The following is a 229,379-nucleotide window of genomic DNA, read 5'->3' on the forward strand; positions in this document are numbered from 1 at the left end:
CGGCCAGGACGCCCAGGGCGGCGAGGACCAGGACGACGGGCGCGATCACGGCGACCTTGGCCCACAGGACCGGCAGCCGGCGCGGGACCGCGGTGAGCGTGGAGCGGATCATGCCGGTGCTGTACTCGCCCGCGGAGAGCAGCACACCGAGCACGCCGATGGCCAGCGACCCGAAGGTCACGCCGGTCAGGGCCAGGCTCACGGCGTCGGTGCTGCCCGCGTCGGGACCGAGCGGTCCGCCGCCGTCCGCAGCCTCCTGGGGGCTGTAGGTGTGGGCGGCGATCGTCCCGAAGAGCACGAGCAGGAACACGGCGACGCCGAGGGTGATCCAACTGGAGCGCAGAGTCCAGAACTTGGCCCACTCCGAGCGCAGGACGCGTGGGCCGGTCACCTTGCGCACGATCGTGCGGGGCGGGGCCGCGGACAGGTCGGTGACAGTCATCATGCCGCCTTTCGTACGGTGTCGGCCGGGGCGCTCTGGTACTCGACGGCGTCCCGGGTGAGGTCCATGAACGCCTGTTCCAGGGAGACGGCCTGCGGGGTGAGTTCGTGGAGCACGAGCCCGTGCGCGGCAGCGATGGCGCCGATCTCCCGGGCATCGCGGCCGTGGACCATGAGCTCGTCCCTGGAGGAGGAGGTGATCGTGACGTCGGGGCCGACCAGCAGTGAGCGCAGCCCGGCGGTGTCGGCGGTGGCGACCTTCACCCCTCCGCTGCCGGCGTCCCTGATGAAGTCGTCGACCGTGGTGTCCGCGAGCAGCCGACCGCGTCCGATGATCACCAGATGGTCGGCGATCTGCGCGGTCTCGCTCATCAGGTGCGAGGAGAGCATCACGGCGCGGCCCTCGTCGGCCAGCCGCCGCAGGAGGTTGCGCACCCACAGCACGCCCTCGGGGTCGAGGCCGTTGACCGGTTCGTCGAGCATGACGATCGCCGGGTCACCGAGCAGGGCCGCGGCGATGCCGAGCCGCTGGCCCATGCCGAGGGAGAAGGCCCCCACGCGCTTGCCGGCCACGCTGGCCAGCCCCGCCAGTTCGATGACCTCGTCCACCCGGCCGCGGGCGATGCCGTGGGTGTACGCGAGCGCCATCAGGTGGTTGAACGCGGTACGCCCCGGATGGACGGACTTGGCCTCCAGCAGGCTGCCGATCTCGTGCAGGGGCGCCGGGTGCCGGGCGTAGGGGCGGCCGTTCACGGTGACCGAGCCCGCATTGGGCGAGTCCAGTCCGACGACCATGCGCATGGTCGTGGACTTGCCCGCTCCGTTGGGCCCGAGGAAGCCCGTCACCTCACCTGACTTGACGGTGAAGCTCAGATTGTCGACGACCGTCTTGTCCCCGTACCGCTTCGTCAGCTGCCGTGCCTCGATCATGGGGGCGCCCTTTCCGCGTGGAACTCGGCCGCGGATACGCCGCGGTGTCTGCGTTCGACGCTATGAGCGGGCCGGCCCCGGACCGTGGGCCCCAGGGGGAATCTTCGGCGGGTGGCTGGTACCGCGGTACCAGCCACGAGGCGATCAGGCGCCCTCTGGCTCCGCGGCTATCGGGGCCGCCACGCCCGTACGAGGTCCTCCGGCCCCCAGTGCGCGGTGAGCGGCAGATCGTCGGCCACCCCGCAGCGGGAGACGGCGACCAGTGGGGTGTCCAGGGTGGTGCCGGGGACGGCGGCCATGTCGCGTACCAAGGCGTCGTACTCATGCCGGCCGAAGGGCTGGGTCTCCAGCCATTTGACCGACCCGACGAAGTGCACCTGCCGGGCGACCGGCTCGCGGTCCGCGCCGATGAGGTCGAGCTCGGGGTTGTTCTGACGGTTCCACCAGCCGCCGATGGCCTCGGTCTCGGGCCACTCTTCACTGGGCATCAGACGCAGCAGGGACTCACGGACCAGTGGCTCGACCGCCCGCCCGCGCCAAGTGGTCCAGGACCGCTCGATGCGTTCCAGTGCCAAGTCGCCCCGGCCACGCTCGATGAAGGGGATCGCGCGTGCCAGGAAGGCCAGCCAGAACCGCAGATACGGGTCGGCGATCCGGTACCGCTTGTTCTTGCTGTCCGACTTGGCGGACAGCGGGAGGTCGGCGGCCAGGGCCCGCTTGGCCTGCAGCGTGGCCAGCAGCGGGGAGAGCGTGCCGGACGGCAGGGCGCCGGCGCCGCCGGCCCGGGCCGCGATGGCGCTGAACGTACGCTCACCGCTGCCGACCGCTTCCAGCACGGCCCGCGAGTGCGACGCCTCGGGAAACTCGCCGAGCAGGGACAGCTCGCCTGCCACCAGCAGGGGCGAGAGAGGGTTGGCGACCGAGGCCCGCAGAAAGTCCGTACGTCCCATCCCCGGCCGCCAGGACTGCACGATCTCGGGGAATCCGCCGGTGATCAGTTGGGCGTCGACGGCACCTGCCGCGTCAAGCCCGGTCATGGCCTGCACGTCGGCCAGGTTCAGGGGCCGGACGGTCATCTTCGCGGCCCGCCCGAAGAACGGGCGCCCGTACGACTGCAACGCCTCCATGACCGACGTGTCGCTGCCGACCAGCACCAGAAGCACGGGCTTGGCGGACAGGTGCCGGTCCCAGACGGTCTGGAGCGCGCCCTCGAACTCCTGGTCCTGCTCGACCAGCCAGGGCACCTCGTCGATCACCGCGATGCTGGGCGAGTCGTCGGGCACCGCGAGTGCCAGGGAGCGCAGGGCCTGGTTCCAGTCCTGCGCCTGAAGACCGGCGACCAGCTCGGCCCCCGGCAGCAACGACTGCCCGAGGGTCGCGCCGAAGTCGGCACGCTCCGTGACCGGGTTTCGCCCCCGGGTGGCCTGAAACACCACGTACGGCGCCCCCGACCGGTCACAGAACTCCTGCACCAGCCGCGACTTCCCCACCCGCCGCCGCCCCGTCATGATCACGGCCCGCCCCCGGGTGGCCCCACGCCCCTCCACCACGGCCCGGAACTGCCCGGCCAGCAGCTCAAGATCTCCGGCCCGACCTTGGAACTCCACGAGGCACCTCACGGCGATTAACGTAGATAGATTCTTACGTAGATTGAATCTTACTTCATCTCCAGGCGGCCTGCCGGCCGGAAGTCGAAGGGGGCGCTGTGCTGGACGTCGAGGATCAGGGGGTGCCCAGGTACTTGGTGGCGTTGACGTCGTGCAGGTGGATGAGGACGTCGTGTGCCCGGCCGAGCGCGGTCGTGTACTGGGTGGGATCGGGCCATCCGGCACCGATGTTCCAGGTGACGCGCTCCTTGTCCAGCCACGCGCGTGCGGAGTCGGGGGCAGTGCGCATGTCCAGGATGAAGTCCCGCCGACGGGCCTTGTCGAGGGTGTGTTCGTTGGTGCCCGGCTTGGCGGCACCCACGCTGTAGGTCCGCATCACGTCGTCGTCGGCGCCGAAGGCCGCGAAGGAGCCCTTGTAGAAACTGAAGCCGATGCTGAGGTAGCCCGTACCCAACGCGTCGCGCAGGAAGGCACCTTGGGTCTTCGGGTACCGCACATCGAAGGAGTCGTACGACACGTGGGTGTTGTGCGCCGACAGCAGGATCCGGTCGCCGGTGTGCTTGTGCCACCAGGCCACGTTCTCGGCCATGACCTGGTCCCGGTATTTCATCATCTCCGGGATCTGGGTCTCGTCGGTGATGTCGAAGGAGAATCCCTCGGCCATCTGGTGGATGGCCCTGGCGTGCTGCACCGTCCACGCGTGGTCCTGCTTGTCGGCACCGGCAGCGGGGCGCTGTTTCCGCAGCAGCTCGTACACCTTCCGGGTCCGCTCCGCCCGCTCCTTGCGCTCGGCCAGCGGCAGCTGAAGGTACTGCGCGTAGTACGAGCCGGCATCGGTGGTCGGCGGCAGGCCGCGGTACAGCTCGGTGACGCGCTCCAGCAACCGCGGGTACTCGCGGGACACCTGGTCGACCACTCGCTCGTACAGCTCCGGCCCGGCGTAGCCCATGTCATTGCCCATGAACCGCACCGGGTCGTGCGGGTGCTCGATGTTGTAGTCGCGCATCCACTCGATGAGGTCGATGTAGTCCTGGTTGTTCCAGATCCGGTAGGAACCCTGGAACTCCTCGCGCGCTATGTCCTTCAGGTCGCCCTTCCCGTCCAGCACGTAGTCGTTGAGCCGCACACCGCTGCTCCAGGGAAGCTCCAGGGAGAAGGACCGAAAGCCCTTCTCCTCGACCAGGTAGCGGAAGACCCGGTGCTTCATACGGAAGAAGTCCTGTGAACCATGAGTGGCCTCGCCCAGCCCCACCACCTTGGCGTTCCTGACCATTCGGCCCAGCGCGTCCAGGTCCCGCAGGCTGCCTTCGGGGCTGGTGGTCTTCAACGTGTGGGCGCTGCGCTCGATGGCGGCGACCACACTCTCCGCGTGCTGACCGGAGGCCGACGCCCTCGATACCGAGACCGAGGTGGGTGACTCATGCGCTGTGTCCCCGACGGCCTGAGCGGCAACCGCCACCGCGCCGAGGGAGAGGGAGAGCGAGAAGGAGAGGAGGACCGAGGGAATGATTACCGCTCTGCGTCGCGTCATGGCTACAGATTTCCGTGGGCACGGGGTCCGTCACTAACCCATGCGCTGCCCAACTCCGGATACCGCAGGCACTACCGCCCGGACACCCGGTACCACCATGTACGACGTGGGTGTGCCGACCCGGCGAAAGCCGGGCCGGCCTCGGGCCACGCACTGTCGCCTCGGCAACCAGGAGGGCGTTGAGGCGATCTGCGAGCCTGTGACGGACCTGACCCCCGAACCTGCGGCTGGACAGCAAATCGCCCCCTGGCCTGCACAATCGCAGGCCAGGGGGCGATTCGAGGCGGAGCTAGACGTTGAAGCGGAACTCCACCACGTCCCCGTCCTGCATCACATAGTCCTTGCCCTCCATGCGGGCCTTGCCCTTGGCGCGGGCCTCGGCCACTGAGCCCGTTTCTACGAGGTCCTCGAAGGAGATGACCTCCGCCTTGATGAAGCCCTTCTGGAAGTCGGTGTGGATGACTCCGGCGGCCTCGGGGGCGGTGGCGCCCTTCTTGATGGTCCAGGCGCGGGATTCCTTGGGGCCGGCGGTGAGGTACGTCTGCAGGCCGAGGGTGTTGAAGCCGACGTGGGCGAGTGTGGCGAGGCCGGGCTCCTCGACCCCGACCGACTGGAGGAGCTCCAGTGCCTCCTCGTCGTCGAGCTCGGCGAGGTCCGCCTCCAGCTTGGCGTTGAGGAAGATCGCCTCGGCGGGAGCGACCAGCGCGCTCTGCTCGGCCTTGAAGGCGTCGTCGGTCAGCTCGTCCTCGTCGACGTTGAACACGTACAGGAACGGCTTGACGGTGAGCAGGTGCAGGTCGTGGAGGAGGGCCTCCTGGTCCGAGTCCTGCTTGATGCCCGCGGCGAAGAGGGTCTGGCCGCCGTCCAGGATCTCCTTGGCCGCCTCGACCGCCGCCACCTTCGCCACGACGTCCTTCTTGATCCGCGACTCCTTCTGGAGGCGCGGCAGGACCTTCTCGATGGTCTGGAGGTCGGCGAGGATCAGCTCGGTGTTGATCGTCTCGATGTCGTCCTTCGGCGAGACCTTGCCGTCCACGTGCACGACGTTCTCGTCCTTGAAGGCACGGATGACCTGGCAGATCGCGTCGGACTCACGGATGTTCGCGAGGAACTTGTTGCCGAGGCCCTCGCCCTCGCTCGCGCCGCGCACGATGCCCGCGATGTCCACGAAGTCGACCGTGGCGGGGAGGATCTTCTGGGAACCGAAGATCTCCGCCAGCCTGGTCAGCCGGGCGTCGGGCACGCCGACCACGCCGACGTTCGGCTCGATCGTGGCGAACGGGTAGTTGGCCGCCAGCACGTCGTTCTTGGTCAGGGCGTTGAACAGGGTCGACTTGCCGACATTCGGCAGACCGACGATTCCGATCGTGAGCGACACGTTGCGACTTCCCGTACGTAAGGGTGGAGGACGATCCAGACGATCCACCAGTCTACGGCGTTCCGCGCCCCGCACCGGCGACGTATCGAACGCTTGCCCAAGGTCGGCCAAAGCGCGTGTCCCAGGGCCCATTCCACACATAACCCGACCTAAGTTGGACCTGTGGAGCAACACAGAACTCGTCCCCCTCAGTCACCGCCGCTGCGACGCGGCGCGCCCCTTCCCCCGCAGGCCGGCCGGGGTGGGGCCCGTACGGCCCGGCAGTCCGGGGCCGGTGTCCCGAGGACCGCGCCGGCCGTGTCACCGCTGGTGCAGGCCGCACGCCGGTTCCCCAACCCCCGGCTCACCGGGCTGGGCAGCGGGCTGTTCTGCTCCGCAGTGATGTTCGCGCTCGCCTGTCTGGACGCGCTGCTGTTCGGCTCTTCGCTCGTCGTCTACGGGGTGCTGTTCCTGCCCGTGTGCGCGTTGACGGCGGTGTGGGTGCGGCGGGCCGACCTCGTCACGGCGGTCGTCGCCGTGCCGATCGCCTTCGCCGTCGGACTGCTGCCGATCGCCGACAGCGGTGGCGGGCTCGGCGGACGGCTGATGGGGCTGGTCACCGCCCTCGCGCTGCACGCGGGATGGCTGTACGGGGGCACGCTGGTCGCCGGACTCATCGTCACCGTGCGCAAGGTGCGGATGATGAGCCGCCGTGCGGCCCAGCGGCGCCGGGCGGCCGCCTGAGGTTCCCGGGCGACCGCCTGAGGTTCCATCCCCTGGGTCTCCCCGGGTCTCCCTGGGGGTGTTCCCGGGTCCCCCTGGGGCGGTCGGCGCCCGGCCTCGCCGGCGGTTGGTCGCTAGCCCGCCTTCGCCGCCCTCATCGCCGCGCCCACGATCCCCGCGTTGTTCTGCAGCTGGGCCGGGACGATCTCCGCCTTGATGCCCTCGATCAGGGGCAGGAACTTGTGGGACTTGCGGCTGACGCCGCCGCCGATGATGAAGAGCTCGGGCGAGAAGAGCATCTCCACATGGGCGAGGTACTTCTGGACGCGGTGGGCCCAGTGCTCCCAGGAGAGGTCGTGGTCCTCCTTGGCCTTCGTGGACGCGTGCTTCTCCGCGTCGTGGCCGTTCAGCTCCAGGTGGCCCAGCTCCGTGTTCGGCACGAGGATGCCGTCCACGAAGAGGGCGCTGCCGATACCCGTACCGAACGTGAGCAGGAAGACCGTGCCCTGGCGGCCCTGGCCCGCGCCGAACTGCATCTCGGCGACGCCCGCCGCGTCCGCGTCGTTCAGCACGGTCACCGGCAGGCCGCCCAGCCGGTCGCCGAGCAGGGCGCGGGCGTCCGTGTCGATCCAGTCCTTGTCGACGTTGGCGGCCGTACGGATGGTGGCGCCGCCGGTGACCACACCCGGGAAGGTGATCCCGACCGGGCCCGTCCAGCCGAAGTGGTCGACGACCTCCTTCACGCCGTCCGCCACCGCGTCGGGCGTCGCGGGGTGCGGCGTGAGCACCTTGTGGCGCTCCGCCGCCAGGTCGCCCACGTCCAGGTCCACGGGAGCGCCCTTGATCCCTGAGCCGCCGATGTCCACACCGAAGATCTGCATGGCTCTACGTTACGTCGTACGACGGACAGTCACTCCGCCGAGGGGGTGCCGGCGGTGCGGTCCGCCACCAGGGCGGCGGCCTCCGCGCGCAGGTCACGGCGCAGTTCCTTGGGGAGGGAGAACGTGATGGACTCGTCGGCCGTCTTGACCGTCTCCACGTCGCCGTAGCCACGCTCGGCCAGCCACTCCAGTACGCCGTCCACCAGCACGTCCGGGACCGAGGCGCCGGAGGTCAGGCCGACCGTGGTGACGCCCTCCAGCCAGGCCTCGTCGATCTCGGAGGCGAAGTCCACCAGATGGGCGGCGGAGGCGCCCGCGTCCAGGGCGACCTCGACCATGCGGATCGAGTTCGAGGAGTTCTTCGAGCCCACCACGATCACCAGCTGGGCGTCCTCGGCGAGCTTCTTCACCGCGATCTGGCGGTTCTGCGTGGCGTAGCAGATGTCGTCGCTGGGCGGGGAGATGAGCTGCGGGAACTTGTTCTTGAGCGCGTCGACCGTCTCCATGGTCTCGTCGACCGACAGGGTGGTCTGGGAGAGCCAGACCACCTTGGAGGGGTCGCGCACCTCGACCTTGGCGACGTCCTCGGGGCCGTCGACCAGCGTGATGTGCTCGGGCGCCTCGCCGGACGTACCGATGACTTCCTCGTGGCCCTCGTGCCCGATCAGGAGGATGTCGTAGTCCTCCTTGGCGAAGCGGACGGCTTCCTTGTGGACCTTGGTGACCAGCGGGCAGGTCGCGTCGATGGTGGCGAGCCTGCCGGCCGCGGCCTCGTCGTGGACGACCGGGGCGACGCCGTGCGCCGAGAACATGACGATGGACCCCTCGGGGACCTCCGCCGTCTGCTCGACGAAGATCGCGCCCTTCTTCTCCAGGGTCTGCACGACGTACTTGTTGTGGACGATTTCGTGGCGGACATAGATCGGGGCCCCGTACTGCTCAAGGGCCTTCTCGACGGCGATCACGGCACGGTCGACTCCCGCGCAGTAGCCACGGGGGGCGGCGAGGAGGACACGGCGGCCAGTCGAAGCAGTCATGCGTCCCATCGTAAGGCCGCGCCCGGCGCGTCAAAGATCGCCGCCTTGGGGAGACTGGTCGGGAGCTGGAGAGCTGGGAGGGGTGGGGCCAGACGCGACTCTCGGGAGGTACGGATGTCCGGCACGGAGACCTCGGCCCACGCGGCCGGCGACGAACACGACGAACGCGGCCTACGGCGGAATCTCGGCTTCCGCGATCTGGTCGTCTACGGGCTGCTGTTCATCGCCCCCATGGCACCGGTCGGCATCTTCGGGACCCTCGACGCCAAGTCGCACGGTGCGGTCGCGCTGGTCTACGTGGTCGCCACGGTCGCGATGGCGTTCACCGCTTTCAGCTACGCCCAGATGGTGCGGGTGGTCCCCCAGGCGGGTTCGGTGTTCGCCTACGCGCGCGCGGCCCTCGGAAAAGAGGCGGGGTTCATCGCCGGCTGGATGGCGATGCTGGACTACCTCCTCATCCCCGCGGTGGCCTACCTCTTCTCCGGGATCGCGATGAACTCCCTGGTCCCGGAGGTCTCGCGGTGGGTGTGGACGGCGCTCGCCGTCGTCGTCACGACGCTGCTCAACCTGTGGGGCGTACGGGCCGCCGCGCGCGTCGGTTTCCTGGTGCTCGCGATGGAGATCGTGGTCCTCCTTGTCTTCGTCGTGTCGGCGGTCGTCGTCCTCGCGCGCGACGGGGCCGAGCGGGGGTGGCTGTCGCCGCTGTCGGGTGACGGCTCCCAGGGGGCGTTCGCGCTGTCCGCCGTGGTCGGGGCCGTGTCGATCGCCGTGCTCTCCTATCTCGGCTTCGACGCGATCGCCTCCTTCGCCGAGGAGGTGACCGGGAGTTCGGAGAAGGTGGCCAGGGCGGTGCTGTTCTGTCTCGCCCTCGCCGGTGTGCTCTTCATCGCACAGACGTATCTCATCGCCCTGCTCGAACCGCTGTCGTCGGCGCAGCTCGCCGCCGATCCGGGCAAGCAGGGGTCGGCGTTCTACGACGCCGTGGACGCCTCCGTCGGGACGTGGCTGCACGATCTGGTGGCGGTGAGCAAGGCGATCGGGGCGGCGTTCGCGGCGCTGGCCGGGCAGGCGGCGGCCGGGCGGCTGCTGTTCGCGATGTCCCGGGACCGGCGGCTGCCGCGGGTTCTGTCCCGGACGGACTCCGGGGTGCCGCGGGTGGCTCTGCTCTTCGCTGCCGTCATCACGATGGTGGCCGCGGTGTGGGCCGCTCGGCGTGATGACGGGATGGACCATCTGGTGTCGGTGGTCGACATCGGCGCGTTGACCGCGTTCACGCTGCTGCACGCGAGTGTCGTGGGGTGGTTCGCCGTGCGGCGGCGGGGTGGGGCGGTGGTGTGGTGGCGGCATGTGCTGATGCCGGTGGTCGGGGCGGCGATCACTGTGGCCGTGATCTTCGAGGCGTCGGGGGCGGCGCAGGTGGTGGGGGCGGTGTGGCTGGTTGTCGGGGTGGGGGTGCTGGTGGGGCAACGGGGGCGGGCGCCCGCGGCGGGCTGACCCGAGGATTCCGCCCCCGCCGCCCCTACCCGTTCCCGTCACCAACTCAGGGGCTCCGCCCCCGAACCCCCAAAAGACTGCGCAGTTCCCCGCGCCCCTCAAGGGGCGCGATCAGCCCCCCACCGGCCCGTACCCGCCCGACTCGGCCGCCGCACGACCGCTCTGTCACAGCCTGCGGCTACGCTCGCCGCATGGCTCTCAATACGTCCTCGGACGCCCCCATCCCCGTCGGTGAGGTGTCGCGGCTCATCGGGGGATGGATCGACCGGCTCGGGGCGGTGTGGGTGGAGGGGCAGATCACGCAGTTGTCGCGGCGGCCGGGTGCGGGTGTCGTGTTTCTGACGTTGCGCGATCCGTCGTACGACATCTCGGTGAGTGTGACCTGCTACCGCCAGGTGTTCGACGCGGTCGCCGACGTCGTGAGCGAGGGCGCCCGTGTCGTCGTACTCGCGAAGCCCGAGTGGTACGCGCCGCGTGGGCAGCTGTCGTTGCGGGCCGCGGAGATAAAGCCGGTGGGTGTGGGTGAACTGCTCGCCCGGCTGGAGCAGTTGAAGAAGTCCCTCGCCGCCGAAGGGCTGTTCGCGGCCGAGCGCAAGAAGCCGCTGCCCTTTCTGCCCCAGCTCATCGGGCTCGTCTGCGGCCGTGCCTCCGCCGCCGAGCGGGACGTGCTGGAGAACGCGCGCCACCGCTGGCCCGCCGTCCGCTTCGAGGTGCGCAACGTCGCCGTGCAGGGCGTCCACGCGGTCCCCCAGGTCGTCCAGGCCGTGAAGGAGCTGGACGCGCTCGACGACGTGGACGTGATCATCGTGGCGCGCGGCGGCGGCAGCGTGGAGGACCTGCTCCCGTTCTCGGACGAGCAGCTCGTACGGGCGGTCGCGTCCTGCCGTACACCGGTCGTGTCGGCCATCGGGCACGAACCCGACAACCCGTTGCTCGACCACGTGGCGGACCTGCGGGCCTCCACGCCGACCGACGCGGCGAAGAAGGTCGTCCCGGACGTCGGCGAGGAGTACGAGCGCGTCCAGTTCCTGCGGGACCGCGCCCGCCGCAGCGTCCAGTCCTTCATCGACCGGGAGGAGAGGGGCCTCGCGCACGCGCTGGCCCGCCCCTCGATAGAGGATCCGCACCGGATGGTCGACGAGCGCGCGGACCATGTCGCCTCGCTGCTCGACCGCGGCCGCCGTACGCTCGGGCACCTCCTCGACCGTGCCGACTCGGAGCTGACGCACACGCACGCGCGCGTGGTGGCCCTCTCCCCCGCCGCGACCCTCAAGCGGGGTTACGCGGTGTTGCAGAAGGCCGACGGTCACGCGGTCCGGTCCCCGGACGAGGTGACGGCGGAGGAGTCCCTGCGGGCGCGGGTCGCCGAGGGCGAGTTCACGGTACGAGTCGATGTCCGAGACAGACCCTAGGGTGGGCGCATGACCAGCAGGACGGACGAGGCGCTCGGGTACGAGCAGGCACGGGACGAGCTCATCGAGGTCGTACGACGCCTGGAGGCGGGCGGTACGACACTTGAGGAGTCGCTCGCCCTGTGGGAGCGGGGCGAGGAGTTGGCGAAGGTGTGCCGGCGGTGGCTTGACGGCGCCCGCGCCCGCCTCGACGCGGCTCTGGCGGGGGCGGGGGATGACGCCGAGGAGGAGTCCGGCGACTCCGGCTCCGGTTCCGACACCCAGTAACCCCCTGGTGGCTCCCTTGTAGATCGCTTGCAGATCGCTTGCAGATCGCTTGCAGATCGCTTCCCGGACACACCCCTCACACTCTCGTTCACAACGGCTTCGCCAACCCTCGCCGCCTGTGAACCGGATCACCATGCTCCAGTTTTGGTTGAATACTAAACTTCATCGACGTACCTTCGGAAGTGCAAGGAGATCCCCCCACAGGGTTCGCCGCACTCCCCGAAAAGGTTGATTCATGTCCCTCGTTCTTGACCCCACCGCTCAGGACCTGCTCTTCCGCGAGGCCCGCACCGCGAACGCCTTCACCGACGAGCCCGTCTCCGAGGAGCAGGTGCAGGCGATCTACGACCTGGTCAAGTTCGGCCCGACCGCCTTCAACCAGTCCCCGCTGCGCATCACCCTGGTCCGCTCCGCCGAGGCCCGCGAGCGCCTGGTGCAGCACATGTCCGAGGGCAACCAGCCGAAGACGGCCACCGCGCCGCTCGTCGCGATCCTCTCCGCGGACAACGAGTTCCACGAGGAACTCCCGCACCTCTTCCCGCACTTCCCGCAGGCCAAGGACGTCTTCTTCGCCGAGCGTCCGGCCCGTGAGGGTGCCGCCTCCCTCAACGCCGCGCTGCAGGCCGCGTACTTCATCATCGGTGTCCGTGCCGCCGGCCTGGCCGCCGGTCCGATGACGGGCTTCGACTTCGCGGGCGTCCAGAAGGAGTTCCTCGACGGCGACCACACCCCGCTGATGGTGGTCAACATCGGCAGGCCGGCCGAGGACGCCTGGTTCCCGCGCTCCCCGCGCCTGGAGGCCGACCAGGTCATCACGACGGTCTGACGACCCTCGCCGCACGTATGAGGACGGCCCCCGGCACGAATGCCGGGGGCCGTCCTCATGCGTGCGGGCCCTACTCCGTCTTCAGGGCCTGCGCCATCTTCGTCAGCTGAGCGAAGGACGCCGTGCCGGTCACGACCGTCGTGGAACCCTTCTCCCGGAGGACGAGAGCGTCGTACTTCGCGCCCTCGTACCGCTCCCAGGAGCGCTCGCCTATGCGCTGCGTCGTGTTCGTCTCCTCGGCGCCCTGGCTCGCGTCGTCGATGAACGTGACGGGCTTCTGAGTCGACTGCTCGATCGCCACGTACTCACCGTCGGGATCGTGGAAGCCGAGGTGCCACGCGTCGAAGTCGGCGCCCTGGAACCGCACCGACGTCGCCTTCCACTCCTTGGACAGGCCCTCGGGCGCCGCCACCGGATAGGCGGCCGCACGGCGGGCCGTCAGGAGTTCCACGCGGTAGTCGACCCGCTTGAGAGGGGGCTCCGAGTCGTCATTGGGAATGAAGACGTAGATAAAGCCCGCGACTATCCCGATCAGGCCCAGGGACAACACCATGTCCCGGACCGTCTGCTTGCCTTTCATACCTGCCACGCCCCCATCGTCGCAGGTGTACTGGTCTGCTCATCCGTGGGCCCCCCTGCTCATTTTGTCGGACTGAGGATAGAGTCGGCCCGAACCCTCATCCGGCCGTCGTCGTATCAGAAAGGTGCGCTCCGATGACCGAGCATCACTTGCCGTCCGAACTCGAGGTCCCGTCCGAGGCCCCCGACCGAAACCTCGCCCTTGAGCTCGTCCGGGTCACCGAAGCCGCCGCCATGGCCGCGGGCCGCTGGGTCGGCCGCGGCGACAAGAACGGCGCCGACGGCGCGGCCGTACGGGCCATGCGGACCCTCGTCTCCACCGTCTCGATGAACGGCGTCGTCGTCATCGGCGAGGGCGAGAAGGACGAGGCCCCGATGCTCTTCAACGGGGAGCGCGTCGGAGACGGGACGGGCCCCGAGTGCGACATCGCCGTCGACCCGATCGACGGCACCACGCTCACCGCGAAGGGCATGACGAACGCGATCGCGGTGCTGGCCGCCGCCGACCGCGGCACCATGTTCGACCCGTCCGCGGTCTTCTACATGGACAAACTGGTCACCGGCCCCGAGGCCGCCGACTTCGTCGACATCAACGCGCCCGTGTCCGTGAACATCCGCCGGGTCGCCAAGGCCAAGCGCGTCACGCCCGAGGACGTCACGGTCGTCATCCTCGACCGGCCGCGCCACGACGGCATCATCAAGGAGATCCGGGAGACCGGCGCGCGCATCAAGCTCATCTCCGACGGCGATGTCGCGGGCTCCATCCTGGCGCTGCGCGAGGGCACCGGAATCGACCTGCTGCTCGGCATCGGCGGTACGCCCGAGGGCATCATCTCCGCCTGTGCGGTGAAGTGCCTGGGCGGCACGATCCAGGGCAAGTTGTGGCCCAAGGAGGACGAGGAGCGGCAGCGCGCGATCGACGCGGGGCACGACCTCGACCGGGTCCTGTTCACCGACGACCTGGTCTCCGGCGAGAACGTCTTCTTCGTGGCCACCGGGATCACCGACGGCGAGTTGCTGCGGGGCGTTCGCTATCGGCCCGAGACCGCGACGACCGACTCCATCGTGATGCGGTCGAAGTCGGGGACGGTTCGGCAGATCAACTCGGAGCACCGGCTGGCGAAGCTGCGGGCGTACAGCGCGATCGACTTCGACAGGGCGAAGTAGTTCTCTGTTCGAGCGTGCCATGCGGACCGTGGGTGACTGCGGGTCCGTGGGGGCTGGTCGCGCAGTTCCCCGCGCCCCTGAAGGGGCGCGTTCTGGCGGCGCGGCAGCAAGCTCTGCGCCGCAGACGTGACGCAACGGCAGAAGCTGCGGCGAAGCGGCTGATTCTTGTACGGCGATGGGGCGCCCCTTGTGCGGAGGGGCGCCCCATCGGTGTGAGTGTCAGCCGGCGGCGGCTATCGGGCCTGTGGCGCGGGCCGCCTTCTGCAGTTCGAGGTCGCGGCGGCGGCGCCGGGCCAGGACGACTCGGCGCTCGGCGGCGGTGAGGCCGCCCCAGACCCCGTACGGCTCGGGTTGCAGCAGTGCGTGCTCGCGGCATTCGACCATCACCGGACAGCGTGCGCAGACCCGCTTGGCCGCCTCCTCCCGGGACAGCCGGGCCGCGGTGGGTTCTTTCGAGGGCGCGAAGAACAGCCCGGCCTCGTCGCGGCGGCACACGGCCTCCGTGTGCCAAGGGGCGTCCTGGTCCCTCTCCCGCACCGGCGCCGGCTGGGGCGGAACGGCGGCGACCTGCAGGGACTGATGCGGCGGATGCAGCACGGTCTACTCCTGACGACGGCTTCGCGAGCGAGAGACGATGCAGCAAGGCCTACCCGCTGTACGCGCGCCTATGCACTCAGTTCCGAAGCGCGGGAGATCTCGACCGGCACTGGACCGTCACTACTGGACCAATACCCTCCGCTCGCCGCGAAATTCGCGACCGTCAATGCCCGAGGTGTTTGCGCAACTTGGCGTTCACCCGGTCCCCGACCCGGTCCAGGATGTCCTCGATCAGCTTGCCCCGCTTGGGTTTTGCCTCGATATTTCCCAGTACGGCCAGTCCGTCCACGTACACCACGGGTGCGTCGTGGTCGGTCGAATCGAGCGTGTCCACCTCGAAGTTGCCCAGGACCCCGCCGCCGTTGCCGCGCAACGACACGTTCTCCGGGACGCGGATCTCGACGTTGCCGAAGACCGCTATCGCCTTGATCACGACCTGCTGGTGCTCGAAGACCGCCTCGCTGAGGTCTATCTCGACGCTGCCGAAGATCGCGTACGCGTGCGTGCGGCGGCCGATGCGCCAGCGGCCCTTGCGGACCGCCGCGCTGAAGACCGCCACCACGTTCTCCTCGGCGACCGGGGGGACCGTGCCCGGGGTGGGGCGGTTCGGCGCCGGGGCGAACGTCTCCGACGGGCGGGAGCGGTGGGCCACCGGCAGGTCCGCCACGAGGGGCTCCAGCTCTCCGACGGTCTTCGCACGGAAGACGTCCTCGACCCGCTCGGAGTGCTCCTCCGCGGTGAGGCGGCCCTCGGCGAGGGCCTCGCGCAGGATGTCCGCCGTCCGGTCGCGGTCGGCGTCGGACGCCCGGAGGTCGGTCTGCTTCCGAAGGTCGGGTGCGGGTGAGGTGCGCTTCTCTAGGTCCACGACAGCAGCGTACCCAAACGCGATAGATCGCGACTAGGGGGTGTGGACGGCGAACTGAGCCTTACCTCACAAGCTTGGTGTCAGTAGCAGGTTCTACGCTGGTGGGCGCCCGCCAATGGAGGCCGGCCGCTGTCTGTCGATGAAGGAATGTGGGCGAGATGCCTGAGTTCGTGTACACCGATCTGCTCCCCCAGGGAGAGGACACCACCCCCTACCGGCTGGTGACCGCCGAGGGTGTTTCCACCTTCGAGGCCGACGGGCGCACGTTCCTCAAGGTGGAGCCGGAGGCTCTGCGCAAGCTCGCCGCCGAGGCCATCCACGACATCCAGCACTATCTGCGGCCGGCGCACCTCGCCCAGCTGCGGCGCATCATCGACGACCCCGAGGCGTCGGGCAACGACAAGTTCGTCGCGCTGGACCTCCTGAAGAACGCGAACATCGCGGCCGCGGGCGTGCTGCCCATGTGCCAGGACACCGGCACGGCGATCGTCATGGGCAAACGCGGACAGAACGTGCTCACCGAGGGCGGCGACGAGGCCGCGCTGAGCCGCGGCATCTACGACGCCTACCTGAACCTCAACCTGCGGTACTCGCAGATGGCCCCGCTCACCATGTGGGACGAGAAGAACACCGGGTCGAACCTGCCGGCCCAGATCGAGCTGTACGCGACCGACGGCGGCGCCTACAAGTTCCTCTTCATGGCCAAGGGCGGCGGCTCGGCCAACAAGTCGTTCCTGTACCAGGAGACGAAGGCCGTCCTGAACGAGTCCTCCATGATGAAGTTCCTGGAGGAGAAGATCCGCTCCCTGGGGACCGCGGCCTGCCCGCCGTACCACCTGGCGATCGTCGTCGGCGGTACGAGCGCGGAGTACGCCCTGAAGACCGCGAAGTACGCCTCCGCGCACTACCTGGACGAGATCCCGGCCGAGGGCTCCGAGCTCGGGCACGGCTTCCGGGACAAGGAGCTGGAGGAGAAGGTCTTCGAGCTGACGCAGCGGATCGGGATCGGCGCGCAGTTCGGCGGCAAGTACTTCTGCCACGACGTGCGCGTGGTGCGGCTGCCGCGGCACGGGGCGTCCTGCCCGGTCGCCATCGCCGTCTCCTGCTCCGCCGACCGGCAGGCCGTCGCGAAGATCACCGCGGAGGGCGTCTTCCTGGAGCAGCTGGAGACGGACCCGGCGCGGTTCCTCCCCGAGACGACGGAGGAGCACCTCGACGAGTCGTCGGACGTCGTCCGCATCGACCTGAACCAGCCGATGGACGACATCCTCGCCGAGCTCACCAAGTTCCCGGTGAAGACCCGGCTGTCCCTCTCCGGGCCTCTCGTCGTGGCGCGGGACATCGCGCACGCCAAGATCAAGGAGCGGCTGGACGCGGGCGAGGAGATGCCGCAGTACCTGAAGGACCACCCCGTGTACTACGCGGGGCCGGCCAAGACCCCCGAGGGGTACGCGTCCGGGTCGTTCGGGCCCACCACGGCCGGGCGGATGGACTCGTACGTGGAGCAGTTCCAGGCGGCGGGCGGTTCCAAGGTGATGCTGGCCAAGGGGAACCGGTCCGCGCAGGTCACCAATGCCTGTGACGCGCACGGTGGTTTCTATCTCGGCTCCATCGGGGGCCCCGCCGCGCGGCTCGCGCAGGACTGCATCAAGAAGGTCGAGGTCGTCGAGTACGAGGAGCTCGGGATGGAGGCCGTGTGGAAGATCGAGGTGGAGGACTTCCCGGCGTTCATCGTCGTCGACGACAAGGGCAACGACTTCTTCAAGGACCCGGCGCCGGCGCCGACGTTCACGTCGATTCCCGTGCGGGGGCCTGGGCTGGGTTAGCCGGTTCGTCGCGACAAGCTTTTTTCGCCCCCGCCGCCCCTACCCATTCCCGTCACTACTCGGGGGCTCCGCCCCCGAACCCCCGCTCCTCAAACGCCGGAGGGGCTGAAGATTTCGCGGCCCGGGCCGACAACTTCAGCCCGTCCGGCGTTTGAGGACGAGGCCGTTCAGGCCGAAAGGGGGGTCTGGGGGCGCAGCCCCCGGGGGACGGGAATGGGTAGGGGCGGCGGGGGCGCTGTATGTCTCATGAGCGACTACCGGATCGAACACGACTCCATGGGTGAAGTCCGCGTCCCCGCGGACGCGAAATGGCGGGCGCAGACCCAGCGTGCCGTCGAGAACTTCCCCATCTCCGGGCAGCGGATCGAGCGGGCGCACATCGAGGCCCTCGCCAGGATCAAGGCGGCCGCGGCAAAGGTGAACGCCGGGCTCGGGGTGCTCGACAAGGACGTCTCGGAGGCCATCCAGGAGGCGGCCGCGGAGGTCGTGGACGGGAAGTGGGACGAGCACTTCCCGGTGGACGTTTTTCAGACAGGCTCCGGCACCTCGTCCAACATGAACACGAACGAGGTCATCGCCACACTGGCGACGGAACGGCTCGGCAGGGACGTACATCCGAACGACCATGTGAACGCCTCGCAGTCCAGCAACGACGTCTTCCCCTCGTCCATCCACATCGCCGCGACCGCCGCCGTCACCCGCGATCTCGTCCCCGCCCTGGAGCACCTCGCGGACGCGCTCACCCGCAAGTCCGAGGAGTTCGCCGACGTCGTGAAGTCCGGGCGTACTCATCTGATGGACGCGACGCCGGTGACGCTCGGGCAGGAGTTCGGCGGGTACTCCGCCCAGGTGCGGTACGGGATCGAGCGGCTTCAGGCCTCCCTGCCGCGGCTCGCCGAGCTTCCCCTCGGGGGAACCGCCGTGGGGACCGGGATCAATACCCCGCCCGGGTTCTCCGCCGCCGTGATCGCCGAGGTCGCACGGAGCACCGGGCTGCCGCTCACCGAGGCGCGCGACCACTTCGAGGCGCAGGGGGCGCGGGACGGGATCGTCGAGACCAGTGGGCAGCTCCGGACCATCGCTGTCGGGCTCACCAAGATCGCCAATGATCTGCGGTGGATGGCCTCCGGGCCCCGTACCGGTCTGGCCGAGATCAGCCTTCCCGACCTCCAGCCCGGTTCGTCGATCATGCCCGGCAAGGTGAATCCGGTCATTCCCGAGGCCGTACTGATGGTCGCCGCGCAGGTGACCGGGAACGACGCGACGATCGCCACCGCCGGGGCCTCCGGGAACTTCGAGCTCAACGTGATGCTGCCGGTCATCGCCAGGAACGTACTGGAGTCGGTCCGGCTCCTCGCGAACGTCTCGCGGCTGCTCGCCGACCGGACCGTCGACGGGATCACCGCCAACCGCGAGCGGGCCCGCGAGTACGCCGAGTCGTCGCCGTCGGTCGTGACACCGCTGAACAAGTACATCGGGTACGAGGAGGCCGCGAAGGTCGCCAAGAAGGCGCTCGCCGAGCGGAAGACCATCCGCGAGGTCGTCCTGGAGTCGGGCTACGTCGAGCGTGGCGACCTCACCCGGGAGCAGCTGGACGAGGCCCTGGATGTCCTGCGGATGACGCGCCCGTAACGGCATTCGGCCCGGCGCGCGAACCGTGACGCGCGCCGCAGCGTCGTATGCCATGGGCACCTAATATCTGTTCATGGCAGAGGGTGGAGCGGTGACACAAGTGGAAGCGGGCGGGTCGGCGGCGTACTGGAACCCCGGGAGTCAGATCCTGTGGCGTTACCGGGAGAACGCCGGCGAGCGCTTCCACATCGTGCGCCCCGTGACCGTCGTGCGGGACGACGAGGAGCTGCTCGCCGTGTGGCTGGCCCCCGGGACGGAGTGTGTGAAGCCCGTCCTCGCCGACGGCACGCCCGTGCACGTGGAGCCGCTGGAGTCCCGTTACACCAAGCCGAGGACCGTGCAGCGCGGCCACTGGTTCGGCACCGGTGTGCTGAAGCTGGCGCGGCCCGGTGAGCCGTGGTCGGTGTGGCTGTTCTGGGAGCCGGGCTGGCAGTTCAAGAACTGGTACGTCAACTTGGAGGAACCGCTGGCCAGATGGGCCGGCGGGGTGGACTCCGAGGACCACTTCCTCGACATCTCGGTGCACCCGGACCGGACTTGGGGCTGGCGCGACGAGGACGAGTTCGCGCAGGCCCAGCGGGACGGCCTGATGGACGAGGGGCTGGCCGCGCGGGTGCGGGAGGCCGGCCGGGCCGCGGTGGAGGTGATCCGCGCCTGGGGCCCGCCGTTGTCGGACGGCTGGCAGCACTGGCGCCCCGATCCGTCCTGGTCCGTACCGTCACTGCCGGACGACTGGGATCGTACGCCCGCGCACGTGTCCACGTGAGACCCTTGATGTGCCCCCGTGGTAGAACCGTAGGATCGTCCTCCGCAACGAACAGTCACGGTCGGTGCGCAGCACCGTCGTTGAGGAGTGGTGGTCGGGTGGCGGGCGGGCGCGAGGCGACAACTCCCGGAGCACACGCTGGGCTTGACCGAACGTCACCGAGGGGCGGCAGGACGTGAGCGAGGGGTACGAGGGCCACAGCGGTACGGTCAGGAGACGGCCGGACGGGCTGTTCCCGCCGGTGCCCGACGGTCACTCTTCTGAGAGGCTGTCTGACCACGCGGTGATTCCGTTCCTGGGGCACGCATTCCGGGTATCGGGATTTCTGCGGGACGAACTGCACGCACGGCGCGCAGCACCGGACGGATGGATTCGACACGCGTGACGGAGCACCCCACCTCCCACGAGCGCCGCCAGCCAAGCGCTGCCCGGCCCACCGCCCCCGCGGACCCCCGCGGGGCGCTTCTGCGTACCCCGGAGCCGCCGGCGCAGGGTTCCACCGGTTTACCCGCACAGGGACGGCCGGCCGAGGCCCCCGCCTCGCCCGGGATCCCGGGTGCGCCCGCTTGCGACGGCCAGGGCCCGACCGGCTCCCCCACGCCCTCGGGCGCCCTCGCCGCCGCCACGGGCACGCCCGCCGCGTCCGGGACCCCGGCCGGCAGCCAGGGCCCGCCCGCGCCCTCCGGCGGTCACGGCCCGACGGACGCTCCGACCGGCTCGGGATCCGAGCATTCCCAGCCGTCCGTGACCGAGCCCGACCCGCACCGGCCGCGGCCCGCGCCCGAGACCATCCCGGCCCAGTCGGGTGCCGAGGCGGCCGCGGTCCAGAGCGGCAAGGAGCGGCGTACGGGACAGGGGCCCGCGCCGGGCACCCCCATGCCCATGCGCCGGGACGGCGACCGGCTGCGCTTCGTGGGCGCCGCCACCCGGCGGATCGCCCGCGGCATCGACCTCGACGAGATCGTGATGGGCCTGTGCCGGGCCACCGTGCCGACCTTCTCGGACGCGATCCTCGTCTATCTGCGCGACCCGCTGCCCGTCGGCGACGAACGGCCCACCGGGCCCGTCGTACTGCGGCTGCGGCGCACCGACCGGATCCCCGAGGACCGGGACACCGAGGGCTTCCTGCTGCCCGCGCTCCAGCCCGAGCCCGACCTCGGGATCACCGCCGAGCTGTGCACCGTACGACCCGGTGGTGCCCTGAACGAGGTGCTGCGCGGAGTGCGGCCCGTCTTCGCGGACGCGCCCGCCGCTCGGGCCGCGCTGCCCGAGCTGATCGGCGAGGACCTGACCGTGCCCGGCGGCCAGCGGGCGATCCTCGCCCCGCTGCGCGGCCGCCGCCGCGTGATCGGCGCCGCGCTGTTCCTGCGCCGCCCGGACCGGCCGGCCTTCGAGACCGACGACCTGCTCGTGGCGGCACAGCTCGCCACGCACAGCGCGCTCGGCATCGACAAGGCCGTGCTGTACGGGCGTGAGGCGTACATCGCGGACGAGCTGCAGCGCACGATGCTGCCCGAGACGCTGCCCCGGCCGACCGGCGTGCGGCTGGCGTCCCGCTATCTGCCCGCCGCGGAGACGGCCCGGGTCGGCGGCGACTGGTACGACGCGATCCCGCTGCCCGGCAGCCGGGTCGCCCTCGTCGTCGGTGACGTCATGGGCCACTCCATGACCTCGGCGGCCATCATGGGCCAGCTGCGGACGACCGCGCAGACCCTCGCCGGGCTCGACCTGCCCCCGCAGGAGGTCCTGCACCACCTGGACGAGCAGGCCCAGCGCCTGGGCACCGACCGCATGGCGACCTGCCTGTACGCGGTGTACGACCCGGTCGCGCACCGCATCACCATCGCCAACGCGGGCCATCCCCCGCCCGTCCTGCTCCACCTGGGCGGCCGGGCCGAGGTCCTGCGCGTACCGCCGGGCGCCCCGATCGGCGTGGGCGGGGTGGACTTCGAGGCGGTAGAGCTGGACGCGCCGGCCGGTGCCACCCTGCTGCTCTACACCGACGGTCTGGTCGAGTCACGGCTGCGTGACGTGTGGACCGGTATAGAACAGCTGCGCGAGAAGCTCGCCGCCACCGCGCAGCTGACCGGCGCCGACCATCCGCCGCCCCTTGAGGCGCTGTGCGACGAGGTGCTCGACATGCTCGGCCCGGGCGACCGGGACGACGACATCGCGCTGCTCGCCGCCCGCTTCGACGGGATCGCGCCGAGCGATGTCGCGTTCTGGCACCTGGACCCCGAGGACGCGGCGCCCGGCCGGGCGCGACGGCTGGCCCGCAAGGCGCTCTCCCGCTGGGGCCTGGAGGAGCTCACGGACTCCCTCGAGCTGCTCGTCAGCGAGGTCGTGACGAACGCCGTGCGCTACACGTCACGGCCGGTCACGCTGCGTCTGCTCCGTACGGACGTGCTGCGCTGCGAGGTCGGTGACGACGTGCCGCAGTTGCCGCGGCTGCGGCAGGCGCGGGCCACGGACGAGGGCGGGCGCGGGCTCTACCTGGTGAACAAGCTGGCCAGGCGGTGGGGCGCGACCCGGCTCAGCACGGGCAAGGTGGTCTGGTTCGAGCTGAACCACGGCTGAGTCGAACCGTGGATCGGTCGAACCATGGACGAGTCCGACCACGGCCGAGTCGATCCCTGATCGGGGGGTACCCACGGGAGACGCCCCCCGGCAGCCCGGTGAGAACCGAACCGGAATTGGACCGCGTCCAAATGTTGCCGACATCCCGTCGGCGGAGTTGACTGCTGGGGTGGCCGAAGCGACCTGACGACTCTCTTCCTGACGGGAGGACGCTCGTGACGCAGACACCCCAGAAAGCTCCGTACACCACGAACAACGTCGGAATTCCGGTGGAGAGCGACGAACACTCGCTCACCGTCGGTCCCGACGGTCCGATCCTGCTCCAGGACCACTACCTCATCGAGAAGATGGCCCAGTTCAACCGGGAGCGGGTCCCCGAGCGGGTGGTACACGCCAAGGGCAGTGGCGCGTACGGATTCTTCGAAGTGACCAATGACGTCAGCCAGTTCACCAAGGCCGATCTGTTCCAGCCCGGGAAGCGCACGGAGATGCTGGCGCGCTTCTCGACCGTCGCCGGTGAGCAGGGCTCGCCCGACACCTGGCGCGACCCCCGCGGTTTCGCGCTCAAGTTCTACACCGAGCACGGCAATTACGATCTGGTGGGCAACAACACCCCCGTCTTCTTCGTCCGTGACACGATCAAGTTCCAGGACTTCATCCGCTCACAGAAGCGCCACCCGGCGACCGGGCTGCGCAGCAACGACATGCAGTGGGACTTCTGGACGCTCTCGCCGGAGTCGGCGCACCAGGTGACCTGGCTGATGGGCGACCGGGGCATCCCGAAGACGTACCGCCACATGAACGGCTACTCGTCCCACACCTACATGTGGATCAATGGCGCCGGTGAGCGGTTCTGGGTGAAGTACCACTTCAAGACCGACCAGGGCATCGACCACCTCACACAGGACGAGGCCGACGAGCTGGCCGGTTCGGACGCCGACAAGCACCGCCGTGATCTGTACGAGTCGATCGAGTCCGGGAACGCGCCGAGCTGGACGCTCAAGGTCCAGATCATGCCGTTCGAGGACGCGGCGGACTACCGCTTCAACCCGTTCGACCTGACGAAGGTCTGGCCGCACGGCGACTACCCGCTGATCGACGTCGGCCGGATGACCCTCGACAGGAACCCCGAGGACTACTTCATCCACATCGAGCAGGCCGCCTTCGAGCCGTCCAACCTGGTGCCGGGCATCGGCCCCTCGCCGGACAAGATGCTGCTGGGCCGGCTGTTCTCGTACCCGGACACCCACCGGTACCGGATCGGCCCCAACTACGCGCAACTGCCGCCCAACCGGTCGCACGCTCCCGTCAACTCGTACGCCAAGGACGGCCCCATGCGGTACGAGCCGTCCAACGCGGCCCGTCCGTACGCGCCCAACTCCTACGGCGGGCCCGCGGCCGACTACGGGCAGTTCGGCGACCCGGCGAGCTGGCAGACCGCCGGGGAGCTGGTGCGCGAGGCGTACAAGCTGCACCGGGAGGACGACGACTGGGGGCAGGCCGGGACGATGGTCCGGCAGGTCCTCGACGACGCCGCCCGCGACCGGCTCGTGTCGAACGTCAGCGGGCATCTGAAGGCCGATGTGTCCCGGCCCGTGCTGGAGCGTGCGCTGCAGTACTGGCGGAACATCGACAAGGAGATCGGTGACCGGATCGCTCACTCGGTCAACGGGGACTGAGCGGTATCGGTTAGCGGGGGCTGAGCGGCGATTCTGTGATGCCGGTGGGGAGCTGCGGGCCGATTGGGGCTGGTCGCGCAGTTCCCCGCGCCCCTCAAAGGGCGCGGGGAACTGATCGTTACGGATCCGACTGTGGGTCGTCCGGGTCCGTCGGTAGTTCTATGCCGTCCGGTGGCGACGGGGCGCTCGTGGTCGGCGTCGGAGGTTCGTCGCTCTCGGTCGGGGTCTCCTCGGGAGAGCTCTCCACCGGAGGACTGGTCGTCGGCGGCTTCGTCGTCGGGTCCTCGGTGCTCGGCTCGTCGGACGGGGTCGCCGGCGGCTGAGTGGCCGTCGGCGTGATCGTCGGCTGGACGGCCGCACCCTGGTCGGTGTCCAGGTCGAACTTGGAGACACCGCCCATCGCGCCGAAGGTGTACGTCGCCCATATCTGGGCCGGGAAGCCACCGCCGTTGACCCGGCCGCCGCCGGCCGCGCCCTGCAGCGTGACCTGGCTGAACGCCTTGACCTTCACCGGCTTGTCCTTGCCGCACCGGGTCGTGCCCGCCTTGGCCGCCTCGCCGAAGACACCCACCGAGGTGACGAGCTTGGGCGTGTAGCCGGTGAACCAGGCCGACTTGTTGCAGTCGGACGTACCGGTCTTGCCCGCGACCTGCTGGCCGTCACGGGCCGGGTTGTCGCGTACGGACGTCTTGGCCGTACCGTCGTCGACCACGCCGGTCAGCACCGAGGTGACCGTGTCGGCGGCCTCGCGGCTGATGACCTGGTCGCCGATCGGGTCCGGGAGCTTGACCACGCGGTCCTTGTGCTCGACCGACTTGATGAGCGCCGGGGTGATCTTCCTGCCGTGGTTGTCGAGCGTCGCGTAGACGCCCGCCATCTCCAGCGGGCTCGCGCCCATCGTGCCGAGGGTCTGGGCGGGCACCGACTTGGCGCCCTCGACGTCCATGCCGAGGTCGCCCGCGGTCTTCATGACCTGGTCCATGCCGACGTCGACGCCCAGCTGGGCGAAGACGGAGTTGATGGACTTGTTCATCGCGGTCTGGACGGTGACGTCCCCGTAGTCGACGTCGTCCTCGTTCGGCGGGGCGAAGCCGACCTTCCTGCCGTCGTCGACGACCGGACGCTTGCTGGTGCCGTCGTAGATCGTCTTCGCCGTGACCGGGGTGCCGTCCTGCGTCTCGGCGTCCTTGTCGACGGCCGCGGCCAGGATCAGCGGCTTGAAGGTGGAGGCGGGCTGGTAGTCGCGGCGCGTCGCGTTGTTCGTGTAGTGCTTCACGTAGTCCACGCCGCCGTACATCGCGACGACCTTGCCGGTCTTCGGGTCCACGGACACGGCACCGGCCTGGACGTCGGCGTCGATGTCCCGCTTCTTGGCGTCCAGCTTGCTCGTCAGTTGGCTCTTGACGGCCTTCTCCAGCTGGTCCTGCTTCTTCTTGTCGACGTTCAGGGTGATGGTCCAGCCGCCGGCCTTGACCATGGTCTCGGCCTCGTCCATGTCGGCGGCCGTGCCCTGTGCGACGAGCTGCTTCTTCAACGAGGTGTCGGCGGCCTCCACCAGGTAGCCGGCCTGGCCCTGCAGACCGGGGGCGCCCTTGGGGTCCTTCGGCACCGGGAACTTCATGCCGTCGCGCTTGGCGGAGCTGAGCCAGCCCTCCTCCACCATGTTGTCCAGGACGTAGTTCCAGCGGGCGGTGACCAGCTTCTTGCTGGTGGGACTCGCGACCGCCCAGTCGTACTGGCTGGGCGCCTGGAGCAGAGCGGCGAGATACGCGCCCTGCTCGACCGAGAGGTCGTTCGCGTCGACGCGGTAGTAGGCCTGCGCCGCGGCCTGGATGCCCCACGCGTTGCGGCCGTAGTAGCTGGTGTTGATGTAGCCCGCGAGGATGTCGTCCTTGGACTCCTGGCGGTCCACCTTCAGGGAGATGACCAGTTCCTTCAGCTTGCGCGTGACGGTCTGGTCCTGCGTCAGGTAGTAGTTCTTGACGTACTGCTGGGTGATCGTCGAACCACCCTGCTTGCCCTTGCCGGAGAGGGTGTTGAGCAGACCGCGGGCCGTGCCCTTGAAGTCGACGCCGGCGTCCTCGTAGAAGGACTTGTTCTCGGCGGCGACGAAGGTCATCCGGACGCCCTTGGAGACCTGGTCCAGGTCGACGAGCTCGCGGTTGACGTCGCCGTCGCGGGCGAGCGTGTCGCCGTTGCTGTACTTGTAGATGTTGCTCTGCTGGACCGCGGCGGCGTTGCCCTTGGGAACGTCGATCATCAGGTACAGAGCGACGAAGGCCGCCATCCCGAGCAGACAGAGGCCGAAGAACGTACCGAGGAGCTTCCTCCAGGTGAGGAAGCGACGTATGCCACTTTTCGCACCGGCCTTGGCGCCGGTCCCGGCACCACCCCTGGCGCCGGCTCTGGACGAGCGCTTCGGCGCGGCACGGTGGCCACCGCCGCGCTGCCGCGCTCGTCTCTCTTCCGCTCGTCCCATGGGCCCGATCCGCTCCGCTTCCGTCTCTCGTGTCTCACAGGTTCACCGCTCAGGTCAGCTCAGCAAACTAACACCGCGCGTGGGGACATAGGACGGTCGATCCCGTCTTTTGCGGACGTGACAATCAGCACCTGTCACCACCTGTCCCTATGGAACCGACGATTCGGATGCGTAGAAGGTTGCCGTGGCGGGTAAAGTGATATCACTTAGTAAGCATGAAGCTAGGAGCTCGCAAAACGAGCCGTAGCACTACGAAACGCCGCACCACGAAACGGGGGATCACCCATGTCCACACACGACACTCCACACACCGCCGACGTACCCGAGATGCCCGCACCGCGCGTCCGGGAGTCCGTCGCGCACAGCATCGGCGGCGGACTCGCGCTGCTGCTCGGGCTCGTCGGACTGCTGGCGGGCGCCGGGATGATCGTCGGCGCCACCGCGGTGGACTCCACCGGCGGCAAGGCCGCGCTGATCGTGTCCGGCATCCTCATCGGCCTGGCGGCATTCGTCGCCATGTGCGGTCTGAACATGGTGGCGCCGGGCGAGGCCCGCGTCGTCCAGCTCTTCGGCCGCTACCGGGGGACGATCCGCGAGGACGGCCTGCGCTGGGTGAACCCGCTGACGTCCCGTACGAAGATCTCGACGCGGGTACGCAACCACGAGACGGCCGTTCTCAAGGTCAACGACGCCTACGGCAACCCGATCGAGCTGGCCGCGGTCGTGGTCTGGAAGGTCGAGGACACCGCTCAGGCGAGCTTCGAGGTGGACGACTTCCTGGAGTTCGTCGCCACCCAGACCGAGGCTGCGGTGCGGCACATCGCCATCGAGTACCCGTACGACGCCCATGACGAGGACGGTCTGTCGCTGCGGGGCAACGCGGAGGAGATCACCGAGAAGCTCGCCGTCGAACTGCACGCGCGCGTGGAGGCCGCGGGCGTCCAGATCATCGAGTCCCGCTTCACGCATCTCGCGTACGCTCCCGAGATCGCCTCGGCGATGCTCCAGCGGCAGCAGGCGGGTGCGGTCGTCGCCGCGCGGCGGCAGATCGTGGACGGTGCGGTCGGGATGGTCGAGGACGCGCTCGCCCGGATCACCGAGCGGGACATCGTCGAGCTGGACTCCGAGCGGAAGGCGGCGATGGTGTCGAACCTGTTGGTGGTCCTGTGCGGCGACCGCGCCCCGCAGCCCGTCCTCAACACGGGGTCCCTCTACCAGTGACCTCACCTTCCGAGGGGGCTTCCCCCCAGCGGCGGCCGCAGCAGCAGCGCAAGCAGGTGCTGTTGCGGCTGGATCCGCTCGTGTACGAGGCGCTCGCGCGGTGGGCCGGCGACGAGCTGCGCTCCGCCAACGCGCAGATCGAGTTCCTGCTCCGGAGGGCCCTGGCGGAGACGGGTCGCCTGCCGGGCGGGGCCGGACCGATACCTCGCCGGGGCCGGCCTCCCCTTTCCGGGGAGCCCGAGGAGTAGGTACGGCTTGGGGACAGCGGGTTCGTGGCGAGAGGCGCGGGTCCGGTGGGGGCTTGTCGCGCAGTTCCCCGCGCCCCTAGGTGCCTAGGGGCGCGGGGAACTGCGCAGTCTTTGGGGGTTCGGGGGCGGAGCCGCTGAGAAGGGGACGCCCCACCCGCCACCCCAGTGACAGAACCGTGACAATCGAGCCTGACCTGCGGACCCGTACGCCTCGAAGGCGACTATCCACGGTGCGTATACACGCGGTGTATACGCCCTGTGTACAGTGCTCCGCATGTCCATCGGTCACACGCTCCTAGGACTCCTGGAGTCCGGGCCCCGCCACGGTTACGACCTGAAGCGGGCCTTCGACGAGAAGTTCGGTCACGACCGGCCGCTCCACTACGGCCAGGTCTATTCGACGATGTCCCGGCTGCTGAAGAACGGCCTCGTGGAGGTCGACGGGATAGAGGCGGGCGACGGCCCCGAGCGCAAGCGGTACGCGATCACCGAGGCGGGCGTCACCGACGTCCAGCGGTGGCTCGCCACACCGGAGAAGCCGGAGCCGTACCTCCAGTCGACCCTCTACACGAAGGTCGTCCTCGCACTCCTGACGCACCGCGACGCGTCCGGGATCCTCGACACCCAGCGCGCGGAGCACCTGCGCATGATGCGCATGCTCACCGACCGCAAGCGCAAGGGCGATCTCGCCGACCAGCTGATCTGTGACCACGCACTTTTCCATCTCGAAGCCGACCTGCGCTGGCTGGAACTCACCGCCGCGCGCCTCGGCAAGCTCGCAGAGGCGGTGACTCGATGACCCCCGCAGGTTCCCTGCTCGTGGCCCACGACCTGCGCAAGGCGTACGGCCCCACCAACGCCCTCGACGGCGCCGAGTTCTCCATCCACCCGGGCGAGGTCGTCGCCGTGATGGGCCCCTCGGGCTCCGGCAAGTCGACCCTCCTGCACTGCCTCGCCGGCATCGTCACGCCCGACTCGGGCTCGATCATGTACGGCGGCCAGGAAATGGCGACGATGAACGACGCCCGGCGCAGCGCGCTGCGCCGCTCCCAGTTCGGCTTCGTCTTCCAGTTCGGCCAGCTCGTACCGGAGCTGACCTGCGTCGAGAACGTGGCGCTGCCGCTGCGGCTGAACGGCTCCTCCCGCAAGGACGCCGAGCGCGCCGCCCTGGCCCGGATGGAACAGCTGGAGGTCGACGACCTCAAGGCCAAGCGGCCCGGCGAGGTCTCCGGCGGCCAGGGCCAGCGCGTCGCCGTCGCCCGCGCACTGGTCACCGACCCGCGCGTGCTCTTCGCCGACGAGCCCACCGGCGCCCTCGACTCCCTCAACGGCGAACGCGTCATGGAACTGCTCACCGACGCCGCCCGCTCCGCCAACGCCGCCGTCGTCCTCGTCACGCACGAGGCCCGCGTCGCCGCCTACTCGGACCGCGAGATCGTCGTACGCGACGGCAAGTCCCGGGACATGGAGCGCGTCGTATGAATGCACGCCAATGGTCGAAAGACCTGGCCATGGGCGCCAAGTTCGCGTTCACCGGCGGCCGCGAGGGCTGGGTGCGCGTCCTGCTCACCGGTGTGGGCGTCGGTCTCGGCGTGGCACTGCTGCTGCTCACCACCGCGATACCGAGCGCGATGCAGGCACGCTCCGACCGCGAGACCGCGCGCACGGACATGACGTTCGGCGTGGACGAGGCGCCCAAGGCCGACAACACGGTGCTCGTCGCAGACGTCGGCACCGAGTTCCGCGGCCGGGACGTCCGCGGCCGCCAGCTGGAACCGGAGGGCCTGCGGGCGCCGCTGCCGCCGGGATTGAAGAAGTTCCCCGCGCCGGGTGAGATGGCCGTGTCGCCCGCACTCAAGGAACTGCTGGAGTCCAAGGACGCCAAGCTGCTGCGCGAGCGGCTGCCGGACCGGATCACCGGCACGATCAGCGAGGCGGGTCTCATCGGTTCGGCCGAACTCGCCTTCTACTCGGGTGGCGAGAACCTGGCCCGATACGGCGACGGCCCCGGCATCACGCGCATCAACACCTTCCAGGGGGAGAAGGCGCCCTCGGAGGAGATGGACCCGGTCCTGCTGCTGCTCGTCCTCACGGTCTTCGTGGTGCTGCTGATGCCCGTCGGCGTCTTCATCGCCGCGGCCGTACGCTTCGGCGGCGAGCGGCGCGACCGCCGGCTCGCGGCGCTGCGGCTGGTCGGCGCCGACGGCCGGATGACCCGCCGAATCGCCGCGGGCGAGGCGCTCTCCGGGGCGGTGCTCGGGCTGCTCTTCGGCACCGGGTTCTTCCTGATTGCCCGTCAGATCGCGGGCTCCGTCGAGGTATTCGGCTTCAGCGTCTTCCCGAGCTACCTCAACCCGACGCCCGTACTCGCCCTCCTGATCGCCGTCGCTGTCCCGGCGGCAGCGGTCGCGGTGACGCTGCTCGCCCTGCGCGGAGTGGTCATCGAGCCGCTCGGCGTGGTGCGCACGGCCAGGCCCGCGCGACGCCGCCTGTGGTGGCGGCTGCTGCTGCCGCTGGGCGGTATCGGACTGCTCGTCCCGATGATCGGGAAGGGCACCGAGAACGGGAACTTCAACGAGTACATGGTGGTCGGTGGCGTCATCCTGCTCCTCGTCGGCATCACCGCGCTGCTGCCGTGGGTCGTGGAGGCCGTCGTGGCCCGGCTGAACTCGGGCTCGGTCTCCTGGCAACTGGCGGTCCGCAGGCTCCAGTTGAGCAGCGGTACGGCGGCCCGCATGGTGAACGGCATCGCGGTGGCGGTGGCCGGCGCGATCGCCCTGCAGATGCTGTTCGCCGGAGTCCAGAGCAGCTACACGGAATCCACCGGCAACGACCTCTCGCGCGCCCAGATGCAGATGTCCGTACCGAGGACCGCCCCACTCGCCGAGGCCCGGCAGTCCCTCGCCGATACCCGCGGCGTGCGCCAGGCGATGGCGCTCTCCGACGGCTGGCTGGGCTCGGGCAGGAAGGACCCCGAGACGTCCACGCCGCTGACGGTCGGCGACTGCGCCTCCCTGCGCGAGGTGGCGAAGCTGCCCTCGTGCCGCGAGGGTGACGTCTTCGCGGTGCACGGCGCCGACTACGACACGGACACCCCGAAGCTCGCCACACCCGGCGGGAAGCTCTACATCGACCCCTCCTACAGCGGGGAAGAGAAGAGCAAGGAGGTTGCCTGGACGGTGCCGCGGGGCATCATGAAGGCCGCCCCGGGCAATGACCCGAAGGGCTGGGAGCGGGGCGGTTTCCTGTTCACCCCGAGCGCGCTGCCCGCCGCGGCGGCCTCGACCCTCGACGGGCAGATCTACCTCCAGCTCGACATGACGGTCCCGGACGTGCAGGAGCTCGTACGCAACGCCGCGTCGAAGATTGATCCGCTCACGGACCCCTGGACGTACGCGGCGAGCGAGCGGTCCGACACCTTCGACTCCATCCGCACCGGACTGTTCGTCGGCGCGGCCTGTGTTCTCGCGCTGATCGGGGCGAGCCTGCTCGTCTCCCAGCTGGAACAGCTGCGGGAGCGCAAGAAGCTCCTGTCGGTCCTCGTAGCCTTCGGCACCCGGCGCCGCACACTGAGCCTGTCGGTGCTGTGGCAGACCGCGATCCCGGTCGCGCTCGGTCTGCTCCTCGCCTCGGTGGTGGGCCTCACCCTGGGCGCGGTCCTGCTGAAGATGACGGCCACCAAGGTGACCGTGGACTGGCTGAGCGTCCTGGCCATGACGGGCATCGGCTCGGCGGTCGTCCTCGTGGTGACGGCCCTCAGCGTGCCGCCGCTGCTGCGGCTGATGCGCCCGGACGGGCTGCGCACGGAGTAGCGCGCCTCGGGGCTGCGCAGGGAGTTGACGCGCCTCAGGGCTGCGCACCGAGTTGACGCGCCTCAGAAGCGCGGGGCCGTTGCCGGTACGGGTCACACCACCCGTACCGGCAACGGCTCCAGCGCTTTCCGAAGAGCCGCGCCCAACTCCTCGTACTCCGCCCCGCGAGCCGCGCCCGCCCTCATGGCGAGGGCGATGCGCCGGGTCGGGGCCGGCTCCGCGAAGTAGCCGGTGAGCAGCTGATCGCTGCGGGTCGTCTCGACCCTGACGGCCGTACGCGGCAACAGCGTCACCCCGAGACCACCCGCGACGAGTTGTACGAGGGTGGAGAGCCCGGCGGCGGTCGTGGTGACCGGGGCGTCCGCGCGACCGGCCTCCCGGCAGATGTCCAGGGCCTGGTCCCGCAGGCAGTGCCCCTCGTCCAACAGCAGCAGATCGAGCCGGCGCAGAGCTTCCCTCGGGATCCCCTCCCTGCCGCCGAGCCAGTGATCCGGCGGCGTGACGAGCACGAAGTCCTCGTCGAAGAGGGGCAGTTCGACGACACCGGGCACGCCTTGGGGGTCTCCCCGGCCAAGTCTGTTCGAGTCCGGCGGAGGCACGGCGAGCAGCAGCAGGTCGAGCCGCCCGGTGGTGAGCCCCTCCAACAGGCTCACGGTCTGCTCCTCGTGGACCTGGAGGTCGAGGGCCGGGTAGCGGTCGTGGACCAGCTTCAGAACGGTCGGCAGCAGATACGGCGCCACGGTCGGAATCACCCCGAGCCGCAGCACCCCGGTGAACGGCGCCGACACCGCCTCAGCCTCCTCCATCAGCGCCCCCACCTCACCGAGCACAGCCTTCGCCCGCACAACCAGCCGCTCACCGGCGGCCGAGAGAAGCACCTTGCGCGTCGTGCGCTCCAGCAGGGTCACCCCCAGCGTCTCCTCCAGCGCCGACACGGCCCCCGACAGCGCGGGCTGACTCATACCGATCGCCGCGGCGGCGTCGCGGAAGTGCAGATGCTCGGCCACCGCGGCGAAGGCTCGCAGCTGCGAGAGGCTCGGCTGCCTCCTCTTACTGGGGGCCACTGATAGCCACCTCCGATCAGAACGACCGAGTGTAGCTATTTCACTAATCAATGCACTCTGTGCCACGATCATGAACGTCCAACCCAAGGGAAACCCCTACAAATAGGGGCTTTCTTCGCTTCAAGGAGAGCGCGTGCTCACTGTCGGTGACAAGTTCCCCGAGTTCGATCTGACTGCCTGTGTCTCGCTGGAGAAGGGCAGGGAGTTCGAGCAGATCAACCACAAGACGTACGAGGGTCAGTGGAAGATCGTCTTCGCGTGGCCCAAGGACTTCACCTTCGTGTGCCCCACCGAGATCGCGGCGTTCGGCAAGCTCGACGACGAGTTCGCCGACCGTGACGCCCAGGTCCTCGGCTTCTCCGGCGACTCCGAGTTCGTGCACCACGCCTGGCGCAAGGACCACGACGACCTGCGGGACCTGCCCTTCCCGATGCTGGCCGACTCCAAGCACGAGCTCATGCGCGACCTCGGCATCGAGGGCGAGGACGGCTTCGCCAAGCGTGCCGTCTTCATCGTCGACCAGAACAACGAGATCCAGTTCTCCATGGTGACCGCCGGTTCCGTCGGGCGTAACCCCAAGGAGGTTCTGCGGGTTCTCGACGCGCTGCAGACCGACGAGTTGTGCCCGTGCAACTGGAGCAAGGGCGAGGACACCCTCGACCCGGTCAAGCTGCTGGCCGGTGAGTGACCGATGTCCCTCGACGCGCTGAAGTCCGCGATTCCGGACTACGCCAAGGACCTTCGGCTGAACCTCGGTTCGGTGATCGGCAACTCCGAGCTTCCGCAGCAGCAGTTGTGGGGGACGGTGCTCGCCTGCGCGATCGCCTCGCGGTCTCCTCGTGTGCTGCGTGAGCTGGAGGAGGAGGCCAATGCGAAGCTCTCCCCCGAGGCGTACACGGCGGCCAAGTCCGCCGCCGCGGTCATGGCGATGAACAACGTCTTCTACCGCACTCGGCATCTGCTGTCCGATCCGGAGTACGGGAACCTGCGGGCCGGTCTGCGGATGAACGTGATCGGGAACCCCGGTGTGGAGAAGGTCGACTTCGAGCTGTGGTCGCTTGCCGTCTCCGCGATCAATGGGTGTGGGCAGTGTCTTGACTCCCATGAGCAGGTGCTCCGCAAGGCCGGTGTCGACCGGGAGACCATCCAGGAAGCGTTCAAGATCGCTTCGGTCGTCCAGGCGGTGGGCGTCACCCTCGACGCGGAGGCGATCCTGGCGGAGTAGCTCCGCCGGTTTGCCCCTCCCTCGTGGCCCCGTTCACCTTCGCGGTGGGCGGGGCTTCGGACTGTCCTCGCCCCCGCCGCCCCTACCCATTCCCGTCCCTTTTCAGGGGGCTCCGCCCCCGAACCCCCCAAAGACCAAAAGATTGCGCAGTTCCCCGCGCCCCTAGGTACCTAGGGGCCTAGGTACCTAGGGGCGCGGGGAACTGCGCGACCAGCCCCCACCGGACCCGCACCCGAAAACGCACCCGCCGGGGTCTGGGGCGGAGCCCCAGGGGACGGGGCACCCTACGAAGGCGGCCGGTGTTCCACCGGTGCCACCCCCGTCGCCGTAGCCCCCCGCGGCACAGGCGACGTACGCAACGCCGGCTCCTGGGAGTACGAGCGGAGGTAGCCGACCACCGTGTTGGTGACGGCGACGAGCGGGACCGCGACGACCGCGCCGCCGATGCCCGCGACCATCCCGCCCGCGGCGACGGAGAGAACGACGGCGAGCGGATGCACCCGCACGGCCCGGCCGAGGATGAACGGCTGGAGGATGTGGCCCTCGATCTGCTGGACGGCGAGCACGACGATCAGAGCCATCACCGCGGTGAAGACCCCCTGCGTCACGAGCGCCACCACGACCGCCAGCGCGCCGGAGACGACGGCACCGACCAGTGGGATGAACGCGAACAGGAAGATGAAGACGGCCAGCGGGACAGCCATCGGGACGTCCAGGAAGAAGATGCCCAGGCCGATGAAGATGGCGTCGATCAACGCCACTATCACCGTCCCGCGGACATAGGCCGTGAGCGTGCGCCAGGCACGCGGGCCCGCCCCGGCCACCCCGGGCCGTGCCGCCGCCGGCACCAGCTTGAGCGTCCACTGCCAGATGCGCTTGCCGTCGTAGAGCAGGAAGAGCGTGGAGAACATCGTGAGGAGGATGCCGGTGAGGGCCTCGACGATGACGGTGACGCCTTCCAGGCCCGCCGACGTGATCTCGTCGGTGTTGGCGCCGACAGCCTCGCGCAGGCTCTTGGCGATGTCCTTGATCTGGTCCTCGGTGACATGGAACGGGCTGTTGAGCAGCCAGCGCTGCAACTCGTCGATGCCGTCCTGGACCTGGTCGGAGAGGTTGTCGATGTTCTCCATGACCTGCCAGACGACGAACCATCCGACGAGCCCCATCACCACGAAGCCGAGGGTCGCGGTCAGCGCGGTGGCGAGCCCGCGCGGCACCCCGTAACGCCGCAGCCGTGCCACGGTGGGCTGGAGCAGCGCGGTGATGAGCAGTGCGGCGACGAAGGCGAGTACGACGAGCTGTACGGCGCTGATGACGCGCATCAACACCCAGACGGTGCCCGCGAGTACGAGCAGTCGCCACCCGGCCTCGGCGGCGACCCGCATGCCCCAGGGAACGGCCGCGGCGGGATCGGGGCGAGCGGCGGGGGCGGGGGCGGCCACGGGAGTGTCCGAGGGCGGGGAGGGGGGCCGGGGCGGTGTGCCGTTCGCGGTGGCGGTGGACGCGGCCGGGGTGTCGGCGCCGGCGCTGTCCTTGCCGCCCCGATCGGTGGCGTTGCTCCGGCCGAAGTCGTCGCCCTCGCCGAAGTCGTCGTCCTTCTCGGCCTGCGCGCGGCGCGCGTTCAACCGGTCGCCCATTGCGGTGAGTCCGGCGCCGAGCCGGCCGAGCCACCCTGGCACTCTCGACATGATCCGTCCCTTTTCCCCGTTGTGCCCCACCACTCCCCCCTGGAGTCGTCGGCATCGACCGTACATGGCAGAAGCCCCTCACCGTAGGACGGTGAGGGGCTCCGAAAAGGTTGAGAGGACCGAGTGGCTGTCGGCCTAGTAGTAGTTGTTGGACTGCCAGAAGTCCCAGGCTCCGCACGGGCTGCCGTACCGGTCGTTCATGTAGCCGAGGCCCCACTTGATCTGGGTGGCCGGGTTGGTCGCCCAGTCCGCGCCGGCGGAGGACATCTTGGAGCCGGGCAGCGCCTGCATCAGACCGTAGGCGTCCGAGGTGGGGTTGTCCGCCCGGTAGTCCCAGCTGGACTCGTGGTCCACGATGGTGCTGAAGCACTGGAACTGGTCCGCGGGGACGATCTGGCGCGCCATCGCCTGGATCTCCGCGACACTGTACGAGGACTGCGTCGGGAAGCTGGACGCGTCACGCGTGGCGGAACGGCTGGCAACCTTCTCGGCTTCCTTCCGCTCCTTCGCCTCCTGCTCGGCCTTCTCCGCGGCCTTCTGCTTGGCCACGGCGTCCTTGGCGGCCTGCTTGCGCGCAGACTCCTCGGCGTCCTTCTTGGCGGTCGCGTCGGCCGCGATGGCCTGCGAGTCGGCCTGCTGAGTCAGGGATGCGGTCTGCACCTGCGCCTGCGCACCCGCGGGTATGTCCGCGAGAAGCGTCGCGCCTGCTGCCGTTGCCTCCGCGTCGTCGCTCGAGGACGCGGTGTTGCCCGAGGCAACACCGGTGACAGCGCCGACAGCGGTGACCGCGGTGGCCGAGGCCACTGCGAATCCCCGGACCGAAATCCGGCTCACACGGTTTCCTTCCAGCATCGCCCGCTACAGGTGACCCTCGCGGACGCAATCGTGCCCTTGGCGCTGGCCTCCCAACTGCGGGGTCACGGGAGGCACGGGCCCGATGGGCAACTCCCATGAAGGGAGTGCCGCGTGGTGCTCGGGCGGCATACGACGGCTTTATGGAGTTCTGTTACTTCTGTGGTGCCGTACCGCTGGGGGCACAGGTGTGTCGTATGCGGGGCCTGACAGGAGTGAGACTCTGCCGCACCCCGACGCCGGAGGGCAATTCTGTGTCGGGTGTGAAAGCTCACACCTCGTTTGCCTCAGGAGTTTTCCGGAAACGAGCACACGCCAGGACGCCGCCCGGCTAGGCTCTTCAGCCTTTGCCGGACGGCGTCAATTACCGTGTAGCCACCACCCGTTGGACGGATGCCGCGAGGTGGGGCGCGCTGGATCAGATGTGTCCGTCCTCCAGCATTTCGGTCACAAGCGCCGCAATCTGGGAGCGCTCGGACCTGGTGAGTGTGACGTGCGCGAAGAGCGGATGGCCCTTCAGCTTCTCCACGACGGCCACGACTCCGTCGTACCGGCCGACCCTGAGGTTGTCCCGCTGGGCCACGTCATGGGTCAGGATCACCCGTGAATTCGCGCCGATTCGGGACAGAACGGTCAACAGGACGTTCCGTTCCAGGGATTGGGCCTCGTCCACGATCACGAACGCGTCGTGGAGGGAGCGGCCGCGGATGTGCGTGAGCGGCAGGACCTCCAGCATGCCGCGCGCGGTGACCTCCTCGATGACCTCGCGGCTGGTGACCGCGGAGAGCGTGTCGAAGACCGCCTGCGCCCAGGGGCCCATCTTCTCGGACTCGGAGCCGGGCAGATAGCCGAGCTCCTGCCCGCCGACCGCGTACAGCGGACGGAAGACCATCACCTTCTGGTGCTGGCGCCGTTCGAGCACGGCCTCCAGGCCCGCGCAGAGGGCGAGCGCCGACTTTCCGGTGCCGGCCCGGCCGCCCATCGAGACGATCCCGACGTCCGGGTCCAGCAGCAGATCCAGCGCGATGCGCTGCTCGGCGCTGCGGCCCTTGATGCCGAAGGCCTCCCGATCACCCCGTACGAGCCGGACGTTGCCCTCGGACGTCACGCGTCCCAGGGCCTTGCCGCGCTCGGACTGGATCATCAGGCCCGTGTGGACCGGATAGTCGGACGCCTCCGGGACGTACAGGGTCTCCTGGTCGAAGAGGAGGTCCACCTGCTCGCCGGAGAGCGTCAGTTCGGACATTCCGGTCCAGCCGGAGGAGCCCGTGATGGCGAGTTCGGCGCGGTACTCCTCGGCGAGGAGCCCGACCGAGGAGGCCTTGATCCTGAGCGGCAGGTCCTTCGACACGACTGTGACGTCGAACCCCTCGGCCTGCAGATTGCGGGCGACCGCGAGGATGCGGGAGTCGTTGTCCCCCAGGCGATAGCCGCTGGGCAGCACGCTGGGGTCCGAGTGATTGAGCTCGACACGTACGGTCCCGCCCAGTTCCCCGGTGGGGATGGGGGCATCGAGACGGCCGTACTTCACCCGGTAGTCGTCGAGCAGGCGCAGGGCCTGCCGGGCGAAGTAGCCGAGTTCGGGATGGTGCCGCTTGGCCTCCAATTCCGTGACCACCACGATCGGAAGCACTACTTCGTGCTCGTCGAAGCGGTTCATGGCGTGCGGGTCGGCCAGCAGGACGCTGGTGTCGAGAACATAGGTGCGCCGGTCTGGCATACGGCGCTTTGTGCTGGTCACCACGGAAGGACGTACCCCCTCGGATGAGGTCGGGGAGCGACGGAGGAGAGCTGGACCGGTGTCCGGCCGCGATGCACGGGCCGACTACCGGCCCTCTCCGCTTCGTCCGTACTGACCGCACGGTCGGGCTGGTGCAAAGGGCCTCCCGGGCGGACGGCCCCGTGCCGTCCGCTGAGATACGACACCCGTGGTTCGGGCGTCGACCTGCAAGGCTTATGCCCTCGAACGCGCGATGCCATGCCAAGGGCGATGACGGCGCGTTCGTTAACACCAGATGACGTACGTCCCTGATGGCGCCCCCTGCGAGCGGGGACCACCCGGAGGCTCAGCCGCCGTAGCGCCTGTGTCGCGCCGCGTAGTCACGCATGGCGCGCAGGAAGTCGACCTTGCGGAAGGCCGGCCAGAAGACCTCACAGAAGTAGTACTCGGAGTGGGCCGTCTGCCAGAGCATGAACCCGGACAGCCGCTGCTCACCGCTCGTACGGATCACGAGGTCGGGGTCGGGCTGGGCGCTGGTGTAGAGGTGCTTGCCGATCATGTCGGTGTCGACGCTGTCGGCGAGCTCCTCCATCGAGGTGCCCTTCTCGGCGTGGTCGAGGATCATCGAGCGCACGGCGTCGGCGATCTCCTGGCGGCCGCCGTAGCCGATGGCGCAGTTCACGAGTATTCCGTCGACATGCGCGGTGGACTCCTCGGCCTCCTTCAGGACGGTCTGCATCCGGGAGGGCAGGATGTCCGGCGTGCCGACGTGGTGCACACGCCAGCGGCCGTCGGCGGCGAGCGAGCTCACGACGTTCTCGATGATGCCGAGCAGTGGTACGAGCTCTTCCTCAGGGCGGTCGAAGTTGTCCGTGGACAACAGCCAGAGGGTGACGACCTCTACGTCGGTCTCGGAGCACCAGCCGAGGAATTCCTCGATCTTGTCGGCGCCGGCCCGGTGTCCCTGGGCGGCGGTGCTGCCCGCCGCCTTCGCCCAGCGCCGGTTGCCGTCCATGATGACCCCGATGTGCTTGGGCACCTGGTCGTGGTCAAGGTGGCCTTCCACCCTGCGTGCATAGAACCTGACCAGCAAGCGGCGCAGGTTGTCGCGCAGGTTCACGTTTTCGTCAGCCCCTCCGTGCAGATAACGGTCCCCCGAGGGCGACACCCTACCGCTGCTGAAGCCCCGCTCCCCCTTGGGGTGCAAGGCCTTCTGCTCTCCGGGCGGCAGGGGGCGGGGGCGGCCCGTGCGGGGCGACGGCAACTCGCCGTACGGGACCACGGCGCCCCGCCGTACGGGACGACGGCACCTCAGGGGCGTACGCCGGGCGCGTGCGAGGGCACAAAAAACGGGCCGGTCCGTGGGGGGGAGACGGACCGGCCCGAGGGGGGGTTTCCACCATAACCCTTCGTAAGTGATGCTGCGTGCATCGGCGTGCCACAACTACTCTCCGCAGTCGCCCGGCAACGCCCGGGTGGGTGCGGAAGCGTTCATTCAAGGGCGGATCGTGGCCGAATCACAGCGGATTCCAAGGCAGCGGAGGCGAATCCGGAGGGAACCAAGGGGTTTGCGAGCGGTTGTGGGGCACTGCGCCATCCGCCTCGGACGTACACCCCAAGAGTGACGCCCCCGGGAACGTCCACTTGACGCCAAGGATGGTTTCGCGGCCTCGGCCGCTTCGCGACTCCGATCGAACCGGAGCCCCGGTACGGAACTCCCGAACGCGCCCCCCGGCGCCGCAGGCAGGGCACCGCGCGGCCCCCTCCTCCGCGCGGTACCGTCCCGCGCAGATTTGCTCACGCGAATTACCTTGCTTCGAATTTACGTGAGCCGGAGAGGTGCCACGGACCATTCGGGGTAACGATGTGGAAACTCTGTGAGCGTTTCCGGGATTTTCGTGAGGGCCCTCACCCGGACTGCGTGGCGACCGGGGGCTCTTTGCTCAATCCTGGGTGTTTACGGGCGATAATTTCCTTCATGTGCAGATCACCCCATTCACCCAACGGCAGAAGTGCGGTGTTCAGCGCCTTGCCCAGCTCGGTGAGCGAGTACTCCACGCGGGGCGGCACCTCGCCGTACACCTCCCGGTGCACCACGCCGTCGGCCTCCAGCTCGCGCAGCTGCTGGCTCAGCACCTTCTCGCTGATTCCCGGGGAGTGGTCTCCCCCGATACTCCGGCGCAGCTCCCCGAAGCGCAGGGTCCCGCCCACGTGCAGCGCCCAAAGGATCATCGGCTTCCACTTGCCGCCCACGACGTCCACGGCCGCGTCCAGGCCACAGCTGTAGGGCCCCTTGCCCTTCGACATGGTCGACTCCTCCCAAGACCGGGGCAGCGGACAGGATCTGACCTAGTTCGGGTCTACCGTCGCCGCCATGACTTCGAGGATCACATGGGACGAGGCGAGCGCGCGGCGCCATGAGCGGCAACTGCTGGGGGCGCCCGCGCCGGCCGGCACCCCCGTCGCCGAGGTCGTCTCCACGCTGCTCGCCACGCACGCGCAGGTCCTGTCGGCGGCCGAGCTCTCCGTGGGCCTGCGGCTCGACGGCGCGACCCGCCAGGACGTGCGCGCGGCGCTGTGGGACGACCGGAGCCTGGTGAAGACGTACGGGCCGCGCGGCACGATCCATCTCCTGGCCGCCGCCGAGCTCCCCTTCTGGAGCGCCGCGCTGACCGCCGTACCGAGCGGTGCGAGCGCCCCTCCGGGCGTGCGGATGACACCCGGGCAGGAGGAGCAGGTCGTCGCCGCGATCGGGGACGCCCTCGACGGGCGGCAGCTGACCATCGACGAGCTGTCCGAGGAGGTCGTGGCCCGCACCGGCCCCTGGGCGGGGGACCTCGTGATGGAGGCGTTCCAGGGCAAGTGGCCGCGCTGGCGCCAGGTCATGCACCGCGCGGGCCAGTCGGGCGCGCTGTGCTTCGCCCCCAACCGCGGCCGCAAGGCCGCCTACACCCGCCCGCCGCACTTCGACCCGCTCCCCGCGGACGAGGCGCTCGCCACGCTCGTACGTCATTATTTGCACGCGTACGGTCCCGCGACGCCGCAGCACTTCGCCAAGTGGGCCGCCGCGCCCCGGGGTTGGGCCGCCGACCTGTTCGGCTCGCTGGCCGCTTCGGGCGGAATCGAGGAGGTCGACTTCGAGGGGGCGCCGGCGTGGGTGGTGGCGGGCGACACGGAGTTCCCGACGGAGGCCGTACGCGGGGTGCGGCTGCTTCCCTACTTCGACGCGTACGCCATCGCCGCGCAGCCCCGGGAGCGGATGTTCCCCGGTGCGGCGTACGAGCGGGCCCTCGCCGGCGGGCAGGCGGGGAACTTTCCCGTGCTGCTCGTCGACGGTGTGGTGGCGGGGGTCTGGCACCAGCGGCGGCAGGGGAAGCGGACGAAGGTGACGGTGGAGCCGTTGGGCCGGCTGACCCGGGCGCAGGAGCGGGAGCTGGGGCAACAGGTGGAGCGGGTCGGTGAAGTCCTGGAGGCCGGGCCGGAGTTGGTGGTGGGGAAGGTGACGGCGGGCCCGCACGCGTAGCCCGCGAACGTCAACTCCGCTCGCGCCTCGGGGACTTGTTCAGGCCACGCGCTCTAGGTCCGGCGGGCCTCGATGAGGTGGCGGGAGCTGTGGGCCACGAACGGGCCCTCCGCCACGATCCGCTCGTGCAGGTCCAGGAGGCGGGTCCGGTACTGGTCCACGGTGAATCCGGGCACCATCCACACCACCTTCCGCAGGAAGTGGACGACCGCCCCGATGTCGTGGAACTCCATCCGCAGCCGCTCCGCGCGCAGATCGACGATCTCGAGGCCGGCCGCCTCGGCTCCGGCGCGCTCGCGGTCCGGGTGGCGGGCGCCGCGGTTGGCCTCCGGCTGCGGGCCGAGGAAGTACTCGACGAGTTCGTAGACGCTGCTCGGGCCCACGTGCTGGGCGAAGTAGGTGCCGCCGGGGGCGAGGACGCGGGCGATCTCCGTCCAGTGTGCCGTCACCGGGTGCCTGCTCACGACGAGGTCGAACGCCGCGTCGGCGAACGGCAGCGGGGCGTCCTCGGGCGAGGCGACGACCACCGCGCCGCGCGGGTGGAGCAGGGCGGTGGCCTTGGCGACGTTCGGCGGCCAGCCCTCGGTGGCGACGGTCGGACGCGGCAACTGCCTTGCCGACGCGAGGACTTCGCCGCCGCCGGTCTGGATGTCCAGAGCGGCCTCCGCGGCGCCCAGCCGCTCGCCCATGGCCCGCGCGTATCCCCAGGAGGGCCGCTCCTCGGTGGCCCGCCCCTCGAACCAGGAGAAGTCCCAGCCCTCGGTGGGAACGGCTTCGCCTTCGGCGACGAGTTCTTCGAAGGAGGGGGTGGAGGGGGTGGCCGAGTTCATCGGGCGATGGTGACAGGCGGGGGTGGCGTACCGCGACCGAATTCCCGGGAGGGGCGTGGCCGCCGGGCGGTGTCACGTTCGCAGGTCCTGCCGGGGCGTGCCTCCGGCGGTACGTGCGGTTGTGCGTGCGGCCGGGGCGTGCCTCCGGCAGTACGTGCGGTTGTGCGTGCACGTCGTCGCTCATGGCGAGGGAGTGTGGCGCCGGGCACTGACAGTCGGCCCTGCACCGCCCCGCCGTGAGCGACGACGGCTCGGTCCCGCTACGGGACGAGGGGGCGTACGTCCTCGGCGGTGAAGCGCACGAAGCCCTCGGGGTCCGGTTCGTCGCCGGTGGGCTGGAGGATCACGGTGTCGGCGCCGGCGTCCACGAGGCGGCCGACGGCCTCGGCGACCGCTTTCGCGTCCCCGGCGACCCCGAGGTCCGGAACCGACGCCACGCCGTCCGCCTCCAGCTCGGCGCGGAGACGGGTGGCGGCGTCGGGGCCGGTGGCGGTGAGGAGGTAGACGACGACCTCGTGCGAGCCGCTGCGGGAGCCCGACTTCCGCCCCTCGTCGATGAGTTGGCGGGCCTTGCGTACGCCTTCCGGGGGCGTAGCGGAGGTGAGGATGGTGCCGTCCGCGAACTCGCCCGAGAGCCGCAGCGTACGCGGGCCGGTGGCTCCCGCGAGGATCTCCACCGGTGTCTGCGGGGGCCAGTCGAGGGCGACGTCGTCGAGCTTCACGTACCGGCCGTCCGTGGTCACCCGCTCGCCCCGCAGCAGCGCGCGCAACGCCACGAGGTACTCACGCAACAGGGTCACGGGCGACTCGGCCCGCGCTCCGACCTGCCCCATCCAGTCCTGTACGCCGTGCCCGACGCCCACGATCGCCCGGCCCGGGAAGAGCCGGTGCAGGGTGGCGGTCTCCATCGCCGTCACGGCCACGTTCCGCAACGGCACGGGCAGCAGCCCCACTCCCACTCTCAGCCGCTCACTCCACGCCAGCGCTGCCGCCGCCGCGGAGATCCCCCCTTCCAGAAAACAGTCCTCCCACAACCACAACTCCTCCAGCCCCGCATCCTCCGCGGCACGGACCATCACACGCAGACGCTCGGGGGGCAGCTGAGGCCGGAACACGGCACCTAGTGCAGTCATGCGGTCTTCCTACCCGGGCTCGGGGGTCAACTCTCACCCTTCGGGAACGTGACCTCCACTCGGCGGTTCTTGCGGCGGCCCTGTTCCGATGTGTTGTCGGCGATCGGGTAGTCCTCGCTGTAGCCGCGTACCGCGAAGGTGACGTTCGTGTCGCCGAGGGCCGCGGCGAGTTCCTCGTGGACGACTTCGGCGCGGTTCTTGGAGAGGGTCAGGCCGTGGGCGTACGAGCCGAGGTTGTCGGTGAAGCCGAAGACGCGGACGTTCGTGGCGTTCTGGGCCTTGATCTCGTCCGCGATCGCCTTGATGCGGGAGCGTGCCTCGGGGTTGAGCTTCGAGCTGTCCTTCGGGAAGAGGACCTCCGCCTGGAGCGCGAACGTCACGTCCTCGTTGGTGTCCACGCGGCGTTCCTCGCCGCCGAGGTCCTCGACGACCGACTTGATGTCCAGCACCCGCGCGGGCGCGAGCGTGGCGCCGTCGGCGAGCTTCAGCCCCGGGCTGTTCGCGTCCACTTCAGGGGGTGGGGAGCTGCTGACACTGCCCGGCGGAGCACTCGGGTCCTCGTCGTCCGCCTGGGCCGGGGTGAGGGGCGTCAGGAAGACGAGGGTGGTGAGGGCGGTGAAGGTGATCGCGGTGGTGCGGAGGGTGAGGGACATGGTCACTCGCCCTCGGAGAGCTCGACGGCGGCGGGGGGCATGGAGCCGACCTGGAAGGAGACCTTGGTGGTGTCCTCGGGCGGGGCGGGGAACTGGGCGAACCACTCCGCGGTGTCACCCGACAGGACGCCCCCGGTGAACCGGGTGCACAGGCAGCGCCCTTCCGTGTCGCGCAGGACGAGGTATTTCTTCTTGCCCGTCTGGTCGACCAGGCTCGCGCCGGCGATCGACCCGCCGTTCTTGGCCAGTTCGCTCTCGTCGCCCCGCCAGTCCGCGGCGACCCAGGGCTTGCCGCTGCCGTTCGTCACCGTTCCCTCGACGGTGACGAAGCCGCCGTCGTCGCGGACGGCCGATGTGACGGCCAGGGTCAGACCGCCGGCCTTGACCTCCGCCAGCGTCTCCTTGGCGGGAGGTGCCTGGGAGTCCTGCTTGTCGTCACCCCCGTCGTCGTTCTTCGCAGGCGACGAGGACGACGTCTTCTTGTCCGAACCGCCGTCGTCTCCCCCGCCGCCGCAGCCGGCCACCGTGAGGACAAGCCCAGTCGTGATCGCCACCGCGGTCATTACCGTGCGGCCCTTCGTGGTGCGCCGAATGTTCATCGGTACGGCTTCCTTTCACTCGGCCAGTTGCACAGAGAACAGCACGGACGCGTCGGGAAGGTCGTCCAAATCGAAATCTTCGGGGTCGATGTTCACGAGATCGCCGTCGCAGTCGAGTGTGACGAGCTTCGTGGGATCGGCGTCCACGGGGACATCACACCGCGGTTCGATGACGGCCGTGGCATCCGCGTTGGCATGCTGGTTCTCCGTGCCCGGGATGATCGAGTCCCCGACCGTGTAGTTCGTCTGGATCTCCACCTCGTAGCCGAGGAATCCGGCCACGGTCGTGTCCCCGAACCCCGTGACGGCAGCGTCGTTCTCGGCGGCCAACGCGGCGGCCGCGGCGGCGGCTTCGCCGCCTTCGAGCTCTTCGGGATCCAGCCAGTCCAGCCAGTCCGCGTCCCCGCCGACGGCTTCCCCCAGGTCCTCGATCAGGTCGTCCCGTGCGCTCTGTGCGGCGGCCAACGCAGCGGCGTCCGCCGCGGATTGAGCTCCGTTCCGGGCGGACGCCGCTTGAGCGAATGCGAAGAACGCGAACGCGGAGAAGAGCAGAATCCCCGTCAGCCAGATGTAGATGGGGAGAGTCGACCCTCGGTCGCTTCGCAGAGGTGCGGGAATCAGCCTCCGACGACGCTGGTGACCGCTGTGAGGATCGCACCCGAGATCAGGCCGTCGAGCCCGAGCCCGTCGATCAGGGTGAAGATTCCCGCGATCAGGATCATCAGGCCCGCGTACTCCACGAAGCCCGCGCCCGCGTCCCGGTCCCGTCCCCGTGTTCGGGAGGCCACGGTGCTGACCCACCCTCGTACCGCTTGCTTCGTCCTCATGGACGTCTCCGGCCGCAGGCTCTTGGTCACAGTGATCCCTTCCCTCCCACCCAAAACCACTACCTTCACGCGCACCGTACGTGAGAACACGCCTACTCCGGGTGGGTCCAGGGGCCCAACTTGGCGAGTTCGGAGTCACCGGTTCCACCCCCCGTGGGCCGTGCCCAGCCAGTGGGCTATCGCTTCGCTGCGTGTGGAACTGTGCAGCTTTGCGAAGATGCGATTGATGTGGTTCTTTACGGTCTTCTCGCTGATGAAGCACGTGGCGGCGATCTGCCGGTTGTTCATGCCGGCCGCGATGAGATCCATGACCTCCACCTCCCGTGAACTCAGCCCGAATTCCAGTGGGTTGCGGCCGCGGCGGTGGAGCCCCGCCGCGGAGGCGGGTCGAGCCTTTGACGACTGTGCCACAACCGATTGCAGATGCGAAGAGATTTCGTTCGGTTCGTACGAAACACCGAGTGAATCCGACACGGCGGCAGCCTCGGCGGCGGAGGCCGTGAAGGTGGCCCTTCCGTCACTCAAGTCACGGACGGCGGTGATGAGTTCGTCCGCCGTGAACTCGCCGTGGACGAGGTAACCGACGGCTCCCAGGCGCAACGCCCGTGCCACCACCTCGGGTTCACGGCTGTACGTCAGCATCATCACGGGAGCCAGCCCGGCCAGCGAAGGCAGTGCCGTGAGGCCGTCCGTGCCCGGCATGCGGACGTCCAGCAGGATCACGTCGGGGCGGTGGCGGGTCGCGGCCGTGAGCGCCTCCGCACCGTTCGACGCCAGGGCCGTGACCCGGATGTCGGGGTGGGCGTCGAGCAGAGCCGCCAGGCCCGCCCGGACGACGGGGTTGTCGTCGGCCACGAGCACTCGTAGGGGCGGGCCGGGAAGTGCCTGGTCAGGCATGTGCGGCCTCCTCTTGAGGAGTGTGTGAGGGGGATACCGGCAGGGCGGTGACCAGCGGAAGGTCGACCTTGACCTCCGTGCCGCCCTGCTCGGCTCGGTGCAGTTGGAGACCCGCGCCCATCGAGGTCGCGCGCTCCAGCATGCCCAGCAGACCGAAGTGGCCGGATTTCGCCAGGTGTCGTACATCGTCGAGGGATACGGACGTGCCGGTTCCGTCGTCCCGCACGGTCAGGTGGAGGGAGGAGGGCGAGGCCTGGACGGTGACGTCCACCCGGGTCGCCCCCTGCGCGTGGCGGTGCGTGTTCTCCAGTGCCTCCGAGACGATCGCCAGCAGGTGACGGGACGCCTCCGGCGGGAGTACGAGCGTGGGGGGCGCCAAGCAGGCGACGCTCGCCGTGATGCCCGTACGGCCGGTGAAGTCCGCCGCCCTCGTCGTCAGTTCCGTTCTGAGGTCCGTGGGCGGGGTCGTCAGTGCGGTGTGGTGGCGGAGGTCCGTCAAAAGCTCGCGGGACTCCGCCGCCGCGCGACGGGCCGCGCCCGCCACCGCTGTGGCCTGGGACTTGAGGGCGCGGGGGTCCGTGTCGTGGTCGGCGGCGACCGCGAGGGCCTCGGCGGCCAGGGCCAGGCCGTGCAGGGTCTTCGCCACGGAGTCGTGCATCTCCCGGGCGAGGCGGGCCCGTTCGGACTCGACGGCCTCCGCGACGGCCAGGCGGGAGTTGGCCTCGGCGAGGGCCTGGCTGGCCGTGCCGAAGTGGAACATCAGGTTGCGCAGGGTGACCCCGACAATGCCCGCCGCGATGCAGAAGCCGGCGACCAGGAGGGTGCTGGCGCCGGCGCCCGGACGGTGTTCCCAGGCTCTGAACACCGTGAGCAGCACGACGAGTTGGAGCCCCGTGAAGACCCCGGAGCCGCGCCAGCCGTACAGCAGGCCCGCCAGGAGCGGGGTGCAGACGGCCGCGTACGCGAGGGGGGAGGCGGGGGACGCGGTCAGCAGGAGTATCGCGCCGAAGACCAGGTCCACGGCCATGAGGGTGGGGTGGGCGAGGAGGCGGGGGGCGAAGCGGTCCCAGTCCCTGAGCATGGCGTACGAGCCCATGACGCCGAGGACCGCCGCGGCGAGGACGCCGTAGCGGGGCGGGCCGTCCGTCGCGTTGGCCGTCGCGAAGGGGGCGCCGATCGCGATCAGGGTGAGGCGGACCGCGAACGCCTGGCGGCACAGGGCCTGGAGGGCGTTGAGCTGGAGGCGGACGCTGCCGGGCGCTGCCGCGTCGTCTGCGAAGTAGCCTGTGGCCCACTTGGCTGGGCCGCCGCCCGGGGGAAGGGCTGGTCGTTGGCTGCGGGCCGGTGGGGGCTTGTCGCGCAGTTCCCCGCGCCCCTGAACGCGCCCCTCCAGGCGCCCTTGGAGGCGCCCCTCAAGGGGGTGCCATCGCCGCCGGTGCCTCCAAGTCACCCTCATCTCAGCGTCCCAGGATCGAGCCGAAGTTCGAGCCGGAGCCCAGGAACATGCCTGTGGCGATGAGGATCATCGTGGCGGGGAGCATGAAGACCAGGGTGACCATGGTGGCCTTGGGGATCGTCTTGGCGGCCCGGCGGCGGGAGTTCTGGGCGTCGGTGCGGCGCATGTCCGTGGCGAGCTGGATGAGGGTGTCCGCGATCGGGGAGCCCAGCTCCTCGCCCTGCTGGAGCGCCGAGACGAACTGGGCGACCTGTTCGGAGGAGTTGCGCTTGCGCAGTTCGTCGAAGGCCTGGCGGCGGCTGACGCCCATGTCCATCTGGCGCAGTGTGATGCGCAGTTCGTCCGCCCATGGGCCCTCGTAGTGGTCGGCGACGCGGTCCAGGGCCTGGCGGAAGCCGAGGCCCGCGGAGACCACGACCGCGAGCACGTCCAGGAAGTCCGGGAGGGTGCGGTCGATGACCTCCTTGCGTTCGCGGACGGCTTGCCAGATGAGGGCGTCGGCGGCGAGCAGGCCGAAGGCGAGGGCCATCAGCGAGAAGAGCGGCTGACCGTTGGTGAGGAAGATCAGGAAGAGCAGGACGCCGAAGACCCCGTAGACCGCCCGGCGGGCCGCGTAGCGGTTCAGGGTCAGGCCGCCGGGGTTGCCCGCCATGTCGATGCGGCGGCGTTTGGCGTCGACGCGGCGGGGGCCCATCAGACGCAGGACGAGCGGGGCGAACCGCATACCGAGGCGGTCGACGGCCGAGTCGGACTTCGAGACGCGGGTGGCGCCGACCTCAAGGGCGAGCGCCATGTCGCCGGGGAGCTTGGCCTCCGCGCGGTACATACGGATGCCCAGGAGCATGCCCCCGACGGCGAGGCCGGTCAGTGCGGCAAGGAGCAACGCCAGCAACGTGATCCCCTCCTCATACTTCGATCTTGCCGAGGCGGCGGATGACGAAGAAGCCGATGGTGTAAAGGCCCATGGCGATGAGCACCAGGGTCTGGCCGAGCGGGGAGCCGGTCACCTTGGCCAGGGCCCCCTCGTTCGAGGAGTTGATGAGGAGCAGGGAGCCGACACCGAGGAGGGGGACCGTGAAGGCGGTCGCGTTGACCTCGGAGAGCATGGTGCGGACCTCGCGGCGGGTCTCCTTGCGGTCCTCCAGGGTCTGGGTGAGGTTCCGCAGGGAGTTGACGACGGAGCCGCCCGCCTTGTTGGACAGGACGAGGGTGGTGACGAGGACGACCAGTTCGCGGGACGGGAGGCGTTCGGCCAGTTCACCGAGGGCGTCGTCGACCGAGCGGCCCAGGGTCAACTGGTCGGCCACCCGGGCCAGTTCTTCACCCGCCGGGGCCTCCAGCTCCTCCGCGGCCATCGCCAGGGCCGTACGCAGGGCGAGGCCGGCCGCCGCCGCGTTGGCCAGCAGGCGTGCCACGTCGGGGAGTTGGTTGATGAAGGCCTCGATGCGCTTCTGACGCTGCCAGTTGAGGAAGATCGCCGCGCTCCAGATGCCCGCCAGGCCCGCGATGGGGCCGAAGAACGGGGCCAGGGCGGCGGCCGCGATCAGCCAGAGGCCGACGACCACGGCGGCGACGTACGTGAAGAACTCGCCCGCGGTCAGGTCGAGTCCCGTCGCCGAGAGGCGCAGCTGGATCGTGCGGCCGAGGCGCGTGCGGCGCAGCCGGCGGTCGACGGCGGCGAAGCGGCGGGCGCGGCCGGCCGCGGTGCGCAGGGGGCCGCCGCCGGAGAGGCGGTCGACGAGGGCCTGGCGCTGGGCGCGTCCCGACGCGTACGTGTGCACGCCCGCGACGGCGAACGTGCCGCACAGGACGGTGCCGCCGAGGGCGAGCAGGGCCTGGTTGTTCACGGCTCGCTCCTCTCATCGGTCTTGTCGGTCTCGGTGGTGGAGGGCGTCGGGCGGGGCGTCCGGGCGGTCATCCGATCGCCTGCCTCGTGTTGAGGACGTCGAAGGCGTCCGCGACGCCGAAGGCTGGCGGCAGGGGCTCGTTGGCGACGTACAGCTTCTCGGCGACCGCGCGGGGCAGCGGGAGGTGTTCGAAGTGGCCGTGGACGACGCGGTCGGGGCCCGTCGGGCGGGGCACGAAGCGGGTGACCGGGACGACACGGAACTGTTCGCGGCCGTGCGAGACCAGCAGGGCGATCTCGGTGACCTTTCGGGAGCCGTCGGCGTGGCGGGTGAGCTGGACGATGACGTCGACCGCGGAGTTGATCTGGTCCTTGAGCGCCTCGAAGGGGATCTGGACCTCGGACATCGAGCCGAGGGTCTGGAGCCTCATCAGGGCGTCCTCGGCGGAGTTCGAGTGGACGGTCGCGAGGGAGCCGTCGTGGCCCGTCGACATGGCCTGGAGCATGTCGAGGGTCTCGCCGCCGCGGACCTCACCGACGATGATGCGGTCGGGGCGCATACGCAGCGAGTTGCGGACCAGGTCGCGGATGGTGATCTGGCCCTTGCCCTCCACGTTCGGGGGGCGGGATTCGAGGCGGATCACATGCTCCTGCTGGAGCTGCAGTTCGGCGGAGTCCTCGATGGTGATGATGCGCTCGTGGGACGGGACGAGGCCGGAGAGCGCGTTGAGGAGCGTGGTCTTGCCGGAGCCCGTACCGCCGCTGACGATGACGTTGAAGCGGGCGCGGACGAACGCGGCGAGCAGCATCAGCATCTGCTCGTCGAGCGAACCGAGGCCGATCAGCTCCGGGAGGGTGTACGCGCGGGGGAAGCGGCGGATCGTGAGGGTCGGGCCGGTGAGGGCGAGCGGCGGGATGATGACGTTGACGCGCTCTCCGGTGGGGAGGCGGGCGTCGACCATCGGATTCGACTCGTCCACGCGGCGGTTGACCGTGGAGACTATGCGCTCGATGGTCTGCATCAGCTGTTCGTTCGAGGCGAACCGGATCGGGAGCTGCTCCACGCGGCCCGCCCGCTCCACGAAGATCGAGTCCGGTCCGTTGACCATGATCTCGGTGATCGACGCGTCGGCGAGGAGCGGTTCGAGGACGCCGAGGCCCAGTGCCTCGTCGACGACCCTTCTGATCAGCTGGGAGCGCTCGGCGGACGACAGGACCGGGCCCTCGCGGCTGATGATGTGCCCGAGCACGCGCTCCAGCCGCATCCGCCGCTCGGCCGCCGCGAGGCTCGACATCTCGGCGAGGTCGATCTCTTCGAGCAGCTTGGCACGGTAGACGGCGACGAGGTGGCCGTCCTCGCGGCCTGATCCGCCCTCTTCGGGGGCGGCGATACGGGCTCGCAGGCTCATGGGGTCGCCTCCTCTCGGTCTCTCGGTCTCTCGGTGTCTCGGTCGGTCAGTCGTCGGTGGGCATGGTGGCGTCGCGTTGCACGGTCACGGCGGGCAGGAGGGGGATGACGGCGGGGACGTTGAGGGTGACCGTCGCGGTGGTGAGGTCGGGGCCCTCGACCGGCGACACCGTCAGGTTGTCGAACCATCCGCTCACCGCGGCCTGGCCCGCGGCCGCTCCGTCCTCGCCCTGCGAGGCCGCCCGCGCCGCGGCTCGCGCGCCCGTACCGGCCTGGTTGATGCCGTAGCCGATGAGGCCGAGCTGGATGGCCGCCATGCCGACGAGGAGGAGGATGGGGAGGAACCCGGCGAACTCCAGCATGGATACGCCCCGGTCGTCGTCCCGGACCCTCGTCCATATCTTCATCTTCCGGAGCACGCTCATCAGTCGTCCGCCCCTTCCAAGGCCGCGCCCGCCTCGCCCTGGACCTGCCAGTTCACGTCGAAGCCCGGGAAGAACAGGGGTACTTGAGCGGTGACCGTGGCTTTCATGACCGGCCCGGCGGGGTTGCAGTCGATCCCAGCGTCGCCCCAGGCACCCGGCAGGTTCTCGCCGCCGGCGGCAGCACAGGCACCCTGGTAGTCACCCTCGACGGCGTACGCCGCCGTCGCGGCCCTGGCCGCCTCGTCCGCCGCGTTCCCCGCGAGGGAGTACGTGTAGCCGTACAGCACGCACTGCCACAGGATCGTCATCACGACCAGCAGGATGGGGAACATCCCGGCGAATTCGAGGGTGACCGCTCCTCGGTCGCCGCCCTTGCGGCGCAGGGCCAGGGCCCCACGGTCCGAGGACGCCTTACGACGCCGGCCGCCGCCACCGCCCTCCTGCTGGACCACCAGATCCAGCTCGCCCGCCAGGGCCCACAGCGCCTGTTTGACCGTGGAGCGGGCGTCCAGGTCCTGCATGCGGCCGGCGTCGACCACCGACTGGAGCTCCTTGAAGGCGGCGGGCACCGTGGAACGGGCGACCTTCGTGCCGGTGACGCGTTCGACGAGGGAGGGCTGTATCTCCGTACCGCGCGAGAAGCGGTTGACGACCGTCAGCGTCTCCTCGGCCTTGCGGATCTGGAGGCGGTCCCACATGCGGACCATGCGTTTGGCGGCGCGGACGGCGACCACGTCGGGGGTGACCAACAGCAGGGCCTGGTCGGCCAGTTCGACGGCCGCCGCGTTCGCGGCGTTCAGCTGGGCGCCGCAGTCGACGACCACGACCTCGTAGCGGGAGCGCAGGGCGGCGAGGACCTGGCGGGCCACGCGGTCGGTGATCTCCTCGCCGCGTTCGCCCTCGGCGGGGGCGAGGAGGAGGCCGAGTCCGGTGTCGTGGGTGTAGACGGCGTCCTGGAGCACGCGCGGGTTGATGTCGCTGATCCCGGCGAGGTCGGCGATGGAGCGGCGGAACTGCACGTCCAGGTACGAGGCCACGTCCCCCGACTGGAGGTCGAGGTCGAGCAGGGCGACCGAGCGGCCCGACGCCTGGGCGGCCAGGGCGAGCTGGACCGCGGCGACGGTGGCGCCGACGCCGCCCTTCGCCCCGGTGACGGTGACGACCCGGCCGCCAGGTCCCGCGTACAACTCTGGTGTGCCGCTGCCGAGATGGCGCCGCATGCCCATGGACCAGGCGGCGGCCGCGTGGACGCGTTCGGCGAGGGCGTCGTAGCCGAGGGGCAGGCCGATGATGCCGCGGGCGCCGGAGTCCATGGCTGCGGTGAGCACGTTGGTGCTGGTGTCGGCGGTGATGAGGACGACGCCGACGGCCGGGAAGCTCATCACCAGGTCGCGGATGACGTCGAGCGCCGGGACCGGGCCGATCCGCTCGTGGACGAGGACGACCTCGGGCAGCTCGTCCAGCGACTCCGCGGCGAGCCGGGCCAGGGTGTCCAGCAGGGCCGTGGTGTCCGCGACGGGCGGCGCGGGTTCGGTGTCGGCGAGCTGGCTCAGCAGCGTGGTGAGCGCGCGGGCCGAGTCGATGTCGCCGACGGCGGGGAGGATGCGGATGGTCATCGGCCGGTCCCCCGGCCTGGCCCGGCGGGCTCTCGGCGCGGCCTGCCGGGCTCCCGGCCCGGACCGCCCGGCCTGCCCGGCTCTCGCTCCGGCCGGTCCGTCCCTCGGCCTGGCCACGTGGGGGCTGAGCGCATCACGGCCTCCTACTTGTCCTCGTCGAGGGTGTACGTGCGGTCGCCGGGGGCGACGGTGGCATCGGTGCCGCCCGCGACCAGCGCCAGGCGGACGTGTTCCGCGAACGACTCGGCGTACGCCACGCGCTGGGCGTCGGCGGTGTCGAGGGCGAAGGTGATCGGGACGGCCTCGTTCGCGGTGCGGCGGCGGTCGTTGCTGGACTGGCCCGGGTCGAGGGCGGTCAGCTTGCCGACGTCGATGACGCGGGCGTTCTCGACGATGACCTTCGACTGGTCCTTGCCGTTGTCGGTCTCGTCCTTGAACGTGGCGTAGATGTTGACCCGGGAGCCCGGGTTGATCTTGCCCGCCACACCGGTCGCCGCGTCGATCATGATCGCGATCTCCTGCTGGCCGGCCTCCAGTTCGGGCCGGTCCACGATCATGTCCCTCTGGAGCAGCGAGCCCTTCTCCAGCCGGGTGACCGCGATCTTGCCGCGGATCTGGGCGAGGTCGGTGACGGCGGTGGACGACAGCCACCGCTCGGGCATCGAGACCTTCTCGAACTGGTCGGACGACAGCTCCCGGTAGGGCGCGACGTCGTCCTTCAGGCGGTACGCCGCGACCTCGGGACCGACCTTCGAGTTCACGTCGCGGATCACCGAGAGCACTCCGGCGAAGGCGCCCAGGGCGCACAGGGCCGAGAGGACCAGCAGGATGACGCCGCGGCGCTGGCGTGAATTCATGACGCGGACAACCTCGATCGGGGGGCGGGGACAGCGGGGTCGAGCGGTTGTGCCTGGCTGTTTCGTTCTGCGTGCCTGGTGCTGCGTGCCTCGTATCTCGTTCTACGTGCCTGTTGTGCACCGTTATTCAGGTGTACGTACATGACTTACGTGGTTTACGAAGTCCCTCGGGGCAGGGCACGTACCGAAGAAGCTGCCCGCACCGTGGCCCTCGGAAGCTCCTGGGGCGGTGGCAAAGGTGCCGCACAGAATCCGCAGCGGTCGCCGATGAGTTCAAGACCGCACCAGTGACACTCCTCGCGCCGCACGGACGAGACGAGTTGGTAGAGCACGGAGACGTCGTAGAGCCCGGCGGCGAACTCGGCGACCTTGCCCGTGCCCCACCAGCGCCCGGACTCGGCGGGCAGCGGTACGGTCGTGACGCCCTGGACGCGCCAGGCGGGCGCGAGGGTCCCGGTGAGCCACTCGGCGGGCAGCTGTCCGGCCGCGACGAGCATCCGTGTCCCGAACTCGGGCCCGGTGAGCTCCTCCTGGCCGACGCGGACCAGTTGCGGCCGCGGATTGGCCAGTACGGCGAACTGGGCGCCCGGCACCCATGACTTGGCGTGCGACTTCAGGGACACGGGGATGCGGTCCAGCTTGGCGACCGAGCCGAGCAGGGCGCCCGCGTAGATGTAGTGGGCGAGCAGCCGCGCGGAGGAGGCGAGCACGCCGGGGCTGAAGTCGCAGACGGAGAGCTGGCGCAACTGCTGGGCGAGCAGGGCGAGTCCGAGCGGCGGCAGGTCCAGGGCGAGCAGCGCGATGCGGTCGCTCTCCAGGACGGAGCGCACGGCGTGCAGGCGCCGGGTGATGTCACCGGGTGTGGAGGCCGGGTACAGCGCGATCACATACCCGTGCTGCTCGATGAGCGCGTGCATCCCCGTGAGGGAGCTTTCGAGGCTTTCGAGGGGCTGGACGGCGGCGGGCGGGGTCTGCCGGTCGTGCGGTGGGAGCACCAGGTCGGAACTGGTGACGGCTATCGCGGTCGGCACGCTGCACACCACCCCGTTCACTGCGGCGGGGTGGTCAACCACCGCCTCAGATCGCCCCTGATTTCGCCATCGAACCTTCACGGAAGAACGCGAATCTGTCACTGTGCGCCCTTCCGCAACTGCACCTTATCCACGGCATGCGCCGCTCAACACCGGATCCGCGAGATCACCTCACACAAGGTGCGTAGGTGATCCACACAGAGTGAGGCGCATATGCCTCAACTCGACGGTACGGCAAGGGCGTTGACCTCCGTCAGAGGTCTTGACAACCCGATTGGTCTGGACCACCTTGGACCTCCAGCGGTGGCCACCGTAGTCGTCCCCCACTTTTGACTCCCACTCCCCCACCGGAGGCCCCAGTGGACCGCGTACCAGGCATGCCCAGACGCAGACGGACCTGGGCGGCAGCCCTCGCCACCGCACTCGCCGCGTCCGTCCTCTCCCTTGCCGGAGCCGGCCAGGCCTCGGCCGCCGACGTCAACAACACCAAGAACGCCGGCTACGAGTCGGGGCTCTCCAGCTGGACCTGCTCGGCGGGCAGCGGCGCCACCGTCTCCTCCCCCGTGCACGGCGGCGCGTCCGCCCTCAAGGCCACGCCCGCCGGGCAGGACAACGCCAGGTGCAGCCAGACCGTGGCGGTGCGGCCCAACTCGACCTACACGCTGAGCGCGTGGGTGCAGGGCGGGTACGCCTACCTCGGGGCGAGCGGCACGGGTACGACGGACGTGTCGACCTGGACCCCGGACTCCTCCTCCTGGAAGCAGCTGACGACGTCCTTCACGACGGGCTCGTCCACGACCTCCGTGACCGTCTACACGCACGGCTGGTACGGACAGGCGGCCTACTTCGCCGACGACGTCTCCGTGTTCGGGCCCGACGGGGGCGGGGGCGGCGACCCCGATCCGGTCGTCCCCTCGACACCGGCCGGTCTGAACGTGGCGTCCACGACCTCCTCCTCCGTCTCCCTGGCCTGGAACACGGTGTCGGGCGCGACCGGCTACAACGTCTACCGCGCCGGTACGAAGGTCCTCGCGGTGACCGGCACCTCGGCGACGGTCACCGGACTCGCCGCCTCCACCTCGTACTCCTTCCAGGTCACCGCGACGAACGCGGCCGGTGAGTCGGTGAAGTCGACGGCGGTCACCGGGACGACCAAGGCGAACTCGGGCGGCGGGACCGGCCTGCCCAAGCACGCGGTGACGGGCTACTGGCAGAACTTCAACAACGGCGCGGCCGTCCAGAAGATCTCCGACGTCCAGTCCCAGTACGACATCATCGCGGTGTCCTTCGCCGACGCCACGACGACACCGGGCGCCGTGACCTTCAACCTCGACTCGGCAGGGCTCGGCGGCTACACCGTCGACCAGTTCAAGGCGGACGTCCGGGCCAAGCAGGCCGCGGGCAAGAAGGTGATCATCTCGATCGGCGGCGAGCGCGGCACGGTCTCGGTGAACGACTCCGCCTCGGCGACGAACTTCGCCAACTCCGTGTACTCACTGATGCAGACGTACGGCTTCGACGGCGTCGACATCGACCTGGAGAACGGTCTCAACGCCACGTACATGACGCAGGCGCTGCGGTCCCTGTCCTCGAAGGCGGGCTCCTCGCTGATCATCACGATGGCCCCGCAGACGATCGACATGCAGTCGACGTCGAACTCCTACTTCCAGACGGCCCTGAACATCAAGGACATCCTCACGGTCGTCAACATGCAGTACTACAACAGCGGTTCGATGCTCGGCTGCGACGGCAAGGTGTACTCGCAGGGCTCGGTGGACTTCCTCACCGCCCTCGCCTGCATCCAGCTGGAGGGCGGCCTCGCCCCGTCCCAGGTGGGCCTCGGCCTGCCGGCCTCGACGAGGGGCGCGGGCAGCGGCTACGTCTCCCCGAGCATCGTGAACAACGCCCTGGACTGCCTCGCCAAGGGCACCAACTGCGGCTCCTTCAAACCGTCCAGGACCTACCCGGACCTGCGCGGCGCGATGACCTGGTCGACGAACTGGGACGCCACGGCCGGCAACGCGTGGTCGAACGCCGTGGGACCGCACGTGCACGGACTGCCGTAGCCCGGCGGCCGCCGCCCGGGCTTCCACAGCCCGGGCGGCGGGCCGGCCCTGGTCGGATCCTCGGATCAGAAGAACTCCGACCAGGGCTGGTCCCAGATCTGCTTCACGCACAGGACGACGAAGATCAGGCCCGCGATCGTCAGCATGGAGTTGCTCAGCATGCCGTTGCGCCATTCCGCGGGCGTGCGGGAGGAGTTGAGGAGCCAGACCAGGGTGAGGGCGAGGAAGGGGAGGAAGGCCGCGCCCAGGACTCCGTACAGGATGATCAGGCGGAAGGGCTCGCCCTGGAAGAGCAGGACGATGGGCGGGAAGGTCAGCCACAGGAGGTAGGCGCGGAAGGGCCAGGAGCGCTCGCGGGCGCCGGAGGCCACCTCCTCGCCGGACGTCGTCCCCTCCCCGGACGTCGCCTTCCCCGCCGGGGTCTTCCCTTCGCCGGTCGCTCGGCCGGCCCGGTCCTTGCGGTAGCGCTCCACGAAGTCCGCGAACATCAGGCTCACGCCGTGCCAGACGCCGATCAGGGACGTGAAGGACGTGGCGAAGAAGCCGATGAGGAAGAACTTGGCGGTCGCCGTGCCGTACTCGTCCTCCAGGATGTCGCCGAGCTGGATCAGGCCCTTGTCGCCGCTCGCGATGGCCACGTTGGAGGAGTGCAGGAGTTCCGCGCCGACGAAGAGCATCGAGATGACGAAGATGCCGGTGGTGATGTACGCGACGCGGTTGTCCAGGCGCATCACCTTCATCCAGCCGGTGTTCGTCCAGCCCTTCGCGTTGACCCAGTAGCCGTACGCGGCGAGCGTGATGGTGCCGCCCACACCGCCGATCAGGCCGAGCGTGTTGAGGATCGAGTCCTTCTCGTCGGGGAGGACCGGGAGCAGGCCCGCGAAGGCGTCGCCGAGGTTCGGGGTGACGCGGATCGCCAGGTAGACCGTGACGACGAACATCACGCCGACCAGGACGGTCATGACCTTCTCGAAGACCGCGTACTTGTTGAACCAGACGAAGGCCAGGCCGACCAGACCGGTCAGGACGGCCCACCACTCCAGGTCCATGACGTCCGGGAAGAGCGCCTGCAGTGGCAGGCCCGAGGAGGACATGGCCGCGGCTCCGTAGACGAAGCCCCAGATGACGACGTACACGACGAAGAACCACGACGTCCAACGGCCCAGGCTGGCCCAGCCGTCGAAGAGCGTGCGGCCGGTGGACAGATGCCAGCGGCCCGCCGCCTCGGCCAGCGAGATCTTGACGAGACAGCCGATGACGGCGGCCCACAGGAGCGTGTAGCCGAAGTTCGAGCCCGCGATGAGCGTGGCGACGAGGTCGCCGGCGCCGACGCCCGTCGCGGCCACCACGATGCCGGGGCCGATGTATTTCCAACTGGACTTGCGGGGAACGGAGAGGGCCTTCCCCGTCTCTCCCGTGGCCGTGCTTCCAGTGGTGTCCGCGTTCCCAGAGGTGTCAGCCATGCGGATCAAGAAAGCGTAAAGAGAACGGGGGCACAAGAGGGCGTGCGGCGATCACCACCCGATGTGCACAGGTGAGGAGTGCGCGCATCGGGGAGAAGACGTCCGGCGGGCCCCGGCGGCTGGGCGCGCCACCGGGGCCCGGGCTGTGGTTCCGGAGGTTGACAACGGTTCGTCCGGAACTCGCGGGGCACTACAGCTGTCGCCGACCACAGCCGTCGGACCCGCACGTGCCGAGTTCGAACCAGAGGGTCCGGCCCGGCCCGTCCTGGTGGCAGCCCCAGCGCCACGCGAGCGCATCCACCAGGAACATCCCGCAGCCGCCCACCGCGGTGCCCGCTCGGGACACCTCCGGAGGGCGGCGGCCCGCCTCGGAGACCTCGCAGCGCAGGACTCCGTGCGCGGCCGAGAGGGTGAGGCGGAGGCGACTCGCCGCGTGTATGAGGGCGTTGGTGACGAGTTCGCTGACGAGCAGCTCCGCCGTGTCGCTCTGTTCCGCGAGCCCCCAGCCCTCCAGCTGCCGCCTGACCTCCGCGCGGGCCTCGGCCGCCGCGACGGGACGGGGGTCGTACACGACGCTCGAGTGGCCTGCTCCCAAGGGTGGTTGGGGGTACCAGCCGTACGCGGCGTCGGGATCCGGAAGATGTCCTCCGGAGAGTTCCAGCATGTCCAAAGCTTCGGCTCCCCGCGGCTCGTGGACACGGGGAGGACTACCTGAATACCTACCTGAAAACGTGCGTTCGCACCGGTTACGGGTCGTGCGAGTGCCTTCGCCGTACGGGGCAGCGTACGAGGGCGCGTACGGGACCGTGCGGCGCCGGGTGCCGGGTGTCCGCCTACGCGTACTGGACACGGATCAGCGAGCCGTCGCCGGACTCCGCGTCCCGGAGGTCCACGTACGCGCAGACCTGGCGGGTGAACCACAGGCCCTGGCCCGGTGCCGGACCTTCGGCGGGCGGCGGGACGAAGCCGGCGAGCGGGTCGGTGATCCGCTCGGGGACGCGCAGCTCGCAGACGCAGGCGGGCGCCTCGCCCCACAGCAGGACCTCGGGGAGGGAGGGTGCGGGGATCGAGGGGGTGTACGGGCCGGCCGCCTCGGTGACCGCCGTCGCGAACAGGTCGGCGTCCGCGGGGGCGAGTCCGCGCGCCCGGGCCCGCTCGCGGAGGGTCTCGCGGTCCGGTGCGGTGAGGCGCTCGGCGTCCGGTGGCGGCGGGGGCAGGGCGACCGAGTCCAACTCGTGGACCAGGCGGGCCGGTTGCTCGTACACCGGGGTGTCGGGGTGCGCGCGGCGGGCGGCGTCGACGATGGCGGGGCCCGCGGTGCGGGTGTCGTACGCGCACAGGGCGGTCGTCGCGAACGGCGCGAAGAGGAGGTTGGCGAGCGACTCGTAGCGGATCCACTCGGTGGTCTCGCGCGCCGAACGCCCGGCGCGGCCGGCCCAGTGCGGCTCCATGAGGAGATGGATACGGCCGCCGGGGCCCGCGTTCGCGGCGAGGTAACCGGCGCTCTGCGCGACGGCGTTGGCCGCCGAGCCCGTGTACCACTCGGTGTGGGGCACGAAGCCGACGCCCTTGGCGTCCGTGCCCAGCGCGTCCCGCAGGAGGGCGAGTCTGCCCGGGTCGGCGATGGCCACCGGCGGCGGTTCGTCCGGTGCGGCGAGCCCTTCCGCGAGGAAGGGGAGCGCGGCCGCGACGAACCCGTCGTCGGAGCCGAAGACCGCCATGCGGTGGTCGAACGCCCCTTGGGACGGGGCTGATTGAGCCGGTCGGGACGGCTGGGCCGATTCGGCGGTCACGAGGGTTTCCCTTCTGTCGTATCCACCTGGTTGTGGGCGGGCCAACGGGTTGTGGGCGAGCCGGCTGGTTCCCGGGACCGGGGTTCAGCGGCGTGCCGAGACCCAGGCCGCGATCTGGCTGCGGTTGCTGAAGCCGAGCTTGCCGAGGATGCGTTCCACATGGCCTTCCGCGGTGCGGCGGGCGATCACCAGGCGGTCGGCGATCTGCTGGTTGGCGAGCCCGTCGGCGACGAGCTCGGCGACCTCTCTCTCGCGCCGGGTGAGCGAGGCGAGACGGGGGTCCCCGCGGCCGGAGTCCGGGGGAGGGTTCCCGTCGGCCCGGCGGGGGCCGGGGACGACCGGTCTCCCGGTTTCCTGGAGGGCGTACGAGACGATCGCGGTGAGCCCGAGCCCGCCGCCGCGCCGGTACGCCCGGTCGAAGACCCCCGCTCCGACGGCCGCCCGCACCCGCGTCTCGCTCTCCCTGCGCGCGGAGTTGTACGTCGTGGAGCCGAAGCGGTTGCCGTCGATGCCGGCCCAGACGCGGTCGGCGCCGCCGAGCAGGACGGCGGCGCGTTCATGGGCGCCGCGGGCCGCGGTGATGACCACCAGCAGGTCGAGGGTGAGACCGATGCCGATGACGTCGTGCACGGCGAGCTTGCGGCGCAGCGCGTCACGGGCATGGGGCTCCGCGCGGTCCCACTCCTTGCGTTCCGCGTACGCGAGGGCGAGGACGCGCAGGACGTACGAGCGGACCCATTCCTCGCCGTGCTCCTCACAGAGGCGGTGGGCGTCCTCGCAGACCTGGACGGCCCGGTCGGTGTGGCCCAGGAAGGCGAGGCTGGCGGCGAGTTCGACCTGGTCGAGGACGGCGAGGCTGGGGAGCTGGCCGTCGACGGGGTTGCGGGCGACGGCAGCCTCGTAGTGCGCCAGGGCGGCGGGGAGGTCGTCGCCGAACAGGGCCATCAGACCGAGCAGGTACTCGGCGTGCGCCACCTCGGCCGGATCACCCAGGCGGCGGGCGAGCGCGCGGGCGTCCTCGGCGCGGTGGCGGCCCCTGGTGAGGTCCTCGGGGCAGCCGGCGAGCAGACCCGCGACCCAGAGCGCCCTGGCACGCTCGCGGGTGGGCTCGGGGTGCGCGTCGAGCGCGCGGTCCAGCCAGTACCGGCCCTCGCGGGGCGCTCCGCAGGCGTGCCAGTAGAACCAGAGGGTCCCGGCGAGCCCGAGTCCGGCGCGGGCCTCGCCCGGCACGGTGAGGCTGAACTCCAGGGCGGCCCGCAGGTTGTCCTGGTCGGCCCGCAGCCGGGCCACGATCTCCCGCTGCCCCGGCCCGAACCACCTCCGCTCGCACTCCGCGGCCACCTCCTGGGCCCAGTCCCGCTGCCGGCGCCGGGCGGCCGACTCCTCCCCGGGCCGCTGCCGCAGCTTGTCGAGCCCGTAGTGCCGCAGCGTGTCGAGCAGGCGGTACCTGGCCGTGCCGGGGCCGCCTTCCCTGCACAGCACGGACTTGTCGACGAGTCCGGCCACGGCTTCCAGGACGTCCTGGGGGTGTACGCCCTCGGCCTTGTGGTGGCGTTCGTCCGCGCGCCCGTCCGGATCCGGGCCCGTGTCCGCGTCCGCGCACACCGCCTCCGCCGCCTCCAGGTCGAAGCTCCCCGCGAAGACCGAGGCCCGCGCCCACACCAACTGCTCGGCCTCCGTGCAGAGTTCGTGGCTCCAGTCGACCGCCGCGCGCAGTGTCTGGTGGCGGGGCAGGACGGCCGGGCTGCCGGTGGTGAGGAGGCGGTAGCGGTCGTCGAGCCGGGCGACGAGCTGGTCGACGCCGAGTACGCGCATACGGACGGCCGCGAGCTCGATGGCGAGGGGCAGGCCGTCGAGGCGGCGGCAGAGGCGGGCCACGGCGGCCCGGTTGTCGGGGGTGAGTTCGAAACCGGGGACGACGGCCGCGGCCCGGTCGGCGAAGAGCGCCAGGGCCGGGTAGGTCGCGGCGGCCGAGAGATCCGAGTCCGGGTCGGGCACCTGCAGGGGCCGTACGTCCAGGAGGTGTTCCTCCGTGAGGGCCATGCGGTGGCGGCTCGTCGCGAGGACCCGGACGCCGGTCGTGCCGTGCAGCAGCGCGGCCGCCAACTCCGCGCAGGCGGACAGCAGATGCTCGCAGTTGTCGAGGACCAGGAGCAGCCGACGGTCCCGCAGCTGCTCGACCAGTGCGCCCAGGGGCGGCTGTTCGGAGTGGTCGTGCAGGCCGAGCGCGTCGGCCGCGGCCAGCGGGACGAGCTCCGGGTCGTGCAGGCCGGCGAGGTGTGCGAAGCGCACGCCGTCCGGGAACGCCCGCTCGACCCGGGCGGCGATCCGCCCGGCCAGCCGCGTCTTGCCGACGCCGCCGGGTCCGGTCAGCGTGACCAGTCGCGCGGTGGCCAACAGTCGCCGCCCCTCGGCCAGTTCGTCCCGCCGGTCGACGAAGCTGGTCGTCTCGACCGGTGGCTGATGAACCCTTCGCGGCGCTGATCCGCCCATGATCAGCCAGTCCTCTGGGTGTGAGACGGGAGCCGGAGTGGGTGGCTCCTCCTGTGCCGGTCCCCAGCTTTCCGGCTGCGCCTCGGCTTCGCACGCGCGCGTCACACCCGTGGGTGCACTTTGGGTGGGTCCGCGACGTGTGGGGTGTGGGCGCGTACACTGCCGGGCCGCATATATGCATTGCGCCCGGCGCGTGCGCCCTGTGCCGCCCCGCGTGCGCCTGGCGCTCCGCGGGCAGGCCGTCCGATGCCTGCGGACCGGTGGGGGCTGGTCGCGCAGTTCCCCGCGCCCCTGAAGGGGCGCGGCCGGTTTGCGGTGGCCGGTTTCCTTCTGGTCTTGACCCGGACATGCCATAGCCCCACGATGAGCGCCACACCCGCACACGGGGTCCTGTCGGCGCATTCGGCGGACAGCCCCGGCACGTCGCACCGATCCACCCCCCGCTCCACTCCCCACACTTCCGGTGATCCCGGAATTTCTGGAGAATCTAGGAGAATCAATGCGACTTCGCATCAAAGGCGGCGGAACGCCCGCCGCACCCCCCTCACCCGGCAGACGCGGCCGGCGCACCGCCGCGCTCGCCACGCTGCTCGCCCTGGCTCTCGCGGCTCCCATCGCCGCCACGACCAGCGCGACCGGCGCCTCCGGGGCGGCTCCCGCCTCCGACACGGACGAGATCCGTCAGTACGAGATCCATGTCCACGGCAGCACCTCGGCCACCCGTACGGCGATCGCCCGGACAGGTGTCTCGATCGACGAGGCCGACGAGGAGACCGTCGTCGTCTCGGGACGCGCGGCCCAGGCGAAGAAGCTGAAGCAGCTCGGCTACGAGGTCACGCCCCTCGGCTCGGCCCCCGACCGGTCGAGCGCCGCCGACGTGGGCATCCTCGACTTCCCCTCCGCCGACTCGCGGTATCACAACTACGCCGAGATGAACACGGAGATCAACCAGCGCCTGGCCGCCTACCCGAGCATCATGAGCAAGCGCGTGATCGGGAAGTCGTACCAGGGCCGGGACATCGTCGCCATCAAGATCAGCGACAACGTCGCGACCGACGAGTCCGAGCCCGAGGTCCTGTTCACCCACCACCAGCACGCGCGCGAGCACCTCACCGTGGAGATGGCGCTCTATCTGCTGCGTGAGCTGGGCGCCGGGTACGGCTCCGACTCCCGCGTCACGAACATGGTGAACAACCGCGAGATCTGGATCGTCCCGGACCTCAACCCGGACGGCGGCGAGTACGACATCGCGTCCGGCGCCTACCGCTCGTGGCGCAAGAACCGCCAGCCCAACACGGGCAGTTCGTACGTCGGCACCGACATGAACCGCAACTGGAACTACCGCTGGGGCTGCTGCGGCGGCTCCTCGGGCTCGACGTCCTCCGAGACCTACCGGGGTACGGCGCCCGAGTCCGCGCCCGAGGTCAAGGTCGTCGCCGACTTCGTACGCAGCCGGGTCGTGGGCGGCAAGCAGCAGATCAGGACGGGCGTGGACTTCCACACGTACAGCGAGCTGGTGCTGTGGCCCTTCGGCTACACCACCGCGGACACCACGACCGGGATGACGGTCGACGACCGCAACGCGTTCGCCGCGGTCGGTCAGAAGATGGCCGCCAGCAACGGCTACACGCCCGAGCAGGCCAGCGACCTCTACATCACCGACGGGTCGATCGACGACTACCTGTGGGGCAGTCAGAAGATCTTCGCCTACACGTTCGAGATGTATCCGGGGTCCAGCGGCGGGGGCGGTTTCTACCCGCCCGACGAGGTGATCGAGCGGGAGACCGCGCGGAACCGCGACGCCGTGCTGCAGCTGTTGGAGAACTCCGACTGCATGTACCGGTCCATCGGGAAGGAAGCGCAGTACTGCAGTTGAGCCGGCGCGGTTTGAGGTCTGAGGCTTGAGGTGCGTGGGGAACTGCGGGGCCGTTGTGGCTTGTCGCGCAGTTCCCCGCGCCCCTTACGGGGCGCTCTCCTCGACCTCTTCCTCTTCGGCCGCCTCTTCGGCGTCCTCGAAGTACGTGTCCAGGACCTCGTCCAGCTGGGTCTCCCACTCCTTGAAGCGGGACCTGGCCGTCGCCTCGATCTCGATCGGGTACCAGCGGCGGTCGGGGGTGTGCACCGTGATGGTGAACCGCTTCCCGAATCGCGGTGACTCGGTCTCGACCGCGCCGATCTCCTCCCAGCGGAACTCGGCCTCCTGGTCGTCCAGGCTCAGCCGTACGCCACTGTGGTCGGCGACGATCTTCGCGCGGCGGTCGGAGGCCTCGAAGACGGGGCCTCCCTCGGGAGCCTCCTCCGGCTCCTCGGGCTCCTTCGGTTCCTCCGGCTCATCGCCGGAAGGTCCCTCGCCGGAGGGCTCGTCGCCGGAGAGCTCTTCGTCGGAGGGTTCCTCCTCTGCGGCTTCCTTCTTGAGGTCCGTCTGCTTGGCAGGCGTCCGCTTCTTGGAGGCCGTCTCCTCCTTCGAGGCCGTCTCCTCCGAGACGGCCTCGTCGGCAGGCGAAGCCGCCTCCGCGGCCTCCGTCGACTCGGCGTCCTTCGGCTCGGCGGGGCGCGGGCCCGTGATGCCGGGCACGAACGCCGGGTCGACCGCGGCGCCTTGCAGGGGCTGGATGTTGGGTCCTATGCGCTGCTCCACAGCGGGCAGTATGGTCGACGATCCTGTGCCAGGAACAGCCGGGCTCCGCTTCGTCCCGCTATATGAAGACGCTCAGCAGCGCCGCCATCGCGAAGCCCGCCACCGACAGCACCGTTTCCAGGACCGTCCAGGACTTGAGGGTGTCGCGTTCGGAGATGCCGAAGTACTTGGCGACGATCCAGAAGCCTCCGTCGTTGACGTGCGAGGCGAAGATCGAACCGGCCGAGATCGCCATGATGATCAGCGCCAGATGGGCCTGGGAGAGGTCCTGTCCCTCGACGAGCGGGACGACGATGCCGGCCGTGGTGACGATGGCGACCGTCGCCGAACCCTGGGCGACCCGCAGCACGACGGAGATCAGCCAGGCCAGCACGATGATGGGCAGGCCCACGTCGTTGAACGTGTCGGCCAGCGCGTCCGCGATCCCCGAGCCCTTCAGTACGGCGCCGAAGACGCCGCCCGCGCCGACCACCAGCAGGATGTTGCCGACCGGCTTCAGGGACGCCGTCGACACCGTCTCCAGCGACTTGCGGGACCAGCCGCGCCGGATGCCCAGCAGGTAGTACGCCATGAGCAGCGCGATCGTCAGCGCGACGAAGGGGTGCCCGAAGAACTCGATGACCGAGCGGAACGTCGACGGGTCCAACGCGATGGAGGAGAACGTCGCGGCGAGGATCAGCAGCAGTGGCGTACCGATGATGAGGAAGACCGTGGAGAGGGAGGGCGGTTGCTCGGCGGGGTCCCCGGCCGGGTCTTCGCCGATGGCGACGGCTACCGAACCGGAGCCTGTGCCTGTGCTCTTGGCCGTGCCTGTGGTCTTGATCGTGGTTGTGTCTGCGCCGTCCGTGGCTCCGCCGACCGCCGCGCGGCGCGCCGCGCGCTCCGCGGCCACCGCCGCCTTCGCCTCGTCCGCGGCCTCGACCATGTCCTGCGGTACGGGGACGAAGATGCGCTTGCCGATCCAGGCGGCGTACGCCCACGCGGCGAGCACGGCCGGGATGCCGACGACCACGCCCATCAGGATGACCCAGCCCAGGTCCACCTTGAACAGACCGGCGGCGGCGACCGGGCCGGGGTGCGGCGGCAGGAACGCGTGGGTCATCGACAGGCCCGCGAGGAGCGGCATGCAGTAGAGCAGGATCGACTTGCCGGAGCGCTTGGCGGCCGCGTACACGATCGGTGCGAGGACGAAGATGCCCACGTCGAAGAAGACCGGGATGCCGAAGATGAGGCCGGTCAGGCCCATGGCCAGCGGGGCGCGCTTCTCGCCGAACAGGTTGAGCAGGCGGGCCGAGAGCGCCTCGGCTCCGCCGGACACCTCCAGGATCGCGCCGAGCATCGTGCCCAGGCCGATGATGATCGCGACGTGGCCGAGGATGCCGCCCATGCCCGACTCGATCATCGAGACGGAGGCCGACCGCTGGACCGTGCCGAAGAGTTCGGTGACGGAGAGGCCGGCCGAGAGGCCGACGGCTATGGACACCGCGAGCAGTGCGACGAAGGGCTGCAGTCTGACTTTGATGATCAGGACCAGGAGCAGGACTATGCCGAGGGCCGCGACCGTGAGGAGGCCCGCGGTGCCGTCCATGAGGAGGAGCAGGCCGCCTGTGTGGGGTGGCGCTTCTGGGGTGGGGGTGGCTGCGAGGAGCAATGACATGGGGAGGTCCTCTGCTTAAGGGCATGGTGTTTTTGGGCAGGGGGGATCGCTGTTCGGCGTGCGGGGGTTTGGGGGTGTGGGGGTTTGGGTGCCGGTTTTGTGGGGGGTGGTGCTGATGGCCGGGCGCCGGTTGTTTGGGGCTGGGCGCGCCGTTCCCCGCGCCCCTGAAGGGGCGCGAGGGTGAGGCTCAGTCGTTCAGTACCGCGAGCGTGTCGATTTCGATCAGCAGGCCCGCCGGGAGGCCCACGTACACCGTCGTGCGGGCCGCGGGGGGTGCTGTCAGGCCCTGCTCCTCGAAGTACGCGTTGTAGATCGCGTTCATCTCCGCGAAGTGGTCCACGTCCGTGAGGTAGACGCGGATCATCATCGCGTCGTCCCAGGAGGAGCCGCCCTCTTCGAGGATGGCCTTGACGTTGGCGAGGGTCTGGAGCGTCTGCTCGCGCAGCGTCGGGCCGGCCGGCGTCGGCGGCTGGCCCTCCACGGCGGGCAGGAAGCCGACCTGGCCCGCGACCTGGAGGATGTTCCCCTTCCTGACGCCGTGCGAGAACTTGGCCGGCGGGGTGGTGTGGGTCTTGGGGGTGAGGGCGATCTTGTCGGTCATGAGCTGGTTTCCTTCGTCGGGGTCTTGCCTGAGTACTCGCCGCTGATGGCCGCCGCGGTACGGCGCACCAGTGGGAGCAGTGTGAGGAGTTCGTCGGCGGTGACGACGACGTTCGGGGCGGAGACGGACATGGCGGCGACGACTCGGCCGTCGGTGCCGCGGATGGGGGCGGCCACGCAGTTGATGGACTCCTCGTGGCCGCCGAGGTCCGTGGCCCAGCCCTGGTCCCGTACCTTCTCCAACTCCCTCAGGAACGCCGGGGCGTTGGGGGTCGAGCGGGAGGTGTACATCGGGTAGTCGAGCTTGTCCGCCAGGGTGTGGCGCTCGGTTTCCGGGAGGTCGGCGAGGAGCAGTTTCGCGACCGCGGCGACCGTGATGGCGACCGGTTTGCCGATACGGGAGTACATCCGGACCGGGTAGCGGCTCTCCACCTTGTCGATGTAGAGGACCTCGCCCTCCTCGTGCACGGCGAGGTGGACGGTGTGGCCGCACTGCTCGTTGAGGCGTACGAGGTGGGGGTGGGCGATCTCCCGGACGTCGAGGTTCTCGACGGCCTCCTGGGCCAGGGCGAAGAGGCGGGCGCCGAGGCGGTAGCGCTGGTCGGACTGGCGGTAGACGAGGCCGTGTTCGTGGAGCGTGCGCAGGAGGCGCAGGGCGGTGGACTTGTGGACGCCCAGGCGGTCGGCGACCTGGCCCAGGTCCGCGGGGCCCTCGGCTAGGAGCGGCAGGATGGACAGCGCTCTGTCGACGGTCTGGCTCATGGGGTGGGTACCTCCTCCTGGGCCCGGTCTGCGGTGTGCGTCCAGCCGGGGCCGAGTCGAAGTGTCCCCCACGCGTCGTCGTCCAGGGCGGCGAGGCGGTCGGCGTGGTCGCGGGAGGGGGGTGCGCCGAGGTCTCCGGGATCGGTGAGCGCGGCGGCGGCCATGAGGTGGCCGTGGCGGAGGCGGGTTCGTGGCGGGAGTCCGCGGAGGGTCGCCGACAGGAAGCCGGCTGCGAAGGCGTCGCCCGCGCCCACGGGGGCCACTACGTCCACGTGGAGGGCGGGGACGAACGTGATGGTGTCGGTCGGGTGGCTCGCCGTGGTTCGGTCGCCCTCGCGTGGGGTGGGCGAGTACCGCGCCGTCGTGGGGTCGCCCTCGCGTGGGGTGGGCGGCGGGTGCGCGCCGGGGGGTGTCCGTCCTCGGTCTGGCGTGGAATCGGTTGCCTTGGAAGGGCTACCGGTCGACACGCCATCCGCTGCGGGCGGACACCCCCCGACACGCCCCCTCGCGTCCGTACGCGGGTGCGGGTGCGTGGGAGACGCCGCCTCGAAGGCCGTGGCGCCTTGGCTGCCGTTCTTGACCACCAGTACGCGGGGCTCGGGGAGCGCGGCGCGGATCGCCGTGGGGCCGCCGGTGATGCCCCAGGCCGCTTCTGCCTCGTCCTCGCCCACGAAGACGAGGTCGGCGCCGCGGGCGAGGGTGAGGAGGGTGGCTCCTGCCTCGGAGGGGGTCGGCCAGAGGCCTGCGCGGTAGTTGACGTCGAAGGAGATCAGGGGGCGGGTGGGGGCGGGTGCCGTGAGGGCGGTCAGGAGGGAGCGGCAGTCGGGGGAGAGCGCCGCTGTGATGCCGGAGAGGTGGAGGATCCGGCCCGAGTGGACGGCCGCCATGTCGAGGGTGGACCTGGACATGGCCGAGGCCGCGGAGCCCGTGCGGTAGTACGCCACCTCGTGGGCGTCGGTGGAGCGGTCGCTCGCCGTGCGGAAGTAGATGCCTGTGGGGCGGGTGGGGTCGCGTTGCACGGCGGAGGTGTCGACGCCGTACGCGCCGATCGCCTCGGTCAGGTGGTCGCCGAAGCCGTCGGCGCCGACCCTGCTGACCCACTTCGCGGTGTGGCCGGCGGCGGCCAGGACGCAGGCCACGTTGGACTCCGCGCCCCCGATCGCCCGGTCGAAGGACGGCACGTCGGCGAGGCGGCCCGGGCGGGAGGGGAGGAACGTGACCATGGACTCGCCGAGGGTGACGACGTCCACGGCGGGCGCGGGGTGCGCGGCGACCGTGGGGGCGGGTCCGGTGGGGGTCACGATGGCTTGGGCTCCTTGGCCTCTGCGGGTCTCTGCGGCTTCGTTGACCCGGCGTTGGCCGAGATGTTAGACAGCAGTAAGCGCGATACGCAATGACTGTTGCAAGGAGTGCAACGGCGAATATTTGGGAGGCTTCATGGCCGCCGATTCCGTCTCCGGCACCGGTGCGGAGCGTCTTGCCTCGCTCGCGGACGAGCGTGTCGACCACCGCTTCAAGGGGCTCCCGCCCGATGCCGACGGGCTGACCGTCGGTGAGCTGGCCGCCCAGCGCCGCAATCTGTTCAGTGGTGGCTTCACCACTCCGGTGCTCGCCCTGTCCGCCGAGCGGCTCGATCACAATCTGCGGCTCATGGAGACGTACTCGGTCCGGCACGGGCTCGCCTTCGCCCCGCACGGCAAGACCTCCATGGCTCCCCAGCTTTTCCAGCGGCAGATCGAGCATGGGGCCTGGGGGATCACGCTGGCCGTGCCTCATCAGGTGCGGGTTGCGCGGGCGTTCGGGGTCCAGCGGGTCTTTCTCGCGAATGAAGTGGTGGATGCCGCTGCTCTGAAGTGGGTTTCGGCGCAGCTCGCCGCCGATCCCGAGTTCCGTTTCGTCTGTTACGTCGACTCCGTGCGTGGGGTGGAGTTGATGGACTCCGCGCTGCGGGGTGCCGTTCGGCCCGTGGACGTCGTCGTCGAGCTGGCTGCCGGTGAGGGTGCCCGGACCGGTGTGCGGACCGAGGAAGAGTGCTCCGCCGTCGCCGATGCCGTCGGTGGAGTGGACACCCTGCGGCTCGTGGGTGTCGCGGGGTACGAGGGAGAGGTGCCGGACGCCGATTCGGAGCGGGTGCGTGGCTGGCTTCGGCGGCTTGTCTCGCTCGCCGTCGACTTCGACAAGGACGGTCGCTTCGAGGGGCTGGATCAGGTCGTGGTGAGTGCGGGCGGCAGCGCCTGGTTCGATGCCGTGGCCGATGTTTTCGCCGGGATCCCCGAACTGTCGGTGCCCGTATTGAAGTTGCTGCGGTCCGGCGCCTATGTCTCACACGACGACGGGCACTATCGGAAGATCACCCCGTTCAACCGGGTTCCCGAGGAGGGTGCCCTCCAGCCCGCGTTCCGGCTCTGGGCCCAGGTCGTCTCCCGTCCCTCGGCCGAGCAGGCCTTCGTCAACGCCGGCAAGCGGGATGCCGCGTACGACCTTGATCTGCCCGAGGTGCAGGTCGTGCGCTCGGGTGCCGATGCGGGTGCGGGTGAGCGGTCGGCGGACGGTATCGCTGTCACGGGGCTGTCCGATCAGCACGCCTGGATTCGTACTGCCGAGGGAGTCGAGCTCCAGGTCGGTGACTGGGTGGGTATGGGGCTCTCGCATCCCTGCACCTCCTTCGACAAGTGGGAGCTGATTCCCGTGGTGGAGCAGGACGGCACGGTCGTCGACTACATCCGCACCTACTTCTAGGAGCCCGCCGTGATGGATCTGGTCATTCGGGACGTGGAGGTTGTCGACGGGAGCGGAGGGCCCTCCTACCGGGCCGACGTGGGGATCGAGGGCGGCAGGATCACCGCCATCGTCCAGGAGGCCGCTGCCGCTGGGTGCCTGCGGCCCGTGGCCCGGCGCGTTCTGGACGCCGAAGGGCTCGTCCTCTCCCCCGGCTTCATCGACATGCACGCCCACAGTGATCTGGCCCTGCTCCGGGACCCCGACCACAGCGCGAAGGTCGCGCAGGGCGTGACGCTGGAGGTCATCGGGCAGGACGGGCTGTCATACGCGCCCGTCGACGGCCGGACCCTCGCCGAGGTGCGCAGGGCGATCACCGGGTGGAACGGCAACGGGGACGACATCGACTTCAGCTGGCGGTCCGTGGGCGAGTATCTGGACCGGCTGGATCATGGTTTTGACGGTGAGGGCATCGCCGTCAATGCCGCCTATCTGATTCCTCAGGGCTCGGTGCGGATGCTCGCCGTCGGCTGGGACGATCGCGCGGCGACGCCACAAGAACTGCACCGGATGCGGCAGTTGGTCGCCGACGGCATGCGGGAGGGTGCGGTCGGGATGTCGTCGGGGCTCACTTACACCCCGGGCATGTACGCCAAGGACGCCGAACTCACCGAGTTGTGCCGGGTGGTTGCGGAGTTCGGCGGCTACTACTGTCCGCATCATCGGTCGTACGGAGCCGGGGCCCTGGACGCGTACAGAGAGATGGTGGAGCTGACGCGCGAGGCGGGCTGCTCCCTTCATCTGGCCCACGCCACCATGAACTTCGGTGTGAACAAGGGAAGAGGGCCCGATCTGCTGGCGCTCGTCGATCAGGCGCTCGCCGGTGGGGCCGACATCAGCCTGGACACGTATCCGTACACGCCCGGCTGTACGACTCTCGTGGCCATGCTGCCCAGTTGGGCCAGCGAGGGAGGTCCCGAGGCGATTCTCGGCCGGTTGAAGGACGACGGGACCGCCGAGCGGATCCGGCATCACATGGAGGTGGTGGGCGCGGACGGGTGCCACGGCGTTCCCATCGAGTGGGACACCATCGAGATCTCGGGTGTGGCCGATGCGGCGCTCGCGGAGTATGTGGGCCGGACCGTGCAGGAGTCGGCCGACGCCCGTGGCGAGGCTCCCTGGGTCACCGCGCGGCGGCTGCTCCTCGACGACGGGCTCGGCTCGACGATCCTCCAGCACGTCGGTCACGAGGAGAACGTGCAGGCGATCATGCGGCACCGCGTCCACACCGGCGGCTCGGACGGCATCCTGCGCGGCGACAAGCCCCACCCGCGGGCGTACGGCACGTTCCCGCAGTACCTCGGCCGGTATGTGAGGGAGTTGGGCGTCCTCGGTCTGGAGGAGTGCGTCGCCCATCTGACGTCACGGCCGGCGGCTCGGCTGCGCCTGCCCGACCGGGGGCTGGTCCGTGAGGGGTACCGGGCGGATCTGGTGCTGTTCGATCCGGCCACGGTGGCGGCGGGGTCGACCTTCGAGAATCCCCGTACGCTGCCGACCGGCATCCCGCATGTCCTGATCGACGGGCGTTTCGTCGTGGAGGACGGGCGCCGGACGGATGTGCTCGCGGGGCGGGCGGTCCGCCGAACTGCTCCGTGACCGCCCGCCTCGGGATCACGGCTTGGGCAGGGTGCACCCGCTCGCGCTCAGGTCGAGCTTGTTGTCGATGCCGAAGCACGCCGGGATCTGGTAGGTCTCCTGGGCGTAGTTGATACCCGCGCGGACGGTCACGTTGCCGCTCTCGTCGACCTCACAGGGGTTGTTGTCGGTGCAGCGGCCGCCGTCCTCGTTGCCGGTGTTGTTGACGGCGACGACGTTGCCGGTGGCGTTGTCGACGACGGGCGAGCCCGAGGTGCCGCCGATGGTCTGGCAGGCCGAGGTGTAGCGGACCGAGTCCTTCCAGGTCCAGGCGCCTTCCTTGAGGCGGTAGGCGAAGCCGTCGACGTTGCAGGCGTAGGTCCGCTTCCAGTAGCCCGAGACGACCGTGATGGCGGTCCCGGCGACGGGGTGCGTGTCGTTCAGCGTCAACGGGCTGATGTTGTACGAGCTCTTGATCTGCGCGTACGTGGTGGTGAGCTGGTACAGCGAGACGTCCGTGTCGGTCATCGTCGCGTACGCGATCTTGCTGGCCCGCAGGGTGGCGACCCGGGTGCCCGCGGCGTTGAGCAGGCCGAAGGTGCGGCTGGACGCCCGGTCGACGATGACCTCACCGGCCGCGGGGAAGCCGGTCTCCAGACAGTGGCCGTTGGACATGACCATCGCCGGGTCGTTGTCCTCCGAGTCCGGGAAGCGGACGACTGAGCCCGAGCAGTTGCTGAGCGAGACGGTGCCGGCGAAGTTGACGGCCTGGACGGTCGGCGCGGTGATCCTGGACACGGCCGCCGTCGTGGAGGTGACGGCGTCTCTGACCACCGACGTGGCGGTGTCCGTGTCCACGACGGCCGCCGACTGGGGGTCGGGCGCCGCGACCGCGGGTGCCGCGCCCGCCCCGGCTATCACCAGGGCGAAGATCGCGGCGCCGAGAGGCTTTCTCATGTGGGGGTCCCCTCATTGTGACTGGGGCGGCCGGAGAATCTCCGGCCGCCCACGGGTCTGTCATGCACATTGTGAAGCGAGAGGGGGGTACGGGCAAGGAGTCGCCTCAGGCGCGACGTTGGCCGATTCCCTCGCATTCCCGGACTGCTCCTGCCCATCCCCCCGGCACAGTGAGCGTGAACGGGGTCGCCCTCCCGGTCACTTGGGCCCCTTGGTGCCGCCCTGGCCGCGCCCCGGATTGCCGTCGGAGTTGCCCGGGCCCCTCGGGCTCGTGGTGGCGGTGGGTGTGGCGGGGGCCGAAGGGGTGGTGGGGGATTTGGCCGAGGGGTCCTCGGTCTCGTCGCCCGTCGGGTCGAGGCTCGCCGAGTTGCTCGGGTCCCCTGTGCGAGACGGCTCCCCGCCGTCGGACGACCGTGCGACGGGGGCTCCGCCCGAGGACCTGGCGTCCGTGGGCGACGCGGAATCCCCGGCCGTCGGGCTCGTGCGGTCCTCGTTGCCTCGCCCTCCGCCGTCCGACGGCCCGAAGGCGAACCCGGCCATCACGGCGGCCAGGGACACCGCGCCCACCGCCCCGGCGGCGACCACCACACGCCGTGACGGCAAGGCTCTGGGCTTCCGCCGGGAACGACGGCCGCCGGCCCGGTGGCCGTCGCTCGTTCGGTCACCGCCGACCCGGCGGCGATCCTCCGCTCCGGCGGCCACCGGTGGCAGCTCGCGGGTCACGTCGTACGCGTTCTGCCAGCCGTGGGCAGTCGCCGGGTCGGCGTACTCGTCGTACGCCGGGGTCTCCTCGGCCTGCGGGTGGTACACGATCGGCGGGACCACGGGCTCGTCGCCTTCCCGACGCGCACCATGGGCGGCCGGCGCGCCGGCCGCGTTGTTCGCGGCGTTCGCGCCGGACACCCCGTTCTCGTTCTCAGGTGGCCTCGACATGGCCGCGCATTGTAGGGACGGGAGAGGCCGACGGGACAGCTACCGACGATAACCACTCAAACCACCCGTCTCACGTGGTGGAAAACACGCCGCGGGAAGCGTTACCCGGCCGTAAGCTCACGGACATGCAGGTGATCCAGTCGACCAAGCTCGCCAACGTCTGTTACGAGATCCGGGGCCCGGTGCTCGAGGAGGCGATGCGGCTCGAAGCGGCTGGGCATCGCATTCTCAAGCTGAACACGGGGAATCCGGCCGCGTTCGGGTTCGAGTGCCCGCCCGAGATCCTGGAGGACATCCTCCGCAACGTCTCGTCGGCACACGGGTACGGCGACGCGAAGGGCCTGCTGGCGGCGCGCCGGGCCGTCGTCATGCACAACCAGACCCTCGGCATCGAGACCGACGTCGAGCACGTCTTCATCGGCAACGGCGTCTCCGAGCTGATCGTGATGGCGATGCAGGGCCTGCTGGACGACGGCGACGAGGTGCTCGTACCTGCGCCCGACTACCCCCTGTGGACCGCCGCCGTGTCACTGTCAGGCGGTACGGCCGTGCACTACCGGTGCGACGAGCAGTCCGACTGGATGCCCGATCTGGCCGACGTGGAGCGGAAGGTCACCGACCGCACCAAGGCGATCGTGATCATCAACCCGAACAACCCGACGGGCGCGGTCTACGACGAGGCGATGCTGCGGGGGCTGACCGACATCGCCCGCCGCCACAACCTGCTGGTCTGCTCGGACGAGATCTACGACAAGATCCTGTACGACGAGGCCACGCACACGCCGACCGCGAAGGTCGCCCCGGATCTGCTGACGCTCACCTTCAACGGCATGTCGAAGGCGTACCGGGTGGCCGGGTACCGGGTCGGGTGGATGTCGATCTCGGGGCCGCGGGCGCACGCCGACTCGTACATCGAGGGGCTGACCATCCTCGCGAACATGCGGCTGTGCGCGAACATGCCGGGTCAGCACGGTGTGGTCGCCGCGCTGAGCGGGCGGCAGACGATCAACGACCTCGTACTCCCCGGCGGGCGGCTGCGGGAGCAGCGGGACGTGGCGCACGCGCTGCTGACGCAGATCCCCGGCGTGACGTGCGTGAAGCCGAAGGGCGCGCTCTATCTCTTCCCGCGCCTCGACCCGAAGGTCTTCAAGATCAAGGACGACCGGCAGATGGTGCTGGACCTGCTGCGGACCGAGAAGATCATGGTGGTGCAGGGGACGGGCTTCAACTGGCCGGAGCCCGATCACTTCCGGGTCGTCACGCTGCCGACGGCACGGGACCTGACGGACGCCGTGACCCGGATCGGCAACTTCCTGGACGGATACGGCCAGCCCTGACGCCCAATCAGTCACGCTCCGTGGTCACCCGGCCCGCTTTTCCGAATCTGCTCAACTTTAGACGAAATCCAAGCTAGGATGGTTTCCTGTCAGAGCACAGGAGGCCATCTCCCATGTACGAACCGATCCGCACCAAGTCGGTCCACACGATGGCCGGCACCGCCGACTTTCCCCATCGGTCGCGCGAAGAGGAGCTGGACATCCAGCTCGCCGGCCATCTCGCGGCACTGCTGGCCGTGACCGACGAGCTGCGCGGGATCGAACCGTCCGCCGAGCTCGACGTCGCCGCCGAGCGGCTGACCGGGCAGGTCGCGCGTCTTCGCGGGGGCCGTGCGCCGGTCCGCGCTTCGGTGACCGGTGCCGGTACCACCGCCGGGTCCGACAAGATCGTGGCGCTCCACGAGCGGGCGCACGCCCTCGCGGGCCGCGCCCTCGTCGTCGCGGCGTCCCGCGCGGACACGGCGGCCGCGATCCTGGCCGCCGAGCGCATGGACGCGCACACGGCGGCCACCGAGGCCCGCCGCGCACTCACCACCCACTGAGCCCTCAGGGCTCCCCCGGTCGGCCCCGGTCCGCGTGCACCCGCAGCGACGCGCGGGCCGGGTGCCATTGCGCTCCGCCATGTGCCGGCACGAAGCTGCGGTCCGTATGAAGTCGCGGATCCATGGCGGCTGGTCGCACAGTTCCCCGCGCCCCTGAAGGGGCGCCCCGAACGGGGCGGCCGGAACGGGCCGGTCCGGTTGCGTACTGGGATGGGGTCGTCACCCCGCGTTCACCCGGAACCGTGGGGAACGTTGGGTTCCGGGAGCAGGCTCCAGGTGTGAGACGAATAGTCGCCATCGTCCTGGCGGTGTTCCTGATCGGCGGAGTGGCAGCAGCCGTCGTCGCGGGCCGCGAGAAGCAGGACAAGAGCACGGCAACGAAGACCGTGCTGGGAGTGATCGGTTCGGAGAAGGCTGAGTTCTTCGCCGATCCGGATGTGGTGAAGGCCCTCGCTGCCAAGGGCTACACCCTGAAGACGGAGACCTCCGGGTCCTGGGCCATGGAGGGACTCGACCTCAAGGGGTACGACTTCGCCTTCCCGTCCAGCCAGGCCCCCGCCGACGAACTGGCCGCGAAGTACGACGTACGGCAGCCCCTGCCGCGTCCCTTCTACTCGCCCCTCGTCGTCGTGGCGCACCGGAGCGCCGCCGCGGTGCTGGCGGACAACGGGCTCGCGACCCTGCCGGCCAAGGGCAACGGCACGTTCAAGATGGCCGCCTACCTCAAGGCCGCCGGTGCCGACAGGACCTGGCAGCAGCTCAAGGGGGCCGAGCGGCACGGTGAGTTGAGCGGCACGCTCTTCATCTCCACCACGGATCCGACCAGTTCGAACTCCGGCGCGCTCTACCTCGCCGCCGCCTCGTACGTCGCCGACGGCGGCCGGGTCGCCGACGGCACCGCGGCGGTGAACCGCACGGCACCGCTGATGCGCAAGCTGATCAGCGTCCAGGGCGCCCAGCAGACCAGTTCGGACGCGGCGTTCAGGGACTTCATCAGCGGCGTCGGCAACCCGCTCGTCCTTGTGTACGAGTCGCAGGTCGCCTCGCTGCTCGCGCAGGGCCAGGACGTCGGCGACCTGACCGTCCTCTACCCCGACACCACCGCGAACAGCGACCACACCGTCGTCCCCCTCACGGACGAGGGCCGGGCGCTCGGCGAACTCCTCGGCACGGACAAGGAGTTGCGGAAGCTCGCGGTACGGCACGGGTTCCGTCCGCAGGGCACGAGCGCCGAGTTCACGGCGGCCACCGCCGCCCACACCACGTACCTCAACCAGAAGCTGACCGGTGTCCGGCAGTCGCCCGTGCCCGCCTCCAAGGTGCTGCACGAGATGGCGCGCCGGGCGCGGGGCTAGGGGGAACAGCAAGTGAGCAACAGCGAAGACACCTTTGTCCTGACACCTCCACAGGCCGTCGCGCCCGTGCCGAGGGAGAAGGCCGGCGGACTCGTACCGGTCGACGAGTCGGTCCGCACCGACATGGCGCGCAAGGCCGCCGAGTACGTCGACGGGCTCGCCGCGCTCGACGCCCGCTCCCCCGAGTTCGCGGGGAAGATCGGGGAGATCGTCGGCCTCGGCTCCGGTGAGATGCGCGGCGCCGCCGCCCAGTCGAACCGCATGCTGGAGCGCACGATCCGCAGCCTGCCCGCCAACGGCGAGGACGCCCAGTCCCGCGTCTCGTCCTCGCTCGTCGAACTACGGCGTACGGTCGAGGACCTGGACCCGCGCGACATGCCCGGCGGCAAGGCCCGCAAGCTGCTGTCCCGGCTCCCCGGCGGCAACAAGCTCCGCGACCACGTCGCCAAGTACGCCTCCGCACAGGGCACATTGAACAAGATCGTCGGCTCGCTCCGCGGCGGCCAGGACGAACTGCGCCGCGACAACGCCGCGTTGCAGACCGAACGCGTCCGCCTCTGGGACTCGATGGGCAAGCTCCAGGAGTACGTCGTCCTGACGGAGGCCCTGGACGCGGCGGTCGAGAGCCACATCACCGGCGTGGAGGCCCAGGATCCCGCGCAGGCCGACACCCTGCGCGCCGACGTCCTCTTCCCCGTCCGGCAGAAGCACCAGGACCTGCTCACCCAGCTCGCGGTGTGCGCCCAGGGCTATCTGGCGATGGACGTGGTCCGGCGCAACAACGACGAGCTGATCAAGGGCGTCGACCGCGCGGCCACCACGACCGTCTCCGCGCTGCGCATCTCCGTGATGCTCGCCTCCGCCCTCGACAACCAGCGCAAGGTCGTCGAGCAGGTCAACGCCCTGCGCGGCACGACGGAGGACCTCATCCGCGGCAACGCGGAGATGCTCGCCACCCAGTCCGGCGAGATCCAGCGCATCGCCGCCGACCCGGCCGTCGGCGCGGAGACCCTCCGCGCGGCCTTCCAGCAGATCTACCGGACCCTCGACACCATCGACACGTACAAGGCCCAGGCCACGGAGTCCATGGCGGCGACGGTCGAGTCCCTGACGACGGAACTACAGCACGCGAGCGCGTACTTGGACCGCAGCCGCTCGCGGGGAGCGTTGGAGGGCGGGCTCGCATGAGACGAGATGACCTCGAAGCTCGCCGGTGGTCTGTGCCCACCCACCGGGCCGCAGCTGCCATCGCACTGATATTGGTGACGGCAGGATGCACATCCGTCACCAAGGAAGAGCCCGACCCTTCCAACAAGGCCGAACCCGGCACCCTCCGCATCCTCGCCTCCAGCGAACTCTCGGACATGAAGAGCGTGCTGGACCAGATCCAGCAGGACACCGGAATCAAGGTCCGCCCCACCTACATGGGCACCCTCGACGCGGTGAACCTCCTGGGGAAGGGCAGGGCCAAGGGCACGTACGACGCGATCTGGCTCTCCTCCAACGACTACCTGCGCCTCAACCCCACCGCGGCGAAGCAGATCGTGTCGGAGACCCCGGTCATGTCCAGCCCGGTGGCCATCGGCGTGAAGACCGCCACCGTGCAGAAGCTGAACTGGAAGCCGGAGAACGTCACCTGGGCGGACATCGAGGAGGCGGTGGCGGACGGCAACCTCACCTACGGCATGACCGACCCGTCGCGCTCCAACTCCGGCTTCTCCACCCTCGTCTCGGTGGCCTCGGGCCTCTCCGACGCCCAGTCCGCGCTGACGGACAAGGACGTCAAGCAGGCGACGCCCAGGCTGGCGGAGTTCTTCAAGGGACAGAAGCTGACGTCCGGTTCGTCGGGCTGGCTGGCGGAGGCGTACGACCGGCGCGGTGACGTCGACGCGCTGCTCAACTACGAGTCGGTGCTGAAGGCGCGCAAGGATCTCACGGTGATCCGGCCGCGCGACGGCGTGGTCACCGCCGACTACCCGCTCTCCTCGCTCGCGTCCACGGACCAGAAGGTCCGTGACGACGTCCGCCGCCTCACCGAGGCGCTGCGCGCGCCGGCGACCCAGCGGCTGATCACCGACCGCACGTTGCGCCGCCCGGTGGTCGCCTCGGTCCCACCCGCGACGGGCCTGGACACCACCCGCCGGCGCGAACTCCCCTTCCCGGGCAGCCGTTCCGTCGCCGACGGACTCCTGGACGCGTACGAGAACAAACTGCGCAGGCCCTCGCGGACCGTGTACGTCCTCGACACCTCGGGCTCGATGCGGGAGGACGGTCGGCTCGACCGGCTGAAGAAGGCGCTCACCGATCTGACGAGCGACTTCCGCGACCGGGAGGAGGTGACGCTGATGCCGTTCGGCTCGGCGGTCAAGAGCGTACGGACGCATGTGGTGCGGCCCGAGAACCCGCGGTCGGGGCTCGACGGGATCCGCCGCGACACCAAGGCGCTCACCGCCGACGGGGACACCGCGATCTACACCTCGCTGGAGAAGGCGTACGAGCATCTGGGCGCCGACGACGACACGTTCACGTCGATCGTGCTGATGACGGACGGCGAGAACACGGCGGGGGCGAGCCCTGCGCAGTTCGACGGCTTCTACGGCGGTCTGTCGCAGACCGAACGGGAGATCCCCGTCTTCCCGATCCTCTTCGGCGACTCCGACCGGGGCGAGCTGGAGCACATCGCCGAACTGACCGGCGGCCGGCTCTTCGACGCCCAGAAGGGTTCGCTCGACGGCGCCTTCGAGGAGATCCGTGGCTACCAATAGGAGCAGCGGGCTCCTCGGCTATCTGGAGTCCCGCAAGAACCTCACCGGCAGTGCGTGCGGGATCGTCGGTCTGGTGCTGACGTTCGTGGGGGTGGCGGGGCCGTACTGGCCGGTCGTGGTCGTGGGCCTGTACGGCGCGGGGGCGCTGGTCGCGCCCCCGGAACGGCCCCCGGTGCCGGACTTCCCGGACCCGTCCGCCCAACTGGAGGAGCTGCGGGAGGACTTCGGCAAGCTGCGCGCGTATCTGGCCGACATCGAGTTGCCGCCCGCCGCGGCGGGCCGCCTCACCGAGCTGACGGACCTCCTGGCCGCGCTCCTGGACCCCGGCTGGGTCGCCGAGATCCTGGCGCAGGATCCGGAGGGGGTGCATGCGGTGTCGCGGGCCGTGCGGCAGGACGTGCCGGAGGCTGTCGACACGTTCGTGCGGACTCGGTGGTGGACTCGGCTGACGCCGGGTACGGAACCGCCGGAACGCCACCTTGAGCGTCAACTCGCCGTCCTCCACAACGAGGCGCAGACCCTGGCCACCAGCCTCCACGAGGTGGAGGCCCGCCGCCAGGAATCCCACACCCGCTACCTGGAGGACCGCTCGTAGGGTCCCTTTTTTCGCCCCCGCCGCCCCTACCCATTCCCGTCACTTACTCGGGGGCTACGCCCCCGAACCCCCAAAAGACCAAAAGACTGCGCAGTTCCCCGCGCCCCTAACTACCTAGGTAGTTAGGGGCGCGGGGAACTGCGCGACAAGCCCCCACCGGGCCCGCACCCAAAATCGCACCCGCCGGGGTCTGGGGCAGAGCCCCAGAAAGGGACGGGAATGGGTAGGGGCGGCGGGGGCGAGGAAGCCACCACGGCGCCCAAGCAGGCGTCAGCCCAGGCGCTTGACCAGGGCCCGGTACTCGTCCCACAGCTCCGTCGGCGTGTGATCACCGAAGGTGTTGAGGTGTTCCGGAACCAGTGCCGCCTCCTCACGCCAGACCTCCTTGTCGACCGTGAGGAGGAAGTCGAGGTCGGAGTCGGAGAGTTCGAGACCGTCCGTGTCGAGGGCCTCCTTCGTCGGCAGGATGCCGATGGGCGTCTCGACGCCCTCCGCCTTGCCGTCGAGGCGGTCCACGATCCACTTCAGGACGCGGCTGTTCTCACCGAAGCCGGGCCAGACGAACTTGCCCTCGTCGTTCTTGCGGAACCAGTTGACGTAGTAGATCTTCGGGAGCTTGGAGGCGTCCTTGTCCTTGGCGACGTCCACCCAGTGGCCCATGTAGTCGCCCATGTTGTAGCCGCAGAAGGGGAGCATCGCGAACGGGTCGCGGCGCAGCTCACCGACCTTGCCCTCGGCCGCCGCCGTCTTCTCCGACGCCACGTTCGCGCCGAGGAACACGCCGTGGTTCCAGTCGAAGGACTCGGTCACCAGCGGGACCGCCGTGGCACGACGGCCGCCGAAGAGGATCGCCGAGATCGGTACGCCCTTGGGGTCCTCCCATTCGGGCGCGATGATCGGGCACTGCGCGGCCGGCACGGTGAAGCGGGCGTTGGGGTGAGCCGCCGGGGTCCCCGACTCCGGCGTCCAGTCGTTGCCCTTCCAGTCCGTCAGGTGGGCCGGAGTCTCCTCCGTCATGCCCTCCCACCAGATGTCGTTGTCGTCGGTCAGCGCGACGTTCGTGAAGACGGAGTTGCCCCACAGCGTCTTCATCGCGTTGGCGTTGGTGTGCTCACCGGTGCCGGGGGCTACCCCGAAGAAGCCCGCCTCGGGATTGATCGCGTACAGCCGGCCGTCCTCGCCGAACCGCATCCACGCGATGTCGTCGCCGATCGTCTCGACGGTCCAGCCGCCGACCGTCGGCTCCAGCATCGCGAGGTTGGTCTTGCCGCAGGCCGACGGGAAGGCCGCCGCCACGTACTTCGACTCGCCCTGCGGGGGCGTCAGTTTGAGGATCAGCATGTGCTCGGCGAGCCAGCCCTCGTCACGCGCCATCACGGACGCGATGCGCAGGGCGTAGCACTTCTTGCCGAGCAGCGCGTTGCCGCCGTACCCGGAGCCGTACGACCAGATCTCGCGGGTCTCCGGGAAGTGCGAGATGTACTTCGTGGAGTTGCACGGCCACGGCACATCCGCCTCGCCCGCCTCCAGCGGCGCCCCGAGCGTGTGCACAGCACGCACGAAGAAGCCGTCGGAGCCGAGCTCGTCCAGCACCGGCTGCCCCATGCGGGTCATGGTGCGCATGGACACGGCGACGTACGCCGAGTCGGTGATCTCGACGCCGATCGCGGAGAGGTCGGAGCCGAGCGGGCCCATGCAGAACGGGACGACGTACATCGTCCGGCCCTTCATCGAGCCGCGGAAGACACCGCCCTGCCCGTCGGTGCCCTGGAAGATCTCCCGCATCTCGCCGGGGGCCTTCCAGTGGTTCGTCGGGCCCGCGTCCTGCTCCTTCTCGGAGCAGATGAACGTCCGGTCCTCGACCCGCGCGACATCGGTCGGGTCCGAGGCGGCGTAGTAGGAGTTGGGGCGCTTGATCGGGTCGAGCTTCTTGAAGGTGCCCTTGCGGACGAGCTCCTCGCTCAGTCGCTCGTATTCGGCCTCTGAGCCGTCACACCAGACCACGCTGTCCGGCTGCGTCAGTTCGGTGATCTCGTTGACCCACGAGATCAGTTCCTGGTGATTGGTGGGAACGGTTGAGGGAGCCGCGATGTCGCGCGCCACGATTGCTCCTAGATGAGGGGTTTTGTTTGTTTGTGCCCCGTGGGGGCTGCGACCCGGATGCTTCACGTGGTGACGCTTAGGCGCTCATCCGGTGCCGACCGCACTCATTTGATCATCCGACGGGTCCGCGCATATGTCCAGAGGGCCTCACACGTGAGCAGCGTGAGCATCACCACTTATTGCCGGTCATTTACCCGGTCATTCACCCGGGCCCTTCCCCGCACACCAGCCGCTCACCTCGCACGCCGGCGGGACCCGGCCTCGTACACCAGTGAGACCATGGCCACTTGGCGCCCTTCATACGCCCGGACTGATGTGTAACTTACGGTTCCGTAGGTACGATGCCCCTCATGACTGCGTCCGTCCCCGACGCGCCCTCGGACACGCCGGTCGTAGACCGCGTCGCCGAAGCGCTCTCCCTGCCGCATCCGGTGAAGCCGAAGCTTCGCGGCTGGCTGCACGCCGGGATGTTCCCGGCCGTACTCGTCTCCGGCCTCGTCCTGACGGCACTCGCCGACTCGACCCGCGCCCGCATCGCCTGCGCGATCTTCGCGCTCACGGCATGCCTGTTGTTCGGCGTCAGCGCGATCTACCACCGGGGCACCTGGACGCCACGTATGGACGGCGTGCTGCGCAGACTCGACCACGCGAACATCTTCCTGATCATCGCGGGCTCGTACACACCGCTGACGATGCTGCTGCTGCCCGAGGCCAAGGGGCAGTGGCTGCTGTGGGGCATCTGGGGCGCGGCCGTCGCGGGCATCGCCTTCCGGGTGTTCTGGATCGGGGCCCCGCGCTGGCTCTACACCCCGTGCTACATCGCGATGGGCTGGGCGGCCGTCTTCTTCCTGCCCGACTTCATGCGGGCGGGCGGGATCGCCGTACTGATCCTCGTGATCGTCGGCGGACTGCTCTACAGCGCGGGCGGTGTGATCTACGCACTCAAGCGCCCCGACCCGTCACCGCGCTGGTTCGGCTTCCACGAGGTCTTCCACTCCCTCACACTCGCCGCGTTCGCCACGCACTACATCGGCATCTCGATGGTGGCCTACCAGCACGGATAGCCACCGCCGCGCCTCAGCCGGAAGGGCCCCACCGCATCACGCGGTGGGGCCCTTCCGCATGTCCGGCACGACACGCCCGGCACGGCGCCGCACGTCCGGCACGGTTCAGCGCGCCCACCCCGAGGCCCAAGTGTTGACAGTAACCATCTTTTGAGAGTTACTCTCATTTCATGGCTACTGTCACTCCACACCCCGAAACACACCTCGACCCACGCCGCTGGTGGGCCCTCGGCGCCCTGGTCGCGAGCATGCTCGTGCTCGGCTTCGACATGACGATCCTCAACGTGGCGCTGCCGACGATGGCCGGGGAGCTCGGCGCGAGCACCGGTGAGCAGCAGTGGATGGCGGACGCGTACGTCGTCGTCTTCGCCGCGCTGATGCTCCCGGCCGGGCTGCTCGGCGACCGGTTCGGGCGGCGCCGGATGCTGATGGTCGGACTCGGCGTCTTCCTCGCCGGTTCGCTCGTCGGCGCCCTGGCGGGCGATGTGACCTGGGTCGTCGTCGCCCGTGCGGTGATGGGCGTGGGCGGTGCGCTGGTGATGCCGCTCGCCCTGTCCGTGCTGCCCTCGCTCTTCCCGCCCACCGAGCGCACCAAGGCGGTCGGCGTCATCTCGGCCGCGTCCGCGCTCGGCATGCCGCTCGGCCCGATCATCGGCGGCTGGCTGCTCGACCACTTCTGGTGGGGCTCGGTCTTCCTGATCAACGTCCCGATGGCCGCGATCGGCATCGCCGCCTGTCTCTTCCTGCTGCCGGAGACCCGCGACCCGGCCTCGCCCAAGGTCGACGCCGTCTCCACCGCGCTCACCGCGGCCGGGCTGGGCGCGCTGATCTACGCGATCATCGAGGCGCCGAACCGCGGCTGGGGCGACCCGCTCGTGCTCGCCCTGATCGGCGGGTCCGTCTTGCTGCTGGCCGCGCTCGTGGTGCGCGAGCGCCGGTCCGTACGCCCCATGCTCGACATGTCGCTGCTCGCCCACCGCGGCTTCCTGCTCAACGCGGTCGCGGCGACGCTCGTGATGTTCGTCCTGTCCGGCCTGATGTTCGTGCTCCCGCCGTATCTGCAGGCCGTCCTCGGCAACGACGCCTTCGGTACGGGCATACGGATGCTGCCGATGATGGGCGGGCTGCTGGTCGCGGCGAGGGCGGCCCAGCCGGTCGTGGAACGGTTCGGGTCGCGTGGGGTGGTGTGCGCCGGTCTGGTGGTGCTGGCCTTCGCCGCGCTGCTCGGGAGTCGTACGACGGTCGAGTCCGGGTACGGCTTCACCGCGCTGTGGCTGTCGATCGCGGGCCTCGGCTTCGGCTTCGCCGTCGTCCCGGCGATGGACGGGGCGCTCGGCAGTCTCCCCGCCGACCGGGCCGGCAGCGGCTCCGGGCTCCTCATGACACTGCGCCAGGTCGGCGGGGCGATCGGTATCGCGCTGCTCGGCAGTCTGCTGGCCGGTGCGTTCCGGGACCGGCTCGACGTGACCGGGCTGCCCGAGGGGGCGGCGGACACGGCCCGGGAGTCCGTGGTCGCGGCCCATCTCGTCGGTGACCGCGCGGGCGCCGCCGACCTGGTGACCTCCGCGGACGCGGCGTACGTGCACGGCATGGGCCTCGTCCTGCTGGTGTGCGGGATCGCCTCGCTCGTGGCGGCGCTGCTCGCGGGGGCGTTCCTGCCGAACACCGGGTCGCGGGACGTCACGGGGTCCGTGGAGGGCAAGCCCGCCCCGGACATGGCACCGGCCCCGGCCGATGGCCGACAATGACCCCCATGACGGCCGCACGTACCTCCATCCCCGCCGACCGCCCCCAGCTGGGACTTCGTGAGCGGAAGAAGATCAAGACACGGACGGCGATCCGTGACGCGACCTACCGGCTGATCGAGGAGCAGGGGTACGACGCCACGACGATCGAGCAGATCGCCGAGCTCGCCGAGGTGTCGCCGTCCACGGTCTTCCGCTACTTCCCGACCAAGGAGGACATCGTCCTCACGGACGAGTACGACCCGCTGCTGGAGTCGGAGCTGCGGGCACGGCCGGCGGACGAGCCGCCGATGGACTCCCTGCGGCATGTGCTGAGGAAGGCCGTGACCATCGGGATGGCCGAGGACGCCGAGGTCACCCGGCTGCGGACCAGGCTGATGGCCGAGGTGCCCGCCGTGCGCTCGCGGATGATGGAGAGCATGTCGGTCACGAGCCATCTGCTCTGCCAGGTCATCGGCGAGCGAACCGGCCGGGGGCCCGACAGCTTCGAGGTGCGCGTCTTCGCGATGTCCCTCATCGGCGGTCTGATGGAGGTGTCCCTCTACTGGGCCCAGCACGACCACGAGGACGACTTCGCCGACCTGGTCGACCGCGCCCTGGACGTCCTGGAACACGGGCTCACGCCGCGAGGCGAGTAGTGGAAGACGGTTGCCCCGCGCCCCTCGAAAGGGGCGCGGGGCAACCGCGTGTCACGAACTCACTGACTCACGCAGACGCACTCAGCGCCTCGTCACGTCACCCTTTCCGCACGCCACCCCGTCCTTGTTGCGGTCCAGACGCAGTGGGTCGTCCTTGCCGTTGATCTTGAGGCGGCCGTAGTCGTTCTCCTTCAGCCAGGCGCAGCGGGCCGCCGTCGTCTTCTTGACCTCGTCGGGGAAGACCGTCGGGACACAGACGTTGGCGGAGCCGTAGTGCCGGTCGCAGCCGGCGACGGTCGGGCTGACCTTCGCCGAGGCACGCTTCTTGCCGGGCTTCTTGACCTTGCCCTCAAGGGAGTCCGCGAAGGAGTGCTCGTGCGCCGAGGGGGTGTCCTCGGCCGCCGCCGCCATGGCGGACGGGCCCTGGAGGTGGACCCACTTCGCCACCGACGGCACGCCGTTGGCGTCGACCGCGAAGAGCATGTACCAGCCGGGCGGGGCCAGGTTGGGGTTGCTCGTCACGTTCAGGTCGACGTTGTTGCCGTCGACGGAGAGCGGCAGGTCCACGAAGCGCTGGTTCGGGTCGGAGGAGTGCGTCACCGCGGCCGGGCGGATCAGCTCCGCCTTGGCGATGGGCCGGTCGACCGTGATGCGCTGCGTGTCACCGTACGTCCACTCGTTGTCGATCACCGAAGTGATCGTCGGGCGGGCGCCCTTGAGCAGATACGGCGGGGTGTAGATCGACACGTTGTGGTTCCAGGAGCCGTTGCCCGGGTTGTCGCCGGTGGCCATGACACGGCCGTCCGGGAGCAGGAACGCGGAGGAGTGGTAGCCGCGCGCCTCGGGGTCGGCGGCCACCGGGTCGAAGGTCTCCGTCGCCGGGTCGAAGATCGACGACTCGTAGACCGGGTTGGCGCGGTTGTGCAGGGCGCCGCCGGTCTCCAGGACCTTCCCGTCGGGCAGCAGCACGGCGGAGACGTACATCTTGCCCTGGTTGCCGGTCTGCGGGATCTTGCCGTTGCCGAGGTCGACGGTGCCCTGCGGGAGCGGCGGTCCGGCGACGTACGCGGGGTTGGCGGACTTCAGGTCGATGATGTCCGTCAACCGGTTCGCGTCCGGGTTCGAGTCGATGTTGCCACCGCCGATGGTGAGGACCTTCTGGTCCTGGGCCGGGGGCAGCAGCACGCTCGCCGACTGGTCGCGCTCGTCCTTGTTCTGCAGGCCGGGCACCTCGGTGGTGGTGTTGGCGTCGTAGTCGTAGATCGCCGAACCCGTGCCGGGGATGTTGTTGCCGAAGGTGTGGCTGCCCGTGTAGAAGAGGCGGCCGTCCTGCATCAGGACCATCGACGGGTACAGACCCCAGTACGACCAGGTCTGGTTGACCTGCCACAGCGGCAGCCACTTGTTCTCGGCGGCCGACCAGCGCTCGGCCGTCACGGACCCGGTCGAGTCCTCCTTCAGCCCGCCGAAGGAGATCACGTCACCGTTGCCGAGGATCGTCGCCGACGGGTACCAGTGACCGTCGTTCATGTCGTTCGTCTTGCTGTACGTCTCGGTGACCGGGTCGAAGATGTACGAGTCCTTGTAGCCCTGGTAGCCGATCGTGCCGTCGGCGGACGGGTAGCCCTTGTTGCCGCTCATCACGAGGACCCGGCCGTCCTGCAACTGCACATGCCCGGCGCAGAACATGTCCTTCGGCGTGGGGATCTGCTTGTACGTGCCGTTCACCGGGTCGTAGACCGCGCTGGTGAACGTGCCCGCGTTGAACATCTCCTCGCTGTTGCCGGAGCCCGCGATCAGCAGCACCTTGCCGTTGTTGAGGACGACGGAGTGCATGGAGCGGACCGGGTTCTGCGTGGGCAGCACGTCCCACCTGCCGTTGGCGCACTCCTCGGCCGTGCCGGTGCACACGGGGTCCGGGATCGGGTCGGCGACCTGGTCCATCGTGTAGTCGTCGGTGGTCACCGAGCCGGTGCCGTAGACGGAGACGCCCCAGGTGATGCGGTCGGTGCCCGCGGGGACCTCGGGCGTACGGACCGTCGCCTCGGCCCAGCTGCCGCTGATCGGCAGGGTCTTGAGGTCGGTCCAGTACTGCCAGCCGGCCGTCGTGTCGTGCCGGAAGAGAGTGAGCGAGGTGTCCGGGGTGGTCGACTTGTACCAGAGCCCGAGGTCGTACTGCTTGCCGACGGAGACCACCGGCGCGCACTCGGCGGACTCGGTGATCAGCGCCTTGCGGTCGCCCTCGGCGCGGCGGGTCAGCTCGACCTTCATGGCCTTGGAGCCGGAGTGGGCGTCGGCCACGGTGGAGAAGGTGAAGTCGTTGTCGCCCCAGCCGGACTTCTCCCAGCAGTACGGCATGTCGTCCGTGCCGGCGGTCTCGAAGCCGGGGTTCTTCACGAGGTTGGCGGCGGAGGCGGGCTGGGGCGCGATGAGGAGCAGCCCCGAGGTGAGGGCGCCCACGGCCAGCAGGGCGGTACGGCGGCGGGGGCGGGCGGATCTTCTGAACTTCGGAGCGGGTCTACTGAACATCAGCTGGGTCTCCTTGCTGTGCGGCTCCCTGAGTGACGGCCGGTCTCGACGGCCGTCGTGTTTCCTGCGCGCCCTCCCTTCCGCGGCAGATAGACGAGGGCCTCCGTGCCCGCGAACCGCAGGACGAAGGTGGTGACCAGAGCGAGCGCGGTGGCGCCGAGGACGGACATCCCGAACCGGCCCACGAACAGCGCGATGAGCGGGATGCGCAGCACCAGGTCGGCGTTGGCCAGCAGCGCGAACCGGCCCACGCGGTCCCACCAGCGCCGGTGCTGCCGGCGGTCCCGGAAGCAGAGGTGCTCGATGAGCAGGAAGTTCCAGGCGACGCCGAACTGGTTGGCGACGATCTCCGCGGGCAGGTAGTGCATCCCAGCGGCCGTCAGGGCCCACAGCGCGGCGAGGTTCGGCAGGAACCCGGTCGCGCCGATGAGCCCGAAGACCACCATGCGGGCGACGGGCGAGGCGGTGCGCAGTCCGGCGAGGTGCCGCAGGAAGCGGACGCCCTCCTTGGCGGTCGACTTGGACTCGCCCGCGAACCGGTCCTGGAAGACGAACGGCACCTCGGTGACCTGGCGAGGGCGGGCGCGTACGGCCATTTCGAGGAGGATCTTGTAGCCGAGCGGCTTGAGGACGTCGGCGGTGACCGCGCTGCGGCGGATCGCGAAGAAGCCGCTCATCGGGTCGCTGATGCCGCGCAGTCTCCGCGGGAACAGCGTCTTCGTCAGCCAGGTCGCGCCGCGTGAGACGGCGATGCGGTAGCCGCCCGCGAGGCCGGCGCGGCTGCCGCCCTTGATGTAGCGGGAGGCGACAACGAGTCCGGCGTGCTCGCGCTCGCCCGCGGCCACCAACTCCGGCACCAGGGCCGGCGGATGCTGGAGGTCGCCGTCCATGACGACGATCCAGTCGGAGGTCGCGGCCCGCAGTCCCTCGACGACCGCGCCGCCGAGCCCGCCGACCGGGGTGTCGCGGTGCAGCACGGTCACCGGGAACGGGCAGTCCCGCGCCGCGTCCCGGATCACCTCGGGCGTGTCGTCGGTGGAGTCGTCCACGAACACGACCTCGCAGGGCAGCCGCGAGGGCACCGACTCGGTGATCCGGTGCAGCAACTCCCTGATGTTCGCAGACTCGTTGAAGGTCGGCACGACGATGGTGACGGCACCCGGTTCGGGGACCGTGGAGGCCGCGCGAAGGGCGGGGTCGTGCAACTCCCCCGGGACGGTGGACTCGTACGTCATCGGTCGCCTCCGGTGTTCGCCGAGCCGGCGGTGTCGGCCGTGCCCGTCGTGCCGGCCGTGGAGCCGCCCTCGACCTGCCGGATCTCGATCCGGTCCGGGCCCTTGCCGAAGGTGGCGACGGGGGTCGAATGCCTCATCGCCTGCTTGACGTTGGGCAGGTCGGCCGCGTCGCGCCGCACGGTCGGGGAGGCGACGACGTAGTCGATGTCGCGCCAGCCGCGCGGCATGGTCTTGGTCACCGCGGGGTCGAGGTCGGCCTTGTAGAACCAGATGACGCCGAGTCCGGGCTCGTAGCCGGCGTGCACGAGGTCGAGCCAGAGTGCGTCGTCGACGAGGACGCGGGTGTCCTCGGGGTTGTCGACCTCGCTGGCCAGCCACTTGGAGGCCGCCCGGTAGGGGGCGTTGGCGTCGGCGGTGACGGCGGTGCGGTCGCCGTCGTACCAGCGCGGTACGACGTACGCCGCCGAGGCCGCGACGAGCAGCGCCGCGACCGCGTACCGGGCGCGGGTGACGTACTCCTTCTCGTCGGTGCTCCGCCATCTGCGCAGCACCCCGTGCGCGACGCTCGCGGCGCCTCCGGCGAGGACGAGCGCGAGGAACGGCAGGGCCTGGATGACGTACATCGCGGGCAGGTAGCCGGTCGGGCGCAGGGCCACCAGCGCGAGGATGGCGACGGTGAACGCGGGTCCGGCGAGGGCCCGTGCGGTCACCGACCAGCGCCAGGTGACCAGGAGGAGCAGCGCGCCCGCGAGGCCGCCGAGGGGCAGCACACGGTCGTAGTAGAGCCAGGACTGCAGGACCCCGTAGGAACCGGAGCCCTGGTCGAGGATGAAGCCCGAACCGGGCCTGGTCAGCTGGTATTCGAGGCCGTCCCACAGCGACACATGTCCGCCGCCGGGGAAGAGCTCGCCCTTGAGGAGGGCGAAGAGCGGGTACGACATGCCGATCAGCACGCAGGCCGTGATGGCTCCGGTGAGTGCGAACTTGCGGGTGTCGCGGTGGCTGTGGCGCCACATCGTGATCATGACCGCGGGCAGCACGAAGATCATCGTCTCTTTGGTGAGGACGGCCGCGGCGGCCGCCATGCCCGCCCCGAAGTGGTGCCACAGGTGACGGCTCGGGGAGGCGGCGAGGCAGAACGCGACCAGGGTCCACATCACCGCGATGTTGTCGAGGAAGATCTCCCGCTGGAGGACCACGGACAGCGGCGAGAGCCCGAAGAGCAGCATCGCGAGCCCGGCGGCCCAGCGGGGCAGCCACAGGCGGCGGGCCAGTACGTAGACGAGGACCGCGCTGATGGCGCTGACCAGGAGCATCACGATCCGCATCGAGCCGACCGTCATCGACTCGGGGCTGATCAGGGACGGTATCCAGGTCAGCAGGGCTATCTGTATCCAGCCGAGCGGCGGGTGGTCGTACCAGTAGGTGTAGTGGGCGAGGCCGTTGCCCTGCTGCACGGACCAGGCCTGGGCGAGGTAGGTGCCCTCGTCGTCGCTGAGCGCCGGGTAGTCGGCGATGTTCCAGCCCTGCACGGTCATGACAACCACGAGGAGTACGCCGCACAGGATCAGGTCGGCGCGCGAGGTGCGCAGGCGGGACGGGAGCGGGGTCGTTCGAGGGGTCGAACCGGTCTTGGGGACAGGTGTCCGCTGCGCGGGGACCGTTGGGGTGGTCACCGCGGGAAGGGTGGAGGTCACGCAGGAACGTCCTCTCGGGACCCGCGGGTCGCTGCGGCCGCGGCTTCGGTGGCTTCGGTGGCTGCGAGGGCGTCTACGGCCTCGACATCGGTGAGATGTGCGCCGACATGGCTGGTCAGCTCCCAGTCGTTCCGGCCCCGCTGCTCACGCCACACGGCACGGACGGCCGCTCCGGCGAGGAGCACCTGGTAGAAGGGGCCGCCGACGATGAGCTTGAGGTAGTGGACGAATCGGACGCGAAGCCCGTACTGCTTGCCGAAGTCGTGCAGTCCGACAAGCTCGAAGACGAAGGTGACCAGAGCGGTGACGGCCGGCAGGAAGGTGATGAACGCGATGCCGACCGGGACGTCGAGGAAGAGCGCGACGGCCACGTTGAGCGGGATGATCACGCCGGAGATCGCCTGGAGATACGGCGTCATCAGCGTGTAGCGGGCGAGCAGCCGCTGGCCGAAGCCGGGCAGTTGCTTCCAGTCCTTCTTCCGGTAGACCTGAAGGAAGCCCTGGTTCCAGCGGGTGCGCTGCTTGAGCAGCGACATCAGGCTGCCGGGGGTCTCCTCCTTGGTCACCATGTCGGAGTCGTACGCGACGACGACCTTCTTGCCGATGCTGGAGAGCCGCACGCCCAGGTCGCAGTCCTCGGCGAGGCAGTCGGGGTCCCAGCCGTCGGCGGCCCGCAGGACGTCCGTGCGGACGAAGACGGTGTTGCCGCCGAGGGGAATGAAACCTTTCTGCGCGTGCAGGTGGAGCCGCGAGCGGAACCAGAAGAAGTACTCCAGGCAGTTGCGCAGGCTGTACCAGCTGGAGTTGAAGTTGATGAGCTGGACGCCGCCCTGGACGACGTCGGCGTCGGTCGACCGGAAGGCGTGGTCGACATGCGCGAGGAGCTCCGGGTGGACCTGGTCCTCGGCGTCGAAGACTCCGACGACGTCACCGCGGCAGTGCGGCAACGCCGTGTTCATGGCCTTCGGTTTGTTCTTCTTCTCGTGCGTGTCGACGACGACGCGTACGCGCGGGTCGCGCGCCTCGGCCTTCCGGGCCACCTCGGTGGTGTCCGGGTCGTCGTGACCGACGATCACGATGATCTCGAAGTCGGTGTGGCTGGATTCCAGCAGTCGCTGGATGGTGTGGTCGAGCACCGCCTGCTCGTGTCTCGCCGGCAACAACAGCGAGAACGACAGGTGTTCACCACCGTCAGGACTGCTGAACCGTGTGGAGGCGAGCACTTCGGGCGTACGCCACGCGTGCATCTGCCACCACAAAGTGAAGGCAGCCATCCCGAAAAGGGCAAGCGAAACGGCAGCAATGAGCACAGACGTAAGCAACAGATCCCCCCAGATCCCCAAAACCCCCTGTCGCGACAGCGAGTCACTCCTGTCGCGTCCCGGTGGAGAGACTAAGGGGGTTCTGTGAAGTCCGGGAACTGTTCTGATAAATAACGTGTTTCGGAATGGTCGGTCGACTTGTGGGGCATGTCCGAACACATGCTCACATTAACCCCCACTGAGCAGGCGTTTCCGCCGCTCAGCGCCCCAGAGCCTCCCGGAGACGGTCGACATCGGTCGTCGGAGCGTCACATGTGAAGTTACGGCAGACATAGGCCGTCGGTTCACCGCTCACAAGCAATCGTTCCGCGAGCAAAGGAAGTTCGTCACTGTCAGGAGCGCCCATGGCGACGACCGCGCCGGGCGCGGTGGCGAGGAGCGCGGCCCGGTGGAGCTCCTTGGTCGCCGGATCGTCGACCGGGCCCACGACGGCGACCTCGCGCGGCCCGTCGAGCAGGGCCTCGGCCGTGGCGAGACCCCAGCCGATGAAGCGCGGGGCGCGCGGGCCGAGCGCCTTGACGACTCCCAACGCCCGCTCCGCGGCGGCCCGGTGGGGCTCGGCGCCGGTCTGCGCGGCGTAGCCGAGCAAAGCGCCGGCGGCCGCGCTCCAGCCGGAGGGGGTGGCGTTGTCGGTCGGATCCTGCGGTCGGCGGATGAGCTTCTCGGCGTCGGCGGCCGTGTCGTACAGCGTTCCTGACTCCTCGTCGGTGAACTGCACGAGGACGTGGTCGAGCAGAAAACCGGCGAATTCCAGCCAGACGCCCTCACCGGTCACCGAGGCGAGCGCGAGGAAGCCCTCCGAGACGTCCGCGTAGTCCTCCAGCACGCCCGCGTTGGCACCGACGCGGCCGTCCTTGCTGGTGCGGGCGAGCCGGGCGTGCTCGTCCAGGTGGAGCCGGACGAGGAGGTCGGCGGCGCCGAGTGCCGCCTCGATCAGGTCGGGGCGGTCGAAGTACGCGCCGGTCTCGGCGAGGGCGGCGACGGCGAGACCGTTCCAGGCGGCGACGACCTTGTCGTCCCGGCCGGGGGCGGGGCGTTCGCCGCGCGCTTCGAGGAGCCGGACGCGGATGGAGGCGATCCGTTCCGCGTCGAACACGCCCTCGCGCTGCGGGAGCTGGAGGACGGAGGCCCCCTCCTCGAAGGTGCCCTCCTCGGTCACGCCGAAGTAGTCGGCGGCGAGTTCGGCGTCCCGCTCGCCGAGGACCTCGCGCAGCTGCGCGGGCGTCCAGACGTAGTACGCGCCCTCGACATGCCTGCCGGATCCGTCGTCGCTGTCGGCGTCGAGCGCGGAGGCGAACCCGCCCTCGTTCGTACGGAGTTCACGGACCATGAAGTCGGCCGTCTCCAGGGCGACGCGGCGGGCGAGGTCGGAGCCGGTGGCCCGCCACAGGTGCGCGTACACCCGGCACAGCAGGGCGTTGTCGTACAGCATCTTCTCGAAGTGGGGCACGACCCACTCGCGGTCGACGGAGTAGCGGGCGAAGCCGCCGCCGAGCTGGTCGTAGATGCCGCCGCGGGCCATCCGCTCACAGGTGTCGGCGGCCATCTGCAGCGCGCCCTCGGCGCCGGTGCGGGCGTGGTGCCGCAGCAGGAACTCGATCGCCATGGACGGCGGGAACTTGGGCGCGCCGCCGAAGCCGCCGTGACCTGAGTCGTAGTCCCGGGTGAGGCCGAGCAGCGCCCGCGCGAGATCCTCCTCGCCGGGCACCTGGGTGTCGCCGAACGCGATCTCCCGGCCCGCCAGGTCCCGCACGATCTTCTCGGCGACCTCCGCGACCTCGTCCCGCCGGTCGGTCCACGCGCTGTGCACTCCTTCGAGGACCTGCCGGAAGGAGGGGCTCCCCTGCCGGGGCGCGGGCGGGAAGTAGGTGCCGAAGTAGAACGGCTCGGCGTCGGGCGTGAGGAAGACCGTCATGGGCCAGCCGCCCTGTCCGGTCGCCGCCTGCACGGCCTCCATGTAGACGGCGTCGACGTCGGGCCGCTCCTCCCGGTCGACCTTGACGCTCACGAAGTGCGCGTTGAGGTAGTCGGCGGTCTCCTGGTCCTCGAACGACTCGTGGGCCATGACGTGACACCAGTGACAGCTGCTGTATCCGACGCTCAGCAGCACGGGTTTGCCGCTCTTGCGTGCCTCCTCGAAGGCCTCGGCCGACCAGGGCCACCAGTCGACGGGGTTGTCGGCGTGCTGGAGGAGGTAGGGAGACGTCTCATGGGCCAGTCGGTTCGGCATGGGGTCCATCCTGCCGCAGTACCCGGTGGGCAATGCGGATCACCCGTGCGCGCCGGGGGTAGGTGATGGGTCCGACGCATTCCGGATGGGCGTGGACATGACAGAGGTTGAGTCTCTCGCCTTCCCCGCCCATCCGCAGGACACTTGACCAAGAAAGCCGTTACCGGCGGAGGGGGACGCGATATGCGGGACAGCCATCGGGCGGAGGCCGAACGGCTGTTGGTGCGGGCCGTGGAGGAGGAGGTCCGTCGCTCGGGCGGGCGGGCCGACGGGGGCGCGCTGCTGTCGCGGGCCCGGTCCGCTCTGGACACGATGGCCCAGACCGCCACGGAGGAGTACGAGGCGTTCACCTCGGCGCTGGACGAGGCGGAGGCGGGCCGCCTCACCTTCGGCCAGCGGTACGCCCGCGAGGGCGCCGGAACTCCCCTGCTGGTGGCCGCCGTTGCCGCACTCGCGGCCTGCGTCGCGGACCTGGCGCTCGGCACCGGCACGGGCATCGCGCTGGGCGCCGGCGCGGTCGTCGGCGTCGCGGGCGCCGCGGCCACGGTGGCGAAGGTGACGGCCTCCCATCTGCCTGCCGCGAGCCGCCGGGCGGGGGCCCTCGGCCAGCCCGGCGGCCCGGAACAGCTGCGCCTGGCCTGGCTGACCGCCCTGGAAGTGCGCGGTATCCGGCCGTTCTTCGACCAGCAGCGCGTCCTCATCGCGTCCACCGGCGCGAAGAAGGGGGCGCCCCAGCTGCGGCGTACGGACAAGAGCGCGGCGGCCCGCAGACGGAGCGTCCTGGAGCAGTCGTTCGGTCAACTTCCCGAGCCGGTCGGTCCGTTCGCGGGCCGTCGGCAGGAGCTGTTGCGGGTCGCGCAGTGGGTGCACGCGGCCCGGGCGAGCACGGAGACCAGACCGACGGTGGTCGTGCTGTACGGCTCGCCCGGCTCCGGCCGCAGCACCCTCGCCGTCCGGGCGGCGCACGAACTGAAGGACCAGTTCCGCGGCGCGTGCGTGGTGGACCTGCGCGGCGACAGCCCGGAGGAGTCGCCGCTGACGACCCGCGACGCGCTGCTGCATCTGCTCAACCGGCTCGGCGCGCCCCGCGAGCAGCTGCTGTTCCGTGAGCGTTCCTCGCAGGACCAGCAGGTCAGGCGGCTCGCCGAGCTCTACCACCAGCATCTGACCGGCCTCCCGGTGACGATCGTGCTCGACGACGCGAGCGATGTGGAGCAGGTGCGCACGCTCGTGCCGGAGCGCTCCGACAGCCTCGTCGTGGTCACCGCCCGCAAACCCCTCGACCTGCCCGCCGACCTCCCCGCCTGGGTGCACCAGCTGGCCGTGGAGCCGCTGACCGCGCCGGGCGCCGAGGAGCTCCTGAAGGCGGCGGCACAGGACAGTTCGGCCCCCTACGACGCCGAATCCACCGACCGGGTGCGGGAGTTGTGCGGCGGCCTCCCGCTGGCGCTGCGCATCGCGGGTTCGTCCCTCGGCCCGCGCACACCCAGCCGGCTCGCCACCGACCTGGCGGCGTACGGACCGGTCGAGCCGGTCGAGCGGGTCCTGTGGCTGCGCTACACCGACCAGTCGGACACGGGCCGGCGGCTGCTGCGACGGCTCGCGCTGGCGGGCCGCGCCTCACTGGGCGCGGCCGCGGCGGCCGCCCTGCTCGCGACGGACGAGCCGGAGGCGACCCGCCATCTGGAGGCTCTCTCCCGCGCGGGCCTCATCGACCATGTACGAGGCAGCCGTTACCGCCTGCACGACCTCGTACGCGCCTTCGCCCAGGCCCGCCTCCTCGACGAGGAGGAGCCGTCCGAGCGCACGGCCGCGCAGGAACGTCTCATCGCGAACTACGCCGAGCTCGCGGACTCGGTGATCCGCCTGGTCGACGGCAAGACGTCCACCCGCGCCGACCAGTTCGGCCCGCACGGCTTCACCTCGCTGGACGCGGCGCTGCGCTGGCTGGACGACGAGTCGAGCTTCATCACGGCGGCCCTGCGGCACGCGGAGGGCGTCAACCAGGCGACGGTGCTCAACCTCCTGGGCGCGCTGTGCGACTACTGCCTGCTGCGCGGCGACCTCTACCGCCTGGGCGAGATCAGCGAGTTGACGCAGGCCGTCGACCAGGGGCTGCTGGTGCGCTCGGTCCAGTGGCGTACGGGCATCGCGGCCCGCCAGCTCGGCGAGCTGGACAAGGCGCGTACGCAACTGGCCTCCGTGGTGGACCTCTACTTCGAGGCGCACCACGACGCGGGCGCGGCCCGGGCGCTCTGCTCGCTCGGGATCACCCTCCACCACCAGGGCAATCTCACGGAGGCGGCGGCGAAGCTCCAGGAGGCCATGGACCTCCAGGCCTCCCCCGACCTCTCGGCGGACCGCGCCTGGACGATGCACGCGCTGGCGGCGGTGGAACGGGACCGCGCGAGACTGCGCGAGGCGCTCGACCTCCTGACCCAGGCCCTGGTCCTGCACCGCGAGGGCGAGTCCGTGCACGGCGAGGCGTGGGCCCACTTCCAGCTCGGCCAGCTGGGTCTGCGCATGGGAGACGTACCGCGCGCCGAGTCCGAGCTCCGCGAGGCCCTCGATCTGTACGGCCGCACGCGCGACGCCCGCGGCGAGGCCTGGGCCCTCACCCAGCTCGCCCGCGCCCGCCTGGTCGACGGCGACCCGTCGTCCGCGGTGGACGGCCTGCGCCAGGCGGCCTCCCGCCACCGCGACAACGAGGACTCGCGCGGCGAGGCCTGGACGGTCTACTACCTCGGCCAGGCCCTGGAGGAGACCGGCAACCTCGACCAGGCGGTCCGTGAACTGGAACGCTCGCGCACGATGTTCTCCCGTATCCGCGATGTGTACGGCCTGGCGTGCGCGCGCCACCACTCGGCCCGGGTCACCCGCGACCAGCGTGCCGCCCAGACCGGCTCACTGCGGAACTCGGGTTTCGCCCGCCAGCTCCTGGTGGACGCGCGGGCCGACTTCCAGCGCATCGGCGTCGCCCACGGCGAGGCCTGGACCTGCCTGGAACTGGCGGTGGTCGACGCCGGCAACGCCCGCACCCAGCCGGCCCTCGCCCTCTGCGACGAGGCCGCGTCCCTCTTCGCCTCCTACGGCGACCGCCGCGGCGAGGACTGGGCCCGCTTCCTGCGCTGCACGCTCCTCCCCTACGCCTCCCCCGGCGGCGTGGAGGTCGGCACGGCGGTGGCCCAGGAGGAACTGACCCAGCTCTCCCGCACCGGCCACCCGACCCGCGACGGAAAACTGGACGACTACATCGAGGCGTACCAGCTGCTCCTGGAACGAGGCGCAGACCTGGAGGCCGGCTGGCAGGCCTGGCGGCTCGGGATGGTGCCGAACCGGCATGCGCGGGAGGTTATGGGGGTGGCGGTCTCGGCGCAGCGTGGCTGATCGGGACCGGGCATCCGTTCGCATGGATGGAGGCTCGACTTCCCGGGAACGTAAGGGTGTTGGGGGGCATCGATGGAGGACGTGCTGCGTGGGCCCACACCGCCGCCGGGGGTTCCGGTGCCGTTCGTGGGGCGGGACTCGGAGGTCGAGGCGCTCTCCGGGCGGCTGAACCGGTGGTCGGAGCCCGGGACAAGCGAAGAGAACCCGAAGGTGGTGGTTCTGCACGGACCGGCCGGTGTCGGGAAATCGGCACTGGCGGCCGCACTGGTGGAGCGGCTCGGTCTCCGTCACGTGCACTGGCTGTCGCTGAGCGATCTGGCGCGGGCGGAGCCGACGCTGCTGCGGCTCCTCGCCGAGCACGGGGCCCCGCGATGGCCAGTCGTCGAGGCCGCCCTGACGGCCGACCGGACCGGAGACCAGCGAGAGTTCGCCCGTGAGCTGCGGGACCAGTGCCGTGAACACATCCAGGGTTCGGCGCTGGTCCTGGACGGAGTGCACCCCACGCTGGGCCGTGAACTTCTCGAAGTGCTCCACCAGGGCACCAACCTGGTGATCATCACCTCGCGTCAGAAGGCCCGGTGGGGCGACCTGGGGGCGTATCTGCACACGGTACGGCCCCTGGGCGCCCGAGACTCCGTGCAGCTGGCCCAGGGCGTCGCGGCCACGCGGTGGGCCGGCTTCAGCCCGAGCCCCGAGCACCGCAGGCTGGTCTCGGCCGCACGGGGGCTGCCGCTCTGGGCACGAGTCGCCGGAGCCGTGCTGGCCGGGCTGGAAGGGGCAACGCCGCTGCCGGTCAAAGGGCCGGGCGAGTTGCTCACACTCGCGACGGACCTGCTCGACCCCGCCGTGGCGGACATGCTGCTGCGGCTCGCGGCACAGGAAGAGGGCAGCGCACCATTCAGCGCCCTCACGGTCGAGGCGCTGCTCCCCGAGGACACCGACCCGTCGGACGTACCGCACATTCTGAGCAGCCTCCGGTCGTACGAGCTTCTGCTGGAGCCGAGTGACGGACGCCTGGTCCTTCCCTCACCGGTCGCGACCGCCGCGCTCCTGCGTATGCCGCAGATCGACAGGGACCTGCTCACCGCCCGCGTGCAGGCGGACGTGGAGGAAGCGGTCACACACAGCGCTCTCGGGGTGGCACGCCTGCTGGACGGCAGGGAGGTTCCAGGCGGCAGATGGGAGACCCGATTCACGCCCGCCGAACTCGTGGAGCACGTCGACGAGTTCATGACCCTGCTTGATCGGCACCGCTACCTTTCGGGCAACCGGCATGAACTCGCCGACGCGCTCGCCACGCTGCTGGCCGTCCGCGGAGACGCCCACCGCCTCGTGGCGCTCCATCGGGCGTCGGGGGATCTCACGCGGCGAGGTCTGAGCCTGCTGCTCCGCACTCTCGGTATGTCGCAGACGCTCCGAAGCGGACAGGTCGAGGAATCCCCTCAACGTGCCGCCCTGGGGGAGGCCGACGCCTCCTACCATGCGGGCGAGTTGAGCCGCGCCCTGACGACGTTGGACAGCGCGCCGGAGGCACTCGGGGCCGACTCCGCCTGGCTGTCCACGATCCGCGGTGCGGCGCTGTGCGACCAGGGCAGGCCGCTGGCAGCCGAATCGGAGCTCGCCGAGGCCGAAGAGATCTGTAGGCTGATCAGTTTCGTCCGTGGCCGCGGCTGGGCACTACTGCACCACGCCCGGGCCTGCCTGCTGATGAGCCGCGCACAAAAGGCGGACCATCTGCTGGGGCAGGCCACTCAGGCGCTGCGCACCGCGGGCGACATACGCGGGCTGAACTGGACAGCCACCGAGCGGATCCGGTTGCTCCTCCTGAGCGGCCCTGCCGAAGCGGCCCTCGTCGCCGCCCAAAAGACGCTCACCGCGCACGAACAGGCCGAGGACATCCGCGGTATGGGGTGGACGTGTCACCTCCTGGCCCTGGGGCACGCACGGTTGGGCCACTCCGCGGACGCCCGGGTGGCTCTGCTGGCCTCTGCGGACCACTTCCGGACCTGCGACGACCAACTGGGAGCAGCGTGGACCCGCCACCGGCTGGCTATTCTCACTCCGGACCACTGGCAGGTGCCTGAACTACGGTCCACCGCTGCCGAGTTCACCGAGCTCGGCTGCGATCTCGGCCAGGCGTGGTCCTTGCTCGAATGCGCTCTACGGGCCGGCCCGTCTCCGAACGAGCCCAACGAGCTGGCCCAGGCCGAAACACTCTTCACCGGCCTGAACGACCAAGGCGGCCTCGCCTGGGCCCAGGCGGTCCGCGCCCGACGCCTGTTGCCCGACGAGGTCGCCTCGCTGGTCGACCTCGCATGGAATCACCCCCAGGACATCCACAACCGGGAACAACTCGACGAGGACATCAGGACGTTCTGGCGTGCCTCGGAAGCGGAGACCCGCCCTGTCATCCCCTTGCACGCCCGCGACACCGTGGCCGTCTCCGATCCCCGCAGGCACAAAGCCCTCGCCAAGTACCTCGCCACCGGCGCGACACCGCCCGCCGCTCCCCGCTGTCACACCCGGCTGACGCTCCTCGACGACTCACCCACCACCCATGCCACCGCCCGCATCCTCCTGCGCGTCACCCCGGAGACCAGCCACCCGTGGGCTTCCTCTCAGGACGACCGCCCATGGCTCACCGTGGTGGCCGTCCCTCTGACCGCCGCCTCGGTCGAACCGCCCACCGCCCTTCTGCGGCCGTCCCCGCGCGAGGTCCACGGCACCGAGTTCGCGCTCACGGCCCATCGGCCCGGCATCCACGTCATCCGCTTCACCATCGCGCTGGAACACACCGGCACCGTCCTCCAACAGGTGGAGACGGAGCTGGAAATCCTCGACACCGGCCACCCCGCCGGCCTCGCGGCACCGCACGCGACCTCATTGCGGGGGCGGTGACCGGCATGACCACGGAACTCCGCGTCCGCATCGTCCAGGATCCCAGCCGGGGCTTCACGACCCTCCCCGACGAGCTGACCCGGGGCCCGGACATCACGGTCTGCCTCGACATCCTGGCCGGTGACCGCATCAGGGCACGGCTGTACGGCCCCGCCGTACCGTCTCTCTACGGCACCGAACACCGCGCAGACCTGACGGCCCGCCCCAGCGAGGTGCGTACGGCCGCGGCCCGCCTGTGCCGGCTCTGGAAGGAACTCCTCGTCGACTTCCGCCCGTTGACGGACGACGGCCGCCCCGCGCCGGACACTCCCGAGCAGCCCTACGCCGCCCTCGTGGACTTGGGCACGCGCCCGCCTGCCGAGCTCTACGCCATCCTCGAGGAACTGACCCTCTCGGGCTCGGAGTTGCTGTTCGAGACACTACTGGGCGGCACCGACCCGCGCGTCCGCCGTTTCCGTACGTACCTGGCCGAGGCGCTCTCCGCCCGCGAGTGCCTGCGGGTCCGCTTCGATTCGGAGCTGTACATACCGTGGCCGATGGTGTGCCTCCGCACGGAGGAAGCGGCACCGCCGGACCAGGACTACGACGAGGACCCGGCCACGCTCCTCGCCCGCTTTCTCGGCCACCGCCACCAGATCGAGCAGACCGGCGGCGCCTACCCTTGGCTGGTCGGCCGTCACGAGCCCCCGGCCGTGCCCTCCGTCAGCCTCAACCACGACACACGGGTCGACCGCCAGGGCCGTACCAAGGCGGCGGAAGTCGCCACGGTTCTCGCCACGAACACCCGTTTCGTGGAGCGAACCACGCGCGCCGAACTGGTGCGGGCGCTGGCGGATCACGGTCTGGACGAGCACCTGATGTACTTCTGGTGCCACGGCCACTTCATACCCAACGGATCCCAGCCAGCCTGCCTGGCGGTGAAGTTGAGCGACCAGACCGCCATCGACGCCCAGACCGTGCGCGAACGCCGACGACGCTTCGGCGAGGACAGCCCGTTCCAGCCGTTCGTCGTGCTCAACGCCTGCCACGCGGGAGTGCCCGAGGGCGGCGGCGACCTGGCATTCCTGGGCCGTGCCCTGATCCACGCGGGTGCGCGCGGCGTGCTCGGCCCTCAGATCGAGATGCCGCAGCGCTTCGCGGCGGAGTACGCGCTGGAGTTCTTGACCCGCTACCTGCGCGGCACGGAGACGGCCGGGGAGATCGCCCACGCGGTGGCCCGCCACTTCGCCGACAAACTGCTCAACCCGCTGGGCTTCGCGTACGCGCTGCATTGCGGCATGGACACCCGCCTGGAGCGGGCTGCGGAGAAGGCCACCGAGAGCGGCCGGGAGATAGCCGTATGAGCGGTCCGGCGCACGCGGCGCACGCCGTGCACACAGTGGATCTGGACACCGACGGCTGGCTGATGGAGAGCACACCGACCGGCCCGCGCCCCGTCCCCGCAGGCCGCCTGGACGACCACTTCGCCGAGGAATTGTCCCCACCCGGCTGGGCGACGGATCTCCTTGTCTATGTCCACGGCTGGCAGACCGGCCCGGAGTCCGCGCTGAGGGCGGTCACCCGGCTCCTGGACCTGGCCGCCGCCCAGTACGAGCGCAGCCAGATGTACTCCCACGGTGGCCTGTACCCCGGCCTCCGGCCCTGGAGACCCTGGACCGTCCTCGTCCGCTGGCCCTCCCGCTCACTGCCGTCCCTGGGCGGTTACCGGCGCATCCGCGACCGGGCACACGCCATGAGTACGGGCAACGGTCACGCGGCCCGCGTCATCGGCCGGTTGCTGGGCTACCTGGACGCCCACCGCGGAGACCCGTCAGCCGCACCGGTCCTCGCCAACCGCGAGGGTCAGTACCTGCACCTCGTCGGCCACTCCTTCGGATGCCGGTTCCTGTGCGAGGCAGTGCAGTGGGCGGCGGACGCACCGGTCACCCTGGGCTGGACCACACCGGAGCCGCCGGATCGGCCCTTCACGGTCGATTCGATGCTGCTGTTGCAGATGGCAGCCCCGCGCGACGCCTTCGCCACGACTTTCATCGCGCTCGCCGAGGCGCCGCTGCGCGGCCCTGTGGTGGCCACGTACTCCCAGCACGACCGCGCCACCGGCTTCTGGCACCTACGTGCCGAGAAACGCGCCGGCATCGGTCACGCGGGCATCGGCACGGCCCCCGCACCGGTGTCCTTCCTGCGCATGTTGCGCCCGGAGGACCCGTACCCGCGCGCCGCGCTGGACCACCGCTTCGTCAGCGTCGACGCGAGCGGTGTCTTCGCGCGCGGCAACGGGCCGGCGGGGGCGCACTCCGACCACCTGCACCCGGAGTCCGCCCACCTGCTGCTGTCCTTGGCCGACCATTCACGCTGAACGGCGCCACAGCCCCGGCGGACCGGGGCCCCGCCTGCCTCAGCCCTTGGCGGGCGAGGCCTTGCCTCCGGAAGCGGCCGGGTCGGCCGTCTGTTCGGAGGGGGGTGCCTTCGGGTCGGCCTCCTCCGTGAAGTCGACCCTTCCCAGCTGCCGGTTCATGGACTTCATCAGCCCCCACACGGCCAGGGCCATCACCGCGAAGACGATGAAGCCGAGGACACCGGGGGTGACCTTGTTCTCGTCGACCTCCTTGGCGAGGGGGACGAGGTGTGTCAGTGCCAGGCTTGCGCTCATGTCAGGCATTGTCGCGGATGCCCGCGAAGAGGTCGTCCTCGGGGAGGGAGGTATCGACGAGGGACTTCGCGAGCTCGTACTCCTCCGTGGGCCAGACCTCCTTCTGGAGGTCCAGCGGCACCCGGAACCAGCCGCCGTCGGGGTCGATCTGCGTGGCGTGGGCGATGAGGGCCTTGTCGCGGATCTCGTAGAAGTCGGCGCACGGGACGTGCGTCGTCAGCGTGCGCTCGGTGCGCTCGAACTCGTCCCAGCGCTTCAGCCAGTCCCCGTACGGCGACTCCATGCCCCGATCCAGCAGGGCGTGGTGCAGTGCCTCGGTGCGCGGGCGGTTGAAGCCCTGGTTGTAGTAGAGCTTCCGCGGCCGGAAGGCCGGGCCGAACTCCGACTCCGGGTACTTCTCGGTGTCCGCCGCGCCCTCGAACGCCACCATCGAGATCTTGTGGGTCATGATGTGGTCCGGGTGCGGATACCCGCCGTTCTCGTCGTAGGTGGTGATCACCTGCGGACGGAAGGCGCGGATCTTGCGGACCAGCTCACCGGCCGCCTTGTCGACGTCCTCCAGGGCGAAGCAGCCCTCGGGCAGCGGCGGCAGCGGGTCGCCCTCGGGCAGGCCCGAGTCCACGAAACCGAGCCACTCCTGCTTGACGCCGAGGATCTCGCGGGCCTCGTCCATCTCCTTCTTGCGTACCTCGTGGATGTGCTCCTCGACGTACTTGTCCCCCTGCAGCTTCGGATTGAGGATGGAGCCGCGCTCCCCGCCCGTGCAGGTCACGACCAGCACGTCCACCCCCTCGGACACGTACTTCGCCATGGTGGCCGCGCCCTTCGACGACTCGTCGTCGGGGTGGGCGTGGACGGCCATCAGTCGCAGCTGGTCAGTCAAGACTCAATCCTCGTAAGTCGGCGCCCCTGTGTGAAACGGCGCGATCGGCGCTTCTATAGTGACCGAATCGGGGGGCGAATAATTCCGGGCCCGAACCCCGCCCGCTCCCCGCGGAGAGGACGATCATGAGTACGGTGCAGCTGCCCGAGGGCCGGTACGGCCGCTCCACGGACGGGCGCGCCGACCGCAGGCTCAGGATCATCGGCGCAGTGCTGGGGGCGGGCCTGCTCGCCCTGGTCGGCTATTTCGCCTACTACTACGTCGGCGGCAACAAGATCAGCGCCGAGATCATCACCTACGACCTCTCGGACACCTCGGTGAAGGTGCACCTGGAGGTCCGCAAGGACGCGGACGCGAGCGGCTACTGCACGATCCGCTCGCAGGCCGAGAGCGGTGCCGAGGTGGGCCGCGCGGACTTCCGCTTCGACCAGGACTCCACCCGCATCGACAAGGTCGTCACCCTCCGCACGACGGCCCCCGGCACGACCGCGGAGCTCCTCGGCTGCCACGCGGACTGAGTCCTGTCGCGCGGCTGACGGATGTCACCCTGGACAACTGGCCGCTGACCTGCGTTGACGTATTTCTGATGGCTTATGTCCTCCCCCTTTGGGCCGTGAATTGTTAGGCTCGTGGTTTCGCCCACCCGTGAAGGAACATTCTTCTGGGTAGGGCGATGCTTTGTATTCCCAGTACCTACGAGGAGCACCTGTGACCCAGACCAGCGAGAACGTCACCTGGCTGACCCAGGAGGCGTACAACCAGCTCAAGGCCGAGCTGGATCACCTGTCTGGTCCTGCGCGCACGGAGATCGCCGCCAAGATCGCGGCTGCGCGCGAGGAGGGCGATCTGCGCGAGAACGGCGGGTACCACGCGGCCAAGGAGGAGCAGGGCAAGCAGGAGCTCCGCGTGCGCCAGCTGACCCAGCTCCTGGAGAACGCCAAGGTGGGCGAGGCCCCGGCGGCCGACGGCGCGGTCGCGCCCGGCATGGTCGTGACCATCGCCTTCGACGGCGACAAGGACGACACGCTCACGTTCCTGCTCGCCTCCCGTGAGTACGCGAGCTCGGACATCGAGACGTACTCGCCGCAGTCCCCGCTGGGCTCCGGCGTGAACGGCAAGAAGATCGGCCAGGACGCAGAGTACGAACTGCCGAACGGCAAGCTGGCCTCGGTGACGATCCTGGAGGCCAAGCCGTACGCCGCGTAGTTCCTCCCGCGTCGCGTCGCGCACTCGCTGCGCCTCGCGACCCGTCCAGCGCGTCGCCCCTGGTGAGCCCCCGGTGCCCATGCTCCGGGGGCTTCACCATGTTCCGGGCGGGCCCGAGACTGTGTCCCGGGCCGCGACCGCATCTCAAGCAGTCGCCCTGCCTCAGGCCGCCGCCGAGCGGTACTTCCGCACTGCCAGCGTCCGGAAGATGACGACGATCAGGACCGAGTAGATCAGCGAGGCCCAGACCGGGTGCTGCATGGGCCAGGCGCCGGACGTGGACAGGCCGGGGTCGCCGAAGAGACTGCGGCACGCCTGAACGGTCGCGCTGAACGGGTTCCAGTCGGCGATGTGACGCAGCCAGGGCGTCATCTTGCTGGAGTCCACGAACGCGTTGGACAGGAACGTCACCGGAAAGAGCCAGATCAGACCGCCCGAGGTCGCCGCCTCGGGTGTGCGCACGGACAGTCCGATCAGCGCGCCGATCCAGGTGAACGCGTACCCGAGCAGCAGGAGCAGGCCGAAGCCGCCCATGATCTTCCCGAAGTTGGTCGGCTCCATGGAGCCGGGACGCCAGCCCACGAGCAGCGCGACCATCGCGAGGACCAGCAGCGTCAGAGCAGTCTGGACGAGATCCGCGACGGTGCGGCCGGTCAGTACCGCGCCCCGTGCCATGGGCAGCGAGCGGAACCGGTCGATGAGGCCCTTGTGCATGTCGTCGGCGATGCCCGCCCCGGCGCCCGCGGTGGCGAAGGTGACGGTCTGCGCGAAGATGCCGGCCATCAGGAAGTTCTTGTAGACGTCGGGATTGGTGGTGTCCCCGATCTGCATCGACCCGCCGAAGACGTACGTGAACAGCACCACGAACATCACTGGCTGGATCAGCCCGAACAGGATCATCTCGGGGATCCGGGTCATCCGGATCAGGTTCCGCTTGGCCACGACCAGGGAGTCCCGGACGGACTGGCCGAACGAACCCCCCGGGGCAGCGGTCCGCACGGCGTCGGTGACGGCGCTCACTTGGCGGTCTCCTTCTTGTTCTTGCCGGCCTTGGCGTCCTCGCCCGTGCCGTTCTCCTGGTCCTCCGCCTCGGCGTGGTGTCCCGTCAGCGAGAGGAAGACGTCGTCGAGGGTGGGACGGCGCAGACCGATGTCGTCGATCTCGATACCGCGGGTGTCCAGCTCACGGATGACCTCCGCGAGAAGCTTCGCGCCACCGGTGACGGGGACGGTCAGCTTGCGGGTGTGCTGCTCGACGGTGGTGTCGCCCTTGCCGAAGCCGCGCAGCACCTCGGACGCCGTCTCGATGTGCTCGCGCTCGTGCACGACGACCTCGACTCGCTCGCCGCCGGTGCGGGCCTTGAGCTGGTCGGCGGTTCCCCGGGCGATGACGCGGCCGTGGTCGACCACGGCGATCTCGTGCGCGAGATGGTCGGCCTCTTCGAGGTACTGGGTGGTGAGCAGCAGTGTCGTGCCGCCCGAGACCAGGTCCTTGATGACCTCCCACAACTGCTGGCGGTTGCGCGGGTCGAGGCCGGTCGTCGGCTCGTCCATGAACATGACCGGCGGCGAGACGACGAGCGCCGCCGCGAGGTCGAGCCGGCGGCGCATACCGCCGGAGTACGTCTTGGCGGGGCGGTCGGCCGCGTCGGTGAGGTGGAACTGCTCCAGCAGTTCGACCGCGCGGACCTTGGCCTGCTTCGCGCGCATCTGGTAGAGCTGGCCGACCATGTGGAGGTTCTCGCGGCCCGTCAGGTATTCGTCGACCGCGGCGAACTGGCCGGACAGACCGATCGAGCGCCGCACCTCGTTCGGCTGCTTCAGAACGTCGATGCCCGCGACGACGGCCTTGCCGCTGTCGGGCCGGAGCAGGGTGGTGAGGCAGCGGACCGTGGTGGTCTTCCCCGCGCCGTTCGGCCCGAGCAGGCCGAGGACGGTGCCCTCCGGGACATCGAGGTCGACGCCGTCCAGAGCCCTTACGTCGCCGAAGGTCTTCACCAGGCCTTCGGCGTAGATGGCGCCTGGCATATGAGTCTCCGAAAAGTGGTTGGTGATCCTACGGAAAGAAGCTAGTTTTCTCAGGTTTGCGCCGCCCGACGAGCCCGTTCGGCACGGGGCGGATCTGTGACCGGAGACACACCATAACGCGATGTATCGCGTTTCTCAACGGATTATTCCAACCGGGGCGACAGCCGATCCGACCTCAGTCGATGATCGTGTAACCCGCCTTCCGCAGCGCGGAGTTCACCTCGGCACAGTGCTCCGGTCCCTTGGTCTCCAGGTGCAGTTCGACCTCCACCTCCGTGAGTCCGAGCCGTGGGTCGGTCCGTACGTGGCTCACATCGAGGACGTTAGCGTCCACCACTGACAACACCCCGAGAAGTGTGGCCAGAGCGCCGGGCCGGTCCGTCAGCCGCAGTGTGACCGCGAGGTAGCGGCCGCCCGCGGCCATGCCGTGGCGCAGGATGCGCTGCATCAGCAGCGGGTCCACGTTCCCGCCCGACAGCAGCGCCACGACCGGGCCCTCGAAGGCCCCCGGCTCGCTCAGCAGCGCGGCGACGGGACTCGCGCCGGCCGGCTCGACGACCAGTTTGGCCCGCTCCAGGCAGAGCAGCAGCGCGCTGGACAGATCGTTCTCCGAGACCGTACGGACCTCGTCCACCAGGTCGCCGATGATCCCGAACGGCACGTCGCCGGGCCGCCCGACCTTGATGCCGTCGGCCATCGTCGCGGGGTTCTCGATGGACACCGGATGCCCGGCCGCCAGCGAGGGCGGGTACGCGGCGGCGCCCGCCGCCTGCACGCCCACGATCCGTACGTCCGGCCGCAGCGCCTTCACGGCGACCGCGATGCCCGCGGCGAGACCGCCGCCGCCGATCCCGACGACGATCGTGCGCACCTCGGGGCACTGCTCCAGGATCTCCAGGCCGACCGTGCCCTGCCCGGCGATGATGTCGGGGTGGTCGAAGGGGTGGATGAAGACGGCGCCCGTCTCGGCCGCGTACTCCTGCGCGGCGGCCAGCGTCTCGTCCACCACCGTGCCGTGCGCGCGCACCTCGGCGCCGTAGTGCCGGGTCGCCGCGACCTTCGGGAGCGGGGCGCCCTTGGGCATGAACACCGTGGAGCGCACACCGAGCAGCGAGGAAGCGAGGGCGACGCCCTGCGCGTGGTTGCCCGCGCTCGCCGCGACCACGCCGGCGGCCCGCTCCTCGGGGAGCAGCCCGGCGATCCGCACGTACGCGCCGCGCAGCTTGAACGAACCCGTCCGCTGGAGGTTCTCGCATTTGAAGTGGACCGGCGCGCCCACCAGCCGGGACAGGTGCCTGCTGCCCTCCATGGCGGTCATCCGCGCCACGCCCGCGAGCATCTTCTGTGCGCCGCGTACATCGTCGAGGGTCACCAGCGGCATGGAGTCAGCCGTGCGGTAGCTCATGACCACCAGTCTCGCAGTTCACGCGGCGCCACACCGGCTGTGACCAACGTCCGAGACCGGTTTGCTCAGCGCAGGTACGGCCCGCCCCCCGTCCGCGTACTCTGTCCCCCAACCCAGCCCCACGCATGAATAGAGCCTCCGGCCATGCCCACAACACCTGAAATGTCGATGGACATGACGACCGTCGGTGACACCGGTCTTCTCGAATCGCTGCAGCACGAGGTGGCGGTGTTCGCCCGCCGTGCCGAACAGACCCGGCTCGGCGGGGTCGGCCAGGTGCGCAACTCCATGGACCGTGCCGCGTACCTGCTGCTCAACCGCCTCGACAAGGAGGGGCCGATGGGCGTCAAGGCACTCGCCGCGAGCATGGGCATCGACTCGTCGACGGTCACCCGGCAGGTCGCCCCGCTCGTCGACACCGGGCTCGTCAAGCGCACCTCCCACCCGGAGGACGGACGCGCCGTGGTGCTCCAGCTGTCCCCGCGCGGACTCTCCCGCCTGGAGGAAGTGCGCTCCTCAAGGCGCCAGTTGATGGCGGAGCTGACCCAGGAGTGGGCCCCCGAGGAGCGCGAGGCCTTCTGCACGCTGCTCACCCGGTTCAACCTCGCGCTCTCCGCCCGCATGGCCGCATCGCCCTCCGCGGAGGCACGGGAGCCTTCCTGAAACACCCCGCGCGCACCGCATCGGCCCCGGCCTCTTGACCGGGGACCCACGCCTGGCCTCATATGAGATCGGGTCCTGTCGTACGCGGCTGTTCTCGGCGTACGTCTCAAGGGCCCGGTTTCCCCCAGCCGGGAGGCGCGGTGCGAGAGCGGCAGGCGTCCCAGAACGCCCGCCGGGCCCGGGAGTTCGAGGCGTTCGTCGCGGGCGCGGCAGGGCGGCTGCTGCATGCCGCCACACTGCTCACCGCGGAGCCCCCTGACGACAACCCACGCGCGCGGCGCCTGCTCATGGCCGCCCTCGCCCATACGTACGCCTCCTGGGACCGGCTGCGCGGCGAGGACCCGTACGACCGGACCAGGCAGCAGCTTGCCGTGCGCTTCGCGCGCGGGGCGTGGCATCAGTACGGCGGTCTGGGCTGGGCACACCCCCGGAGCCACCCGAAAGCCGGCAGCGTCCTGTACTGCCTCACGCCCCAGGAGCGGCTGATCCTCGTGCTGCGCATGTACGAGGGCGTCGCCGAGGAGCAGGCCGCGGCGCTGCTGGGGCTGCCCACCGAGCGCGTACGGGCGATCTGCGCGCGTGCCATGGCGACGCTGCTGCATCCGCCGCGGGAGGCCGCTCCGGTGATCGCGAAGGTGGCCCCGTCGTGAGCTCGATGAGCCGCAGGGAGGCGGACGTCCGCCGGATCCTGGAGGAGCCGCAGCCTCCCGTACCGCCGGATCTGTACGGGGAGGCGCTGCGCCGGGGCGGGCGGATGCTGCGCCGCAGGAGGGCGGCGCGGCGGTTGTTCTGGCTGCTGTTGTTCGCGGCCGTCGTGGCCTTCGTGGTGTGGGCGTCGCTGACCCAGCCGTGGGTGGAGCCGCCGTCGGAGACGACTCCACCGCTGACCGGGTGGTGAGCGCGTCGGCGAGTCCGTTGCCTCGCAGATGAGCCCGTCGGCCGGGTGACCCGTTGCCCGGCCGGTGAGCCCGTCGGTGACTAGCCCAGGGCCTGCTTGAGGTCCTGGAGGAGGTCGTCGATGTTTTCGATGCCTACGGAGAGGCGTACGAGATCGGCGGGGACCTCCAGGAGGGACCCGGCCACGGACGCGTGCGTCATGCGCCCCGGGTGCTCGATCAGGGACTCGACACCGCCCAGGGACTCGCCGAGCGTGAACACCTTGGCGCGGTTGCAGACCTCGACGGCCGCCTCCTCGCCGCCCTCGACCTGGAAGGAGACCATGCCGCCGAACGACTTCATCTGCTTGGCGGCGATCTCGTGACCGGGGTGCTCCGCGAGGCCCGGGTACAGAACGCGCGTCACGCGCGCGTGCCGGGTGAGCATCTCCGCGACCTGCGTGGCGTTCTCGCTGTGCCGGTCCATGCGGACGGCGAGCGTCTTGATGCCGCGCAGCACCAGCCAGGCGTCCATGGGACCGGCGACCGCGCCCATCGCGTTCTGGTGGTAGGCGAGCTCCTCGCCGAGCTCCTGGTCGGCGACCACGAGCGCGCCGCCGACGACGTCCGAGTGGCCGCCCATGTACTTGGTCAGCGAGTGCACGACGACGTCCGCGCCGAGCGCGAGCGGCTGCTGGAGGTAGGGGCTGGCGAAGGTGTTGTCGACGACCAGCTTCGCGCCGGCCTCGCGCGCGATCTGCGAGAGCGCGGCGATGTCGGTGATGCCGAGGAGGGGGTTGGAGGGGGTCTCGACCCAGACGGCCTTCGTCTTCGGGGTGAGGGCGGCCCGTACGGCCGCGGGGTCGCTGGTGTCGGCGACCGACCACTCCACGCCCCACCGGGAGACGACCTTCGCGAAGAGGCGGAACGTACCGCCGTACGCGTCATTGGGGATGACCACGTGGTCGCCCGGGCTGAGCAGCGTACGCAACAGGCAGTCCTCGGCCGCCAGTCCGGACGCGAACGCGAGCCCGCGGCGGCCGCCCTCCAGGGCGGCGAGGTTCTCCTCCAGGGCGGTCCTGGTGGGGTTGGCGCTGCGGCTGTACTCGTAGCCGCCGCGCAGACCGCCGACGCCGTCCTGCTTGTAGGTCGAAACCTGGTAGATCGGCGGGACGACCGCGCCGGTGAGGGGATCGGCGGTGTTGCCCGCGTGGATCGCCACGGTTTCGAAGTGCTGGCTGATGTGCCTGTCGCTCATGGGCACCGAGGGTAATGCGCTCGCGGGGAAAGTGACGGCATGGGGCGTGGGTGGGGGCATGGTGGGGGCGGGAGTACGGGGCGAGGCGCGGGCTGGGCGGGGTTCGTACGGGCCCGGTGCGGGCCTGAAGCGAGCCCGGTGCGGGGCTGGTGCAGGCCTCGTACGGGCCTGGGGCGGGCCCGGGGGCCAGGGTGGGTCCGGCGGTTTTCCACAGGAGGCGGCGCACGTTTTCCACAGGAGCGGTGACCAGGTTCGCCAATTGTCGGACGAGTCTGGTTCGCTTGAGGCATGGAGATTCTCTGGGTCCTGATGGCGCTGCTCATGATGAGCTTCGTCCTCTGGCCGATCCTTCTGCGCAGGCGTGCCGGTGGTATCCAGCAGGTCGCCCCGGGCGACCCCGACGCGGCCGACCCGGCGAACTACGGCTTCCTGCGGCAGGAGGAGCTGGACATCCGCATGCCGGGCCCCGACCAGGACCTGCTGGAGGTCCTGGACCTGGTGCAGCGCACCCAGGACTACCGGGCTGCGTCGCAGCTCCTGGCCGGCACCGAGATCGAGGGCGAGCGGCGCTGGCAGCGCGTGCAGGCCTTCGCGGGCGCCGCGTCGCTGGAGCTGCAGCAGCGCCCGGGCGGGGTGAGCGACTCCCCCGGCGGGCAGTGGCTGCGGGTGTGGCGGGCCGAGAACCTCAAGGACGCGGGAGGCGCCGCCGTGCACGCGGAGTTCCTGGTGCAGCAGGCGTGGCGTACGTCGTCGCCGGGGACGGACGAGTTCCGGATCATCATGGAGGAGGCGAGGGCGGCCTGCGGCGAGGCGGCGCTGCTGTCTCCGGGTGACCCGATCCCGTACATCATCGAGCTCTCCGTGGGCCGGGGACTCGCCTACCCCCAGGCGGAGTTCGAGAAGGTCTGGCTGAAGATCCTGGACCGGGCGCCCGCGCACATGGGGGCGCATCTGGCGGCGCTGCACTACTGGTGCGAGAAGTGGCACGGCTCGCGCGAGACGGCGTACTCCTTCGCGGAGGCGGCGGCGGCCCGGGCGCCCCAGGGGTCCCTCCTGGCCGCGATGCCCCTCTTCGCCGTCTTCGAGCACCTGCCCGAGGTGAACCTGGTCAGCGGCTTCTACCAGAGCGAGGTCGTGACCAAGGCGGTCCACGGCGCCCTCTACGCGGTCCACTCGGCCCGCGCCGACGACCCGATGCTCGCCCACGTCCGCCACCTGCTGGTCTTCTTCCTGGTCCGCGGCGAGCGCTGGTCGGAGGCGATGATCCAGCTGGTCCACGTCGACGGCCACGTGGGAGCCCTCCCCTGGACCCTGACGTCCGACCCGGCCGCGGACTACGCGGTGTACCGCGCCCTTGCGGTCGGCGGGTACGAGGCGAACGGAGGGAGCCCGGCGACGCTGCCGCACTGAGCGCGCCGAGGGTCTCGGGGCGGCACGACGGTGCCGGGCCAGTGACACGGCCCGGCTGCGGAGCCTCGGCCAATCGGCCTCCACCCTCCGCCGGGCCGCCTGGCGGTCAGCCCTCCGCGCGGGCGGGCAGCCGCCAGCCCGGGCGCGGGAAGTGGCAGGTGTAGCCGTCCGGGTAACGCTGCAGGTAGTCCTGGTGCTCCGGCTCGGCCTCCCAGAAGGGGCCGACGGGCTCGACCTCGGTGACGACCTTGTCCGGCCAGAGTCCGGAGGCGTCCACGTCCGCGATCGTGTCCTCGGCGATCCGCTTCTGCTCGTCGTCCACGTAGTAGATCGCCGAGCGGTAGCTGAGGCCGATGTCGTTGCCCTGGCGGTTCTTGGTGCTCGGGTCGTGGATCTGGAAGAAGAACTCCAGAAGTGCGCGGTAGTCCGTCTTCTCGGGGTCGAAGAGGATCTCGATGGCCTCCGCGTGCGTGCCGTGGTTACGGTACGTCGCGTTCGGCACGTCCCCGCCGGTGTATCCGACCCGGGTCGCCGTCACACCCGGGAGTCGGCGGATCAGCTCCTCCATCCCCCAGAAGCATCCGCCCGCCAGCATGGCCCTCTGCGTCTGCGCAGCCATTGCGATCCCTTCCACTATCTGAATCTGTCAGCTCGGTCAGTCGGGGGCATCGGCTCACACACCACCGGCTCCCCACGCCCACTCTCCTCAACGCGGAAGGGTTCCGGGCGATTCCATGCCCGTCCAGCCGGCAGTGCGGTCGTCGGCCGTCGTCCCTGCCCGACAGACGTTGCCTCCGGCGCCGGAGGCAACGGAGGCAACGGAGGCAACGGAGGCAACGGAGGCAACGGAGGCAACCGAAAAGTGGCCGGTGGCGCTCCGCCGCACGCTTCAGGAAGTCGGTCGTGACCTGGATCGGTCGGGCAGGTTCGTCAGCGGTCCGCTCCATGGATCCAGTCACACCGTGTGAGCCGTCCGGCGGCTCGTCCGCCATGACTCGTCCCGCCCTTGGGACGGGACGAGCGGTCAGCCACATCGCTCCGAACAGCGTTTGCCAAGTGTCACGGAGTTCTATGTGTCAGCGGAGTTCGCAGCTGCCCAAGGGCTCACCTCGGTCGCCCCTGCAGAAGTCCCGCCCGAGGCCGCCATGGACACGGTCGTTGGCTCGGCCATCGCGTGCGTTCAGGTGGTCGGCCCCCGCGAAGCCGGACAGCAGATCACTCTTGCCGTTGTCGACGGGCGAGGTGAGCACGTCGTTGCCGGCGCTGCCCCTCATCGTGTCCGCACCGGTTCCGCCGTACAGCCTGTCATTCCCCCAGTTCAGCGACCACGCGTGGCCGTCGCCCCCTTCCAGCGAGTCGTTGCCCGCACCGCCCCACAGCACGTCATTGCCCCAGAACCCGCGCAGACGGTCGTTCCCGTTCCCGCCGCTGAGGGCGTCCTTGCCGCGCTCGCCTGCGATGAGGTCGTCACCGTCACCACCCACCAGGTAGTCGTCACCGTCATCGCCGCAGATGATGTCGTTGCCCCCGCCGCCGACAATCGTGTCGGAGCCCCCGAGACCGGCGATGACGTCATTCCCGGAGCCGGCGTTGATGGTGTCGTTGCCCGGGCCTCCCCATACGGTGACGACCCTGCCGTAGCACTGGGGTGCGGCGGCCGTCGCCACGTCGCCCTGGGCAACGGTGGCGGCGAAAAGGCTCAGAGCTGAGCCCGTAACAAGGAGGAGCCTGCGAGGCACCGATACGGCCATGGCCCGAGCCGTCCGGTCGATCCCCGACTGTGATCGCTCATTCATGGTGATTCCATCCCGTCCGTCGGATCGGATATGTCCTCACCCACGGTGTCCTCGCACGGTCCGGACCACCATTCGTCATATGACGAATCCCGCCTGCCCAGCGGCGTAGTGTTGAACCGTCAAGACTGATACGGAGGGCGCCATGAGCCGCCATTCGATCACCGAACGCCACATGCGAGCGATGCTCGATGTCGTTGACGAAGCGCGACACACCACTACCGGCGAGATCCCGCCGCTGCCGCTGCTAAAAGGTCTGGGGCAGCTGATCCCTTGCGATATCGCGGAGTTCAGTGAGATCGACCTCCCCACCCGCCGGGTGCTGGCAAGTCAAGCCGTGGAGTACGGGGGTCACTATCCGGAACCCGACGACACTTTGTGGTGGCGGTGGAAACACCAGCACCCACATTGCGCGGACGTGGAGCGGAGCCATGGCTACATCGATGTCGCCCAGTTGTCGGACTACATGGGAATGCGGGACTTCCGGAACCTCGCGCTCTACAGCGAATACATGCGGCCTTTCGTCAACATGATCGTCCTGGCGTTGCCGACCGCACCCGGACGCATTCGCATGTACCACTTCTCCCGCGAACGCACACAGCCGTTCACCGACCGCGACCGGCTCACACTGCAACTGCTGCGCCCTCACATCAACACCATCTATCGCGAGGCCGCTCGACGCCGTCGCGAGCCGGTACAACTGACGCCGCGCGAACTTGACGTACTCCGCGCCGTGGCAAATGGGCTCAGTACCGAGGCCATCGCACGACAGTTCGTGGTCTCGACAAGCACCATCCGCAAACACCTGGAGAACGTCTTCCGCAAGCTCGACGTCTCCAGCCGTACTGCTGCCGTCGCGCGCATCTTCCCCGAACCTGATCCCGAGGCTTACGGCCCCTGACTAATGGTTTCCGAAGGCGGTCGGTATCTCCAAAGGCACATTAACCGCAATTCACGCGCTGCTACCACCAGCCGTTGGAAGTAGCGACTCCCAACGGCCGACAGCTGACAGCTGGCCGCATGAAGCCTGACTCCACATCCGATCAAGGAAACTGATGCGGTGACCAATATCGCGATGGACGAAGACGAGCTCCTGCACCGCTACGGACTGCACCCCGTCGGCGCGAATCTCGACGAGGTACGAGGTCTGCTCGCCGCGCGGACTCAACTGGAGAGGCGCGCGCAGGGAGACGGTGACACGGAGCTCATGAAGCTGTGCTGCGTGCAGCTGTTCAACGCCGGGAATCTCGAGGACGTGCTCCTCATCTGGCAGGCCAAGTCCGCGGGCATGGACGCCGACTGCTCGATCGACATCCAACTGCTGTGCGGAAGCGGACTGGCCGCGACCAAGGCGTACCTGTCGAGACAGCAACTGCCCGAAGCCGAGAGGGCACTGCAACGACTGATCAGCTGCGAAGCGGCCGGCGACTTCGAGGAATTCTCCGTCGAAGGCCATTCGGCCTGGTACGCCGCCTACTACGCGGTGTGATGACGAAGTCGAGGTCGGCGAACGAGCTACAGCAGGACAGAGATCTCCACGGCAACATCGTCCCCGGCCGAGATGCCCTGCCGCTTGCGTACAGCGGCCTTGAGCGGCAGCAGATAGCGGCCGTCCTTGGGGAAGAGCGAAGTACCGAAGACGACTTCACCGATCCGCGCCTCAACCGGGATCACACCCCAGCCGTACGAAGCCATCGCGGCCACCTCTCGGATGTCGGCGGACTCCTCGTCCGACACAGGGACGAAGTAGTACGGCGACGGCCCGCGCCATTCCATCACCCGTCCCGCGAAGACGAACTCCACCTTGCCGGTCCCCTTTCGCAAGTACGACCAAGTCGCGCTCGGCGTACATACCGTGCCACCACTCCTCCTTGAGAGCGACCGGCAGCCGAAATCCAGTGGCCGACCGCACCGGTCGACCCCACGCTGGAGGCCATGGAAGAACCCCACCGCAGAATCCGAGCGGCCCACACCACATCCACGATCACCGTCTACCAGGCATACCGCCCACAAATCGGCCAACCTGCCGCCCGGGAGGGGCGTTTCCCGCCGGCGTGGAAACGGGATCGGATGACGTGGGTCAAGGAGCGTTCGTAGCCTATTTCTATGGCCGAAGACGACAGGAACCAGCAGGCAGACGCCCGGTTACGGCGAGCCCTCCGGGCCAGGCAGGCAGCCGGTCCGCAGCGGGCCAGGAAGCACCGTTCCGACTGGAAGGGCGAGTCCGCAGCGATCTACTGCCGGATCTCGCACGTGAACGATGACGATCAGACGGGCGTTGAGCGCCAGGAGCGCATCTGCCGAGAGGTCGCCGAACGTCTTGGACTCGCCGTCACCGAAGATCAAGTCTTTGTGGACAACAACCGGTCCGCATGGCAGCGGAAGCGCAAACGTCCGGGGTGGGACGCGCTTCTGGCCGAGGCCAGCAAGGGCCGTGTCCGCCACGTCCTCACGTACCACCCAGACCGGTTGATGCGTCAGCCGCGCGATCTCGAAGAGCTGTTGCAGATCGCTGACGATCACGACATCACGTTGCACGGGCAGGCGAACCGGCGCGATCTCGCGGACCCCGATGACCGGTTCTTCCTGCGCATCGAGGTGGCCCACGCATGCCGCTCCAGTGACGACACATCGCGCCGACTGATCGATTCCATGATCGACCGTGCCCAGGACGGGAGGCCGCACACCGGCAAGCGTCGCTACGGCTACGACAAGACCGGCACAGCGATCGTTCCCGAAGAGGCCGCCATCGTGCGGGAGATCTTCACTCGCTATCTCGACGGCGTGAGCCCGGTCCAACTGGCCAAGGAGTTGTACGGCCGCGGTGAGAAGACCGCCGAAGGGCGAACCTGGAGTGCCCCGCGAGTCCGGGATGTTCTCGACAGCCGCCACGTGGCAGGGATTCGTGTCTTCCGGGGCGAGGAGATCGGCGATGGCGAGTGGCCCGCGATCATCGATCGTGGGATGTGGCGGGAAGTCCGGGAGCGCCGCGCCTATCGCGCCGCGAAGTTGGGGGACGGCAAGCGGCCGAGCAGGTTCTACCTGTTGCGCGGGGTGGTCACCTGCACGGGATGCAGCAGGATCATGGGCGGATCTGGGGGAAGCGGAGCCAAGTACGTCTGCAACCGCCACACCCATCGCCTCGATGTCCCACGCTGCAACAGGGTGGTGTCCGCTCCCATCGTGGAGGAGTTCGTGACCGAGGCCGCGATCAACCTCCTTGAACGTCTCGACCTCACAGAGGCGCCGACGCCTTCCGAGTTGTCGGAAGAGGATCAAGCAGCCGTTGAGGCCGATTGCCAGGAACTCGACGATCTCAAAGACATGTGGGACAGCCAGGAGTTGAAGACACGGGAGTACCGCGAGATGCGCAGGACGGTTGAAGCGCGCATCGCCGAAGTGGAGCGCAAGATGATCGTCCGCCCCGCCGCAGACGTCTTGGACGGTCTGGTGGGCCCACACGCGCGAGCGAGCTGGGAGGAATTGAAGACAGCGGAGGACTACCCGCGCATGAACGCTGTCATCCGCTTCCTGTTCGCCGCTGTCAAGATCAAAGAAGCAAAGAGGAAGGGCCGTCAGTTCGACTACGGCAGGATCGACATCGAGCAGAATCCCATCTGGACCTGACCGAAGGCCTGGTCAACTCACGGCGAGCAGAAGGACCCACAAGACACCGGCGAGAGCCGGAATGGTGTAAGCGATGAACACAGCCGCCTTTGGGCCACGTATGTGCACCGCAGCTTGAGTCTCTGCGAAGTCGGGCACTTTGGCCACGAGCCGCCTGCGGAGACCGTCGGTATACCTGATCTGTCTGTGGCCTACATAGAGCCATATAACAGCAAGCGCAACTCCGAAAATCGCGATCACATGCGCGGTGAGATTGGCGCTTTCTGCCTGACGGCCTACTGCACCGCCCGCAGACAAGATCGCAGTGTAGGCGACAAGCTGAAGCGACTGAGCAACGAGAAACAGATTAGCTCGCTGCATAATCATGGTGTCTTCGTGGAGGAAGTACTCCCAGAGTCGCAAGAGAGCATCCGTCTCTTGGCGCGTCCTCGGATCGCCTAACGGTTGAGTCATGACTCCGTGTTGCCCGGCCGCTAGCCTCCCCACGCCCCCTGAGAGAAGGTCAGCGAAACGGGTTCATTCGATCTTTCCACCAGGTTGGCGCTCCAGAAGTCGAGCCAGACGCCGGGCCGATTCGGGGCCGATCTTGGTGGAGAATGTTCGACAGACTCTGTCCAGGTGGCGCTCTCTCTCCGCCTCGCGATCAGGTGCGGTCAACTGCTCACCCCCGCCCCGTGCGTCGCTCAGCATTCACCGCTAAGTTCATCGCGAGATCGTCCGCAATTCCTGCTGCGATCAATGCCGCGCCGAGAGAATGACCTGAGCCGACGTAGCGCCATTGCCGTTCAGTGACAGCCTCGGCGATCTCGGCGTGGCTCACGTGATGAGCCCGCTCAGCTCTTAGCGCTGCGTACGTGGTCGAGTAGGCTCGGGACTTGGCGAGGATGTGGCCTCGGTAGCCGAGGGTGTGGGCCCAGCTCCGCAGGTGCAGGGGCGCGAACTCAGGTAAGCCGCCGAGGCGCCAGCACGTGGACATGAGCGCCCGAACATGGCCGGACACACGAGCCGCCTCAACGTCACCCCAGGTCGTGAGCCGGTAGTCCGTGCCGGCGCCTGTCTCACTCGCTCCCTTGGTGACGTACTTGGCGACATACGCGGCCACCGCATCGTCATCCGGTCCATCGCCGTCGGCGTGTAGGGGGCGAGCGTCGACCTGGACGCCCCAGCGGAGGGCAAGTTCACCGACAGCGGGACTGTAGGGACTGCGGACCACGACCTGACTCGCGGAGGCGCGCACCGCAGCGGTCAGGCGGTCGACGGTGCCCCAGTCCGGGGGTTCATCCGTCGGTCCGGCCGGGCCGTCGAGGCGGACGATGGCGTGGATGTGGACGGCCGCCCGCTTCTGGTACTCAGCGACACGGGCGAAGGACAGCCGCGCGTGATCGGGGAGGCGGGACTGTACGACGCCTGCGGCCGAGGCGAGTTGGCGACGGACACCGATGACGAAGCGGTCCCACAGCTTGCCCGCGTGTGCGTGCCAGAGGGCATGGGCCGGGTAGTCGTAGCAATCGGCGCACAGGGGTTGGCCGACGAGGGAGTCAGGCGTGTCGTGGATGGCACCGCAGCCGAGAGGGCGACCGTGCTCGCACTCACTCCTGTCACGCCGGGGGCGGCAGCGGTCCTCCCCGGCACGGTGGACCGCGCCGAAGGACGGAGCGGTCAAGGTGATGAAGAGCCGAGGACGTTGGCGAACGGTGCTGGGGACGTTCTTGCCGCCGCTCAGGCCCGCGCGGACGAGGTGGAAGGTGTCGCCCGCGTGGAGGCGGGAGCAGGGCGCGCAAACAGTCGCGCGTCTGTTGCGGCAGCGGACGAGAAGGCGTTCGCCGGGTTGGTCACGGGTGTCGTAGTGGCGGAGGATCTCGCCGGTTGTCGCGTCCAGGGTGGTGGTCGAGCCGAACAGGTGGACGGGATGGGAGCAGCCGCCAGTGGCGGTGATCTGGTCCAGCCAGCGGGTGAACTGGGGGTCTTGGGCGATGCGGATTGCGTCGCGGTCTGCTTCGGGGAGCTGGCGCAGGCGCGCCGCGCGGTCGAGGGCGGCGCGCCTGTCAGCCGGAGTGGATTCCGGGGGAATGGTGGTGACCTTCCAGGGTGGGCCGCCGCAGCGGCTCGGGTGATGGTGGGTGGCGCGCTGTTGGCCATGTGGATCACTCCTTGCTGGATCGGGCATGTTGTGGGTTCAGCGGATGGTTCCGGCGCCCCGGCATACTCGGCAGCGGCGAAGCCGTCCGGTCCAGGTCCTGCGGGCTCCGTCGCCCTTGCAGACGGGGCATCTCACGCGCGGCATGGGCATGGCGTACGTCCTTTCTGCTCAGGTGTGGGAGAAACCGCTGATGACCCAGGTGACGAGCCCGTGGACGGTGAAGATCACGGGGGTCTGGCCGAGGTAGACGCCGAAGAGGCCGACGCAGACCGCTTCCCAGGCGCGCACGTCGCGGGAGCGGACGAGGAGGACGGTGATGATCCCGAAGATCACCGCGAACGTGAATGCCGTGCCTTCGCTGATCACTTGTCGTCTCCTTCCAGGGCCACGAGAGCGCGGCGGATGGCGGGCAGTTCCGGGGTGATGCCGGAGTTCCGTTGGGCGATCGCTATGGCCTCTTCGGTCGGTGTCAGGTGCGAGCGGGCCCGGCTCCAGCCGCCGTCCGGTCCGGTGCACACGGCCACACCCCGTTCCGTCGCAGTGATCGACTGAGCGACGGTCACCGCGTCCTTGTTGAGGTCGCCCAAGGTCATCTCGGCCGTACCGGGGTCGTTGACGCGATGGCAGATACGGCCACCGAGCTGGGCCCTCAACGCGGTGACACCGGGGCCGAGGTCGGATCCGACGCGTTGGCCGGCGACGACCAGGTGCAGGCCGAGCGCGGCCCCGAGTTGGGCCAGGCGCAGAAGGAGAACGGAACACTGCTCGGCTTCCGCCTTGCTCTCGCGGGTGCCGTCGGACAGATAGAGCTCCGCGATCTCGTCGACGATCACGACGACGGGGACCGGTCGCAGCGTGTCGGGGAGCTCCCAGATGGATCGGACGCCCGCCGACCGGCACGCGCTCATGCGGTCCTGCATGTCGACGACGAGCGCGGCGAGGACCGCGACCGCTTCGCGTCGACACGTCGCCAGCGCGCTCAATCGCCCGGCGAACAGGCCGAGTTCCATGCCGCCCTTGCAGTCGATGCCGATCAGGGCGACGGGTTGTGGGGCGAGTTGGGTGATGAGCCGGGCCAGCAGGGTGGACTTGCCGGACCGAGTGGCGCCCGCGATGAGCCAGTGCGGGACGAGCCTCAGATCCATGACCCAGGCGCCGCCGCTCTCCAGCGCCCCGATGAGCGCGGACAGCAGCGCGGTGGGAGCCGTGGCCAGGCCCGGCCGTTCCAGCGGGTCACTGGCCGTCGCGGTCAGGAGCACGAGCCCGCGTTCCGGCGACGTGACCCGTACCGCGTGCACCTTCCACGCGTGCACGAACGCCTCAGCCGCCTTGAGATACGTCGCCGGAGTCTGGCCCGCATGCAGCCGCACGACCACGGTCAGCCCCAGGGGGGTAGCGCGCGGGAAGGAGATCCGCGGAGCCACCGGCCGCAGCGGATCACCCTTGACCACCAGATCCCCGAGCAGCCCGCGGTGCGGACGGCGGGAGACGGAGAGGTCGTTGAGCATGGCGACCTTGCGCCAGGTGAACAGCACCCGGCACGCGGTGAGCGGGTAGCCGGTGAGGTACCAGTGCCAGGCCGGACGGTGCCGCCGCAGCAGATCACCGACGACGAGCACCCACGCCAGCAGAGCAAGCCCGAAGGCGAGCGCGATCGCACCGTTCATCACGCACCACCGGCCTTTAAGGCCGTGCCGTGCACGGGCGTGATGGCATCAGCGCGGAAGCTGATTCCGTGCCGGTCGCCCATCGCCCAGGCGAACGCCATCAATCCGGTGACCTTGAGGATCTGTCCTTCCTCGATGCCTTTCGGTTCACCGCTCACGGCGATCTCGATCACGGAGATCCGCCGCCGGTCCTGCCGCACCGTCACGGCCACCGTGTAGATGGTGTTGCCGTCGCGGTCCTTCTTCACCTCCTGTGTCTCGGAGTTGCTGATCTTTGCTTCGGGCGCGATGGCGCACCGCAGTACGCCGAGCCGCGCCGTGTCCACGGGAATGGACTGCATTACGTGGCCTCCCTGGCCAGTCGGGACGCCTGACATATTCAGACGTCACTTGTCCTTACGAGTTATAACTATGGAGCTCTGTACGACGAGAGGGCAAGTACTTATGCTGACGAGTGATGTCGCGCGTGCGACGTGCCTATGACTTCAACCCGAAGGTGCCGCGATGACGGAGATCCAACGCCCCGGAGCGCTCTACCAGCAGGTTGCCGCCGCGATCCGGGAAGCGATCCTCTCTGGCGAGTTCGAGCCGGGCGCCCCGCTGCCCTCCGAGGCGCAGCTCATCGAGCGCTACAAGGTGTCCCGCCCAACCGTCCGCAACGCTGTCGCCGCCCTGCGCGCGGAAGGGCTGATCGAGGTGCGGCACGGCAAGGGGAGCTTCGTACGCTCCGACGGCCAGCCCGCCGTCACCATCGAGCGCCGCATCAGCCACACCCGCGACGGCCAGTTCGCCCTGCCCGACGGTTCGGTCTGGGAGGAGGCCGAAGAGCCCACCCCGTACCGCGCCCGCTCCACGAAGGCCAACGGTCCCTTGCTCGGACTCGGCGTAGAGGAAGAGCTTTTCGTCTGTGATCGTCTGCTCACCGACCCCGCCAGCGGTACCCGCGCCATGCTCCGCACGGTGACGCCGCTCGCGGTTGCCGCAGACGTCCCGCTCCTCGGTGAATCGCCGGGCCCGCCTCCCGCCGCCGCGTACGCGATCCTGACGCAGGCCGGGCACAAGCTGTGGTGGTCCGAGACGGTCCGCGCCCGCATGCCGCTGCCCGACGAGCGCACCACGCTCCAGCTCCCGGACGCGACACCGATCCTGCACCTGGCCCGCGTCACGCACGGCACCGACGACCGCCCCCTGATGCTGGAAGAGTTCCGCGTCGGTGCGGACCGTGCCGAACTCGCCTACCGGATCACCGCCGACAAGCAGCCCGCGCGGCGCGCCCGCGCCTGAGGGCCGATGGCAATCGGTCGAAACCCGCTTCACTTCCTCAAGGGCGCGCCTGCGGCGCGCCGGGCAGCCCGGCCGCCCCGGCCGGGCGTGCGGCGTGGCCGCCGGTCCCGTCCGGTCGCCCGACTGCCCACACCCCAGCACACCCAAGGCCAAGAAGCATCGACCCGTCGAGCCGGGCTGGGGCCCGTGTGGCTGGGGGTCGACGGCCTCCGAGACTTTAGGCAGCTCCCATGGGGCGAGCCTCGAAGACCAGGGGGCCAATCGGGCACACCAGCGGGCAGGTCCAGTACCTGCCCGATTCGCCGGGCGAGCGTAAGGCCCCCTGGTCACTCGCCCCATGGCAGCTACCGCCCAAAGTCTCTGCGGCCGGCGACGTGCCCACCCGCGCCACTCACCAGGCAAGACACCCCTCACGCCGCACCACCGTCGCCATGAGTGAGCCTCTCCAGGAGCCCGGCGAGCCGGTCCACAGCGTCCGGCCAGCCCGTGACCCGTACGACCCCGCGCCCCTCCTCGTTCGTCGAGGCGACCGCCCGCGCCTCCGACAGCTCCAACCCGGCACCCAGGAGTGCCCGGTTCAGCCGGTCCGCAGCCTCCCGCGCACCACGCCAGCCCGCCACATAGTCGACCCCGGGCACCCACAGACCGCAGTCCGCGCCCGCGACATCGAGACCGTCACTCAGCCAGTCCTCACCCGCGCCAGTCACCTTGCCCACCTCTGCCCTGATCTAGGTAACGGATCGTCAACTTCCTTTGGCCCAGGGCAGAACGCAGAGCAACGGCCCCAGTACCATCAGGCACCGGGGACCGTCGCGTCCCCTCCCGGACCACCCCAGTTGCTGCCAGGCGCGGGGGTGGTCCGGTCTCGGTATGAGGTTGTGAAGCGCGGCCCCCTGATCCGGGTGGGGAACCCGGCGGATCAGGTCCAGGGGACCGCGCCCCTTGGCCGGAGACGTGAGGCTCCGGCCCCGATGCCGTCACCCACTCCCTCTCTCAAGGGAGCGAAACAGGTGGCGACGGCTCGGAGATCAGCGAATCGGTGAGTTCTCGGCCCCGTCGTCGAGGTCAAGGCGGCACCACACGGTCTTGCCGCCCTTGTCTCCTGGTGTCCACCAGACCGCCGCTGCCAACCTCTGCACGATCAGCAGCCCACGGCCGCTGTCGGGTAACACGGCCTCGGACAGCTCCCCCATGAGCCCAGGGCAGAACGCCTCTCCCGCCGGAAGCAGTGGGGGCGTCGAGTCCTCATCAGTGACGCCGATGAACAGCCATTTGGGCCACATCTTGAACGTCACATCGATACGCCGAGCAGCACCGGGATGCGCCAGACGACGATCCGGCACCGCATGATTCACCACGTTCCCCACGAGCTCCGAGACGGCCAGCCGGGCATCATCCACGACCTCGTTCGCACCCGTGCCCCGAAGGAACTCGGCCGTCATGTCACGGGCGACGCGTGCCGTGTCATGGAATTCGGCGAAGAGCGTCAGAGCCAGGTAGTGCCCGGCGGAAGAAGGGTCCGGCGCCACGTACCAGTGAGCGAACGCATCCAGCTCGTTCGCCAGGTGCTCACGCCTCCGGGTTTGCCTCGCATCCATGGCACGACCCACCGTCTCCGGTCACGTCTGCCGAGGCGGTCCCGGCAGGGTGGACCGAGGGTGCACCCCCTGCACCGCTTGTCGCTCCCCCCTCTTGGGGACCCCCCTCGTGGGTACACTCGCGAGACGGACACAGTAGGAAGATCAGGTCAGTCACAATGGGGAAGTGAAATGACCGAAGCTGCTCCGACACCGGCCGCTCTGCCGCCGCACGTGCTGGAACGCGCAGACGTGCGCTCCGCGATCGCCAACCACGATTTCGGCGAAGTCTTCAGACTCGCCAGGCTCCACGGCAAAGTCAGCTACGCCAAGATCGCCGAGGCCGTCGGCTACAAGCGCGAGCACATCGGCAAGATGGCTCGGCCGGAGACCGACGGCAAGGGCGTACGCCCCCGGATCACTCAGCACCGCAAGATCCTCGAAGTGGTGGACGGTCTACGCATCCCCGGTCACCTTGCTGGCCTAGCTCCCCGTCCATGGGAGGTGGCGCGAGGAGCGCGAATCTCCGTGTCGGAGGACCCGAGCACCTTGCTCACACAGGGCGGTGCGGGACTGTGGGACGTCCCCGAACTACTACGGCGAACTGAGATGTCCAGCATCAACAGCGCGGCCCTGGAGTCGATCGAACAGGGCATTGACCAGTTGGCCCGCGCCTACCCGTACGCCGATGCCAACTACCTGCACGAGCGCACCCGGAACGGATTGCAGTACGTCACCAAGCAGCTTGAGGGCCGAATGACCCTGCGTCAGCACCGGGAACTTCTCGTTGACGCCGGATGGCTGTTCCTCCTGAATGCATGCGTCCAGTACGACCGAGGGCAGCGCGAGGCCGCCAACCTCAGCAAAGCCGCAGCACTCCGGATCGGTGACGAGGCCGGGCACGGCGAAATCATGGCTTGGGCGTGGGAGATCGAAGCATGGTTCGCCCTCACCCAAAGCCGCTGGCAAGACATGCTCGATGCCGTTGAAGCCGGCCATGTAGCCGATCAGACGCATTCCGTCGGCGTGCAGTTGTATGCGCACAAGGCACGAGCCGCCGCGCGCATGGGAGATGCCCGCCTGGTCCGCGATTCTCTGGACGCCGGACGCGCGAGGTTGGATCGGTTGCCCCGCCCGGACCACCCTGAACACCACTTCATAATCGATCCAGACAAGTGGGATTTCTACGAGATGGACGCCTACCGTCTACTCGGAGACGACGAGCGCGCCGCCACCCACGCCAGATCAGTAATCCGAATCAGCACCGGACCCGACGGAACCGAAATATCTCCCATGCGCTCTGCAGAGGCACGCCTCACGCTCGCAGTCACCGCCGCCCGTACCGGCGACATAGACGAAGCCGTAGGTATGGGGACCATGGCACTCGCAGCCGACCGAAAATCCCTCCCATCCCTACTATTGGTCGCCGACGAGTTGGACAGGGAACTCCGCTCCCGCTACCCGCGCGAGCCCGCCTCACGCGACTTCCACGAGCGGATCACGACCGTCAAGCAAGGTGCAGCCAAGGCGGATCTTCCCTTCTGATCCCTTTCCTCAGTCCGGCGCCCCGCTATGGGAGTATGCAGCTTAGAAGTTTCTAACTAAGCGATCAGCACCAGCTTGGAAGCGTCGATAGTACGGTTACAACGCCCCGATTGAGAAGATGCCCGATGAAGGTACGGTTTGCGATGAAGGCTCAATGAGCGCTATCTCTTTTTGTGCAGTGGGCGATACATGGTTTCAATCTTGGGGTGAAAGCTATAATCCGAACCTGGCGCCCCTCTTTCGACTTTCTGATGCCACAATAGACGCAGAGGGCGAGCTGGACTATTTTTCCGTTACTTCACATCAAATGCGCGACCGGATGGAACTTCTGGGTATTGATCTCGCAGCAACTCGCATAGCTTTCACTAATGGCTACACCGAGACACCAGATGAGCACCGACCTGAAACTTTCGATTTCTGCGATTGGATGGCCAAAGGTCGAGAAGTGGTAGCGAGTTCAGGTTTCTTTGACTATGAAATAGATAATGCGTGGATCGACCATGCGGTCGATATTCGTTACATCATGCGTGCTCTCATTGAGATGCACCCAGACGACGCCCCAGTGGTTTGGAACCTCGCCGACGTGATTCTCCGAGGTCACGTTTCTCCGGATCCCGCACTGTGCGAGCGAGAACTTGAAAGTATACGAAAAATTTCAGTGTCCAATTTCCCAGTAGTGGTACTCACGGAAGGTTCCACTGATGCCACACTACTCGCAGGGTCCCTTAAGCTGATCCACCCTCACCTAGTGGACTTCATTAAGTTCATGGATTTTGGACCTGGCGTTGAAGGAAGCGCCAGTGCCCTACTGCGTAACGTCCGAGCCTTCGCTGCATCAGGAATCGCCAATCGCGTAATAGCGATTTTCGACAATGACACAGCTGCGTCCGAGGTTCTATCGTCCCTGAAGACATCAATGCCTGACAATTTCAGAATTTCCCGTTACCCAAACATAGAAATGGGAATCTCATACCCAACTGTCGGGCCAACGGGCTGGGAAATGGCAGAAGTGAATGGTCGTGCAGGTTGCCTGGAACTCTATTTCGGCGAAGATGTCCTTCGACAGGATGACGGGTCTCTAACGCCGGTACAGTGGACAAGTTTTTCAAAAGGCCAGCGCGAGTACCAAGGAGAGATTAGAGATAAGACTCGAGTGCAGAAATCTTTTCGTAAAAAATTGGAAACTGCCCTGGATCGAGATGGCATGGCACCTCATGAGGACTGGTCCGGGATGACTGCGATCCTTGATGTGATCCGTACAGCCTTCTCGAATAACGGAGCGGGGTAGCCGCCTCCCCTTCACCCGTGGACGATATTTCGATGCTTTTACACCTGCGAGGAGAGGGACTCTAGTAATCCGGCAGTGGGCCAGAAGTGTTGCTCTAGCCAGATCGCTGCACCTGCATGCCCACCGTGTTTGCTTTCGTTTCGCTCCCTCAGTAGCGACCTGAGAAGTTGCTGCGGCGTAAAAGCCTTCTTGGGGTCTTGATAAGCAAACGTCATCATCGCTGCAGGTAGAAGACATTGACGTCTTGCCGCCTTGATTAGATCGGGGAACTTGGTCCGATCTGGCATCGCAGTCATGCGTTTCAACATCAACTCAGCAGCCGTGTGGAGTTCCTCGATCACTACTTCAGCGTCAACTTCTTGCACACACCAGGCCGCCATCACCGTTTGTGTCACACACAATCGATTACCGAGTTCCCTGTCATCGCTAGCCGGCCAGAGAGAATGGATTGGCCATACGGAACTATTCTGAATAGCGCGCAAGGTCGGAACGTAGAATTCATTCCTTTTATAATACCGCTCATACCAAGAGCAGCGATATTTAGTGAGGATGTCGACGAATCCGTTCCCGAGTCTCCGTCGATAGGAAGGGTTCCGCGAGCTCGACGTGGCCTCAGCAATGGTAGGTATGTCTCTGCGTAGCCGCTCCAAAAACATGTCCAGACCGTAACTCCAGCCGTCCATCGCGGCGTATCCAGATCCGTCGATAGTGGCGCGACTCCGCCAGTGGATATGCATTTGACGTGCCCTGCGTTGAGCAGCCCCGTTCATTGCTCGTACTACATCGATATTGGCCGGGTGGAACGTGAATGAGGCATCAAACCCTGCCAATGCATTTCTCCTATACGAACCTACGACACTCAGAATTTCTCGCCAGAGACCATAGTTTTTCGACTACGCAAGAACACGATCACTGACAGCCACACGGCTTCTACTGCTGTTATTCCAAATCGGAAAATACGCTACGAGAGGAGTCAATATTTTGCTTATATTCACCGGCTGACGAGAAGAGGATCTCTTGATCGTCTGACACGGTGACCGGGCAAGCCCCTAGATGAAGTTCAATCGCCGACTTAAACTTCCGCGCTGTTGCCATCTCACCTAGATCTTCAAACACTCTGTAATATACCAATAACGCATGGCCTAGTGGATCCTTGGATTGGGCAGAATAACCCCAGCCGCTTGTGGGATCTTCTTGAACTATTTCTTCCAAGTACGGCACTAAAGAAGATTGCACGAGGCGAATCAGCCGTTCACGGTCGCGCTTTGTGAGCAGTTGCTGCCAGGGAGCATCTGTGAGCCATCCGGTTTCTAATTCGTCTACAGCCAGGCGATTCATCTGCTCGATAGCGCGATGCCTATACAACTCGGGGAGCGCACCCTTTTTGTGGAGCCGAGCGAGTAGTAGAGGTTCAGGGGCAAGAGAAACGGAAGAGAAAAAGTCCATGAGACGCGAGGGAAGGGACGGATACACGGTGAGGAAAATGCTTAGCATCTGGTCGCTGCATTTTTCTCCCAAATAGCTAGTAGCGTCTCCGGTCCAGCATGACCCTCCCGGCCACGCTTCAAATAGGTTTGCAAGACGCACCGCCACGTCATGATAAAGGGCCGTGGGGATTCTCAGAAGTACCCCATCACCCTGATCGTCTCCTGCTGGTAGGCAGTGAGTTTGATCCAGGAGTGTCGTGTCATCCATACCGGCAAGGATTACTGACAGAAGGTGCGGCTGATCAATCAGCCACGCTGCGAAACCCTCCCGCAGGGTGGGGTGCTTGAAGGACCACGACGTCTTTCCACTTTTCTCGACTGAATGCTGCAAGAATGTTCCGGCCAGTGATGTTAATGCTCTACCCGCATCGGCGACTGTTCCTCCTACCAGCTCAATAACGTCCCTATGTGTTGCATCTAGGGCTAGTGGAGCGAGCAGTCCGTCGGGCGAAATATAGACCAGTGCAAGAGCGGCTTGAGAGGCGGCATCTAGTTGACTGTATAGATCTGACAGGAATCGATGAGGGCAAGAAATAAATGACTCGATCGATGACCGACTGAGGCGTAAGTTGCGAGTGAAGGCAGTAAGACCAAGCCGACGTGCAGCTTCAGGCCGAAACGGCTCTACGTTTGCAGCCGCTTCCAAGTGTGGTTTCATTCGAGAAATTGCCTGCGGCGTTTGATCACCAGCGGCGATGTGATTGTAGACGATCTGCTTCCGTTCCTCCTTTGTGATGTCGGCGACATCCACGCTAACTTGCTGTTCGTGCAGCAGCGGGTACGCGTAAGCCTTCAGGAACGGGCGAGCTTCATTATAAATGTAGCTGCGTGAGGTAAGGACAACGCGTGCACCACTCTTGATCGCATGCATCACAAAGGGGAGATCTCTCGCCCATTTATCGGTGAGATGCCTCTCGTGGCGCACTGCACCGAATGCGTCATCCACCCAAAAGAATTGACCTTTCTCATGCGGATTCCACCGCTGCACGAGTTCCTCGGAGCTGCGCGCCTTGATGCTCGCGCATTGCCAATTATCTGCTGCCCCGAGGGCCAACATAAGCGCGATGGAGGATTTACCAACGGCCGGCTCGCCGAGGAGGAGCACGAACCCGTGATCATTGAGCGCCTGGGCGGCTTTGCGGTACGTACTGGTGACGACGAATGTCGCAATTTGCTCTCTCGACGATTCAAGTAGTGCTAACGCTTGGCTATAAGCACGGTCGTCGAGAATTTGAGACAGGTCCCCCAAACCGTAGACGCGAGGGACAAACATCCGCAGCGACCTATTGGCTGCAATGGTGTCGCTTAGCCATTGCCCATCTAAGACAAGCGGATGTGTAACGCCACATTGAAGCAGTCGCTTCCGGATAACTTCTTCGGATGCTCCGGTCACGCGAGCATTGGTCAATAGAACATATGACTTGCAAACTCCACGCTCGACGAGGCCCCTTACCTTGTCAAACTCGTCTCTAAGCATTGAGATTGACAAGGTGGCATCTTCGCTCTTTGTATGCTTGCACTGAAGAACGAATGGCCCGGTGGGCAAGTCCTTCCGCGTGCTCATATCTGGGTGCTGCCAAGTGCCGTAGAAAGCCCCGTCCCTTCCTGCGTCATTCGAGTCCGCGAAAGTGTGGACAGATTGTCCCCATACCTGGCGGAGTACTGCTGCGGACAGGTCTTGGAAGGCACGCCAACCTAGCGTGTGCAATGCGAAGCGGGGCGAACCGGGAGCGACGACTTGCCTGGCATCCTTACTGGTCACTTTGGCCTCCCACTGACCTGCTAGGGCTCAATCACGGTTCGGCGAGCCCACTCAAAAGGAACCTACAGAACACCACTTCGTGCAGCAGTGCTGCACGAAGCAGTCCTGCATGCATTATGAGGTCTGACGGTGTTACCGGGCTGGGTATCGGGGAGGCCGCAGGGATGCTGGCCGCGCAGATCCGCTCGTTCCATGGGTTGAAGGAGGAGCAACATGTGCCAGGCCCCGTGGGGGTGGTGGCCGCGTCGAGGCTCCGTACCGGCGAAGAACGGTTCGACCATCGCCTCATTCGATCGAGGACACGACTGTGTCAAGGGACCCCGGTCCCTCACCGCATGCGTCGTGTGAAAGGTCTGTGAGCGAGGCTTGACGTGGATCGTCGTGCCGCGTTCACAGACCTGTGCTGCCATGTGACACATGGGTGATGCTGGCTGTTGGTCAGGGGCGCAGGTGGGCCAGCGGTTCCTCACCGGCGGGGTATCCCTGCTCCCGGGGGAGCAGTCCGGTAGCTGAGTCCAGTTCGCCGTCCCTGACGAGTCCGTGGATCTCGTGGGCGAGCGGAGTCACGTCGCTGATGGACACGATCCACTCGTCCGCGAAACGCGACGATGCCTCACCTGAAATCCCCAGTTGCAGCGAGCGGTGCGGCAGGGGACGCAGGTGCAGATCACGTTCGGGATCCCACTGGACACGGGCCGGTGCCCGCTTGAGGTCACGCTGCCAGGTGCCGCGATCGGGATGCAGTCCGCGAACGTAACTCGACAGGCAGGCATGGCGCAGCGCCCACTCGAAGCCGTCGCGAGTGATCTCGACAGCAAGGACGGTCTCCTGCCCCTCCTTCGTGCCCCAGCCGGAGCGATACATCATCCACATGAAACTGGGCTTGATCCACGTCATACGGCCAGGCCTCCATGCGGCGGGAAAACGGCCGTCTCGGATGGCAGGCAGTCCGATCTCAGGGGAGTACGCCTGGTAGACGGTGATCGTGGACACCGTGTGAAGCGCGCGAATCCTGTGAAGCGGTTCTTCCATGGCGTACAGCGTGGGCCCGGCCAGCTCAAGTGACCACCGATTTTCGACCCGTTGCTCGATCCGACGGAGCACGTCAGCCGCAGGCAGTTGGCAAGCCTTGACTGGATCATCATTGCCGGAATCAGTAGCTCCGCCAACAAAGGGTTTGTGAGCACGGCTTGACATGGGTCATCAAGCTGCGTTCACAGGCCCTTGTCCATCGCCGTTAGGGGATGCTGTGGGTGGTTGCCCGCGCGGACCTGAGTGCTTGGATCACTCTGGTCGAGGACGGATCGAGCCAACCGTCGCCTCGAACCTTGGCTGGCCGGGCACCTGGGCCTGGTCCGGCCTCTGAACGAGCTGTCTGGTACTTCGGACCGACAGCTCTTAGCTCTCCGGTGTCACCAGCCCGAACCGCGGGCATGGATAGCCCGCAACGGCATGTTGGGAGTGCGACGCTCGGGTGTCCTCGTCAATTTTACTCAGCGTCGCTGACTCGGTTAGCTCCCGCAGGTGTGCCTACCTCGGCCGGGTGTTGGGGATCACGGGCCTGCTGCGCGGGCGCCACGGTCCCGTCGCGAGGACCCAGGCAGCTCAACGTCTTCCACTGCTTGTTGTCACCGCGGCTCTCTCGAAGCCGCCTGTTCCTCGACTCTGCGGGCGAGAGGTTCGGCAACAGTACGACTCCCATCTCTCGCCGCGCAGTTCGTACGATCGACACGAGGTGAGGGGGCCATGGACAACTTCCAGTTGCGCAACCCATACGACTACCGGAACCCGGTGCGCGATGCCGCCGTCTTTGCCGGGCGAGGCAAGGAAGTGACGGCGATCGAGTATGAACTCGCCCAGGCGGACGTCGACCGGCCGTCAGTCTGCATCGTATTGCATGGTCCCCGTGCCGCCGGGAAGACGAGCCTGCTCTATGCCACGGAACGGGTGGCCGCGGCTGGCGGGCTGACGACCGCGAGGGTGGAGTTGATCCAGGGCGACGGGGAGCCGGTCACCTTCTTTCGCAAGCTGTACGACGAGTTGGTCCTCGCTGTCGTGACCGCGGCAGAGCAGAGCGGGAAGCCACTCCCCTTCGGCGTCTCGGCTGTACGGCGGGTCATGGCCGGAGCCGGCGACGCGGCATCGGTGTCGCCGCTGCAGTTCCCGGAGGCGGTGTCCCTCGTGGCGGCTGGGGGGCGAGTGCCGGAGGCGGCGCTGCGGACCGATCTCTCCTATTTCGTGCGGTGGCTCGGACATCCGATCGCTCTACTGGTGGATGAGGCACAGCTGATGGTCGAGGACGCCCAGGCGCTGTCGGTTCTGCGCTTTCTCGCCACCCGCGTCGACGGACTGGTCCTGGTGCTCGCGGGGACGTCCGGGCTGATCAACCGGATCACGGAAGTGCACTCACCGATCCTGCGGCAGTTCAAGGAGTTCGAGGTCAGGGGATTCGCCGAACGGGACGACGTCCGGGACTGCATCGTGCGCCCGCTGCATAGTGCCGGCGTCTTCGGATTGGGCGACGATGACCTCGTGTCCTCCTTGAGCCAACTCACGGACGGCAATCCGTACGAGATCCAGCTGTACTGCCATGAGATGTTCGCCCGTATGCAGCGCGGCCTCGCCGACGACCTGGAACTTACACCCGAGGTGCTCGAAGACATCCGGCGACGCATGGAGTCGGGCAGCCGTGACGTCCTCGACCGTCCGCTGATCCGGGCCGTGCGCGCGATGAACCCGCGCGAGCTGATCGCCTTCAACGTTCTGACATCAGCGCTGGGGCACGCGACCCCGGACGAGGCCTGGTTCGCCTACTGCATGACCGGGCCACCGGAGATCAAGCGGGCCGAGTTCGACGAGTCCAGGAACGCGCTGGTCGCGCAGGGCATCCTCGCACCAGGGCAGATCCTCCGGTTCGCCATAGACACGGAGCTCTTCGACGAGATCTACGCACGGCTGTGGACAGTCGGCATCCTCGCAAAGTCGCAGCACACCCGGGCCATCACGAGCCGGACCGACGTTCGGGGCATGCTGATCGACCAGCTCTTCGGCCTCCTTCAGGGCTTCGCCAACGAACATTTGCAGATCTACCCGACATTCGGTTCTCAGATGAACGCGGAGCACCTCGAGGAGAGCTTCCGCGCCCTGGAGACACTGCCCGGCGCCGGACCCGACAGCGTCCCAGCGGTCAGTTTCCTCCACTACGCGATCCTCAGCGCGGGCGAACCCGCGGCCCTCGACGTCACCACCCTGACCTGTACGTTCCGCAACCACACGGTTGAACGCTGGCTGTTCGCGGCGGACAAGGAAGACATCGCACTGGCGCAGACCGCTAGCTTCAGGGCGGCTTCCGACCGGATCGAGGCGCTCGGCGGTCGGCTCACCGCAGAGCAGGTTCGCCTGCCTTTGCGGTCCTGGCCAGCCGAGGACTGGTTCCAGATAGCCACGGGGGACCTGCGGACAGAGCTGGCGAAAAACCATTGCCTGGTCGCCTACGACGCGTACGAAAGCAGTGATGCCACCCGTGCCTGGACCCAGTTCCAATCGTCCTACGCTCTGCACCAGGGCTGGGAAGAGGCCAACTGCCTGGCTTACCTCAGCCTCGCCACCCGTCGCTGGAACATCGCAATCGAGTGGTCCCTTCGCGCCCTTGAGCTGGCAGACAAACCGTGGGACCGTGCGCTGAGCCACTACAACACCGCGATGGCCTACCACCTGGCCGGCGATAAGGACGGCGTGGCCGAACAACTTGCCCATTCCGCAGCGGTGTTGGACAGCATATCGATGCCCACCCACCTGATCTTCTACCTGTTGCTGCCGGATCCCGACGACACCCGCAGGCTGCGCGAGGAGAAGTCTGTCGACCTCGTCGAGGCGGTGCAACGCGCCCGTACGGCACTCGGCGTGACACAGGCCACGGACCCGCAAGACGTCCCCGATACGACGGCGCGCGTCGCTCGGCCCCCAGTCGTTCTGTCCGTGGCCACCGAGTGGACCTCCTCCCACGGCGGCCTCAGCACGTTCAACCGTGATTTGTGCGTGGCGTTGGCCGCCGCTGGCGCGGAGGTGTTCTGCATGGTGCTCGACGCCACGGGCGCGGATATCGCCGATGCCGACGAGCTAAGGGTCAAGCTCCTGCTGGCCCGCAAACGGCCGGGGGCCTCCGATGACCTGCGGCTCGCTGGCCGGCCCGAGCTGCCGGACGGAACCTTGCCCGATCTGATCCTGGGCCACGGCCGGATCACCGGGCCTGCGGCGCAGGGACTGGCCGACAATTTCTTCCCCGCCGCCCGGCGCCTGCACTTCGTGCACATGGCTCCGGACGAGATCGAGTGGTACAAACCGGCCCCGGAAGGCGGTGCGGGGCTGAAGGCTGATAGGCGCACCGGCATCGAGCGGGAGCTCGGCAGAACCGCCCATCGCGTGGTCACAGTGGGGCCTTGGCTGCACGATCAGTTCCTCGCCGAGGTCAAGAGCCCCGCAGGGCTTTCCCCGCTGCAACTCGACCCAGGGTTCGACTCCGGGCCGCCTGGAGCGGCGGATCGCGAACCGCCCAAGGGGAGGGCCCGGGTCCTCCTGCTGGGCCGCGTCGAGGACGCCGAGCTCAAGGGCGTCCCCCTCGCCGCTGCGGCCTGCGGCATGGTCGAGAAATGGTTGCAAGACGAGGCCCTGCGGGGCATCCAACTGCTCGTGCGTGGTGCCCCAGAAACCAGAGTGGACGAAACGCGCGAGAAGATCCTGGTATGGGCGAAGAGTCCTCGATTGAGTGTCGTGGTCCGCGCCTACACGACGGAGCAGGACCGCATCGAGGACGATCTGAACAGCGCCAGCTTGGTAATCATGCCGTCCCGGAAGGAAGGGTTCGGCCTGGCCGGTGTTGAGGCCATCACGCGGGTCATCCCGGTTCTGGTCGGCTCGGACAGCGGACTGGCCGAGTTGCTGCGCGACAAGCTCGGCCGGGAGCGGGCGAGCCAGTGCGTCGTCGAGCTGTCAGGAGACGACAAGAAGGACACGCAGCGATGGGCGCGGGCCATCGAACGAAAACTGCGGGACCGCGAAGCCGCCTTCAAACGGGCGGCGCAACTCCGTAAAGAACTCGCCCGACGGGTGACGTGGGCGGACGCAGCTGCTCTGGTGCTCGGCGAAATCCCGGACCAGTGAGCGGCAAGTCACCTCACTGCCCAAACGCGGCTGCGGAGACCTCTCGTTCCAGCGCCGCCCGGTGGAACTCGTACGTGCCAATGCCGGAGACCCTGATCAGCACGCAGAAGCGTTCCAATGAGGACAGTCGCCCAGCCACGTGCGGGTACTGTCGCCGCAGAAAGTGGATCGCAGCGAGGTTGGCCACCGACGTCTGCCCGGACACCAGGAACACGGGGCTGGTGGATTCCGCGGGCGTGAACTTCGCCACGAGAGCGTACTCCTGGTTGCCACGGTCGAAGAGATACTTCTCCCCGCCGACCTCTATGGCCACCGAGTTCGGTCGAGTTCCGTCGAAAGGATGGATGGTGACTCCGGGGAGATGCGCGGCGAGATGACCGCCAGTACGGATGTTGGCGCCCCCGGTGGGCCCGCCTACACAGAACTCGGTGCGATCCCCGTTGCCGCCGCGAAAGTCACCGGACTCCACGGCGACTTTGCAGCCCAACTCTCCTGCCAATAAGGACAGTTCGACCACCGCACGTACGTCCCGGTAATGCACGGTGCCGGGCGCGTTGTATTTATTGCCCAGCACTATCAGGCAGGTCTGCCCCGGCCGGACGCCGAAGAATGCCGCCCGCCGGTTCACCTCACGTATGCGCTTGGCCCGGTCCCACAACCAGACGAAGACACCGCCAAGCAGGCTGGTCACCAGCCCGAACCCGATGTTCGCGACCACCGACAGAATCGCGTCCCCCTCTCCCCGCCCGGCATCGTGTCATGACCGCGCGACCCACACCACACGAACCGGGAACGACACATCATCAGCGCAGGTAAGCAAGGACGGTAGCGGTGGCGAAGGTGACGTCGTGGCTCCAGGTGCGGCCTTCGAAATGTTCCTCGCCAACTTGCCCCTCGTTTTGCCCACATTGCAATACCCGTTCTCGTGTTTGCACTGCTGGTGGTACCCCTCCACTGTGCCGAACGTGCCGTCCTCCGATAAGGAGGACCTCGACGCGATCGTCCTGGTTGCGGTCTGTGAGCACTGCTTGACGTGGATCATCAAGCAGCGTCGGCAGACCGTATCCGTCACTCGACGGGTTCGTGCACGCTCTTCCTTCGATCAAGTGTCGGCGTACATGCCGAAGGGTCAGGCAGGTGCATGGCGCCGCGCCGCACACGATGACGATCCCGCGCCCCGTGCTACCGCTCCGGCGGTACGGCCAGCGTAGGAAGGTCCAGAGCGCGGGCGAGGGCGACTGCGACGCCAGAGCAGTGGTCCGGCAACTGCTTGGAGGCCCAATCGGCTGCCAGCGCGAGAAAGCCGGCCAGGTCGCGCTCGGCTCCGGTAAGCAGGAGACGGAGCTCAGTGGTGGGCAGCTCGATCACCGGGCTGTCGCTCTGCTCAGCATTCACGGTGAGCCGGACGATGCTGCCGAAGCGCTCCGCAATCGGTGACACAGGGTCGTGGCCGAACCCGAGCAGGCCGCCGTCGTCGACGAGCCGCTGCCAGTCGCGCCAGTCCTCCAGCCCATCGCAGCAACCGGGCAGGAAGGTGACGCCCGTGGAGTTGTCGGTGACCCGCAGACCGCCGGCCACGAACAGACAGTCGAAGGTCAGCAGTCCATGAAGGAAGGAGTCGAGTGCGGCGACCGGCCGAGGCGGACGATCACCGTCAGGGTCGACGTCATTGCAACCGGCAATGCGCATCACCGCTGTCCCGACCTCAGCAAGTGACAGCCCGCCGCTGAGCGGCAGGAAACCGAACGACTCGAACTCAGCGACAGGCCAGAGGTCGAAGCCGTCAGTAGTCGTCATCTCCAAGACGGGCTGCATCACGATCACCTGGCGCAGTGTTCCGCATCCTCCGCCCGTCGCGCCTCCCGGTTACGCCGAGCCCTCTCGCACACGCGCGGGTCACCGGTCCTGCCCATGCTGACGCAGAGCCCCGGAATGATCTCCGTGCTTCCCATGCTGCTAGTGGAAGACCACGAGGACTCACGACCCGGGAGCAGGAGCCACCTTCTCGAACACTTGCCACATAAAGGTCTGTGAGCACGGCTTGACCTGGATCAAGCCGTCGTTCCTGTGGATGATGTACCGCTGCGGCTGGGGCGCGAAGGACGGGCAGGAAACCGTCTTGGCGGTCGAGATCACCCGCGAAGGCTTCGAGTGGGCGCTGCGCCGCGCGTGCCTGTCCAGCTACGTACGTGGCGTGCACGCCGACCGGGCCACATGGCAGCGACAGGTCAAGCGGGCCCCGGCCCGCGTCCAGTGGGACCCCGAGCGGGATCTGCGCCTGCGCCCCCTGACGTACCGCTCGCTCCAACTCGGGCTCTGCGGTGAGGCCGTGCGGCGTTACGCGGACGAGTGGACGGTCGGCATCAGCGACGTGACTCCGCTTGCCCACGAGATCCGCGCGCTCGTCAGGGGCGGCGACCTGGACTCCGCGGCCCGGCTCCTGCCGCAGGAACTCCCCTACCCTGCGGCTGACGAACTACTGACCAACCTGCGCCCCTGACGAGGCACTTCACTGCGCGGCCGACTACCGGCCATGGGGCACATGGCAGCGCAGGCTCACCGGCACCGCTGTTCCCTCAATTCGGCCTCAGCCGAAATGGACAGCGTTCGCGTACTCCCCGTCCTACGATCCCCCGCATGCTGATTCGTCGGACATTACGGATGATCATCGTGCTCGCTGTGGCCCTCGCCGGTGGGGTCGGGGGTGGTGTGGGGACGGCGCAGGCGGAGGAGAGTCGATCGTCGAACGGTCGGCAGTTGCTGTTCTACAACCACTCCTACGGAGTCCTCGACCGGGAGACCGCCGACGCCATCGAACACTCCGAGTACCTGCGGGACTTCGCCAACTTCCAGGTGCGTACGACGACGGGTACCGGCGGACAGACCTGGACCGGTCGCTATCTGATGGGCCGCGAGACCTACGTCGAACTGTTCGGAGTCGGTGACCTCGCCGGCCAGGACGGCACTCTCGGCTCCGCCGGGCTCGGCCTCTCGACCGAGCGTGCGGGAGATCTGGTGACGGTCACCGAGCGGCTGAAGGACGAGGGCGTCGCCGACCCTGTCGAGTTCCTCCAGACGCGTGACTTCGGTGACGGTGTCCCGGTGCCGTGGTTCGACGCCATCCTCACCACCACCGAGTACGACGCCTTCGGGGCCTGGGCGATGGAGTACCGGCCCGAGTACTTCGCCGACCCGCGCGGCAAGACCGAGCCGGCGAGCTTCCCCGGTGACGTCGGCCGCGAGCGCTACCTGTCCGACGACTACCGCACCCATCTGATGCGTGACGTGACCTCTGTCCGCCTCGCGGTCACCGAGGCCGACCTCGCCGACAACGTGCCGCTGCTGCGGGCCGGCGGGTTCGCCGTCCGGACCCTGAGCGACGGTGGCGTCGTCGCGAAGCGCGGCGGCACCACGATTCGGCTCGACTCCGTCCCGCGCGCCCAGGCGGGGCTGCAGCGGATCGAACTGTCACTCAATCGACCCGTGAAGAACCGCCACGTGGAGCGGATCGGCCACTCGACCCTCACCGTCGGCCCGGGCAGCCACGCCGTGTGGACGTTCGCCGCCAACGGCACCAAGTAGTAGGCCGCAGGCGGTAGTCAGTGGGCGCGCCCTTGGCCAGGGCGCGCCCACTGGGGCCTGGAATTGGCGCCGGCCACTTCGGGCAGAAGCTGAACCTCACGTTCCCCTCAGCGTTTTCGCTCGGATCTTGTCTGCCCAGGTGACTCGCTGCAAGATCAGGTGACCGCGGGCGGGGGCATCACGACCGGTTGCCCTCACTCGTCTGACCCGGGGGAACCGTCATGCGAATTCCAAGAGCGGCATCGCTGCTGATTGCACCAAGTCTCGCGACGGCAGTGCTCGCGCTTGCAGTTGCCTGCGGGGCCGATCGGACGGACGCCGCAAGTGCTCCGGAGCCTGCTCCTCCCGGCACCACGGCACCCGCCACGTCTCCCAGCCCTGGACGGGACACAGCCCCGCATTCAGACCCGGACCTTTACCCGGACTCCAACTCCGTTAAGTCCCCACCCAAGTTGGACGACTCCGAGACCGTCGCCGGCCGTCAGGGTGAGACCCGTGGTGGCGGCACATTCGAGTTCGGCGAGGGCGAGAAGGGTGATGCCCTGATCATCGCCGTCCGATGCCAGGGGAAAGGGGAGATCAAGGTCTCCGTGAAGCCGGTGAACGTCGGCTTCCCGCTGGAATGCGTCGACGGCGAAGCAGGCACCACCACGAGCACCACCTACAACCAAGTGGGCGTCGCGGGCGTAGAGAAGAAAGGCACCGTCTCGGTTCTGGCGCCCTCGTCGGTGCGCTGGTCCATGACGATCGGCCGCGGCAAGCCCGCAGAAGCAGAAGCGCTCGGGCCCAAGCCCCAGCCCGGGCCTTCAGGCGAAACGGAGTAGGGCCGCACCCGCCACTCCAACTCCCGCTCGCCTGCGACCGAGTCGGAGCACTATCACTGCCCCGCTGTCACTCGCCCGCTGTCGCCCTCTCTCCGTCACCCGCCCGCCGTCACCCGCCCGCCGTCACCACTCTGAGTTCCCTGAGTGATTCGCGCAGGAAGTCCGACAGGGGGCGTTCGCCGTTGTCGCCGACCCAGCGTTCGAAGCCGACCTTGAAGACGGTTATGCCGGCCTCCGCGGTGAGGGTCGCGGCGGGGTCCTTGACGCCGCGTCGGCGGAGTGTGGCGGCGAGTGCCGCGGACAGGGACGCGAGTTTGATCAGCTCGCGCTCGCGCAGCTCCGCGTTGGCGACGATGACGGCCTGGCGCTGCCGGGAGTGCTCGTGGCGCTCCAGGAAGAGGGTGGCGACGGTCTCCAGCGTCGTGGCCATCGCGTCGATCGGCATCGCCGTGTCCGGGGTGCCGGCGAGGGTGTCCACGAAGAACTCCTCCAGCAGGCTCGAACCCCCGAAGAGCACCTCGCGCTTGTCGGCGTAGTGCCGGAAGAAGGTCCGCTCCGTCAGCCCCGCGCGCTCGGCGATCTGCGCGGCGGTCGTCTGTTCGTACCCGCGCTCGCTGTAGAGATCCAGCGCCGCCTTCTCAAGCCGTCCGCGCGCGTCCGGCTCCCATCGACTCATACCCCCGATCGTACGCGATGACAGTGACTGACATCAGGTGCTACGGTTGATGTCAGTCACTGACATCGGCATACCCGGAGGTTCTCCTCATGCGTGTGTTCATCACCGGTGCGTCCGGCTGGATCGGTTCAGCCGTTGTTCCGGAGCTCATCGGCGCCGGCCACCAGGTCGTCGGACTCGCCCGCTCGGACGCCACGGCCGCCGCTCTCGCCGAGGCCGGCGCCGAGGTGCGCCGCGGCACGCTCGACGACCTCGACACCCTGCGCGACGCGGCTGCCGAGTCCGACGGCGTGATCCACCTCGCCTTCAAGCACGACATCGCGTTCAGCGGCGGCTTCGAGGACGCCGCCCACGCGGACCGGCGCGCCATCGACACGTTCGGTGAGGCGCTCGCCGGATCCGACCGCCCGTTCCTCATCGCGTCCGGGACGCTCGGGCTGGCGCCGGGGCAGATCGCCACCGAGCGGGACGGTCAGGCGTCCGCCCCGATACGCGGCCACTCGGCCGCCGGCCCGATCAGGCGGCTGGCCAACGCGCACGCCACGGTCGCCCTCGCGGACCGCGGCATCCGCTCGTCCGTCGTCCGGCTTCCTCCGACCGTGCACGGCGACGGGGACCACGGATTCCTTGCCACGGTGGTGGCCGTCGCCCGCGAGAAGGGCGTCTCGGGCTACATCGGCGACGGCGCCAACCGCTGGCCCGCCGTGCACCGGTCAGACACCGCGCACCTCTTCCGCCTGGCGCTGGAGAGCGCTCCGGCCGGCTCCACGCTGCACGCGGTCGCGGACGAGGGCGTGCCCATACGTGCCGTCGCCGAGGTCATCGGGCGGCACCTCGGTCTGCCCTCGGCCTCGGTCTCCCCCGACGACGCGGCCGGGCACTTCACCTGGCTGGCCGCCTTCCTCGGCATGGACAGCCCCGCCTCCAGCGCGTACACGCGCGAACTGCTGGGGTGGCAGCCGACCGGGCCCGGGCTCCTCGACGACCTCGACAAGGGCCACTACTTCGCCGCCCCGTCCGTCTGACCGCCCCGCCGTTTCTGGCCGACGGAACCGCCTGACCACCGGCACCCACCCGCCTGACCACCAGCATCGGCCGACCACCGACCCCGCCGGGGGCCTGTGCCGCACCCGATCCCCCGTACACGCCAAGGGAGTTGACGCCGTCGGACGATTTCTATACTGGCCCAATGATCACCGTTCCGCTCAGCGCGCTCGAAGTGGCCATGGTTCAGACGGGTACTCCGGCCGAGGACACGTTGCGAGACACCACCGAGTTCGCCCGACGCGTCGAGGACCTCGGTTATCTACGGCTCTGGTACGCCGAGCATCACCATTCCCCGGCCATCGGAGCGTTCCCGCCCGTCGTGCTGACCGCCCACGCGGCCGCGTTGACGGCGTCCATCCGCCTCGGCTCCGGGGGCGTTCTCGCTCCGAACCACGCCCCGATCATGCTGGCGGAGCAGTTCGGCACGCTGGCCGCGCTGCACGGGGGCCGGATCGACCTGGGCATCGGCCGGGGCCCGGGTACGTTCGACGACGCCACGGCTCGGGCCCTGCGCCGCGGGGCCGGTCCGACGACGGACGACGAGTACCGCGACGACGTGTCGTCGACGCTGCGTCTCCTGGTGGACGAGGTCGGGCTGGACCCGCTTCCGGAACCATGGCTGCTGTCCTCCAGCACGGCCGGTGCCGCGCTCGCCGCGGAACTCGGACTGCCGATCGCATTCGCCCATCACATCCGTCCCGACAACACCCTGGCCGCGCTCGCCCACTACCGCGAGCGTTTCTCCCCGTCCCGCTGGTGCGCGAGCCCGCGCGTGCTGGTCTGCGTGGAAACGGTGTGCGCCGGGACGGACGAGGAGGCGGCCCGGCTCGTCGGCCCGATGGACGTCATCAAGGCCGGGCTCCTCAAGGGACAGGGCGGCATCCCCTTCCCCACGCCCGAAGAGGCAGCTGCCCACTCGTTCACCGCGGAAGAGACGCAGCTCCTGGCCGGCTTCCGCGCCCACCAGGCCCAAGGCTCACCCGAGACCGTCGCGAAGCAGCTGACGAACCTGGTGGACCTGACCGGCGCGGACGAACTCATGCTCGTAACGCCCGTCTACGCACTGGCCGACCGGCTGAGGTCGTACGAACTGGTCAAGCAGCACGTCATGATGCCGACGCCGACAGCCTAAGTCGGCGGCGGCACCGGTTCCTCAAGGCCCTGGGTCCTCAGGGACTTCGGTCGCCGAGGACTTCGGTCCTCAAGGACCTCACTCGTCCAAGACATCCACCGCCCACCCCGTCGCCTGAGGCAGGAACACATGCTCGGCCGCGTACGCCGCCATGCGGGCGTTCCTTGCCTGGGCCTCGGGGCCGTCCGGCAGGTGGAAGTCGTCGCCCGCCCGGGCGGAGTTGGCCTGCATGGTCGTGGCGGTGGCCAGGCGCCGGCGTACGTACCGGTCGAGCGCGTCGGGTACGTCGGAGGGGGTCGCACCCGTGAGGACGTCGCCGAGTACGGCCGCGTCCATGATGGCCTGTGCCGCGCCCTGGGCCTGGAACGGGACCATCGCGTGGGCGCTGTCGCCCAGCAGGGTCACCCGGCCGATGTTCCACCGCGCGAGCGGCACCCGCGTATGGATGCCGTAGCGGAACACCTGCCCCGCGCGTTCGAGGACGTCGATCACGCGGGAGTCCCAGCCGTCGAACTCGCGCAGCTGTTCGCCCGGTTCCGCCCGAGCGGTCCACGACTCCGCCGCCGTCCCGCCCTCGCCCTCGGCCTCCGCCGTGACGACGGCCACGACGTTGAGCAGTTCCCCACGACGCACCCAGTAGTGGACGAAGTGCCGGCCCGGACCGAGCCAGATACCGAGGTCGGGGAGGTCCAGATGGGCCACCTCGTCGGCCGGGAGGAGCGCCCGGTAGGCGGCGGTCTTCGAGAAGACCGCCTCGTCCGCGCCGAAGAGCCACTGCCGGGCGGCCGACCGTATGCCGTCGGCGGCCACGACCAGGTCCGCGGTCAAGCGCTCGCCGCTCGCCGTCGTCACACAAGCGGAGTCGTCGTCCTGGTCGATGCCCACGACGACGGTGTTCAGCCGCACCGACGAGGGCGGCACCGCGGCGGCCAGGGCCTGATGCAGATCGGCCCGGTGGAGCAGCAGATAGGGCGCCCCGAACGCGTCCTCTGCCTCACGCCCCAGCGCGTAACGGCAGATCTCGGCCCCGTCGGACCAGGTACGGAAGCTCACGTGGGAGGGGCGGGCGGCCTGTGCGGCGACCGCGTCGAGAAGGTCCAGCCGGCGCAGCAGGCGCGTGGCGTTGGGCGCGAGCTGGATCCCGGCACCGATCTCGGTGAACCGCGCCGCCTGCTCGACCAGCGTGACCTCATGCCCGGCCCGGCGCAGGCTCAACGTCGCCGCCAGCCCCCCGATACCCGCTCCCACGACGACCGCTCGCATGCCAGGCCCCCATGACGACCGCTCAACCCCCACGACCTCACATCGGCACGAACCCGCACCCAAGTACCGGCCATCGGTCCGCGCAGGCTATCGAAGACAACTCCCCGGTTGTACGGGGCATTTCGGCCCACGTTGTGCGCAACGACCCACGGCCGCCGAGCGCGACGGCCCGCGACCGCCGAGGGGGATGCGGGAGACGGAAAACGGAAGACGGGGTGCCGCGTACGGGACATGGGGATATGGGGACACGGCAGAGTCGCGGGCACATCAGGAGACGGCCGAGGTGGCAGCTCCGGCCCCCTACACTCGTCGCCCGTGACAGGCACAGCGGTACCGGAGCGGATCAGGCGGGCGGTTGCCGCGCTGGATGTGCGGGCCGGCGACCGGCTGTTGGAGATCGGCTGTGGTGGCGGGGTCGCGGTCGGGCTGGTCTGTCCGCTGCTGACCACGGGCACGATCACGGCCGTCGACCGTTCCGCGACGGCCACGGCACGGGCCGTACGCCGCAACGCGGACTCGATCAGGGACGGTCGGGCCACGATCGCCACGGCCGCCTTCGCCGAGCCCGGCCTGACGACCGCGGGCCTCGCCGACCGGCGCTTCGACAAGATCTTCGCGATCAACGTCAACCTGTTCTGGACCGGGCCCGCCCAGGCCGAACTGGCCCTCGCCACACGCCTCTTGGCCTCGGGCGGCGCTCTGTACGCGTTCTACGAGCCGCCGGGCGAGCGACTGGACGAACTCGCCGCGAAGGTCACCGGCACGTTCGAAGCGGGCGGCTTCGCCACGCAGGTGCTGCGCCTGTCGGCACCGGTCGTGGGCATCGTGGGCCGCCCCTGAGCGGCCCGCCCACCGGACCACGGCCCCGCCACGCCCTGCCCTGCCACGCCACAGACTCGGCACAAACGCGGCACAGACACGGCCCAACACGCTCACTCGGCACACCTCCCCGCGCCCCGCCAACTACGCTGCTCCTCGATTCAACTACCAGGCCGCGACGTGTTGTTGGAGCGGTGGTGCCGATCCTCGGGGTGCAGCTTTCATGAAGAACCTTCAGCCTTCGGATCCGTCGTCCATCGGCGGATATCCGTTGTTGAGCCGGCTCGGGGCGGGAGGCATGGGGCAGGTGTTCCTGTCCCGTACGCCGTCCGGGCGGCTGCTGGCGTTGAAGACGATCCGTGAGGATCTCAGCAGTGATCCGGGGTTCGAGGAGCGGTTCGCGCGCGAGATACGCAACAGCGACCGGGTGCGCTCGCCGTGGACCGTGACCGTCGTGGACTACAGCCCGCCGGGCCAGCGTCCGCAGTGGCTGGCCACCGAGTACGTACCGGCGCCGTCGCTCGACGAATGGGTCTCGCGGCACGGCCCGCTGCCGGAGGCCGCGGTCCTCTCGCTCGCCGCCGAACTGTGCGGCGCCCTGCAGTCGGTGCACCAGGCCGACCTCACGCACCGCGATGTGAAGCCGGGCAACGTCCTGCTGGCGCGCGACCGCCCGCGGCTGATCGACTTCGGCATCGCGCGGGCCGCCGACGACCCCCGGCACACCCAGGTCGGCGGAGTGCTCGGTTCGCCCGGCTTCCTCGCACCGGACCAGGCCGTCGGTGGTGTGCCGGCCGAACCCGCCGACGTGTTCTCGCTGGCCGCGGTCCTGGTGTACGCCGCCACCGGGCACGGCCCGTTCACGCGCCCGCAGGAGAACAACGTGGCCATGGCCGCCCTGGTCTACCGGGCCGTCCACGAGGCGCCCGACCTCCAGGGCGTTCCGCCGACCCTGGTCCCCGTACTCGCCTCATGTCTGGCCAAGGCCCCGGCCGACCGCCCCACCGCGGCCGAGCTGGGCAAACGCCTGGAGGAGATCGGCGCCCGCACCGGCAATTGGCCGGACGTCCGCCCTCCCGCCCTCGCCACGGAACTGACGGCACACGAGCAGCCGACTCACACCCTCGTCGACCCGAGGCCCGACCTCCCGCCCGACCTTCAGACCGGACTCCAGCCCGACCTCCAGCCCGACCTTCGACCCGGCTCACAGCCCCACCCGCAGCAGCACCACCACCCTCAGTACAACCAGCACCACCAGCAGACCCAGCCCCTCACGGCTCCCGGCCACGGCCCCGGCCCCGGGCACCCGGCCGCCGGGCAGACCCAGGACAGCACCCTCCTGGCCGTCCCCGGCACGCCCGAAAGACGCCGGCGCCCCCGCTGGCTGATCGTCGCCGTCACCGCGGCGGCCGCCGTCGCCGTGGCCGCCGTCTCGGTCGCCGCGTACGCAGGCATGCGAGGCTCCGGTTCCGGTTCCTCGGACGACTCCTCCGACGCCTCGAAGACACGCCCCTCGGCGTCGGCCGAGGCCACGAAGCCGACGACCCCGGCGACCCCGGTACGCAGGATCCTCCAGGCCGTGTACGACCTGGGCGTCGGAGAGTCCGTACGGACCGCCAAGACGAAACTGATCATGCAGCGGGACGGCAACCTCGTCATCACCGACAAGCAGGACCGCCCCCTCTGGGCCGCCATGACGTCCGGCACCGGCAACACCGCCCGCTTCCAGGACGACGGCAACCTGGTCGTCCACAACAGCGCAGGGCGGCCCGTGTGGGCCTCGCAGACGTTCGGCCACCCGGGAGCGGTCCTGGTCCTCCAGGCCGACGGCAACGTCGTGATCAAGGCCGGTGACGCGGTGCTGTGGGCGGCGAAGACCGTCCACTGACCGCCCGGCCCGGCCGCCGCCGATGTCGCCTACCCCTGACTCCCACTCCCGTAGGGCCGCGTAAGAATCTCCAGGTTGTGGCCGTTCGGGTCGTCGAAGTACGTGCCGCGGCCACCGTCGTTCGTGTTGATCTCGTCGACGTGGTGGTGGAAGGGGTCCGCCCAGTAGGTCAGACCCGCGTCCCTGATGCGGGCGAAGATCGTGTCGAAGTCGTCCTCCGAGACCAGGAACGCGTAGTGCTGGGGCGGGATGGGCCCGCTCACGTCCATGTAGTCGAGGGTCACGCCGTTGGGGATGTGGACCGGGACGAACGGGCCGTACTGCGGACTCACCGCCAGGCCCAGGATGTCTGCGAGGAACCGGGCCGAGGTCTTCTTGTCATGGGCGGCGACGATCGTGTGGTTCAGCTCGACGGTCATCGTGCGTACCTCCTTGGCGCGTTGCTCGCCATCGGCGACCTTTTCCTACCTGTTTCACATATCTCTTCCAGGTACCTCTTCCACGCTAGGTGCCCGTGTGACGGGTGCGCAGCCCCGGAAGTGGCCACTCCGGAAAGCGAGATAAGGTAAGCCTTGCCTTATAGATCGAAAAATCGGAGTGAGTCGTGCGCACATCGGGGTTGAGAGCCGTCCTGGCCATGTCCGTGGTCGGCGGACTGATGGCCGGATGCGCGTCGTCGGAGAGCGGCGGGAGCAGCGAGAGCGGCGGCGGCAAGAGCGACCGCAACCTCGTCGCCGGCGCCTCCGCGGGCCCCTCCGCCGCCCCCAGCGCCCTCGCCGACGGCATGGGTACGAAGGCGGCCGACGGCGAATTCCCCCGTACTGTCAGCCACTTCAAGGGCAGGACGGAGATCGCGGCGGCGCCGAAGCGAATAGCCGTACTCAGCACCGGGCAGCTCGACGACCTGCTCACCCTGGGAGTCGTACCGGCCGCCACCACCCGCGCCGACAACGCCGGACTCGTACCCGGCTACCTCGCCGACGCATTCCCCCAGTACAAGAAGCAGCTCGCGAAGATGACCGACGCGGGGACCCGGGCCGCGCCCAACCTCGAAACGCTGGCCACCGCCAAGCCCGACCTCATCCTCGCCAACGACTCGCTCGGCGACCTCTACCCCAAGCTGTCGAAGATCGCCCCGACCGTCATCACCGCGGGCAACGGCATCAACTGGAAGCGGGACCTGCTGCTCGTCGGCGACGCCGTCGGCAAGGGAGGGCAGGCGCGGAAGCTCCTCGACGAGCACGCGGACGAGGCCGCCGCCGCGGGCACGAAGGTCGACGGGAAGAACACGGCCGTCTCCATGCTGCGGTTCACGCCCGACCGGACCCGGATGTTCGGCGTCTCCTCCTTCACCGGTTCGATCGCCGTCGACATGGGGCTCGGACGGCCCAAGTCCCAGCAGTTCAACGCCATTTCGGAGGACATCGGCGCCGAGAGCATCGACACCGCGGACGGCGACTGGATCTTCTACTCCGTGCAGGGCGCGCAGGACAAGACCGACGCCGGCAGCGTTCTCGCCGGGCCGCTCTGGAAGTCGATGAAGGCCGTCGAGGCCGGGCACGCCGTCAAGGTCGACGACGACCCCTGGTACCTCAACGCGGGCCCCACCGCGGCCGACCTGGTCGTGAAGCAGCTCACCGAGTCACTCGGCAAGTAGATTCGCGAGCACGTGACCACGCGCACCGCGACCGTACGCACCTCCTGGCTGGTGGTCGCCCTTCTCCTCACGCTCGTCGCGGTGGCCCTGAGCCTTGCCGTCGGCACCCGGCAGGTGCCGCTGTCCGCCGTGCTCGACGCGCTGGTGCACGGCGGCGGTTCACGGGACGCGCTGGTCGTACGGTCGCTGCGGCTGCCCCGCACCGCCGTCGGGCTCACCGCGGGGGCCGCGCTCGGGGTCGCGGGGGCGGCGTTGCAGGCCGTCACCCGCAATCCGCTGGCCGATCCGGGGATCCTCGGACTGAGCCAGGGTGCCGCGGCCGGAGTGGTGTTCGCGATCACGGGCGGACTGGCGAACGGCTTCGGCGGCTACGTCTGGTTCGCCTTCGTGGGCGCGGTCGTCGCCGCCTGTCTGGTGTACGCCGTCGCCTCGCGCGGCCGGGGCGGCGCCTCGCCGGTCAAGCTCGCGCTCGCCGGGACCGCGCTGTCCGCGATGGTCGGCGGCGCCACCACCGTGGTCCTGACGTCGAGTTCGGCGACGCTGGACCAGTTCAGGTTCTGGCAGGTGGGCGCGCTCAGCGGACGCGACGCGGGGACGGTCGGGCAGATGCTGCCCTTCCTCGTCGCGGGCGCGCTGCTGGTGCTCGGCTGCGCCCGCGGCCTGGACGCACTCGCCCTCGGCGACGACACCGCGCGCGCACTGGGCCACAAGGTCCGGCGCGTACGGGTCTGCGCGGCACTCGGCGCGACCGTCCTGACCGCCGCTGCGGTGGCCGCCGCCGGGCCGATCGCCTTCATCGGCCTCGCCGTACCGCACCTGGCCCGTCGCCTCGTCGCGGGCGGCCACCGCTGGACCCTGCCCCTCTCCGCCCTGCTCGGCGCGGCCCTGCTGCTCGCGGCGGACGTCGCGGGACGGGTGGTCCGCGCGCCCGCGGAGGTACCGGCCGGGGTCATGACGGCACTCGTGGGCGTACCGGTCCTGGTCGTTCTCGTACGCCGGAAGGGAGCGGCTTCATGACAACGGCATCCCGGCGCCCGACCAAGCGGACGACACCCCCAGGACCGTCCCCGGACCCGACCTACCCCCACTCGGCAGGCCTCTCCGTACTCCGCCGCCGCTCCTTCTCCCTGCTCCTGCACCGCCGCTCGGCGGCCGTGGTCGCCGTACTGCTGCTCCTCCTGGCCGGCGTCGTGGTGCTCTCGGCGTGCGTCGGGCAGACGTACGTGTCGCCGGGCGAGGTCTGGCGGGTCCTGCGCGGCCACGGCGGCCCGTACGACCTGATCGTCGGGGAGCTGCGGGTCCCGCGGATCGTGCTCGGCGCGCTGGTCGGCGCCGCGTACGGGCTCTCCGGGGCCCTCGTGCAGACCGTGACCCGCAACCCGCTGGCCAGCCCGGACGTCATCGGCGTCGGCCACGGGGCGGCCGCAGCCACGGTCCTGGCGCTCGCCACGGGTACGGTCGCCTCCCCCGGCGCGCTCCCGGCGGTCTCCGTCGCGGGCGGGCTCGGGGCCGCGGCGCTCGTGTACGCACTGGCCTGGCGGCACGGCATGCAGCCCAGCCGGTTCGTGCTGACCGGGGTCGGCATCGGGGTGGCCCTCTCCGCGGTCGTCCAGCTGTATCTCACGGAGAGCGAGCTGGCCGCGGCCGAGCAGGTCAAGCTGTGGCTGACCGGCAGCCTCAACGGCCGCGGCTGGGAGCAGGCGGGCCCTCTGGCCTGGGTGCTTCTCCTCGCCCTGCCCGCCCTGGTGTGGGCGAACCGGGCCCTGCGCCCGCTCGGCCTCGACCCCGACACGGCCGCCGCGCTGGGTGTCCGCGTACACCGGACCCAGCTCGCCCTGACCGTCCTGGGCGTGATCCTCGCGGCGACGGCCACGGGAGCGGCGGGCCCGATCGGCTTCGTAGCCCTCACGGCCCCCCAACTGGCCCGCCGCCTGACCCGCACCCCCCAACTACCGCTGGCGGCATCGGCGTTGACGGGGTCGGCGATCCTGGTAGCGGCCGACCTGGCGGCCCGCACGCTGATGCCCCCACTGGAAATCCCAGTGGGGGCACTCACGGCGCTGGTGGGCGGCCCGTACTTGCTGTGGCTGCTGGCAGGCGGCCAGGGTCGTGGCCGCGCGCTCTAGAGGACAGGGGCGCAGCCCCGTCCTCCAGGGGCGCGGGGAACTGCGCGACCAGCCACAACGAACCCGCAGCCAAACAAGCGCACCCCAGCGGAGCGAACCCGTGGAACTAGATCGTCGCGGCGTCGATCACGAACCGGTACCGCACATCGCTGTTCAGCACCCGCTCGTACGCCTCGTTGATCTCACCCGCGCTGATCAGCTCGATCTCCGCCCCGAACCCGTGCTCGGCACAGAAGTCCAGCATCTCCTGGGTCTCCTGAATGCCACCGATCCCGGACCCCGCAAGGGTCTTACGGCCACCGATCACCGAGAAGAGGTTCAGTGAGACGGGCTCCTCGGGCGCGCCCACGTTCACGAAGGCGCCGTCCGTCTTGAGGAGGGACAGGAAGACGTCCAGGTCCAGCGGGGCGGACACGGTGGACAGGATCAGGTCGAAGGAGCCGCGCAGTTCCTGGAAGGTCTGCGGGTCGCTGGTCGCGTAGTAGTGGTCGGCGCCCAGCTTCAGCCCGTCGTCCTTCTTGCGCAGGGACTGCGAGAGAACGGTCACCTCGGCACCCAGGGCGTGCGCGATCTTGACGCCCATGTGGCCGAGACCGCCCATGCCGAGGACGGCGACCTTCTTGCCGGGACCGGCGTTCCAGTGCTTGAGCGGGGAGTACGTGGTGATGCCGGCGCACAGCAGCGGCGCTGCCTCGTCGAGGGCCAGGCCCTCGGGGATACGGACGGTGAAGGCCTCGTCGACGACGATGTGGGTCGAGTAGCCGCCGTAGGTGGGCTCGCCGTCCTTGCCGATGGCGTTGTACGTGCCGACGTTGCCCTGGGTGCAGTACTGCTCAAGGCCCGCCTTGCAGTTCTCGCACTCACGGCAGGAGTCGACCATGCAGCCCACGCCGACGCGGTCGCCGACGGCGAACTTGGTGACGCCCGGGCCGACCTCGGTGACGATGCCGGCGATCTCGTGGCCGGGGACCATCGGGAAGATGGCCTCGCCCCAGCCCTCGCGGGCCTGGTGGATGTCGGAGTGACAGATGCCGGCGAACTTGATCTCGATCAGAACGTCGTGCTCGCCGACCGGGCGACGCTCGATGGTCGTGCGCTCCAGCGGAGCCTTGGCGGCGGGAGCGGCGTATGCGGCGACAGTGGTCATGCCGGGGGTTCTCCTAAGGAGGGGTTCTGCGCCCGGCCTGCCTTCCGGCCGGGCACGGCGTCCAGCCTGCTCCTGATCACGGCGGTCACCCAGACCACGGCTTTGCGTACGTTCGCTGGTCCTACTACTGATAGGGGCAGGTTCGTATGCGTACGACCGTGAATACTGGACGTATGGATGAACAGCCCTCTCAGGAGTCCGCGGGGCGGTCGGGACAGGCGGGGCAGGAGTCGGGGCGCCCGCTGGACCGGCGTGCCGAGCTCAGCGAGTTCCTGCGCACGCGCCGGGCCCGGCTGAAGCCGGAGGACGTGGGGCTGCCGGACTTCGGGCGGCATCGCCGGGTGCCCGGGCTGCGCCGCGAGGAGCTGGCGCAGCTGGCCGGGGTGTCCGTGGCGTACTACACCCGCCTTGAGCAGGGCAACGGGCGGAACGTGTCCGCGGAGGTGCTCGACTCGATCGCGCGCGCTCTGCGGCTGACGGGGGCCGAGCACGCGCATCTCACGCATCTGGCGAAGCCGAAGCAGCACAAGAAGAAGCCGTCGGTCCGGCCGCAGCAGGTGCGGGTCGCTCTGCGGGAGCTGATCGACACGTTCGACGGTGTGCCCGCGTATGTCGTGGGGCGGCGGTCGGAGATTCTCGTCTGGAACCGGATGGCCGCGGCCGTTTTCGGGGACTGGTCGGAGGTGCCGCCGCAGGAGCGGAACTGGGCGCGGATGGTGTTTCTCAAGCCGGAGTATCGCGAGCTGTTCGTGGAGTGGGAGCAGAAGGCTTCCGACATGGTGAGTTTTCTGCGGATGGACGCGGGATGCCACCCCGACGATCCGCGCCTGTCGGCCCTGGTCGGCGAGCTCTCCGTGAAGAGCGAGGAGTTCCGGCGGCTCTGGGCGAACCACGACGTCAAGGAGAAGAGCCATGGCGTCAAGCGGCTGCACCATCCTCTCGTCGGCGAACTGACCCTCTCCTTCGAGTCCTTCCGCCTCGTCGACGACGACGAACAGTCGATGATCACCTACCACGCGGAGCCGGGTTCCCCCTCCGCCGAAGCCCTCCGCCTCCTCGCCAGCTGGGGCAGGGACGCGACCCGCGCGGGCACGTCAACGCCGCAGGCGTAGCTTTTTCGCCCCCGCCGCCCCTACCCGTCCCGTCCCTGGGGGCTGCGCCCCCAGACCCCCGCTGAATTCAGCCCCTCCGGCGTTTGAGGAGCGGGGGTTCGGGGGCTGGCCCCCGAAAAGGGACGGGAATGGGTAGGGGCGGCGGGGGCGAAGGAAATCCCGGTCGGAGCGGCGTCAGCCCTGGTACGGCGGGGCCGCGCCCCATGTCCACTTGGGTACCGGCTGCTCCGCCGGAGGCACCGCGTCGGGGCCGGAGAAGTAGACGGCAAGCCGAGTCCCCCACTCCGCGTACGCCACGAACGCGGAGCGGAACTCGGCATCGGAAGGAAGCCCCGCATCATCCGCCGCGTCCTGGAGAAGGTTCACCCACCTCCGCCGCTGCACCTCTGTGATCCCCCTCCCGAGATGCTTCGCGACCATGTGCCCATGCCCACCCTGCGTCTCGGAGTACCCGGCAGGCCCCCCGAACACCTCCCCGAGCCACAGCGCGACATGCGACGCGTGCTCGGGAGCGAGGCCCTCGAAGACCGGCGCCAGGACGTCGTCCTTGAGGACCTTGTCGTAGAAGACCTCGGTGAGCCGGTCGAAGGCCTCGGCACCCCCGGCCCAGACGTACAGCGTCGGCACGGACGCCCCCGTACCCCGTACCGTCGTCGGTTTGTAGTGCCGCATCTCCTCGATGGAGCTGATGTACGGCCGGATCTCGGCGAGGAATTCCTCGAAGAGCTCGGACTTGCGGAAGCCCTCGATGTGGTCCTCGGTGGAGGTCCAGGTGATGCGGAGCACGAAGTGCTCGAAGTCCTCCTCGCAGCGCGCCAGTTCGTAGTCGACACACTGCGGGGCCGCGGCGAGCTGGGCGGCGGCCCGGGTGTAGGCGGCGAGGAACTCCGCCGACTGCTGCTCGGGAATGCGGTACCGGATGTACTCAACGGTGTGCGCTGTCATGCCCCCACACAAACACGGACGGCCCGCGGAAGCTGCACTTCCGTCGGGCCGTTCGCGTATGTCAGCGTTCAGCGAACCACGGGACCGTGGATCAGAGATCAGAGATGAGAGATCAGCCTTCGGGGCCGGCCCTCAGGACCGGCCCCGCCGGCTCACTTCCCGTAGTACGCGTTGTAGATCGAGATCGTCGACTTGTTGTTCTTCTTGTCGGTGATCTTCGCGTGGAACGAGATGCCCTTGCCCTTGGCCGGGTTCGTCACGCCGATCTTGCCGTTCTTGACGGTGACCTTCTTCCAGGTCTGGCCGTAGTCGTAGGACACGTACACCGACAGCGACTTGAGGTTCTTGCCGGCGGCCGAGCCCTGGACGGTCACCGGGATGGAGACCTTCTTGCCGGCCGGGGCCTTGCTGTCCAGTCCGACGGCCGCGTTGAAGCGGACGGAGGAGGTGGGCAGCGCTGCGCTGGTGACCTTCTTGGAGCGGAAGGTCCAGCTGGCGTCGATGCGGGTGGAGGCCGCCGCGACCTTGACGCTCCGCTTGACCGAGGTGGTCAGCTTGTACGAGGCGTCGCCGGCCGGGACCTTGAAGACTCCCTCGCCGAACAGCGGGTCCGCGTTCGAGCCGACCTTGGTGCCGTTGCGGTAGAGCGTCGTGGTGACCGACGAGAAGAGCGAGGAGCCGGCGTGGGTCTTGCCGTCGGCGAACAGCGGCAGGTAGCCGTAGATCTCGTTGCCGTCGCGCTGGATGCCGAAGCCGGAGCCGACGCGCGGACCGAAGACCGCCGTGTTGTAGATCTTCTCGTAGCTCTTGCCCGCCTTGAAGGTCTGGGCGCTGCCGAGCGTGTAGTAGGCCTCGGTGATCGGGAAGCCGTCCGGGTCGACCCCGCCGTGCTGCTCGAAGTCCTGCTCCCACTTCACGCCGTTCGCGGTGGAGACATGCACCTTCCGCGTGCTGGGCAGCGTCTGCGAGACCCCGATCGAGGAGGCGCTGAAGCTTCCGGGCAGCCAGCCGGTGGTGTTGACCGCGCCCTTCTTGCCGCTCGTCGAGGCACCCAGGCCGACCTTCAGGGTGGCCAGTTCGCTCGCCTTGTAGTGCTTGGTGTAGCCGGTGGCGACCTTCTTCACCTTGCCGCCCGCGACGGTGTTGTACTCCTCACCGTCCTTGGCCCAGTGACCGCCCCACTGCTGGAACAGCGAACCGTCCGTGATCTCCGGACCGGCGTGCGCGGTACGGAAGTTGGCGTACGTGTCCAGCCACCAGCCGAACCCGTAGGCGTTGTTGCCCACCTCCACCATGTAGTCCGGCGACGCGAACTCCGACTTGGCGGCCGTGTCGGGCACGGTGACGTCCACCGGCTTCGCGGTCCGCGCGTCCACCGTGATCGTGACGTTCTTCGAGATGCTCAGCTTCGGCTGGGCCACCCAGTCGGCGCCCTTGGTGAAGTCCTCCGGGTCGACGAAGAACGCCGAGTTGAGGATGAATCCGCCCTTGGGCACGCGGACCTTGACCGTGCCGGACTCGTCGTACGGCGAGAACCACTTCTCAGCGGCCGCACCGGAGACACCGGTCAGGCTGGCGTCGTAGTACTTCGCCGGGTTGCCGTCACGGTCGATCATCTTGAGCGTGACGTCGTACGACTCCACCTCGCGCTGCACCGCCGCCGCCGTGCGGACGCTCTGGCCGCCGCCGGTCGCGGTCACGTACGCGGAGTAGCCGCCGTCGAGCGTGCCGCCCAGCTTGGTGTTGACCGTGAGGTCGGCGGAGGCCGTGCCGCCCGCCGGGACGGTCAGCGTCTTGGCGCCGAGCGTGAAGAAGCCGGCCGGAGCGGCCTGGCCCTTCGGGTTGGTGGCGGTCGCGGAGAGGCTCAGCGTGACATCGGCGGTGCCGAGGTTCTTGTACGTGATCTTCTTCGTGACCGGGGTGTCGTCGGTGTGCGGCCACTGCTGGATGCCGAAGCTCACGGACGACGGGTCGGCGAGCACGGTCTGCTTGATGGCCTTGTCGACCTGGATGCGGCCCGAACCCTGCTGGAACGGCGTGTACTTGCCGCCCTTGGTGGAACCGGTCAGCGCGGCCTTGAGCTCGGTGTACGTCCAGTCCGGGTGCTGCTGCTTGAGGATCGCCGCGGCGCCCGCGACATGCGGGGTGGCCATCGACGTACCCGAGATCGTGACGTAGCCGGCGGGCTTCTCGCCGACCTCCTGGGCGATGATGCTGCCCTTGGCCGAGGCGGCGGTGGTGTCCACGCCGGGTGCGGTCACGTCGGGCTTGATGGCGCCGTCGAGGCCGGGGCCGGTACTGGAGAACTCGGCCAGCTTGTCGGTGTCGTCGACGGCGCCGACGGTGAGCGCGGCGGCCGCGCTGCCCGGGGAGCCGACCGTCTGCTCGCCGAACTCGCCGGAGTTGCCGGCGGCTATCGCGAAGAGAATGCCCTTCTCCTCGGACAGCTTGTTGACCTGGGCCTCCAGTGGGTCCACCTCGGGGGTGTCGCCGCCGCCGAGGCTTAGGTTCACGACGTCGGCGCCCTGTTCGGCCGCCCACTCCATGCCGGCGAGGATGCCGGAGTCGTCACCGAAGCCGGTGTCGTCGAGGACCTTGCCGTTGAGCAGCTGGGCTCCCGGCGCGACGCCCTTGTACTTGCCCGCGGACTTGGCGCCCGTACCGGCGGCGATGGACGCGACGTGCGTGCCGTGGCCGTACTTGTCGGTCGTGTCGGGGGCGGCGGAGAAGTTCTTCTCGGCGACGACCTGGTCCTTGAGGTCCGGGTGGGTCGTGTCGACACCCGTGTCGAGGACGGCGATCTTGACGCCCTTGCCGTCGAACCCGGCGGCCCAGGCCTTGTCGGCGCCGATCTGCTTGACGGACTTGTCGAGGCTGGCCTTGCGGACGCCGTCGAGCCAGACATGGGCGATGCCGGAGGCGGTCCGCGCGGTGCCGCCCTGCGCGTCGGTGACCGCGGCCCAGAGGTCGGTGGCGTCGGCCTTCGGCGTCAGCACCGCGTCCGCGTTCAGCGACTTGAGGGTCCGGCGGATCTTGGTGTCGCCGGCGTCACGGACGTCGGCCTTCGCCGCCGCGGCCGCGCCGCGGTATCCGACGATCAGCTTGAGGCCCTGCTTCTGGGCCTTGCGGTTGGCCGACTTGTTGAGCTCGGTGACGTCGAAGAGCCGCTGGTCGAGCTTGCCGGTGGCGATCAGCCGCGCGGCGTCGGCCGGCACGACGAGGGTGTGCCCGCCGGCCGTGCGGATCTGGACGGGTATCCCCTCGCGGCCCTTGGCCCGCTCCAGGCCGACGACGCGGCCCTTGGCGTCGACGACCACGCGGTCGCCGGTGATCAGGGTGATGCGGTGCTTGGGCGTGGTCGGCACGGCCGAGTCGGCTGCCGCGGTCCTGGCCTCCGCCGACGCCGGGCTGGTCATGCCCGCCGCCAGGGCCACGGCTGCCGCCGCGGCGATCGTGGCCACGCACGCTCTTTTCACTTGTCTGCGCAAGTCTCCCCCTGGAGATGCAGGTCCGGGATGAATCCCCGTTCATCCGGCCGGGGGACGTCCCGTACGCATGCTCGCGCGTAACCCCCCGGAATACTCAGTATGCCGGGGGGTGAACAGGCGCTCAATAGTGAGACGGCTGTTATGAGTTCGCGTTTTCCTTCACGGTGATCCTTCCCTTGCGGATCGTGGCGAGCCGGGGGGCCTTTTTCGCGATCGCCGAATCGTGCGTGACCATGATGAAAGTGAGCCCGTGCTCCTTCCACATGGTTTCGAGTACGTCCATGATCTCGTCGCGCATGGACTCGTCGAGGTTTCCGGTCGGTTCGTCGGCGAGGAGCACCTTGGGCTGCTTGACCAGGGCACGGGCGATCGCGACGCGCTGCTGCTGACCGCCGGACAGCTCGGCCGGCAGATGCCCGAGCCGCTCGGCGAGCCCCACGGAATCCAGTGCCGCCGCGGCCCGTTCACGCCGGTCCTTGACCTTCAGCTTCAGGGGTACGAGGGCGGTTTCCACGTTCTCCTGGGCGGTGAGCGTGGGAATGAGGTTGAAGCTCTGGAAGACGAAGCCGATGTTCTCGCTGCGCACCTTGGTGAGCTTGGTCTCGGACAGTCTGGCGAGATCCGTACCGTCGAGCTCGACGCTTCCGGCGGTGGGCCGGTCGAGTCCGCCGAGCATCTGCAGAAGGGTGGACTTGCCACCGCCGGTGGGGCCCTGGATGACCAGCCGGTCACCGTCCCCGATGGTCAGGTCGACCCCGTCGAGCGCGTCGACGGACTCCTTGCCCCGCTTGTAGCGCTTGGTGACGCCTCTGAGTTCGTACATGGTGCAACTCCTGGGATGCGTAAGGGGGTTGGCGCCCGCCGCGACGCGCGGCCGGGCAGGCGCCCGAGGCGGCCGGCTATTCGACGCGGCGCAGGGCGTCCGCGGGGCGCAGGCGGGAGGCGCGCCAGCCGCCGAAGGCGCCCGCGATCAGGCCGCCGGTGACGGCGAGGCCGACCGCGAGGGCGATCGTGCTGAGGGCGACGGGCGCGGTGAGCGCCACGTCCAGGGCCTTGGACGCCGTCTCGCGGGCGGGTCCGCCCATGCCGCCACCGGGGCCACCGCCGCCGGGGCCGCCGAGCGCCCCGCCCGTGGAGCCGACCTCGGCCTGGAGCGTCGGGCTGATCGCGGTGACGACATAGGCGCCACCGAGGCCGAGCGCGATACCGAGGGCGCCGCCGACCAGGCCGTTGACGACGGCCTCGCCGACGACCTGCCGGGTGACGCGGCCGGACTTCCAGCCGAGCGCCTTGAGGGTGCCGAACTCCCTCACACGGCGGGAGACGGCGGAGGAGGTGAGCAGGCCCGCGACCAGGAACGCGGCCACGAGCACCGCGATCGACAGCCACTTGCCCACGTTGGAGGCGAGATCGGAAGCCGTGGAGAGGGAGCCGGAGACCGTGTCGGCGAGGTCGGCGGAGGTGGTGACGGTGGTACCCGAGATGTTCTTCTGGATGGTCGACTTGACCGCGCTGATCTGCTGCGAGTCGGACGCCTTGACGTAGATCGTGGTGACCTTGTCCTTGGAGTCGCTGAGCGTCTGCGCCTGCTTGAGCGGGATGTAGAGGTTGGCCGCCGCGTCCCCGCTGTCGGGCGTCGCGATGCCGATGACCTTGTACTTGACGCTCTTGATGGTGACCGTGTCACCGAGGGCGAGCTTCTTCTCCTTGGCGTACGACTTGTCGGCGACGACGACCTTGGCGTTGGTCTCGGAGGACTTGAAGGTCCGGCCGCTGGTGATCTTCGAGGAGGTCAGCGGGCCGAGCGCGGGCTTGGTGACGTCGGTGCCGTAGACGGAGTAGTTGTTGACGTCGAAGTCGGCGCCGCCGCCCTCGACCCGGCCCTCCGGGGACTGCTGGGCGCCGGGCTGGCCGCCCTGCTGGTTGCCGCCACCGCCCTGCTGGTCCTGCTGGAACTGGCCCTGGCGGAACTGGCCGCTGACCTTGATGACTTGAAGGCTGAGCCCCCCTACGGCGTCCGAGACACCGTTCTGTGTGCCGACCTTGGAGACCGTGCTGGTGGCCAGGGTCTGGAAGCCCTGCACCATGACGCGGTCGCTGCTCTGTTCTTCGTCGGAGTCGCTGCCCCGGGCGTCGAACTGGAAGCGCGGGCGCTCGCCCGTGCTCGACTGTGCCTGGGCCGCCTTGGTGACCGTCATGTCCGTGCCCAGTCCGTACAGCGACTGGAGGACCTTGCCCTGCGCCTTCTCCATGCCGGACGACACGGAACTGACCACGATGACCAGGGCGATGCCCAGGGCGAGTCCGGAGGCGACGACGAGCGCCGCCTTTCTGCGGCGGCGCAGTTCGCGCCTCAGGTAGGTGAAGAACATGGCCGAAAGCTAGGGACACCGCGTGATGGCGGGATAAGGCCCGCATAAGAGAAGGATGAGAACACTGTGCGCCGCCACGGAACCCTGTGAGAACGCCGAGGGCGGTTGTCCGTACGAGTCGTACGGACAACCGCCCTCGGGACGGGAAACGGGTTCGGTCAGACGGCCGAACCGGCCTTCCACGCCGCCCAGTCCAGGTTCCAACCGTTGAGGCCGTTGTCCGGGGCGATGGTCTTGTCACCGGTGTTCCGCACGTCCACGACGTCACCGACGATCGAGTGGCTGAAGAACCAGCCGCCCGGCGTGTTCGGGTCGTTGGCGCCCTTCGTGTCCGACAGGCCGACGCAGCCGTGGCTGGTGTTGACGCTGCCGAAGATGGACTTGGCGCCCCAGTAGTTGCCGTGGATGAAGGTGCCGGAGTTCGACAGACGCATCGCGTTCGGGACGTCCTTGATGTCGTACTCGCCCTTGCCGTCGTCGTCCGTGAAGCCCACGGTCGCGCCGTTCATCCGGGTCTCCTTGAACTTCTCGGAGATCACCATCTGGCCCTGGTACGTCTTGTTCTCGGGCGAACCGGCGGAGATCGGGATCGTCCGGATGGTCTTGCCGTCCTGCGTGACCTTCATCGTCTTGGTCTGCGCGTCGACGATCGAGACCTGGTTGCGGCCGATCTTGAAGGTGACCGTCTTCTGCTGCACGCCGTAGACACCGTCGGCGCCCTCGACGCCGTCGAGGTTCAGCTTGAGCGTGACGGTCGAGTTGCCCTTCCAGTACTCCTCGGGGCGGAAGTCGAGCCGGTTGGCGTTGAACCAGTGGCCGACGACCTCCTGGCCGCTGCTGGAGGAGACGGTGATCCCCTTCTGCACGTCGGCCTTGTTGGTGATGGCCTTGTCGAAGTTGATCGAGACCGGCATGCCGACGCCGACGGTGGAACCGTCCTCGGGCGTGAAGTTGCCGATGAAGCTGTTGGCCGGGGAGACCGTCGTGAACGACGCGTTCTCGTGGGCGGCGCGGCCGTCGGAGTCCTTGGCCGTCGCGGCGATCTTGTAGGCGGTGGCGCGCTCCAGCTGGGCGCTGGGCTTCCAGCTCTTCTTGTCCGCGGATATCTCACCCGCGACAGCCGCGCCGGCCGCCGTCTTCATGGTCACGTCGGTCAGCGTGCCCTTGGTCACAGTGACGGCCGCGGCGCTGTTGATGGAGGCGTTGTCGGAGCCGTCCTTGGGTGTGATCTTGATCTGGGCCTCGGAGGACTTCTTGGCCGCCGCCTCGTCGACCTTGGCCTGCGAGGTGCTGTCACCGCCTTCGCCCTTGGGGTCGTCGTCGCCGCCTCCGCTGCACGCAGAGAGCACCAGCACCCCGCCGAGCAGTGCGGACGCGACCGTGAGGCCCTTGCGCCGCTTACTGTCCGTCATCACACGCTTCTCCATCGTTGCCGAATCCCCAAAACCCCGAGAGTCCCCGTAACACCTGTAAACGCTACGACCGGTTCGTCCCGTTCCACACCCTTCCCAGGTGTGGGGCACACCACGTCGATCCATTTCGGCCCACGTCGGATCGTCCTCGATCCGGCCGGTGCGGCTGTTACGACTGGTGCGGGTGTCGGTCACTGCGCCCCTTGAGACGACAGAACCCCGGATGGCGGTTGCCGCCCGGGGTCACGATTCTCCCAAGCCGCCTCAGCCGACCAATTCTTCCTCGTCTCCGGCCTCATCATCCTCGTCGAGGTCCCAGTCCGGCGAATCGGGGTCGTAGTCGATCAGTTCGGTGCTCCAGGAGGCCTGCGCGAGTTCGACCCCGGCCACCTCGCTGACCAGGTCGAACGGGTCGACGAGGTACGCGAGGGCCTCGGCAGTGTCTTCCGTCACTGCGCTCTCGGCGTGCGCCCGCTCGTCGCCGGGGAGCTCGGGGTCCTCCGCGATGCGCCCCAGCGCAGCCTTGGTGAGCGCGTTCTCGTCGTCGACCTCGACGACCAATTCGACGCGCAACCGCACAAAACGTGATGTCTCAGGAGTGCTCATACGTCGGAGAGTACGGCTCATCGCCACCGTGACTTTCCTGTGACCCGCACCTTTCACTAACATCGCCCCACACGGCCAATTCGCCAGCGTCACAAGGGGATCGATATTCCGTGTCCGCACGTCGATCGTTGCTGACCGCCACCGCCGCGGGGACCCTGCTGGGCGCCCTGTGGTTCGTCCCGTCCGCCAATGCGACCGGGGACGGGACGGCAGAACACAGAACACAGACAACGACGACCACGACCCTGCAGACCAAGGCGGGGGACGAGACCGGGACGTCCGACGCAGAGGACGCGGTCGGCACAGAGGGCGGAGAGGCCGCGGAGGGCGCGGCCAAGAACACCTCCGTCCGCACACAACTGGCCGACACGGGAAGCTTCGACACGACCCCGTACGTGGTCGGCGGCACCCTGCTCCTCGGCCTGGGCGCCGGTTTCGTGGTGTATTCGGTACGCCGGGAACGTATGACCTTGTACTGAGAGCCCCTGCCGCACGGGTGCCCGTTCGCCCCGGCACAGCGATATCCGCCCCCTTTCAGCCATTTCGCGGCATCCTCGAAGGAAGACCGGCGAGAGAGGGTCGGACCCGTTTACAGTCCGTGGGGTTCACGCACGCACTCCCTGTCGCTTCTCCGTACCGCGTGAACAGGGAGTGGCCCACGTGAAGATCGTCTTCCTGCTGCACAACGCCTATGCCATCGGCGGCACGGTGCGCTCGACGCTCAACCTCGCCGGTGCGCTGGCCGCGCGGCACGAGGTGGAGATCGTCTCGGTCTTCCGCAGCGAGGACAGACCCCTGCTCGGCGTGAACCGCAAGGTCCGTCTCGTCCCGCTCGTCGACGAGCGCCCCGCCGCGCCGACGTACGACGGCGGAAACCCGCTCATGGCGCGCCCCTCCACGGTCGTACCCCCCGCCGAGGTCCTCGCCCACCGCTACAACGAACTCACCGACGAGAGGCTGCGCGACTTCCTGGAGGGGACGGACGCGGACGTCGTCGTCGCGACCCGCCCGGCACTGGTGGTCTTCCTGGCCCGGCACGGCTCACGCCGCTTTCTGCGCGTCGGACAGGAGCACCTGTCGTACGACAACCACGTCCCGGACGTACGCGCCGCGCAGAACGAGGCCTTCCGGCACCTGGACGCCTTCGTCACCGTCTCCGCCCAGGACGCGGCCGACCACCGCGCCCACCTGCCCGGGCTGCGGACGCGGATCATCGACATCCCGAACGCCGCGCCCCGCCCGAAGGCCGAACGCTCCGACGTACAGGCCCCGTTGGTGATCGCCGCGGGCCGGCTGATGCCGGTCAAGCGCTACGACCTGCTGATCGAGGCCTTCGCCCGGGTCGTCGCCGTACGGCCCGAGTGGCGCCTGCGGATCTACGGCCAGGGGCCGGAACGCGCCAATCTTCGCGCAGCCGTCGACGCACACCGGCTGAACGACCATGTGTTCCTCATGGGACCCCACCCGACGATGGAGACCGAGTGGCCCAAGGCCTCCGTCGCCGCCGTGAGTTCGGACTGGGAGTCCTTCGGCATGACGATCCTGGAGGCCATGCACGCCGGCGTCCCGGTGGTGGCGACCGACTGTCCGCACGGCCCCGGCGAGATCATCACCGACGGCTCCGACGGACTCCTCGTACCGCCGGGAGACGCGGACGCGTTCGCGGCGGGACTGCTGAAGCTGATCGAGGACACGGACCAGCGCCGGCTCTTGGGCGAGGCCGCCAGGGAGACCGTCCAGCGGTTCGCACCCCGCGGGATCGCGGACCGGTACGAGCGCCTGTTCGCCGAACTCCGCGAGGCCCGCACCTCGACGACGACAAAGGTCACTCGCCGCGTACGCCGAGCGCTCACGGCGCTGCTCCCCCAGAACTCACGCCCCCGCCCCGAGGAGGCGCCCCCGGCCGCCCCACCGGCCGCGGACGACCGACCGCGCGCCCTGCGCCCGAAGGCCGGCTGCACGACCGACTCCACCGGCGGCGTACGGATCACGGTGAACGCGTCGGGGGTGTCCGGCGAGAGCCTCACCCTGGTCCTGCGCCACCGGCACGGAGAAGACGAGGAACGCGTTCCGCTGAATCCCCCGACGGGCCCGAAGTCGCCCTGGACCGCGGAACTGCCCCACGCTCGACTGGCTCTGGCGGAAGGCCGTTGGGACCTGCACGTCGAACGCGTGGAGGACGGCACACGCCGTCGCCTCAAGGCAGGACTCGTCGAGCAGCGCGGCCTGCTGAGCGCGAGACCGGTTCCGGGGAAAGCCTTCGCCTGGTGGATCCCGTACGCGACGAAGGACGGCTACCTGGCCCTGCGGACCTTCCGCCGCCCGGCCCACGCGGAAGCCACCGCCCTGCGCACCGACGACGACTCGCTGTCCGTCGAAGGCACGCTCCACGGGGCGGTCCTGGGCGAGGACGCGGTCCTGCTCGGCGTCTCCCGCGAAGGCGAGGCCCACAACTTCACCACACCGGCGAGAGCCACCGGGGAACAGACGTTCCGGGCCCGCATCACGACGCTGCCCCGCCCCGGCGAGGCGGACAAGCCCCTGTGGGACCTCTTCCTGCGCCCCTCCGAAGCCGCCGCCCCCGTACGAGTGGGCCGCATCACCGACGACATCGTCGACCGCAAGCCCACCACGAAACACCCGAGCACGACGCTGACCACCCCAACGGGCAAGTCAGTGCGGGCCCACTACTTCTTCACGACGACGAACGACGTGGCGATCAGCGCCCCGTAGGGGGCGCGACGAACTGGGCCCCGTAAGGGGCGCGGGGAACTGCGCGACAAGCCACGAACAACCCGCAGCCGCCAACCCACATCCCCCGCCGAACTGTCAGGCGGACCGACGCCCGCCACCCTGGCCTCCGCGCGCACGCGAAGAACCCGCACCACCACGCCCCCGCGAACCCCCACCGGTGCCGACGCCGGACCGCGTCCCGGCAGGCGCCCCACGCCCGCCCCCACCCCGCCGAGCCCGCGGCTGCGACTTCGGCTGAGCCTGCGCGGCAACCGGCTCGGGTACGGGAATGACAACAGGAACCCCGGACGGCTCCCGAGCCCCCGTGATCCGTACGAGCTCCTCGTCGCTCGACCTGATCTGAGCCGTCCGCGGACTGATCCCGGCGTCGGCCATCAGCCGGGTCATCTCCCGCTTCTGCTCGGGCAGGACGAGCGTGACGACGCTCCCGGACTCCCCCGCGCGAGCGGTACGCCCGCCCCGGTGGAGATAGTCCTTGTGGTCGACCGGCGGATCGACGTTCACGACGAGGTCGAGATCGTCGACGTGGATCCCACGCGCGGCGACGTTCGTGGCGACGAGCGCGGTCACAAGACCGGTCTTGAACTGGTCGAGCGTCCGGTTGCGCTGCGGCTGCGAGCGCCCGCCGTGCAGCGCGGAGGCCTTCACACCGTTGGCGAGCAGCCGCTTGGCGAAGCGGTCGGCCGAGCGCTTGGTGTCGACGAAGAGGATCACGCGTCCGTCGCGGGCGGCGATCCGCATCGCGACGGCCTTCTTGTCGGTCTCGTCGGCGACGTGCAGCACGTGGTGCTCCATCGTCGTCACCGCGCCCGCGGAGGGGTCGACGGAGTGCACGACGGGGTCCGTGAGGAACATCCGTACGAGCTTGTCGATGTTCTTGTCCAGCGTCGCCGAGAACAGCATGCGCTGGCCGTCCGGCTCGACCTGGTTGAGCAGCGCCGTGACCTGGGGCATGAACCCCATGTCGGCCATCTGGTCGGCCTCGTCGAGGACGGTGATCCCGACCTGGGCGAGGGTGCAGTCGCCCCGGTCTATCAGGTCCTTGAGGCGCCCGGGCGTGGCCACGAGCACCTCGGCGCCGCGCCTCAGCAGACCGGACTGCTTACCGATGGAGAGCCCGCCGACGACGGTCGCGAGCCGCAGGTTCACGGCCGTGGCGTACGGCGTGAGCGCGTCGGTGACCTGCTGCGCGAGCTCGCGCGTGGGCACGAGGACGAGCGCGAGCGGCGCCTTGGGCTCGGCACGACGGCCGGCCGTGCGGGCCAGCAGCGCGAGGCCGAAGGCGAGGGTCTTGCCCGAGCCGGTGCGGCCCCGGCCGAGGATGTCGCGCCCGGCGAGGGAGTTGGGGAGCGTCGCGCCCTGGATCGGGAACGGCTCGATGACCCCCTGGGCGGTGAGGGTCTTGGTCAGCGCGGCCGGCATGTCCAGCGCGTCGAAGGACTCGACGGCGGGCAGCGCGGGCGTCAGCGTCTGCGGCAGGGTGAACTCCCGCGGCGCCGTCGACTGCTGGGACGGCTTCTTGCGTACGTTCCTTGCGCCGCCGTTGGCGGAAGCCGCAGGGGCTCCGCCGCGTGTGCCACGAGAGCCACGGGAACCCCGGGAATTCGCCGGGCGTTTGCCGGCGGGTCGTTCAGGACGTTCGGATCGAGTCATGCTGGATCTGGAATTCCTTCCTGGGCCTCACGGTTTTCCCGTGTTCAAGGACACACGGACAGCACAAGCCGGGGCCCGCACCCGAAGGTGCGGGCCCCGGCTCGCGTGTTACGCGTCCCGGAATTAGGCGGGGACGATGTTCTCCGCCTGCGGGCCCTTCTGACCCTGCGTGACGTCGAAGGAGACCTTCTGGCCCTCCTGCAGCTCACGGAAGCCCGAGGTGGCGATGTTCGAGTAGTGGGCGAAGACGTCGGCGCCGCCGCCGTCCTGCTCGATGAAGCCGAAGCCCTTTTCCGCGTTGAACCACTTCACGGTGCCAGTAGCCATGTCATTTCTCCAAGATAGGTGGCTCCCATCCGGAAATGACCGGAAAAACAAAACGCGCCTGAGAGAGGATTCCTTTCAGGCGCACAAAGTTAATGGGTACCAAAAACGTTTCGTTAGGAACCCTAGCACAGATTTCGGTGGGGGCGTCGCGACGCCCCGGCGCCCCCACCTCGTACACCCGAAGGAACCCGGGAAATTCCTATGCCAGCGGGCCCGTGACGGGTTCCACGGCCTCGACCAGGTGGCCGCCGCGCACGAACGTGTCCGCGGCCGCCAGGTCCGGCGAGAGGAAGCGGTCGGGGCCCGGGCCCGCGACACCGGCGGCGCGGGCGGCGGAGATCGCGGCCTGCGAGGCGGGTGCGGGGGTGAGGCCGGTGCGCAGCTCGATGGCGCGCGTGGCGGCGTACAGCTCGATGGCGACGATCCGGGTCAGGTTGTCGACGGCCGTACGGAGCTTGCGGGCGGCCGACCAGCCCATCGAGACGTGGTCCTCCTGCATGGCGGAGGACGGGATGGAGTCGGCGGAGGCCGGGACGGCGAGCCGCTTCATCTCGCTGACCAGGGCGGCCTGCGTGTACTGGGCGATCATCAGGCCGGAGTCGACACCGGCGTCGTCCGCGAGGAACGGCGGCAGGCCGTGCGAGCGGTTCTTGTCGAGGAGCCGGTCCGTACGGCGCTCGGTGATGGAGCCCAGGTCGGCGGCGGCGATGGCGAGGAAGTCCAGGACGTAGGCGACCGGGGCGCCGTGGAAGTTGCCGTTCGACTCGACGCGGCCGTCGGGCAGGACGACGGGGTTGTCGACGGCTGAGGCGAGTTCGCGGTCGGCGACCAGGCGGGCGTGGGTCATGGTGTCGCGGCCGGCGCCCGCGACCTGCGGGGCACAGCGCACGGAGTAGGCGTCCTGGACGCGGGGGGCGTCGTCCTGGTGGTGACCGGTCAGCTCCGAACCCTTCAGCACGGCCAGCATGTTGGCGGCGCTGGCGCCCTGGCCCGGGTGGGGGCGGATGGCGTGCAGTTCGGGGGCGAGGACCCGGTCGGTGCCGAGGAGCGCTTCGAGGGAGAGGGCCGCGGTGATGTCGGCGGACTTGTAGAGGGTGTCGAGGTCGGCGAGGGCCATGACCAGCATGCCGAGCATGCCGTCGGTGCCGTTGAGGAGGGCCAGGCCCTCCTTCTCGCGCAGTTCGACGGGCTCGATGCCGTGCGCGGCAAGGAGTTCACCGGCGGGGCGAATCGTTCCGTCCGGGCCCTCCGCGTCCCCCTCGCCCATGAGCGTCAGGGCGCAGTGGGAGAGCGGCGCGAGGTCGCCGGAGCAGCCGAGCGAGCCGAACTCGTGGACGACCGGGGTGATACCGGCGTTCAGGATGTCGGCCATGGTCTGCGCGACGGACGGACGGACGCCGGTGTGGCCCGAACACACGGTCTTCAGCCGCAGGAACATCAGGGCGCGGACGACCTCGCGCTCGACGTGCGGGCCCATTCCGGCGGCGTGCGACCGCACGATGTTGCGCTGCAGCTGGGCGCGCAGCTCCGGGCTGATGTGCCGGGTCGCGAGGGCTCCGAAGCCGGTGGAGACCCCGTACACGGGCTCCGGCTTGGCCGCCAGCGCGTCCACGATCTCGCGGGCCGCGGCGAGCGCGGACACCGCCTCGTCGGAGAGCTCGACCCGGGCGCCGCCGCGCGCCACAGCGAGAACGTCGGACGCGGTGACACCCGTCGTCCCCACCACCACAGTGTGCATATCCATATTCAGGAGCGTACGCAGTGAATGCCTTGGTGTCACTAGTGGGTGGCGGGTTGGGTCCTTACACACAGGACCCCACAGGGACCAGAAGGGACGGACGGGGCCGCCCTACCGGCGGCCGCGGAAGCGCCGGCGTTCGGCCGCCGCGGGCGGGGGTGCGTCGGCGAGGCGTACGACGGGGTCGTCCGGCCCCTCGCGGCCCGCGACGACGGGCTTGGCGGAGCGTACGGCCTTGGCGCGGTACTGGGCCGCGTCGGCGAGCCGGAAGAGCCGCCGGGCCGAGCGGACGGGCCCGAGCGGGTCCTCGGTGGAGGCGACCCCGCACGCGACGCCCTCGCCGAGCTCCAACTCGGCGGCGCGGCGGCACAGTTCGTCGGCGACGCGCACGACCTCGTCGGCGGCCGGGCCCACGGCCAGCAGACAGAACTCGTCACCGCCGAGGCGGGCGGCGAGCGTGCCGGGCAGCATCGCGCCGCACAGCGAGAGGACGGACCCGAAGCGCTCCAGGAGCCGGTCGCCGACGGCGTGGCCCCGGGTGTCGTTGACGCGCTTGAGGCCGTTGAGGTCGCAGACGACGAGGCTCACGACCACGCCCTCGGCACGGTGGCGTTCGATGGCCTCGTCCAGCCGCATGTCCACGGCACGGCGGTTCGCGAGGCCGGTGAGCGCGTCGGTGAAGGCGAGGCGGCGGGCCTCCTCCAGGCGTTCGGTCTGTGCGATCCCGGCGGCGACCACGGAGGCGAGGACGGTCGCGAAGTCGGCGTCGGCGCGGTCGAAGACGGGGGCTCCGGCCGGGCGGGCGACGTACAGCTCGCCCCAGGCGCGCCCGTGCATGACGATCGGCGCGACGACACAGCACCCGCGGCCGCGTCTGCGCAGGGCGGCGACGCGCTGATGGCAGTACCCGGCGTGCCCGGTGGCCGGCCCCTCGGCCGTCTCCACCCAGGCGTTGGGTCCGCCGCCGCCGACCCAGCGTTCGTGCAGGAACTCCGTGATCTCCGGGAACTGGTGCACGGGGTAGGCCTCGTCCTCCGGGAACTCCTCCTCGTCCCGGGCCCGGTCCCCCACGTTCGCCAGGACCCGCAGCCGGCCGAGCTCCCGCTCCCACACGGACAGCGCGGCGAAGCTCCCGCCCAGTGCCCGGCAGGCGCCGGCCGCCGCCGCGCGCCACGACTCCCGCGGGGCGTGCGCGGCGGCCATGCCCTGCGCCAGCGCCACCACGGCCCTCAACCGCACATCGTCACCGCCCATCACTCCAGGTTAGGTATGTTTGTAATGATTTGGGACATTGATGCGGCGAACAGGGGTCCGGGGCGGGCCTTTCCCTCCAGGCGACCGGCTGCGATGATCGGGACGCAGGGAAGTTAACCGCCGTTAACGTGGACCGTGAAGTGGACCGGGAGGGCCTCATGTCCGAGCAAGGCGCGGAGCAGCGGTTCGGGGAGTACGTCGTGGTGCGACGCCATACGTCGTCGTACGTCGCCGAGCTCGTCCTGGACCGGCCCAAGGCCATGAACGCCGTGTCGACGGACATGGCCCGCTCCATCGCCGCGGCGTGCGAGGCGCTGGCCGCTGACCGGGACGTCCGGGCGGTCGTCCTCACCTCCACCCACGAGCGGGCCTTCTGCGTCGGCGCCGACCTCAAGGAGCGCAACTCCCTCACGGACGCCGAGCTGGTCCGTCAGCGTCCGCTCGCGCGGGCCGCGTACACGGGCGTACTCGATCTGCCGATGCCCACCATCGCCGCCGTGCACGGGTTCGCGCTGGGCGGCGGTTTCGAGCTGGCCCTGGCCTGCGATCTGATCGTGGCGGACGGTACGGCCGTGGTGGGGCTGCCCGAGGTGTCCGTCGGCGTCATTCCCGGGGGCGGGGGTACGCAGTTGCTGCCGCGGCGGGTGGGTGCGGCGCGGGCGGCGGAGCTGATCTTCACGGCTCGGCGGGTGGAGGCGGCGGAGGCGCGGGAGCTGGGGCTGGTCGATGTCCTGGTTGCCGTGGGCGAGGACCGAGCGGAGGGGTTGGCCGTGGCCGGCCGTATCGCCGTCAACTCGCCCGTCGGGCTGCGGGCCGCCAAGCGGGCGCTTCGGCTCGGGCACGGGCTCGATCTCCGCGCGGGCCTGGAGATCGAGGACGCCGCGTGGCGCTCGGTCGCCTTCTCGGGCGACCGGGCGGAGGGGGTGGCGGCGTTCAACGAGAAGCGCCGCCCGGAGTGGCCCGGGGAGTAGTTCTTCGCCCCCGCCGCCCCTACCCATTCCCGTCACTTACTCGGGGGCTACGCCCCCGAACCCCCAAAAGACCAAAAGACTGCGCAGTTCCCCGCGCCCCTAAGTACCTGGGTACCTAGGGGCGCGGGGAACTGCGCGACAAGCCCCCACCGGGCCCGCACCCAAAATCGCACCCGCCGGGGTCTGGGGCGGAGCCCCAGGGGACGGGAATGGGTAGGGGCGGCGGGGGCGGAAGAAACCTTCGCGAACCCACAACCACCCCCGAACCGTCGGAGACGCCCCGTTCGGGTGATGGCGCACCCGACTCACCCCCAACCACCCCAGGACACGCATAACCTGCGCACCGCGACAGCGCGCCGGGGGGCGCCCTCGCATCGGGGAGGGGAACCGCATGCCACACACGGCAACGAAGCCGGCACCGGTCACACCGGAGACGACACCACCGGAACCGGTCACCGCCCGCCCCCGAGGACGCCACCGCAAACCCCGCCCCCGCCGAATCCTGTTCGCGGTGGGCGGCCTGGCCCTGGCCGCAGGAGCCCTGAGCCTCCTGCGAATGGCACCCCAGCCCACCGGCGGAGGCACCGGCGTGGAGGCAACGGACATCGACCCCAGCGCGGCCAGTTCGGCGGACAGCCCGACTCAGGACGACGCGGGAGCGGTACCCGTAGCCGCACCACCCACCGCAGGCGCGACCCCCTCGACCACGGCCACCACGGGCCCTTCGGGAGCCACATCAACCACCGAACCGAACGGACCGAACGGGCTGGACAACCCCAACGACTCCTACGGGCCGAACGGAGCGTCCGTCCCGGGCGCACAGCGCGGAGCCACAGGTCCGGCCGGAGTCCCAGGACCGGCGGCAGGCACCCGCAACCCCGCCCCCAACCCCTCCGACGCCCTCCAGGGCGCCCTCCCCATCACCACAACCCCACCCGCCCGAGCAGGTCGGCAACCGGCAGCGCCCCGACCCCCCGCCGCCACACCCTCGGCACCCGCGCCGACCCCGACATCGCCCGGCGCACCACAGAACCCCGCCCGCCCGGGCGCGGGCCTGTGCGTCCCGGTCGTGGGCCTGTGCTTCGACGGAAACGACAGCAACGACAGGTAGGAACGGGCAGGGAGAGGCCACCAACCGCTAGTTGCTGCGCCGCCTGAGCTGCCACGGCTCGACCACTCCCAGGCCTCGCACCGCCCGCTGCCACATCGGCTGAAGCGCGAAGCGGTAGGACGGCGGCTCCTCGCCCTCCTTCTCCGCGGCGGCGGCCTCGTCGGCGGCAGCGGTCTCGGAGGCGGGCGCGTCGCCGGTCCGGGTGAGTTCCTCGGCGAACGCCCCGTCCACGAGGACGGCGTCCTTCGGAGCTATCGAGGTCAACCGGGACGCGAGGTTGACGGTCGTACCGAAGACATCGCCCATACGGGTGGTCACCGTGCCGAAGGCGATACCGACGCGCAGCTCGGGCATCGTCTCGTCACCGGCCATGGTCTCGATCAGCCGCAACGCGATCTCGGCGGCGACGCCCGCGTCGTCGGCCGCGTACAGCACCTCGTCGCCCAGCGTCTTGATCAGGCGCCCGCCGTGCGCGGCCACCAGGTCCGCCGCGGTGGTCTCGAAGGCCTCGACGAGTTCGCCGAGTTCCTCCTCCTCCATGCGCCGGGTCAGCCGTGTGAAGCCGACCAGGTCGGCGAAGCCGACGGCGAGACGCCGGTCGACCATCTCCTCGTCGTCCGCGGCCTGCACGACGCGGCCGGTCGCGGCGGCGAGCTGGCGCCGCCAGACATAGACGAGGAACTCCTCCAGCTCGGGCAGGAGCAGCTCGACGAGGGGGTACGTGACCTCGGTGCGCGTCATGCCCGGTTCCGGGGGCTCGGTGAGGCCCTCCAGGAAGGAGTCGATCTGCCACTCGGCCAGCCGCGCGGTGGTCTGGCCGGTCGAACGGGCCACCTGGACCGCCATCGCCTCGCTGAGCAGCCCCGCCTCGACCAGTCCGGAGAGCCGGCGCAGAGCCAGTACGTCGGCCTCGGTGAGCGCCTTGGCCTGGCCGATGTCCGCGAAGCCCATGGCCCGCCAGAAACGGGTGGCCAGCTCCACGGAGACGCCCGCGCTGCGGGCGGCCTGGAAGGGGGTGTAGCGGCGCTCGGCACCGAGGATGAGCTGTTCGAGCCGCAGGGCCAGCGGATCCTCCTCGGAGGCGGCAGCCTGCGCCTCCGCACGGTCGGCCCGCTCACTCCGTCCAGCAGCCTCCGCCCGGCCCGAGGTCTCCGCCCGACCAGCGGTCTCCGCCCGGCCCTCGGTCGACGTCCCGCCCAATGTCTCCGCTGCTTCCGCCGCCTTCGCCCGATCCACCTGATCCGACGTCTCGGGCGCACTCGGCGCCCCATCCGGCGTCTCCGTCCGGTCCGGCGTCTCCGCCCGGTCCGTTCGGCCGTCCTGCGCGTCCACTCGGTCCTGTTCCTCCACCCGCGCGTGCGCCTCGGCCCGATCGATCCGTGCGGCCGCCGTGTCGGCGACAGACCCGGTGGTACGCCCCGGCTCACCGTCGGAGGCGGTGTCACCCGTGCCGGAGCCCGTGTCGTCGACGGTCACGCCTGCTGCCCTTCCGATCTGCCGCGGTCAGGTATCGACCGGCCTCAACTCTACGGCAGGTGTGCCCTGGGTCACTCCCGACCGCCGAGGCCGGACGGCCCGAGGCCCACTCCTCCCGCATAGGTCCGGCGGCCCACCCCCACTCGTACGGCCCGTACGCGCTCCTTGCTCACCACCAGGCACGAAGTGTCCCGCGCGCCCCTGTGGACACGTCCGTCACCGGTCCCCCGCGTCTCCCGTGTCCCCCGCCGGCCGCAGATGCACGATGTCCCCCGCCCCCACGGGCTGCTGCACGCCCTCCGCCGTGGCCAGGACCAGTCGTCCGTCGCCGTCCACGGCCACCGCCTCCCCGGTGATCGACTTCCCGCCGGGCAGTTCGGCCCGCACGACCCGCCCGAGCGTGGCGCATCCGGCGGCGTACGTGTCCTGGAGGCCGGACCCGGCCGGGTCGCCGCCCACGCTGCGCCACTTCTCGTACCACTGGCCGAGAGAGCGGAGCACGGCCCGCAGGATCGTGTCACGGTCCGTGGTCGTCGCTCCCGCGAGGACGAGCGAACCCGCGCCGGGCACGGGCAGCTCGTCCTCGCGGAGCGTGACGTTGATGCCGATGCCGACGACGACCGCGTCGGGCCCGGCACGCTCGGCGAGGATGCCGCCGGTCTTGCGTTCCCGGCCGTCCACCGTGACCAGCAGGTCGTTGGGCCACTTGAGTGCCGTGTCGACCCCGGCCGCCCGGGACAGCGCGGTGGCGGTCGCGACCCCGGCGAGCAGCGGCAGCCAGCCCCAGCGCTCGACCGGCACCTCGGTCGGTTTCAGCAGGACCGAGAAGAAGAGGCCCGAGCGGGGAGGTGCCGTCCACCGCCGGTCCAGACGCCCGCGCCCGGCGTCCTGCTCCTCGGCGACGAGGATCGCCCCCTCCTCCGCCTCTCCCTCCGTGGCGAGGGCGACGAGGTCGGAGTTGGTGGAGCCGGTGCGCTGCACCACGTCGACATCACACCAGAGACCCTCGTGCCCACCGTTGCGTACGAGCGCGCGGCGCAGGGCCACGGCGTTGAGCGGTGGACGGTCCAGGTCGGACCACCGATTGCTGTTCGCGTCTGAGTCGTCTCGCGGCGTCATGCAACCCACCCTAGGTGTGGTAAACGCCGCACTGCCGAACGGTAGGCACGCCACTACGCTACGGATGAGTAGCCAACCCCCCTTCTGAGCACCACCCAGCACCGTTCAGCACGTCCGAAGCACCTCGTGTCACCTCACCCTCACGTCCCCACTGAGCAGGCAGGGAGCCGCATCCCGATGTCCGAGCCGGAACAGCAGCATGAGATCGACATCCACACCACCGCGGGCAAGCTCGCGGATCTGCGGCGCCGCATCGACGAGGCGACGCACGCCGGCTCGGCGCGTGCCGTCGAAAAGCAGCACGCCAAGGGCAAGTTGACGGCTCGTGAGCGGATCGAGCTGCTGCTGGACGAGAGCTCCTTCGTGGAGTTCGACGAGTTCGCGCAGCATCGCTCGACGGACTTCGGCCTGGAGAACAACCGCCCGTACGGCGACGGGGTCGTGACCGGCTACGGCACGGTGGACGGGCGCCCGGTCGCCGTGTTCTCCCAGGACTTCACGGTCTTCGGCGGCGCGCTCGGCGAGGTCTACGGCCAGAAGATCATGAAGGTGATGGACTTCGCGCTGAAGACCGGCTGTCCGGTCATCGGCATCAACGACTCGGGCGGCGCCCGTATCCAGGAGGGCGTCTCGGCGCTCGGCATGTACGGCGAGATCTTCCGCCGCAACACCCACGCCTCGGGTGTCATCCCGCAGATCAGCCTGGTCGTCGGCCCGTGCGCGGGCGGCGCGGTCTACTCCCCCGCGATCACCGACTTCACGGTGATGGTCGACCAGACCTCGCACATGTTCATCACAGGCCCGGACGTCATCAAGACGGTCACCGGCGAGGACGTCGGCTTCGAGGAGCTGGGCGGCGCGCGCACGCACAACGCGGTGTCGGGCGTGGCCCATCACATGGCGGGCGACGAGAAGGACGCGATCGAGTACGTCAAGTCGCTGCTGTCCTACCTCCCGTCGAACAACCTCAGTGAGCCGCCCGCCTTCCCGGAGGAGGCGGACCTGGCCCTGACGGACGAGGACCGCGAGCTCGACACGCTGATCCCGGACAGCGCGAACCAGCCGTACGACATGCACACGGTGATCGAACACGTCCTGGACGACGCCGAGTTCTTCGAGACCCAGCCGCTGTTCGCGCCGAACATCCTCACCGGCTTCGGCCGGGTCGAGGGCCACCCGGTGGGCATCGTCGCCAACCAGCCGATGCAGTTCGCGGGCTGTCTCGACATCGACGCGAGCGAGAAGGCGGCCCGCTTCGTCCGCACCTGCGACGCCTTCAACGTCCCGGTCATCACGTTCGTGGACGTCCCCGGCTTCCTCCCCGGCGTCGACCAGGAGCACACGGGCATCATCCGCAGAGGCGCGAAGCTGATCTACGCGTACGCGGAGGCCACGGTCCCGCTGATCACGGTCATCACCCGCAAGGCCTTCGGCGGCGCGTACGACGTCATGGGCTCCAAGCACCTGGGCGCCGACCTCAACCTCGCCTGGCCGACCGCCCAGATCGCCGTGATGGGCGCGCAGGGCGCGGTGAACATCCTGCACCGCCGCACCATCGCCGCGGCCCCCGCCGACGAGCAGGAGGCCACCCGGGCCCGCCTGATCCAGGAGTACGAGGACACGCTCCTCAACCCCTACACGGCCGCCGAGCGCGGCTACATCGACGGCGTGATCCTGCCGTCCGACACCCGCTCCCACCTCGTACGCGGCCTGCGGTCGCTGCGTACGAAGCGGGAGTCCCTGCCGCCGAAGAAGCACGGCAACATCCCCCTGTAGGACGCCGGTCGAGAGTCGAGAGCGGGAACGTTCATGATCAAGGTCGTAAGGGGCAACCCGACCCCCGAGGAGCTGGCCGCCGCACTGGCGGTGGTCCAGGCCCGCGCCGCGGCGGCGGCAACCACCCCGCCCGGCGCACCACAGGAACGCCCGGCATGGTCCGACCCGTCCCGGGTGGCCCAGAGGCGCCTACCCGCACCGGGCCCACGCACATGGGCCCGCACGTTCTGGCCCGGTTAGAGGGCAGCGCCCCTCAGGGGCGCGGGGAACTGCGCGACCAGCCACAACGCACCCGCGGTCAAACGGTCAAAGAACACGAGCAACGGCTTCGGCCATCACCGCGTACCCGACATCATTCGGATGCAGGTGATCGCCGAAGTCGTACGCACCCCGCAGAACATCCGGCGCGCCGGGATCGCCCATGACCCGGTGAAGATCGACAACCGCGTCGTACTCCCCCGAGCAACGAATCCACTCGTTCAGCTCGTGACTCACCTTCGCCGCCCGCTCCCCCCAGTGGTCGGAGCCCCCGAACGGCAGCAGCGTCGCACCGACGGCCCGCACCCCACGAGCCCGTGCGAGCCGTATCAACTCCCGGTGCCCCGCGACGAGTTCGCCCACCTCCACGCGCGGCGCGGGCCGATACGTGGGCTGCTCGTCCGTCTCGCTGAATCCGATGTCGTTGAGCCCCAGCAGAACGACAAGCGTGTCGACGCCCGCGAGCGCGAACACGTCCCGCTCCACCCGCCGGACGCCCTTCTCCCCGTACCAGGCGGAGTCGTTGAGCAGCAGGTTCCCGCCGATGCCCGCGTTGAGCACGGGCCGCCCCGTGCGCTCGGCGAGGGCGTCGGACCAGCGCCGGTTCGCGCCGGGCGTGGACCCGAACCCGTCGGTGATCGAGTCGCCGAACAGGGCGACGGCGTCCGTGCGCCCCGCGGAGACCTCGACGCCGGACAGGAAGTACCAGGACTCACTGACCTCGTCGAAGGCCTCGCCCCCGGTGTCCTCCAGGAGGTCTCCCGCGCCCCGGTAGCTGGTGGTGAAGGCCTGCGCGTGGAAGGTCGCAGGCCCGGTTACGGCGTCCAGGTGGAGGGTGACCGTCACCGATTCGCCTGATTCCAGGGCGAGTTCGGCCGCGTCACCGATGATCTCCCCGCGCGCCGGCACTTCGACGGAGGCGGACCCCGCGAAGGTGAGCCGCCGGACCGAGTCCGGCCGCACGGCGGCTCCGCGGGCCGTACGGGCGACCGTCGCGCCCGCGATCCGGAGCGGCGAGGTCCCGTACGCGTTCGTCAGGCGGACACGGATCCGGTCGCCGCCCGCGCCGAGGCGGACGACCTGACGCAGGGACTGCCGCCAGAAGCCCTCCTGCGACCAGTTGGGCGTGAAGCCCGTGCCGGGCAGCTGGGGCGAGGCGGTCCAGGCGGTGGTGAACACGGCACATCCCTCCCTGAGAGGATCAGGACCCCATCCCCTAATGGAATCAGAGTCCCTTTAGTGATGCCCGGAACGGTAGCAGGGAGACAGCCACTAATGGAACCCTGGACCCTTTTACTCAAAATGAGTACGCGTACTCAGGCGCCCGCGCCCGCGCCGGAGTCACGATCGTTGACATGCTGTGGTCCGACCCGGAGAACGAGCCGCCCAAGGAACTGCGCGACATGCAGGACATGTTGCGGCGGCTGGGCGTTCTCCTGGCCCTGGCCGCGGTGCTCGCGATGATCGTGCTCGGCGTGATGTGAGCCGCCGCGGCCCCGCCGATACCCTGGCCGCATGACTGATCAGCCACGCCGCCGACTCGTCCTCGCCTCCCAGTCCCCCGCCCGGCTCGGGCTGCTGCGCCAGGCCGGACTCGCCCCCGAGGTCATCGTCAGCGGGGTCGACGAGGACGCCGTGACCGCCCCGACCCCCGCCGAACTGGCACTCGCGCTGGCCGAGGCGAAGGCGTCGGTGGTGGCGGCGAGGCCGGAGGTCAAGGGTGCCCTGGTGATCGGCTGCGACTCGGTGCTCGACCTGGACGGCGAGGCGCTCGGCAAGCCCGCCGACGCCGAGGAGGCGACCGCCCGCTGGAAGTCCATGCGCGGCCGCGCGGGCACGCTCCAGACCGGGCACTGCGTCTGGGACACGGCGGCCGGGCGCCACGCCTCGGCGGTCGCCTCCACCGTCGTCCGCTTCGGCGAGCCGAGCGACGCGGAGATCGCCGCGTACGTCGCCTCGGGCGAGCCCCTCCATGTCGCGGGGGCGTTCACGCTCGACGGCCGCTCGGCCCCGTTCATCGACGGCATCGACGGCGACCACGGCAACGTCATCGGGATCTCGCTGCCGCTGGTACGCCGCCTGCTGGCCGAACTGGGCGTCGGCATCACGGAGTTGTGGACCCCGCGCGAGAAGTGACGCGCGGGGCGGGACGGACGGGCGGTCGGGGAGTCAGGAAGTCGAGGGCGCCGGAGGCGGGATCACCGGCGTCCCGCCGCTGCCGTCACCCACGGCGCCACCGCCCGTCGTACCACCGTCCGCGGTGCCACCACCTGTCGTACCACCGCCCGTCGCACCGCCGTCCGGCTTGACGTCGTCCGGCCCGGCGTCGGAGAGGGTGCCCTCGCGACGGTCGTACGTCATGAAGATGAGCACGATCAGTCCGAGCACCACCATCATGAAGGCGAACGCGCCCCAGCCCACCAGGCCCACCGTGAACGCGCCCAGCAGGGCGTGCACCACCGCGGCACTGAACAGCAGGATGCGGCCGACGCCGGCGGGCGCGCGGTCGCGCAGGGCCACGCGCAGCGCGACGACACCGCAGAGCGCGAAGTAGAGGCCGAAGAGCAGGCCGGCGACCTTCGAGGACGTCGACATCACGTCCGAGTCGAGCCCGGCCAGGGACATGTCCTGCCGGTCGACGACCACACCCATGAACCAGTTGACCAACGCGATGCCTATCGCCTCCACGAAAAGCACGATCGCGGTCACCCATGCCACCGGTCTGCGCACCACCGGTCCCCACCCACTTCCGACTGCCGCTCGACCAAAGCTGCTGTTACCTCAAGTACGTTCGAGACAGCCTGCACGCTACTAACGGGTAAACCGCGGGACAAGGGATCTACGGAGGGCAAAGATTCGTTGGGCCATTCGTAGGGACTCCACAAAGAAACGGAGTGGGGCGCAGCACGCTCTCACAGAGACCTTGGCCACATCGGAGGGCTAGGGTTCTTGGGAAGCCCCCTGCGTACCGCGGTGCGACAAGGGATTTCGCGGATGAGCGGACCTTGTATCACGCTCCGTGTGGGAAAGCTCACCACCGGGGACGGGTCGATACGTCGTGTCGGCAGTCCCTAAACTCGGCTTGTTTCAAGGAGAGGGAGCCAACGTGCGCAAGGTGTTGATCGCCAACCGTGGCGAAATCGCTGTTCGTGTCGCCCGGGCGTGCCGAGACGCCGGTATCGCGAGCGTGGCGGTGTACGCCGAGCCGGACCGGGACGCACTGCATGTGCGGGCCGCGGACGAGGCGTTCGCGCTGGGCGGTGACACCCCCGCGACCAGCTACCTCGACATGACCAAGGTGCTGCAGGCAGCCAAGGACTCCGGCGCGGACGCCATCCACCCCGGTTACGGCTTCCTCTCCGAGAACGCCGACTTCGCGCAGGCGGTCCTGGACGCCCAGCTGATCTGGATCGGCCCGCCCCCGCAGGCCATCCGCGACCTCGGTGACAAGGTCGCCGCCCGCCACATCGCCCAGCGCGCCGGCGCCCCGCTGGTGGCCGGCACCCCGGACCCGGTGTCCGGCTCCGACGAGGTCGTGGCCTTCGCCGAGGAGCACGGGCTGCCGATCGCCATCAAGGCGGCCTTCGGCGGCGGCGGTCGCGGCCTGAAGGTCGCCCGCACCCTGGAGGAAGTCCCCGAGCTGTACGACTCGGCCGTCCGCGAGGCGGTGGCCGCCTTCGGCCGCGGCGAGTGCTTCGTGGAGCGCTACCTCGACAAGCCGCGGCACGTGGAGACCCAGTGCCTGGCCGACAGCCACGGCAACGTGGTCGTCGTGTCGACGCGTGACTGCTCGCTGCAGCGCCGGCACCAGAAGCTGGTCGAGGAGGCCCCCGCGCCGTTCCTCTCCGACGAGCAGGTCGCCGAGCTGTACTCGTCCTCGAAGGCCATTCTCAAGGAGGCCGGTTACGTCGGCGCGGGCACCGTCGAGTTCCTGGTCGGCACGGACGGCACGATCTCCTTCCTGGAGGTCAACACCCGCCTCCAGGTGGAGCACCCGGTGACCGAGGAGGTCGCCGGCATCGACCTGGTCCGCGAGATGTTCCGCATCGCCGACGGCGAGGAACTCGGTTACGGCGACCCGGAACTGCGCGGCCACTCCTTCGAGTTCCGCATCAACGGCGAGGACCCCGGCCGCAACTTCCTGCCCGCCCCCGGCACGGTGACGGCGTTCGCCCCGCCGTCGGGTCCGGGTGTGCGGCTGGACGCGGGCGTGGAGAGCGGCTCGGTCATCGGCCCGGCCTGGGACTCCCTGCTCGCCAAGCTGATCGTCACCGGCGCGACCCGCGAGCAGGCCCTGCAGCGGGCCGCCCGCGCGCTGGCCGAGTTCAATGTCGAGGGCATGGCTACCGCGATCCCCTTCCACCGCGCGGTGGTGAAGGACGCGGCGTTCGCCCCCGAACTGACCGGCTCCGCCGACCCGTTCACGGTCCACACCCGCTGGATCGAGACCGAGTTCGTCAACGAGATCAAGCCGTTCGCGGCTCCCGCGGACACCGAGGTCGAGGACGAGCCGGGCCGCGAGACGGTCGTCGTCGAGGTCGGCGGCAAGCGCCTGGAAGTCTCCCTGCCGGTCTCCCTGGGCATGTCGCTGGCCCGCACCGGCCTCGCGGCAGGCGCCAAGCCCAAGCGCCGCGCGGCCAAGAAGTCGGGCCCGGCGGCCTCCGGCGACACCCTCGCCTCCCCGATGCAGGGCACCATCGTCAAGGTCGCCGTCGAGGAGGGCCAGGAGGTCAAGGAGGGCGACCTCGTCGTCGTCCTTGAGGCCATGAAGATGGAACAGCCTCTCAACGCCCACCGCTCCGGCACCGTCAAGGCCCTCTCGGCCGAGGTAGGCGCCTCCGTCACCTCCGGCGCCGCAATCTGCGAAATCAAGGACTGATCCCCACCTACCGTCCCGAGGCGCCCGGCCGCCAGGCTCAGCTTGGTGGCCGGGCGCCTCGGCCTTTAGGGGCGCGGGGAACTGCGCGACCTGGGGGCACCTCCCGGCCGAAGGCTGGGGGACCACAACGCACCCGCAGCCCCCGAGCAACAACAATGGGGCAGACGAGACGCACATCGGGCACCCCATCCCACCCCCGCCAGGCAGGAGAGGCCAGGTGATCCACATGGCCAAGCCGCCGGCAGGCACACGCATGCGCGCCGACGCCCGCCGCAACCACGAACGACTCGTCTCCGAGGCAAGAACGGCATTTGCCGAGTTCGGCGCGGACGCCTCCCTGGAGGACGTGGCCAGACGAGCCGGCGTAGGCATCGGCACGCTGTACCGGCACTTCCCGAACCGCCACGCACTGCTGAGCTCGGTCTTCTCGGACGCGGTGAGCGATCTCCTCGACCTCTCGCGCGAACTACTGGACGACCCGCAGCCGTGCACGGCGCTCGTGGCATGGCTGCGCGCCATCATCACTCATGCGAGTGAGTACCGCGGTCTGGCGCGTGCGCTCATGGCGGCCTCGCACGACGACGCGTCGGAACTGGCCCGGTGCAGCGGTCCGATGCGTGAGGCGGGCAGCGTCCTGCTCGCCCGGGCTCAGCTGGCGGGCGCCGTGCGCTCCGATGTCTCCATCGGCGACTTGCTCCAGCTGACCAACGCGATCGCGCTGGCGGCCGAAGAGACCCCGGACGATCCGGAGTTGGCCGACCGCCTGCTGACACTGACCCTGCGGGGCCTCAAGGCCTGACGCCCCGCACACCGAGCACACGTACCGCCGTGGCCGCGCTTCCTGACGTACGAACTGGACCGTCGTCCGTCAGGACCAGGGCCGAGTGGCCCTGCCGTCAGCGTCGGCGCAGGTCCGCGACCCGCGCCCGCTCGCTCTGGGGCTGTTCCCCCAGAACCGCGGCCGCGCTGCGCAACTGCGGTCCGCCGGGGACCTGGCCACGCCTAGGGCCGGGGAGAGGCACGTCCCGGCGTGGCGGCTGACGCCCCGCCGGGACCGTATCCCCGCCCGCACCGCCGGCTCCGGCCACCGCGATCTGTACGCCCTGGTCCGCCAGAGCCTGCAGTTCGGTGCCCGCGCGGTCGTCATGGGCGGGCGGCTCGTCGGTGACGAGCCGGGTGATCACGTCGGTCGGCACGGTCTGGAACATCGTGTCGGTGCCGAGCTTGGTGTGGTCGGCGAGGACGACGACCTCGGCGGCCGCCTGCACCAGCGCGCGGTCGACGGACGCCGACAGCATGTTGGAGGTGGACAGGCCGCGCTCGGCGGTCAGTCCGCTCCCCGACAGGAAGGCCCGGGAGACCCGCAGCCCCTGGAGGGACTGCTCGGCCCCGCTGCCGACCAGGGCGTAGTTGGAACCGCGCAGGGTGCCGCCGGTCATCACGACCTCCACGCGGTTGGCGTGGGCCAGCGCCTGGGCCACCAGCAGCGAGTTGGTGACGACGGTCAGACCGGGGACCCGCGCGAGCCGGCGGGCCAGCTCCTGTGTCGTGGTTCCCGCCCCCACCACAATGGCCTCGCCCTCTTCGACGAGACTTGCGGCGAGATCGGCGATGGCCGTCTTCTCGGCGGTCGCGAGATGAGACTTCTGCGGAAAGCCGGACTCCCGCGTGAACCCGCCCGGCAATACCGCACCGCCATGTCGGCGGTCGAGGAGTCCTTCTGCCTCCAGTGCGCGCACGTCCCGCCGTACGGTCACTTCGGAGGTCTGGACGACGCGGGCGAGCTCACGGAGCGACACGGCCCCATTCGCTCGCACCATTTCGAGGATCAATTGGCGACGTTCTGCAGCGAACACGAAACTGACAGTAACCCCAACGACCGTCTGCTTTCAGCAGTTTGCGCCGAATAACAGAAGTTGTTCGCACCGCAGGGCACGGAGTGGTATACGCGCCTAATCGCGGCGCCTATGCCGCACGAATGGGCGGCGACTCACCGTCACCAAAGGGCCGACGATCCCCGTGACCAGCGGGGAACCGTCCTACGCCGTCAGGATTCGCCCTCGGTCTTCCGGGTGTGCAGCTGCCGGGCCACCTCGGCGATCGAGCCCGACAGGGACGGGTACACGGTGAAGGCGTTCGCGATCTGTTCGACGGTCAGGTTGTTGTCGACCGCGAGCGAGATCGGGTGGATCAGTTCCGAGGCGCGCGGCGAGACGACCACACCGCCGACGACGATCCCGGTGCCCGGGCGGCAGAAGATCTTGACGAAGCCGTCGCGGATGCCCTGCATCTTGGCGCGCGGGTTGCGCAGCAGGGGCAGCTTGACGACCCGGGCGTCGATGACGCCGCCGTCGACGTCCGCCTGGGAGTAGCCGACGGTGGCGATCTCGGGGTCGGTGAAGACGTTCGACGAGACCGTCTTGAGGTTCAGCGGGTTCACCGCGTCGCCGAGGAAGTGGTACATGGCGATGCGCCCCTGCATGGCGGCCACGGAGGCGAGCGCGAAGACGCCGGTCACGTCACCGGCGGCGTACACGCCCGGGGCGGTGGTGCGGGAGACCTTGTCGGTCCAGATGTGGCCCGACTCGTGGAGCTTGACCCCGGCCTCTTCGAGGCCCATCCCGCTGCTGTTGGGGATGGCGCCGACGGCCATCAGACAGTGCGAGCCGGTGATGACCCGGCCGTCGGCGAGCGTCACCTCGACGCGGTCGCCGACGCGCTTGGCGGACGCGGCGCGCGAGCGGGCCATGACGTTCATCCCGCGCCGCCGGAACACGTCCTCCAGGACGGCGGCCGCGTCCGGGTCCTCGCCCGGCAGCACGCGGTCGCGGCTGGAGACGAGCGTGACGCGCGAGCCGAGGGCCTGGTAGGCGCCGGCGAACTCGGCACCGGTGACACCGGACCCGACGACGATGAGCTCCTCGGGCAGCTCGTCGAGGTCGTAGACCTGCGTCCAGTTGAGGATCCGCTCCCCGTCCGGCTGCGCGTCGGGCAGCTCACGGGGGTGCCCGCCGGTGGCGATGAGCACGGCGTCGGCGACGAGCGTCTCCTCGCTGCCGTCGGCGGCCCGTACGACGACCTTGCGCGAGCCGTCCAGGGCCTGCATGCCTTCGAGCCGCCCGCGGCCGCGGAGCACCCGGGCACCGGCGCGCGTCACGGAGGCGGTGATGTCGTGCGACTGGGCGAGCGCGAGCCGCTTCACACGGCGGTTGACCTTCCCGAGGTCGACACCGACGACCCGCGCGGGCGTGTCGATGTGAGGAGTGTCATCGGCGACGATGATCCCCAGCTCCTCGTACGACGAGTCGAAGGTGGTCATCACCTCCGCCGTCGCGATCAGGGTCTTCGACGGGACGCAGTCGGTGAGCACCGACGCCCCGCCCAGACCGTCGCAGTCGACGACGGTCACCTCCGCGCCGAGCTGGGCGGCCACCAGGGCCGCCTCGTATCCGCCGGGTCCGCCACCAATGATCACGATCCGAGTCACGTACTCCATTGTCCCGCACGCTTCAAGGTGCTTCCGCCCGGGGGCTGTTTTTTGCGCCTGAACCGGCGCCGCTCGCGCGGACCGAATGGCTCACCGTCGTGGTTGCTCGATCGATGGTTGCGGTGCGCGAGGGGTCTTTGTCATCGGGCGAGGCCTGCGCGCCGCCTGCCGTACTCTCGATCCATGTCGCTCTACGCCGCGTACGCCGGCAATCTCGACCCGCGGCTCATGACGCGCCGCGCTCCGCACTCGCCGCTGCGCGCCACCGGGTGGCTGAACGGCTGGCGGCTGACGTTCGGCGGCGAGCACATGGGCTGGGAGGGCGCACTGGCCACCATCGTCGAGGCCCCGCGCTCGCAGGTCTTCGTCGCCCTGTACGACATCGCGCCCCTGGACGAGGAGTCCATGGACCGCTGGGAGGGCGTCGGCCTGGACGTCTACCGGCGGATGCGGGTACGGATCCACACGCTGGAGGGCGAGGAGGCCGCGTGGGTCTACGTCCTCAACGGCTACGAGGGAGGGCTCCCCTCGGCCCGTTACCTCGGCGAGATCGCCGACGCGGCCGAATCGGCGGGGGCCCCGCACGACTATGTGATGGAACTGCGCAAGCGTCCCTGCTGACCGCCGGGCGGTCTTCGGCGGAAACAACAAGACAACGATCGCAATCCCGTGACCATCACCATCTACGCGCGTAGGCCCGGACCGGCTACCCTCGTGCGCGTGAACGCATCTCTTCTTCCGGACGACATCCAGGGCGACCCGTACGCCGCCGCCGACGCCGCCGCCGTGCGCGTACGGGAACTGACGGGCGCCGAGACCCACGACGTCGCTCTCGTGATGGGCTCCGGCTGGGCACCGGCCGTGGAGGCCCTCGGCGACCCCGCGGCCGAGTTCCAGGTCACCGAGCTGCCCGGGTTCCCGCCGCCGGCGGTCGAGGGGCACGGCGGCACGGTCCGCTCGTACCAGATCGGCGACAAGCGCGCGCTCGTCTTCCTGGGCCGCACCCACTTCTACGAGGGCCGCGGTGTCGCCGCCGTCGCGCACGGGGTCCGTACCGCCGTGGCCGCCGGCTGCAAGACGATCGTGCTGACCAACGGCTGCGGGGGGCTGCGCGAGGGCATGCGGCCCGGGCAGCCGGTCCTCATCAGCGACCACATCAACCTGACGGCGGCCTCGCCGATCGTCGGCGCGAACTTCGTCGATCTGACGGATCTGTACTCGCCGCGGCTGCGCGCGCTGTGCAAGGAGATCGACGGGACCCTTGAGGAAGGGGTGTACGCGCAGTTCCCCGGGCCGCACTATGAGACGCCCGCGGAGATTCGGATGGCGCGTGTCATCGGGGCGGACCTGGTGGGGATGTCGACGACTCTTGAGGCCATCGCCGCGCGTGAGGCCGGGGCGGAGGTGCTCGGCATCTCGCTGGTCACCAACCTCGCCGCCGGTATGACCGGCGAGCCCCTCAACCACGAGGAGGTCCTCCAGGCGGGCCGCGACTCGGCCACCCACATGGGTGCGCTGCTGACCCAGGTCCTGGACCGTCTGTAGCCGCTCGGGGGCTCCGCCCCGAACCCCTGCTCCTCAAACGCCGGAGGGGCTGAAGAATTCGCGGCCGGGCCGAACCTCAATAGCCCGGTCCAGGCACATCCAGCCCGTCCGGCGTTTGAGGACGAGGCCGTTCAGGCCGATAACGGGGGTCTGGGGGCGGAGCCCCCAGGGACGGGACAGCTACGCGGCACCACAGGACAACAGGCAAAGAGAGAGGTTGACCCGACGTGCAGGACGGACTCACCGCACGGGCCAAGGCATGGCTGGCCGAGGACCCCGACGCGGAAACCCGTGAGGAACTCGCCAAGCTGATCGACGCCGAGGACACGGCGGAGCTCGCCGCACGCTTCAGCGGCACCCTCCAGTTCGGCACGGCGGGCCTGCGGGGCGAGCTGGGCGCCGGCCCGATGCGCATGAACCGCTCGGTGGTCATCCGCGCGGCCGCCGGCCTCGCCGCGTATCTCAAGGCCAAGGGGCAGACGGACGGCCTCGTCGTCGTCGGCTACGACGCCCGCCACAAGTCCGCCGACTTCGCCCGCGACACGGCGGCGGTCATGACGGGCGCGGGCCTGCGCGCCGCCGTGCTCCCCCGCCCCCTCCCCACGCCCGTACTCGCGTACGCCATAAGGCACTTGGGCGCGGTGGCCGGTGTGGAGGTCACGGCCAGCCACAACCCCCCGCGCGACAACGGCTACAAGGTCTACCTCGGCGACGGCTCCCAGATCGTGCCCCCGGCGGACGCCGAGATCGCCGCGGAGATCGCCGCGATCACGAGCCTGGCCGACGTTCCCCGCCCGGACAGCGGCTGGCAGACCCTCGACGACGGCGTCCTGGACGCCTATCTGGAGCGTACGGACGCGGTACTGGCCGCGGGCTCCCCGCGTACGGCCCGCACGGTCTACACGGCGATGCACGGCGTCGGCAAGGAGACCCTCCTGGCGGCGTTCGCCCGGGCCGGCTTCCCCGAGCCGGTCCTCGTCGCCGAACAGGCCGACCCCGACCCGGACTTCCCGACCGTCGCCTTCCCCAACCCGGAAGAGCCCGGCGCGATGGACCTGGCCTTCGCGAAGGCCCAGGAGACGGACCCGGACCTGATCATCGCGAACGACCCGGACGCGGACCGCTGCGCGGCGGCCGTGAAGGAGGGCGGCGCCTGGCGCATGCTGCGCGGCGACGAGGTGGGCGCGCTCCTCGCCGAGCACCTCGTCCGCCGGGGCGCGCGGGGCACGTTCGCGGAGTCGATCGTCTCGTCCTCCCTCCTCGGCCGGATCGCCGAGAAGGCGGGCCTCCCCTACGAGGAGACGCTGACGGGCTTCAAGTGGATCGCCCGGGTGGAGGGCCTGCGGTACGGCTACGAGGAGGCGCTGGGCTACTGCGTGGACCCCGAGGGCGTACGGGACAAGGACGGCATCACGGCGGCCCTCCTGATCACGGAACTGGCCTCGGAGCTCAAGTCCGAGGGCCGTACCCTCCTCGATCTCCTCGACGACCTCGCGGTCGAGCACGGACTGCACGCCACGGACCAGCTCTCGGTCCGCGTGGACGACCTGTCCCTCATCTCGGACGCGATGCGCCGTCTGCGCGAGCAGCCGCCCACGCACCTCGCGGGCCTGGCCGTCACCAAGGCCGAGGACCTGACGCGGGGCACGGACACGCTCCCGCCCACGGACGGCCTGCGCTACACGCTGGACGGCGCCCGCGTCATCGTCCGCCCGAGCGGTACGGAGCCGAAGCTCAAGTGCTACCTGGAGGTCGTGGTCCCGGTGGGCACCCACGACAACCTCCCGGCGGCCCGCGCGAAGGCGACGGACCTGCTGACGACGATCAAGCGGGACCTGTCGGCGGCCGCGGGCATCTGACGTCCGGACGGACACCCGACGGGGGCCGTGTCACCACGGCCCCGTCGGACACCCCTGTCAGCGAGCAGCCCTGTCAGGGCCGGGCGTCACAGGCCGTACCGGCTCTTCAGATGGCGCCAGAAGTCCCGGAACATCCACTTGTCGAACTCCGTGATCTGCGCGGCGCTGCCCGCCTTCATGAGGAAGCAGCACTGGCCGGTCGGGGTCCAGTCGTAGAAGTCGTCGAGGCCGAAGGTGTGGCCGACCTCGTGCAGGTAGATGTGGATGTTCTCCTGCGACAGGGCGCCGGTGAAGTACTCCTGGCCGACGCGCTGGCCCCAGTCGCCGCCCGCGCCGCCCTGGAAGCCCTTGGTGAGCCAGAGGGACTGGTCGTAGTGGCGGGCCGCGCCGCCCGGACAGCGGGAGTAGTTGCCGTCCTGGTGGAAGAAGCGGCCGCAGTCGGGCGCGCACTGTGGGGCGCCGCCGCCGTCGAGGTTGTTGGTGTAGACGTCGACGGAGTTGTCGGTCCACTGGAGGGTCGAGCGGTTCTTCACCGCCCAGCCGACGATGTTGACCGGCACGCTGGTGTACGGCCAGGCGTTGTGGCCCGTGCCGTTGTCCAGCATGGCCGCCGTCCACTTGCCGAACTGCTTCTTCAGGGCCGCGTGGATCCGGTCGCGCAGATCGGTGCTGACGGGGGCGTCGGACTCCCAGCGGACGCAGTAGTTGATGCTTCCCCGGTTGGCCATGACCTGGTCCCAGCCGTAGTTGCGGAAGCCGTAGAGGTCCGGGTAGGTCGTCGAGACGTGGTTCCACACCTCGCCGAGCGGCTGTACGAGGTTCGCGGGCGGGTTCCACTGGTCGGCGGCCTTCGCCGGGGTCACCGATGTGAGGGGCGAGGCGACCAGCGCGACCAGGGCTGCGAGAACGGTGACCAGACGCGCCAAGTGTCTGTGCACGGTGAACTCCCTTGGTGGGGGACGGGATTTCACCCTCAGGTCGCCACCGACCGCCGCGGAGGTTGCCGGTCGGGCGCACCCGGCCCGAACGGCTCCAGCTGTTTTCGGCCGTGGGCGTACTCGCCCTGATTCACCGGGAGTTGGGCCGCCGCATCCTTCCCGGCTGCCTGTTCCGGCCCCGTCCGCCCCACTATGGAACCGGTGTTCGGCCGCCTCCGCATCCCCCCGTGGCGGCGACCGGCACGTGTGCCCCGCCTTCCCCTGTCCCACGGCGGGTGCGTCACAGGACCGGACACGGGGGTGTCCCGGCGCCGGCCCTCCCGGCGCCGGACGAGTCAGACACGCATCAGATAGCTGAAACCCGTGTCCGGTCCCACACAGGACTGCAGGGTGAGGTCGCCCCAGTACAGACCGGCCGCCGGGGCGCCGCGGCCGGGGGTGACGTGGGTGGCGTACACGCGGTACGTCCAACTCCCGCGCGGGGAGCGGACCGTGACCGTCGAGCCGACCGGGAGCGTCGCGAACCGGTCGAAGCCGCAGTAGTCGTGGCCGACCAGCACGGCGGTGCGGAGCCGGTAGCCGTTCTCGGTGCCGAGGGCGGGTCCGGTCCACTGGACGGCGTCCTGGCAGGCGTCGACCGCGTCCTGGCCGCCTCGGACGACCCGCGCCGACCAGTTGCCGATGGTGATGACGGTGTCCGTGCGGGCCCGGGCCGGTACGCCGGGTCCGTCCCGACGCTCCTGGGAGGGCGACGGGGCCGCGGTGGTGCGCGGTGCCCTCGTCCCGGTCCCGGTCCGTGAGGGGGCGGGGCGGGACAGGTCGGGGCCACGCACCCGGCCGGTGGCGGACGGCGACGGGCGGCCTGGGTCGCGCTCCCGGCTCGTCGTGGACTGCGGGGCGGGCCCGGTGGCGGCCGGGCTCCGCGCGGAGGCGGACGGCAGCGTCGCCGTCGGGGGCGCCCCCTCGGGCGTACGGGCGTTCCCGTCCGCGGACGCACGGCCGCTCCCGTCTCCCGGGGCGCAGCCGGTCAGCACCAGCGCCGCGAGGCAGAGGGCCGCGGCCGCGCCACGCCCGTACGAGCGGTCCCGGCCCCTCGGCCGAGTCACGTGGATCGCCCGGATCACCCGGATCACCCGAACCGGCCGTTCACGTAGTCCGACGTCCTTTCGTCGCGGGGGGAGCCGAACATCGCTTCCGTGTCCCCGTGTTCCACGATCACCCCCGGTGTGCCGTGGGACGCCAGGAAGAAGGCACAGGTGTCGGAGACGCGCGCGGCCTGCTGCATGTTGTGGGTGACGATGACGATGGTGACCTCGGACTTGAGTTCGGCGATGGTCTCCTCGATGCGCCGGGTGGACGTCGGGTCGAGGGCCGAGCACGGCTCGTCCATCAGCAGCACGCGGGGGCGGATCGCCAACGAGCGTGCGATGCACAGGCGTTGCTGCTGTCCGCCGGAGAGGGCGCCGCCCGGCTGGCGGAGCCGGTCCTTGACCTCCTTCCACAGTCCGGCCTTGGTGAGGCACTCCTCGACGAGGTCGTCCCGGCCGTCGCGGGACGCCTTGATGCCGTTGAGCTTCAGGCCCGCCAGGACGTTGTCGTACAGGGACATCGCGGGGAAGGGGTTGGGCTTCTGGAAGACCATGCCGATCTCGCGGCGGGCCCTGGTGATGCGGCGGCCGCGGTCGTAGATGTCCTCGCCGTCGAGCAGTACGCGCCCGGCGAGCGAGGCCGAACCGATCAGCTCGTGCATGCGGTTGAGGATCCGCAGGAACGTCGACTTGCCGCAGCCGGACGGTCCGATGAGGGCGGTGACCTGACGTGCGGGCATGGTGAGCGAGACCCGGTCGAGGACCTTGTGGTCGCCGAACCACGCCGAGACGTCCTCGGCCTCCAGGTTCGCGGGCCCCTGCCCGACGACGATCCGCGGCTGGACGACGGTGTCCGTGAGGTCGGCGACGGCAGTGGTTTCGGTGGACATTGCGAGTGTCAACTCCCGTACGGGACTGGGTTTCGGCGGAGGGTCAGAGGACGTTCGGCAGCAGCGCGGTGAGCGCCGCGGAGTCGGCGAGGCCGAGTGCGGCCAGTACGGGCGCGGCGCAGATCCAGGTCTGCCAGCGGCCCCACACGCGGTACAGCCAGACGGTGATCAGCGAGGCGAGGAGCAGCCCCTGTGTCCACAGGAAGACGGCGAGCCAGGCGTCGTTCTGGCCGGCGAGGGCCTGCTCGGAGGGATCGATCCAGCCGGACCTGATCGCGCGCGGCGGGTTCGGCTGGATGTCGGAGACGAGTTTGGCGTCCACCCGCAGCAGGCCGCTGGGCGTGTACGGGGCGCCCTTGGCGGTGATCAGGGTGAGCCGCCCCTGACCCTGGCCCAGTTGGACGGGCAGTTCGTCTCCGGCGTGCCGGATGCCGGTGACCTCGTACACCGACTTGCCCTGGCCCGTGGTCAGTTCGAAGCGGGTGCCGGTGGGCAGGCTGTGCAGGTTGTTGAAGGGGCTGCCGTAGCCCCACTGGCGGCCCATGATGACGACGGTGCCGGCCTGTCCGGGCAGCGGGGTGTCGCGGCGGTGGCCGGGCCCGGACATCAGCACGCTGGAGGTGGTGCCCTCGGCGACCACCTCCTTGAGGCCGAGTGCGGGGATGCGCAGCAGCGCGACCGGCGCGCCGAGCGCGAGGGGCTTGCCGTCGAAGGTGCGCTGGCCCACCGGGGCGGTGCCCAGGGCGAGTTGCTCGCGCAGATCGTCGTACGCGGTCTGCTGGTCGCGGGAGTGCTGCAGGTGCCCGACGATCGTGAGGTTCGCGGCGAACCCGAGGAGCACGGCGGCCAGCACGCACAGGGTGGCGCCGGCCAGCGCGAGTCCTGGACGGGCGGGCGGCCGGGCCTCGTCGTCGTGCCGCACGGGCGGGCGCGCCCCGGGAGCGGGCGGCGGCGGGGCGGCGGGCTGCGTCGGAGGTGGTGGGGCCAGCACGGACACGGTGGGTGCGCTCCTCGGGCGGACGGGCGGGCTGGTTCGGTGGACGGGCGGTTCGGTGGGTGGCCTGGTTCAGTGGGCGGGCTGGTTCAGTGGGCGGTCGGTTCGGTGGGCGGGGTTGCGCCCGAAGGCTGGGGCCATGGGCCAGCAGAGTTGAAGCCGACGGCCCGGAGACGGCGAGGGAGCCACTGGCGCCACCGGGACCCGACGGCGGCCTCCGGGACCGACGGCCGCCGCCACCGGGTCCGGTGGCTGAGCCCCGGGACCCGGTGGTCGGCTGTCGGCCGTGGTCGGCGGGGCCGGTCGGGCCGTGCGGTCCGTCAGAGGTGGTTCGGGGTGTCGCCGAAGGTCAGCAGGCCCTTGCGGCGGACGTGGACGACGAGGGCGGCACCCGCGCAGAGCAGCGCGAGCCCGGCGAGGCCGATGGCGCCGACCTGGGCGCCGGTGGAGGCCATGCTGCCGCCGCCGCCCGAGCCGCCGGTGTCGCCGCCGGAGCCGCCCGCGCCACCGGAACCGCTCGTGTCACCCGAGGTGCCGCCGTCGGCACCGCCGACCGTGCCCGAGTCGCTCTCCGAAGGACTGGGGCTGGGCTCGTCGCTCGGGTCGTCGACGACTCCGGTGGTGAACGCGAACTGGACCTTGTGGCCCTCGGTCTTGTCCTCCGCGAGGGTCAGCGTGTGATCGCCGTCCGCGAGCTTCTTCGGCAGGGTGAACGCGTAGTCCTTGACGGTCCCCTCGGCGTCCGCCTTGGCGTCGGCGTACTTCTCCTCGCTGTCGGCGAGCGCGACCTTCACCGTGGCGTCCTTGGTGTAGCCACGCGCCGTGATCTTCACCGTCTGCCCGGCCCTGAGGTTGGGGTTGGCCTCCAGCACCGTGCCGCTCTCGTCGGTCACTTCGAGGTCGGCGGGGGTGGAGGGGCTGGGGGACGGGTCGGTGGGCGACGGGGTGGGCGAGGGGGACTGGTTCGCCGCGGTGATCTGGATGACCTTGGTCGACTGGGCCGCGCTGAAGGCGTCCGCGTCGGTCGGCGTGAAGGTCGCGGAGTAGAAGTGGTTGCCGGCGGCGGCGGGGGCCGTGGTGGTGAACTCGGCCTTGCCGTTCACGACGTCGGCCGTGCCGACCGGGGTGGACGTGTCGTTCGTGGTCCCGGTGTAGGCGAACTCGACCTTGCCCGCGGCGGCGGCCGGGGTCATCGTGGCCGTCAGCTTGAGGGAGCCGCCGACGGGGGTCGAGGGTCCGTCGAGGGCGACGGTGGTCGTCTGCGTCTGGACCAGCGTCCAGGTCTCGCCGGTGACCTGGACGATCGCGGTGAAGGCCGGGACGTTGTTGGTCAGACCGGCGCCGCAAGCCAGAGCAAGGGTGTACTTGCCGTCGAGGGAGCCCTCCGTCACGTAGGAGCGCAGCTGGGCCTCGACGGTCGCGGTGCCCGGGGTGAGCGGGACCGTGAAGGGCGCCGTCTTGGAGATCGTGTCCGCCGAGGTGCTCTTGGCGAGCTGCTTGGCGACGGTGGTGCTCCCCGGCTTGAGCAGCCAGAGGAACATGGCCGTGGGGTTGCTGGTCTCGGGGCACCCCGCGTCCGTACTGGCGGAGGTGGCGCTCAGCGGGGCCTTGATGCTGCCGGTGGCCGGCGCGAGCGTGAACTTCCCGGAGGAGGTGACGGCCTCCGCCCGGCCCGCGAACGCGAGCACTCCCGACAGGGCCCCCAGCAACAGGGCGCAGCACATCAGCAGTGCCGCGGGTGATCTGAGCAGTGTCTGGCGGTTCATGTGGTGGTCCCCCCACAGGGTTCGGGTCGGTTCGGTTCGGGGTCGGATCGAGTCGGTTCGGGGTCGGATTGGCGTGCTTCCGGGTCGGTCGGTGACCGGATACGCCGCTGAGCCGGGCACCCTGGGGGTGCCCGGCCGTTGTGCGGTCAGGTCGTGAAGCCGGTGATCAGCGCTCACCCTTGAGGTCGGGGTCCGTCGTGTCACCGCAGTTGGTGATCACGCCGAAGCCGTAGAGCTGGATCGTGTCGGCGTCGTTGCAGACCTTCGAGCCGGAGCCGGCGAACGTCGACGCGATGGTGGCGTTCGACAGCTTCGAGGTCGGAACGACGTTGTAGACGTCGCGGTTGTAGGTGAAGTCGACGTTGAGCGTGCCGTCCGCGTTCTGCGGCGCCGAGCCGTTGACGCGGCCGAGGACCGTGGCGCCGTGGCGGTCGTTCACGATGCCGCCGGTCTGCGCGATGTACTGGGCCACGGAGTACGGGGCGATGTCGCCGGCGCTGTCCAGCGCCTCGCCGTTGTGCTCCTGCATCGAGCCGACGCAGGTGCCGACGGCGGACTCGGCCACACCGATCTGGCCGAGGAAGAAGGTGCGGGTGCCGGAGTTGGTCTGCGGCAGCAGCGGGGTGAGGGCGACACCGTTGACCGAGGTCAGCGAGCAGGTGTAGACGTCGTGCAGCTGGGCCGTGGTCAGGTTCAGGCCGTTGCTGAGCGCGCTGTCCCCGCGGACCGCGACGGTGACCGCGTCCTTCGCGAACGGGATCCAGGTCAGGTCCGTGGTCGAGGTGTCGGCAGGACCGCGCGAGGAACGGGCGAAGTCGAGGCAGCCCGTGTTGTTGTCGACGGCGTTGCGCAGCGCGTCGATGCCCGCGGAGGAGCCGTTGGGGCGGTTGATGACACAGCCGGTGGCACGGGTCTTGACGGTGGCCGTGCCGGTGGCGTCGTACGAGGCGACCGTGTTGCCGCCGTCGACCGAGTCACCGAGGCCGTTCAGGACATCCTGGGTCGTGTCGGAACCGGCGCCGGCGAGCACCCGGAAACCGTTGGACGGGTCGGCGACGGCCGGGGCGGCCATGGCACCGACGGCGAGGGCGGCCGCACTGACAACGGCACCGATACGTGCACGGGACTTGACGTTCACTACTGTTCTCCTCCGTCAAAACGGATTGCGAGGAATGGAGCGTGAAGCAGAATGGAGCATCAAGCAGGATCCGGATTCTGTTTCCCGCCGACCCGTCGGCCGGCCGCGGCAAACAATTCCGCACACCGCTTCACAACGGCCACCAAATCCAGCCACCCATTGAGTTAAGAACTCATTTCCAAGGTGACACCTAGAGAATTCGGTGACGGGAAGAGCGATTTCCCGGAACCGCCGGATCCCGGGAAATCGGACTCCGCCCTGCGGCCAGGTCCTGTCGGACAGGCCCTAACCCCCTGCGGGGACCCGCCGCGAGGACAGCCGGAGCATCACGGGACCGGCCAGCGCGGCGACACCGCCGGCGATCAGCACGGCGAGCAGCACCCACCGGACGAGACCGATCACCTCCGAGGGAGTGAGCCCACCGGACTCGGCCACGTTCTGTTTCGCCGGGTCGGTCGACGCGACGGACGGCCTGCTGGTGTCCGCCGTGTCGGGATTCGCGCCCGCGGACGCGCCTTCCGTACCGCTTCCGCCTCCGGCGCCCCCGCCGGCCGCCGAGCCGGCACCCGCGCCCGAGGCCGTCCCGTCGCCGCCGGAACCGCCGGAGCCCTGCCCGTTCTCCGCAGGCCCGCCCGGATCGTCCGAGGAGGCCGGCGCCACCCAGGTCTCCAGCGTGGTCGCCGCCCGCAGCGCCTGGTCGCGCAGCGCCTTGGGCAACGGCGCGTAGCCGTACGGAAGTTCGCCGCGCGCGGTGCCCTGCGTCTGGCCCGCGCCCGCCGCGTACCTGATCACCTTGGCGTAGTCCTGGCGTGCCGCCTTCGCCTGGTCGACGGAGGAGGCCGCGTAGACGACGGCGGTGAGCGGATAGGCGCCGTTCCGGGCCTTGGCCGGGTCGGGGGTCCTCACTCCGGCCACCGACGAGTCGGGCATGCCGGCGACGGCCTTGAGCATGGCGTCCGCGGTGGGCTTCACATATGTGCCGTCGGCGTTGGGCAGGGCGGCGACATCGAGCTGGTAGCGGGTGCTGGACGCCGAGTCGACGACCCCGAACTCCCGCGCGTTGGTGGCGGCCGGGCGTTCACCGCTCAGCTTCCAGCCCGAGCCCGACTGCGCGCACAGGTACAGCTGCCCGCCGTAGCCGTTGCGGACCTTCTGCGCGGCGTCGTGCATGTCGTTGGTGTAGGGGACGAGGTCGGTGCCGTCGAACGGCAGGGAGTTCTCCGGGGTGCCGCAGGACGCCTTCGACGTCGTCGGGTCGGCCTTGGGGAAGTAGTCGAGGGGTGTCGTGCCGAGGTCCATGTCCCGGTACGAGGTGTTGACCTTCATGCCCCACGGATCCGCCTTGCCCGTGAGGAATTCCCGTGCGTCCTTGTTCTGCTGGACATAGCGCCAGATCATGGTGGCCGTGTCGGAGTTCTCCGTGGACAGGAGCAGCCCCCAGGGGGAATACGTTCTGCCGCTCGCGGCGGGGAAATCGGGGTTGAGTCTCTGGAATTCCGGGTCGGCCCCGATGGTCTCCGGGTTCGACTTGATGTAGGCGGGCAGGTATTCCGCCGTGGCCACGCTCTTCTGGTACGACTGGGTGAGCAGTTTGGCGAGCAGCCGCTGGTTCAGTTTCACGTCGTGCAGCTGACGGTTCGCGATGTACGAGCCCGAGCCCTCCCCCACAGTGACGTCGTACCGCCAGTAGAGGCCGACAGTGAGGCCGCTGATCGCCACCGGCGCCTGTACGACCGGCGGCCCGTCCTCGACGGCCTCCACCGGCTGCACGGTGAAGCCGAGGCCCGGCGAGGTGTCGCTCGGCGCGGTGACGCGCTCCCGTGCCTCGCCCTCGCCGGACTGGGTGAACGTGAACCGTCCGGCGCCGGAGCCGCACAGCGCGCTCTGCCACGACGTCATCGCGTCGGTGATCAGCTCGGAGCCGATGGTGCGGCGCTCGGCCCGGTCCTGGGAGCAGTTGCTGCCGACGGGCAGGAAGTCGAGCCGGAAGACCAGGCGTTGGTTCCAGTTCGACTGGCTCAGCGCGGAGCTGCGTACCGAACCGCTGTTGCCCTCGGTGCCGTTGGTCTCGTGCTCGCCCCGCGGGACGACGACCAGCCAGCAGGGCCTGACCGTGCCCGACGACGTGGTCCGCGCGCCACAGCCCAGATGTGGGGACTCGACCGACGAGCGCATCTCGAACACGGTCTCGCCGTTGCCGTCGGAGTCGTTGGGCAGCCAGGTCTGGGAGTTGGTGTCGAGGCTGTTGAAGTAGGTCCAGTCCGTTCCGGTGGTGGTCGTGGCGCCCTCGACGGGCTTGAAGGGGATGAAGGGGATGTTGTCGGCGTCCGTCGCGTGGTCGGTCTCCAGCGGGTCCCTGGTCGGCGAGACGAGCCGGCCGCCGCCCGCCGGGGCGCCGTCCACGGCACCGAACTCGCACTGTGTGCGGTCCGGCCCCTTGTCCGCGTCGTCGCCCCAGCACTCCATGATCTGGAGGTAGTTGTTGTACTTGGCGCCGGTCGGCGCCGCCTTGCCGCCGGACCAGGTGACCCGTACGCCCTGTCCGCGCAGGTTCTTCGTCTGGTGGACCGTGACCTTCAGCTTGGAGAAGTCGTCGTGCGGTCCGGCGGATCCGGTCTTCGTCACGGCCGAGTCCTCGGCGGTCGCCGCCTGGGCGTCCTGCGGCAGCGGCACCAGCCCGAGCACCAGGGCCGCAAGGAGCGAGCCGACGCCCGCCGCGACCCGTCTGCGCCCGCTCATGCCTCGCACCGGCTCTCGCACCGGACCTCGTATCAGCTCTCGTATCGGCCCTCGGGCGGGTCTCATGCGGCTTCTCCCTTGCGGCGGGCACGGGCCGACAACATGCGGGCCGTGAGCGGTGGACCGACGACCACGGCGAGGAGCAGGACCGCGGACAGTGCCATCAGCGCGCCGCGCAGGCCGAACTGCTGGCCCGAGGCGAGGTTGACCGGGTTGGCGACCACCGCGTTGTCGCCCAGGCCGGTGCCGTCGCCGCTGACGAGTTCGCCGGTGTCGGGGTCGACGGTGCCGCCGCCCGTCGTGGTGGCCGCCGCCGACTCCCGGGCGTCCGGGGTGCCGTCACCGTCGCTGTCGGCGCCGGTGCCACCCGCACCGCCCGTGCTGCCCGACCCGCCGGTGCTGCCGGAACCGCCGGTGGCGGAACCGCCGCTCGTGTTGCCGCGGCCCTGGGCGCCCGGGTTGACCGGCGTGTTCGACTTGGCCCCGGCCGTGCCGTCGGAGCACTGCGTGGAGCCCTTCTTGTCGCAGTCCTTGGGCTGGGGGGCGTTGTCCAGCAGGGTGTTCCTGCCGCCCGAGAAGGTGGGGTTGCGGCAGTCGTTGATGTCGACGCCGGACGTGGGGGCGCCGGGGACCCGGCGGACCTGGTCGAAGCCCGCCTGGACGAGGTTCTTGGGCAGCGGCGAGTAGCCGAGTTCCTCCGCCTGTTGCTGGCCGTCGCAGAGGAAGTACCGGGCGAAGGTGCCCAGCGAGTTGCCCTTGGCCGCGTTCATCGGGTTCTTGTCGCCGCCGACGGAGGTCGGCAGGATCATGTAGCTGTAGCTGGAGAGCGGATAGGTCCGCTTGTCGCCGTTGCGGTAGACGCCGTCCAGGATCTGCGTCAGGTAGTTCGGCGAGTTCTTGTCCTGGTTGATCCGCGCGCCGGTCAGGGCCACGGCCACGCTGGAGGCGGTCGGCTCCACGTAGTAGTTCGACCTGTTGAGGACCTTGGCCACCGGGAAGCCGGTCTTGATGGCGTACGAGTACTCGACGTAGGTGATCGAGCCCTCGGCCTGCGGCTGCCGTACGAAGCCGGAGACGCCCAGCGAACCGGACTTGGCGATCATCGAGGAGCCGGACAGGACCGGGTAGTACGAGGTCATCCCGCAGGAGCCGCCGCGGCCGGTCCGCCCGCAGTAGTCGTTCCAGACCGCGCCCTGCTCCTTGGCCAGCCAGGTGGTGAACTGGGCCGTGGTGCCCGAGCCGTCGGAGCGGACGACCGGGACGATCCGGCGGGCCGGGAGGGTCAGGCCGGGGTTGTCGGCGCGGATCTCCGGGGCGTTCCACATGGTGATCGCGCCGGTGAAGACCTTGGCGAGCACCGGTCCGGAGAGCCGGAGGTTGGTGACCTTCTTGCCGCCGATCTTGAGGTTGTACATGAAGGCGGTCCCGCCGGCCACGATCGGCATGTACGCGTAGCCGCGGGCGGGCGGGTTGTCGGTGACGCCCTGCTCGGTCAGCCCGTACGGGATCTCGGAGACCGCGAAGTCGACGACGCCGTTGCGGAACTGCTCACGTCCCTGGGAGGAGCCGACGGCCTTGAAGTTGACCGTCATGCCGAGGTTGGCGGAGATGTTGCGCCGCCACTGGTCCAGGGCGTTGGAGCTCCAGGTCGAGCCGGAGCCGGTGATCTTCGTATAGGACGCCGCCTCGGCGGCGGGCGGCCGGACGGCGACCAGTGCGCAGAGCAGCGCCAGCCCCGTGGCACAGAGGCGGAAGGCGGTTGCGGGTCTCACGACGAACTCCTCGGATCCTGAGCCGACTTGCGGAGGGAAATGCCGGGCCGGACGGCCGAGCGGGTGGCCGGGGCCCCGGCCCGGTCGTCGGACGCCCGTCGTTCGCCCGAAGGGCGGACCTCGCGACGTCCGGCGCCGTACAGCGCCCCGTAAGGGGCGCGGGGAACTGCGCGACCAGCCCCCACCGGCCCGCGGCGAACGAACAACACACCCAGCGGAGCGCGCAGCATCCGCGCCAGACGCCCTGCGGCAGGCGGGGAGGTGACATCCGGGCCCACCTCCGGGGGCCCCTGGTGGGTCCGGGTCGAGAAGCGCCGGGCGTCCTTGCGGGAGGCCACGACCCGGCGGTGCTGCTGGCGGCGGGTCAGCTGTCCGGGGCCGCGTCCGCCGATGCTCCGGGCGACGACGAACAGGGCGAGCACCACGACGAGCAGCGTGGCGGCGGCGCCGAACCCACGGGCGATCATGTTCGGCTCGGGGGACTCGACGAGCTTCAGCGCGGCCAGCGGCAGCGACACCATGGGGTCGGAGAACGCGTTGGCGTTGAACTCCGCGCCGAAGCCCGCGGTGATCAGCACCGGCGAGGTCTCCCCGATACCGCGGGCGGTGCCGAGGATCACCGCGGTGGCGAGGCCCGAGCGGGCGGTCGGCAGCACCACGTGCCAGACGGTCCGCCAGCGCGAGGTGCCCATGGCGTAGGCGGCCTCGCGCAGCGTGCCGGGGACCAGACGGATCACCACGTCGGAGGCGCGGATGATGATCGGCAGCATCATCACCGAGAGCGCGAGCCCGGCGGCGAACCCGGACTCCGGGAAGCCGAGGGTGAGGATGACGGTGGCGTAGATGAACAGGCCGGCCACGATGGACGGCAACGCTGTCATCGCCTCGACGATCGTCCGTACGAACCGGGCGAAGCGTCCCGGGACCTCGTTGAGGAAGACCGCGCAGACCAGTCCGGCGGGGACCGTGATGATCAACGCGATGGTGATCTCGATCAGGGTGCCGGCGATCGCGTGCTTGATACCGCCCGTGCTGAGCGGCTCCAGGGGCCCGGCCAGCCGCATGTCCTCGGTGAAGAAGTTCAGATGGGGCAGCGCCTTGCGGCCCTCCCAGAGGGTGTACGACACGACGAAGACCAGCACGCTCAGGAGCACCGCGCCCAGCGAGCGGACCACGGCGGCCGCGATCCGGTCGGCGACGGCGGGCCCGTCCTCGTCGAAGGAGACGAGCAGCGCGTACAGGCCGAGGAAGAGGGCGTACGCGACGACGACGAAGCCGACCGCGCCGTTGAAGGGCAGCAGCCGGGCGAACAGCAGCCAGGTCAGGGCGAGCGCGGCGGCAGCGGCGCCGGACATCGCGTAGACGTCGGTGGCCCTCAACTGGGCGACGGAACGCCTGCGTTCACCGCCGGGGGCGGCGGCGCGCACGGCGGGTGGAATGGTGGTCCGGGGTCTCGCGCGGGTCTCGGTCTCGGGGGCTGCGGTCATCGCCGTTCTTTCCTTCGGGGACACAGGTGGCCGCGACATCGGGGGGCCGGCCGGTGGGCCGGCGGGGGTGTCATCGACATGTCACGTCACGCGTCACTGGCCGCGCCGGAGCGGCTGCGGGCGACGATGGACGAGGCGGCGAAGTTGACGATCAGGGTCATCACGAACAGGGCGAACCCGGCGGCCATCAGGGCGGACAGGCTGAACTCGCTGGCCTCGCCGTAGCGCAGGGCGATCAGCGAGGAGACCGAGCTGGTGCCCGACTGCAGGACGTGCCACTGGACGGTGAAGACCGGCGAGATGAGCATGAAGACGGCGATGGTCTCGCCGAGCGCCCGGCCGAGCCCGAGCATGGTGCCGCCGATCATGCCGCCCTTGCCGAACGGCAGGACGACGCTGCGGATCATGCCCCAGCGGGTCGCACCGAGCGCGTAGGCGCCCTCGCGCTCACCGGCCGGGGCCTGCGAGAAGACCTCACGCATGATCGAGCAGATGATGGGCGCGACCATCATGCCGACCACCAGGCCGGCGATGAACGTGGACGAGGTGTAGACGGTCTCGGGCGCGAGCGGGTCGCGCGGATCCGCGCCGTCGACCTCGAAGACCGGGATCCAGCCGAAGTAGGTGGCGATCCAGCGGGCGGTCGGGAGCACCTTGCCCTCGAGGAAGAAGACCCCCCACAGGCCGTACACCACGGACGGGACGGCGGCCATCAGGTCGACGACGCTGATCAGGGTGCGGCGCAGCCGCGGTGGCGCGTACTCGGAGATGTAGAGCGCCGCGCCGAGGGCGAGCGGCACGGCGACCGTGATCGCGACGAGCGCGATCAGGACGGTGCCGACCAGGATGGCCGCGATGCCGAAGTTCCCGGTGTCGGGCTGCCAGGCGGCGGTCGTCAGGAAGGACCAGCCCGCGCGGTCGAGTGCCTGCCAGGCCCTCAGCAGCAGAAAGCCGCCGACCAGGAGCATGACGGCGAGCACGAACCCACCACCGCCGCGGGCGACGGCACGGAAGACCCGGTCCGGCACACCTGAATCCGCGTACAGCCGACGGGGTACGTCATCGGCGAACGCGAGTGGCCCGGGCGCGGCGGGCAGTGGGCCGCCGCGCCCGGGTCCCGCTCTTCGGACTCTCCGGAGCAGGGGAGATCTCGGGGATCTCGGAGGTTTCGGCTGAGGCACACACCGGACGTTCTACGTCCTCGATTGACATGCCCATCCCGATGCGTGAACGAGAGGTTCCCTGGGGGCAACTTCCACCCCGGCGCGCCCTCCACACCTCCGCCATCACCCGCCGCACCTCATGTCTCACCCCATAACTCCGGCCGCTCCGGGTCGAGTTCGGGTAACAACGCGCGAAAGCGGTCATAGGCGGAACGGCAGGTCGCATGGCGTTCGTACGTACGTGCCGCCGCCGCGACGGGACGGTTCGCCGCGTCCCAGAGCAGCCAGACCCAGCCGCCCCCCTCCGAGCTGTGCTGGATCCCGCCGACCAGCTCGTCACGCCTCGCACAGAGTTTGGTGAACGCCGCTCGACACTGTGTGTGCGAGTCGTGCGAGTCCGCCGAGACCGCCACGGTCCGCCCGTTCGGGGCCACCAGGCGCCAGCCGTAAGCGCCTTCCGCCGTGAAGTCGATCTGACATCTCATCCCCGCCGCGACGGCGGCAGGTCTTGCCGCCCCCCTGGGCTGCTCCATCTCCCCACCCCCGCCGCCCTTCGAGACAGCAGAACCGCAGGTACGGCCCCCTTGTGAGCGACATGAGCAATCTACTGAGACAGCTGTGACGCAAGGCAGGCAAAACTAACTGCCCGACGCACACTTCATGGGCTGGTATCCCCTTGGTAACGCGTAGGAAAGGCGGGGCGGAAAGCGCTGTCGCCCGGCTGGGCGGAGATATCTGACTTGCCGTCAGGAAGGGTGCAGGAGTGCGGAAACCGGGTCGGCCCGGTGGGGACCGGACGCGATCCGAAGGGCTGGAGCGGTCCGAGGAGTTGTTTCTCCCCTCAGCCCCTCAGCCCCACACCACCAACACCGCCGCCCACACCAGCCCCAGCAGCAGGACCAGCGGCCAGAGCGGGCGCCCCCGTTCGGGTGCGGTGCTCTCCCCGGTGGGCCGGAGTGCGGGATCCGTACGCATGGCGGTGAGTTCGGCGGCCAGGGCGTCGTAGGGATGGACCAGGCCCTGGCGTCGCTCGAACCAGGCCCAGCGCGGCGCGGCGACCGACCAGTCGTCACCCCGCCAGCGGAGCTTCAGTTCGAAGGACTGACGGCGTACGGAGCGGATGTCGTCCCAGGGGACGTGCCGGGGGCCGCGCAGTCCGGTGACCCACAGACCCGAGCGGTCGGCGGTGATGCGCCAGGCGAGCTTGAGAGGGACGCGTACGACTCCGTAGAGACCGAGTACGCCGAGGAGTGCCAGCTTCCAGAGAGGCGCCCCGGACTCGGAGAGCCACATCGCGACGAACCAGGCACCCCAGAGCACGAGGAGCGCCGCGGCCACCCAGTCGAGCCAGCCCGCACTCCAGCGGCGGACCGGGACGGGCGGCCGGTCGACGACCAACTCCCGCGCCTGTTCCTCCAGTTGGCGGTTCTGCTCCTCGCGGGCCTTCTCCTTGGCGACCCGTCTCATGCCGGCGCTCGGCGACAGCGGCCGGACCGGTCCCGTCGACCACTCCGTGAGCGGCGGCTGGTCCGGGTCCTCGTCGGCGCTGACGACCACGATCTCGGCGCCGTCGAAGGGGGCGCCGTAGAGGACGGCCTCGCGGACCGGCCCGGGGGTGTCGTCGTCCACCGCGTCGAGGAGCCGCTCCAGTTCCTCGTCGCCTCCTTCGCCGTCCTCGTCGTCCTCGTCCTCGTCGTCGTCCGGCTCCTCACCGTCGTACGACGTCAGGTCCACCGTGAAGAGCGGGCGCACCGCGGCGAGGTCGTCCGCCGCGTACACCTCCGTGGTGCCCTGCGCGTCGTCGCGTACGAGGACGCGCAGTACGGGCACGGGGGTCCGGCGCAGGGCGAGGGCCCGGCGGCGGCCCAGCCACGCCGAGGCCAGGGCGGTCACGGCGAGCCCGGCCAGGTAGATGGCCATGACCCAGGAGCCCCGCTCGTCGTCGGCCGTGCCCCACAGGCCCGCGGTGGCGCCGATGAGCGCACCGAGCCCGAGCACCGTGAGGCCGAGCGGGAGCAGGAAACGGCCGCGCAGGAGCACGGCGTCCGCGTCCGGGGTCCGTGCCGTGACGTCCCCGGCGGCCTCCAGCGCCCGTTCGAGCTGACCGCTCCGGGCCCGCAGACGTACGGCGACGGCGGCCCAGGTGACCACCACGGCGAACGCCAGGACGGCGGTCAGGGCCCAGGGCAGCGACCGCGCCTCCAGGGCGAGCGCCAGCAGCAGGACGGGCGCACCGCCCCAGACCAGCTCCGGCCGTGCGAGCACCCAGAGGATGTACACCGCGAATCCCGCGGCGACGAGCGGCCACAGTCCGCCGAGCATCGCCGCCCAGGCGCCCGCGCACAGCGCGAAGGTGGACACGGCCGCCGCGATCGACCTGCGCACCCGCAGGAACGACCAGCGCGGAGGCAGCGCGGCCGACCAGTTGCCGGCCCGCCCGGCCGTCCAGTCCCGGCAGCCCTCGGGTATCGCGGCCACGGGCAGTCGCAGCGGCTCGTCGTACGACACATGCACTCCTGGATCGCGTGGGAACGCCGGTGGTGACACCGGCGCCGGCACAGGTGGTGACAGTAGCGACCGGACGCCCCTGCCCGGGCCACCGGACCGCCTCCGCCCCCACCGAGGTGCTGCCCTCTCGTACGGCCGGACGCGCCCATCGCCTCAAACCCAGGAGGAGGTCAAGCCACGAAAAGCCGTGAGATGGCTCAACAAATCACAGGATCCGAAAGCACGGACCGACAGCCTTGCCTCAGCGGATCTGGCCGACCTCAGCCGACAGCGAGCAGGATCGCCAGCAGCACGGCACCGGCCACCGCCGGCGCCACGATCTCGTACGCCCAGCGCACCGACACCTCGCCCTGCGCCCGCGGATCCTTGCCCCGGGCGTCCAGGAGCTCGCGCAGCTCCTCCATGATCTGGTCGCCCGCGGCCCGCACGGGGCCGGTGGCCACGGCCGCGGCATGGTGCTGCTGACCGCCCCGGGCGGCCGCCGCGGCACCGCGGGCCTCCCCGCGCGCCTCCCGCCGGGCCGCCCGCTTGCGGCCCCGCAGCGAGACGGGCACGGCCCACACCTGGTACTTGGCGCCGACCTTGTCGAGCACCTCGTTCGAGTAGCCCGACCTGAACGCCTCGACCGTCCCCCAGGGCAGCACGATCACCCGGAAGGGGTTACGGATACGCAGCCGCTGCTCATTGGCGTACACGGCCGGACGCACGGTGAACGCGAGCACCAGCGGAACCAGGAAAAGCAGCGCGGCCAGCGATACCCACGGCGCCCGCCCCTCACCCGTGACCAGCGCATCGATCCCGAGCCACCCCGCGATCGCGAGCAACAGCACCCCGCCCGCGATACCGGAGGGCGACCGATAGACCCGATCCTTGAACTGAGGATCCGGCGTCTCCGGCACGGTCGGCTGCTGGTCGGGCGTCGTCATACCCTCGATTCTGCCCGACGCCGCCCGAAGCCGATTTCCAGCCCCTCCGACACTGAAGCATCCAGCCCTCCGGCACTTGGCTTTTCAGCCCCTCCGGCGTTTGAGGAGCGGGGGTTCGGGGGCGGAGCCCCTGAGGAAGGGGCGGGAATGGGTAGGGGCGGCGGGGTCGATATTCCAGACACCCACCCCCACCCTCCCCGCCCCTCCCCCAAACCCGGGGCTGTACAGCCGCTACGCGCGTAGATATGCTCGTCTGGTGACCATGCCCACCACTGCACCCGCAGCACACGCACTCACAGACGTGACCACGTCCGACCGCACACTGCGCCGCTTCCTCCACGGACTCCCCGGCGTGGACGCGGTCGGCCTGGAGGCCCGCGCCGCCTCCCTCGGCACCCGTTCCATCAAGACCACCGCGAAGGCGTACGCCATCGACCTCGCCATCTCGATGGTCGACCTGACGACGCTGGAAGGCGCGGACACCCCGGGCAAGGTCCGGGCGCTCGGCGCCAAGGCGGTCCGCCCCGACCCCACGGACCGCACGGCCCCGTCGACCGCCGCCGTCTGTGTCTATCCGGACATGGTGGCCACCGCGAAGGAGGCCGTGGCCGGCTCCGGCGTGAAGGTCGCCTCGGTCGCCACCGCCTTCCCGGCCGGCCGCGCCGCGCTCGACGTGAAGCTGGCGGACGTGCGGGACGCGGTCGCCGCGGGCGCCGACGAGATCGACATGGTCATCGACCGCGGAGCGTTCCTCGCGGGCAACTACGCGAAGGTGTACGAGGAGATCGTCGCCGTCAAGGAAGCCTCCGGGGCGGCCCGCCTCAAGGTCATCTTCGAGACGGGCGAGCTGTCGACGTACGACAACATCCGCCGCGCGAGCTGGCTCGGCATGCTGGCGGGGGCGGACTTCATCAAGACGTCCACCGGCAAGGTGGCGGTGAACGCGACTCCCTCGAACACCCTGCTGATGCTGGAGGCGGTCCGCGACTTCCGCGCCCAGACCGGCGTGCAGGTCGGCGTGAAGCCCGCCGGCGGCATCCGCACCAGCAAGGACGCCATCAAGTTCCTGGTCGTGGTCAACGAGACCGCGGGCGAGGACTGGCTGGACAACCACTGGTTCCGCTTCGGCGCGTCCTCGCTCCTGAACGATCTGCTGATGCAGCGGCAGAAGCTGGCCACCGGCCGCTACTCCGGCCCCGACTACGTGACGGTGGACTGATCACCATGACCACGGAAAACACCGAGAAGCGGTCGTCCGCGTTCGCGTACGCACCGGCGCCCGAGTCCCGCTCGGTCGTCGACATCGCGCCCTCGTACGGCCTGTTCATCGACGGCGAGTTCGTGGAGGCGGCGGACGGCAGGGTCTTCAAGACCGTCTCCCCCTCCACCGAAGAGGTCCTCTCCGAGATCGCCCAGGCGGGCGAGGCGGACGTCGACCGCGCGGTGAAGGCCGCCCGCAAGGCCTTCGGGAAGTGGTCCGCGCTCCCCGGCTCCGAGCGCGCCAAGTACCTGTTCCGCATCGCCCGGATCATCCAGGAGCGCTCCCGCGAGCTTGCCGTCCTCGAAACCCTCGACAACGGCAAGCCCATCAAGGAGACGAGGGACGCCGACCTCCCCCTGGTCGCCGCGCACTTCTTCTACTACGCGGGCTGGGCGGACAAGCTCGACCACGCGGGCTTCGGCGCGAACCCCAGGCCCCTCGGCGTCGCGGGCCAGGTCATTCCCTGGAACTTCCCGCTCCTGATGCTGGCGTGGAAGATCGCCCCGGCGCTGGCGACGGGCAACACGGTCGTGCTCAAGCCGGCCGAGACGACCCCGCTCTCCGCCCTCTTCTTCGCGGACATCTGCCGCCAGGCGGGCCTGCCGAAGGGCGTCGTCAACATCCTTCCGGGATACGGCAGCGCGGGCGCGGCCCTCGTCGAGCACCCGGACGTGAACAAGGTGGCCTTCACCGGCTCCACGGCCGTCGGCAAGGCCATCGCCCGCCAGGTGGCGGGCACCAGGAAGAAGGTCACGCTCGAACTGGGCGGCAAGGGCGCGAACATCGTCTTCGACGACGCCCCCATCGACCAGGCCGTCGAGGGCATCGTCTCCGGCATCTTCTTCAACCAGGGCCAGGTCTGCTGCGCGGGCTCCCGGCTGCTGGTCCAGGAGTCGATCCAGGACGAGCTGCTGGACTCCCTGAAGCGCCGTCTGTCGACCCTGCGCCTCGGCGACCCGCTGGACAAGAACACGGACATCGGCGCGATCAACTCCGCCGAGCAGCTCTCGCGCATCACCTCACTCGTCGAGCAGGGCGAGGCCGAGGGCGCCGAGCGCTGGTCCCCGGCCTGTGAACTCCCCTCCGCCGGCTACTGGTTCGCCCCGACGCTCTTCACGAACGTCACCCAGGCGCACACCATCGCCCGCGACGAGATCTTCGGCCCGGTCCTGTCCGTCCTCTCCTTCCGCACGCCCGACGAGGCGGTCGCCAAGGCCAACAACAGCCAGTACGGCCTCTCCGCGGGCATCTGGACGGAGAAGGGCTCCCGGATCCTGGCCGTCGCGAACAAGCTGCGCGCGGGCGTGATCTGGTCCAACACGTTCAACAAGTTCGACCCCACGTCACCGTTCGGCGGTTACAAGGAGTCGGGCTTCGGCCGCGAGGGCGGCCGCCACGGCCTGGAGGCGTACCTCGATGTCTGAGAAGCCCAAGAACACCGAGAAGCCCAAGAACACCGAAAAGGCGGAGCGACAGCGCCTGAGCGTCTTCAAGACCTACAAGCTGTACGTCGGGGGCAAGTTCCCCCGCAGCGAGAGCGGCCGGGTGTACGAGGTGACCGACACAGAGGGCAACTGGCTGGCCAACGCACCGCTCTCCTCCCGCAAGGACGCCCGTGACGCGGTCGTCGCCGCCCGCAAGGCCTTCGGCGGCTGGTCGGGCGCGACGGCGTACAACCGCGGCCAGGTCCTCTACCGCGTCGCGGAGATGCTGGAGGGCCGCAGGGACCAGTTCGTACGGGAGGTCGCGGACGCGGAGGGCCTGTCGAAGTCCAAGGCGGCCATGGTCGTCGACGCGGCGATCGACCGCTGGGTCTGGTACGCGGGCTGGACCGACAAGATCGCCCAGGTCGTGGGTGGCGGCAACCCGGTCGCGGGCCCGTACTTCAACCTCTCCACCCCCGAGCCGACGGGTGTGGTGGTCGTCCTCGCCCCCCAGGAGTCGTCGTTCCTCGGGCTGGTCTCGGTGATCGCCCCGGTGATCGCGACGGGCAACACGGTGATCGTGATCGCGAGCGAGAAGTCCCCGCTCCCGGCGCTGTCGCTGGGCGAGGTGCTGGCCACCTCCGACGTTCCGGGCGGGGTCGTCAACGTCCTCTCCGGAAAGACGGCAGAGATCGCGGCCCCGCTGGCCGCGCACCAGGACGTCAACGCGATCGACCTCGCGGGCGCGGACGACGTGCTCGCGAAGGAACTGGAGGTCGCGGCCGCGGACAACCTCAAGCGGGTCGTCCGTCCACAGGCTGTGGATTACCCGGACTACTTCGCGAATCCGGGCATCGAGCGCCTCACCGCCTTCCTCGAAACGAAGACGGTCTGGCACCCGACGGGCGCACTGGGCGCCTCCGGCTCGTCGTACTGACGGCCACCGCGTTCGTCGTACCGACGGCCGCCGAAGACGGAGAGCCGCGCTTCCCCACCGTCCGGGGGAGGCGCGGCTCTCTCTTGGCCCTTCGCGCGACTCGCGGCCGCACTACGGGCAGTTGTACGGCTCAGCGCAGCAGGCCCGTCGCCGGTCCCAGGACCGGAACGGCGCCCAGCGACTGGGCCTGGGCGACCGGGGCCGTCAGCATGGTCGTGGCCAGCGGCGGGAAGTCGGCGACCTGGGTGGCGAGTCCGTTGTCGAGGGGGTCGACGCCCGTGCCGGCCAGCGGGTTGGGCTTCAGACCCGCGACCGGACCGGTCACGTAACCGACGGTCCCGGTCAGCGCCTGGACACCCGCCTGCGGGTTGACGTTGCCCAGCGAGGTGGGCCGGGTGCGGACGACGTCGACGACGGGCTCGGTGTCCGCGGCCGCCGAGGTCGCTCCCACGCCCACCGCGATGCCCGCGGTCGTGAGGGCCAGCAACGCGCGCCGGGCGGTCGGGTTCTGGGAGGCGGGGAATCGTGCCATGGCTGCTGCCACCTTCTGCTGCGCAAAGTAATCAGGTCGACACGAAGGGTAGTTGAGGTGTGATGCCCGCTCCAAAGGCGACCCGCGGGGTCGGCCGGGGGCGCTCGATGCGTCAGACTGGTGTCTCGTGAGTTCACATCTCCCGAATTCCGCGACAACCGCCCGCGTCGTGCTGCTGTGCGGCCCCTCGGGCTCCGGCAAGTCCCTGGTGGCGGCCCGCTCCGGCCTTCCGGTACTGCGGCTCGACGACTTCTACAAAGAGGGCGACGACCCGACGCTGCCGCAGGTGGCGGGGAGTTCGGACATCGACTGGGACCACCCGCTGTCCTGGGACGCGGACGCCGCCGTCGCGGCGATAGCCGAGCTGTGCCGGAACGGGCGTACGGGCGTTCCGATGTACGACATCTCCCTCAGCGCACGTACGGGCGAGGAGAGTGTCGACATCGAGGGGTCGCCCGCCTTCATCGCGGAGGGCATCTTCGCCGCGGAGATCGTGGAGCGGTGCCGTGAGGCGGGAGTGCTCGCCGACGCGCTGTGCCTGAACCGGGGGGCGGTGGCCACCTTCCGGCGGCGGTTCCTGCGGGATCTGCGGGAGGGGCGCAAGTCCGTGCCGTTCCTGCTGCGTCGCGGCTGGCGGCTGATGCGGTCCGAGCGGTCGATCGTGGCCCGGCAGACCGCGCTCGGCGCGTACCCCTGCGACAAGGACGAGGCCCTGGACCGGCTGGCCGCCGCGACCGCCGGGCACCGCGCGGCACCACGCCGGACGACGGCGTAGCGGCACCCGCCCCGGCGGCGCGGCTCACCGTCAGCCCGCGGGACAGCCCGCGGTCGCGCCGCTCCAGCAGTGCGAGGACGGCGTGTTCTCGAACGAACTGGAGAAGTTCGTGTTGGAGCCGGCCGGCAGGCCCCACGAGTCGCCCGTCCAGTTGGTGCCCGAGTAGAACCACAGGTTGCTGTCGGGGTCACGGTTCTTGGCCGAGCTCACCGAGTTGTCGGTGGCGGTCGAGGTGCCGTAGTAGGTCATCCCGCTGTAGGTCTTCTTGCTGTTCAGCGTGTCGTAGACGCCACCCGCGTAGTCCAGGTTGCGGTAGAGGCACGCCTCGTCCACGTTGCAGCTGCCGTCGTAACTGGCCGCCTGCGCGGGCGTGATCGCGGCGAAGACCGCCGCGACGGACATCGCCGACGCCGCCAGAAGACCTCGTGCTCTTGTCATTTCCTGCCCTTCGTTGCGGAGCGATTGCGCAGATGACCTTGGCACAAGGGCCGACACGCCAAACGATCACTTCGAACAATGGCCGAAATGCCGATGATCATGACCAGAACACATATGTTCGAACCGCCCTGCGCCTTCAGCCACTTGACCGGTTCGCATCACGAATGATCATCTGAAACATGCGTAACAGGACGAGCCCGGTGACCGGAGCCCGCGCGATGATCCCCCTGGCGGCCGCCACCGCACTCCTCGCCACCGGCTGCGGCGGCAGCGGCGACACCGCCCGGGACGAGCGGAACTACAAGGACACCGAACCGGTCGTCGCCACCTCGTTCGCCAACGCGCCCAAGGCCTATCCGCTGGACGCCTACCGCCCGACCACCGCGGAGACCTCGACGGTCGACCACGCGGTCCGCGTCCTGGCCGGTCCCTGTCTGAAGAAGTTCGGCGTGAGCTGGCCCGCGTACGAGGCGTCCGGGGCCGGCATTCCGCTCAACGCCCGCAAGTACGGGCCCACGGATCTGGATTCGGTCCGCGTGTACGGCTACAAACCGCCGCTGCCCGACGGCGTCACCCGGCAGGAGGCCGTGGCGGCGCAGCGGGAAGCACAGGCGCGGGACAGGACGATCACTCCCGCCGCGGCCGCCGTCTACACCGGAACGACCCAGGAGGCGCGGAAGAAGGGCGGCACCTCCACGGAGGTCCCGGCCGGCGTCCCCGAGGGCGGCTGCCACGGACAGGCGCGGCGTGCGGCGCTGGCCGACCGGGCCGCCGACGATCTGACGAAGGTCCAGACGCTGTTCTTCGAGGCGTCCGCCACCACGAAGAAGGACCCCGGGAGTATCGCCCTCGACAAGCGGTGGAGCGCCTGTATGCAGAAGGCCGGACTGACGTATCCGGACCCGCTCGCGGCGGCCGACGACGAGACCTGGCGCACCACGAGGACCAGCCCGAACGGCCCGCACCCGAGCTTCCCCGCACCCTCCGCCAAGGAGATCGCCACGGCGGAGGCCGACGTCCGCTGCAAGGCCGCGACCGGCTATGTCGCGAAGCGGCACGCCATCGAGTCCGGCCACCAGAAGCAGCTCATCGAGAAGAACGAGGCGATGCTCACCGCGGTGAACGACCGCAAGCGGCGCATGATCGAGCGCGCGGAGACCGTCGTGGCGAAGGACAAGAAGTAGGACAGGAAGCAGAAGGACCACAAGCAGCGGAGTAGCGGAGAAGCACGGAAGAGCCCGAGGCACGGAAAGGGCGCGAAAAAGGGGCGAAAACGAAAGGAGGCCCAGTCAGACCCCCCGGTCTGCCTGGACCCACTCTCGTTTTCCCCCGTGGTCCCCCGTGACCCCGTTGGTTCCCCCCGGTACTGCTCCCCCGTGCTGTCCGCCGCCTCCCCCCGGAGTGACGAACACCCTGCCCGCTACCTCCCCCCGGAGTGACGGGCATCCCCCCACATCCCTCAGGCGACAAGCTCCCCGAAGGACTCTTCCTCGTCACGGCCGAAGCTGAGGACCTGGTCCTCGCGCAGCCGGCGGAGCGACCGCCAGATGCTGGACTTCACCGTGCCGACACTGATGTCGAGGATCTCCGCGATCTCCGGGTCCGTGCGGCCCTCGTAGTAACGGAGGACCAGCATCGTGCGCTGGAGTTCGGGCAGCCGGGCGAGCGCCTGCCACAGGACGGCGCGCAGCTCGGTGCCGCGCATCGCGTCCGTGTCGCCGGCCGTCTCCGGCAGCTCCTCGGTCGGGTACTCGTTCAGCTTGCGGCGGCGCCACGCGCTGATGTGCAGATTGGTCATCGTGCGGCGGAGGTAGCCCCCGACCGCGGCCTTGTCGCTGATCCGGTCCCAGGCCCGGTAGGTCGAGAACAGTGCGCTCTGCAGCAGGTCCTCGGCCTCGAAGCGGTCACCGGTCAGGTGGTAGGCGGTTGCGTACAGGGAGGCGCGGCGCTCCTGGACGTAGGCGGTGAACTCCGCCTCCGACACCGAGCGACGCTCCCCCGTGACCTCCCCGTACGCTGCCCCCGTTCCCCCGTGGGCAACCCCCGTGTTGCTTCCCCCCGTGTGTGCGTCAACCACCGTCATGTACCCGGTGTGCTGACGCCCGGTGCCGCGAGCGCACCCCCGCCCGCTCACGGCACCGGACTTCTCCGTGCTCCTCGTGACGTCGTGGAGCCGCGTGACAACTGCGCCAGTGCTTGTGCTGTGCAGCGTGTTCATCTCGCGCCCCCCGTCGTGGAGTTCCGGTGATTCGGTACTTCGCTGTGGTGCTTCCTTGCCTGTGACCAAAAGCTTGCCGGGGCCACTTCATGACGGTGTCCGCCGACTGTCACAGACCTGTCACAGGGGCTCGGCCCAGCCGGCCCACAGACCGATCACAGAGAAGCGTCGTACGGCTACTCATCCGACACACGGCCACCCACTCGTACGCGGGACATGTGTGGGAGCGCTCCAACAGTCGATACACGCCCATGTCATGGGACAGAATGACGTCCGTGCCTTCCCTGTTGCTGATCGAGGACGACGACGCCATCCGGACGGCCCTGGAGCTCTCTCTGACGCGCCAGGGACACCGGGTGGCCACCGCTGCCACCGGCGAGGACGGACTGAAGCTGTTGCGCGAGCAACGGCCCGATCTGATCGTCCTCGATGTGATGCTGCCGGGCATCGACGGATTCGAGGTGTGCCGCCGCATCCGGCGTACGGACCAGCTGCCGATCATTCTGCTGACCGCGCGCAGCGACGACATCGACGTCGTGGTCGGGCTGGAGTCCGGCGCCGACGACTATGTGGTGAAACCCGTGCAGGGGCGTGTGCTCGACGCCCGTATCCGGGCCGTGCTGCGCCGCGGCGAGCGCGAGGCGAACGACGCGGCGACCTTCGGTTCGCTGGTCATCGACCGTGCGGCGATGACCGTGACGAAGAACGGCGAGGATCTGCAGCTGACGCCGACCGAGCTGCGGCTGCTCCTCGAACTGAGCCGGCGGCCCGGGCAGGCGCTGTCCCGCCAGCAGTTGCTGCGGCTGGTGTGGGAGCACGACTACCTCGGCGACTCACGGCTCGTCGACGCGTGTGTGCAGCGGCTGCGCGCGAAGGTGGAGGACGTGCCGTCCTCCCCCACCCTGATCCGTACCGTTCGGGGAGTCGGCTACCGGCTGGACAGTCCTCAGTGACAAAACCGCAGGACAAGCTCCGCGGCTGGGCCGCGGCGCGCAAGACGATACTGGCGGGTCTGCGCTTCACCAGCCTGCGGCTGCGTCTGGTCGTGGTGTTCGGGCTCGTCGCGCTCACCGCCGCCGTGTCGGCGTCCGGGATCGCGTACTGGCTCAACCGCGAGGCGGTGCTCACGCGTACGCAGGACGCGGTGCTCGGCGACTTCCAGCAGGCGATGCAGACCCGCGCGAGCACGCTGCGGCCGCATCCCACTCAGGAGGAACTGCAGCGCGCCGCCGGGCAGATGGCGAACAGCAGCCAGCGGTTCAGCGTGCTGCTGATCGCCGAGGACGAGAGCGGCAAGCCGGTCCGCGGGAACTCCGACCTGGACACCTTCACGCTGGAGGACGTACCGAAGTCCCTCCAGAAGGCGGTGAACAAGGAGCAGGAGATCTCCTCGAACAACAAGTACACGTACCACCTGTACTGGCAGCGGACAGTCCAGGGCGACAAGCCGTATCTCGTGGGCGGCGCGAAGGTGATCGGCGGCGGGCCGACCGGATACATGCTCAAGTCGCTGGAGCCGGAGGCCAAGGACCTCAACTCCCTCGCCTGGTCGCTGGGGATCGCGACCGGGCTCGCGCTGATCGGCTCGGCGCTGCTCGCGCAGGCCGCCGCGACGACCGTACTGAAGCCGGTGCACCGGCTGGGCACCGCGGCCCGGCGGCTCGGGGAGGGCAAGCTGGACACCCGGCTGCGGGTGTCCGGCACGGACGAACTCGCGGATCTGTCACGGACGTTCAACCGCACGGCGGAGTCGCTGGAGAAGCGGGTCGAGGACATGAGCGCCCGCGAGCAGGCGTCCCGGCGGTTCGTGGCGGACATGTCGCACGAGCTGCGGACGCCGCTGACCGCGATCACCGCCGTGACCGAGGTGCTGGAGGAGGAGCTCGACGCGGAGACCGGCAGCGTCGACCCGATGATCGAGCCCGCGGTCCGGCTCGTCGTCAGCGAGACCCGGCGGCTGAACAACCTGGTGGAGAACCTCATGGAGGTCACCCGCTTCGACGCGGGCACGGCCCGGCTCGTCCTCGACAACGTCGACATCGTCGACCAGATCACCGCGTGCATCGACGCGCGGGCCTGGCTGGACGCGGTGGACCTGGACGCCGAGCGCGGCCTCATGGCGCGGGTCGACCCGCGCCGGCTGGACGTGATCATGGCGAACCTGATCGGCAACGCCCTCAAGCACGGCGGCTCCCCGGTGCGCGTGAGCGTGCGTGACGAGGGCAACGACCTGGTCATCGAGGTCCAGGACCACGGCCCCGGCATCCCCGAGGACGTCCTGCCGCACGTCTTCGACCGCTTCTACAAGGCGAGCGCCTCCCGGCCGCGTTCGGAGGGCAGCGGCCTCGGTCTGTCCATCGCCCTGGAGAACGCCCACATCCACGGCGGTGAGATCACCGCCGCGAACTCGCCCAAGGGCGGCGCGGTCTTCACCCTGCGCCTGCCGCGCGACGCCTCGGAGGTGGAGGACCCCGAGAACCCCGACAACTCCGGGGGCCCTGGTGCGGCCGTCGCCGACGACCGCACCGAGGGGGGCGCGTGATGTCCGAACGCCACACATGGGGCGTACGCCGGACGCGTGCGGCCCGTCTCGCGCTCGCCGTGCCGTTGCTCGCCGTGACGCTCGCCGGGTGCGGGATCCGGGCGACGGAGGTGCCGACCGACTTCGGTCCCGCGCCCTCCCGGGTGCCGTGCACGCTCAACGAGCCCGACATCGGTACGCAGTCCTCGCGCGGGATCCTCGTCCAGGTCTTCCTGCTCTGCTCCTCGCAACTGGCGCCGGTGGACCGGACCGTGCGCATCGGGGCCGGACCCGCGGCGACGGACCGCGTACGGGCCGCACAGGCGCTTCTGGACGAGCTCTCCGAGTCCCCGTCGGACGCCGAGAAGCAGGCGAACTACACGACGAGCGTGCCGCAGGGCCTCACGGTGAGCGGCCCGGGCCGCGGTGAACCGGACGACACACTGCGCCTGAGCACACCGCCCGCGGACCTGACGCCGTACGCGCTGGCCCAGATCATCTGCACGTTCAGCGACTCGGCGGCCGCCTCCGACGGCGACTCGGTGACGCTCGGCGGGCCCGGCACGGAGGCCCCGCGCCGCTACGAGTGCACGGAGTCGGTGCGCTCCCGCCCCGGTACGGAGACCCCGCCGCAGTCGGAGGCCGAGGGGGCCTGAGCCCCCTCGGCCGGACCCCGTCTGTGGCGCACGCCTCACCCGTGCGGGCCAAGCGCCGCCGTCACACGGAACCGATCCTGCCGGTGGCCGCGTCTTGGGGATCGTGCAGCGTCAAGGCTCGAACGGCAGCAGCGCCGTGATCCGCTTTCGTGCGGCGGGGGGTGTCCTCCTCGTCGCACATCTCGCGCTTGTTGCCTGGTTCACGCTGCGGCCCCTGGACGTGCCGTGGGTGAGCGCCGCGAATCTGCGTCCGTTCGCGAGCATCCGGGCCGATCTGGCGCTGGGCCCCGAGGCGGCCGCCCGCAACATCGGCAAGGGCCTGCTGCTGCTCGCCCCGCTCGGAGTGCTGCTGCCGCTGGCGGGCGGCAGGCTCGTCGTCTCCCCGCTGCTGTCCCTGATGCGTACGGTCGCCGCCGGCGCCCTGCTCTCGCTGGGCATCGAGCTCCTGCAGACCGGGGTGCCGGGGCAGGTCGTGGACGTCGACTCGCTGCTGCTGAACACCGTGGGCGTGGCGCTGGCCCATGTCGCCGTGGTGCCCGCCGCCCGGTCCCTGCTGCGCCGCCGGGCCGAGAGCCGGCGCCGGGTCGCCGCCCTACGCCGCAAGCAGGCGGCCGAGGAGGCGACTCAGGGTCGGACCCCGACGATTCCCAGGGTCGGGATCGCCCCCTAGAGCGACGCTTTGCACCCTTCGTCTCCGTAGCGTTGACGACAGATGAGGCAGCCACACGGGAAGCCTCGGACCGACGCTCACGAAGGAGCCGTTCATGAACCGCCTTGCCCGCCCCACCAACGGCCGGATGATCGGCGGAGTGTGCGCAGCGCTGGCTCGGCGCTTCGGCACCTCCGCGACCACGATGCGGGTGATCTTCCTGGTGTCCTGCCTGCTGCCGGGCCCGCAGTTCCTGCTCTACATAGCGCTGTGGTTCCTCTTCCCCTCCGAGGGCAAGGCGGCGCGCACGGCCTGGTGACGCACCGGCACGAACAGCACGAACACGAACGCCGATGGGGCGCACCCGGACCGGGTGCGCCCCATCGGCGCGAGAAGGGTGGTGCTCGGGTGCCGGACTCAGCCCAGCGGAATCCCGTTCACCGGCAGGCCGTGCGTGGGCAGGCCCTGGACCGGCAGGCCCCCGAGCAGACCGGCGACCGGCGCGGCCGGACCCTCGGCGAGGAGGTTCGCGACGGCCGGCTGGGCGGCGGCGAGGCCACTGCCGAGCGCGTTCTCACCCTGGGCGAGCGACTCGCCCGCGCCGGGCAGGGTCTTGGTGACCCCGTCCACCGGCAGCGCGCTGGTGGCGGTGGAGAGCGCCGAGGTGGCGTCCGGGACCGCCGGGGCCGCGTTGGCAGCGCCCGCGCCGGCGGCGGCGAAGGCGGCACCGAGAGCGGCGACACCGAGGGTCTTGGCAGCAGACTGCTTCATCTTCGTCCTTGCATGCTGTGACGGGGATTTGAGCGGTCCGAAACGGTAATCACGTGCGAGCTCGCCTCGCAAACATCGAAAAGCGGCCGAGTCGTCATCACCCGGCCGCTTCCCGTCCTTCTTCTTCAGCCCTCTTCGCGCACAGAACCGCTGGTGGAAGCGGTTTGCTGGAACAGCCATTCGGACTTCAGCTCGGCATAACCGGGCTTGATGACGTCATTGATCATGGCCAGTCGTTCATCGAAAGGAATGAATGCTGATTTCATCGCATTGACTGTGAACCACTGCATGTCGTCGAGCGAATAGCCGAAGGCGTCGACAAGGTGCTCGAATTCCCGGGTCATGCTGGTGCCGGACATCAGACGGTTGTCGGTGTTCACCGTCGCCCGGAAGTGCAGCCGCCGCAGCAGCCCGATGGGGTGTTCGGCGTACGAGTCGGCGGCGCCCGTCTGGAGGTTGGAACTGGGGCACAGCTCCAGGGGGATCCGCTTGTCGCGTACGTACGAGGCGAGGCGGCCGAGCTTCACCGAGCCGTCCTCGTGGACCTGGATGTCGTCGATGATGCGCACGCCGTGGCCGAGCCGGTCGGCGCCGCACCACTGGAGGGCCTGCCAGATGGACGGGAGTCCGAAGGCCTCGCCCGCGTGGATCGTGAAGTGGTTGTTCTCCCGCTTCAGATACTCGAAGGCGTCCAGGTGACGGGTGGGCGGGAAGCCGGCCTCGGCGCCCGCGATGTCGAAGCCGACGACGCCCAGATCGCGGTAGCGGTTGGCGAGTTCGGCGATCTCCAGGGCACGGGCCGCGTGCCGCATGGCGGTCAGCAGGGCGCCGACGCGGATCCGGTGACCGTTCTCGCGGGCCCGCTGCTCGCCTTCCCTGAAGCCCTCGTTGACCGCCTCGACGACCTCTTCGAGGGTGAGCCCGGCTTCCAGGTGCTGCTCGGGCGCGTACCGCACCTCGGCGTACACGACGCCGTCCTCGGCGAGGTCCTCGGCGCACTCTGCGGCCACGCGGACGAGCGCCTCGCGGGTCTGCATGACGGCACAGGTGTGCGCGAAGGTCTCCAAGTACCGCTCGAGGGAACCGGAGTCGGCGGCCTCGCGGAACCAGATGCCGAGCTTGTCGGGGTCCGTCTCGGGGAGGTTCTTGTAGCCCGTGTCGCGGGCCAGGTCGACGATCGTCCCGGGGCGCAGGCCCCCGTCGAGGTGATCGTGCAGCAGGACCTTCGGCGCCCGGCGGATCTGCTCCGAGCTCGGGGTGTTCTTGATCTGGCTCGTCATCTCCGCACTCTACCGCCTACGCGCGTAGATCTCCTGTTGTGCGGAACCGTCGATACGTAACGGTGACCGTGCGGACGGATGGCGTACACCATCGCTTCTGACACTGTTCTGTCATGGCACAGCAAGCGACGCCGGTTCGCACGGCCCGGCTCGGGCGGGCACTCGGAACGGAACCGACGGCGGTGAGCGGCGTGGTGCTGCTGCTGCCGGGCGGCGAGGAGACCTCGGCCCGCAGACCCTCACCGATGATGGCGACCGCGTCCGTACGGGGGTTGGGGCGCCGGCTCACCCGCGCGGGGCGGGACGACGGCCTGGTCGTGCACGTGGTGCACTACCGGTTTCGGGGCTGGAACGGCACCCAGGCGGATCAGGCCCGGGACGCCGCGTGGGCCGCGGACGAGGTCGTACGGCGGTACGGAGACGTTCCCGTGTGTCTCGCGGGCATGGACATGGGCGGGCGGGCCGCTCTGCACTCGGGCGGGCACACCGCCGTCAACTCCGTGCTGGCGTTGTCCCCTTGGCTGCCCGAGGAGGATGTCGCCGCGCCGCCCGAACCGGTGAAGCAGCTCGTGGGGCGGCGGGTGTTGATCGTGCACGGCACGAACGACGAGCGGACCGATCCCGAGTTGTCGTTCCGGCTGGCGTCCCGGGCGAAGAAGGCGAACCGGGATGTGTGTCGGTTCGAGGTGCATTCCGATGGGCATGCGTTGCACGCGTTTCGGGATGAGGTCTATGCGTTGGCGGAGGATTTTGTGATGGGGGCGTTGTTCGGGCGGGCTTTTGCCCGGCCCGTGGAGGACGCGCTTGCGGCTCCGCCGCCTTTGGGGTTGCGGATGCCGCTTGCCTCCGGCTTTGGGCGGTCCCTTCGCCGTTAGTTGCCCGGGTTGTGGTGGCGTGCGGGTCGGTGGGGGCTGGTCGCGCAGTTCCCCGCGCCCCTAAAAGAATGGCGTGCCCTCGTGGGGCTCAGTCGAGAAGAGATCTCAGTCGGGGAGCAAGGTGCCCCTCTTTGACAGGAGAAACTTCTTGAAGGCTGCCACTGGAGGCGTGTCGGGGTGGCCGTCCAGCCAAGCGACGCCGATTTCTCTTGCCGCTCTTGGAGCCGTGACCGTCAGTTCCACAACTCCTGGGCGGGGGACGGCCGGTGGGGGGAGGAGGGCCACGCCCAGTCCTGCGGCCACCAGGCCTCGCAGGGTTTCCGCCTCCTCGCCCTCGAAGGCCACCCTCGGGCGGAAGCCCGCCTGTTGGCAGAGGTCGTCGGTGATGCGGCGGAGGCCGTAGCCGGGTTCCAGGGTGACGAAGGTTTCGTCGGCGGCCTCCGCGAGGCGGATACGGCGGCGGGAGGCGAGGCGGTGGTCCGCGGGGACGACCAGACGGAGTTTCTGTTCGTCGAGGCGGCGGGCGACGAGGTCGGGGGCGTCCGGGACCGGGGACGTGAGGCAGAGGTCCAGTTCGCCGGAGCGCAGCCGTTCGATCATGGCCTCGCCGTAGTTCTGGACGAGGCTGAAGCGGACGCGGGGATGGTCGACGCGGAAGGCGCGGATCAGGCCGGGGACCGTCTCGGAGCCCATGGTGTGCAGGAAGCCGAAGGCGACCTTGCCGGTGGCCGGGTCGGCGTCGGCGCGTACCTCGTCGGCGGCCCGCTCGATCTCGGCGAGGGCCCGCTCGACGGAGGACAGGAACGTGCGGCCCGCCGGGGTCAGGGAGACCGTGCGGCCCCTGCGGGCGAACAGGTCCACGCCCAGGTCCTGTTCGAGGCGGACCATCGCGCGGGACAGGGTCGACTGCGGGACCTGCATCTCCTGCGCGGCCCGCGTGACGTGCTCGGTGCGGGCGACCCCGGCGAAGTACGCGAGGCGAGGGGCGAGGATCGCGACGATGTCTTCTGTGTCACTGGACGGTGACAGGTGAGGCTCTGACCTCTGCTGATGCATCACGGGAACGATTATGACGATTCCATGCATTGGACGGATGAGCGGGACGGTTTTAGGTTCGAAACATGCCTTCCGCAAGTACCGGGGCGTCCACCACCGTGGGCGCCCCCGCAGCCACCGCCGTTCGCACCGAAACCGCTCCCGCCCGAGCCGCTTCCACCGAAGCCGCTCCCGTCGATTCCCGTATGGCCCCGGGCGGACCCGGCTATCGCCGGATGAGCCTCGCGCTCTTCCTCGCGGGTGTCGCGACCTTCGCGCTTCTCTACTCCACCCAGGCCCTGCTGCCGCTGATCTCCGGCGACTTCGGGGTCACGGCGAGCACGGCGAGCTGGACGGTGTCGGCGGCGACCGGTGCGCTGGCGCTGTTCGTCCTGCCGCTGAGCGCCCTCTCGGAGCGGTTCGGCCGGCGTACGTTGATGACGGTGTCCCTGGCGATCGCGGTGAGCGTCGGACTGCTGGTGCCCTTCGCCCCGTCGGTCGGCTGGCTGGTCGCGCTGCGGGCCGTGCAGGGTGCGGCGCTGGCCGGGCTGCCGGTCTCGGCGATGGCCTATCTCGCGGAGGAAGTGCGGCCGAAGGCGCTGATCACCGCGATCGGTCTGTTCGTCGCGGGCAACAGCGTCGGCGGGATGAGCGGCCGGGTCATCACCGGCTGGGTCGCGCAGGAGTGGGGCTGGCGGGTCGCCGTCGGGGTCATCGGGCTGATCGCGGTCGGCTGCGCGGTGGCCTTCCGGCTGCTGCTCCCGGCGCCGAAGCACTTCAAGGCCGGTTCGCTGCGGCCCGCGGTGCTGGTCCGTACGGTCCGCGGTCACCTCGCGAACCCGCTGCTGTGCAGGCTGTACGCGATCGGCGCGCTGTTCATGACGGTGTTCGGCGCCGTCTACACGGTGATCGGCTACCGCCTCACGGAGGCCCCGTTCTCGCTGCCGCAGGGCATCATCGGCTCGATCTTCCTCGTCTACCTGGTCGGCACGGTCTCGGCGTCGACCGCCGGGAAGCTGGTGGGACGGCTCGGCCGGCGCGGCGCGCTGTATCTGGCGGGCGGTACGACGACCGCGGGGCTGTTGGTCTCGCTGGCCGACTCCCTGCCGCTGATCCTGCTCGGCCTGGTCCTGATCACCGCGGGCTTCTTCGCGGGGCACGCGGTCGCGTCCTCCTCGGTCAGCCACACCGCCAAGGAGGGCCGCGCGCAGGCCTCCGCCCTCTACCAGTCCGCCTACTACCTGGGCTCCAGCGCGGGCGGCACGCTCGGCGCGGTCGCCTTCCACTCCGGCGGCTGGGCCGGGACGGTGGCGCTCGGTCTGCTGGCGGTCCTCGGGGTCGTGACGATCACGGTGGTCGGGTCGCACGCGGCCCGGACCCAGCGGCGACTGGTGGCCGTGCGCCACTGAGGCACGGCGGGTCGACTTTCGAACGTACGGGTGCAGGTCAGGACATTAACTGTCCTGACCTGCACCTTTTGCATCTCGGGGGGCCATTGTCAGTGGGCTGCGGTAGCTTCCGAAGTGCCGGCATCGCAAAGAGGCGGTGAAGGTGACGACGAACATGCCACAGGGGTGGGTTGGCCATGAGCGACGGAACGGCGACGGTGGAGGACCTCGACGTCCGGCTTGAGAAGCACCGGGTCGAGCTGACGGGGTACTGCTACCGCATGCTCGGCTCGTCCTTCGAGGCGGAGGACGCGGTCCAGGACACGCTCGTGCGCGCCTGGAGAAGCTACGACAAGTTCGAGGGCCGCTCCTCGATGCGCTCGTGGCTGTACCGGATCGCGACGAACGTGTGCCTGGACATGCTGTCGGCGGGGAACAAGCGGGCCCGCCCGATGGATCTGACGGACTCGACACCGCTCACACAGGCGGCGCTGAATCCGCGCCCCGACCACACCTGGCTGGAGCCGATGCCGGACGCGCGTGTGCTGCCCGTGGTCGAGGACCCCGCCGAGGCCGCCGTCGCCAAGGAGTCGGTGCGCCTCGCCTTCATGGCCGCCCTGCAGCAACTGCCGCCCAAGCAGCGGGCCGTGCTCATCCTGCGCGAGGTGCTGGCCTGGAAGGCGAGCGAGGTCGCCGAGCTGCTCGGCACGACGGTCGCCTCGGTCAACAGCGCGCTCCAGCGGGCCCGTGCGACGCTCGCCGAGAGCGACGGCGCCGCGGCCCGGGCCGCCACGTCCGACCCGCTCGACGAGGAGCAGCAGAAGCTCCTGGACCGCTATGTGGCGGCCTTCGAGGGGTACGACATGACGGCCCTCACGGCTCTCCTGCACGAGGACGCCGTGATGACGATGCCGCCGTTCGACCTGTGGCTGAGCGGCCCCGAGGACATCACGGGCTTCATGACGACCCTCGGCGCGCCCTGTGCGAACTCGCATCTGGTGCCGGTCGCGGTGAACGGCCTGCCGGGCTTCGCCCAGTACAAGCCGAACCCGGAGACGGGCGGCTACACGGCGTGGGCCGTGCAGGTCCTGGAGACCTCAGAGGGCCGGATCACCGGGTTCCACTGCTTCCTCGACACGCAGCGGTGGTTCCCGCTGTTCGGGCTGCCCCTCGACCTCGAAGGGGATGCCGACAAGACCGAGTAGCGCGCGCAGGGCGGGGTCCGGGTCGCGCAGTCTGATCCGCCCCCCGGCGCGACGGGCGGCGAGCTGCATCCTGGCGAGCGCGTCGACGGTGGTCAGACCTGGTGGTCCGAGACCGGCGACATCGCAGACCAGGACGCCGGCTCTGCTGCTTTCGAGCCGTGCGCGCACGTCCTCGCAGAGCCTCGGCACCTCGTCTCGGGTGACGGGGCCGGGCAGTACGAGTACAGCAGGTGTCATGGCGTCCACGTGCGGTAGACCGGTGGGCGGCGCGGAACTCATCGCTGCGTGCTCACCGAGCACGAAGTTCAGGTGGCGCAAGGTCACATTGACCTGGGCATGGCCTACCCAAGAGGGTTCGGTGTATGCCCCATGAATCGGCGCCCGTCCGCCTGCCCGCACTCCGCCCCGACCGAATACGCGACCGCCTCCGCGCCGCCGCTCCCGGCCACCCCCGGGAGCGCCGCGAGCTCCAGGAGGTGCCGTGCAGGGGGTGCTGAACGGCTTCGCGGTGATCGCCGTCGTCATCGGCGTCGGCTATCTGATCGGGCGCCGCGGCTATCTCGGGGACAACGGCCGCGAGGTGCTGACCAAGCTCGCGTTCCATGTGGCCACCCCCGCGCTCCTGTTCACCACGCTCGCGCAGGCCGACCTGTCGGTGATCCTGTCCAACCGGCTGCTGGTGACGGCGATCAGTACGTTCGCGGTGGCCGGGGTGTTCGTCGCGGTCGGTGCCGTACGCCGCTGGGGCGTGGGCCGTACGACGATCGGCGCCCTGTGCTCCAGTTACGTCAACGCGGGCAATCTCGGCATCCCGATCGCGGTGTACGTGCTGGGCGACGCCTCACTCGTGGCCCCCGTCCTCCTCTTCCAGCAGATCGTGATGACCCCGGTGGCCCTGACGGTCCTCGACCTCTCCGGCCCGGGTGAGAAGACCTCCCTGTGGCGGCGGATCACCACTCCCGTCCGCAACCCCGTCGGCATCGGCTCCCTGTCCGGCGTCGCCGTCTCCGCGTCCGGCCTGACGGTCCCGGGCCCGGTCCTCGACCCGCTGACCCTGATCGGGAACATGTCGGTCCCGGCCGTCCTCCTGGCCTTCGGCATCTCCCTGTGCGGCAGCACGATGCCGGGCCGCGGCCCCGACCGGACCCCCGTCCTGCTCTCCGTCGCCCTGAAGTCGGTGGGCCAGCCCCTGACGGCCTGGGCCCTGGCCGCGGGCGTCTTCGGCCTGCGCGGCGCCCCACTCCTGGACGTGGTGGTCACCTCGGCCCTCCCCGCCGCCCAGAACCTCTTCACGTACGCGTCCCGCTACCGCGTCGGCGAGGTCCTGGCCCGGGAGTCGATCCTGCTGTCGACGATGCTGGCGGTACCGGTGTTGGTGGTGGTCGCGGCGACCCTCGGCTGAGGCCGGGCCCGGTCCGCCTCCGGGCAGACGAACACGAAGGGGACCGGCGACGGACGCCGGTCCCCTTCACGCGCGAGTCGAGCCGAGCCTGAACGGATCAGGTCGGTCAGGTCAGGCGATACGTTCCAGCACCACCGGCGCCGCCGTGAAGTCCGTGCCCGGCGCCGCCACGTCGTACGAGCCCTCGACGGCCTCAAGGGCGTACTCGAAGCGCTCGGGCGTGTCCGTGTGGAGGGTCAGCAGGGGCTGGCCCTCGGTCACCGTGTCGCCCGGCTTGGCGTGCATCTCGACGCCTGCGGCGGCCTGGACCGGGTCCTCCTTGCGGGCGCGGCCCGCGCCGAGGCGCCAGGCCGCGATGCCGATGTCGTAGGCGTCGAGGCGGGTCAGTACGCCCGAGGAGGGGGCCTTGACCACGTGCTGCTCACGGGAGGTGGGCAGCGGGGCGTCCGGGTCGCCGCCCTGTGCCGCGATCATGCGGCGCCAGGCGTCCATCGCCGAGCCGTCGGCCAGTGCCTTCGCGGGGTCGGCGTCCTTCACGCCCGCCGCGTCGAGCATCTCGCGGGCCAGGGCGAGGGTCAGTTCGACGACGTCCGCGGGGCCGCCGCCGGCCAGCACCTCGACCGACTCGCGGACCTCCAGGGCGTTGCCCGCCGTCAGGCCCAGCGGGGTCGACATGTCGGTGAGGAGCGCGACCGTCTTCACTCCGTGGTCCGTGCCCAGCCCGACCATCGTGGAGGCCAGTTCGCGCGCGTCCTCGATCGTCTTCATGAAGGCGCCCGTGCCCACCTTCACGTCCAGGACGAGCGAGCCCGTGCCCTCCGCGATCTTCTTCGACATGATGGAAGAGGCGATCAGCGGGATCGCCTCGACCGTGCCCGTCACGTCCCGCAGCGCGTACAGCTTCTTGTCCGCCGGGGCCAGACCGTCGCCCGCCGCGCAGATGACCGCGCCGACCTCGTCGAGTACGGAGAGCATCTCCTCGTTCGAGAGCAGGGCGCGCCAGCCCGGGATCGACTCCAGCTTGTCGAGGGTGCCGCCGGTGTGGCCGAGGCCCCGGCCCGACAGCTGCGGGACCGCCGCGCCGCAGGCCGCGACCAGCGGGGCCAGCGGGAGGGTGATCTTGTCGCCGACGCCGCCGGTGGAGTGCTTGTCGGCGGTCGGGCGGGACAGGGACGAGAAGTCCATGCGCTCGCCGGAGGCGATCATCGCGGCCGTCCAGCGGGCGATCTCGCCGCGGTTCATGCCGTTGAGCAGGATCGCCATGTTCAGGGCGGCCATCTGGTAGTCGGCGACCTCGCCGCGTGTGTACGCGTCGATGACCCAGTCGATCTGCTCGTCGCTCAGCTCGCCGCGGTCGCGCTTGGTGCGGATGACGGAGATGGCATCCATCGACAACAAAGCCATGGCCTTTCCTTCCGAAGTGCAGCGGCCCCTCCCGGTGCCCTGGAGGCACGCGACGCGGAGGGGCCGACCGTGAACTACTTGCGCAGATGCCCCGGCCCGAAGGCCTGCGGAAGCATCTCCGAGAGGGGCAGGATCCCGGCCGGCGTCTCCAGGATCAGATCGGGGCCGCCGAACTCGTACAGCAGCTGGCGGCAGCGGCCGCAGGGGACCAGGATCTCGCCGCGGCCGTCCACGCAGGTGAAGTGCGTGAGCCGGCCGCCCCCGGTGTTGTGGAGCTGCGAGACCAGTCCGCACTCGGCGCACAGCCCGAGCCCGTACGAGGCGTTCTCGACGTTGCAGCCGGAGATCACCCGGCCGTCGTCGACGAGGGCCGCGACACCGACCGGGAAGCCCGAGTACGGGGCGTACGCACGGGACATGGCCTCGCG

Annotated in this window: 198 protein-coding genes and 1 pseudogene (2 of these 199 running past the window's edge); 88 read left to right on the plus strand and 111 right to left on the minus strand. The window is 69.6% G+C overall.

The features are described from left to right. From JEQ17_RS17210 to ychF, 5 genes are all read right to left on the minus strand, one after another. Positions 1–442, minus strand: partial view of an ABC transporter permease gene (locus JEQ17_RS17210; protein ID WP_200401533.1) — the 5' portion only. The gene continues 395 nt to the left of window position 1, outside the view; only the first 442 of its 837 coding nucleotides appear in the window; its start codon is at positions 440–442; its stop codon lies beyond the left edge, outside the window. Further along, positions 442–1,371, minus strand: a complete 930-nt coding sequence (locus JEQ17_RS17215) for an ABC transporter ATP-binding protein (RefSeq protein WP_200396068.1) — start codon at positions 1,369–1,371, stop codon at positions 442–444. The genes JEQ17_RS17210 and JEQ17_RS17215 overlap by 1 nt, the downstream gene beginning before the upstream one ends. 167 nt (positions 1,372–1,538) lie before the next feature. Further along, positions 1,539–2,978 carry an ATP-binding protein gene (locus JEQ17_RS17220; RefSeq protein WP_200396069.1) on the minus strand — a complete coding sequence of 480 codons (1,440 nt, stop codon included), beginning with the start codon at positions 2,976–2,978 and terminating at the stop codon, positions 1,539–1,541. 115 nt (positions 2,979–3,093) lie between these two features. Next, the gene (locus JEQ17_RS17225) at positions 3,094–4,509 is read right to left on the minus strand and encodes an erythromycin esterase family protein (RefSeq protein WP_200396070.1); all 1,416 of its coding nucleotides are present in this window, start codon (positions 4,507–4,509) and stop codon (positions 3,094–3,096) included. 289 nt (positions 4,510–4,798) lie between these two features. Then, on the minus strand, positions 4,799–5,887 hold the full coding sequence (gene ychF / locus JEQ17_RS17230) for a redox-regulated ATPase YchF (protein ID WP_200396071.1): 1,089 nt from the start codon (positions 5,885–5,887) through the stop codon (positions 4,799–4,801). A gap of 297 nt (positions 5,888–6,184) precedes the next feature. Between ychF and JEQ17_RS17235 the strand changes: the two genes are divergently transcribed. Then, positions 6,185–6,610: a DUF6542 domain-containing protein gene (locus JEQ17_RS17235; protein ID WP_383390834.1), complete on the plus strand. Its 426-nt coding sequence runs from the start codon at positions 6,185–6,187 to the stop codon at positions 6,608–6,610. A gap of 113 nt (positions 6,611–6,723) precedes the next feature. Here the strand turns inward: JEQ17_RS17235 and ppgK are convergent, their stop codons facing one another. After that, the gene (gene ppgK, locus JEQ17_RS17240) at positions 6,724–7,470 is read right to left on the minus strand and encodes a polyphosphate--glucose phosphotransferase (protein WP_200396073.1); all 747 of its coding nucleotides are present in this window, start codon (positions 7,468–7,470) and stop codon (positions 6,724–6,726) included. 29 nt (positions 7,471–7,499) lie between these two features. Next, complete coding sequence (locus JEQ17_RS17245; RefSeq protein WP_200396074.1) at positions 7,500–8,516, minus strand: 4-hydroxy-3-methylbut-2-enyl diphosphate reductase; 1,017 nt, start codon at positions 8,514–8,516, stop codon at positions 7,500–7,502. 105 nt (positions 8,517–8,621) lie between these two features. Here JEQ17_RS17245 and JEQ17_RS17250 point away from each other — a divergent pair, with 105 nt between their 5' ends. The 4 genes from JEQ17_RS17250 to JEQ17_RS17265 all read left to right on the plus strand — a co-directional run bounded on the left by JEQ17_RS17250 (position 8,622) and on the right by JEQ17_RS17265 (position 12,506). After that, positions 8,622–10,001 (plus strand): APC family permease, encoded by a 1,380-nt coding sequence (locus tag JEQ17_RS17250; protein ID WP_200396075.1) that lies wholly within the window; start codon positions 8,622–8,624, stop codon positions 9,999–10,001. A gap of 191 nt (positions 10,002–10,192) precedes the next feature. Further along, the gene (gene xseA, locus JEQ17_RS17255; protein ID WP_200396076.1) at positions 10,193–11,413 is read left to right on the plus strand and encodes an exodeoxyribonuclease VII large subunit; all 1,221 of its coding nucleotides are present in this window, start codon (positions 10,193–10,195) and stop codon (positions 11,411–11,413) included. A gap of 9 nt (positions 11,414–11,422) precedes the next feature. Further along, positions 11,423–11,680, plus strand: a complete 258-nt coding sequence (locus JEQ17_RS17260; protein WP_200396077.1) for an exodeoxyribonuclease VII small subunit — start codon at positions 11,423–11,425, stop codon at positions 11,678–11,680. Positions 11,681–11,915: 235 nt separating this feature from the next. Then, the gene (locus JEQ17_RS17265; protein WP_200396078.1) at positions 11,916–12,506 is read left to right on the plus strand and encodes a malonic semialdehyde reductase; all 591 of its coding nucleotides are present in this window, start codon (positions 11,916–11,918) and stop codon (positions 12,504–12,506) included. 70 nt (positions 12,507–12,576) lie between these two features. Here JEQ17_RS17265 and JEQ17_RS17270 read toward each other — a convergent pair whose 3' ends face one another. Further along, positions 12,577–13,095 (minus strand): DUF4245 domain-containing protein, encoded by a 519-nt coding sequence (locus JEQ17_RS17270; RefSeq protein ID WP_200396079.1) that lies wholly within the window; start codon positions 13,093–13,095, stop codon positions 12,577–12,579. A gap of 125 nt (positions 13,096–13,220) precedes the next feature. On the opposite strand from JEQ17_RS17270, the gene glpX reads away from it, so the two are divergent. Continuing rightward, complete coding sequence (gene glpX / locus JEQ17_RS17275; RefSeq protein WP_200396080.1) at positions 13,221–14,252, plus strand: class II fructose-bisphosphatase; 1,032 nt, start codon at positions 13,221–13,223, stop codon at positions 14,250–14,252. Positions 14,253–14,471: 219 nt separating this feature from the next. Here glpX and JEQ17_RS17280 read toward each other — a convergent pair whose 3' ends face one another. Both JEQ17_RS17280 and JEQ17_RS17285 read right to left on the minus strand, forming a co-directional pair. Then, positions 14,472–14,849: a WhiB family transcriptional regulator gene (locus JEQ17_RS17280; protein ID WP_200396081.1), complete on the minus strand. Its 378-nt coding sequence runs from the start codon at positions 14,847–14,849 to the stop codon at positions 14,472–14,474. A 163-nt stretch (positions 14,850–15,012) separates the two neighbouring features. Continuing rightward, a complete protein-coding gene (locus tag JEQ17_RS17285) occupies positions 15,013–15,714 on the minus strand; it encodes a DUF1707 SHOCT-like domain-containing protein (RefSeq protein WP_200396082.1) in 702 nt (233 codons plus the stop codon). A gap of 158 nt (positions 15,715–15,872) precedes the next feature. On the opposite strand from JEQ17_RS17285, the gene JEQ17_RS17290 reads away from it, so the two are divergent. The 5 genes from JEQ17_RS17290 to JEQ17_RS17310 all read left to right on the plus strand — a co-directional run bounded on the left by JEQ17_RS17290 (position 15,873) and on the right by JEQ17_RS17310 (position 24,194). After that, a complete protein-coding gene (locus tag JEQ17_RS17290; RefSeq protein WP_200396083.1) occupies positions 15,873–17,540 on the plus strand; it encodes a fumarate hydratase in 1,668 nt (555 codons plus the stop codon). 246 nt (positions 17,541–17,786) lie between these two features. Next, a complete protein-coding gene (locus tag JEQ17_RS17295) occupies positions 17,787–19,172 on the plus strand; it encodes a class II fumarate hydratase (protein ID WP_200396084.1) in 1,386 nt (461 codons plus the stop codon). A 73-nt stretch (positions 19,173–19,245) separates the two neighbouring features. Further along, the gene (gene fomD / locus JEQ17_RS17300; protein ID WP_200396085.1) at positions 19,246–19,938 is read left to right on the plus strand and encodes a cytidylyl-2-hydroxypropylphosphonate hydrolase; all 693 of its coding nucleotides are present in this window, start codon (positions 19,246–19,248) and stop codon (positions 19,936–19,938) included. Positions 19,939–20,319: 381 nt separating this feature from the next. Further along, positions 20,320–22,515 carry an ATP-binding SpoIIE family protein phosphatase gene (locus JEQ17_RS17305; protein WP_200396086.1) on the plus strand — a complete coding sequence of 732 codons (2,196 nt, stop codon included), beginning with the start codon at positions 20,320–20,322 and terminating at the stop codon, positions 22,513–22,515. Positions 22,516–22,730: 215 nt separating this feature from the next. Further along, entirely contained in the window at positions 22,731–24,194 is a 1,464-nt protein-coding gene (locus JEQ17_RS17310; protein ID WP_200396087.1) for a catalase, read from the plus strand. A 118-nt stretch (positions 24,195–24,312) separates the two neighbouring features. Here the strand turns inward: JEQ17_RS17310 and JEQ17_RS17315 are convergent, their stop codons facing one another. Further along, positions 24,313–26,673: a transglycosylase domain-containing protein gene (locus tag JEQ17_RS17315; protein ID WP_200396088.1), complete on the minus strand. Its 2,361-nt coding sequence runs from the start codon at positions 26,671–26,673 to the stop codon at positions 24,313–24,315. A 285-nt stretch (positions 26,674–26,958) separates the two neighbouring features. On the opposite strand from JEQ17_RS17315, the gene JEQ17_RS17320 reads away from it, so the two are divergent. From JEQ17_RS17320 to JEQ17_RS17340, 5 genes are all read left to right on the plus strand, one after another. After that, positions 26,959–27,894: an SPFH domain-containing protein gene (locus JEQ17_RS17320; protein WP_200396089.1), complete on the plus strand. Its 936-nt coding sequence runs from the start codon at positions 26,959–26,961 to the stop codon at positions 27,892–27,894. After that, the gene (locus tag JEQ17_RS17325) at positions 27,891–28,142 is read left to right on the plus strand and encodes a hypothetical protein (protein WP_200396090.1); all 252 of its coding nucleotides are present in this window, start codon (positions 27,891–27,893) and stop codon (positions 28,140–28,142) included. Before JEQ17_RS17320 ends, JEQ17_RS17325 begins: the two co-directional genes overlap by 4 nt. Before the next feature lie 274 nt (positions 28,143–28,416). Beyond that, positions 28,417–28,941, plus strand: a complete 525-nt coding sequence (locus JEQ17_RS17330; protein WP_143636691.1) for a PadR family transcriptional regulator — start codon at positions 28,417–28,419, stop codon at positions 28,939–28,941. Further along, positions 28,938–29,624 (plus strand): ABC transporter ATP-binding protein, encoded by a 687-nt coding sequence (locus JEQ17_RS17335; RefSeq protein ID WP_200396091.1) that lies wholly within the window; start codon positions 28,938–28,940, stop codon positions 29,622–29,624. The genes JEQ17_RS17330 and JEQ17_RS17335 overlap by 4 nt, the downstream gene beginning before the upstream one ends. Beyond that, positions 29,621–31,954 carry an ABC transporter permease gene (locus tag JEQ17_RS17340; protein WP_200396092.1) on the plus strand — a complete coding sequence of 778 codons (2,334 nt, stop codon included), beginning with the start codon at positions 29,621–29,623 and terminating at the stop codon, positions 31,952–31,954. The genes JEQ17_RS17335 and JEQ17_RS17340 overlap by 4 nt, the downstream gene beginning before the upstream one ends. Positions 31,955–32,046: 92 nt before the next feature. Here the strand turns inward: JEQ17_RS17340 and JEQ17_RS17345 are convergent, their stop codons facing one another. Further along, a complete protein-coding gene (locus JEQ17_RS17345) occupies positions 32,047–33,018 on the minus strand; it encodes a LysR substrate-binding domain-containing protein (RefSeq protein WP_200396093.1) in 972 nt (323 codons plus the stop codon). 133 nt (positions 33,019–33,151) lie between these two features. On the opposite strand from JEQ17_RS17345, the gene JEQ17_RS17350 reads away from it, so the two are divergent. After that, positions 33,152–33,706: a peroxiredoxin gene (locus JEQ17_RS17350; protein ID WP_200396094.1), complete on the plus strand. Its 555-nt coding sequence runs from the start codon at positions 33,152–33,154 to the stop codon at positions 33,704–33,706. A 3-nt stretch (positions 33,707–33,709) separates the two neighbouring features. Further along, the gene (locus JEQ17_RS17355; RefSeq protein WP_200396095.1) at positions 33,710–34,243 is read left to right on the plus strand and encodes an alkyl hydroperoxide reductase; all 534 of its coding nucleotides are present in this window, start codon (positions 33,710–33,712) and stop codon (positions 34,241–34,243) included. Between the two features lie 284 nt (positions 34,244–34,527). Here the strand turns inward: JEQ17_RS17355 and JEQ17_RS17360 are convergent, their stop codons facing one another. From JEQ17_RS17360 to JEQ17_RS17380, 5 genes are all read right to left on the minus strand, one after another. Further along, complete coding sequence (locus tag JEQ17_RS17360) at positions 34,528–35,931, minus strand: AI-2E family transporter (RefSeq protein ID WP_200396096.1); 1,404 nt, start codon at positions 35,929–35,931, stop codon at positions 34,528–34,530. Between the two features lie 135 nt (positions 35,932–36,066). After that, positions 36,067–36,765, minus strand: coding sequence for an aggregation-promoting factor C-terminal-like domain-containing protein (locus tag JEQ17_RS17365; protein WP_456115127.1), 699 nt, complete (start codon positions 36,763–36,765; stop codon positions 36,067–36,069). Between the two features lie 436 nt (positions 36,766–37,201). After that, positions 37,202–38,527, minus strand: a complete 1,326-nt coding sequence (locus tag JEQ17_RS17370) for a PhoH family protein (protein WP_200396098.1) — start codon at positions 38,525–38,527, stop codon at positions 37,202–37,204. A 322-nt stretch (positions 38,528–38,849) separates the two neighbouring features. Continuing rightward, complete coding sequence (locus JEQ17_RS17375) at positions 38,850–39,623, minus strand: isoprenyl transferase (protein ID WP_200396099.1); 774 nt, start codon at positions 39,621–39,623, stop codon at positions 38,850–38,852. Between the two features lie 788 nt (positions 39,624–40,411). After that, entirely contained in the window at positions 40,412–40,810 is a 399-nt protein-coding gene (locus JEQ17_RS17380) for a winged helix-turn-helix transcriptional regulator (protein ID WP_200396100.1), read from the minus strand. 67 nt (positions 40,811–40,877) lie between these two features. On the opposite strand from JEQ17_RS17380, the gene JEQ17_RS17385 reads away from it, so the two are divergent. Beyond that, positions 40,878–42,026, plus strand: a complete 1,149-nt coding sequence (locus tag JEQ17_RS17385) for a winged helix DNA-binding domain-containing protein (protein ID WP_200396101.1) — start codon at positions 40,878–40,880, stop codon at positions 42,024–42,026. Positions 42,027–42,079: 53 nt separating this feature from the next. Here JEQ17_RS17385 and JEQ17_RS17390 read toward each other — a convergent pair whose 3' ends face one another. The 15 genes from JEQ17_RS17390 to JEQ17_RS17460 form a co-directional block, all read right to left on the minus strand. Next, complete coding sequence (locus tag JEQ17_RS17390; protein WP_200396102.1) at positions 42,080–42,856, minus strand: class I SAM-dependent methyltransferase; 777 nt, start codon at positions 42,854–42,856, stop codon at positions 42,080–42,082. A gap of 260 nt (positions 42,857–43,116) precedes the next feature. Beyond that, the gene (locus tag JEQ17_RS17395) at positions 43,117–43,989 is read right to left on the minus strand and encodes an LLM class flavin-dependent oxidoreductase (protein WP_200396103.1); all 873 of its coding nucleotides are present in this window, start codon (positions 43,987–43,989) and stop codon (positions 43,117–43,119) included. A gap of 26 nt (positions 43,990–44,015) precedes the next feature. Further along, the gene (locus JEQ17_RS17400; protein WP_200396104.1) at positions 44,016–44,642 is read right to left on the minus strand and encodes an OmpA family protein; all 627 of its coding nucleotides are present in this window, start codon (positions 44,640–44,642) and stop codon (positions 44,016–44,018) included. 2 nt (positions 44,643–44,644) lie between these two features. Then, positions 44,645–45,241, minus strand: coding sequence for a hypothetical protein (locus JEQ17_RS17405; RefSeq protein ID WP_200396105.1), 597 nt, complete (start codon positions 45,239–45,241; stop codon positions 44,645–44,647). 15 nt (positions 45,242–45,256) lie between these two features. Beyond that, on the minus strand, positions 45,257–45,862 hold the full coding sequence (locus JEQ17_RS17410; RefSeq protein ID WP_200401534.1) for a pilus assembly protein TadG-related protein: 606 nt from the start codon (positions 45,860–45,862) through the stop codon (positions 45,257–45,259). After that, positions 45,859–46,068: a hypothetical protein gene (locus JEQ17_RS17415; protein ID WP_200401535.1), complete on the minus strand. Its 210-nt coding sequence runs from the start codon at positions 46,066–46,068 to the stop codon at positions 45,859–45,861. The genes JEQ17_RS17410 and JEQ17_RS17415 overlap by 4 nt, the downstream gene beginning before the upstream one ends. Positions 46,069–46,203: 135 nt before the next feature. Then, entirely contained in the window at positions 46,204–46,965 is a 762-nt protein-coding gene (locus JEQ17_RS17420; protein ID WP_200396106.1) for a response regulator transcription factor, read from the minus strand. Further along, on the minus strand, positions 46,958–48,421 hold the full coding sequence (locus tag JEQ17_RS17425) for a sensor histidine kinase (RefSeq protein ID WP_234048233.1): 1,464 nt from the start codon (positions 48,419–48,421) through the stop codon (positions 46,958–46,960). Before JEQ17_RS17425 ends, JEQ17_RS17420 begins: the two co-directional genes overlap by 8 nt. Before the next feature lies 1 nt (position 48,422). Further along, entirely contained in the window at positions 48,423–49,313 is an 891-nt protein-coding gene (locus tag JEQ17_RS17430) for a DUF5936 domain-containing protein (RefSeq protein ID WP_200396107.1), read from the minus strand. Between the two features lie 13 nt (positions 49,314–49,326). Then, a complete protein-coding gene (locus JEQ17_RS17435) occupies positions 49,327–50,268 on the minus strand; it encodes a type II secretion system F family protein (RefSeq protein WP_200396108.1) in 942 nt (313 codons plus the stop codon). Between the two features lie 67 nt (positions 50,269–50,335). Continuing rightward, positions 50,336–51,676, minus strand: coding sequence for a CpaF family protein (locus tag JEQ17_RS17440; RefSeq protein WP_200396109.1), 1,341 nt, complete (start codon positions 51,674–51,676; stop codon positions 50,336–50,338). A gap of 46 nt (positions 51,677–51,722) precedes the next feature. Further along, on the minus strand, positions 51,723–52,100 hold the full coding sequence (locus tag JEQ17_RS17445; protein WP_234048234.1) for a TadE/TadG family type IV pilus assembly protein: 378 nt from the start codon (positions 52,098–52,100) through the stop codon (positions 51,723–51,725). Beyond that, complete coding sequence (locus JEQ17_RS17450) at positions 52,100–53,716, minus strand: AAA family ATPase (RefSeq protein WP_200396110.1); 1,617 nt, start codon at positions 53,714–53,716, stop codon at positions 52,100–52,102. Before JEQ17_RS17450 ends, JEQ17_RS17445 begins: the two co-directional genes overlap by 1 nt. Before the next feature lie 143 nt (positions 53,717–53,859). After that, positions 53,860–54,573 carry a Flp pilus assembly protein CpaB gene (gene cpaB, locus JEQ17_RS17455; RefSeq protein WP_200396111.1) on the minus strand — a complete coding sequence of 238 codons (714 nt, stop codon included), beginning with the start codon at positions 54,571–54,573 and terminating at the stop codon, positions 53,860–53,862. A gap of 155 nt (positions 54,574–54,728) precedes the next feature. After that, the gene (locus JEQ17_RS17460) at positions 54,729–55,604 is read right to left on the minus strand and encodes a hypothetical protein (protein WP_234048235.1); all 876 of its coding nucleotides are present in this window, start codon (positions 55,602–55,604) and stop codon (positions 54,729–54,731) included. Between the two features lie 377 nt (positions 55,605–55,981). Between JEQ17_RS17460 and JEQ17_RS17465 the strand changes: the two genes are divergently transcribed. Next, on the plus strand, positions 55,982–57,670 hold the full coding sequence (locus JEQ17_RS17465; protein WP_200396112.1) for a chitinase: 1,689 nt from the start codon (positions 55,982–55,984) through the stop codon (positions 57,668–57,670). A 65-nt stretch (positions 57,671–57,735) separates the two neighbouring features. Here JEQ17_RS17465 and JEQ17_RS17470 read toward each other — a convergent pair whose 3' ends face one another. The 4 genes from JEQ17_RS17470 to JEQ17_RS17485 form a co-directional block, all read right to left on the minus strand. Beyond that, positions 57,736–59,133, minus strand: coding sequence for an Nramp family divalent metal transporter (locus JEQ17_RS17470; protein ID WP_200396113.1), 1,398 nt, complete (start codon positions 59,131–59,133; stop codon positions 57,736–57,738). Positions 59,134–59,323: 190 nt separating this feature from the next. Next, a complete protein-coding gene (locus JEQ17_RS17475; protein ID WP_234048236.1) occupies positions 59,324–59,797 on the minus strand; it encodes an ATP-binding protein in 474 nt (157 codons plus the stop codon). A gap of 169 nt (positions 59,798–59,966) precedes the next feature. After that, positions 59,967–60,926: an MEDS domain-containing protein gene (locus JEQ17_RS17480; RefSeq protein ID WP_234048237.1), complete on the minus strand. Its 960-nt coding sequence runs from the start codon at positions 60,924–60,926 to the stop codon at positions 59,967–59,969. 84 nt (positions 60,927–61,010) lie between these two features. After that, a complete protein-coding gene (locus JEQ17_RS17485; RefSeq protein ID WP_200396114.1) occupies positions 61,011–63,419 on the minus strand; it encodes an ATP-binding protein in 2,409 nt (802 codons plus the stop codon). Between the two features lie 499 nt (positions 63,420–63,918). On the opposite strand from JEQ17_RS17485, the gene JEQ17_RS17490 reads away from it, so the two are divergent. Next, positions 63,919–65,295 (plus strand): M14 family metallopeptidase, encoded by a 1,377-nt coding sequence (locus tag JEQ17_RS17490; protein WP_200396115.1) that lies wholly within the window; start codon positions 63,919–63,921, stop codon positions 65,293–65,295. Between the two features lie 84 nt (positions 65,296–65,379). Here JEQ17_RS17490 and JEQ17_RS17495 read toward each other — a convergent pair whose 3' ends face one another. The 5 genes from JEQ17_RS17495 to JEQ17_RS17515 form a co-directional block, all read right to left on the minus strand. Beyond that, positions 65,380–66,057, minus strand: coding sequence for a hypothetical protein (locus JEQ17_RS17495; protein WP_200396116.1), 678 nt, complete (start codon positions 66,055–66,057; stop codon positions 65,380–65,382). Between the two features lie 58 nt (positions 66,058–66,115). Then, positions 66,116–67,708, minus strand: a complete 1,593-nt coding sequence (locus JEQ17_RS17500) for a GntP family permease (protein WP_200401541.1) — start codon at positions 67,706–67,708, stop codon at positions 66,116–66,118. Between the two features lie 193 nt (positions 67,709–67,901). Further along, positions 67,902–68,315, minus strand: coding sequence for a RidA family protein (locus JEQ17_RS17505; RefSeq protein WP_200396117.1), 414 nt, complete (start codon positions 68,313–68,315; stop codon positions 67,902–67,904). Continuing rightward, positions 68,312–69,076, minus strand: coding sequence for an IclR family transcriptional regulator (locus JEQ17_RS17510; RefSeq protein WP_200396118.1), 765 nt, complete (start codon positions 69,074–69,076; stop codon positions 68,312–68,314). The genes JEQ17_RS17505 and JEQ17_RS17510 overlap by 4 nt, the downstream gene beginning before the upstream one ends. Next, on the minus strand, positions 69,073–70,377 hold the full coding sequence (locus JEQ17_RS17515) for a sugar kinase (RefSeq protein ID WP_267924785.1): 1,305 nt from the start codon (positions 70,375–70,377) through the stop codon (positions 69,073–69,075). Before JEQ17_RS17515 ends, JEQ17_RS17510 begins: the two co-directional genes overlap by 4 nt. 136 nt (positions 70,378–70,513) lie before the next feature. Between JEQ17_RS17515 and JEQ17_RS17520 the strand changes: the two genes are divergently transcribed. Beyond that, positions 70,514–71,815: an amino acid deaminase gene (locus JEQ17_RS17520; protein WP_200396119.1), complete on the plus strand. Its 1,302-nt coding sequence runs from the start codon at positions 70,514–70,516 to the stop codon at positions 71,813–71,815. Between the two features lie 12 nt (positions 71,816–71,827). Further along, positions 71,828–73,450 carry an N-acyl-D-amino-acid deacylase family protein gene (locus tag JEQ17_RS17525; RefSeq protein WP_200396120.1) on the plus strand — a complete coding sequence of 541 codons (1,623 nt, stop codon included), beginning with the start codon at positions 71,828–71,830 and terminating at the stop codon, positions 73,448–73,450. Between the two features lie 15 nt (positions 73,451–73,465). Here JEQ17_RS17525 and JEQ17_RS17530 read toward each other — a convergent pair whose 3' ends face one another. Both JEQ17_RS17530 and JEQ17_RS17535 read right to left on the minus strand, forming a co-directional pair. Further along, complete coding sequence (locus tag JEQ17_RS17530; RefSeq protein WP_200396121.1) at positions 73,466–74,386, minus strand: S1 family peptidase; 921 nt, start codon at positions 74,384–74,386, stop codon at positions 73,466–73,468. A 198-nt stretch (positions 74,387–74,584) separates the two neighbouring features. Continuing rightward, on the minus strand, positions 74,585–75,319 hold the full coding sequence (locus JEQ17_RS17535) for a hypothetical protein (RefSeq protein WP_200396122.1): 735 nt from the start codon (positions 75,317–75,319) through the stop codon (positions 74,585–74,587). 125 nt (positions 75,320–75,444) lie between these two features. Here JEQ17_RS17535 and JEQ17_RS17540 point away from each other — a divergent pair, with 125 nt between their 5' ends. The 6 genes from JEQ17_RS17540 (at position 75,445) to JEQ17_RS17565 (ending at position 81,913) form a co-directional block, all read left to right on the plus strand. Beyond that, entirely contained in the window at positions 75,445–76,656 is a 1,212-nt protein-coding gene (locus tag JEQ17_RS17540; RefSeq protein ID WP_200396123.1) for a pyridoxal phosphate-dependent aminotransferase, read from the plus strand. A 113-nt stretch (positions 76,657–76,769) separates the two neighbouring features. Beyond that, positions 76,770–77,198 carry an SCO4983 family protein gene (locus JEQ17_RS17545; protein WP_200396124.1) on the plus strand — a complete coding sequence of 143 codons (429 nt, stop codon included), beginning with the start codon at positions 76,770–76,772 and terminating at the stop codon, positions 77,196–77,198. Between the two features lie 278 nt (positions 77,199–77,476). Then, on the plus strand, positions 77,477–78,553 hold the full coding sequence (locus JEQ17_RS17550) for a hypothetical protein (protein ID WP_200396125.1): 1,077 nt from the start codon (positions 77,477–77,479) through the stop codon (positions 78,551–78,553). A gap of 12 nt (positions 78,554–78,565) precedes the next feature. After that, positions 78,566–79,741, plus strand: coding sequence for a toxic anion resistance protein (locus JEQ17_RS17555; protein ID WP_200396126.1), 1,176 nt, complete (start codon positions 78,566–78,568; stop codon positions 79,739–79,741). Next, positions 79,738–81,318, plus strand: coding sequence for a substrate-binding and vWA domain-containing protein (locus JEQ17_RS17560; protein WP_200396127.1), 1,581 nt, complete (start codon positions 79,738–79,740; stop codon positions 81,316–81,318). The genes JEQ17_RS17555 and JEQ17_RS17560 overlap by 4 nt, the downstream gene beginning before the upstream one ends. Beyond that, positions 81,305–81,913, plus strand: a complete 609-nt coding sequence (locus tag JEQ17_RS17565; protein ID WP_200396128.1) for a hypothetical protein — start codon at positions 81,305–81,307, stop codon at positions 81,911–81,913. The genes JEQ17_RS17560 and JEQ17_RS17565 overlap by 14 nt, the downstream gene beginning before the upstream one ends. A gap of 270 nt (positions 81,914–82,183) precedes the next feature. Here the strand turns inward: JEQ17_RS17565 and JEQ17_RS17570 are convergent, their stop codons facing one another. Next, on the minus strand, positions 82,184–84,016 hold the full coding sequence (locus JEQ17_RS17570) for a phosphoenolpyruvate carboxykinase (GTP) (protein ID WP_200396129.1): 1,833 nt from the start codon (positions 84,014–84,016) through the stop codon (positions 82,184–82,186). 350 nt (positions 84,017–84,366) lie between these two features. Between JEQ17_RS17570 and trhA the strand changes: the two genes are divergently transcribed. The 3 genes from trhA to JEQ17_RS17585 all read left to right on the plus strand — a co-directional run bounded on the left by trhA (position 84,367) and on the right by JEQ17_RS17585 (position 87,463). Then, complete coding sequence (gene trhA, locus JEQ17_RS17575) at positions 84,367–85,080, plus strand: PAQR family membrane homeostasis protein TrhA (RefSeq protein WP_200396130.1); 714 nt, start codon at positions 84,367–84,369, stop codon at positions 85,078–85,080. 170 nt (positions 85,081–85,250) lie between these two features. Further along, a complete protein-coding gene (locus JEQ17_RS17580; protein ID WP_200396131.1) occupies positions 85,251–86,828 on the plus strand; it encodes a DHA2 family efflux MFS transporter permease subunit in 1,578 nt (525 codons plus the stop codon). A 5-nt stretch (positions 86,829–86,833) separates the two neighbouring features. After that, on the plus strand, positions 86,834–87,463 hold the full coding sequence (locus JEQ17_RS17585) for a TetR/AcrR family transcriptional regulator (RefSeq protein ID WP_200396132.1): 630 nt from the start codon (positions 86,834–86,836) through the stop codon (positions 87,461–87,463). An 81-nt stretch (positions 87,464–87,544) separates the two neighbouring features. On the opposite strand, the gene JEQ17_RS17590 is transcribed toward JEQ17_RS17585, so the two are convergent. From JEQ17_RS17590 to JEQ17_RS17610, 5 genes are all read right to left on the minus strand, one after another. Continuing rightward, on the minus strand, positions 87,545–89,992 hold the full coding sequence (locus tag JEQ17_RS17590; protein ID WP_200396133.1) for a galactose oxidase-like domain-containing protein: 2,448 nt from the start codon (positions 89,990–89,992) through the stop codon (positions 87,545–87,547). Continuing rightward, a complete protein-coding gene (locus JEQ17_RS17595) occupies positions 89,992–91,227 on the minus strand; it encodes a glycosyltransferase (protein WP_200396134.1) in 1,236 nt (411 codons plus the stop codon). The genes JEQ17_RS17590 and JEQ17_RS17595 overlap by 1 nt, the downstream gene beginning before the upstream one ends. Beyond that, on the minus strand, positions 91,224–92,924 hold the full coding sequence (locus JEQ17_RS17600) for an ArnT family glycosyltransferase (RefSeq protein WP_200396135.1): 1,701 nt from the start codon (positions 92,922–92,924) through the stop codon (positions 91,224–91,226). The genes JEQ17_RS17595 and JEQ17_RS17600 overlap by 4 nt, the downstream gene beginning before the upstream one ends. Then, the gene (locus tag JEQ17_RS17605; protein WP_234048239.1) at positions 92,921–94,246 is read right to left on the minus strand and encodes a glycosyltransferase; all 1,326 of its coding nucleotides are present in this window, start codon (positions 94,244–94,246) and stop codon (positions 92,921–92,923) included. The genes JEQ17_RS17600 and JEQ17_RS17605 overlap by 4 nt, the downstream gene beginning before the upstream one ends. Positions 94,247–94,445: 199 nt before the next feature. Then, on the minus strand, positions 94,446–96,476 hold the full coding sequence (locus JEQ17_RS17610) for a thioredoxin domain-containing protein (RefSeq protein ID WP_200396136.1): 2,031 nt from the start codon (positions 96,474–96,476) through the stop codon (positions 94,446–94,448). Positions 96,477–96,659: 183 nt separating this feature from the next. On the opposite strand from JEQ17_RS17610, the gene JEQ17_RS17615 reads away from it, so the two are divergent. The 4 genes from JEQ17_RS17615 to JEQ17_RS17630 all read left to right on the plus strand — a co-directional run bounded on the left by JEQ17_RS17615 (position 96,660) and on the right by JEQ17_RS17630 (position 105,117). Beyond that, positions 96,660–99,863, plus strand: a complete 3,204-nt coding sequence (locus JEQ17_RS17615; protein ID WP_200396137.1) for a tetratricopeptide repeat protein — start codon at positions 96,660–96,662, stop codon at positions 99,861–99,863. A gap of 72 nt (positions 99,864–99,935) precedes the next feature. Next, entirely contained in the window at positions 99,936–102,761 is a 2,826-nt protein-coding gene (locus JEQ17_RS17620; RefSeq protein ID WP_200396138.1) for an ATP-binding protein, read from the plus strand. Positions 102,762–102,766: 5 nt separating this feature from the next. Beyond that, positions 102,767–104,104: a CHAT domain-containing protein gene (locus JEQ17_RS17625; protein ID WP_200396139.1), complete on the plus strand. Its 1,338-nt coding sequence runs from the start codon at positions 102,767–102,769 to the stop codon at positions 104,102–104,104. Continuing rightward, positions 104,101–105,117, plus strand: a complete 1,017-nt coding sequence (locus JEQ17_RS17630) for a hypothetical protein (RefSeq protein ID WP_200396140.1) — start codon at positions 104,101–104,103, stop codon at positions 105,115–105,117. The genes JEQ17_RS17625 and JEQ17_RS17630 overlap by 4 nt, the downstream gene beginning before the upstream one ends. Positions 105,118–105,156: 39 nt before the next feature. On the opposite strand, the gene JEQ17_RS17635 is transcribed toward JEQ17_RS17630, so the two are convergent. Both JEQ17_RS17635 and mca read right to left on the minus strand, forming a co-directional pair. Beyond that, the gene (locus JEQ17_RS17635; RefSeq protein ID WP_200396141.1) at positions 105,157–105,420 is read right to left on the minus strand and encodes a hypothetical protein; all 264 of its coding nucleotides are present in this window, start codon (positions 105,418–105,420) and stop codon (positions 105,157–105,159) included. Continuing rightward, positions 105,413–106,273 carry a mycothiol conjugate amidase Mca gene (gene mca / locus JEQ17_RS17640; protein ID WP_200401543.1) on the minus strand — a complete coding sequence of 287 codons (861 nt, stop codon included), beginning with the start codon at positions 106,271–106,273 and terminating at the stop codon, positions 105,413–105,415. Before mca ends, JEQ17_RS17635 begins: the two co-directional genes overlap by 8 nt. A gap of 146 nt (positions 106,274–106,419) precedes the next feature. Between mca and JEQ17_RS17645 the strand changes: the two genes are divergently transcribed. Together JEQ17_RS17645 and greA are read left to right on the plus strand one after the other, a co-directional pair. Then, positions 106,420–106,812: a DUF4307 domain-containing protein gene (locus tag JEQ17_RS17645; RefSeq protein ID WP_200396142.1), complete on the plus strand. Its 393-nt coding sequence runs from the start codon at positions 106,420–106,422 to the stop codon at positions 106,810–106,812. Between the two features lie 190 nt (positions 106,813–107,002). Then, positions 107,003–107,500 (plus strand): transcription elongation factor GreA, encoded by a 498-nt coding sequence (greA, locus tag JEQ17_RS17650; protein WP_200396143.1) that lies wholly within the window; start codon positions 107,003–107,005, stop codon positions 107,498–107,500. Positions 107,501–107,662: 162 nt separating this feature from the next. Here the strand turns inward: greA and JEQ17_RS17655 are convergent, their stop codons facing one another. From JEQ17_RS17655 to ilvA, 3 genes are all read right to left on the minus strand, one after another. Further along, positions 107,663–108,520 carry an ABC transporter permease gene (locus JEQ17_RS17655; RefSeq protein WP_200396144.1) on the minus strand — a complete coding sequence of 286 codons (858 nt, stop codon included), beginning with the start codon at positions 108,518–108,520 and terminating at the stop codon, positions 107,663–107,665. Further along, complete coding sequence (locus tag JEQ17_RS17660) at positions 108,517–109,527, minus strand: ATP-binding cassette domain-containing protein (RefSeq protein ID WP_200396145.1); 1,011 nt, start codon at positions 109,525–109,527, stop codon at positions 108,517–108,519. The genes JEQ17_RS17655 and JEQ17_RS17660 overlap by 4 nt, the downstream gene beginning before the upstream one ends. Before the next feature lie 175 nt (positions 109,528–109,702). Then, positions 109,703–110,932 carry a threonine ammonia-lyase gene (gene ilvA, locus JEQ17_RS17665; protein WP_200396146.1) on the minus strand — a complete coding sequence of 410 codons (1,230 nt, stop codon included), beginning with the start codon at positions 110,930–110,932 and terminating at the stop codon, positions 109,703–109,705. A 162-nt stretch (positions 110,933–111,094) separates the two neighbouring features. Here ilvA and JEQ17_RS17670 point away from each other — a divergent pair, with 162 nt between their 5' ends. The 3 genes from JEQ17_RS17670 to JEQ17_RS50045 all read left to right on the plus strand — a co-directional run bounded on the left by JEQ17_RS17670 (position 111,095) and on the right by JEQ17_RS50045 (position 112,493). After that, a complete protein-coding gene (locus JEQ17_RS17670) occupies positions 111,095–111,595 on the plus strand; it encodes a MarR family winged helix-turn-helix transcriptional regulator (RefSeq protein WP_200401544.1) in 501 nt (166 codons plus the stop codon). A gap of 140 nt (positions 111,596–111,735) precedes the next feature. Then, positions 111,736–112,245: a sigma factor-like helix-turn-helix DNA-binding protein gene (locus tag JEQ17_RS50040; RefSeq protein WP_234048241.1), complete on the plus strand. Its 510-nt coding sequence runs from the start codon at positions 111,736–111,738 to the stop codon at positions 112,243–112,245. A 5-nt stretch (positions 112,246–112,250) separates the two neighbouring features. Then, a complete protein-coding gene (locus JEQ17_RS50045) occupies positions 112,251–112,493 on the plus strand; it encodes a hypothetical protein (RefSeq protein ID WP_234048730.1) in 243 nt (80 codons plus the stop codon). Positions 112,494–112,573: 80 nt separating this feature from the next. On the opposite strand, the gene JEQ17_RS17680 is transcribed toward JEQ17_RS50045, so the two are convergent. Continuing rightward, positions 112,574–113,728, minus strand: coding sequence for a cystathionine gamma-synthase (locus JEQ17_RS17680; RefSeq protein ID WP_200396147.1), 1,155 nt, complete (start codon positions 113,726–113,728; stop codon positions 112,574–112,576). A gap of 288 nt (positions 113,729–114,016) precedes the next feature. On the opposite strand from JEQ17_RS17680, the gene JEQ17_RS17685 reads away from it, so the two are divergent. After that, the gene (locus tag JEQ17_RS17685; protein WP_200396148.1) at positions 114,017–115,138 is read left to right on the plus strand and encodes a hypothetical protein; all 1,122 of its coding nucleotides are present in this window, start codon (positions 114,017–114,019) and stop codon (positions 115,136–115,138) included. Positions 115,139–115,244: 106 nt separating this feature from the next. On the opposite strand, the gene msrA is transcribed toward JEQ17_RS17685, so the two are convergent. Beyond that, positions 115,245–115,757 (minus strand): peptide-methionine (S)-S-oxide reductase MsrA, encoded by a 513-nt coding sequence (gene msrA / locus JEQ17_RS17690; RefSeq protein WP_200396149.1) that lies wholly within the window; start codon positions 115,755–115,757, stop codon positions 115,245–115,247. A 457-nt stretch (positions 115,758–116,214) separates the two neighbouring features. After that, the gene (locus JEQ17_RS17695; RefSeq protein WP_200396150.1) at positions 116,215–116,934 is read right to left on the minus strand and encodes a calcium-binding protein; all 720 of its coding nucleotides are present in this window, start codon (positions 116,932–116,934) and stop codon (positions 116,215–116,217) included. Between the two features lie 142 nt (positions 116,935–117,076). On the opposite strand from JEQ17_RS17695, the gene JEQ17_RS17700 reads away from it, so the two are divergent. After that, positions 117,077–117,832, plus strand: a complete 756-nt coding sequence (locus tag JEQ17_RS17700; protein ID WP_200396151.1) for a helix-turn-helix transcriptional regulator — start codon at positions 117,077–117,079, stop codon at positions 117,830–117,832. Positions 117,833–117,991: 159 nt separating this feature from the next. Then, the gene (locus tag JEQ17_RS17705; protein ID WP_234048242.1) at positions 117,992–118,420 is read left to right on the plus strand and encodes a hypothetical protein; all 429 of its coding nucleotides are present in this window, start codon (positions 117,992–117,994) and stop codon (positions 118,418–118,420) included. A 26-nt stretch (positions 118,421–118,446) separates the two neighbouring features. On the opposite strand, the gene JEQ17_RS17710 is transcribed toward JEQ17_RS17705, so the two are convergent. After that, positions 118,447–118,734 carry a DUF1905 domain-containing protein gene (locus JEQ17_RS17710; RefSeq protein WP_200396152.1) on the minus strand — a complete coding sequence of 96 codons (288 nt, stop codon included), beginning with the start codon at positions 118,732–118,734 and terminating at the stop codon, positions 118,447–118,449. Between the two features lie 132 nt (positions 118,735–118,866). Between JEQ17_RS17710 and JEQ17_RS17715 the strand changes: the two are divergent. Together JEQ17_RS17715 and JEQ17_RS17720 are read left to right on the plus strand one after the other, a co-directional pair. Continuing rightward, positions 118,867–119,016, plus strand: a pseudogene (locus JEQ17_RS17715) (DUF4291 family protein); the annotation flags it as partial. A gap of 21 nt (positions 119,017–119,037) precedes the next feature. Beyond that, on the plus strand, positions 119,038–120,558 hold the full coding sequence (locus JEQ17_RS17720; RefSeq protein WP_200396154.1) for a recombinase family protein: 1,521 nt from the start codon (positions 119,038–119,040) through the stop codon (positions 120,556–120,558). Positions 120,559–120,570: 12 nt separating this feature from the next. Here the strand turns inward: JEQ17_RS17720 and JEQ17_RS17725 are convergent, their stop codons facing one another. From JEQ17_RS17725 to JEQ17_RS17745, 5 genes are all read right to left on the minus strand, one after another. Beyond that, a complete protein-coding gene (locus JEQ17_RS17725) occupies positions 120,571–120,924 on the minus strand; it encodes a hypothetical protein (RefSeq protein WP_200396155.1) in 354 nt (117 codons plus the stop codon). A 295-nt stretch (positions 120,925–121,219) separates the two neighbouring features. Further along, a complete protein-coding gene (locus JEQ17_RS17730; RefSeq protein ID WP_234048243.1) occupies positions 121,220–122,725 on the minus strand; it encodes a replication initiator in 1,506 nt (501 codons plus the stop codon). Positions 122,726–122,866: 141 nt separating this feature from the next. Further along, a complete protein-coding gene (locus JEQ17_RS17735) occupies positions 122,867–123,064 on the minus strand; it encodes a hypothetical protein (protein ID WP_143638908.1) in 198 nt (65 codons plus the stop codon). Continuing rightward, entirely contained in the window at positions 123,061–124,365 is a 1,305-nt protein-coding gene (locus JEQ17_RS17740) for an FtsK/SpoIIIE domain-containing protein (protein ID WP_200396156.1), read from the minus strand. Before JEQ17_RS17740 ends, JEQ17_RS17735 begins: the two co-directional genes overlap by 4 nt. Beyond that, complete coding sequence (locus JEQ17_RS17745) at positions 124,365–124,706, minus strand: SCO3933 family regulatory protein (protein WP_200396157.1); 342 nt, start codon at positions 124,704–124,706, stop codon at positions 124,365–124,367. The genes JEQ17_RS17740 and JEQ17_RS17745 overlap by 1 nt, the downstream gene beginning before the upstream one ends. 163 nt (positions 124,707–124,869) lie before the next feature. On the opposite strand from JEQ17_RS17745, the gene JEQ17_RS17750 reads away from it, so the two are divergent. After that, on the plus strand, positions 124,870–125,649 hold the full coding sequence (locus JEQ17_RS17750) for a GntR family transcriptional regulator (protein ID WP_200396158.1): 780 nt from the start codon (positions 124,870–124,872) through the stop codon (positions 125,647–125,649). Between the two features lie 410 nt (positions 125,650–126,059). Here JEQ17_RS17750 and JEQ17_RS17755 read toward each other — a convergent pair whose 3' ends face one another. Then, on the minus strand, positions 126,060–126,356 hold the full coding sequence (locus JEQ17_RS17755) for a hypothetical protein (protein ID WP_407700059.1): 297 nt from the start codon (positions 126,354–126,356) through the stop codon (positions 126,060–126,062). Between the two features lie 321 nt (positions 126,357–126,677). Continuing rightward, positions 126,678–127,247 (minus strand): ATP-binding protein, encoded by a 570-nt coding sequence (locus JEQ17_RS17760; RefSeq protein ID WP_200401548.1) that lies wholly within the window; start codon positions 127,245–127,247, stop codon positions 126,678–126,680. A 171-nt stretch (positions 127,248–127,418) separates the two neighbouring features. Here JEQ17_RS17760 and JEQ17_RS17765 point away from each other — a divergent pair, with 171 nt between their 5' ends. Together JEQ17_RS17765 and JEQ17_RS17770 are read left to right on the plus strand one after the other, a co-directional pair. Then, positions 127,419–128,771 (plus strand): tetratricopeptide repeat protein, encoded by a 1,353-nt coding sequence (locus JEQ17_RS17765; RefSeq protein ID WP_200396160.1) that lies wholly within the window; start codon positions 127,419–127,421, stop codon positions 128,769–128,771. A 118-nt stretch (positions 128,772–128,889) separates the two neighbouring features. Next, entirely contained in the window at positions 128,890–130,059 is a 1,170-nt protein-coding gene (locus JEQ17_RS17770) for a hypothetical protein (protein WP_200396161.1), read from the plus strand. A gap of 939 nt (positions 130,060–130,998) precedes the next feature. Here JEQ17_RS17770 and JEQ17_RS17775 read toward each other — a convergent pair. Together JEQ17_RS17775 and JEQ17_RS17780 are read right to left on the minus strand one after the other, a co-directional pair. Further along, entirely contained in the window at positions 130,999–132,939 is a 1,941-nt protein-coding gene (locus tag JEQ17_RS17775; protein WP_200396162.1) for an nSTAND3 domain-containing NTPase, read from the minus strand. A gap of 807 nt (positions 132,940–133,746) precedes the next feature. Further along, positions 133,747–134,340, minus strand: a complete 594-nt coding sequence (locus JEQ17_RS17780; protein WP_200396163.1) for a DUF4291 domain-containing protein — start codon at positions 134,338–134,340, stop codon at positions 133,747–133,749. A gap of 714 nt (positions 134,341–135,054) precedes the next feature. Here JEQ17_RS17780 and JEQ17_RS17785 point away from each other — a divergent pair. Then, entirely contained in the window at positions 135,055–138,468 is a 3,414-nt protein-coding gene (locus JEQ17_RS17785) for a glycosyltransferase (protein ID WP_200396164.1), read from the plus strand. A 13-nt stretch (positions 138,469–138,481) separates the two neighbouring features. Here the strand turns inward: JEQ17_RS17785 and JEQ17_RS17790 are convergent, their stop codons facing one another. Continuing rightward, positions 138,482–139,186, minus strand: coding sequence for a hypothetical protein (locus JEQ17_RS17790; protein WP_234048244.1), 705 nt, complete (start codon positions 139,184–139,186; stop codon positions 138,482–138,484). Positions 139,187–139,650: 464 nt separating this feature from the next. Then, a complete protein-coding gene (locus tag JEQ17_RS17795) occupies positions 139,651–140,283 on the minus strand; it encodes a hypothetical protein (protein WP_200401550.1) in 633 nt (210 codons plus the stop codon). Between the two features lie 205 nt (positions 140,284–140,488). Between JEQ17_RS17795 and JEQ17_RS17800 the strand changes: the two genes are divergently transcribed. The 3 genes from JEQ17_RS17800 to JEQ17_RS17810 all read left to right on the plus strand — a co-directional run bounded on the left by JEQ17_RS17800 (position 140,489) and on the right by JEQ17_RS17810 (position 142,874). After that, complete coding sequence (locus JEQ17_RS17800) at positions 140,489–140,968, plus strand: DUF4291 domain-containing protein (RefSeq protein WP_234048731.1); 480 nt, start codon at positions 140,489–140,491, stop codon at positions 140,966–140,968. Between the two features lie 161 nt (positions 140,969–141,129). Beyond that, the gene (locus JEQ17_RS17805) at positions 141,130–142,050 is read left to right on the plus strand and encodes a DUF5829 family protein (protein ID WP_200396166.1); all 921 of its coding nucleotides are present in this window, start codon (positions 141,130–141,132) and stop codon (positions 142,048–142,050) included. Between the two features lie 452 nt (positions 142,051–142,502). After that, a complete protein-coding gene (locus JEQ17_RS17810; protein WP_200396167.1) occupies positions 142,503–142,874 on the plus strand; it encodes a hypothetical protein in 372 nt (123 codons plus the stop codon). Between the two features lie 109 nt (positions 142,875–142,983). On the opposite strand, the gene JEQ17_RS17815 is transcribed toward JEQ17_RS17810, so the two are convergent. Further along, on the minus strand, positions 142,984–143,550 hold the full coding sequence (locus JEQ17_RS17815; RefSeq protein ID WP_200396168.1) for a TetR/AcrR family transcriptional regulator: 567 nt from the start codon (positions 143,548–143,550) through the stop codon (positions 142,984–142,986). Positions 143,551–143,639: 89 nt separating this feature from the next. On the opposite strand from JEQ17_RS17815, the gene JEQ17_RS17820 reads away from it, so the two are divergent. Then, positions 143,640–144,575, plus strand: coding sequence for an SDR family oxidoreductase (locus JEQ17_RS17820; RefSeq protein WP_200396169.1), 936 nt, complete (start codon positions 143,640–143,642; stop codon positions 144,573–144,575). A gap of 164 nt (positions 144,576–144,739) precedes the next feature. Then, entirely contained in the window at positions 144,740–145,729 is a 990-nt protein-coding gene (locus tag JEQ17_RS17825; protein WP_200396170.1) for an LLM class flavin-dependent oxidoreductase, read from the plus strand. Positions 145,730–145,807: 78 nt separating this feature from the next. Here JEQ17_RS17825 and JEQ17_RS17830 read toward each other — a convergent pair whose 3' ends face one another. Continuing rightward, a complete protein-coding gene (locus JEQ17_RS17830; protein ID WP_200396171.1) occupies positions 145,808–146,992 on the minus strand; it encodes an FAD-dependent monooxygenase in 1,185 nt (394 codons plus the stop codon). A gap of 315 nt (positions 146,993–147,307) precedes the next feature. Between JEQ17_RS17830 and JEQ17_RS17835 the strand changes: the two genes are divergently transcribed. Both JEQ17_RS17835 and JEQ17_RS17840 read left to right on the plus strand, forming a co-directional pair. Continuing rightward, entirely contained in the window at positions 147,308–147,832 is a 525-nt protein-coding gene (locus tag JEQ17_RS17835) for an SAM-dependent methyltransferase (RefSeq protein WP_200396172.1), read from the plus strand. A gap of 202 nt (positions 147,833–148,034) precedes the next feature. Next, a complete protein-coding gene (locus JEQ17_RS17840) occupies positions 148,035–149,699 on the plus strand; it encodes a protein kinase domain-containing protein (RefSeq protein WP_200396173.1) in 1,665 nt (554 codons plus the stop codon). Positions 149,700–149,728: 29 nt separating this feature from the next. Here the strand turns inward: JEQ17_RS17840 and JEQ17_RS17845 are convergent, their stop codons facing one another. Further along, the gene (locus tag JEQ17_RS17845; protein WP_200396174.1) at positions 149,729–150,118 is read right to left on the minus strand and encodes a VOC family protein; all 390 of its coding nucleotides are present in this window, start codon (positions 150,116–150,118) and stop codon (positions 149,729–149,731) included. Between the two features lie 185 nt (positions 150,119–150,303). On the opposite strand from JEQ17_RS17845, the gene JEQ17_RS17850 reads away from it, so the two are divergent. The 3 genes from JEQ17_RS17850 to JEQ17_RS17860 are packed head-to-tail and all read left to right on the plus strand — an operon-like array spanning position 150,304 to position 153,482. Then, the gene (locus JEQ17_RS17850; RefSeq protein ID WP_234048245.1) at positions 150,304–151,356 is read left to right on the plus strand and encodes an iron-siderophore ABC transporter substrate-binding protein; all 1,053 of its coding nucleotides are present in this window, start codon (positions 150,304–150,306) and stop codon (positions 151,354–151,356) included. 48 nt (positions 151,357–151,404) lie between these two features. After that, complete coding sequence (locus tag JEQ17_RS17855) at positions 151,405–152,373, plus strand: FecCD family ABC transporter permease (RefSeq protein ID WP_200401552.1); 969 nt, start codon at positions 151,405–151,407, stop codon at positions 152,371–152,373. Beyond that, positions 152,370–153,482: a FecCD family ABC transporter permease gene (locus JEQ17_RS17860; RefSeq protein WP_200396175.1), complete on the plus strand. Its 1,113-nt coding sequence runs from the start codon at positions 152,370–152,372 to the stop codon at positions 153,480–153,482. Before JEQ17_RS17855 ends, JEQ17_RS17860 begins: the two co-directional genes overlap by 4 nt. 106 nt (positions 153,483–153,588) lie before the next feature. On the opposite strand, the gene JEQ17_RS17865 is transcribed toward JEQ17_RS17860, so the two are convergent. Beyond that, complete coding sequence (locus tag JEQ17_RS17865; protein ID WP_200396176.1) at positions 153,589–154,629, minus strand: NAD(P)-dependent alcohol dehydrogenase; 1,041 nt, start codon at positions 154,627–154,629, stop codon at positions 153,589–153,591. A 173-nt stretch (positions 154,630–154,802) separates the two neighbouring features. Here JEQ17_RS17865 and JEQ17_RS17870 point away from each other — a divergent pair, with 173 nt between their 5' ends. Continuing rightward, entirely contained in the window at positions 154,803–155,741 is a 939-nt protein-coding gene (locus tag JEQ17_RS17870; RefSeq protein WP_200396177.1) for a helix-turn-helix transcriptional regulator, read from the plus strand. Positions 155,742–155,915: 174 nt separating this feature from the next. Here the strand turns inward: JEQ17_RS17870 and JEQ17_RS17875 are convergent, their stop codons facing one another. The 6 genes from JEQ17_RS17875 to JEQ17_RS17900 all read right to left on the minus strand — a co-directional run bounded on the left by JEQ17_RS17875 (position 155,916) and on the right by JEQ17_RS17900 (position 164,564). Beyond that, positions 155,916–156,686: a group II truncated hemoglobin gene (locus tag JEQ17_RS17875; protein ID WP_200396178.1), complete on the minus strand. Its 771-nt coding sequence runs from the start codon at positions 156,684–156,686 to the stop codon at positions 155,916–155,918. Between the two features lie 152 nt (positions 156,687–156,838). Beyond that, positions 156,839–160,162: a S8 family peptidase gene (locus tag JEQ17_RS17880; RefSeq protein WP_200396179.1), complete on the minus strand. Its 3,324-nt coding sequence runs from the start codon at positions 160,160–160,162 to the stop codon at positions 156,839–156,841. Between the two features lie 151 nt (positions 160,163–160,313). Continuing rightward, complete coding sequence (locus JEQ17_RS17885) at positions 160,314–160,997, minus strand: ABC transporter ATP-binding protein (RefSeq protein WP_143636823.1); 684 nt, start codon at positions 160,995–160,997, stop codon at positions 160,314–160,316. Positions 160,998–161,073: 76 nt separating this feature from the next. Then, entirely contained in the window at positions 161,074–162,546 is a 1,473-nt protein-coding gene (locus JEQ17_RS17890; protein ID WP_200396180.1) for an ABC transporter permease, read from the minus strand. 158 nt (positions 162,547–162,704) lie between these two features. Next, positions 162,705–163,973 carry a L,D-transpeptidase gene (locus tag JEQ17_RS17895; RefSeq protein ID WP_200396181.1) on the minus strand — a complete coding sequence of 423 codons (1,269 nt, stop codon included), beginning with the start codon at positions 163,971–163,973 and terminating at the stop codon, positions 162,705–162,707. A 249-nt stretch (positions 163,974–164,222) separates the two neighbouring features. Next, positions 164,223–164,564, minus strand: a complete 342-nt coding sequence (locus tag JEQ17_RS17900) for a hypothetical protein (protein ID WP_200396182.1) — start codon at positions 164,562–164,564, stop codon at positions 164,223–164,225. 110 nt (positions 164,565–164,674) lie between these two features. On the opposite strand from JEQ17_RS17900, the gene JEQ17_RS17905 reads away from it, so the two are divergent. After that, positions 164,675–165,043: an LAETG motif-containing sortase-dependent surface protein gene (locus JEQ17_RS17905; RefSeq protein ID WP_234048246.1), complete on the plus strand. Its 369-nt coding sequence runs from the start codon at positions 164,675–164,677 to the stop codon at positions 165,041–165,043. Between the two features lie 181 nt (positions 165,044–165,224). Continuing rightward, entirely contained in the window at positions 165,225–167,297 is a 2,073-nt protein-coding gene (locus tag JEQ17_RS17910; RefSeq protein WP_200396183.1) for a glycosyltransferase family 4 protein, read from the plus strand. 96 nt (positions 167,298–167,393) lie between these two features. On the opposite strand, the gene JEQ17_RS17915 is transcribed toward JEQ17_RS17910, so the two are convergent. The 4 genes from JEQ17_RS17915 to JEQ17_RS17930 all read right to left on the minus strand — a co-directional run bounded on the left by JEQ17_RS17915 (position 167,394) and on the right by JEQ17_RS17930 (position 172,290). Further along, positions 167,394–168,971: a DEAD/DEAH box helicase gene (locus tag JEQ17_RS17915; protein WP_200396184.1), complete on the minus strand. Its 1,578-nt coding sequence runs from the start codon at positions 168,969–168,971 to the stop codon at positions 167,394–167,396. Positions 168,972–169,094: 123 nt separating this feature from the next. Continuing rightward, positions 169,095–169,298 (minus strand): cold-shock protein, encoded by a 204-nt coding sequence (locus JEQ17_RS17920; RefSeq protein WP_053661143.1) that lies wholly within the window; start codon positions 169,296–169,298, stop codon positions 169,095–169,097. Positions 169,299–169,497: 199 nt separating this feature from the next. Further along, positions 169,498–171,036 carry a histidine ammonia-lyase gene (hutH, locus tag JEQ17_RS17925; RefSeq protein WP_200401554.1) on the minus strand — a complete coding sequence of 513 codons (1,539 nt, stop codon included), beginning with the start codon at positions 171,034–171,036 and terminating at the stop codon, positions 169,498–169,500. A 111-nt stretch (positions 171,037–171,147) separates the two neighbouring features. Then, positions 171,148–172,290 (minus strand): GGDEF domain-containing protein, encoded by a 1,143-nt coding sequence (locus tag JEQ17_RS17930; RefSeq protein ID WP_200396185.1) that lies wholly within the window; start codon positions 172,288–172,290, stop codon positions 171,148–171,150. A 158-nt stretch (positions 172,291–172,448) separates the two neighbouring features. On the opposite strand from JEQ17_RS17930, the gene JEQ17_RS17935 reads away from it, so the two are divergent. Both JEQ17_RS17935 and JEQ17_RS17940 read left to right on the plus strand, forming a co-directional pair. After that, a complete protein-coding gene (locus tag JEQ17_RS17935) occupies positions 172,449–173,261 on the plus strand; it encodes an enoyl-CoA hydratase/isomerase family protein (protein WP_200396186.1) in 813 nt (270 codons plus the stop codon). A gap of 391 nt (positions 173,262–173,652) precedes the next feature. Beyond that, a complete protein-coding gene (locus JEQ17_RS17940; RefSeq protein WP_200396187.1) occupies positions 173,653–174,372 on the plus strand; it encodes a RodZ family helix-turn-helix domain-containing protein in 720 nt (239 codons plus the stop codon). Positions 174,373–174,399: 27 nt separating this feature from the next. On the opposite strand, the gene JEQ17_RS17945 is transcribed toward JEQ17_RS17940, so the two are convergent. Both JEQ17_RS17945 and JEQ17_RS17950 read right to left on the minus strand, forming a co-directional pair. Beyond that, complete coding sequence (locus tag JEQ17_RS17945) at positions 174,400–175,572, minus strand: adenylate/guanylate cyclase domain-containing protein (protein WP_234048732.1); 1,173 nt, start codon at positions 175,570–175,572, stop codon at positions 174,400–174,402. Between the two features lie 492 nt (positions 175,573–176,064). Beyond that, positions 176,065–176,967, minus strand: coding sequence for a biotin--[acetyl-CoA-carboxylase] ligase (locus JEQ17_RS17950; protein ID WP_200396189.1), 903 nt, complete (start codon positions 176,965–176,967; stop codon positions 176,065–176,067). A 177-nt stretch (positions 176,968–177,144) separates the two neighbouring features. On the opposite strand from JEQ17_RS17950, the gene JEQ17_RS17955 reads away from it, so the two are divergent. Next, positions 177,145–178,743: an acyl-CoA carboxylase subunit beta gene (locus JEQ17_RS17955; protein ID WP_200396190.1), complete on the plus strand. Its 1,599-nt coding sequence runs from the start codon at positions 177,145–177,147 to the stop codon at positions 178,741–178,743. A 33-nt stretch (positions 178,744–178,776) separates the two neighbouring features. Beyond that, complete coding sequence (locus tag JEQ17_RS17960; RefSeq protein ID WP_200396191.1) at positions 178,777–178,983, plus strand: acyl-CoA carboxylase epsilon subunit; 207 nt, start codon at positions 178,777–178,779, stop codon at positions 178,981–178,983. 66 nt (positions 178,984–179,049) lie between these two features. Here JEQ17_RS17960 and JEQ17_RS17965 read toward each other — a convergent pair whose 3' ends face one another. Further along, the gene (locus JEQ17_RS17965) at positions 179,050–180,180 is read right to left on the minus strand and encodes an SGNH/GDSL hydrolase family protein (protein WP_200396192.1); all 1,131 of its coding nucleotides are present in this window, start codon (positions 180,178–180,180) and stop codon (positions 179,050–179,052) included. A gap of 176 nt (positions 180,181–180,356) precedes the next feature. On the opposite strand from JEQ17_RS17965, the gene mmpB reads away from it, so the two are divergent. Both mmpB and JEQ17_RS17970 read left to right on the plus strand, forming a co-directional pair. Beyond that, positions 180,357–180,485, plus strand: a complete 129-nt coding sequence (mmpB, locus tag JEQ17_RS50490) for a morphogenic membrane protein MmpB (protein WP_143636837.1) — start codon at positions 180,357–180,359, stop codon at positions 180,483–180,485. Between the two features lie 31 nt (positions 180,486–180,516). Next, positions 180,517–181,137 carry a Maf family protein gene (locus JEQ17_RS17970; protein WP_200396193.1) on the plus strand — a complete coding sequence of 207 codons (621 nt, stop codon included), beginning with the start codon at positions 180,517–180,519 and terminating at the stop codon, positions 181,135–181,137. A gap of 33 nt (positions 181,138–181,170) precedes the next feature. Here the strand turns inward: JEQ17_RS17970 and JEQ17_RS17975 are convergent, their stop codons facing one another. Beyond that, positions 181,171–181,734: a hypothetical protein gene (locus JEQ17_RS17975; protein WP_200396194.1), complete on the minus strand. Its 564-nt coding sequence runs from the start codon at positions 181,732–181,734 to the stop codon at positions 181,171–181,173. A gap of 373 nt (positions 181,735–182,107) precedes the next feature. Here JEQ17_RS17975 and JEQ17_RS17980 point away from each other — a divergent pair, with 373 nt between their 5' ends. Both JEQ17_RS17980 and JEQ17_RS17985 read left to right on the plus strand, forming a co-directional pair. Further along, positions 182,108–183,880, plus strand: coding sequence for an acetyl/propionyl/methylcrotonyl-CoA carboxylase subunit alpha (locus JEQ17_RS17980; protein ID WP_200396195.1), 1,773 nt, complete (start codon positions 182,108–182,110; stop codon positions 183,878–183,880). A gap of 226 nt (positions 183,881–184,106) precedes the next feature. Beyond that, a complete protein-coding gene (locus JEQ17_RS17985; RefSeq protein ID WP_234048247.1) occupies positions 184,107–184,679 on the plus strand; it encodes a TetR/AcrR family transcriptional regulator in 573 nt (190 codons plus the stop codon). A 97-nt stretch (positions 184,680–184,776) separates the two neighbouring features. On the opposite strand, the gene JEQ17_RS17990 is transcribed toward JEQ17_RS17985, so the two are convergent. Both JEQ17_RS17990 and JEQ17_RS17995 read right to left on the minus strand, forming a co-directional pair. Then, positions 184,777–185,736, minus strand: coding sequence for a DeoR/GlpR family DNA-binding transcription regulator (locus JEQ17_RS17990; protein WP_200396196.1), 960 nt, complete (start codon positions 185,734–185,736; stop codon positions 184,777–184,779). Positions 185,737–185,927: 191 nt separating this feature from the next. After that, on the minus strand, positions 185,928–187,376 hold the full coding sequence (locus JEQ17_RS17995) for an NAD(P)H-quinone dehydrogenase (protein ID WP_200396197.1): 1,449 nt from the start codon (positions 187,374–187,376) through the stop codon (positions 185,928–185,930). Positions 187,377–187,550: 174 nt separating this feature from the next. On the opposite strand from JEQ17_RS17995, the gene JEQ17_RS18000 reads away from it, so the two are divergent. The 3 genes from JEQ17_RS18000 to JEQ17_RS18010 all read left to right on the plus strand — a co-directional run bounded on the left by JEQ17_RS18000 (position 187,551) and on the right by JEQ17_RS18010 (position 190,771). Continuing rightward, complete coding sequence (locus JEQ17_RS18000; protein ID WP_200396198.1) at positions 187,551–187,988, plus strand: gamma-glutamylcyclotransferase; 438 nt, start codon at positions 187,551–187,553, stop codon at positions 187,986–187,988. 99 nt (positions 187,989–188,087) lie between these two features. Next, positions 188,088–188,912, plus strand: coding sequence for a purine-nucleoside phosphorylase (locus JEQ17_RS18005; RefSeq protein ID WP_200396199.1), 825 nt, complete (start codon positions 188,088–188,090; stop codon positions 188,910–188,912). A gap of 227 nt (positions 188,913–189,139) precedes the next feature. Continuing rightward, positions 189,140–190,771 carry a phospho-sugar mutase gene (locus tag JEQ17_RS18010; RefSeq protein WP_200396200.1) on the plus strand — a complete coding sequence of 544 codons (1,632 nt, stop codon included), beginning with the start codon at positions 189,140–189,142 and terminating at the stop codon, positions 190,769–190,771. A gap of 86 nt (positions 190,772–190,857) precedes the next feature. Here JEQ17_RS18010 and JEQ17_RS18015 read toward each other — a convergent pair whose 3' ends face one another. From JEQ17_RS18015 to JEQ17_RS18075, 13 genes are all read right to left on the minus strand, one after another. Continuing rightward, on the minus strand, positions 190,858–191,709 hold the full coding sequence (locus JEQ17_RS18015) for a hypothetical protein (RefSeq protein ID WP_200396201.1): 852 nt from the start codon (positions 191,707–191,709) through the stop codon (positions 190,858–190,860). A 335-nt stretch (positions 191,710–192,044) separates the two neighbouring features. Then, positions 192,045–192,815 carry a sortase family protein gene (locus JEQ17_RS18020; RefSeq protein WP_200396202.1) on the minus strand — a complete coding sequence of 257 codons (771 nt, stop codon included), beginning with the start codon at positions 192,813–192,815 and terminating at the stop codon, positions 192,045–192,047. Between the two features lie 23 nt (positions 192,816–192,838). After that, entirely contained in the window at positions 192,839–193,687 is an 849-nt protein-coding gene (gene pstB / locus JEQ17_RS18025) for a phosphate ABC transporter ATP-binding protein PstB (RefSeq protein WP_200396203.1), read from the minus strand. Between the two features lie 43 nt (positions 193,688–193,730). After that, positions 193,731–194,684, minus strand: coding sequence for a sortase (locus JEQ17_RS18030; protein WP_200396204.1), 954 nt, complete (start codon positions 194,682–194,684; stop codon positions 193,731–193,733). Positions 194,685–195,001: 317 nt separating this feature from the next. Further along, on the minus strand, positions 195,002–196,447 hold the full coding sequence (locus tag JEQ17_RS18035; protein ID WP_200396205.1) for a hypothetical protein: 1,446 nt from the start codon (positions 196,445–196,447) through the stop codon (positions 195,002–195,004). 166 nt (positions 196,448–196,613) lie between these two features. Next, positions 196,614–197,585 (minus strand): hypothetical protein, encoded by a 972-nt coding sequence (locus JEQ17_RS18040; protein ID WP_200396206.1) that lies wholly within the window; start codon positions 197,583–197,585, stop codon positions 196,614–196,616. Positions 197,586–197,870: 285 nt separating this feature from the next. Then, positions 197,871–200,324 carry a hypothetical protein gene (locus JEQ17_RS18045; RefSeq protein WP_200396207.1) on the minus strand — a complete coding sequence of 818 codons (2,454 nt, stop codon included), beginning with the start codon at positions 200,322–200,324 and terminating at the stop codon, positions 197,871–197,873. Between the two features lie 62 nt (positions 200,325–200,386). Continuing rightward, positions 200,387–202,096 (minus strand): phosphate ABC transporter substrate-binding protein PstS, encoded by a 1,710-nt coding sequence (pstS, locus tag JEQ17_RS18050; RefSeq protein ID WP_200396208.1) that lies wholly within the window; start codon positions 202,094–202,096, stop codon positions 200,387–200,389. After that, positions 202,093–203,583 (minus strand): phosphate ABC transporter permease PstA, encoded by a 1,491-nt coding sequence (pstA, locus tag JEQ17_RS18055; RefSeq protein ID WP_200396209.1) that lies wholly within the window; start codon positions 203,581–203,583, stop codon positions 202,093–202,095. Before pstA ends, pstS begins: the two co-directional genes overlap by 4 nt. Positions 203,584–203,669: 86 nt before the next feature. Further along, positions 203,670–204,611, minus strand: coding sequence for a phosphate ABC transporter permease subunit PstC (gene pstC, locus JEQ17_RS18060; protein ID WP_234048249.1), 942 nt, complete (start codon positions 204,609–204,611; stop codon positions 203,670–203,672). A 272-nt stretch (positions 204,612–204,883) separates the two neighbouring features. Next, complete coding sequence (locus JEQ17_RS18065) at positions 204,884–205,279, minus strand: hypothetical protein (RefSeq protein WP_200396210.1); 396 nt, start codon at positions 205,277–205,279, stop codon at positions 204,884–204,886. Between the two features lie 316 nt (positions 205,280–205,595). Next, a complete protein-coding gene (locus JEQ17_RS18070; RefSeq protein ID WP_200396211.1) occupies positions 205,596–207,254 on the minus strand; it encodes a hypothetical protein in 1,659 nt (552 codons plus the stop codon). A 260-nt stretch (positions 207,255–207,514) separates the two neighbouring features. Further along, positions 207,515–208,180: a PH domain-containing protein gene (locus JEQ17_RS18075; RefSeq protein WP_200396212.1), complete on the minus strand. Its 666-nt coding sequence runs from the start codon at positions 208,178–208,180 to the stop codon at positions 207,515–207,517. A 262-nt stretch (positions 208,181–208,442) separates the two neighbouring features. On the opposite strand from JEQ17_RS18075, the gene deoC reads away from it, so the two are divergent. From deoC to JEQ17_RS18090, 3 genes are read left to right on the plus strand one after another with little or no spacing between them, the layout of a single operon-like run. After that, on the plus strand, positions 208,443–209,399 hold the full coding sequence (deoC, locus tag JEQ17_RS18080) for a deoxyribose-phosphate aldolase (protein ID WP_200401557.1): 957 nt from the start codon (positions 208,443–208,445) through the stop codon (positions 209,397–209,399). Between the two features lie 5 nt (positions 209,400–209,404). Beyond that, positions 209,405–210,865, plus strand: a complete 1,461-nt coding sequence (locus JEQ17_RS18085; RefSeq protein ID WP_200396213.1) for an aldehyde dehydrogenase family protein — start codon at positions 209,405–209,407, stop codon at positions 210,863–210,865. Beyond that, positions 210,858–211,802, plus strand: a complete 945-nt coding sequence (locus JEQ17_RS18090; RefSeq protein WP_200396214.1) for an aldehyde dehydrogenase family protein — start codon at positions 210,858–210,860, stop codon at positions 211,800–211,802. The genes JEQ17_RS18085 and JEQ17_RS18090 overlap by 8 nt, the downstream gene beginning before the upstream one ends. A 130-nt stretch (positions 211,803–211,932) precedes the next feature. Here JEQ17_RS18090 and JEQ17_RS18095 read toward each other — a convergent pair whose 3' ends face one another. Further along, positions 211,933–212,334, minus strand: a complete 402-nt coding sequence (locus JEQ17_RS18095) for a hypothetical protein (RefSeq protein ID WP_200396215.1) — start codon at positions 212,332–212,334, stop codon at positions 211,933–211,935. A gap of 127 nt (positions 212,335–212,461) precedes the next feature. Here JEQ17_RS18095 and JEQ17_RS18100 point away from each other — a divergent pair, with 127 nt between their 5' ends. After that, complete coding sequence (locus tag JEQ17_RS18100; RefSeq protein WP_407700060.1) at positions 212,462–213,109, plus strand: uridine kinase; 648 nt, start codon at positions 212,462–212,464, stop codon at positions 213,107–213,109. Positions 213,110–213,139: 30 nt separating this feature from the next. Here the strand turns inward: JEQ17_RS18100 and JEQ17_RS18105 are convergent, their stop codons facing one another. Next, positions 213,140–213,547: a peptidase inhibitor family I36 protein gene (locus JEQ17_RS18105; protein ID WP_200396217.1), complete on the minus strand. Its 408-nt coding sequence runs from the start codon at positions 213,545–213,547 to the stop codon at positions 213,140–213,142. A 179-nt stretch (positions 213,548–213,726) separates the two neighbouring features. On the opposite strand from JEQ17_RS18105, the gene JEQ17_RS18110 reads away from it, so the two are divergent. After that, positions 213,727–214,731 carry a hypothetical protein gene (locus JEQ17_RS18110; protein ID WP_200396218.1) on the plus strand — a complete coding sequence of 335 codons (1,005 nt, stop codon included), beginning with the start codon at positions 213,727–213,729 and terminating at the stop codon, positions 214,729–214,731. Between the two features lie 275 nt (positions 214,732–215,006). Here the strand turns inward: JEQ17_RS18110 and JEQ17_RS18115 are convergent, their stop codons facing one another. Then, positions 215,007–215,765, minus strand: coding sequence for a SigE family RNA polymerase sigma factor (locus JEQ17_RS18115; RefSeq protein ID WP_200396219.1), 759 nt, complete (start codon positions 215,763–215,765; stop codon positions 215,007–215,009). Between the two features lie 275 nt (positions 215,766–216,040). Between JEQ17_RS18115 and afsQ1 the strand changes: the two genes are divergently transcribed. The 5 genes from afsQ1 to JEQ17_RS18140 all read left to right on the plus strand — a co-directional run bounded on the left by afsQ1 (position 216,041) and on the right by JEQ17_RS18140 (position 219,910). After that, positions 216,041–216,718, plus strand: a complete 678-nt coding sequence (gene afsQ1 / locus JEQ17_RS18120; RefSeq protein WP_055611283.1) for a two-component system response regulator AfsQ1 — start codon at positions 216,041–216,043, stop codon at positions 216,716–216,718. Continuing rightward, positions 216,715–218,307 (plus strand): sensor histidine kinase, encoded by a 1,593-nt coding sequence (locus JEQ17_RS18125; protein WP_234048250.1) that lies wholly within the window; start codon positions 216,715–216,717, stop codon positions 218,305–218,307. The genes afsQ1 and JEQ17_RS18125 overlap by 4 nt, the downstream gene beginning before the upstream one ends. Then, positions 218,307–218,942 (plus strand): hypothetical protein, encoded by a 636-nt coding sequence (locus JEQ17_RS18130; protein WP_200396221.1) that lies wholly within the window; start codon positions 218,307–218,309, stop codon positions 218,940–218,942. Before JEQ17_RS18125 ends, JEQ17_RS18130 begins: the two co-directional genes overlap by 1 nt. Positions 218,943–219,045: 103 nt before the next feature. Beyond that, positions 219,046–219,612 (plus strand): VanZ family protein, encoded by a 567-nt coding sequence (locus JEQ17_RS18135; protein ID WP_200396222.1) that lies wholly within the window; start codon positions 219,046–219,048, stop codon positions 219,610–219,612. Positions 219,613–219,706: 94 nt separating this feature from the next. Continuing rightward, positions 219,707–219,910, plus strand: a complete 204-nt coding sequence (locus JEQ17_RS18140; RefSeq protein ID WP_200396223.1) for a PspC domain-containing protein — start codon at positions 219,707–219,709, stop codon at positions 219,908–219,910. 98 nt (positions 219,911–220,008) lie between these two features. Here the strand turns inward: JEQ17_RS18140 and JEQ17_RS18145 are convergent, their stop codons facing one another. Both JEQ17_RS18145 and JEQ17_RS18150 read right to left on the minus strand, forming a co-directional pair. Then, a complete protein-coding gene (locus tag JEQ17_RS18145) occupies positions 220,009–220,362 on the minus strand; it encodes an ATP-binding protein (protein WP_200396224.1) in 354 nt (117 codons plus the stop codon). Positions 220,363–220,487: 125 nt separating this feature from the next. Continuing rightward, positions 220,488–221,642, minus strand: a complete 1,155-nt coding sequence (locus tag JEQ17_RS18150) for an adenosine deaminase (RefSeq protein ID WP_200396225.1) — start codon at positions 221,640–221,642, stop codon at positions 220,488–220,490. A gap of 113 nt (positions 221,643–221,755) precedes the next feature. Between JEQ17_RS18150 and JEQ17_RS18155 the strand changes: the two genes are divergently transcribed. Then, a complete protein-coding gene (locus JEQ17_RS18155; protein WP_200396226.1) occupies positions 221,756–222,517 on the plus strand; it encodes an alpha/beta fold hydrolase in 762 nt (253 codons plus the stop codon). Positions 222,518–222,622: 105 nt separating this feature from the next. Here JEQ17_RS18155 and JEQ17_RS18160 read toward each other — a convergent pair whose 3' ends face one another. Then, positions 222,623–223,573 (minus strand): LysR family transcriptional regulator, encoded by a 951-nt coding sequence (locus tag JEQ17_RS18160; RefSeq protein WP_200401558.1) that lies wholly within the window; start codon positions 223,571–223,573, stop codon positions 222,623–222,625. A gap of 65 nt (positions 223,574–223,638) precedes the next feature. Between JEQ17_RS18160 and JEQ17_RS18165 the strand changes: the two genes are divergently transcribed. Together JEQ17_RS18165 and JEQ17_RS18170 are read left to right on the plus strand one after the other, a co-directional pair. Then, entirely contained in the window at positions 223,639–224,961 is a 1,323-nt protein-coding gene (locus tag JEQ17_RS18165) for an MFS transporter (RefSeq protein ID WP_200396227.1), read from the plus strand. 176 nt (positions 224,962–225,137) lie between these two features. Continuing rightward, positions 225,138–226,145 (plus strand): sigma-70 family RNA polymerase sigma factor, encoded by a 1,008-nt coding sequence (locus JEQ17_RS18170; protein ID WP_200396228.1) that lies wholly within the window; start codon positions 225,138–225,140, stop codon positions 226,143–226,145. Here the strand turns inward: JEQ17_RS18170 and JEQ17_RS18175 are convergent. Next, positions 226,038–226,424 carry an STAS domain-containing protein gene (locus JEQ17_RS18175; RefSeq protein ID WP_200401559.1) on the minus strand — a complete coding sequence of 129 codons (387 nt, stop codon included), beginning with the start codon at positions 226,422–226,424 and terminating at the stop codon, positions 226,038–226,040. The genes JEQ17_RS18170 and JEQ17_RS18175 overlap by 108 nt on opposite strands. A gap of 202 nt (positions 226,425–226,626) precedes the next feature. Between JEQ17_RS18175 and JEQ17_RS18180 the strand changes: the two genes are divergently transcribed. Then, the gene (locus tag JEQ17_RS18180) at positions 226,627–227,547 is read left to right on the plus strand and encodes an AEC family transporter (protein ID WP_200396229.1); all 921 of its coding nucleotides are present in this window, start codon (positions 226,627–226,629) and stop codon (positions 227,545–227,547) included. Positions 227,548–227,658: 111 nt separating this feature from the next. On the opposite strand, the gene JEQ17_RS18185 is transcribed toward JEQ17_RS18180, so the two are convergent. Both JEQ17_RS18185 and JEQ17_RS18190 read right to left on the minus strand, forming a co-directional pair. Then, positions 227,659–228,942 (minus strand): thymidine phosphorylase, encoded by a 1,284-nt coding sequence (locus tag JEQ17_RS18185; protein WP_200401560.1) that lies wholly within the window; start codon positions 228,940–228,942, stop codon positions 227,659–227,661. Positions 228,943–229,025: 83 nt separating this feature from the next. Then, positions 229,026–229,379: the 3' portion of a cytidine deaminase gene (locus JEQ17_RS18190; protein ID WP_200396230.1), read on the minus strand. The gene runs 48 nt beyond the window's last position; 354 of the gene's 402 nt are visible here — the last part of the coding sequence; its start codon lies off the right edge, out of view; the stop codon is at positions 229,026–229,028.

Source organism: Streptomyces liliifuscus, from assembly GCF_016598615.1.
GTDB lineage: Bacteria > Actinomycetota > Actinomycetes > Streptomycetales > Streptomycetaceae > Streptomyces > Streptomyces liliifuscus.

What these genes read in the sequence shown, in the direction of transcription:
- JEQ17_RS17215 (WP_200396068.1), bottom strand. Translation starts at nt 1,371, where the DNA reads ATGATCGAGGCACGGCAGCTGACGAAGCGGTACGGGGACAAGACGGTC.
- JEQ17_RS17225 (WP_200396070.1), bottom strand. Translation starts at nt 4,509, where the DNA reads ATGACGCGACGCAGAGCGGTAATCATTCCCTCGGTCCTCCTCTCCTTC.
- ppgK (WP_200396073.1), bottom strand. Translation starts at nt 7,470, where the DNA reads ATGCAGATCTTCGGTGTGGACATCGGCGGCTCAGGGATCAAGGGCGCT.
- JEQ17_RS17245 (WP_200396074.1), bottom strand. Translation starts at nt 8,516, where the DNA reads ATGGGACGCATGACTGCTTCGACTGGCCGCCGTGTCCTCCTCGCCGCC.
- JEQ17_RS17250 (WP_200396075.1), top strand. Translation starts at nt 8,622, where the DNA reads ATGTCCGGCACGGAGACCTCGGCCCACGCGGCCGGCGACGAACACGAC.
- xseA (WP_200396076.1), top strand. Translation starts at nt 10,193, where the DNA reads ATGGCTCTCAATACGTCCTCGGACGCCCCCATCCCCGTCGGTGAGGTG.
- JEQ17_RS17260 (WP_200396077.1), top strand. Translation starts at nt 11,423, where the DNA reads ATGACCAGCAGGACGGACGAGGCGCTCGGGTACGAGCAGGCACGGGAC.
- JEQ17_RS17265 (WP_200396078.1), top strand. Translation starts at nt 11,916, where the DNA reads ATGTCCCTCGTTCTTGACCCCACCGCTCAGGACCTGCTCTTCCGCGAG.
- glpX (WP_200396080.1), top strand. Translation starts at nt 13,221, where the DNA reads ATGACCGAGCATCACTTGCCGTCCGAACTCGAGGTCCCGTCCGAGGCC.
- JEQ17_RS17290 (WP_200396083.1), top strand. Translation starts at nt 15,873, where the DNA reads ATGCCTGAGTTCGTGTACACCGATCTGCTCCCCCAGGGAGAGGACACC.
- JEQ17_RS17295 (WP_200396084.1), top strand. Translation starts at nt 17,787, where the DNA reads ATGAGCGACTACCGGATCGAACACGACTCCATGGGTGAAGTCCGCGTC.
- fomD (WP_200396085.1), top strand. Translation starts at nt 19,246, where the DNA reads ATGGCAGAGGGTGGAGCGGTGACACAAGTGGAAGCGGGCGGGTCGGCG.
- JEQ17_RS17315 (WP_200396088.1), bottom strand. Translation starts at nt 26,673, where the DNA reads ATGGGACGAGCGGAAGAGAGACGAGCGCGGCAGCGCGGCGGTGGCCAC.
- JEQ17_RS17320 (WP_200396089.1), top strand. Translation starts at nt 26,959, where the DNA reads ATGTCCACACACGACACTCCACACACCGCCGACGTACCCGAGATGCCC.
- JEQ17_RS17330 (WP_143636691.1), top strand. Translation starts at nt 28,417, where the DNA reads ATGTCCATCGGTCACACGCTCCTAGGACTCCTGGAGTCCGGGCCCCGC.
- JEQ17_RS17335 (WP_200396091.1), top strand. Translation starts at nt 28,938, where the DNA reads ATGACCCCCGCAGGTTCCCTGCTCGTGGCCCACGACCTGCGCAAGGCG.
- JEQ17_RS17340 (WP_200396092.1), top strand. Translation starts at nt 29,621, where the DNA reads ATGAATGCACGCCAATGGTCGAAAGACCTGGCCATGGGCGCCAAGTTC.
- JEQ17_RS17355 (WP_200396095.1), top strand. Translation starts at nt 33,710, where the DNA reads ATGTCCCTCGACGCGCTGAAGTCCGCGATTCCGGACTACGCCAAGGAC.
- JEQ17_RS17360 (WP_200396096.1), bottom strand. Translation starts at nt 35,931, where the DNA reads ATGTCGAGAGTGCCAGGGTGGCTCGGCCGGCTCGGCGCCGGACTCACC.
- JEQ17_RS17380 (WP_200396100.1), bottom strand. Translation starts at nt 40,810, where the DNA reads ATGTCGAAGGGCAAGGGGCCCTACAGCTGTGGCCTGGACGCGGCCGTG.
- JEQ17_RS17385 (WP_200396101.1), top strand. Translation starts at nt 40,878, where the DNA reads ATGACTTCGAGGATCACATGGGACGAGGCGAGCGCGCGGCGCCATGAG.
- JEQ17_RS17390 (WP_200396102.1), bottom strand. Translation starts at nt 42,856, where the DNA reads ATGAACTCGGCCACCCCCTCCACCCCCTCCTTCGAAGAACTCGTCGCC.
- JEQ17_RS17395 (WP_200396103.1), bottom strand. Translation starts at nt 43,989, where the DNA reads ATGACTGCACTAGGTGCCGTGTTCCGGCCTCAGCTGCCCCCCGAGCGT.
- JEQ17_RS17400 (WP_200396104.1), bottom strand. Translation starts at nt 44,642, where the DNA reads ATGTCCCTCACCCTCCGCACCACCGCGATCACCTTCACCGCCCTCACC.
- JEQ17_RS17405 (WP_200396105.1), bottom strand. Translation starts at nt 45,241, where the DNA reads ATGAACATTCGGCGCACCACGAAGGGCCGCACGGTAATGACCGCGGTG.
- JEQ17_RS17415 (WP_200401535.1), bottom strand. Translation starts at nt 46,068, where the DNA reads ATGAGGACGAAGCAAGCGGTACGAGGGTGGGTCAGCACCGTGGCCTCC.
- JEQ17_RS17420 (WP_200396106.1), bottom strand. Translation starts at nt 46,965, where the DNA reads ATGCCTGACCAGGCACTTCCCGGCCCGCCCCTACGAGTGCTCGTGGCC.
- JEQ17_RS17425 (WP_234048233.1), bottom strand. Translation starts at nt 48,421, where the DNA reads ATGAGGGTGACTTGGAGGCACCGGCGGCGATGGCACCCCCTTGAGGGG.
- JEQ17_RS17440 (WP_200396109.1), bottom strand. Translation starts at nt 51,676, where the DNA reads ATGAGCCTGCGAGCCCGTATCGCCGCCCCCGAAGAGGGCGGATCAGGC.
- JEQ17_RS17445 (WP_234048234.1), bottom strand. Translation starts at nt 52,100, where the DNA reads ATGAGCGTGCTCCGGAAGATGAAGATATGGACGAGGGTCCGGGACGAC.
- JEQ17_RS17450 (WP_200396110.1), bottom strand. Translation starts at nt 53,716, where the DNA reads ATGACCATCCGCATCCTCCCCGCCGTCGGCGACATCGACTCGGCCCGC.
- cpaB (WP_200396111.1), bottom strand. Translation starts at nt 54,573, where the DNA reads ATGAATTCACGCCAGCGCCGCGGCGTCATCCTGCTGGTCCTCTCGGCC.
- JEQ17_RS17465 (WP_200396112.1), top strand. Translation starts at nt 55,982, where the DNA reads ATGCCCAGACGCAGACGGACCTGGGCGGCAGCCCTCGCCACCGCACTC.
- JEQ17_RS17470 (WP_200396113.1), bottom strand. Translation starts at nt 59,133, where the DNA reads ATGGCTGACACCTCTGGGAACGCGGACACCACTGGAAGCACGGCCACG.
- JEQ17_RS17475 (WP_234048236.1), bottom strand. Translation starts at nt 59,797, where the DNA reads ATGCTGGAACTCTCCGGAGGACATCTTCCGGATCCCGACGCCGCGTAC.
- JEQ17_RS17485 (WP_200396114.1), bottom strand. Translation starts at nt 63,419, where the DNA reads ATGGGCGGATCAGCGCCGCGAAGGGTTCATCAGCCACCGGTCGAGACG.
- JEQ17_RS17490 (WP_200396115.1), top strand. Translation starts at nt 63,919, where the DNA reads ATGCGACTTCGCATCAAAGGCGGCGGAACGCCCGCCGCACCCCCCTCA.
- JEQ17_RS17505 (WP_200396117.1), bottom strand. Translation starts at nt 68,315, where the DNA reads ATGACCGACAAGATCGCCCTCACCCCCAAGACCCACACCACCCCGCCG.
- JEQ17_RS17510 (WP_200396118.1), bottom strand. Translation starts at nt 69,076, where the DNA reads ATGAGCCAGACCGTCGACAGAGCGCTGTCCATCCTGCCGCTCCTAGCC.
- JEQ17_RS17520 (WP_200396119.1), top strand. Translation starts at nt 70,514, where the DNA reads ATGGCCGCCGATTCCGTCTCCGGCACCGGTGCGGAGCGTCTTGCCTCG.
- JEQ17_RS17525 (WP_200396120.1), top strand. Translation starts at nt 71,828, where the DNA reads ATGGATCTGGTCATTCGGGACGTGGAGGTTGTCGACGGGAGCGGAGGG.
- JEQ17_RS17530 (WP_200396121.1), bottom strand. Translation starts at nt 74,386, where the DNA reads ATGAGAAAGCCTCTCGGCGCCGCGATCTTCGCCCTGGTGATAGCCGGG.
- JEQ17_RS17535 (WP_200396122.1), bottom strand. Translation starts at nt 75,319, where the DNA reads ATGTCGAGGCCACCTGAGAACGAGAACGGGGTGTCCGGCGCGAACGCC.
- JEQ17_RS17540 (WP_200396123.1), top strand. Translation starts at nt 75,445, where the DNA reads ATGCAGGTGATCCAGTCGACCAAGCTCGCCAACGTCTGTTACGAGATC.
- JEQ17_RS17545 (WP_200396124.1), top strand. Translation starts at nt 76,770, where the DNA reads ATGTACGAACCGATCCGCACCAAGTCGGTCCACACGATGGCCGGCACC.
- JEQ17_RS17560 (WP_200396127.1), top strand. Translation starts at nt 79,738, where the DNA reads ATGAGACGAGATGACCTCGAAGCTCGCCGGTGGTCTGTGCCCACCCAC.
- trhA (WP_200396130.1), top strand. Translation starts at nt 84,367, where the DNA reads ATGACTGCGTCCGTCCCCGACGCGCCCTCGGACACGCCGGTCGTAGAC.
- JEQ17_RS17580 (WP_200396131.1), top strand. Translation starts at nt 85,251, where the DNA reads ATGGCTACTGTCACTCCACACCCCGAAACACACCTCGACCCACGCCGC.
- JEQ17_RS17585 (WP_200396132.1), top strand. Translation starts at nt 86,834, where the DNA reads ATGACGGCCGCACGTACCTCCATCCCCGCCGACCGCCCCCAGCTGGGA.
- JEQ17_RS17590 (WP_200396133.1), bottom strand. Translation starts at nt 89,992, where the DNA reads ATGTTCAGTAGACCCGCTCCGAAGTTCAGAAGATCCGCCCGCCCCCGC.
- JEQ17_RS17595 (WP_200396134.1), bottom strand. Translation starts at nt 91,227, where the DNA reads ATGACGTACGAGTCCACCGTCCCGGGGGAGTTGCACGACCCCGCCCTT.
- JEQ17_RS17610 (WP_200396136.1), bottom strand. Translation starts at nt 96,476, where the DNA reads ATGCCGAACCGACTGGCCCATGAGACGTCTCCCTACCTCCTCCAGCAC.
- JEQ17_RS17615 (WP_200396137.1), top strand. Translation starts at nt 96,660, where the DNA reads ATGCGGGACAGCCATCGGGCGGAGGCCGAACGGCTGTTGGTGCGGGCC.
- JEQ17_RS17620 (WP_200396138.1), top strand. Translation starts at nt 99,936, where the DNA reads ATGGAGGACGTGCTGCGTGGGCCCACACCGCCGCCGGGGGTTCCGGTG.
- JEQ17_RS17625 (WP_200396139.1), top strand. Translation starts at nt 102,767, where the DNA reads ATGACCACGGAACTCCGCGTCCGCATCGTCCAGGATCCCAGCCGGGGC.
- JEQ17_RS17630 (WP_200396140.1), top strand. Translation starts at nt 104,101, where the DNA reads ATGAGCGGTCCGGCGCACGCGGCGCACGCCGTGCACACAGTGGATCTG.
- JEQ17_RS17635 (WP_200396141.1), bottom strand. Translation starts at nt 105,420, where the DNA reads ATGCCTGACATGAGCGCAAGCCTGGCACTGACACACCTCGTCCCCCTC.
- mca (WP_200401543.1), bottom strand. Translation starts at nt 106,273, where the DNA reads ATGGCCGTCCACGCCCACCCCGACGACGAGTCGTCGAAGGGCGCGGCC.
- JEQ17_RS17645 (WP_200396142.1), top strand. Translation starts at nt 106,420, where the DNA reads ATGAGTACGGTGCAGCTGCCCGAGGGCCGGTACGGCCGCTCCACGGAC.
- JEQ17_RS17660 (WP_200396145.1), bottom strand. Translation starts at nt 109,527, where the DNA reads ATGCCAGGCGCCATCTACGCCGAAGGCCTGGTGAAGACCTTCGGCGAC.
- ilvA (WP_200396146.1), bottom strand. Translation starts at nt 110,932, where the DNA reads ATGAGCTACCGCACGGCTGACTCCATGCCGCTGGTGACCCTCGACGAT.
- JEQ17_RS17670 (WP_200401544.1), top strand. Translation starts at nt 111,095, where the DNA reads ATGTCGATGGACATGACGACCGTCGGTGACACCGGTCTTCTCGAATCG.
- JEQ17_RS50045 (WP_234048730.1), top strand. Translation starts at nt 112,251, where the DNA reads ATGAGCCGCAGGGAGGCGGACGTCCGCCGGATCCTGGAGGAGCCGCAG.
- JEQ17_RS17680 (WP_200396147.1), bottom strand. Translation starts at nt 113,728, where the DNA reads ATGAGCGACAGGCACATCAGCCAGCACTTCGAAACCGTGGCGATCCAC.
- JEQ17_RS17685 (WP_200396148.1), top strand. Translation starts at nt 114,017, where the DNA reads ATGGAGATTCTCTGGGTCCTGATGGCGCTGCTCATGATGAGCTTCGTC.
- msrA (WP_200396149.1), bottom strand. Translation starts at nt 115,757, where the DNA reads ATGGCTGCGCAGACGCAGAGGGCCATGCTGGCGGGCGGATGCTTCTGG.
- JEQ17_RS17695 (WP_200396150.1), bottom strand. Translation starts at nt 116,934, where the DNA reads ATGAATGAGCGATCACAGTCGGGGATCGACCGGACGGCTCGGGCCATG.
- JEQ17_RS17700 (WP_200396151.1), top strand. Translation starts at nt 117,077, where the DNA reads ATGAGCCGCCATTCGATCACCGAACGCCACATGCGAGCGATGCTCGAT.
- JEQ17_RS17720 (WP_200396154.1), top strand. Translation starts at nt 119,038, where the DNA reads ATGGCCGAAGACGACAGGAACCAGCAGGCAGACGCCCGGTTACGGCGA.
- JEQ17_RS17725 (WP_200396155.1), bottom strand. Translation starts at nt 120,924, where the DNA reads ATGATTATGCAGCGAGCTAATCTGTTTCTCGTTGCTCAGTCGCTTCAG.
- JEQ17_RS17730 (WP_234048243.1), bottom strand. Translation starts at nt 122,725, where the DNA reads ATGCCCGATCCAGCAAGGAGTGATCCACATGGCCAACAGCGCGCCACC.
- JEQ17_RS17740 (WP_200396156.1), bottom strand. Translation starts at nt 124,365, where the DNA reads ATGAACGGTGCGATCGCGCTCGCCTTCGGGCTTGCTCTGCTGGCGTGG.
- JEQ17_RS17745 (WP_200396157.1), bottom strand. Translation starts at nt 124,706, where the DNA reads ATGCAGTCCATTCCCGTGGACACGGCGCGGCTCGGCGTACTGCGGTGC.
- JEQ17_RS17750 (WP_200396158.1), top strand. Translation starts at nt 124,870, where the DNA reads ATGACGGAGATCCAACGCCCCGGAGCGCTCTACCAGCAGGTTGCCGCC.
- JEQ17_RS17760 (WP_200401548.1), bottom strand. Translation starts at nt 127,247, where the DNA reads ATGGATGCGAGGCAAACCCGGAGGCGTGAGCACCTGGCGAACGAGCTG.
- JEQ17_RS17765 (WP_200396160.1), top strand. Translation starts at nt 127,419, where the DNA reads ATGACCGAAGCTGCTCCGACACCGGCCGCTCTGCCGCCGCACGTGCTG.
- JEQ17_RS17770 (WP_200396161.1), top strand. Translation starts at nt 128,890, where the DNA reads ATGCCCGATGAAGGTACGGTTTGCGATGAAGGCTCAATGAGCGCTATC.
- JEQ17_RS17780 (WP_200396163.1), bottom strand. Translation starts at nt 134,340, where the DNA reads ATGGAAGAACCGCTTCACAGGATTCGCGCGCTTCACACGGTGTCCACG.
- JEQ17_RS17785 (WP_200396164.1), top strand. Translation starts at nt 135,055, where the DNA reads ATGGACAACTTCCAGTTGCGCAACCCATACGACTACCGGAACCCGGTG.
- JEQ17_RS17795 (WP_200401550.1), bottom strand. Translation starts at nt 140,283, where the DNA reads ATGCAGCCCGTCTTGGAGATGACGACTACTGACGGCTTCGACCTCTGG.
- JEQ17_RS17805 (WP_200396166.1), top strand. Translation starts at nt 141,130, where the DNA reads ATGATCATCGTGCTCGCTGTGGCCCTCGCCGGTGGGGTCGGGGGTGGT.
- JEQ17_RS17815 (WP_200396168.1), bottom strand. Translation starts at nt 143,550, where the DNA reads ATGAGTCGATGGGAGCCGGACGCGCGCGGACGGCTTGAGAAGGCGGCG.
- JEQ17_RS17820 (WP_200396169.1), top strand. Translation starts at nt 143,640, where the DNA reads ATGCGTGTGTTCATCACCGGTGCGTCCGGCTGGATCGGTTCAGCCGTT.
- JEQ17_RS17825 (WP_200396170.1), top strand. Translation starts at nt 144,740, where the DNA reads ATGATCACCGTTCCGCTCAGCGCGCTCGAAGTGGCCATGGTTCAGACG.
- JEQ17_RS17830 (WP_200396171.1), bottom strand. Translation starts at nt 146,992, where the DNA reads ATGCGAGCGGTCGTCGTGGGAGCGGGTATCGGGGGGCTGGCGGCGACG.
- JEQ17_RS17840 (WP_200396173.1), top strand. Translation starts at nt 148,035, where the DNA reads ATGAAGAACCTTCAGCCTTCGGATCCGTCGTCCATCGGCGGATATCCG.
- JEQ17_RS17845 (WP_200396174.1), bottom strand. Translation starts at nt 150,118, where the DNA reads ATGACCGTCGAGCTGAACCACACGATCGTCGCCGCCCATGACAAGAAG.
- JEQ17_RS17860 (WP_200396175.1), top strand. Translation starts at nt 152,370, where the DNA reads ATGACAACGGCATCCCGGCGCCCGACCAAGCGGACGACACCCCCAGGA.
- JEQ17_RS17865 (WP_200396176.1), bottom strand. Translation starts at nt 154,629, where the DNA reads ATGACCACTGTCGCCGCATACGCCGCTCCCGCCGCCAAGGCTCCGCTG.
- JEQ17_RS17870 (WP_200396177.1), top strand. Translation starts at nt 154,803, where the DNA reads ATGGATGAACAGCCCTCTCAGGAGTCCGCGGGGCGGTCGGGACAGGCG.
- JEQ17_RS17875 (WP_200396178.1), bottom strand. Translation starts at nt 156,686, where the DNA reads ATGACAGCGCACACCGTTGAGTACATCCGGTACCGCATTCCCGAGCAG.
- JEQ17_RS17885 (WP_143636823.1), bottom strand. Translation starts at nt 160,997, where the DNA reads ATGTACGAACTCAGAGGCGTCACCAAGCGCTACAAGCGGGGCAAGGAG.
- JEQ17_RS17890 (WP_200396180.1), bottom strand. Translation starts at nt 162,546, where the DNA reads ATGTTCTTCACCTACCTGAGGCGCGAACTGCGCCGCCGCAGAAAGGCG.
- JEQ17_RS17895 (WP_200396181.1), bottom strand. Translation starts at nt 163,973, where the DNA reads ATGGAGAAGCGTGTGATGACGGACAGTAAGCGGCGCAAGGGCCTCACG.
- JEQ17_RS17900 (WP_200396182.1), bottom strand. Translation starts at nt 164,564, where the DNA reads ATGAGCACTCCTGAGACATCACGTTTTGTGCGGTTGCGCGTCGAATTG.
- JEQ17_RS17915 (WP_200396184.1), bottom strand. Translation starts at nt 168,971, where the DNA reads ATGACTCGATCCGAACGTCCTGAACGACCCGCCGGCAAACGCCCGGCG.
- JEQ17_RS17920 (WP_053661143.1), bottom strand. Translation starts at nt 169,298, where the DNA reads ATGGCTACTGGCACCGTGAAGTGGTTCAACGCGGAAAAGGGCTTCGGC.
- hutH (WP_200401554.1), bottom strand. Translation starts at nt 171,036, where the DNA reads ATGCACACTGTGGTGGTGGGGACGACGGGTGTCACCGCGTCCGACGTT.
- JEQ17_RS17930 (WP_200396185.1), bottom strand. Translation starts at nt 172,290, where the DNA reads ATGGGCGGTGACGATGTGCGGTTGAGGGCCGTGGTGGCGCTGGCGCAG.
- JEQ17_RS17935 (WP_200396186.1), top strand. Translation starts at nt 172,449, where the DNA reads ATGTCCGAGCAAGGCGCGGAGCAGCGGTTCGGGGAGTACGTCGTGGTG.
- JEQ17_RS17940 (WP_200396187.1), top strand. Translation starts at nt 173,653, where the DNA reads ATGCCACACACGGCAACGAAGCCGGCACCGGTCACACCGGAGACGACA.
- JEQ17_RS17950 (WP_200396189.1), bottom strand. Translation starts at nt 176,967, where the DNA reads ATGACGCCGCGAGACGACTCAGACGCGAACAGCAATCGGTGGTCCGAC.
- JEQ17_RS17955 (WP_200396190.1), top strand. Translation starts at nt 177,145, where the DNA reads ATGTCCGAGCCGGAACAGCAGCATGAGATCGACATCCACACCACCGCG.
- JEQ17_RS17960 (WP_200396191.1), top strand. Translation starts at nt 178,777, where the DNA reads ATGATCAAGGTCGTAAGGGGCAACCCGACCCCCGAGGAGCTGGCCGCC.
- mmpB (WP_143636837.1), top strand. Translation starts at nt 180,357, where the DNA reads ATGCTGTGGTCCGACCCGGAGAACGAGCCGCCCAAGGAACTGCGCGAC.
- JEQ17_RS17970 (WP_200396193.1), top strand. Translation starts at nt 180,517, where the DNA reads ATGACTGATCAGCCACGCCGCCGACTCGTCCTCGCCTCCCAGTCCCCC.
- JEQ17_RS17985 (WP_234048247.1), top strand. Translation starts at nt 184,107, where the DNA reads ATGGCCAAGCCGCCGGCAGGCACACGCATGCGCGCCGACGCCCGCCGC.
- JEQ17_RS17995 (WP_200396197.1), bottom strand. Translation starts at nt 187,376, where the DNA reads ATGGAGTACGTGACTCGGATCGTGATCATTGGTGGCGGACCCGGCGGA.
- JEQ17_RS18000 (WP_200396198.1), top strand. Translation starts at nt 187,551, where the DNA reads ATGTCGCTCTACGCCGCGTACGCCGGCAATCTCGACCCGCGGCTCATG.
- pstB (WP_200396203.1), bottom strand. Translation starts at nt 193,687, where the DNA reads ATGTCCACCGAAACCACTGCCGTCGCCGACCTCACGGACACCGTCGTC.
- JEQ17_RS18035 (WP_200396205.1), bottom strand. Translation starts at nt 196,447, where the DNA reads ATGAACCGCCAGACACTGCTCAGATCACCCGCGGCACTGCTGATGTGC.
- JEQ17_RS18045 (WP_200396207.1), bottom strand. Translation starts at nt 200,324, where the DNA reads ATGAGCGGGCGCAGACGGGTCGCGGCGGGCGTCGGCTCGCTCCTTGCG.
- pstA (WP_200396209.1), bottom strand. Translation starts at nt 203,583, where the DNA reads ATGACCGCAGCCCCCGAGACCGAGACCCGCGCGAGACCCCGGACCACC.
- JEQ17_RS18065 (WP_200396210.1), bottom strand. Translation starts at nt 205,279, where the DNA reads ATGGAGCAGCCCAGGGGGGCGGCAAGACCTGCCGCCGTCGCGGCGGGG.
- JEQ17_RS18075 (WP_200396212.1), bottom strand. Translation starts at nt 208,180, where the DNA reads ATGACGACGCCCGACCAGCAGCCGACCGTGCCGGAGACGCCGGATCCT.
- deoC (WP_200401557.1), top strand. Translation starts at nt 208,443, where the DNA reads ATGCCCACCACTGCACCCGCAGCACACGCACTCACAGACGTGACCACG.
- JEQ17_RS18085 (WP_200396213.1), top strand. Translation starts at nt 209,405, where the DNA reads ATGACCACGGAAAACACCGAGAAGCGGTCGTCCGCGTTCGCGTACGCA.
- JEQ17_RS18090 (WP_200396214.1), top strand. Translation starts at nt 210,858, where the DNA reads ATGTCTGAGAAGCCCAAGAACACCGAGAAGCCCAAGAACACCGAAAAG.
- JEQ17_RS18095 (WP_200396215.1), bottom strand. Translation starts at nt 212,334, where the DNA reads ATGGCACGATTCCCCGCCTCCCAGAACCCGACCGCCCGGCGCGCGTTG.
- JEQ17_RS18105 (WP_200396217.1), bottom strand. Translation starts at nt 213,547, where the DNA reads ATGACAAGAGCACGAGGTCTTCTGGCGGCGTCGGCGATGTCCGTCGCG.
- JEQ17_RS18110 (WP_200396218.1), top strand. Translation starts at nt 213,727, where the DNA reads ATGCGTAACAGGACGAGCCCGGTGACCGGAGCCCGCGCGATGATCCCC.
- JEQ17_RS18115 (WP_200396219.1), bottom strand. Translation starts at nt 215,765, where the DNA reads ATGAACACGCTGCACAGCACAAGCACTGGCGCAGTTGTCACGCGGCTC.
- JEQ17_RS18130 (WP_200396221.1), top strand. Translation starts at nt 218,307, where the DNA reads ATGTCCGAACGCCACACATGGGGCGTACGCCGGACGCGTGCGGCCCGT.
- JEQ17_RS18140 (WP_200396223.1), top strand. Translation starts at nt 219,707, where the DNA reads ATGAACCGCCTTGCCCGCCCCACCAACGGCCGGATGATCGGCGGAGTG.
- JEQ17_RS18145 (WP_200396224.1), bottom strand. Translation starts at nt 220,362, where the DNA reads ATGAAGCAGTCTGCTGCCAAGACCCTCGGTGTCGCCGCTCTCGGTGCC.
- JEQ17_RS18150 (WP_200396225.1), bottom strand. Translation starts at nt 221,642, where the DNA reads ATGACGAGCCAGATCAAGAACACCCCGAGCTCGGAGCAGATCCGCCGG.
- JEQ17_RS18155 (WP_200396226.1), top strand. Translation starts at nt 221,756, where the DNA reads ATGGCACAGCAAGCGACGCCGGTTCGCACGGCCCGGCTCGGGCGGGCA.
- JEQ17_RS18160 (WP_200401558.1), bottom strand. Translation starts at nt 223,573, where the DNA reads ATGCATCAGCAGAGGTCAGAGCCTCACCTGTCACCGTCCAGTGACACA.
- JEQ17_RS18165 (WP_200396227.1), top strand. Translation starts at nt 223,639, where the DNA reads ATGCCTTCCGCAAGTACCGGGGCGTCCACCACCGTGGGCGCCCCCGCA.
- JEQ17_RS18170 (WP_200396228.1), top strand. Translation starts at nt 225,138, where the DNA reads ATGAGCGACGGAACGGCGACGGTGGAGGACCTCGACGTCCGGCTTGAG.
- JEQ17_RS18175 (WP_200401559.1), bottom strand. Translation starts at nt 226,424, where the DNA reads ATGAGTTCCGCGCCGCCCACCGGTCTACCGCACGTGGACGCCATGACA.